The sequence below is a fragment of the Streptomyces griseofuscus genome, from assembly GCF_014673495.1.
Classification (GTDB): domain Bacteria; phylum Actinomycetota; class Actinomycetes; order Streptomycetales; family Streptomycetaceae; genus Streptomyces; species Streptomyces murinus.
The window spans coordinates 1,940,205-2,170,890 of the sequence record NZ_CP051006.1; the positions used below are offsets into that span (position 1 = coordinate 1,940,205).

Annotated in this window: 186 protein-coding genes and 3 pseudogenes (2 of these 189 only partly in view); 102 read left to right on the top strand and 87 right to left on the bottom strand. The window is 72.9% G+C overall.

The window, feature by feature from the left end:
- The 6 genes from HEP81_RS08610 to HEP81_RS08635 all read right to left on the bottom strand — a co-directional run.
- Positions 1-3,333 carry the 5' end (the start) of an amino acid adenylation domain-containing protein gene (locus HEP81_RS08610; protein WP_190275969.1) on the bottom strand. It extends 3,792 nt beyond the left edge of the window, so 3,333 of the gene's 7,125 nt are visible here — the first part of the coding sequence; its start codon is at positions 3,331-3,333; its stop codon lies beyond the left edge, outside the window.
- Positions 3,330-11,615 carry a non-ribosomal peptide synthetase gene (locus tag HEP81_RS08615; protein ID WP_190275970.1) on the bottom strand — a complete coding sequence of 2,762 codons (8,286 nt, stop codon included), beginning with the start codon at positions 11,613-11,615 and terminating at the stop codon, positions 3,330-3,332. Before HEP81_RS08615 ends, HEP81_RS08610 begins: the two co-directional genes overlap by 4 nt.
- A gap of 127 nt (positions 11,616-11,742) precedes the next feature.
- Positions 11,743-13,026, bottom strand: a complete 1,284-nt coding sequence (locus tag HEP81_RS08620) for a glutamate synthase-related protein (RefSeq protein ID WP_037661385.1) — start codon at positions 13,024-13,026, stop codon at positions 11,743-11,745.
- Positions 13,023-14,051 (bottom strand): asparagine synthetase A, encoded by a 1,029-nt coding sequence (locus HEP81_RS08625; RefSeq protein ID WP_078967633.1) that lies wholly within the window; start codon positions 14,049-14,051, stop codon positions 13,023-13,025. The genes HEP81_RS08620 and HEP81_RS08625 overlap by 4 nt, the downstream gene beginning before the upstream one ends.
- Before the next feature lie 5 nt (positions 14,052-14,056).
- Positions 14,057-15,460 (bottom strand): methylaspartate mutase, encoded by a 1,404-nt coding sequence (locus tag HEP81_RS08630; protein ID WP_375139859.1) that lies wholly within the window; start codon positions 15,458-15,460, stop codon positions 14,057-14,059.
- The gene (locus HEP81_RS08635; RefSeq protein ID WP_243279343.1) at positions 15,457-15,849 is read right to left on the bottom strand and encodes a cobalamin B12-binding domain-containing protein; all 393 of its coding nucleotides are present in this window, start codon (positions 15,847-15,849) and stop codon (positions 15,457-15,459) included. The genes HEP81_RS08630 and HEP81_RS08635 overlap by 4 nt, the downstream gene beginning before the upstream one ends.
- A 305-nt stretch (positions 15,850-16,154) precedes the next feature.
- Here HEP81_RS08635 and HEP81_RS08640 point away from each other — a divergent pair, with 305 nt between their 5' ends.
- A complete protein-coding gene (locus tag HEP81_RS08640; RefSeq protein WP_078967634.1) occupies positions 16,155-17,564 on the top strand; it encodes a helix-turn-helix domain-containing protein in 1,410 nt (469 codons plus the stop codon).
- A 90-nt stretch (positions 17,565-17,654) separates the two neighbouring features.
- The gene (locus tag HEP81_RS08645) at positions 17,655-18,587 is read left to right on the top strand and encodes an ornithine carbamoyltransferase (protein WP_037661387.1); all 933 of its coding nucleotides are present in this window, start codon (positions 17,655-17,657) and stop codon (positions 18,585-18,587) included.
- Positions 18,588-18,678: 91 nt separating this feature from the next.
- Here the strand turns inward: HEP81_RS08645 and HEP81_RS08650 are convergent, their stop codons facing one another.
- Positions 18,679-18,891 (bottom strand): MbtH family protein, encoded by a 213-nt coding sequence (locus HEP81_RS08650; RefSeq protein WP_037661390.1) that lies wholly within the window; start codon positions 18,889-18,891, stop codon positions 18,679-18,681.
- A 235-nt stretch (positions 18,892-19,126) separates the two neighbouring features.
- Here HEP81_RS08650 and HEP81_RS08655 point away from each other — a divergent pair, with 235 nt between their 5' ends.
- Positions 19,127-22,156 carry an AfsR/SARP family transcriptional regulator gene (locus HEP81_RS08655; protein ID WP_310739470.1) on the top strand — a complete coding sequence of 1,010 codons (3,030 nt, stop codon included), beginning with the start codon at positions 19,127-19,129 and terminating at the stop codon, positions 22,154-22,156.
- A 43-nt stretch (positions 22,157-22,199) separates the two neighbouring features.
- Here HEP81_RS08655 and HEP81_RS08660 read toward each other — a convergent pair whose 3' ends face one another.
- Together HEP81_RS08660 and HEP81_RS08665 are read right to left on the bottom strand one after the other, a co-directional pair.
- A complete protein-coding gene (locus HEP81_RS08660) occupies positions 22,200-22,367 on the bottom strand; it encodes a hypothetical protein (protein ID WP_157854562.1) in 168 nt (55 codons plus the stop codon).
- A gap of 226 nt (positions 22,368-22,593) precedes the next feature.
- Complete coding sequence (locus HEP81_RS08665; RefSeq protein ID WP_051850529.1) at positions 22,594-23,055, bottom strand: hypothetical protein; 462 nt, start codon at positions 23,053-23,055, stop codon at positions 22,594-22,596.
- A 196-nt stretch (positions 23,056-23,251) separates the two neighbouring features.
- On the opposite strand from HEP81_RS08665, the gene HEP81_RS08670 reads away from it, so the two are divergent.
- The 9 genes from HEP81_RS08670 (at position 23,252) to HEP81_RS08710 (ending at position 30,375) form a co-directional block, all read left to right on the top strand.
- A complete protein-coding gene (locus HEP81_RS08670) occupies positions 23,252-23,902 on the top strand; it encodes a prephenate dehydratase domain-containing protein (protein ID WP_063755277.1) in 651 nt (216 codons plus the stop codon).
- Positions 23,889-24,854, top strand: a complete 966-nt coding sequence (locus tag HEP81_RS08675; protein WP_037661396.1) for an ornithine cyclodeaminase family protein — start codon at positions 23,889-23,891, stop codon at positions 24,852-24,854. Before HEP81_RS08670 ends, HEP81_RS08675 begins: the two co-directional genes overlap by 14 nt.
- Positions 24,844-25,662, top strand: a complete 819-nt coding sequence (locus HEP81_RS08680) for a PhzF family phenazine biosynthesis protein (RefSeq protein ID WP_243279344.1) — start codon at positions 24,844-24,846, stop codon at positions 25,660-25,662. The genes HEP81_RS08675 and HEP81_RS08680 overlap by 11 nt, the downstream gene beginning before the upstream one ends.
- Positions 25,663-25,691: 29 nt before the next feature.
- On the top strand, positions 25,692-25,985 hold the full coding sequence (locus tag HEP81_RS08685) for a DUF1330 domain-containing protein (protein ID WP_037661398.1): 294 nt from the start codon (positions 25,692-25,694) through the stop codon (positions 25,983-25,985).
- Between the two features lie 59 nt (positions 25,986-26,044).
- Complete coding sequence (locus tag HEP81_RS08690; protein ID WP_037661400.1) at positions 26,045-27,466, top strand: phenylacetate--CoA ligase family protein; 1,422 nt, start codon at positions 26,045-26,047, stop codon at positions 27,464-27,466.
- Entirely contained in the window at positions 27,463-28,434 is a 972-nt protein-coding gene (locus tag HEP81_RS08695) for a branched-chain amino acid transaminase (protein ID WP_037661402.1), read from the top strand. Before HEP81_RS08690 ends, HEP81_RS08695 begins: the two co-directional genes overlap by 4 nt.
- 10 nt (positions 28,435-28,444) lie before the next feature.
- Positions 28,445-28,741 carry a Dabb family protein gene (locus HEP81_RS08700; protein WP_037661405.1) on the top strand — a complete coding sequence of 99 codons (297 nt, stop codon included), beginning with the start codon at positions 28,445-28,447 and terminating at the stop codon, positions 28,739-28,741.
- A 99-nt stretch (positions 28,742-28,840) separates the two neighbouring features.
- Complete coding sequence (locus tag HEP81_RS08705; RefSeq protein ID WP_037661407.1) at positions 28,841-29,137, top strand: hypothetical protein; 297 nt, start codon at positions 28,841-28,843, stop codon at positions 29,135-29,137.
- Positions 29,138-29,547: 410 nt separating this feature from the next.
- Positions 29,548-30,375 (top strand): CAP domain-containing protein, encoded by an 828-nt coding sequence (locus HEP81_RS08710; RefSeq protein ID WP_037661409.1) that lies wholly within the window; start codon positions 29,548-29,550, stop codon positions 30,373-30,375.
- A 42-nt stretch (positions 30,376-30,417) separates the two neighbouring features.
- Here HEP81_RS08710 and HEP81_RS08715 read toward each other — a convergent pair whose 3' ends face one another.
- On the bottom strand, positions 30,418-31,977 hold the full coding sequence (locus HEP81_RS08715) for an IucA/IucC family protein (RefSeq protein WP_037661467.1): 1,560 nt from the start codon (positions 31,975-31,977) through the stop codon (positions 30,418-30,420).
- A gap of 159 nt (positions 31,978-32,136) precedes the next feature.
- Here HEP81_RS08715 and HEP81_RS08720 point away from each other — a divergent pair, with 159 nt between their 5' ends.
- From HEP81_RS08720 to HEP81_RS08735, 4 genes are all read left to right on the top strand, one after another.
- A complete protein-coding gene (locus tag HEP81_RS08720) occupies positions 32,137-33,666 on the top strand; it encodes an IucA/IucC family protein (RefSeq protein ID WP_037661412.1) in 1,530 nt (509 codons plus the stop codon).
- Positions 33,667-33,675: 9 nt separating this feature from the next.
- Positions 33,676-34,938, top strand: a complete 1,263-nt coding sequence (locus HEP81_RS08725) for a VWA domain-containing protein (protein WP_037661414.1) — start codon at positions 33,676-33,678, stop codon at positions 34,936-34,938.
- Positions 34,938-35,741, top strand: coding sequence for a hypothetical protein (locus HEP81_RS08730; RefSeq protein WP_037661469.1), 804 nt, complete (start codon positions 34,938-34,940; stop codon positions 35,739-35,741). Before HEP81_RS08725 ends, HEP81_RS08730 begins: the two co-directional genes overlap by 1 nt.
- 132 nt (positions 35,742-35,873) lie before the next feature.
- On the top strand, positions 35,874-36,404 hold the full coding sequence (locus HEP81_RS08735; RefSeq protein ID WP_037661417.1) for a hypothetical protein: 531 nt from the start codon (positions 35,874-35,876) through the stop codon (positions 36,402-36,404).
- A gap of 36 nt (positions 36,405-36,440) precedes the next feature.
- On the opposite strand, the gene HEP81_RS08740 is transcribed toward HEP81_RS08735, so the two are convergent.
- A complete protein-coding gene (locus tag HEP81_RS08740) occupies positions 36,441-37,130 on the bottom strand; it encodes a winged helix-turn-helix transcriptional regulator (protein ID WP_037661418.1) in 690 nt (229 codons plus the stop codon).
- A gap of 81 nt (positions 37,131-37,211) precedes the next feature.
- On the opposite strand from HEP81_RS08740, the gene HEP81_RS08745 reads away from it, so the two are divergent.
- The gene (locus tag HEP81_RS08745) at positions 37,212-38,420 is read left to right on the top strand and encodes a pyridoxal phosphate-dependent aminotransferase (protein WP_037661420.1); all 1,209 of its coding nucleotides are present in this window, start codon (positions 37,212-37,214) and stop codon (positions 38,418-38,420) included.
- A 107-nt stretch (positions 38,421-38,527) separates the two neighbouring features.
- Here the strand turns inward: HEP81_RS08745 and HEP81_RS08750 are convergent, their stop codons facing one another.
- Positions 38,528-39,778, bottom strand: a complete 1,251-nt coding sequence (locus HEP81_RS08750) for an MFS transporter (RefSeq protein WP_037661423.1) — start codon at positions 39,776-39,778, stop codon at positions 38,528-38,530.
- Between the two features lie 186 nt (positions 39,779-39,964).
- On the opposite strand from HEP81_RS08750, the gene panB reads away from it, so the two are divergent.
- The 10 genes from panB to HEP81_RS08800 all read left to right on the top strand — a co-directional run bounded on the left by panB (position 39,965) and on the right by HEP81_RS08800 (position 50,154).
- Entirely contained in the window at positions 39,965-40,813 is an 849-nt protein-coding gene (gene panB, locus HEP81_RS08755; protein ID WP_037661426.1) for a 3-methyl-2-oxobutanoate hydroxymethyltransferase, read from the top strand.
- 124 nt (positions 40,814-40,937) lie between these two features.
- Positions 40,938-42,416, top strand: coding sequence for an aldehyde dehydrogenase family protein (locus HEP81_RS08760; RefSeq protein WP_051850530.1), 1,479 nt, complete (start codon positions 40,938-40,940; stop codon positions 42,414-42,416).
- Positions 42,413-43,480, top strand: coding sequence for an alcohol dehydrogenase catalytic domain-containing protein (locus HEP81_RS08765; RefSeq protein ID WP_051850531.1), 1,068 nt, complete (start codon positions 42,413-42,415; stop codon positions 43,478-43,480). The genes HEP81_RS08760 and HEP81_RS08765 overlap by 4 nt, the downstream gene beginning before the upstream one ends.
- Entirely contained in the window at positions 43,480-44,613 is a 1,134-nt protein-coding gene (locus HEP81_RS08770) for a serine hydrolase domain-containing protein (protein ID WP_037661428.1), read from the top strand. Before HEP81_RS08765 ends, HEP81_RS08770 begins: the two co-directional genes overlap by 1 nt.
- Entirely contained in the window at positions 44,610-45,227 is a 618-nt protein-coding gene (locus HEP81_RS08775) for a dTMP kinase (protein WP_037661430.1), read from the top strand. The genes HEP81_RS08770 and HEP81_RS08775 overlap by 4 nt, the downstream gene beginning before the upstream one ends.
- A complete protein-coding gene (gene panC / locus HEP81_RS08780) occupies positions 45,224-46,099 on the top strand; it encodes a pantoate--beta-alanine ligase (RefSeq protein WP_037661431.1) in 876 nt (291 codons plus the stop codon). The genes HEP81_RS08775 and panC overlap by 4 nt, the downstream gene beginning before the upstream one ends.
- Positions 46,092-47,438 (top strand): aminotransferase class III-fold pyridoxal phosphate-dependent enzyme, encoded by a 1,347-nt coding sequence (locus HEP81_RS08785; RefSeq protein ID WP_037661432.1) that lies wholly within the window; start codon positions 46,092-46,094, stop codon positions 47,436-47,438. The genes panC and HEP81_RS08785 overlap by 8 nt, the downstream gene beginning before the upstream one ends.
- Positions 47,435-48,211 (top strand): hypothetical protein, encoded by a 777-nt coding sequence (locus HEP81_RS08790; RefSeq protein WP_037661434.1) that lies wholly within the window; start codon positions 47,435-47,437, stop codon positions 48,209-48,211. Before HEP81_RS08785 ends, HEP81_RS08790 begins: the two co-directional genes overlap by 4 nt.
- Complete coding sequence (locus tag HEP81_RS08795; RefSeq protein ID WP_051850532.1) at positions 48,198-49,238, top strand: TauD/TfdA family dioxygenase; 1,041 nt, start codon at positions 48,198-48,200, stop codon at positions 49,236-49,238. Before HEP81_RS08790 ends, HEP81_RS08795 begins: the two co-directional genes overlap by 14 nt.
- Positions 49,225-50,154: a 2-hydroxyacid dehydrogenase gene (locus tag HEP81_RS08800; RefSeq protein ID WP_037661436.1), complete on the top strand. Its 930-nt coding sequence runs from the start codon at positions 49,225-49,227 to the stop codon at positions 50,152-50,154. The genes HEP81_RS08795 and HEP81_RS08800 overlap by 14 nt, the downstream gene beginning before the upstream one ends.
- Before the next feature lie 20 nt (positions 50,155-50,174).
- Here the strand turns inward: HEP81_RS08800 and HEP81_RS08805 are convergent, their stop codons facing one another.
- Genes HEP81_RS08805 through HEP81_RS08815 form a run of 3 tightly spaced genes read right to left on the bottom strand, consistent with a single transcriptional unit; the run spans position 50,175 to position 52,184 of the window.
- Positions 50,175-51,089, bottom strand: a complete 915-nt coding sequence (locus HEP81_RS08805; RefSeq protein WP_037661438.1) for an ArsR/SmtB family transcription factor — start codon at positions 51,087-51,089, stop codon at positions 50,175-50,177.
- Between the two features lie 28 nt (positions 51,090-51,117).
- Positions 51,118-51,399: a PqqD family protein gene (locus HEP81_RS08810; RefSeq protein WP_037661441.1), complete on the bottom strand. Its 282-nt coding sequence runs from the start codon at positions 51,397-51,399 to the stop codon at positions 51,118-51,120.
- Entirely contained in the window at positions 51,396-52,184 is a 789-nt protein-coding gene (locus tag HEP81_RS08815; protein WP_037661444.1) for a hypothetical protein, read from the bottom strand. The genes HEP81_RS08810 and HEP81_RS08815 overlap by 4 nt, the downstream gene beginning before the upstream one ends.
- A 414-nt stretch (positions 52,185-52,598) precedes the next feature.
- On the opposite strand from HEP81_RS08815, the gene asnB reads away from it, so the two are divergent.
- From asnB to HEP81_RS08840, 5 genes are all read left to right on the top strand, one after another.
- Entirely contained in the window at positions 52,599-54,761 is a 2,163-nt protein-coding gene (asnB, locus tag HEP81_RS08820) for an asparagine synthase (glutamine-hydrolyzing) (RefSeq protein WP_051850533.1), read from the top strand.
- Positions 54,761-55,786 (top strand): diiron oxygenase, encoded by a 1,026-nt coding sequence (locus tag HEP81_RS08825; RefSeq protein ID WP_051850534.1) that lies wholly within the window; start codon positions 54,761-54,763, stop codon positions 55,784-55,786. The genes asnB and HEP81_RS08825 overlap by 1 nt, the downstream gene beginning before the upstream one ends.
- Positions 55,787-55,927: 141 nt before the next feature.
- Positions 55,928-57,289, top strand: a complete 1,362-nt coding sequence (locus tag HEP81_RS08830) for an AraC family transcriptional regulator (RefSeq protein ID WP_037661448.1) — start codon at positions 55,928-55,930, stop codon at positions 57,287-57,289.
- A 49-nt stretch (positions 57,290-57,338) separates the two neighbouring features.
- The gene (locus tag HEP81_RS08835) at positions 57,339-58,556 is read left to right on the top strand and encodes a phosphonoacetaldehyde reductase (protein WP_037661449.1); all 1,218 of its coding nucleotides are present in this window, start codon (positions 57,339-57,341) and stop codon (positions 58,554-58,556) included.
- Between the two features lie 34 nt (positions 58,557-58,590).
- Complete coding sequence (locus HEP81_RS08840) at positions 58,591-59,628, top strand: C-terminal binding protein (protein ID WP_198422740.1); 1,038 nt, start codon at positions 58,591-58,593, stop codon at positions 59,626-59,628.
- 84 nt (positions 59,629-59,712) lie between these two features.
- Here the strand turns inward: HEP81_RS08840 and HEP81_RS08845 are convergent, their stop codons facing one another.
- From HEP81_RS08845 to HEP81_RS08875, 7 genes are all read right to left on the bottom strand, one after another.
- Entirely contained in the window at positions 59,713-60,831 is a 1,119-nt protein-coding gene (locus tag HEP81_RS08845) for a GNAT family N-acetyltransferase (RefSeq protein ID WP_051850535.1), read from the bottom strand.
- A gap of 62 nt (positions 60,832-60,893) precedes the next feature.
- Positions 60,894-62,057: an aminotransferase class I/II-fold pyridoxal phosphate-dependent enzyme gene (locus HEP81_RS08850; RefSeq protein WP_051850536.1), complete on the bottom strand. Its 1,164-nt coding sequence runs from the start codon at positions 62,055-62,057 to the stop codon at positions 60,894-60,896.
- Entirely contained in the window at positions 62,057-63,046 is a 990-nt protein-coding gene (gene speB, locus HEP81_RS08855) for an agmatinase (protein ID WP_198422741.1), read from the bottom strand. The genes HEP81_RS08850 and speB overlap by 1 nt, the downstream gene beginning before the upstream one ends.
- Complete coding sequence (locus HEP81_RS08860) at positions 63,043-63,999, bottom strand: methyltransferase domain-containing protein (protein WP_051850537.1); 957 nt, start codon at positions 63,997-63,999, stop codon at positions 63,043-63,045. Before HEP81_RS08860 ends, speB begins: the two co-directional genes overlap by 4 nt.
- A gap of 132 nt (positions 64,000-64,131) precedes the next feature.
- Positions 64,132-65,559, bottom strand: a complete 1,428-nt coding sequence (locus HEP81_RS08865; RefSeq protein ID WP_051850538.1) for a 4-hydroxyphenylacetate 3-hydroxylase N-terminal domain-containing protein — start codon at positions 65,557-65,559, stop codon at positions 64,132-64,134.
- 81 nt (positions 65,560-65,640) lie between these two features.
- On the bottom strand, positions 65,641-66,879 hold the full coding sequence (locus HEP81_RS08870) for an ATP-grasp domain-containing protein (protein ID WP_037661456.1): 1,239 nt from the start codon (positions 66,877-66,879) through the stop codon (positions 65,641-65,643).
- A gap of 97 nt (positions 66,880-66,976) precedes the next feature.
- The gene (locus tag HEP81_RS08875) at positions 66,977-68,158 is read right to left on the bottom strand and encodes an NAD(P)-dependent oxidoreductase (RefSeq protein WP_190275971.1); all 1,182 of its coding nucleotides are present in this window, start codon (positions 68,156-68,158) and stop codon (positions 66,977-66,979) included.
- A gap of 481 nt (positions 68,159-68,639) precedes the next feature.
- Here HEP81_RS08875 and HEP81_RS08880 point away from each other — a divergent pair, with 481 nt between their 5' ends.
- The 11 genes from HEP81_RS08880 (at position 68,640) to HEP81_RS08930 (ending at position 87,180) form a co-directional block, all read left to right on the top strand.
- Positions 68,640-69,779, top strand: a complete 1,140-nt coding sequence (locus tag HEP81_RS08880) for a GNAT family N-acetyltransferase (RefSeq protein WP_157854475.1) — start codon at positions 68,640-68,642, stop codon at positions 69,777-69,779.
- Positions 69,776-70,750, top strand: coding sequence for an ABC transporter ATP-binding protein (locus HEP81_RS08885; protein ID WP_157854477.1), 975 nt, complete (start codon positions 69,776-69,778; stop codon positions 70,748-70,750). The genes HEP81_RS08880 and HEP81_RS08885 overlap by 4 nt, the downstream gene beginning before the upstream one ends.
- Positions 70,747-71,535 carry an ABC transporter permease gene (locus HEP81_RS08890; RefSeq protein ID WP_078967471.1) on the top strand — a complete coding sequence of 263 codons (789 nt, stop codon included), beginning with the start codon at positions 70,747-70,749 and terminating at the stop codon, positions 71,533-71,535. The genes HEP81_RS08885 and HEP81_RS08890 overlap by 4 nt, the downstream gene beginning before the upstream one ends.
- Positions 71,522-72,307 carry an ABC transporter permease gene (locus HEP81_RS08895; protein WP_037657855.1) on the top strand — a complete coding sequence of 262 codons (786 nt, stop codon included), beginning with the start codon at positions 71,522-71,524 and terminating at the stop codon, positions 72,305-72,307. Before HEP81_RS08890 ends, HEP81_RS08895 begins: the two co-directional genes overlap by 14 nt.
- A 61-nt stretch (positions 72,308-72,368) precedes the next feature.
- Positions 72,369-77,438, top strand: coding sequence for a non-ribosomal peptide synthetase (locus HEP81_RS08900; protein ID WP_167739857.1), 5,070 nt, complete (start codon positions 72,369-72,371; stop codon positions 77,436-77,438).
- A gap of 41 nt (positions 77,439-77,479) precedes the next feature.
- On the top strand, positions 77,480-82,876 hold the full coding sequence (locus tag HEP81_RS08905; protein ID WP_037657859.1) for a type I polyketide synthase: 5,397 nt from the start codon (positions 77,480-77,482) through the stop codon (positions 82,874-82,876).
- Positions 82,873-84,342: a condensation domain-containing protein gene (locus HEP81_RS08910; protein ID WP_037657861.1), complete on the top strand. Its 1,470-nt coding sequence runs from the start codon at positions 82,873-82,875 to the stop codon at positions 84,340-84,342. The genes HEP81_RS08905 and HEP81_RS08910 overlap by 4 nt, the downstream gene beginning before the upstream one ends.
- The gene (locus HEP81_RS08915; protein ID WP_037657862.1) at positions 84,339-85,097 is read left to right on the top strand and encodes an SDR family NAD(P)-dependent oxidoreductase; all 759 of its coding nucleotides are present in this window, start codon (positions 84,339-84,341) and stop codon (positions 85,095-85,097) included. Before HEP81_RS08910 ends, HEP81_RS08915 begins: the two co-directional genes overlap by 4 nt.
- 178 nt (positions 85,098-85,275) lie before the next feature.
- Positions 85,276-85,875 (top strand): histidine phosphatase family protein, encoded by a 600-nt coding sequence (locus HEP81_RS08920; protein WP_037657864.1) that lies wholly within the window; start codon positions 85,276-85,278, stop codon positions 85,873-85,875.
- Between the two features lie 134 nt (positions 85,876-86,009).
- Positions 86,010-86,660, top strand: coding sequence for a hypothetical protein (locus HEP81_RS08925; protein WP_037657866.1), 651 nt, complete (start codon positions 86,010-86,012; stop codon positions 86,658-86,660).
- A gap of 97 nt (positions 86,661-86,757) precedes the next feature.
- Positions 86,758-87,180 (top strand): acyl-CoA thioesterase, encoded by a 423-nt coding sequence (locus HEP81_RS08930; RefSeq protein WP_037657868.1) that lies wholly within the window; start codon positions 86,758-86,760, stop codon positions 87,178-87,180.
- Between the two features lie 35 nt (positions 87,181-87,215).
- Here the strand turns inward: HEP81_RS08930 and HEP81_RS08935 are convergent, their stop codons facing one another.
- Complete coding sequence (locus HEP81_RS08935; RefSeq protein ID WP_037657981.1) at positions 87,216-88,073, bottom strand: NAD(P)H-binding protein; 858 nt, start codon at positions 88,071-88,073, stop codon at positions 87,216-87,218.
- Positions 88,074-88,169: 96 nt separating this feature from the next.
- Between HEP81_RS08935 and HEP81_RS08940 the strand changes: the two genes are divergently transcribed.
- Both HEP81_RS08940 and HEP81_RS08945 read left to right on the top strand, forming a co-directional pair.
- A complete protein-coding gene (locus tag HEP81_RS08940; protein ID WP_037657870.1) occupies positions 88,170-88,961 on the top strand; it encodes an AraC family transcriptional regulator in 792 nt (263 codons plus the stop codon).
- A gap of 367 nt (positions 88,962-89,328) precedes the next feature.
- Positions 89,329-92,280: a hypothetical protein gene (locus HEP81_RS08945; RefSeq protein ID WP_157854479.1), complete on the top strand. Its 2,952-nt coding sequence runs from the start codon at positions 89,329-89,331 to the stop codon at positions 92,278-92,280.
- Here HEP81_RS08945 and HEP81_RS08950 read toward each other — a convergent pair.
- From HEP81_RS08950 to HEP81_RS08980, 7 genes are all read right to left on the bottom strand, one after another.
- The gene (locus tag HEP81_RS08950) at positions 92,234-93,631 is read right to left on the bottom strand and encodes a nucleobase:cation symporter-2 family protein (protein ID WP_259332343.1); all 1,398 of its coding nucleotides are present in this window, start codon (positions 93,629-93,631) and stop codon (positions 92,234-92,236) included. The two genes, HEP81_RS08945 and HEP81_RS08950, sit on opposite strands and share 47 nt — an antisense overlap.
- A gap of 264 nt (positions 93,632-93,895) precedes the next feature.
- Positions 93,896-95,275 carry an 8-oxoguanine deaminase gene (locus HEP81_RS08955; RefSeq protein WP_037657876.1) on the bottom strand — a complete coding sequence of 460 codons (1,380 nt, stop codon included), beginning with the start codon at positions 95,273-95,275 and terminating at the stop codon, positions 93,896-93,898.
- A 145-nt stretch (positions 95,276-95,420) separates the two neighbouring features.
- Positions 95,421-96,368, bottom strand: coding sequence for a factor-independent urate hydroxylase (gene pucL, locus HEP81_RS08960; protein ID WP_037657878.1), 948 nt, complete (start codon positions 96,366-96,368; stop codon positions 95,421-95,423).
- Between the two features lie 4 nt (positions 96,369-96,372).
- Entirely contained in the window at positions 96,373-96,780 is a 408-nt protein-coding gene (gene uraH / locus HEP81_RS08965; RefSeq protein ID WP_037657880.1) for a hydroxyisourate hydrolase, read from the bottom strand.
- A gap of 3 nt (positions 96,781-96,783) precedes the next feature.
- Positions 96,784-97,296 carry a 2-oxo-4-hydroxy-4-carboxy-5-ureidoimidazoline decarboxylase gene (gene uraD, locus HEP81_RS08970; RefSeq protein ID WP_037657882.1) on the bottom strand — a complete coding sequence of 171 codons (513 nt, stop codon included), beginning with the start codon at positions 97,294-97,296 and terminating at the stop codon, positions 96,784-96,786.
- A gap of 137 nt (positions 97,297-97,433) precedes the next feature.
- Positions 97,434-97,796 carry a helix-turn-helix domain-containing protein gene (locus tag HEP81_RS08975; protein ID WP_037657884.1) on the bottom strand — a complete coding sequence of 121 codons (363 nt, stop codon included), beginning with the start codon at positions 97,794-97,796 and terminating at the stop codon, positions 97,434-97,436.
- The gene (locus tag HEP81_RS08980; protein WP_078967474.1) at positions 97,793-98,086 is read right to left on the bottom strand and encodes a hypothetical protein; all 294 of its coding nucleotides are present in this window, start codon (positions 98,084-98,086) and stop codon (positions 97,793-97,795) included. Before HEP81_RS08980 ends, HEP81_RS08975 begins: the two co-directional genes overlap by 4 nt.
- A 160-nt stretch (positions 98,087-98,246) precedes the next feature.
- Between HEP81_RS08980 and HEP81_RS08985 the strand changes: the two genes are divergently transcribed.
- From HEP81_RS08985 to HEP81_RS08995, 3 genes are all read left to right on the top strand, one after another.
- Positions 98,247-99,104 (top strand): TIM barrel protein, encoded by an 858-nt coding sequence (locus tag HEP81_RS08985; RefSeq protein WP_037657888.1) that lies wholly within the window; start codon positions 98,247-98,249, stop codon positions 99,102-99,104.
- A gap of 45 nt (positions 99,105-99,149) precedes the next feature.
- Positions 99,150-100,043: a 2-hydroxy-3-oxopropionate reductase gene (locus HEP81_RS08990; RefSeq protein ID WP_037657889.1), complete on the top strand. Its 894-nt coding sequence runs from the start codon at positions 99,150-99,152 to the stop codon at positions 100,041-100,043.
- 215 nt (positions 100,044-100,258) lie between these two features.
- Positions 100,259-101,716, top strand: a complete 1,458-nt coding sequence (locus tag HEP81_RS08995; RefSeq protein WP_037657890.1) for a catalase — start codon at positions 100,259-100,261, stop codon at positions 101,714-101,716.
- A gap of 303 nt (positions 101,717-102,019) precedes the next feature.
- On the opposite strand, the gene HEP81_RS09000 is transcribed toward HEP81_RS08995, so the two are convergent.
- Complete coding sequence (locus tag HEP81_RS09000) at positions 102,020-102,187, bottom strand: hypothetical protein (protein WP_157854481.1); 168 nt, start codon at positions 102,185-102,187, stop codon at positions 102,020-102,022.
- A 29-nt stretch (positions 102,188-102,216) separates the two neighbouring features.
- Here HEP81_RS09000 and HEP81_RS09005 point away from each other — a divergent pair, with 29 nt between their 5' ends.
- A complete protein-coding gene (locus tag HEP81_RS09005) occupies positions 102,217-102,450 on the top strand; it encodes a hypothetical protein (protein WP_037657891.1) in 234 nt (77 codons plus the stop codon).
- A gap of 66 nt (positions 102,451-102,516) precedes the next feature.
- Here the strand turns inward: HEP81_RS09005 and gcl are convergent, their stop codons facing one another.
- Positions 102,517-104,295: a glyoxylate carboligase gene (gene gcl, locus HEP81_RS09010; RefSeq protein WP_037657895.1), complete on the bottom strand. Its 1,779-nt coding sequence runs from the start codon at positions 104,293-104,295 to the stop codon at positions 102,517-102,519.
- 262 nt (positions 104,296-104,557) lie between these two features.
- On the opposite strand from gcl, the gene HEP81_RS09015 reads away from it, so the two are divergent.
- Positions 104,558-105,295 carry a hypothetical protein gene (locus tag HEP81_RS09015; protein WP_037657897.1) on the top strand — a complete coding sequence of 246 codons (738 nt, stop codon included), beginning with the start codon at positions 104,558-104,560 and terminating at the stop codon, positions 105,293-105,295.
- A gap of 9 nt (positions 105,296-105,304) precedes the next feature.
- Here the strand turns inward: HEP81_RS09015 and HEP81_RS09020 are convergent, their stop codons facing one another.
- Together HEP81_RS09020 and HEP81_RS09025 are read right to left on the bottom strand one after the other, a co-directional pair.
- Positions 105,305-106,936: an AMP-binding protein gene (locus tag HEP81_RS09020; protein ID WP_190275972.1), complete on the bottom strand. Its 1,632-nt coding sequence runs from the start codon at positions 106,934-106,936 to the stop codon at positions 105,305-105,307.
- Entirely contained in the window at positions 106,933-108,606 is a 1,674-nt protein-coding gene (locus tag HEP81_RS09025) for an AMP-binding protein (protein WP_037657898.1), read from the bottom strand. Before HEP81_RS09025 ends, HEP81_RS09020 begins: the two co-directional genes overlap by 4 nt.
- Before the next feature lie 112 nt (positions 108,607-108,718).
- On the opposite strand from HEP81_RS09025, the gene HEP81_RS09030 reads away from it, so the two are divergent.
- The 3 genes from HEP81_RS09030 to HEP81_RS09040 all read left to right on the top strand — a co-directional run bounded on the left by HEP81_RS09030 (position 108,719) and on the right by HEP81_RS09040 (position 113,599).
- A complete protein-coding gene (locus HEP81_RS09030; RefSeq protein WP_259332344.1) occupies positions 108,719-109,615 on the top strand; it encodes a helix-turn-helix transcriptional regulator in 897 nt (298 codons plus the stop codon).
- A gap of 155 nt (positions 109,616-109,770) precedes the next feature.
- Complete coding sequence (locus HEP81_RS09035; protein WP_037657902.1) at positions 109,771-112,599, top strand: ATP-binding protein; 2,829 nt, start codon at positions 109,771-109,773, stop codon at positions 112,597-112,599.
- 208 nt (positions 112,600-112,807) lie between these two features.
- Entirely contained in the window at positions 112,808-113,599 is a 792-nt protein-coding gene (locus HEP81_RS09040; protein WP_037657905.1) for a S1 family peptidase, read from the top strand.
- 110 nt (positions 113,600-113,709) lie between these two features.
- Here HEP81_RS09040 and HEP81_RS09045 read toward each other — a convergent pair whose 3' ends face one another.
- On the bottom strand, positions 113,710-114,489 hold the full coding sequence (locus HEP81_RS09045) for an NAD(P)H-dependent oxidoreductase (protein ID WP_037657907.1): 780 nt from the start codon (positions 114,487-114,489) through the stop codon (positions 113,710-113,712).
- Between the two features lie 138 nt (positions 114,490-114,627).
- Here HEP81_RS09045 and HEP81_RS09050 point away from each other — a divergent pair, with 138 nt between their 5' ends.
- Both HEP81_RS09050 and HEP81_RS09055 read left to right on the top strand, forming a co-directional pair.
- Positions 114,628-115,464 carry a helix-turn-helix transcriptional regulator gene (locus HEP81_RS09050; protein WP_037657909.1) on the top strand — a complete coding sequence of 279 codons (837 nt, stop codon included), beginning with the start codon at positions 114,628-114,630 and terminating at the stop codon, positions 115,462-115,464.
- Between the two features lie 112 nt (positions 115,465-115,576).
- Positions 115,577-116,419, top strand: a complete 843-nt coding sequence (locus HEP81_RS09055; RefSeq protein ID WP_037657911.1) for a patatin-like phospholipase family protein — start codon at positions 115,577-115,579, stop codon at positions 116,417-116,419.
- Between the two features lie 39 nt (positions 116,420-116,458).
- On the opposite strand, the gene HEP81_RS09060 is transcribed toward HEP81_RS09055, so the two are convergent.
- Genes HEP81_RS09060 through HEP81_RS09080 form a run of 5 tightly spaced genes read right to left on the bottom strand, consistent with a single transcriptional unit; the run spans position 116,459 to position 124,268 of the window.
- Entirely contained in the window at positions 116,459-117,688 is a 1,230-nt protein-coding gene (locus HEP81_RS09060; RefSeq protein WP_243279346.1) for an ABC transporter substrate-binding protein, read from the bottom strand.
- 38 nt (positions 117,689-117,726) lie between these two features.
- The gene (locus tag HEP81_RS09065) at positions 117,727-118,725 is read right to left on the bottom strand and encodes a hypothetical protein (RefSeq protein WP_243279347.1); all 999 of its coding nucleotides are present in this window, start codon (positions 118,723-118,725) and stop codon (positions 117,727-117,729) included.
- Complete coding sequence (locus tag HEP81_RS09070) at positions 118,722-120,218, bottom strand: VWA domain-containing protein (RefSeq protein ID WP_037657915.1); 1,497 nt, start codon at positions 120,216-120,218, stop codon at positions 118,722-118,724. The genes HEP81_RS09065 and HEP81_RS09070 overlap by 4 nt, the downstream gene beginning before the upstream one ends.
- Before the next feature lie 31 nt (positions 120,219-120,249).
- Complete coding sequence (locus HEP81_RS09075; RefSeq protein WP_037657916.1) at positions 120,250-122,481, bottom strand: tetratricopeptide repeat protein; 2,232 nt, start codon at positions 122,479-122,481, stop codon at positions 120,250-120,252.
- Positions 122,478-124,268 carry a S1 family peptidase gene (locus HEP81_RS09080; protein ID WP_078967477.1) on the bottom strand — a complete coding sequence of 597 codons (1,791 nt, stop codon included), beginning with the start codon at positions 124,266-124,268 and terminating at the stop codon, positions 122,478-122,480. Before HEP81_RS09080 ends, HEP81_RS09075 begins: the two co-directional genes overlap by 4 nt.
- Positions 124,269-124,446: 178 nt before the next feature.
- On the opposite strand from HEP81_RS09080, the gene HEP81_RS09085 reads away from it, so the two are divergent.
- Entirely contained in the window at positions 124,447-125,214 is a 768-nt protein-coding gene (locus HEP81_RS09085) for a polysaccharide deacetylase family protein (RefSeq protein WP_037657988.1), read from the top strand.
- Positions 125,215-125,292: 78 nt separating this feature from the next.
- Positions 125,293-125,733 carry an SRPBCC family protein gene (locus tag HEP81_RS09090; protein WP_037657917.1) on the top strand — a complete coding sequence of 147 codons (441 nt, stop codon included), beginning with the start codon at positions 125,293-125,295 and terminating at the stop codon, positions 125,731-125,733.
- Between the two features lie 47 nt (positions 125,734-125,780).
- Here the strand turns inward: HEP81_RS09090 and HEP81_RS09095 are convergent, their stop codons facing one another.
- The 6 genes from HEP81_RS09095 to HEP81_RS09120 form a co-directional block, all read right to left on the bottom strand.
- Complete coding sequence (locus HEP81_RS09095; protein ID WP_037657918.1) at positions 125,781-126,422, bottom strand: LysE family translocator; 642 nt, start codon at positions 126,420-126,422, stop codon at positions 125,781-125,783.
- Between the two features lie 68 nt (positions 126,423-126,490).
- The gene (locus tag HEP81_RS09100) at positions 126,491-127,636 is read right to left on the bottom strand and encodes an XdhC family protein (protein ID WP_037657919.1); all 1,146 of its coding nucleotides are present in this window, start codon (positions 127,634-127,636) and stop codon (positions 126,491-126,493) included.
- A 44-nt stretch (positions 127,637-127,680) separates the two neighbouring features.
- Entirely contained in the window at positions 127,681-129,138 is a 1,458-nt protein-coding gene (locus HEP81_RS09105) for an NCS2 family permease (RefSeq protein ID WP_037657989.1), read from the bottom strand.
- A 245-nt stretch (positions 129,139-129,383) separates the two neighbouring features.
- A complete protein-coding gene (locus HEP81_RS09110) occupies positions 129,384-131,768 on the bottom strand; it encodes a xanthine dehydrogenase family protein molybdopterin-binding subunit (RefSeq protein ID WP_037657921.1) in 2,385 nt (794 codons plus the stop codon).
- 1 nt (position 131,769) lies between these two features.
- Positions 131,770-132,342, bottom strand: a complete 573-nt coding sequence (locus tag HEP81_RS09115) for a (2Fe-2S)-binding protein (RefSeq protein WP_037657923.1) — start codon at positions 132,340-132,342, stop codon at positions 131,770-131,772.
- Entirely contained in the window at positions 132,342-133,232 is an 891-nt protein-coding gene (locus HEP81_RS09120; RefSeq protein WP_037657924.1) for an FAD binding domain-containing protein, read from the bottom strand. Before HEP81_RS09120 ends, HEP81_RS09115 begins: the two co-directional genes overlap by 1 nt.
- Positions 133,233-133,526: 294 nt before the next feature.
- Here HEP81_RS09120 and HEP81_RS09125 point away from each other — a divergent pair, with 294 nt between their 5' ends.
- From HEP81_RS09125 to HEP81_RS09135, 3 genes are all read left to right on the top strand, one after another.
- The gene (locus HEP81_RS09125) at positions 133,527-135,209 is read left to right on the top strand and encodes a PucR family transcriptional regulator (protein WP_037657925.1); all 1,683 of its coding nucleotides are present in this window, start codon (positions 133,527-133,529) and stop codon (positions 135,207-135,209) included.
- A gap of 165 nt (positions 135,210-135,374) precedes the next feature.
- Complete coding sequence (locus HEP81_RS09130) at positions 135,375-136,142, top strand: hypothetical protein (RefSeq protein WP_037657927.1); 768 nt, start codon at positions 135,375-135,377, stop codon at positions 136,140-136,142.
- Between the two features lie 112 nt (positions 136,143-136,254).
- Complete coding sequence (locus tag HEP81_RS09135) at positions 136,255-136,767, top strand: DUF2231 domain-containing protein (RefSeq protein WP_037657929.1); 513 nt, start codon at positions 136,255-136,257, stop codon at positions 136,765-136,767.
- 87 nt (positions 136,768-136,854) lie between these two features.
- Here the strand turns inward: HEP81_RS09135 and HEP81_RS09140 are convergent, their stop codons facing one another.
- Positions 136,855-137,568: a GntR family transcriptional regulator gene (locus HEP81_RS09140; RefSeq protein ID WP_037657931.1), complete on the bottom strand. Its 714-nt coding sequence runs from the start codon at positions 137,566-137,568 to the stop codon at positions 136,855-136,857.
- Between the two features lie 441 nt (positions 137,569-138,009).
- On the opposite strand from HEP81_RS09140, the gene HEP81_RS09145 reads away from it, so the two are divergent.
- Positions 138,010-139,056 carry a DUF2637 domain-containing protein gene (locus HEP81_RS09145; RefSeq protein ID WP_037657933.1) on the top strand — a complete coding sequence of 349 codons (1,047 nt, stop codon included), beginning with the start codon at positions 138,010-138,012 and terminating at the stop codon, positions 139,054-139,056.
- Positions 139,057-139,143: 87 nt separating this feature from the next.
- Here HEP81_RS09145 and HEP81_RS09150 read toward each other — a convergent pair whose 3' ends face one another.
- From HEP81_RS09150 to HEP81_RS09160, 3 genes are all read right to left on the bottom strand, one after another.
- The gene (locus HEP81_RS09150) at positions 139,144-139,692 is read right to left on the bottom strand and encodes an ATP-binding protein (RefSeq protein ID WP_078967478.1); all 549 of its coding nucleotides are present in this window, start codon (positions 139,690-139,692) and stop codon (positions 139,144-139,146) included.
- 396 nt (positions 139,693-140,088) lie between these two features.
- Positions 140,089-141,831, bottom strand: coding sequence for a pyruvate dehydrogenase (locus tag HEP81_RS09155; protein WP_037657935.1), 1,743 nt, complete (start codon positions 141,829-141,831; stop codon positions 140,089-140,091).
- Positions 141,832-141,907: 76 nt separating this feature from the next.
- Complete coding sequence (locus tag HEP81_RS09160; RefSeq protein WP_106979967.1) at positions 141,908-143,164, bottom strand: protein phosphatase 2C domain-containing protein; 1,257 nt, start codon at positions 143,162-143,164, stop codon at positions 141,908-141,910.
- A gap of 304 nt (positions 143,165-143,468) precedes the next feature.
- On the opposite strand from HEP81_RS09160, the gene HEP81_RS41420 reads away from it, so the two are divergent.
- On the top strand, positions 143,469-143,615 hold the full coding sequence (locus HEP81_RS41420) for a hypothetical protein (protein ID WP_167739856.1): 147 nt from the start codon (positions 143,469-143,471) through the stop codon (positions 143,613-143,615).
- A gap of 434 nt (positions 143,616-144,049) precedes the next feature.
- Positions 144,050-145,039 carry a helix-turn-helix transcriptional regulator gene (locus tag HEP81_RS09165; protein ID WP_037657938.1) on the top strand — a complete coding sequence of 330 codons (990 nt, stop codon included), beginning with the start codon at positions 144,050-144,052 and terminating at the stop codon, positions 145,037-145,039.
- On the opposite strand, the gene HEP81_RS09170 is transcribed toward HEP81_RS09165, so the two are convergent.
- Together HEP81_RS09170 and HEP81_RS09175 are read right to left on the bottom strand one after the other, a co-directional pair.
- Complete coding sequence (locus HEP81_RS09170) at positions 145,017-146,240, bottom strand: SGNH/GDSL hydrolase family protein (protein ID WP_037657940.1); 1,224 nt, start codon at positions 146,238-146,240, stop codon at positions 145,017-145,019. The two genes, HEP81_RS09165 and HEP81_RS09170, sit on opposite strands and share 23 nt — an antisense overlap.
- 207 nt (positions 146,241-146,447) lie before the next feature.
- Entirely contained in the window at positions 146,448-147,473 is a 1,026-nt protein-coding gene (locus tag HEP81_RS09175) for an alpha/beta fold hydrolase (RefSeq protein WP_243279349.1), read from the bottom strand.
- 104 nt (positions 147,474-147,577) lie between these two features.
- On the opposite strand from HEP81_RS09175, the gene HEP81_RS09180 reads away from it, so the two are divergent.
- On the top strand, positions 147,578-148,195 hold the full coding sequence (locus HEP81_RS09180; protein ID WP_037657943.1) for a TetR/AcrR family transcriptional regulator: 618 nt from the start codon (positions 147,578-147,580) through the stop codon (positions 148,193-148,195).
- Between the two features lie 37 nt (positions 148,196-148,232).
- On the opposite strand, the gene HEP81_RS09185 is transcribed toward HEP81_RS09180, so the two are convergent.
- The 5 genes from HEP81_RS09185 to HEP81_RS09205 all read right to left on the bottom strand — a co-directional run bounded on the left by HEP81_RS09185 (position 148,233) and on the right by HEP81_RS09205 (position 157,121).
- Positions 148,233-148,709, bottom strand: a complete 477-nt coding sequence (locus HEP81_RS09185) for a methylated-DNA--[protein]-cysteine S-methyltransferase (RefSeq protein ID WP_037657945.1) — start codon at positions 148,707-148,709, stop codon at positions 148,233-148,235.
- A complete protein-coding gene (locus tag HEP81_RS09190) occupies positions 148,706-150,100 on the bottom strand; it encodes a bifunctional transcriptional activator/DNA repair enzyme AdaA (RefSeq protein ID WP_274599481.1) in 1,395 nt (464 codons plus the stop codon). Before HEP81_RS09190 ends, HEP81_RS09185 begins: the two co-directional genes overlap by 4 nt.
- Positions 150,101-150,522: 422 nt before the next feature.
- Entirely contained in the window at positions 150,523-153,240 is a 2,718-nt protein-coding gene (locus HEP81_RS09195) for a SpoIIE family protein phosphatase (protein ID WP_037657947.1), read from the bottom strand.
- Positions 153,241-153,541: 301 nt separating this feature from the next.
- Positions 153,542-154,636 (bottom strand): ribosome small subunit-dependent GTPase A, encoded by a 1,095-nt coding sequence (rsgA, locus tag HEP81_RS09200; RefSeq protein ID WP_037657948.1) that lies wholly within the window; start codon positions 154,634-154,636, stop codon positions 153,542-153,544.
- A 229-nt stretch (positions 154,637-154,865) separates the two neighbouring features.
- The gene (locus tag HEP81_RS09205) at positions 154,866-157,121 is read right to left on the bottom strand and encodes a HEAT repeat domain-containing protein (RefSeq protein WP_157854483.1); all 2,256 of its coding nucleotides are present in this window, start codon (positions 157,119-157,121) and stop codon (positions 154,866-154,868) included.
- Positions 157,122-157,687: 566 nt separating this feature from the next.
- On the opposite strand from HEP81_RS09205, the gene HEP81_RS09210 reads away from it, so the two are divergent.
- The 5 genes from HEP81_RS09210 to HEP81_RS09230 are packed head-to-tail and all read left to right on the top strand — an operon-like array spanning position 157,688 to position 163,204.
- Entirely contained in the window at positions 157,688-158,623 is a 936-nt protein-coding gene (locus tag HEP81_RS09210) for a beta/alpha barrel domain-containing protein (protein WP_051850301.1), read from the top strand.
- Positions 158,620-159,441, top strand: a complete 822-nt coding sequence (locus HEP81_RS09215; protein ID WP_051850302.1) for an alpha/beta fold hydrolase — start codon at positions 158,620-158,622, stop codon at positions 159,439-159,441. The genes HEP81_RS09210 and HEP81_RS09215 overlap by 4 nt, the downstream gene beginning before the upstream one ends.
- The gene (locus HEP81_RS09220) at positions 159,431-161,635 is read left to right on the top strand and encodes an isocitrate/isopropylmalate family dehydrogenase (RefSeq protein WP_037657952.1); all 2,205 of its coding nucleotides are present in this window, start codon (positions 159,431-159,433) and stop codon (positions 161,633-161,635) included. Before HEP81_RS09215 ends, HEP81_RS09220 begins: the two co-directional genes overlap by 11 nt.
- The gene (locus HEP81_RS09225; RefSeq protein WP_037657954.1) at positions 161,632-162,333 is read left to right on the top strand and encodes an RraA family protein; all 702 of its coding nucleotides are present in this window, start codon (positions 161,632-161,634) and stop codon (positions 162,331-162,333) included. Before HEP81_RS09220 ends, HEP81_RS09225 begins: the two co-directional genes overlap by 4 nt.
- The gene (locus HEP81_RS09230; RefSeq protein WP_037657956.1) at positions 162,323-163,204 is read left to right on the top strand and encodes a DUF6282 family protein; all 882 of its coding nucleotides are present in this window, start codon (positions 162,323-162,325) and stop codon (positions 163,202-163,204) included. The genes HEP81_RS09225 and HEP81_RS09230 overlap by 11 nt, the downstream gene beginning before the upstream one ends.
- 87 nt (positions 163,205-163,291) lie before the next feature.
- On the opposite strand, the gene HEP81_RS09235 is transcribed toward HEP81_RS09230, so the two are convergent.
- The 6 genes from HEP81_RS09235 to HEP81_RS09260 form a co-directional block, all read right to left on the bottom strand.
- Positions 163,292-164,194, bottom strand: a complete 903-nt coding sequence (locus tag HEP81_RS09235) for a LysR family transcriptional regulator (protein WP_051850303.1) — start codon at positions 164,192-164,194, stop codon at positions 163,292-163,294.
- 182 nt (positions 164,195-164,376) lie between these two features.
- Complete coding sequence (locus HEP81_RS09240; protein ID WP_078967482.1) at positions 164,377-165,666, bottom strand: multidrug effflux MFS transporter; 1,290 nt, start codon at positions 165,664-165,666, stop codon at positions 164,377-164,379.
- 115 nt (positions 165,667-165,781) lie between these two features.
- Positions 165,782-165,979: a tautomerase family protein gene (locus HEP81_RS09245; RefSeq protein WP_031050342.1), complete on the bottom strand. Its 198-nt coding sequence runs from the start codon at positions 165,977-165,979 to the stop codon at positions 165,782-165,784.
- Positions 165,980-166,196: 217 nt separating this feature from the next.
- Positions 166,197-167,672 carry a cellulose-binding domain-containing protein gene (locus tag HEP81_RS09250; protein ID WP_037657959.1) on the bottom strand — a complete coding sequence of 492 codons (1,476 nt, stop codon included), beginning with the start codon at positions 167,670-167,672 and terminating at the stop codon, positions 166,197-166,199.
- Between the two features lie 138 nt (positions 167,673-167,810).
- Positions 167,811-169,145, bottom strand: coding sequence for a radical SAM protein (locus tag HEP81_RS09255; protein ID WP_037657961.1), 1,335 nt, complete (start codon positions 169,143-169,145; stop codon positions 167,811-167,813).
- Between the two features lie 97 nt (positions 169,146-169,242).
- Positions 169,243-170,250 carry a hydroxyacid dehydrogenase gene (locus HEP81_RS09260; RefSeq protein WP_037657963.1) on the bottom strand — a complete coding sequence of 336 codons (1,008 nt, stop codon included), beginning with the start codon at positions 170,248-170,250 and terminating at the stop codon, positions 169,243-169,245.
- A 102-nt stretch (positions 170,251-170,352) separates the two neighbouring features.
- On the opposite strand from HEP81_RS09260, the gene HEP81_RS09265 reads away from it, so the two are divergent.
- From HEP81_RS09265 to HEP81_RS09275, 3 genes are all read left to right on the top strand, one after another.
- Complete coding sequence (locus tag HEP81_RS09265) at positions 170,353-171,597, top strand: FAD-binding protein (RefSeq protein WP_037657965.1); 1,245 nt, start codon at positions 170,353-170,355, stop codon at positions 171,595-171,597.
- A 113-nt stretch (positions 171,598-171,710) separates the two neighbouring features.
- Entirely contained in the window at positions 171,711-174,617 is a 2,907-nt protein-coding gene (locus HEP81_RS09270) for a glycoside hydrolase family 2 TIM barrel-domain containing protein (RefSeq protein ID WP_051850304.1), read from the top strand.
- Positions 174,618-174,724: 107 nt separating this feature from the next.
- Positions 174,725-175,459, top strand: coding sequence for an alpha/beta fold hydrolase (locus HEP81_RS09275; RefSeq protein ID WP_037657969.1), 735 nt, complete (start codon positions 174,725-174,727; stop codon positions 175,457-175,459).
- Here the strand turns inward: HEP81_RS09275 and HEP81_RS09280 are convergent.
- Complete coding sequence (locus HEP81_RS09280; protein ID WP_037657971.1) at positions 175,393-176,199, bottom strand: isocitrate lyase/PEP mutase family protein; 807 nt, start codon at positions 176,197-176,199, stop codon at positions 175,393-175,395. The genes HEP81_RS09275 and HEP81_RS09280 overlap by 67 nt on opposite strands.
- A 206-nt stretch (positions 176,200-176,405) precedes the next feature.
- On the opposite strand from HEP81_RS09280, the gene mmuM reads away from it, so the two are divergent.
- Positions 176,406-177,341 (top strand): homocysteine S-methyltransferase, encoded by a 936-nt coding sequence (mmuM, locus tag HEP81_RS09285; protein ID WP_037655515.1) that lies wholly within the window; start codon positions 176,406-176,408, stop codon positions 177,339-177,341.
- A gap of 32 nt (positions 177,342-177,373) precedes the next feature.
- On the opposite strand, the gene HEP81_RS09290 is transcribed toward mmuM, so the two are convergent.
- The 3 genes from HEP81_RS09290 to HEP81_RS09300 all read right to left on the bottom strand — a co-directional run bounded on the left by HEP81_RS09290 (position 177,374) and on the right by HEP81_RS09300 (position 180,351).
- A complete protein-coding gene (locus HEP81_RS09290) occupies positions 177,374-178,939 on the bottom strand; it encodes a carboxylesterase/lipase family protein (protein WP_190276094.1) in 1,566 nt (521 codons plus the stop codon).
- 300 nt (positions 178,940-179,239) lie between these two features.
- Entirely contained in the window at positions 179,240-179,491 is a 252-nt protein-coding gene (locus tag HEP81_RS09295; RefSeq protein ID WP_172427677.1) for a hypothetical protein, read from the bottom strand.
- Positions 179,488-180,351: an isocitrate lyase/PEP mutase family protein gene (locus HEP81_RS09300; RefSeq protein ID WP_037655514.1), complete on the bottom strand. Its 864-nt coding sequence runs from the start codon at positions 180,349-180,351 to the stop codon at positions 179,488-179,490. The genes HEP81_RS09295 and HEP81_RS09300 overlap by 4 nt, the downstream gene beginning before the upstream one ends.
- A gap of 387 nt (positions 180,352-180,738) precedes the next feature.
- On the opposite strand from HEP81_RS09300, the gene HEP81_RS09305 reads away from it, so the two are divergent.
- Both HEP81_RS09305 and HEP81_RS09310 read left to right on the top strand, forming a co-directional pair.
- Positions 180,739-181,371, top strand: a complete 633-nt coding sequence (locus tag HEP81_RS09305) for a VOC family protein (protein ID WP_037655513.1) — start codon at positions 180,739-180,741, stop codon at positions 181,369-181,371.
- Between the two features lie 60 nt (positions 181,372-181,431).
- Entirely contained in the window at positions 181,432-181,833 is a 402-nt protein-coding gene (locus HEP81_RS09310) for a VOC family protein (RefSeq protein ID WP_037655512.1), read from the top strand.
- Here HEP81_RS09310 and HEP81_RS09315 read toward each other — a convergent pair.
- Positions 181,816-182,508 carry a helix-turn-helix domain-containing protein gene (locus tag HEP81_RS09315; RefSeq protein ID WP_078967363.1) on the bottom strand — a complete coding sequence of 231 codons (693 nt, stop codon included), beginning with the start codon at positions 182,506-182,508 and terminating at the stop codon, positions 181,816-181,818. The two genes, HEP81_RS09310 and HEP81_RS09315, sit on opposite strands and share 18 nt — an antisense overlap.
- Positions 182,509-183,557: 1,049 nt before the next feature.
- Positions 183,558-184,841, bottom strand: a complete 1,284-nt coding sequence (locus HEP81_RS09320) for a YihY/virulence factor BrkB family protein (protein ID WP_243279350.1) — start codon at positions 184,839-184,841, stop codon at positions 183,558-183,560.
- 175 nt (positions 184,842-185,016) lie between these two features.
- On the opposite strand from HEP81_RS09320, the gene HEP81_RS09325 reads away from it, so the two are divergent.
- The 15 genes from HEP81_RS09325 to HEP81_RS09395 all read left to right on the top strand — a co-directional run bounded on the left by HEP81_RS09325 (position 185,017) and on the right by HEP81_RS09395 (position 200,099).
- The gene (locus HEP81_RS09325) at positions 185,017-186,654 is read left to right on the top strand and encodes an acyl-CoA dehydrogenase family protein (protein ID WP_037655509.1); all 1,638 of its coding nucleotides are present in this window, start codon (positions 185,017-185,019) and stop codon (positions 186,652-186,654) included.
- 341 nt (positions 186,655-186,995) lie between these two features.
- Positions 186,996-188,291: a GAF domain-containing protein gene (locus tag HEP81_RS09330; protein ID WP_190276095.1), complete on the top strand. Its 1,296-nt coding sequence runs from the start codon at positions 186,996-186,998 to the stop codon at positions 188,289-188,291.
- Positions 188,292-188,493: 202 nt separating this feature from the next.
- Positions 188,494-189,828 (top strand): hypothetical protein, encoded by a 1,335-nt coding sequence (locus tag HEP81_RS09335; protein WP_037655505.1) that lies wholly within the window; start codon positions 188,494-188,496, stop codon positions 189,826-189,828.
- Positions 189,829-189,910: 82 nt separating this feature from the next.
- A complete protein-coding gene (locus tag HEP81_RS09340; RefSeq protein ID WP_037655503.1) occupies positions 189,911-190,483 on the top strand; it encodes a GNAT family N-acetyltransferase in 573 nt (190 codons plus the stop codon).
- A gap of 127 nt (positions 190,484-190,610) precedes the next feature.
- The gene (locus tag HEP81_RS42320) at positions 190,611-190,694 is read left to right on the top strand and encodes a putative leader peptide (protein ID WP_310739661.1); all 84 of its coding nucleotides are present in this window, start codon (positions 190,611-190,613) and stop codon (positions 190,692-190,694) included.
- Between the two features lie 154 nt (positions 190,695-190,848).
- Positions 190,849-192,546: a nitrite/sulfite reductase gene (locus HEP81_RS09345; protein ID WP_037655500.1), complete on the top strand. Its 1,698-nt coding sequence runs from the start codon at positions 190,849-190,851 to the stop codon at positions 192,544-192,546.
- Positions 192,543-192,761 (top strand): hypothetical protein, encoded by a 219-nt coding sequence (locus HEP81_RS09350; protein ID WP_037655498.1) that lies wholly within the window; start codon positions 192,543-192,545, stop codon positions 192,759-192,761. The genes HEP81_RS09345 and HEP81_RS09350 overlap by 4 nt, the downstream gene beginning before the upstream one ends.
- Positions 192,758-193,468: a phosphoadenylyl-sulfate reductase gene (locus HEP81_RS09355; protein WP_037655496.1), complete on the top strand. Its 711-nt coding sequence runs from the start codon at positions 192,758-192,760 to the stop codon at positions 193,466-193,468. Before HEP81_RS09350 ends, HEP81_RS09355 begins: the two co-directional genes overlap by 4 nt.
- A complete protein-coding gene (gene cysC, locus HEP81_RS09360; RefSeq protein ID WP_078967362.1) occupies positions 193,465-194,067 on the top strand; it encodes an adenylyl-sulfate kinase in 603 nt (200 codons plus the stop codon). Before HEP81_RS09355 ends, cysC begins: the two co-directional genes overlap by 4 nt.
- Positions 194,064-194,999, top strand: coding sequence for a sulfate adenylyltransferase subunit CysD (gene cysD / locus HEP81_RS09365; RefSeq protein ID WP_037655492.1), 936 nt, complete (start codon positions 194,064-194,066; stop codon positions 194,997-194,999). The genes cysC and cysD overlap by 4 nt, the downstream gene beginning before the upstream one ends.
- A gap of 2 nt (positions 195,000-195,001) precedes the next feature.
- Complete coding sequence (locus tag HEP81_RS09370) at positions 195,002-196,336, top strand: sulfate adenylyltransferase subunit 1 (RefSeq protein ID WP_037655490.1); 1,335 nt, start codon at positions 195,002-195,004, stop codon at positions 196,334-196,336.
- Between the two features lie 218 nt (positions 196,337-196,554).
- Positions 196,555-197,664, top strand: coding sequence for an aliphatic sulfonate ABC transporter substrate-binding protein (locus HEP81_RS09380; protein ID WP_037655485.1), 1,110 nt, complete (start codon positions 196,555-196,557; stop codon positions 197,662-197,664).
- Between the two features lie 35 nt (positions 197,665-197,699).
- Positions 197,700-198,479: an ABC transporter ATP-binding protein gene (locus HEP81_RS09385; RefSeq protein WP_037655483.1), complete on the top strand. Its 780-nt coding sequence runs from the start codon at positions 197,700-197,702 to the stop codon at positions 198,477-198,479.
- Positions 198,466-199,356: an ABC transporter permease gene (locus HEP81_RS09390; protein WP_037655480.1), complete on the top strand. Its 891-nt coding sequence runs from the start codon at positions 198,466-198,468 to the stop codon at positions 199,354-199,356. Before HEP81_RS09385 ends, HEP81_RS09390 begins: the two co-directional genes overlap by 14 nt.
- Positions 199,357-199,361: 5 nt before the next feature.
- A complete protein-coding gene (locus HEP81_RS09395) occupies positions 199,362-200,099 on the top strand; it encodes a sirohydrochlorin chelatase (protein ID WP_037655478.1) in 738 nt (245 codons plus the stop codon).
- A 31-nt stretch (positions 200,100-200,130) separates the two neighbouring features.
- On the opposite strand, the gene HEP81_RS09400 is transcribed toward HEP81_RS09395, so the two are convergent.
- From HEP81_RS09400 to HEP81_RS09410, 3 genes are all read right to left on the bottom strand, one after another.
- Positions 200,131-200,454: a hypothetical protein gene (locus tag HEP81_RS09400; RefSeq protein WP_037655477.1), complete on the bottom strand. Its 324-nt coding sequence runs from the start codon at positions 200,452-200,454 to the stop codon at positions 200,131-200,133.
- 438 nt (positions 200,455-200,892) lie between these two features.
- A complete protein-coding gene (locus tag HEP81_RS09405) occupies positions 200,893-201,909 on the bottom strand; it encodes a ketopantoate reductase family protein (RefSeq protein WP_037655476.1) in 1,017 nt (338 codons plus the stop codon).
- A 23-nt stretch (positions 201,910-201,932) separates the two neighbouring features.
- Positions 201,933-202,484: a DUF1697 domain-containing protein gene (locus tag HEP81_RS09410; RefSeq protein ID WP_037655475.1), complete on the bottom strand. Its 552-nt coding sequence runs from the start codon at positions 202,482-202,484 to the stop codon at positions 201,933-201,935.
- Between the two features lie 299 nt (positions 202,485-202,783).
- On the opposite strand from HEP81_RS09410, the gene HEP81_RS09415 reads away from it, so the two are divergent.
- On the top strand, positions 202,784-203,647 hold the full coding sequence (locus HEP81_RS09415; protein WP_037655473.1) for a phosphotransferase enzyme family protein: 864 nt from the start codon (positions 202,784-202,786) through the stop codon (positions 203,645-203,647).
- On the opposite strand, the gene HEP81_RS09420 is transcribed toward HEP81_RS09415, so the two are convergent.
- Together HEP81_RS09420 and HEP81_RS09425 are read right to left on the bottom strand one after the other, a co-directional pair.
- Entirely contained in the window at positions 203,648-204,370 is a 723-nt protein-coding gene (locus HEP81_RS09420; RefSeq protein ID WP_037655472.1) for a 3'-5' exonuclease, read from the bottom strand.
- Positions 204,371-204,480: 110 nt separating this feature from the next.
- A complete protein-coding gene (locus tag HEP81_RS09425) occupies positions 204,481-205,719 on the bottom strand; it encodes an SAV2148 family HEPN domain-containing protein (protein ID WP_037655470.1) in 1,239 nt (412 codons plus the stop codon).
- 279 nt (positions 205,720-205,998) lie between these two features.
- On the opposite strand from HEP81_RS09425, the gene glgX reads away from it, so the two are divergent.
- Both glgX and treY read left to right on the top strand, forming a co-directional pair.
- Positions 205,999-208,107 carry a glycogen debranching protein GlgX gene (gene glgX / locus HEP81_RS09430; RefSeq protein WP_037655468.1) on the top strand — a complete coding sequence of 703 codons (2,109 nt, stop codon included), beginning with the start codon at positions 205,999-206,001 and terminating at the stop codon, positions 208,105-208,107.
- A gap of 98 nt (positions 208,108-208,205) precedes the next feature.
- A complete protein-coding gene (gene treY, locus HEP81_RS09435; protein WP_243279351.1) occupies positions 208,206-210,575 on the top strand; it encodes a malto-oligosyltrehalose synthase in 2,370 nt (789 codons plus the stop codon).
- Here treY and HEP81_RS09440 read toward each other — a convergent pair.
- Positions 210,562-210,957: pseudogene (locus tag HEP81_RS09440) on the bottom strand (LysR substrate-binding domain-containing protein); the annotation flags it as partial. The gene treY and the pseudogene HEP81_RS09440 sit on opposite strands and share 14 nt — an antisense overlap.
- Here HEP81_RS09440 and HEP81_RS09445 point away from each other — a divergent pair.
- Positions 210,956-211,703, top strand: a pseudogene (locus tag HEP81_RS09445) (FAD-dependent oxidoreductase); the annotation flags it as partial. The pseudogenes HEP81_RS09440 and HEP81_RS09445 overlap by 2 nt on opposite strands.
- A 124-nt stretch (positions 211,704-211,827) precedes the next feature.
- A complete protein-coding gene (locus tag HEP81_RS09450; RefSeq protein ID WP_037655465.1) occupies positions 211,828-213,081 on the top strand; it encodes a M14 family zinc carboxypeptidase in 1,254 nt (417 codons plus the stop codon).
- Positions 213,082-213,146: 65 nt separating this feature from the next.
- Here the strand turns inward: HEP81_RS09450 and HEP81_RS09455 are convergent, their stop codons facing one another.
- Positions 213,147-213,554, bottom strand: a complete 408-nt coding sequence (locus tag HEP81_RS09455) for an SSI family serine proteinase inhibitor (RefSeq protein WP_037655463.1) — start codon at positions 213,552-213,554, stop codon at positions 213,147-213,149.
- A gap of 79 nt (positions 213,555-213,633) precedes the next feature.
- Positions 213,634-214,194 (bottom strand): DUF1707 and FHA domain-containing protein, encoded by a 561-nt coding sequence (locus HEP81_RS09460; RefSeq protein WP_037655461.1) that lies wholly within the window; start codon positions 214,192-214,194, stop codon positions 213,634-213,636.
- 202 nt (positions 214,195-214,396) lie between these two features.
- On the opposite strand from HEP81_RS09460, the gene treZ reads away from it, so the two are divergent.
- A complete protein-coding gene (gene treZ / locus HEP81_RS09465; protein ID WP_037655459.1) occupies positions 214,397-216,142 on the top strand; it encodes a malto-oligosyltrehalose trehalohydrolase in 1,746 nt (581 codons plus the stop codon).
- A gap of 40 nt (positions 216,143-216,182) precedes the next feature.
- Here the strand turns inward: treZ and HEP81_RS09470 are convergent, their stop codons facing one another.
- From HEP81_RS09470 to cyc2, 5 genes and pseudogenes are all read right to left on the bottom strand, one after another.
- Positions 216,183-217,115: an aminoglycoside phosphotransferase family protein gene (locus HEP81_RS09470; protein ID WP_037655458.1), complete on the bottom strand. Its 933-nt coding sequence runs from the start codon at positions 217,113-217,115 to the stop codon at positions 216,183-216,185.
- 74 nt (positions 217,116-217,189) lie between these two features.
- Positions 217,190-218,317, bottom strand: coding sequence for an aminopeptidase P family protein (locus HEP81_RS09475; protein ID WP_037655457.1), 1,128 nt, complete (start codon positions 218,315-218,317; stop codon positions 217,190-217,192).
- A 219-nt stretch (positions 218,318-218,536) separates the two neighbouring features.
- Positions 218,537-219,076 (bottom strand): PDZ domain-containing protein, encoded by a 540-nt coding sequence (locus tag HEP81_RS09480; RefSeq protein WP_037655455.1) that lies wholly within the window; start codon positions 219,074-219,076, stop codon positions 218,537-218,539.
- A 209-nt stretch (positions 219,077-219,285) separates the two neighbouring features.
- Positions 219,286-219,689: pseudogene (locus HEP81_RS41425) on the bottom strand (cupredoxin domain-containing protein); the annotation flags it as partial.
- A 90-nt stretch (positions 219,690-219,779) separates the two neighbouring features.
- Positions 219,780-221,942, bottom strand: coding sequence for a germacradienol/geosmin synthase Cyc2 (gene cyc2, locus HEP81_RS09490; RefSeq protein WP_037655452.1), 2,163 nt, complete (start codon positions 221,940-221,942; stop codon positions 219,780-219,782).
- Between the two features lie 133 nt (positions 221,943-222,075).
- On the opposite strand from cyc2, the gene HEP81_RS09495 reads away from it, so the two are divergent.
- The gene (locus tag HEP81_RS09495) at positions 222,076-222,858 is read left to right on the top strand and encodes an alpha/beta fold hydrolase (protein WP_037655451.1); all 783 of its coding nucleotides are present in this window, start codon (positions 222,076-222,078) and stop codon (positions 222,856-222,858) included.
- The gene (locus HEP81_RS09500) at positions 222,855-224,117 is read left to right on the top strand and encodes a cytochrome P450 (RefSeq protein ID WP_078967361.1); all 1,263 of its coding nucleotides are present in this window, start codon (positions 222,855-222,857) and stop codon (positions 224,115-224,117) included. Before HEP81_RS09495 ends, HEP81_RS09500 begins: the two co-directional genes overlap by 4 nt.
- Here HEP81_RS09500 and HEP81_RS09505 read toward each other — a convergent pair.
- The 3 genes from HEP81_RS09505 to HEP81_RS09515 form a co-directional block, all read right to left on the bottom strand.
- Positions 224,089-225,285, bottom strand: a complete 1,197-nt coding sequence (locus HEP81_RS09505) for a damage-control phosphatase ARMT1 family protein (protein ID WP_078967360.1) — start codon at positions 225,283-225,285, stop codon at positions 224,089-224,091. The genes HEP81_RS09500 and HEP81_RS09505 overlap by 29 nt on opposite strands.
- A 22-nt stretch (positions 225,286-225,307) precedes the next feature.
- Positions 225,308-225,952: a ScbR family autoregulator-binding transcription factor gene (locus tag HEP81_RS09510; protein ID WP_037655450.1), complete on the bottom strand. Its 645-nt coding sequence runs from the start codon at positions 225,950-225,952 to the stop codon at positions 225,308-225,310.
- A gap of 310 nt (positions 225,953-226,262) precedes the next feature.
- Positions 226,263-226,913 carry a hypothetical protein gene (locus HEP81_RS09515; protein WP_037655449.1) on the bottom strand — a complete coding sequence of 217 codons (651 nt, stop codon included), beginning with the start codon at positions 226,911-226,913 and terminating at the stop codon, positions 226,263-226,265.
- A 738-nt stretch (positions 226,914-227,651) separates the two neighbouring features.
- Between HEP81_RS09515 and HEP81_RS09520 the strand changes: the two genes are divergently transcribed.
- From HEP81_RS09520 to HEP81_RS09530, 3 genes are all read left to right on the top strand, one after another.
- Positions 227,652-228,347 (top strand): DUF6230 family protein, encoded by a 696-nt coding sequence (locus HEP81_RS09520; protein ID WP_037655446.1) that lies wholly within the window; start codon positions 227,652-227,654, stop codon positions 228,345-228,347.
- Between the two features lie 5 nt (positions 228,348-228,352).
- Positions 228,353-228,793 (top strand): DUF6114 domain-containing protein, encoded by a 441-nt coding sequence (locus tag HEP81_RS09525; protein WP_172636824.1) that lies wholly within the window; start codon positions 228,353-228,355, stop codon positions 228,791-228,793.
- Between the two features lie 98 nt (positions 228,794-228,891).
- Positions 228,892-229,347 (top strand): tellurite resistance TerB family protein, encoded by a 456-nt coding sequence (locus HEP81_RS09530; protein ID WP_037655442.1) that lies wholly within the window; start codon positions 228,892-228,894, stop codon positions 229,345-229,347.
- A gap of 63 nt (positions 229,348-229,410) precedes the next feature.
- Here the strand turns inward: HEP81_RS09530 and HEP81_RS09535 are convergent, their stop codons facing one another.
- A complete protein-coding gene (locus HEP81_RS09535) occupies positions 229,411-229,644 on the bottom strand; it encodes a hypothetical protein (RefSeq protein ID WP_037655439.1) in 234 nt (77 codons plus the stop codon).
- A 182-nt stretch (positions 229,645-229,826) separates the two neighbouring features.
- Between HEP81_RS09535 and HEP81_RS42635 the strand changes: the two genes are divergently transcribed.
- Complete coding sequence (locus tag HEP81_RS42635; protein WP_397912151.1) at positions 229,827-230,159, top strand: helix-turn-helix domain-containing protein; 333 nt, start codon at positions 229,827-229,829, stop codon at positions 230,157-230,159.
- A 193-nt stretch (positions 230,160-230,352) separates the two neighbouring features.
- Here HEP81_RS42635 and HEP81_RS09545 read toward each other — a convergent pair whose 3' ends face one another.
- Positions 230,353-230,686, bottom strand: partial view of an ABC transporter substrate-binding protein gene (locus tag HEP81_RS09545; RefSeq protein WP_037655435.1) — the 3' portion only. 587 nt of this gene lie beyond the right edge of the window; the window shows 334 of its 921 coding nt (coding positions 588-921); its start codon lies beyond the right edge, outside the window; its stop codon occupies positions 230,353-230,355.

Below are 230,686 nucleotides of genomic sequence, written 5' to 3' on the forward strand. Positions count from 1 at the left end.
GTGCCGGCCCACGACGTCCGCCAGGGCGCCCCGCAGCGCCGCACGGTCGAGGTCACCGGTCAGCCGTATGGCCATGGGGATGTTGTACGTCGCCGAGGGGCCCTCCATCTGGTCCAGGAACCAGAGCCGGCGCTGGGCCGGGGAGAGCGGCAGCCGTGCCGGACGCTCCCCCGCCACCAGGGCGGGCCGGGACGCTTCCGCCCGGTCGCCCGCGATGCGCTCGGCCAGCGCGGCGACCGTCGGGTACCGGAACAAGTCCCTTACCAGCAACCGCACTCCGAAGATCTCGCGCACCCTGGAGACCAGCCGGGTGGCGAGCAGGGAGTGGCCGCCGCGGCGGAAGAAGTCGTCGTCCACGGAGGCCGAGGGCAGGCCCAGTACCTCGGCGAAGACGGTGCACAGGACCTCTTCGGCGGGGGTGCGGGGGGCTCGTCCGTCGGTGGTGTGCCCCTGGAGACTTGGCTGGGGCAGGGCCCGCTGGTCGAGCTTGCCGTTGACGGTCAGGGGAAGGACGTCCAGCGCCATGAAGACGGCCGGGACCATGTAGTCGGCGAGCGCGCTCTCGGCGTGCCGGCGCAGCGCCTCCGGCTCGATCCGGCCACCGGCGACCGGCACGACGTACGCGACGAGCCGCTTGTCCCCCGGCCGGACCTCACGCACGCCGACCGCCGCCTGGGCCACGGAGGGGTGCGCGCGCAGGACGTTCTCAATCTCGCCGGGTTCGATGCGGAACCCCCGGAGCTTCAACTGCTGGTCCGCGCGGCCGAGATACTCCAGCTCGCCCCGATGGTTCCAGCGGGCCAGGTCACCCGTCCGGTACATACGGCTGCCGGGCGGACCGTACGGGTTCGCGGTGAACCGGTCGGCCGTGAGCGCGGGTTGGCCGATGTACCCGTGGGCCAGGCCATGTCCGGCGACGTACAGCTCACCGGGCGTGTTGGGCGGGAGGAGTTCGAGGTTCGGGCCGAGGACGTACGCGTTCTTGCCCGTCACCGGACTGCCGATGGGGATGGTGGTGGCGTCCGTGGTGTCGGCGGTGATGGGATGGGTGGTGGTGAAGCCCATGCTCTCCGCGGGACCGTAGCCGTTGATCAGGTGCAGATGAGGGTGGTCGGCGAGGGCCCGAGCCGTGTGGGTGGGCGAGGCGGCCTCCCCGGCCGTCATGGCCTCACGTACGACGTCGAAAACGGCCGGGTGCTCGTCCAGCATGTGGTTGAACAGGCTCGCGGACATCTGAAGCGTCGTGATCCGATGCCGCTCGACCAGCTCCACGATCTGGTGCGGATCGGTGTGCTGACCGGGCTGGAGGACACAGGTACCGCCATGCAGGAGCGGGCCGAAGACCTCAAGCGCGAAAGCGTCCCAGGAGATCGGCGAGCACTGCAAGTAGCTCTGCTCCGGGCCGAAGTGGAGGTAGTCCGGGCCCAAGAACGTCGCCGCCAGGGCGCGATGAGAGGCGGCCACGCCCTTCGGGGTGCCGGTCGAGCCGGACGTGAACATGATGCAGGCCACGGCCTCAGGGTGGCCGGACGTCTCCACCGCCGCACCCGAAGTCGCCGCGATCACCGTCGCGTCGGCGGTGAGGTCGATCAGGGGGGCGGTGTGCTCCAGCGCAGGGAGATACGCCTGGCTGATCACCACCGATGGACCGGTCTGTTCGAGGGCCTTGTTGAGGCGCTCCAGCGGGAACTGGGGGTCCAGCAGGGTGTATCCGGCGCCGGCCTTCAGCACCGCGAGCAGCGAGGCGATCAGCAGAGGTGAGCGTTCGAGGTGGATCGCGACCAGGCTGCCCGGTGTCACGCCGCGTGCGGTGAGGTGGCGGGCCAGGCGGTTGGACCAGATGTCCAGCTCCGCATAGGTGATCCGCTGCTCCTCATGGACAAGGGCCACGGCGTCGGGGGTCGCGGCCGCCTTTCCGCTGAACAGCTGGTCCAGGGAGAGTTGGGGGGCGCGGGTGCGGGGACCGGCCCAGGTGTCCAGTTGCCGGCGTTCGTCTGCCGCCAGCACGTCCAGCTCGCCGATCGGTGTGTCCGGGGTCTCGGCCACCGCGGTGAGCAGTCGCGTCAGCCGGTCGAGGACCGCCCGTACCGTCCGCGCGTCGTACAGGTCGGTGGCGTACTCGGCGACGATGTCGAATCCGGCCGGGTCGCCGTCGCCGCGGGCGCGCTCCTGGAAGCCGAAGGTCAGGTCGAACTTCGCGATCCGCAGTTCCGGAATCACCAACGACGTTTCCAGGAAGCCGAGTTCGGGGGCCGCCGCGTCGAGCGACTGGCCGACGGTGAGCATCACCTGGAAGAGCGGATGACGGGAGGCCGAGCGCTCCGGATTGAGGACCTCGACAAGACGGTCGAACGGCATGTCCTGGTGGGCCCAGGCCGCCAGATCGGTCTTCTGGGCGCGGCGGAGCAGTTCGCGGAAGGACGGGTCCCCGCCGGTGTCGGTGCGCAGGACCAGGGTGTTGACGAAGAAGCCGACCAGGTCGTCGAGGGCTTCGTCGCCGCGGCCGGTGACCGGGGAGCCGATGACGATGTCGGTTCCGGCGCCCGAGCGGGTCAGCAGCGCGGCCACCGCCGCCTGGGCGGCCATGAAGAACGTGGTGCCGGTTTCCCGAGCCAGGGCGGTGAGCGCGCGGTGCGTCCCGGCCGGGCAGGACACGGTGTGCGTAGCACCCCGGTACGACGCCACCACCGGGCGCGGCCGGTCCGCGGGCAACGACACTTCGTCCGGGAGCCCCGCCAACGCGTCTTTCCAGTAGCCCAGTTGGGACGAGAGGACGCTGCCCGGGTCGTCCGCGTCGCCCAGCACCTCCTGCTGCCACAGCGTGTAATCGGCGTACTGGACCGGCAGCGGCTCCCAGTCCGGCGCACCGCCCTCGATCCGGGCGCCGTACGCGATCCCCAGGTCCCGCATCAGCGGGGCGTTGGACCAGCCGTCCGAGGCGATGTGATGCACGACCAGCAGCAGGACGTGGTCCTCGGGGGCCAGCTCCAGCAGGGTCGCGCGCAGGGGCAGGTCATGGGCGAGGTCGAAGGTCTTCGCCGCCAGTTCGCCGAGGGTGCCGGCGAGCGCGTCCTCGGTTACCGGGATCACCGGCAGCGGGAGATCGACGTCCTCCTCCGCGAGAATCGACTGGTACGGCGTCCCCTCCTGGGCGGGGAACAGGGTGCGCAGCACCTCGTGCCGGGCCACGACATCCGCCAGGGCGCCCCGCAGGGCAGCACGGTCGAGAGCGCCGCGCATCCGGACGGCCAGCGGAATGTGGTAGGTCGCGGAGGGGCCTTCCATCTGGTCCAGGAACCACAGCCGCTGCTGGGCAAAGGACAAGGGGATCACTTGGACGCTCCCATCCGGCGCATGGGCCGAAGCTTGGGCCGGGCGCTGCCGATACGGTCGAGCTGCTCGACCAGCGTGGCCACCATCGGGTTGTTGAAGAGGGCGCCGATCGGCAGGTCGACCCCCATGACGCTGTTGATCCGGCGCACGAGCCGGGTGGCGAGCAGCGAATGCCCGCCCAGGTGGAAGAAGTTGTCGTCGATGGAGACCGACGGGCGGCCGAGCAGCTCGGCGAACAGGCCGCAGAGCATCTCCTCGTTGGGGGTGCGCGGGGCCCGGCCCTCGGCCACCGCTCCCATGTCGGCCGGCTCGGGCGCGGGCAGGGCACGGCGGTCGAGCTTGCCGTTGGCGGTGAGCGGCAGGGCGTCCAGCCGGACGAAGGCGGACGGCACCATGTAGTCGGGCAGGGTCGCGGCCACCCACGCGCGCAGCTCGGCGATGTCCACCCGGCCGCCCTCGAAGGGGGTGACGTAGGCGATCAGGCACTTGTCGCCCGCCCTGATCTCGCCGAGCACCACGGCCGCCTGCGCCACCGAAGGGTGCCGGCACAGGACCGTCTCGATCTCACCGGGTTCGATCCGGAAGCCACGGAGTTTGACCTGCTGGTCGGCGCGGCCCAGGAACTCGATCTCTCCGTGCCGGTTCCAGCGGGCCAGGTCGCCCGTGCGGTACATACGGCTGCCGGGCGGCCCGTAAGGGTCGGCGGTGAACCGCTCGGCGGTCAGCGCGGACCGGTTCGGGTAGCCGGCGGCCAGTCCGGAGCCCGCCAGGTACAGCTCGCCCGGTGTCATGGGCGGGACCAGGCGCATCCGGCTGTCCAGGACGTACATCCGGGTGTTGTCCAGCGGGGTGCCGATGGGTACCGCGCCCGGGAGGTCGTAGGGCGCCCGGACGGTGTGCGCGGCGACCAGGACGGTCGTCTCGGTCGGGCCGTAGCCGTTGAGCACGGTGGTCTCGGGGCAGTGCTGATGGATACGGCGGACCGCCTCGACGGACATGACGTCACCGCCGGTCAGCACGGTCCGTACGCCCGCCAGCGCCGCCGGGTCGTCCTCGGCCAGCATCTGGAACAGCCCGGACGACAGGATCAGCCCCGTGATCCGGCCCTCGGACAGCGCGCGGCTCATCGCGGTGGTGTCCAGCGGCCCGGGCGGTGCGACGACGAGCGTGCCGCCGGTCAGCAGTGGCATCCAGAATTCGAAGGTGGAGGCGTCGAAGGCCATCGGGGAGTGCAGCAGCATCCGGGCCCGGGATGCGAGGGGGAACCGTACGTCGGCGGCCAGCTCGGTGATGTTGCGGTGGGTGACCGTGACGCCCTTGGGGACGCCGGTCGAGCCGGAGGTGAACATGGCGTAGGCCGGCTGGTCGGGGTGGATCCGGGGCAGGGGGTCCGCTCCCCCGGCCGTGGCCTGCGGGTCCGCCGGGTGGTCCCCCGGGTGGTCCGCCACACCGGTGACCGGGATCGTGCGGGCGTGCTCGGGAAGGTCGAAGCCGGTCAGGTCGCGGTCGGTGAGGAAGACCGTGGCCTTGGAGTCCCGGATGATGAGGGCGATGCGGTCGGCGGGGTAGCGGACGTCCAGCGGGACGTAGACCGCTCCGGCCTTCACGACCGCGAGCAGGGCGACCACCGCCTCCAGCGAGCGCTCCAGGAAGAGGACCACGGGGTCCCCGGCGCGGATGCCCTCGCCGATGAGCCGACGGGCCAGCCGGTCGGTGCGCTCGTCCAACTCGGCGTAGGTGAGGGTGCGTTCGCCCATCACCGCGGCCGGCGCGGCCGGTTCGCGGGCGACCTGCGCGGCGAACGCCTCCGGCAGCGAGGTCCCGGCACCGGGGACCACGGGGCCGTTCCAGGTGACGAGCAGCCGTCGGCGTTCCTCCTCGCCGAGCATGTCCAGCTCGCCGGCCGGCAGGTCAGGGGCGTCGGCCGCCGCGCCCAGCAGCCGGGTCAGGCGGGCCGCGGCGGCGCGGACGGTGTCCGCGTCGTACAGGTCGGTGGCGTACTCCACGCTCAGGTCGAAGCCGGCCGGTTCGCCTTCCGGGGTGCGGTGCTCCCGGAAGGTGAAGGTGAGGTCGAACTTGGCGACCTCCAGTGGCGTGAACTCCGACTCGGCGGTCACACCCGGCAGTTCGGGCACCGGTACGACCGCGTCGGTGACCGAGAGCATGACCTGCGCGAGGGGGTGGCGGGAGGTGGAGCGCTCGGGGTTGAGGGCCTCGACAAGGCGGTCGAACGGCACGTCCTGATGGGCCCAGGCCGCCAGATCGGTCTCCCGTGTACGGCGCAGGAGTTCACGGAAGGTCGGGTCCCCGCCGGTGTCGGTGCGCAGGACCAGGGTGTTGACGAAGAAGCCCACCAGATCGTCGAGTGCCTGGTCCGCGCGTCCGGCGACGGGGGCGCCGATGGCGATGTCGGTTCCGGCGCCCGAGCGGGTCAGGAGCGCGGCCACCGCCGCCTGGGCGACCATGAAGAACGTGGTGCCGGTCTCCCGGGCCAGGGCGGTGAGCGCCTGGTGCGTCTCGGCCGGGCAGGACATGGTGTGCGTGGCGCCCCGGTAGGAGGCCGTCGCGGGACGCGGCCGGTCCGCGGGCAGCGACACCTCGTCCGGCAGTCCCACCAACGCGTCCTTCCAGAAGCCCAGTTGGGAGGAGAGCGCGCTGTCCGGGTCGTCCGCGTCCCCCAGGACTTCCTGCTGCCACAGGGTGTAGTCGGCGTACTGGACCGGCAGCGGCTCCCAGCCCGGCGCGCCGCCCTCGATCCGGGCGCCGTACGCGGTCCCCAGGTCCCGCATCAGCGGGGTGTTCGACCAGCCGTCCGAGGCGATGTGATGCATCACCAGCAGCAGGACGTGCTCATCCGGCGCCAGCTCGAACAGGACGGCGCGTATTGGGAGTTCGGAGTCGAGGACGAACGGGCGCCCCGCCTCCTCACCGATCCGCGCCGCGAGCGTGTCCTCGTCGGCGCCGAGGACGGCGAAGGGGACGGCGAAGGGGGCCTCCGCCTGTTCGGCCGGGACGATCCGCTGGTACGGCTCGCCGTTCTCGGCGGGGAACAGGGTGCGCAGCGCCTCGTGCCGGGCCACGACGTCCGACACGGCGCTCCGCAGCGCGTCCCGGTCGAGGCCGCCCGTGAGGCGGATGGCCAGCGGGATGTTGTACGTCGCGGAGGGGCCCTCCATCTGGTCGAGGAACCAGAGCCGTTGCTGGGAGGGGGAGAGCGGCAGGCGCGCCGGACGGGATCCGGCGGTCAGGGCGGGGCGGGTGGTGTCGCTCTGACCGTCCTGACCATCCTGGCCGTCCGCGATGTGAGCGGCCAGCGCGGCCGTCGTCGGGTGCCGGAACAGGTCCCGCACCAGCATCTGTACCCCGAAGATCTCCCGCACCCTCGCGACCAGCCGGGTGGCGAGCAGCGAGTGGCCGCCGAGCCGGAAGAAGTCGTCGTCCACCGAGACCGACGGCAGCCCCAGGGCCTCCGCGAACAGGGTGCACAGGACCTCCTCGGCGGGTGTGCGAGCGGCCTGGCCGCCCGCGCCGCCCCGCAGGGCCGGCTTGGGCAGGGCACGCCGGTCGAGCTTGCCGTTGGCGGTGAGCGGCAGGGCGTCCAGGGTGACGAAGGCAGACGGCACCATGTACTCGGGCAGCACTCCCCCGACGTACCGCCGCAACGCCTCCGGGTCGATCTCGCCCCCGGCACCGGACACGACGTACGCGACGAGCCGCTTGTCCCCCGGGCGGTCCTCGCGCACGACGACCGCCGCCTGACCCACCTCGGCCACCCGGCTCAACACCGTCTCGATCTCACCGAGTTCGATCCGGAAGCCCCGCAGCTTGACCTGCTGATCGGCACGGCCCAAAAACTCGATCTCACCGTGCTGGTTCCAGCGGGCCAGATCGCCCGTGCGGTACATACGACCGCCGGGCGGACCGTACGGGTTCGCGGTGAACCGCTCCGCTGTCAGCGCCGGACGACCGAAGTAGCCGGCGGCGAGGTGGGATCCGGCGACGTACAGCTCGCCCGTGACGCCCGGAGGCGCGGGGCGGAACCGGTCGTCCAGGATGTACATGCCGGTGTTGGCCATGGGGCCGCCGAGGTGGAGCCGTTCCACGGTCCGGGTCTGCGTGGTGAAGACCTGGTAGCTACAGAACACGGTCGCCTCGGTCGGGCCGTAGGCGTGCACCACGGTGGTGTCCGGGCACCGGTCCAGGACCGTCCGCAGGGCCGTGGCCGACAGGACATCGCCACCGGTCCAGATCTCCTCCAGGCGACCCAGGCTGTCGACGGCCTCCTGGGCCATCGCGTCGAAGAGGGCCGTGGTGAAGTAGGCGGCCGTGACGCCGTGTCGGGCGATGGCTTCCCCGACCTCGCCGAGGTCGATCTCGGCGGCCGGGAGGATCACCGCCAGTCCGCCGCTCAGCAGCGGCACCCACAGTTCGTACGTCGAGGAGTCGAAGGCCAGCGGTGAATAGGCCAGCACCCGCCGGTGCCGACCGCTCGCCCACCAGGGGTCAAGGGCCAGTTCCACCACGTTGCGGTGCGTGTTCACCACGCCCTTCGGGGTACCGCTCGACCCCGAGGTGTACATCACGTACGCCGCCTGGTCAGGGGAGAGCGAGAGCCCCAATGGCGCCAACTCGCCGTCGGCCACGGCAATTTCATCCCCCACCCGCACCACCGGCAGCTCGCCGGTGAAGTCCGTCCCACCCTCACGGCGATCGGTCACCAGCAGCACCGCACCCGTGTCCCGCAGCATCCACCCCAACCGCTCCACCGGCTGACGCGCGTCCAACGGCACATACACACCGCCCGCCTTCAACACCCCCAGCATCGCCACGACATACGCCACCGAACGGTCCAGGAACAGCCCCACCCGATCACCCGGCCGCACCCCGGCCGCGACCAGCCGGTGAGCGAACCCGTCCGAGGACACGTCCAACTGCCGGTAGGTCAGCTCGACTTCCCCGCACACCAGTGCCACCGCGCCCGGTGTACGTGCCGCCTGTGCCGTGAACAGCTCCGGCAGGGTGGCGGTGGGCAGCTCGGTCGCGGTCTCGTTGTAGGCGACGAGGAGTTCGGCGCGTTCGGCCTCGCCGAACAGATCGATCCGGCCGATCGGGGTCTCGGGTTCGGTGACGGCCGCGCCGAGCAGCCGGACCAGACGGGCCGCCGCGGCGCGCATGGTGACGGCGTCGTAGAGGTCGGTGGCGTACTCGATGGTGATGTCGAGGCCGGCCGGGCCGCCGTCGTGGCTGTGGTGCTCGTGGAAGTTCACCGTGAAGTCGAACTTGGCCGCACCCAGCGGGAGTTGCCTCGCGCTGGTGTCCGCGCCGGGCAGCGGCGGCGCCGGGTCGACGGCGTCGGCCACGGTGAGCATGACCTGGAAGAGCGGGTGCCGGGAGGCGGACCGCTCGGGGTTGAGGGCCTCGACAAGGCGGTCGAACGGCACGTCCTGGTGCGCCCAGGCCGCGAGGTCGGTCTCCCGGGCGCGCCGGAGGAGTTCACGGAAGGAGGGGTCACCGCCGGTGTCGGTGCGCAGGACCAGGGTGTTGACGAAGAAGCCGACCAGATCGTCGAGCGCCTCGTCGCCGCGCCCCGCGACAAGGGATCCGATGGCGATGTCGGTACCGGCGCCCGAGCGGGTCAGCAGCGCCGCCACCGCCGCCTGGGCGACCATGAAGAACGTGGTGCCGGTCTCCCGGGCCAGGGCGGTGAGTGCCCGGTGCGTCTCGGCCGGGCAGGACACGGTGTGCGTGGCGCCCCGGTAGGAGGCCACCACCGGGCGCGGCCGGTCCGCAGGCAACGACACCGTGTCGGGCAGCTCCGCCAACGCGCCTTTCCAGTAGGCGAGTTGTGTGGAGATCACGCTGTCCGGGTCGTCCGCGCTCCCCAGGATGTCGCGCTGCCAGAGGGTGTAGTCGGCGTACTGGACCGGCAGCGGCTCCCAGCCCGGTGCCACCCCGTCGAGCCGGGCCTCGTACGCGGTCCCCAGGTCCCGCATCAACGGGGTGTTCGACCAGCCGTCCGAGGCGATGTGATGCACCACCAGCAGCAGCACGTGATCGTCCGGTGCCAGCTCCAGCAGGGTCCCCCGGAGGGGCAGGTCGCGGGCGAGATCGAAGGCCAGGCTCCCGGCCAGCTCGCCGAGGGTGTCTTGCAGCGCGTCCTCGGTCACCGGGACCACCGGCAGCGCGAGATCGATCGACTCCACCGGCAGGACGGACTGGTACGGCGTGCCGTCCTGGGCCGGGTACCGCGTCCGCAGCACCTCGTGCCGGGCGACGACGTCCGACAGGGCGCCGCGCAGTGCCTCCCGGTCGAGGGTGCCCCGCACCCGGACGGCCAGCGGGATGTTGTACGTCGCCGACGGGCCTTCCAACTGGTCCAGGAACCAAAGCCGTTGCTGGGCCGGGGAGAGCGGGACCGTGGCACCGCGCTCGACCGCCACCAGCGCGGGACGGTCCTCCGCGACCGCTCCGGCGAGATGACCGGCGAGCAGGGCGGCCGTCGGGTGGCGGAAGAAGTCGGTCAGCGACAGCTGGGTGCCGAGCAGGGCGCGGATGCGGCAGACGAGGCGGGTGGCGAGCAGCGAGTGGCCGCCGAGCCGGAAGAAGTCGTCGTCCACCGAGACCGACGGCAGCCCCAGGGCCTCCGCGAACAAGGTGCACAGGACTTCTTCGGCGGGCGTGCGAGCGGCACGGCCACCCGCGCCGCCGGCCGGCACCGGTTCGGGCAGGGCACGCCGGTCGAGCTTGCCGTTGGCGGTGAGCGGCAGGGCGTCCAGGGTGACGAAGGCAGACGGCACCATGTACTCGGGCAGCGCCCCCTCCACGTACCGCCGCAACGCCTCCGGGTCGATCTCGCACCCGGCACCGGACACGACGTACGCGACGAGCCGCTTGTCCCCCGGGCGGTCCTCGCGCACGACGACCGCCGCCTGACCCACCTCCGCCACCCGGCTCAACACCGTCTCGATCTCACCGAGTTCGATCCGGAAGCCCCGCAGCTTGACCTGCTGATCGGCACGGCCCAAAAACTCGATCTCACCGTGCTGGTTCCAGCGGGCCAGATCGCCCGTGCGGTACATACGACTGCCCGGCGGACCGTACGGGTTCGCGCTGAACCGCTCCGCCGTCAGCGCCGGACGACCGAAGTAGCCGGCGGCGAGGTGGGATCCGGCGACGTACAGCTCGCCCGGCTCGCCCGGCCGCGTCTGGCGCAGTCGCTCGTCCAGGACGTACATGGCGGTGTTGGCCATCGGGACGCCCAGGTGGAGCCGTTCCACGGTCCGGGTGTCCGTGGCGAAGACCTGGTAGCTACAGAAGACCGTCGACTCGGTCGGGCCGTAGGCGTGCACGACGGTGGTTCCGGGGCAGTGCGCGAGCACCTTCTCCAACGCGGTCCTGGACAGCACGTCGCCGCCGGTCCAGATCTCCTCCAGGTGCCCCAGGCTGTCGACGGCCTCCTGGGCCATCGCGTCGAAGAGGGCGGTGGTGAAGTAGGCGGCCGTGACATCGAATCGGGTGATGGCGTCCGCGATCTCGCCGAGGTCGATCTTGGCCGCGGGGAGGATCACCGCCAGTCCGCCGCTCAGCAGCGGCACCCACAGTTCGTACGTCGAGGAGTCGAAGGCCAGCGGTGAGTAGGCGAGAACGCGGCGGTGGCGCGCGCCGGAACCGGACCACCAGGGGTCAAGGGCCAGTTCCACCACATTGCGGTGCGTGTTCACCACGCCCTTCGGGGTACCGCTCGACCCCGAGGTGTACATCACGTACGCCGCCTGATCGGGAGCGACGGACAGCGCAAGCGACGCCGACTCCCCGTCGCCCGCGGCGATTTCGGCGCCCACGCGCACCACCGGCAGCTCACTGGCGAAGTCCGTCCCACCCTCACGGCGATCGGTCACCAGCAGCACCGCACCCGTGTCCCGCAGCATCCACCCCAACCGCTCCACCGGCTGACGCGCGTCCAACGGCACATACACACCGCCCGCCTTCAACACCCCCAGCATCGCCACGACATACGCCACCGACCGGTTCAGGAACAGCCCCACCCGATCGCCGGGCCGCACCCCGGCCGCGACCAGCCGGTGAGCGAACGCGTCCGAGGACACGTCCAACTGCCGGTAGGTCAGCTCGACTTCGCCGCACAGCAGGGCGATGGCATCGGGTGTGCGGCCCGCCTGGGCGGTGAACAGTTCGTGCAGCGGCAGCTCGGGAAGGGCCACCGCGGTGCTGTTGTACTCGTCGATGTCGACCGAGTGGGCCTGACCGGCCTGCTGCTGGGGCATCTGGACACACCAATCTCGAAGATTCGGGGCTGCGCTCGCGCGCGGAAGGGGGCGGACCGCCGCGACCGCGATCGGCGCCGACGGGAGGAGCGGGAGGCGGGGCCAGGAACTGACTGTCTGAGAGGCCCTAGTGCAGGACGTGGGCGAGCGGGGGGCGCACATCGGCGGGGAGCAGGAGGTCCTCCGCGGACAGGGCGTCGACCCGGTACTTTCCGACGGCGCTGATCAGCATCCGCAGTTCGAGGGCCATGCTCTCGGCCAGCCGCAGCAGTCCCGCGTCGCCGTCCTCGTCCACGGCCAGCAGGGCCGCCCGGCCGAGCCCGACCGCCCTGGCGCCGAGAGCCAGGGCCTTGACCGCCCGGGTGCCCTCCCAGACGCGTCCGCTGGCCAGCAGGCAGCGGCCGGTGCGGCCGATCCGGGTCAGGCACTCGCCGAGCGGCAGCCCGACCTGGGCCAGGAAGCCGCTCGGCGCCCACGCGGTGCCGGCCTCGGCGCCGTCGACGGTCACCGCGTCCGCGCCGGAGGCCCACGCGGTGGCCGCGGCGTGGGCCACGTCCCGCCCGGGGTGGAGCTTCACCCAGACCCGTACGCGCGGGAAGTTGTTGCGCATCAGCCGGATCTGCTGGCGCAGGATCTCCTCGGTGAAGGTGCCGGGGCTGCTCAGCCGCAGCACGCGGTCGCCGGCGCCGAACACCTCCTGGGTGGCGTACTGTTCGGCGACCCGCCCGGCCGCCTCGCGGTCCAGCACGGTCAGCCCGCCGAGGCCCGGCTTGGCGCCCTGGCCGACCTTCAGCTCGAAGGCCAGCTTCCCGGCGTCCAGCAGCGGCTGGGACACGGGGTCGCTGTAGAGGAGGTTCCACACCTCGGCGTCCGCGTCCTCGGTGGACTGCTGGACGACCACACCGCCGTACTCCTCGTTGCCGGACGCGGCGGCGGCCTCGGTGTAGGCGGTGATACGGCCCGCCATCGAGGAGACCTCGGCCTCGCTGGCACCCCGGTAGCCGTTGACGGGGACCACGTTCTCGCCGATCACCATCGGGATGCCCAGCCGTCCGGCCTGTGCCCCGGCGGCCTCGCCGAGGTCGCGGCTGGCGACCTGGGTGGAGCCGAACGCCGAGACGTACAGCGGCAGCCGGGAGGCGAACCCGCCGATGACGGTGTCCAGTTCGACATCCGTGTACAGCGGCTCACGGGCCAGTTCGATCAGCTTCTCCAGCCGCTCCGGCATGAAGACCGGCGGCACGATCCGGGTCCGCTCCAGCGGGTCGCCCAGGTCGGGCCCGGCGGGCTGGGCGCCGACCAGGCCGGTGCCGTAGACCGACAGGTCGGGGAAGGCGGCCGCGGCCCCCAGCCGGGCGCGGCGGCGCACCTCCGCCTCGGGGAAGCCGGCGGCGCTCAGTACGGCGCTCACGCGGACACCACTCCCGGGAGCTTCGGGTAGGCGCTGGCCTGCCAGACGGCGGTACGGCCGGTGACGTACCGGGTGAAGCGCTCCAGGCCGATGCCGAAGCCGGAGCTGGCCGGGATGCCGCGGCGGGCCAGGTCCAGGTACCAGCCGTACTTGGCGGGGTTCTCGCCGGTCTCGCGCATCCGGGTCACCAGCGTCGCGTAGTCGTGCTCGCGCTCGCTGCCGCTGGCCAGTTCGCCGTAGCCCTCGGGGGCGATCAGGTCGAAGTTGCGCAGCACGCCCGGGCGTTGGGTGTCCTCGCGGTCGTAGAAGCCGCGTGAGCCCTTGGGGTAGTCGACGACGAAGAACGGGCGGCGGGAGCCGGCGGACAGGATCTCCTCGCCCCGCCAGTCGATCTCCGCGCCCGGGTCCTGCGGGTGCCCGAGCTCGACCAGGCCGGCGGTGGCCTGCTCGTGGCTGGTGCGGCCGAAGGCGCTCGTGACGGCCTCGCGCAGCGCGTCCTCGTCGCGGCCGAGCAGCTCCAGCTCGGCGGGCATGTCCCGCAGGACCTCCGCCACGGTGTGGGAGACCAGGGCCTCGGCGAGCGCCATCGCGTCCTCGCGGCGGGCGTCCCGTATCTCCACGTCGATCTGGTGGAACTCGGCGAGATGGCGGTGGGTGACCGCCGTCTCCAGCGGTTCCAGCCGCACATTGGGCGCGATGTAGAAGATCTTGTCGAAGGCGGCGAGCGTGGCCTGCTTGTAGAGGATCGCGCTCGTCATCAGCTTGTACTTGTGGCCGTAGAAGTCCACGTCCACCTGCTTGGACCCGCGGATGCCGGGGTCGGTCACCGGGCCGATGAGCGGCGGCAGCAGCTCCTGGAAGCCCTGTCCGGCGAGGAAGGCGCGGACGGCGGTGAGCATCCGGTTCTGCACCCGAAGGGTGGCGCGGGTCTCCGCGGCGGTCAGGTGGGCGTCGAGGGAGGCGGGCAGCGGGGGCGGGGCCTGGAGGGTGGCCGGTCCGGCGGACTCGGCGGTCAACACGGTCATGGGTACTACCTCCTGGGGGTGCCGCCGGACAGGCCGGCGAGAGGACGCGGGCGCCCGGGCGGCGCGGCGGTCGGGGCGGTCGGGGCGAGGAAGTGGTTGTCGTGGCGGCTCTGCACGAAGGACAGGGCGTCGAACAGGCCCCGGGCCGTCAGCCGGCCGCTGCTCCTGGCGACCGGGCCGATCGGCATCGAGCCGATCTCGGACCAGGTCAGCCGGCCGGCGTCGTCGATGTAGCTGCGGGTGCGGCCCGCGTTGTCGGGGTGCAGGCAGTAGGGGACGTCGAGATAGCCGCGCGCGAACGCCGTCAGCAGGGCCCGGCCGAGGTCGGCGTCGAGGCCGAGGACCGCGTCGATCAGGGCGCGGGCCTCGGCGTACACCGGGTTGTCGGACACGGGCGGCGCTTCGGCGGGGCTCCGGTGGGTGCCGTCGGCGGCGGCGGTCCGGTGGGCGTCGCGGGCGGCCGCCGATGCGACGCGCAGCGCCTCGACGTTCTCCGCGACGGTGGGGATGCGGTGCGCCTCCGCGACCGTCTTGACGATCAGCCGGGCCGCGCCGCCCTCCACGGCGAGTTCCGCCGAGCGCTCCAGCAGTTCCAGCGCGCCCTCGCGGGAGCGCGGGTACAGGCCCATGTAGGTGTAGAGGACGATGTGCCACTCGGTGTCCGGCAGCAGTTCGGCGGCCAGCCTGCGCAGCGCGCGGATCGCGTGGACGTCCTGCTCGGAGTTGGTCTGCTGGGCGTAGCTGAGCGAGATGGAGCGCAGGCCCGCCCGGTGGAAGAAGAGTGCCTCCAGCGCGCTGAGCGCCACCAGGAGTCCCGGTGGGCACAGCTGTCCCAGCATGCAGCCGCCGAACGTCTCCAGATGGGGTTCGGCGCCGGTCGCGCGGAGCGAGGCGAGGAATTCACAGGCCTGCTGCCAGTTGCGGACGGAGTCGGCCAGCGGGGTGCGGCCGTAGGGCAGGCAGTACGACACCGGGCCGCCCTCGGTCGCGTCCAGGCCGAGCGCGGCCAGGGCGGCGACGATGCGCTGGGGGCGGGCCGAGCCATGGCGTACCTGTACGGGGAACGACGGGTCGCGCACGCCGTCCAGGACCCAGCGGGAGGTGTGCGGGCTGAGCGAGCTGATGGGGTAGCCGTTGAGGGAGTGGTCCTCGTTGAGGGCGCGCACCGCGGACAGTTCGTCGCCCACCCGGGTGTAGCTGTCGATGGTGAGGGTGCCGACGACGGCCTCGGCGGCGTCCCTGGTCGCCCGCAGCCCGGCCCGCATCAGGGCGGGGTCGGAGAACCCCATCCGCGGTTGCACCACGAGGGCTCCCCTGGCCTGGGCGTCCGCGACGTACCGCGCGAAGGAGGCGCGCGATCCGTGCACGGCCACCGGGCCCCGGGGGCGGGTCGTGGCGGCCCGGGTCACCGGGTCACCTCCTTGGGCAGGGCGCCGACGAACGTCTCGAAGGAGGCGAGGTCGACGCCGTCCTGGAAGACGGCGTCGAAGCCGGCCGCCATGAGTTCCCTGGCCTGTTCCTCCTGCCGGTCCTGCGAGATCCCGAGCTTGCCGCCGATGACGACCGGCAGTCCGTCCAGGTCCGGACGGGCGCGCAGGGCGCCGATCAACGGCTTGGCGTCACGGCAGCCGTGCCCGTTGACGCTGCTGATCACCAGCAGATCGGGCTGGTGTTTCGCGCAGGACTCGACGATCTCTTCCTCGGGGACGCAGGGGCCGAGATTGACGACCTCGTGCCCCAGGCCCTCCAGCAGCAGCTGAATGAATACGAGATTCCAGGTGTGTGCGTCGGACGCCAATCCGGTGACGATTACTTCGAGTGACGCCGTGCGGTCGCAAGTCGCCAATTCGGCAGGCTTCATTCGTTCTTCGTCCACATCATTGATGACATCGGGAGAAGGAGGCTGGCGGGTTCTGAACTCCCCGCACGATCGAGCCTAGGAGTCCTCCCGAAGCGTCACCGGCGCCGGCGACGGCAGCGCGGCGGCAGTTGCCGCCGCCCCTGCGACCGGTGTTCCCGGCGGCAGTAACGCCGCAGGAACGGAACGGTAAGGCGCCCTCGGAAGCTTGTTGAGCAAGCAACCGGAACAGCAGGGAGACAGCGATGACGAACCGTCAGGCTCGGTCGGCTGAATTCGGCGCCGTGCTGCGCGGCGCCCGGGAAAAGGCCGGGCTCACCCAGGAACAGCTGGCCGGGCTCTCGACTGTCAGCATCCGGGCGATCCGTGATCTGGAGCGCGGACGAGTGGTACGGCCTCGCAAGGACACGGTGCGGCTGCTCGCCGACGCCATGCGGCTCGGTGACACGGGCCGGGCGGCGCTCGAACTGGCCGCCGACAGCGCCTCGGTGGGCAAGGCGCTGCACGATGTGTACAGCCCCGAACTGGCCTGCCCGCCCATGCCGGTGCACACCCTGTTCGGCCGCGAGTCCGAACTGCGCGCGCTGTCGGACCTGTTGGGAAGCGAGCGGGAGCGACTGGTGACGGTCGTGGGCCTGCCCGGTGTCGGCAAGTCCCGGCTCGCCCAGGAGGCCGCCCTCCAGGTGCACCGGCGGGGTGACATACCCGTGCTGTGGCTGCCCATGGACGCGGGCGGGCGCACCACGGACAAGGCCGCGCACCGGCCGCAAACCGCGCTGGCCAACTGGGTGCGGCCCCTGGTGTCCGAGGGCGGGCACTACGACGAACTGGCGTCGTTCATCGCGGACCGGCCCACCCTGCTGGTCCTGGACGGCCACGAGATGACGCCCGCCACCAGCCCGGCCCTGATGTACCTGCTGCACAGCTGCCGGCGGCTCAGGATCCTGCTGACCTCCCGGCGACCGCACCATGTCTCCGGCGGCCGGCTGCTGCCCCTCGCCCCGCTGCCGACGACCCTGGCACCGGGCCCGCCCCCGATACCCGGGCCGGCCGCGATGTCGCCGCTGCCCGGTGACTCGCTGTCGGCGCGCCGCCCCGCCGTCGAGCTGATGCTGTCGTACGTCAGCCATCTGCGTCCCGATCTGCTGCTCACCGACTCCGTGATCGGGGTCGTGGCGGAGATCTGCGAGGCGCTGGACGGCATACCGCAGGCCCTGGAGGCGGCCACTTCCTGGCTGTTGCTGTACTCGCTGGAACAACTGCGGGAGATGGCCCGGGAGTCACCGCTCGCGCTGGTCGACGGCGCTCCCCCGCTGACCCTCGGTGCCGCCGCCCCGCTGGGTGAGCTGCTGGCCTCGGTGCGGGCCGGGCTCCCCGACCGGCAGGCCGCGCTGCTGGCGGCGATGGCACCGGCGGCCTCCTCCTGGACCGTCGACGACGCGGCCGAGGTGCTGGGTGTCCCGTCGGCGCGGGCGGCCCAGGACGTGCACGCCCTGCTGCTGCACGGCCTGATCCGCCAGTTCCCCGCGGCGCCGGGCGGCGCGGACCGGCCCGGCGAGTTCTCGGTGCTCCATCTCGTACGCGACCTCGTCACCGGCGAACGGCCGCCGGAGGAGGACGCGGCGCCCCGGCTGCTCGCCACCGGCGCCGCGTGACCGACGCCCGCTGCCGCGCAGACATCCCGGCAAGTCCTGCCAAGTCCTGGCAGAAAACACATAGTTCACGAAAGGTGATGACACTCCGCCATGCGTAATCTCATCTCGCTCGCCGACCTGACCTCCGAGGAACTCGACCGCATCGTCAAGCGCGCCGTCGTCTTCGGCCGCGGTGACACCGACGAACGGCCGCTGGCCGGGCGCCGGGTCGGTATCTACTTCCGCAAGTCCTCGACCCGTACCCGTACGTCGTTCTGGAGCGGCGCGAGCCGGCTGGGCGCGGACATCATCACGTTCGGTCCCGACGAGCTGCAGATCAGCACGGGGGAAACCCTGGAGGACACGGCCCGGGTGCTGGGCGAGTACCTGGACGCGCTGGTCGTGCGCACCAACGGGGACATGGCGGAGATACGGCGGCTGGGCAGCAGCCCGAAGCTCGCCGTGGTCAACGCCCTGACCCTGGACGAGCATCCGACCCAGGCGATCGCCGATCTGGCCACGCTCACCGAGCTGTTCGGTGACCTGGCGGGCCGGCATGTGCTGTGCGTGGGCGAGGGCAACAGCTCGGGTGCCGCGCTCGCGCTGGCCGCGGCGCTCACCCCCGGGCTGCGGCTGACCCTGCTCTGCCCGAAGGGGTACGAGGTGCCGCGGGAGACCCTGGACCTGGTCGCCAAGCTCAGCGAAGGACAGGCGCTGGTCGAGCAGGTCACCTCGGCCGACGAGGTGACGGGAGCGGTGGACGCGGTGTACACGAGCCGCTGGCAGACGATGGGCGTGCCCAAGGCGAACCCCGACTGGCTGGCCGACTTCGAGGGGTTCCGGATCGACCAGGGGTTCTTCGACCGGTTCGCCGGTCCGGACACCGTGTTCCTGCACGACCTGCCGGCCGTGCGCGGTCAGGAGGTCACCGACGAGGTGCTCGACGGGGAGCGGAGCGTCGCCTGGCGCCAGGCGCACCACAAGATGACGGCCGCGATGGCGGTACTGGAGTGGTGCGTCGTCGCAGCGGACGACCGTATCTGACCCGGACAGCCGCAAGAGAGCGGTGGTCGAGCCGGCCCGGGGGCCGGTTCCACCACCGCTCTCGGCGTGCTCGGTGCGGTCGGGGGCGGGCTCAGCCGCCCATGGCCGCGACGGCCGATTTGGGGCGCAGGTCTGTCCAGTTGGCCTCGATGTACTCGGCGCATTCCTGCTTCGTGCCCTCGTCCCGCACCAGCGTCCAGCCCGCGGGCTGCTGGATGCCGACCGGCCAGAGGGAGTGCTGGCCCTCGTCGTTGGCGAGTACGACGTAGCGGCCTTCCGGATCCTCAAAAGGGTTGGTTGCCACAATTCCCACCTTCGCTGAAGCGACGACGCATGACACGCGCCTGACGTTTTCCGGTCCCCAAACTAGGGGCCGTTCAGGCAGGGGGCGGGCAGCGTGACAGGCAGATCGGCGGTGGTGTTCACGCCCTCGTCGCGCACCGCGACTGGTCCACACCACACTACCGCCCGTTTCACGGACGACATATGATCATACGGACGGCGAGATCCATGAACTCCGACCGGTGAGGGGATCCAAGGTGGCAGGTGGTGGGGGGCCACTGAGATTCAACCTGCTGGGAGCGCTGGAGGTCTGGGAGGGCGGCACCAAACTCCGTCTGGGCGGGGCGATCCAGGAGCGCGTGCTCCTCATGCTGCTGCTGGAGTCCGGCAAGATGCTGCCCGTCTCCCGGCTCGTCGAGGCCGTCTGGGACGAGGACCCGCCCGCGACCGCCCCCCACCAGGTTCGCAAAGCCGTCGCCGATCTGCGTCGGCGCATCCCCGGTGGCAGCGAGACCCTGGTGACCGAGGGCCCCGGCTATCGCGTCGTGGTCACCGAGACCCAGCTGGACCTGGCCGAGTTCGACGCCCGGCTGCGCACCGCCAAGGAGGCCTTGGCCGCCGGGAACCCCGCCCGGGCCGTCGAGGCGCTCCAGGCAACGCTCGCCCTGTGGCGCGGTCCGCTGCTCTCCGGCGAGAGCACCCCGGTCATCGAGCGCGCCTCGGTCATGCTGGAGGAGCGCCGGCTGGCCGCCGCCGAGCAGCTCTTCGATCTGCGGCTCGGTCTCGGCGAGTCCGCCGAACTCGTCGTGGACCTGCGCCAGCTCGTGCACCAGAACCCGCTGCGTGAGACCCTGCGCGGCCAGTTGATGCTCGCGCTGTACCGGTCGGGCCGCCAGGCCGCCGCCCTGGAGGAGTACGCGGAGGCCCGCCGGCTCCTCGGCGAGGAACTGGGCATCGACCCCGGCCCCGAACTGACCAGGCTGCACGAGGGAATTCTGCGGGAGAGCCCCGAACTCGCCGCCGCGCCGAAGTCCTGGGAAGCCCCTTCCCCGCTCCCGGCCGCCCCCGAGATCAAGGCACCCTCCACCCTCCCGCACGACCTCGCCGACTTCACCGGCCGGGACCGCGAACTCCAGGAATTACTGGGCTACGCGCGTCACGAGGACGACCGGGCCACCCGGATCGTGGCCATCGACGGCATGGGCGGCAGCGGGAAGACGACTCTGGCGGTACGGGCCGCGCACCTGCTCGCCGGGGCCTATCCGGACGGCCAGATCCATATCGACTTGCGCGGCTACACCCCGGGCGAGCAGCCGGTCGCCACCGGGGCCGCCTTGGCCTCCCTGCTGCGCACCATGGGCGTACCGGGCCCCGGACAGCAGCTGCCCGAGGACGACGCCGGGCGCGCGGCACTGTGGCGGGCCACCCTCAGGGGCAAGCGGGTCCTGCTGCTCGTCGACAACGCCACCGAAGCCGGAACGATCCTGCATCTGCTGCCCGCCTCGCCGGACTGTCTCCTCCTCGTCACCAGCCGGGCCCGGCTGGTGGATCTCGACGGCGCCGACTGGATCTCCATCGGCCTGATGTCCCCCGAGGAAAGCGCCACCCTGATCGAGGACATCCTCGGCAGCCAGCGGGTGTCCGCGGAGCCCGAGGCCGCCGCCGAACTGGCCCGGCTGTGCGGGTATCTGCCGCTCGCGCTGCGCATCGCGACCGCGCGGCTGCGCAACCGCCCGCGCTGGACCCTGGCGTACCTGGTGGAGCGGCTGCGCGACGAGACCCGGCGGCTGGACGAACTCAGCCTGGGTGAACGCAGCATCGCCGCGACCCTGCGGCTGTCGTACCAGGCCCTGGACAAGGACTCCAGGACCGCCTTCCGTACCCTCGCCCTGCACCCCGGCGGGGACATCGATGTCTACTCGGCGGCCGCCCTGCTCGGCATGGACGTCCGGATCGCCGAGGACACACTGGAACGGCTCCTCGACGTCCATCTGGTGCTGCAACCGGAGATCGGCCTGTACACCATGCACGACCTGGTGCGCAGCTTCGTCCGGAGTCTGCGCGGCGAGCCCACCGCCCAGGACGACGGGGCCGCGGTCGAGCGGCTGCTCGACTACTACCTGACGGCCACCGAGGCGGCCTGCGAGGTGCTGTTCCCCGGGCGCCGGCGCCGGCCCACCGGGATCCCGCCGTCGACGGCGGAGCTGCCCGACCTCACCCACGAGAAGCTGGCGCAGGTCTGGTTCTCCCGCGAGCACCCGGGGCTGCTGTCCCTGGTCACCCTGGCCGAGCGGTCCGGGTATGACCGGCACGCGGTGTGCCTGGCCCGCAATCTCGTCTTCCACCTCAACGCGCGCGGCCATCTCCAGGAGTTCGCGCAGCTGTGCCGCCTCGCGGTCACGGCCGCCCGGCGCCTGGGCGACCTGGACCTGCTGGGCGTCAGCCTGTCCAACCTGGGTGTCGCCTGCTGGAAGCTCGGCCGCTACGAGGAGGGCGTCAAGGTCGCCGAGGAGGGCCGGGACGTCGCCGCCCGGCTGGGCGACCGGCACACCCAGGCGCACACCGAGAGCACGCTCGGTCTGTACAAGAGCCTGCTGGGCCGCTTCCCCGAGGCGCTCGCCCATCTCCAGTGGGCGATCACCTGCGAACGCGAACTCGACTCGCCCCGCGCCGAGGCCGAGAGCCTCACCGCCCTGAGCGCCCTGTACGAGCAGTGGGGCAAGTATCAGGAGGCCGCCGAGGCGGCCCGGCGCGCGATGCGACTCGCCGAGCAACTGGGGCGCAAGGGCGGCAAGTTGGTCGCCCTCACCGATCTGGCCCTGGCACAGACCGGCCTCGGCGACTACGCGGAGGCCGATGAGACGCTCGCCCTCGCCCGCCAGTTGTGCGACGAGTCCATGGACCAGGGCCATGTCGCGATGACGCTCGCGCTGTCGGCCGACATCGCCCAGCGGCTGGACCGGCCCAATGAGTCGTCCGGTTTCGCGGACCGCGCCCTGGCCCTCGCCCAGGCGGGGTCCTCGCCGCTGCGCCAGGCGAAGCTGGAGAACGTGATCGGCCGGGTGCTGCGGCGGAAGCAGGAGTACGCCTCCGCCCTCGCCCTGCACAGCAGCGCACATGAACTGGCGTCCTCCGTCGGCCACCGGGTCGAGGAGGCCTATGCCCTGGCCGGCCTCGCAGGCGCGGCGGCGGCGCTGGGCGATGAAGGGTGGGCGGCCGAGCACGCGGCGCAGGCCGAGGAACTGTTCTCGGCGATGGGCATCCCCCCGAACGCCCGGCGCACCTGACCGCCCTGAAGAGCTGACCGCCGTATCGCCGACGGTCCGGTGACTACGCGCCCAGGACCGGGTTGGTGACGGTCGGGCCCTTGTCCTCGGCCGTCACGTGGTGGCCGTGCCGCTGCGTGTCCGTGTGGCCTGCCTCGACCGCCGCGGCGCCCAGCGCCAGCGCCACCACGGCCACGACGATCCGGATCGAGTTGGTGAGCTTACGAGCCATGATTCCCGCCCCCTGAAGTGTCTCCGGTCTTTCCGACACCTCGAATATGGCGACGCCCATTCCCGCGAGGATCCCGCTCCGATACCGCCCATGGGTAACGCCCGGAAACGGCCTCTGACCTGGGACAAAAGCTGATCCGGGGGGTTGGGGCGGGAACGGTTTCCTGGGGCGGGAACGAGCGGGTGGGGCAGGACCGGTCGGGTGGGGCGGATGAGCCGGTACCGGGTCAGTCCGTGCCCGCTCCGGTGAGCGTCACGGTCGTACCGCCGAGCCGGCAGGACAGCACCCGCGGGCCCCGGGCGGTGAGGACGACCACCGTGTGCGCGGGACCGCTCTCGTGCTCCGCCATGTCGAGCAGGGCCCTGACCGAGGAATGCAGCACGACGCGGTCCGCCTCGGCGGGCTCACCGCACGGGCCGCCGCCGGCCGGCGCGCTCCAGGTGATGCCGACGACCTCGTGCATGCCGTCGCAGGACTCCGTGGCGACCCCGAACCGCAGCCCCTGCCAGCCCTCGTCCACGACCGGACCGTCCGGCCCACCGCCGGCCGGGCCACCACCGTCCGGCGCACCGCCGTCCGACGGCCCGCCGGTCCCGGTGTGCGCGGCCCATCGCTCGACGGCCGACAGGTCCCGCAGGGCACGGCTGAGCCGTTCCGTCACCGGTTGCGGGTCCGGGAAATGCTTCACGAAACGCTCCTTCGCAGATAACCGACGCGCTCCATGCCACTGCTTTGCCGGTCGCGTCGTCAAGAGGCAGCTTCCATCGGCAGTTACCGGGGTGCTTGGCCGGATTCATGGAAACTCACCGATCCGTCGAGTTAGCGTCCTCGTATTCCCACTGCTCGCCCGCTCGGCTTCCTGAAAGCAATGGAGGAACGCAACGATGAGGCAGATGGTAAATTGGCTGACCCCGTCCTTCGCCACCCATGGCGGAAGTCCGGGAGTAGCCACGCTGGGACCGGCCGGCACCAGTAGCGAAGTCGCCGCAGGAATCGTCTGGCAGAGCCTTGAGGGCGATGTCCCGAGCATCCGGAACATCGCACTGCACCGGACGTACGAGGACGCCGCCGAGGCGGTGCTCAAGCAGGACGTGGACTACCTGGTGGTGGCCAACGCCTACAGCGGCATCAGCGAGTTCTACATGGACACCCGGCTGTCCCTGGCCGGCGTGTTCGTGATGGACACCCCTCACTACGGCATCGCCCAGCTGCCCGGGGAGGCGGTCCCGGACCGGCCGGTGGTCGCCACCCACCCGGCGCCCCGCCCGCTGGTGGACGAGCTGCTGCCGAGCCACTTCACCGACCGGGAGATCCTTCAGGTCACCTCTACCAGTACGGCCGCGCAGTCGGTCCGGGACGGTGTCACGGACCTGGCGCTGACGACCGTACCGGCGGCCGAGGCCCACGGCCTGGAATTCATTTCCCGGAAGCGTTTCATCAGGATGCTCTGGTCCGTATTCACGCTGAACGGCGAGATATTCGTCGTCCCCGACGACACCGCGGAAGCGGGGAGGATCACCCATGCTCATACTTGACGGAGAGGCGGTCCGCGCCTCCTACCCGATGACCGAGGCGATCTCGGTCATGACGGAGGCGCTGCGCGCGTTTTCCTCGGGAAAGGTGACGCAACCGCTGCGGTCGGTTCTCGCGCCGCCTTCCGAGGAAGGTGTCTTCGCGATGATGCCGTGTCATGCGGAGGGCCTCGGATACGGTTTCAAGGCCATCATGCACAATCCCGGGAACGAAGCCCGAGGACTGAGCACGCATATCGGCATGGTCACCGTTTTCGACCCGGAGACCGGTGAACTCTCGGCCGTCCTGGACGGCAGCGCGGTCACCGCGATCCGCACCGCCGCGGTCTCCGCCGTCGCCACCCGGGAACTGGCCCGTGCCGAAGCGGGCGATCTGGCGATCCTCGGCTCGGGCACCCAGGCCCGCACCCATCTGGAGGCCGTCCGGCTGGTGCGGGACGTCCACCGGGTGCGGGTCTGGTCCCGCACCGCCGAACGGGCCCGGGACTTCCGGGACTGGGCCGCAACCCAGGGCGTGGACGTCGAGGTCGCCGCCACCCCCGAGGAGGCCGTACGCGGCGCGGATCTGGTGTGCACCACGACCGCCTCGCGCGTCCCGCTGATCGGGGCGGGTGCGCTGAGCCCCGGCGCCCACGTGAACGCGGTCGGCGCGTCCGTGCGCGGCGCCCGGGAGCTGGCCCCCGCCGCCGTCGCCGGCTGCGCGGTCTTCGTGGACAGCCGGGAGTCCGCCCTGAACGAGTCCAGTGACATCTGCGACCCGATCGATGCGGGCCTGATGGACGAGAAGGACATCAGGGGCGAGATCGGAGAAGTGCTCCTCGGCACCGCCCGAGGACGCACCGAGCCAAAGGAGATCACCTTGTTCAAGTCCCTGGGCCTGGCCGTCGAGGACGTCGCCTCCGGTTTCTCGATCGCGGCTCGGGCGCGGAAGGGCGGCATCGGTGTTGCTGTCTGAGACACGGCCGTCCACGCTGCGGGCCACCAGGGTCTTCGTCGTCGACGCCTTCGCCAAGCGCCCGTTCACCGGGAACCCGGCCGCCGTGTGCCTGCTGGAGGAGCCCAGGGACGAGGGCTGGATGCAGGCCCTCGCCCGGGAGATGAACCTCTCCGAGACGGCGTTCGTGACCGCCCGCGACGAGGGCTACGAGCTGCGCTGGTTCACCCCGGCCAAGGAGGTCGACCTCTGCGGCCACGCGACCCTGGCCAGCGCCCATGTCCTGTGGCAACGCGGCTTCCGGGAGCGGGAGATCGACTTCCACACCCGCAGCGGCCTGCTCACGGTCAGCCGCGAGCAGCGCGAGATCGTCATGCGGTTCCCGGCGGAGCGCGCGGTGGCGACCGAGCCGCCGGCCGGACTGTGCGAGGCGCTGGGCGTGGATCCGGTGTGGATCGGCCGCAACAGGTTCGACTACCTGGTGGAGGTCGCCGACGCGGAGGTGGTGGCCGACCTCAAGCCCGACTTCGCCGCCCTCGCCGGCATCCCGACCCGCGGGGTGATGGTCACCGCGCCGGGCGGCTCGCACTCCGAGTTCGACTTCGTCTCCCGGTTCTTCGCACCGGCGTACGGCGTCGACGAGGACCCGGTCACCGGCTCCGCCCACTGCTGCCTGGGCCCGTACTGGGCCGACCGGCTGGGGCGCGCGGAGCTGTGGGGCTACCAGATGTCCCGGCGCGGCGGCACGGTCCACGTCACCGTCCTGGACGACCACGTGCTGCTGGGCGGCACCGCGGTCACGATCACGGCCGGCGCCTCGATCCCGTAGGCGACCAGGAAGGAAGCGGAGGACAGAGCATGCCCGCGTACGTCATAGGGAACGTCACCACGCTGGAGACCAGCGACGAACTCGCCGAGTACCGCCGCCGGGTGGGCGCCACGGTGGCCCGGTACGGCGGGCGCTTCCTGGTCAGAGGGGGGAAGGTGGACGTCCTGGAGGGCGGCTGGCTCCCGGTCCACCTCACCCTCATGGAGTTCCCGGACGGTGGGGCCGTCCGCGCCTGGCTCGGGTCCCCCGAGTACCAGGAGATCGCCGCGCTCCGGACCGGCAGTGTGCGCACCGAGCTGGTCCTCCTGGAGAACGGCGACTGACGACCAACACCTGTCGATCCGGCTTGTCCACGCAGGGATTCAGGAAGGTTTCACCTCACGTGTTCACCATCTTCGACGACGAGCTCGACGCCCTCGCCCGCCGCTCGGTCGCCCAACAGCAGGAATTCCACGCCGGGTTGTGGGACGGGGAGCGACTGTCGGCCCACCAGTTCGAGAACCTCCGGGAGAGCCTGCGCTATGTGCGCAAGCGCTCCCCCTTCTACGCCGGACGGCTGGCGGGCCTGACGGACGCGCAGATCGAGGGCCTGGACGCCGCGGAGTTCGCCCGCACCGTGCCCTTCACCACCAAGCAGGACCTGCGGGAGCAGCGCTACGACATGCTCTCCAGGCCGGTGAGCGAGTCCTGGGTGTTCTACGAGACCACCGGCACCACCGGGCCCGCCACCCCGTGCCCCCGCGACAACACCGACTCCATCGTCAACAACGCCGCCCTCACGGTGGCCTACCGGGACATCTTCGAGCAGCACGGCGACCATCACGTCGTGGCGGTGCTCGGCCCGACCGAACTGCACTCCACGGGCGACACGTTCGGCGACGTCTGCCGCAATCTCGGGCACGCGGTCGTCAAGATGTGGCCGCACTCCCCGGTCGTGGGGTTCGAGCGGGCCCTGCACATGCTCCGCGAACTGCGGGTGACGGCCGTCTTCTGCACACCCGGCATGGCGATGTCGCTGGCCAAGGAGGCCCGTAAGGCGGGGCTCGACCCGGCGGCCGACTTCGATCTGCGGCTGCTGATGTTCGTGGGCGAGCTGGTCACCCCCAAGTTGCTGGAGAACCTCGGCACCATCTGGAACGCCCGCGCGTACAGCTGCATGTACGCCTCGCAGGAGTCGTCCATCGTGGGCACCGCGCACGCCGACGGCCGGCTGCGGACGGTGCCGTTGAACGTCTACTACGAGGTCATCGACCCGGGTACCGGGGAACTCGTGGCGCCGGACGCGCGCGGGGTGCGGACGGGCGAGCTGGTCATCACCCATCTGTACCAGGGCGCCAAGCCGCTGGTGCGCTACCGCACCGGTGACCTGGTGCGGCTGGAGCCGGCCGGCGACGACGGCTCCCCCGCGCAGGTCCTGACCCCGCTGGGCCGGGTGCGCGACCGCATCGATCTCAACGGCCGCACGGTCACGGCCTATGAGCTGGAGGACCTCGTCCTGTCCCGGGCGCCGGGCTGCCGCGACTACCACATCACCATCGACCGGGAGGCGGACGTCGACGTGCTCGCCGTCGACCTCGACATGCCGGACACGGCCGCCGCGCAAGACGCCCACGCGTCGCTCGTCGCGGCGGCCGCGGACGCCTGGGGCTGCCCGCTGACCGTCCGGCACACCGAGCTGGGCGCGATCACCACGACGGGCGCCATGGTCAGCTGGAAGGCGGCCCGGGTGCGGGATCTGCGCGCGGCCTCGGACCCCGAGCACGAGGCGGCCCTGGCCATCGCCCGCCGACGGGACGCACGATGAGCGCAGGCCGCACCGCCGCCCCGGGCGCGGGCCGATGGGTCTTCCACGACGGCGACTTCATGCCCGCCGCCGATGTACGGCTCAGCCCCAGTGTGCAGGCGCTCCAGTACGGCACCGGTGTCTTCGAGGGCATCCGCTCCTACGCCGCCGACTCGGGCGACGCCCATCTGTACCGGGCCCACGACCACTTCACCAGGATGATCGGATCGGCGCGCCTGCTGCGGATCGCGATCGACCACAGCGCCGCCGAACTGGTCGAGATCGCCGCCGAATTGCTGCGCCGCAACGGGCACACCGGCGACGCCTATCTCCGACCGCTCGCCTACAAGATGGCCCTGGAGCCCGGGGTGCCGTTCGGTGTCCGGCTCCAGGGGGTGTCCTCGGCGCTGACCATCGTCAGCCTGCCCATGGGCAGTTACACGTCCAAGGACGGGATCAGCTGCGGGATCTCCTCATGGCGGCGGATCCCGGACAGCTCGCTGCCCGCCCGCGCGAAGATCACCGGCGCGTACGCCAACAACGCGCTGGCCACCGACGAGGCGACGGCGGCCGGCTACGACGACGCGATCTTCCTCAACCAGGCCGGCCATGTCGCCGAGGCCAGCACGGCCAACGTCTTCCTGGTGCGGGCCGGGCGGGTCGTCACCCCGGCCCAGGACTCCGACATCCTGGAGGGCATCACCAGGGACTCGGTGATCTCGCTGCTGCGCCGCCAGGCGGGCATCGAGGTCGAGCGGCGCACGGTCCTGAGGTCCGAGCTGTACACGGCCGACGAGATCTTCCTGACCGGCACCGGCTGCGAGATCGTCCCCGTCACCGCCCTGGACGGCCGTCCGGTGGGCTCCGGAGTGCCGGGCCCCGTCACCCGTACGGTCATGGCCGCCTACGACCGGTCCGTCCGCGGCCGGGACCCCCATGACGACCAGGGCTGGCTGACGCCGGTCCACGCGACCCCCGTTCTGCTCTGAGGAGGCACCGATGATCCGCCACACCGTCCTCTTTCGCTTCCGTCCCGAGGTGGACTGGTCCGACGCGCGCGCACAGGCCGCCGAGGAGGCCACCGCGGGCCACCCGGACCACATCGAGGAGATCCTCGGCTGGGAGTTCGGGCGCAACATGACCGAGCGGCCGGTCGCCTACGACTTCGCCCTGATCGGCACGTTCGCCGACCGGGGAGCGGTCGACCGCTATCTGACCCACCCCGACCACGTCCGCGGCGTCGAGCTGTGGAAGGAGATCGCCACCTGGGTGGTCGCGGATTTCGCTGTCGCCTGAGAGCCACCCCTCGACGGGCCGGACCGGCGGTGACCGATCCGGTCCGCGCCCACCGCACCTTGCCCTCCGGTCCCACGACCCCTACCCGAGGATCACGACATGACAGCGATCGTTTCCCGAAACGGCAGCCCCGCCACCCTCGTCGAGGAGGCCCTTGACGCCCTCCTGACCACCGCCGAACGCCGCGATCCCCTGGTGGAGGCCCAGGTCGCGGTGCTGGAGGCCGGACTGATGCTGACCCGGGCGGGCGCGGTCACCCCGTCCCCCGGCCAGCACGACCGCGTACAACTGCTGCGCGAGGCCCTGGGCTCGGTGCGCGCCGCCGTCATGGCCACCGGTGTCGCGGTGGCCAGGTCCAACGACGCGGCGCGGATGGCGGGTGCGGACGCCGGATAGAGCGGACTCGTTCACGAGCGGGATCAGCTAGTGCCCGGGGTGCCCGGCGAGAGTGCCGGGCAGCCCGCCCCGCGTGACAACCCTCACACGAAATCGGCCACTAAGCACCCCGGATAGTAGGCGACCCTTCGGCGACATATGGGATTTGTCCGCCTTATTATCGAAGCGGGCCGCTCCGGGGGCGGCCGCTCCCGGAAGGCGGAGGGGTGCTCACCAATCGCCCCGGTCGACGCACTCTTGACGGCGCACCAGATGAAGGCAAACGTCGCGATCGCGAACTCGGCACCTTCGCGGGCATCTGACAAGAGGCCCGCGCGGCTACGAGGCCGGATAGGAGGACGGCTCGTTGCGGTCCTTTCCGGACCGTGCTGAGACTGGGCGCTCGGCGATCACCGAGCGAGGTTCACACAATGGGCAAGCATCGCAAGACGCAGTATTTCCGGCGTATGGTCATCGGCGCCGTCGCGGTCGGCACGGTGGGCGTACCGTCCGTCGCCCTGGCCTGTACGGACTGGCCGTCCGGCGCGACGGACCAGAGCGCCGCCGCCACCGGCGCCACCGCTCTCGCACTGGCGGACATACCCGCGCCCACGGACACGGCCACGGCCGGGCAGACCGCGATACCGCAGCAGCCCGGCAGGGCCCGGGCGATACCGAAGCAGCGGGCGCACCATCACCCCCGCCATCTCCCCGAGGCCCCCGGAGCCCCGCTCACCACCGCCGCGCCGGCCGCACCCCAGACGGCCACCGCGCAGCCGGGAGGCGCGCCCTCGGCCGCCCAGCCCGAGCAGACCGACGCTCCGGCGCCCGCGCCCACCGCGTCGAGCACCCCGACGCCGGCCGCCACCGCCACCACCGCGTCCGGCGTCACCGCGCAGATCGTGCAGCTGGTCAACGCCGAGCGCGCGAAGGCCGGTTGCCAGCCGCTCACCCTCAACGCGAAGCTCACCAAGGCCGCTCAGGAGCACAGCGCGGACATGGCGGCCCACCAGAACATGTCGCACACCGGCTCCGACGGCTCCGACCCGGGCACCCGCATCACCCAGGCGGGGTACACCTGGAGCGCGTACGGCGAGAACGTCGCGTACGGCTACTCGACCGCCGCCGAGGTCATGGCGGGCTGGATGTCCAGCCCCGGCCACCGGGCCAACATCCTCAACTGCGGCTACCAGGAGATCGGTGTCGGTCTCGCACAGCCCGACAGCTACTGGACACAGGACTTCGGCACGGCCCGGTAGCCGTCGGCGTACGGACGGGACAGCGGTCGGCGATACGACGGGTCAGCGGTCGGCGAGCGGATTGCGCAGCGGCAGATAGCGCGCGTCCGCCCCGTCCGCGCCCGTCCACCGCAGCAGCAGATTGGTCTTGCCCGGCAGGGTCGGCGAGCCGAGCAGGGCGGGGATCTCGGGCAGGTCGTGCCGGGCCAGTGCGCGGCGCGCGGCGGGCCAGGGGTCGTACCCGCGATGCCGCTCGGCCAGGGCCCCGGCGATCTCCATGAGGTGGTTGACGATCAGGCAGTAGACCAGCCGCTCCCAGCCCGCGGCGCGCGGCACGTCCGGCAGCAGCTTGACGCCCTCGGCGTCCCGGAACAGCGCCTGTACGGGCGAACCGGAGGCGTCCACCGCGACCAGGGTGTTCTGGAGATGCGCCTCCAGGACGACCCCGTGGGTGTCGAACGCGGTCAGCGCGGGCGGCACCACCTGCGCCAGATACGCCTCCCACCAGGCCGCGGGGTCGGCCGTCCCGGCGAGCGGGCTGCCGTCGAAGCCCTCGGCGAGACCCGCGGCGAGCAGCGGCACGGCGCCCGGCAGCAGATGGTCGCGCAGCCCGTCGCGGACCACCACGGCCAGCTCCTCGTACGCGAAGGACGCGGTGCGATGGCCCCGGTCGGCGAGCCACGCGGCGGACATGCCCGTCGCGGCGGACGCCCCGGTCCCGGCGGAGGCCCCCGTCGCCGCGGACGCCCTCATCGCGGCGAAGGCGCGCCCCGCGGCGGTGTCGGTGCGGCGCAGCCGCAGCAGGTCGTGGCGCCAGAGCCGGCGGATGTCGTTGGTGATCCGCACGTCCAGGCTGAACTTCAGGAACAGGTCGGCCCGCGGCTCGTACACCGTACGGATCGCGGCGGTCGGCCAGGTGTCGAAGGGGGTGGTGCCGAGCCGGACGAGGCGGCCGTCGGCGAAGGCGGGGGCGAGGGTGTGGGCGACCAGGTCGAGCTGCCAGGGGTGGGCGGGCAGCAGCCGGTAGCCGGGGGGCGCGCTGCCCAGGGCGTCCAGGGCACGGGTGTCGCCCTCCTCGGCCACCTGGTCCTCGCGCACCCCGAGCAGCACCAGCGGGAAGCGGGCGTACGCCTCGGGGGCGTACGGCAGCCAGGACGCGACCGGGCCGCCGCCGCGCGCCTTGGGCGCCGGGTGGTAGGGGTGGCCGGTGATCAGGGACTGCTCGGAGCGCTGATAGGGGTCGTCCGGCGGGGTCGTACGGGCGCGGGCGGCGAGCAGCGCTGCGACGGCCTCCCGGCTGTCGATCATCTCGGCGGGCAGATCGCCGCCGGGCAGCCCGGTGTGCCGGCGCAGTTCCTCGGCGACGAGTTTGACCAGTTCGGGGTGGCCGACGCGATGCCAGGCACCGGCCGCGAACACTTCGGGGTCGGCGGGGCGGCGGCCCGGGCGCACGCGCAGCAGCCGTCCGGTGCCGGGCAGCCGGTGCACCGGCCGCTGACCGGGGGCGCCGGGCAGCGGGTCGGCCACCTCCCGGAGCAGGCAGTTGAGCAGGGGGGCGGCCGCATAGGCGTCGGCGAGCCGGCCGACGGCGGCTGCGGGAGGCTTGAGGTCCACGCGATCCATTCGTTCTTCGGTGGCGTTCTTCTTCGAGCGTCGCACCCGGGCGGGCGCGTTCTTCGCAAGGGGCCCGGAAGCGATCAGTATGGCTTCGTATCCGACCATGGTGCGGTCTTCCGTACCCGACCATCGTGCCCCCTACCGGCCGCGATCGAGGAGCCGACCGTGTCCCACTCCCCCACCGCCGAGGCCGAGGTCGCCGCGGAGCTGAGGGCCGTACGCCCCGGGCTGCTGCCCCGGTACGACGCCGAGCTGCCCGGTGCCCGCGCGGCCGTGCTGACCCGGCTGTGGCGGGGGCTCGCGCACGAGCCGCTGCCCTGGATCACCGGCCGGACGAGCGGGGCGTACGGTCTGACGCTGCGGCTGGCCGACGGCCGGGCGCTGCACGGCCCGCACCCGGACCCGTACGCCACGCACGCCTATGTCACCGCCGTGCGCCTGGACCGGCGGCGGTACGACGATCCGGCCCTGCTGACGGCGGAACTGGCGGCCGGTGCCGGAGTGGGGCCGGGGGCCGAGGGCTTCGCGGCGGAGCTGGGGCACAGCGTGGCCTCCCTGGCCCTGTCCCGGGCCGCCGCCGATCACCCGAAGGAGTGGCCGGAACGCGACTGGGAGTGGGAGCAGCGGGTGGTGGACGGACACCCCTTCCATCCCAACTGCCGATCCCGGCCCGGGTTCTCGGTCGCGGACCAGCTGGCGTACGCCCCGGAGCACCGGCCCCTGGTACGGCTCGGGACGCTGCCGGTGCCCGCCGCCGAGTGCCTGCTGACCGGCGAGTGGCCCGAGGAACTGCGGGACGGGGAGCGATTGTTGGTGCCGGTGCACCCGTGGCAGGCGGCGCAGGTGCTGAAGCGGCCGTACGACGACTGGTGCCCGGCCCATCCGCTGATGTCCCTGCGGACGCTGGCCGTGCCCGGCGGACTCCATGTGAAGACGGCGCTGAGTTCCCGGCTGACCTCCTCGGTGCGGGACATCTCGCCGTACTCGGTGCGGGCGGCTGCGATCCTGTCCGACTTCGCGGCCGAACTCGCGGAGCGCACCGACGGGTTGCTGGACATCACCCGCACCCTGGGGGCGGTCACCGCGGGGACCGCCGAACTGGCCGCGCTGCTGCGGGAGTCGCCCGAGCGGTGCGCGGGGCCGGGTGAGCGGGTCCTGCCGGTGGCCGCGCTCGCCATCACGCCGCTGCCCCGGGACCCCGGGTGGCTGGCCGCGTTCACCCGGCTCGCGCTGACCGTGGGGCTGCGGCTGCTCGATCTCGGGGTGGCCCTGGAGGCGCACGGCCAGAACCTGCTGGTGGTGCTGGCCGCCGACGGAAGCCCGCGGCGGCTGGTCTATCGCGATCTGGCCGACATCCGGATCAGCCCGGCCCGCCTCGCCCGGCACGGCATCACGCCGCCCGCGCTCGCCGGACGGCTGGTCACGGACGACGAAACCGCCCTGCGCCGCAAGCTGTTCGGCTCCCTGGTGGCGGGCGCGCTGGCCTCGGTGGCGGGGTCGGGACCGGCGCTCGGGGCGGCGCTGGCGGCGGTCGTGCCGGACCTTCCCGACACGGCCGATCTCACGGCGCTGCGCCGAGGTCCGGTGCCCGCGAAGGCGTTGACGCTGATGCGGTTGTCGCCGGGGACACCGGGCGACCAGTGGACGGAGCTGCCCCACCCGCTCGTTTTGGAGCCCGGCACGATTGATCAATAGGATCCGTCGATGATCAGAAGACAACGGCTGGCGGTAGGAGTGTGCGCCCTGCTCGCCGCGCTGACCGCCGGGCTCACGTTCCCGACAGCGGCGGCCGCCGACGAGACGGAGCAGGCCGCTCCGAAGGTCGAACTGGTGCTGGACGTCAGCGGATCCATGCGGACCCGGGACATCGACGGCGGCACCCGGATGGCGGCGGCGAAGCAGGCGTTCGACGATGTGCTCGACGCGACCCCGCAGGACGTGGAACTGGGCATCCGCACGCTCGGCGCCAACTACCCCGGAAACGACCGCAAGGAGGGCTGCAAGGACACCGCGCAGCTGTATCCGGTCGGCCCGCTGGACCGGACCGACGCGAAGACCGCGGTGGCGACGCTCCAGCCGACCGGCTGGACGCCGATCGGGCCCGCGCTGCTGAAGGCGGCGGGCGATCTCGACGGTGGTTCCGGAACCCGCCGGATCGTGCTGATCAGCGACGGCGAGGACACCTGCCAGCCGCTGGACCCGTGCGAGGTGGCCCGGGAGATAGCCGCCAAGGGCATCGGCCTGACCATCGACACGCTGGGCCTGGTGCCGGACTCCAAGACCCGTGACCAGCTCAGCTGTATCGCGGACGCGACCGGCGGCACGTACACCTCCGTGCAGCACAAGGAGGAACTGACCGACCGGGTAGGCCAGTTGGTGCACCGGGCGGCCGACCCGGTGGTGACGCCAGTGGCCACCTCGGGCGCCGGGCAGTGCTCGAGCGCGCCGATGCTGAAGTCCGGTCTGTACACCGACCGCGCGGCCTTCGGGCAGCAGCGCTGGTACAAGGTCGACGTCAAGCCCGGCCAGGAGCTGCGCGCCTCGGTGAGCGTCGCGGACGACCGGGCCGTGAACCCCTCCTACGGGGTGCTGCTGCGGGCGGTGACCGCCAAGGGTCGGGAGATCGTCCGCGGGGAGGCGGCCGGTACCGGGCGCACCGACATGATCTCCACCGGGCTGCGCTACCCGAAGCCGTCCAGCGACGACGACAACGCGCCGGCGGAGACGGTGTGTCTGGAGGTCGCCCACTCCTTCTCGGCGCCCGCGAGCGTGAAGAGCACGCCGGGTCTGCCGCTTGAGCTGACCGTGGACGTGGTCAGCGGTCCCGACCAGGCGCACGACGTGGCCTCGTTCGGTCTCGGCCGCGGCTGGTGGCTGCTGGGCACGCTGGTGCTCATCGGCTTCCTCGCGGGTGTGCTGTGGGGCTGGCTGTCGCGCTGGCGCGTCGCGATCTGGAGGACGAACTGATGCGTGCCGTACGAGTATTGAGCGCCCTGGGCACGACACTGCTCGCCCTCGGCCTCGCCGCGGGACCGGCCGCCGCCGACTCCTCGCCCTCCCCCAGCGCCTCCGACGGCTCCGACACCTCGGCGCCCACGCAGGCGGGCACGTCCTTCCGTACGGCGACAGAGCTCCAGCAGGGTCAGCAGGCGACGGCCTCCGGGTCCACCGGTGACTACCTGTACTGGTCGTTCCCCGCGGACACCGGGCAGCGGCCGACGGTCAAGGCGACCGTGAAGCTGCCGCAGACGCACGGCGCCGAGACCTGGCAGCTCGATGTGTTCGACGGGCTGCGCCGCAGGCAGTCCTGCCAGTACGGCGCCTCCTCCCGCGCCGCCGAACAGGGCACCAACTCGGTCGAGTTGGCCTGTGTGATGCGGACGGTGCGCGGCTGGGCGGAGCCGTGGGCCAACGACCCGCTGCCGGGCACGTACTACGTCCGGCTGACGGTCGTGGACATGGGCGCCGCCGACCTCGGCCAGCCGGTGAACGCCGAGATCCAGGTGGACTCCAAGGACATCGGCGGCCCTTCGGCCGTCGACGGCTCCCTGGGCAAGCCGCTGGTCCCCGGTATCGCGGTCAAGTCCGAGGCGCAGGGCGACGATTCCAGGACCGCCGTGCTCTCCAGCTTCGGCTCGCGTGACGGCTGGTCCTCCGGCTGGTGGTCCGACCGCTGGGTGTGGACGGGCATCGGCGCGGTGCTCGCCGCGCTGGCCGGTATCGGCGGATACGCGCTGACGCGGGGTCACGGCCGGCCGCCGACCGTCTGACCGCACCGTCGAGAAGGGCCCGCCCAGGTGGCGGGCCCTTTTGTCTCATCTGACGGGGGCCTTTGCCCCTGGCTCCGACCGGGCCCTCCGCTTCCGGCCCCGGTCGCGCGCGGCAGCCGATAGCTTGGCGTCATGTCCGCGTTCATACAGCAGCTTCCGGCGCTGTTCGGGGTCGTCATCGGCGCCGTCGGCTCGTATCTGGCGATCGCCCGCGGCGATCGGATCCGCTTCCATCGCGAGCGGGCCACCCGCTGGGAGGAGCGGCGGCTGGCGATCTACGCCGAGTACGCGAGGGCGCTCAAGCAGTCCGTCACCCTGGCCTACCGGATCGCGGCCCATCTGGGCGTCGACCCCCATCCGCACCCGCTGTCCCCCGAGGAGGCCGCTCCCCAGCTGGCCGCGGCGACCGACGCCCGGGATCCCGCCGGGGAGGCGCTGCTGATGCTCGGCAGCACCGCGGTGGTGGACCGGGCCCGCGAGTGGGTCGTCGCGGTGATGGACATGGAACGGTTCCTGCGCGACGACACCCACGATCCCGAGACCTGGCGGGCCATGATGGCGCGGCAGCGGGCCGCACGGGAGGCGTACTACGCGGCCGTCCGGCACGATCTCGGGCTCCCGCCCGGCCACTCGGGGGAATGGAGCCTGTCGGCCGCCTCGTGAACCCGCCGCCCTGACCGCGGCCTCAGAAGGGTTCCGTCACCCCTCCCGCAGCGCCTTCGCCACCGGCCCCTCGCCCTCCACCGTGACCTGCCCGGCGCGCAGGGCCTCCAGGAGCGGCAGGGTGCCGCGGGCCACGGCCTCGGAGACCGGGGTCGTCAAGATGAGGCGCGCGTCCGCGGGGGTGGGGGCGGGGCCGTCGCCGTACACCGGGGCCGCATACACCGGTTTTGAGTCCGCCGGTGCCGCGTCCGCCGGTGCCGAGTCCCCCGGCTCCCCGCCCGCGCGGACATGGAAGTCGCCCTCCTCCAGGTGGACTTCGACCAGCCCCCGCACGCCGAGTCCCGCCAGCGCGCGCAGCAGCGGCAGGGCGAACCAGTGGGCGCGGACCGCGTCCGTCGGGCGGCGCTCGCCGAGTTCGGCCTCGCCCCAGGCGCCGAACGCCTGGAGGACGGGCAGCAACGCGCCTCCGCGCGGCGTGAGTTCGTAGACCGTGGCCGCGCCGGGGGGCGGCAGCCGGCGCCGGGTGGCCAGGCCGTCGCGTTCCATGTCCTTCAGCCGGGAGGCGAGGACATCGGTGCTCACGCCGGGCAGGTCGGCGTGCAGGTCGGTGTAGCGACGCGGGCCGGCGAGCAGTTCACGGACGATCAGCAGGGTCCAGCGGTCCCCGACGAGGTCGAGCGCACGGGCCGCGGAGCAGTACTGGTCGTAGCTTCGGCGAGGTGGCATGCGACGCAGTCTAGACACGTTGTTGGACTTTCCAAGCTCCAGCTTGGTAAAACCAAGTAACACGAGTTCCCGGAGGGACGCATGGAGTTCCGGCAGTCGAACAAGCTCAGCGAGGTCTGTTACGAGATCCGCGGCCCGGTGATCGAGCACGCGGACGCGCTGGAGGAGGCGGGCCACAGCGTGCTGCGCCTGAACACCGGCAACCCCGCGGCCTTCGGGTTCGAGGCACCGGAGGAGATCCTCCAGGACATGATCAGGATGCTGCCCCGGGCCCATGGCTACACGGACTCCCGGGGCGTGCTCTCCGCCCGCCGCGCCGTCGCCCAGCGCTACCAGACCCTGGGCCTCGAAGTCGACGTGGACGACGTCTACTTGGGCAACGGCGTCTCGGAGCTGGTCTCCATGGCCGTACAGGCGCTCATCGAGGACGGCGACGAGATCCTCATCCCCGCGCCGGACTTCCCGCTCTGGACCGCGGTCACCACGCTGGCCGGCGGCAAGGCCGTGCACTACCTGTGCGACGAGCAGTCGGACTGGAACCCGGATCTCGCCGACATGGCCTCGAAGATCACGGACCGCACCAAGGCCCTGGTCATCATCAATCCCAACAACCCGACGGGCGCGGTGTATCCGAAGGAGGTCGTGGAGGGCATCCTGGACCTCGCCCGCCGGCACGGCCTGATGGTGTTCGCCGACGAGATCTACGACCAGATCCTGTACGACGACGCCGTGCACCACTCGGCCGCCGCCCTCGCCCCCGACCTGGTCGTCCTCACCTTCTGCGGGCTCTCCAAGACGTACCGCGTGGCGGGCTTCCGCTCCGGCTGGCTGGTCGTCACCGGCCCCCGGCAGCACGCGAAGGACTACCTGGAGGGGCTGACCATGCTCGCCTCCATGCGACTGTGCGCCAACGCGCCCGCGCAGTACGCCATCCAGGCCGCGCTCGGCGGCCGGCAGTCCATCCGCGAACTCACCGTGCCCGGCGGGCGGCTGTACGAGCAGCGCACGGTGGCCTGGGAGAAGCTCAACGAGATCCCGGGCGTCTCCTGTGTCAAGCCCAAGGGCGCGCTGTACGCCTTCCCGCGTCTGGACCCCAAGGTGCACCGCATCCACGACGACGAGAAGTTCGTCCTGGACCTGCTGCTGCGCGAGAAGATCCAGGTCGTGCAGGGCACCGGCTTCAACTGGCCCTCCCCGGACCACTTCCGCATCCTCACCCTGCCCCAGGCCGACGATCTGGAGGCGGCGATCGGGCGGATCGGACGGTTCCTCGGGGGGTACCGGCAGTAGCGGCGGAAGCCTCGGTCATCGGTGCCGGGGGCGGCGAGCGCGGCGGGCACCGAATCGCCCTACCGGTATCGGCCGGTACGGCTCCTCCCGGCACCGGCGCCCGCCCCTCAGGCCAGCACCCGCATCCGCCGTACCGGTCCCGCCCACAGGGCCAGTGGCGCCAGCAGAGCCACCGCGCCGACCAGCCACAGGGCGTCGCGCGTGCCGAGCGCCGCGGCCGCCGTACCCGCGAGGAGCGAGCCGACCGGCACCGCGCCCCAGGAGACGAACCGCACGGTGGCCATCACCCGGGGCAGCAGCACCGGCGGGGTCACGCTCTGGCGGTGCGTGCGGGTGAGGATGCTCAGCACCACGACACCCATGGTGAAGACGGTGTTACCGAGGCCGAACAGCAGCAGCCCCCAGCCGCCGGAGCTGAGCGGCAGCAGCACCAGGGCCACCGCCCCGACCGATGCGGCCCAGCGGATCGCCCGCGCGCTGCCGAGGCGGGCGGCCAGGCGCGGGGTCAGGGCCGCGCCGACCAGGCTGCCCAGCCCGTCCGTCGCCATGACCACACCGACCAGACCGACGGGTGTGCCCAGCGTGCGCACCAGATACAGCGGGGTGAGCGCGATCAGCGTGCCGCAGACGAAGTTCACCAGCGTCGCGGCCGTCACACACGGCCGGATCACCGGGTGCCGGGCGACATGGCGCCAGCCCTCCGAGATCTGCGCCCAGGGCGAACCGGTCGCCGCCGGGGCCCGCTTGTCCTTCGGGCGGGGCACGGTCCACAGGATCACGCCGGAGACGACATAGCTGACGGCGTCGACCAGGAGGCTGGTCGCGGCGCCGCAGAACTGCACGAGCACACCGCCGAGGGAGGGGGCGCCGAGCTGGGTCGCGGCGCTGGAACCCGACAACAGGCTGTTGCGCGCGGTCAGTTCTTCCTTGCTCACGATGCTGGGCAGGAAGCTGGAGTTGCCCACGTCGAAGACGACACCGGCGAGGCCGATCACCAGGGTGACGAGGACGAGCTGCCACAGCTGGAGGATCCCGAGCGCCGCGGCGAGCGGCACCCAGGCCATCGCCGCCGCCCGGATCAGGTCCATGGCGATCTGGGTGCCGCGCAACGGCAGCCGCTGCACGATGACTCCGGCGGGCAGCCCGATCGCCAGCCAGGCGACGAAACGCGCGGCGGGCAGCAGACTCACCTCGAACGCGCCGGCGTGCAGTGTCTCGATGGCCACCAGCGGCAGCGCCACGGTGGTCACGGCATCCCCGACACCACTGGCCGTCGAGGCGGTCCAGTACCGCCAGAACATGCCCGCTTTACCGGAGTTGCGGGTCTTTTCCTCGCTGCCCAGCTCGGCTTGAGCCATGGTCACCTCTCCCCCGAAGGCCCGCAGTGGACCAGATCGCCGCTGCCCCCGCAATAACGCGCGTCACATTCCGCGCCGGAGCGACAGACTGTTGTAGGCCAAGAATTGTGAGGTTACGATCACCCACTGATCGATCTTGGTCTAGTGCTTGGTTCGGGCCGGGACGACGTCTCAGGGGGGAATGTCATGTCTGAAGCGCCGGCAAGCGAATCTCCCGCCGCGTTCGCGTGGCCGGCACACGGCCGGGTCCGGACGCCTCATCTGCTCGCGGCCAAGGCCGCGGGCCATCGCTGGGCCATGCTGACCAGCTACGACCAGTACACCGCCGCCCTCTTCGACGCCGCGGGCATTCCCGTGCTGCTGGTGGGTGACTCGGCGGCCAACAATGTGCTCGGCCATGACACCACGATCCCGGTCACGGTGGACGAACTGCTGCCGCTGGTACGGGCGGTGGCGCGTTCCGCACCCCGCTCCCTGGTCGTCGCCGACCTGCCCTTCGGCTCCTACGAGGAGGACGGGAGACAGGCCCTTCGCACCGCCGTCCGCTTCCTCAAGGAGGGCGGCTGCCAGGCCGTGAAGCTGGAGGGCGGACGGGACGTGGCGCCGCAGATCTCCCAACTCGTGCGTGCGGGCATCCCGGTGATGGCGCACATCGGGTTCACCCCGCAGAGCGAGCACCAGTTGGGCGGATACCGGGTCCAGGGCCGCGACGGCGGCGCCGAGGCGGTGCTGGCGGACGCCCGGGCCGTCGTGGACGCGGGCGCGTTCGCGGTCGTACTGGAGATGGTTCCCGCGCCGCTCGCGGGGCGGCTCACCGCCGAGCTGCCCGTGCCCACCATCGGCATCGGCGCCGGGCCCGACTGCGACGCCCAGGTCGCGATCTGGCAGGACATGGCCGGACTGCGCACGGGACGGCCCCTGAGATTCGTCCGGCGGTACGCCGACATGGCCGGAGAACTGGAACGCGCCGCACGGGATTTCGCCGCCGATGTGCAGGGCGGCGGGTTCCCGGGACCGGAGCACTCGTTCGAGTGACCGGTGGGTCCGCCGAGCGTCGGCGGACGACAGCCGAGGGAGGGCACGGCACGGCCGACTCCCCAGCGGGCGCACCCGAACGGGTCGGCCGACCGTGTGACGCACAGATGATTCGAGGAACATCATGTCCGTAGTCGCCCATCCCACCGACGAGCCGAACCCGGGACGCCCCGGCGCTCCGGCACCGGAACCGCCACCGGTCCGCCCGGGTGTCTTCGAGAACGGGAGCTGGCGGCACGGCGAACTGCTCCACGAGGTACGGAGCCCCTACGACGGCCGGCTCGTGGCCACCGTCAGCCATGCCTCGGCGCGCGAGGTGCCGCGCGGGCGGGGACCCGTACGGGCTCTGGCCGCCGCCGATCGCGCCCGCGTGCTGCGCGACTGCGCCGAGGGGTTCGAGGCCCGCAGGGCGGAGATGGCCGCGGCCGTCTCCGCCGAGATCGGCATGCCGGTGACGGACGCGGAGAAGGAGGTCGACCGCGCGGTCCGCTGGCTCCAGCTGGCGGCGGAGGCGGTGCACCACCTCGACGGCACCTCGACCCGGCTGTCCGGGCCCGGGGGCGACCGGCTGGCCGTGACCACGCCGCAGCCGTACCGCCGGGTCCTGGCGATCACGCCGTACAACCGCCCGCTGGCCCAGCTGATCGTGAAGGTGGCCCCGGCGATGCTGGCGGGCGCGCCGATCACCCTCAAGCCGTCCGAACGGGCCGGTGCGAGCGCGGCGCTGGCCGTCGAGATCCTGCTCGACTGCGGCTATCCGCCCGAGTACCTCTCGCTGTGGACCGGCGGTCCGGACGTCGCCCGGGCGCTGCTCGCGGATCCCGCGACGGACTTCGTGGCGTTCACCGGCGGCACGCGCGGCGCCAACGCCGTCGCCGCGACGGCCGGACCGCGGCCCGGCTGCTACGAGTTGGGCGATGTGGGCGCCCTGGTGGTGTGCGCCGACGCCGATCTGCCGGCCGCCGCCCGCGCGGCCGCCCAGGGCGCGTTCGGCAACGCGGGCCAGTCCTGCCGGGGGGTCAAGCGCATCCTGGCCGCGCACGAGGTGGCCGAGGAATTCGCCGGGCTGCTGGTCGAGGAGAGCGCGGCCTGGCGGGTGGGCGACCCCGCCGAGCGCGACACCCGGATCGGCACGCTCATCGACGCGGACGCGGTGGCCCGGGTGCGCTCGGCGGTGGAGGCCGCGGTCCGCGGCGGCGCCGAGGTCATGACGGGCGGCGAGTACCGGGGCGCCCAGTGCTGGCCCACCGTCCTCAACAAGGTCGATCCGGGAGCCCGGTTGGTGACCGAGGAGTTCCTCGCGCCGCTGGCCCCCGTGATCGCCCTGACGGACCGCGCGCTGGACGACCTCCCCGACAGCTACCCAGGCGGCCTCCAGGTCGGTGTCTTCACCCGCGACCTGGACCGTGCCATGAACCTCGCCCAGCGGCTGCCGGTCGGCACGGTCGTCCTCAACGACGGCCCGCAGTACGACCATCCGCTGGCCCCCTTCGGCGGAGTGGGGCACAGCGGCCATGGCCGGGAGGGCGTGCTGTCGTCGGCGCGCAACATGTGCTTCGCCAAGACGATCGTGTTCCCCGCCCCGACCGAAGGACCTCGATGACCACCGGTGTCACCATCAATCTGCGCGCCGACGGCGGTCTGGAGCGGCGCGAGCACCCCCTGCTGCCGCCGCGTCCCGGCGGGGCGCTGCTCGCCGTCGAGCGGGCGAACGTCTGCGGCAGCGACGTCCATCTGTGGCGCGGCGGACATCCGACGCTGCACGACTGCGTGCTCGGACACGAGTTCGTTGGCCGGGTCGTGGACACCGGGGGCGGGCCGCTGTACGACGCGCGGGGCGAGCGGCTGGCCGAGGGCGACCGGCTCGTCTGCTCGTACTTCCGGGTGTGCGGCAGCTGCGCGATGTGCCGGATCGGCCGCATGAACCTCTGCGAAGCGGCCTACGCCTCCTGGGGCCGCTCCAGCCTCGAACAGCCGCATTTCCGGGGCGCGTTCGCGAGTCACTACCACCTGCACCCGGAACAGTTCACGGTCAAGGTGCCCGAGGAGCTGCCCAGTTCGCTCGCGGCCCTCGCCAACTGCGCGCTGGCGCAGGGACTGGCGGTCGTGGACCGGATCCGCGCGGATGTGCTGGCGGGTCCGTGCCTGGTGATCGGGGCCGGCGCGCTCGGTCTGTCGGTGGTCGCGGGCGCGCCGAAGGATACGTCCTGGGACGTGTACGACCGGATCGCCGGGCGGTGTGCGAACGCCGGGCTGTTCCCGAACGCCCGGACGCTGGACGCGCTGCCCCCGGCGGGCGGGACGCTCGACGGGAACTACGACGTCGTGGTGGTCGCGGCCGGCACACCGGAGGCGTTCGAGACCGCCCTGGAGCAGGTGCGGCCGGGCGGCCAGATCGTGATGATGGGCATCATCAACACCCGGGACACCGATGTCGTCGCCATCCGCCCCGGGGTGCTGACCCGCAAGGGCGTCACCGTCTCCAGCGCCATCCGCTACGGCGTCCCCCAGCTGACGGCCGCCGTCGATCTGCTCCGCGGTGACACCCCGCTGCGGCGGCTGCCGCTCGCGGAGTTCACGCTGGACGCGGTCACCGAAGCGCTGGCCGCCGCCGAGCGCTGCGACAGCGGCCGTGTCAGCCTCGTACCGAACGGGGAACTCCATTGATGCGCACGGCACTTGAGGCCCTGGCCCGGGACTGCGGGGACGCGCTGACCGCCGAGCTGGAGGCCGGCCGGATCGGGGGCGGCGCGGCCTGTCTGCGCGATGTCGCCGCCGGTGAGCAGCACACGGTGTTCGTGGGCCGCAACGCCCCGGCCGGGCCACCGGTGTCCCTGGACAGCGTCGTGCGCCTGTACTCGATGACCAAGGTGATGCTCGCGACGCTCACCCTCCGTCTGATCGACGCGGGCCGGCTCCCCGGGCTCGACATGCGGGTCGCGGAACTCGCCGCCGGGCTCGACGGCGTCCGGGTGCCGGCCGCCATGACCCTGCGGCAACTGCTGACCATGTCCTCCGGCCTCGCCGGCTCGAAGGAGCACGAACGGATGCAGCGGGTGTACCGGGCGGCGGGTGTTCTGCCGTACGACTACACCGAACGCGGGTACGCCACCGACGAGACCGACTTCCTGCGGCGGATATTCGGCTGCGAACCGTCCGCCGCGCCCGGTACCCAGTGGGAGTACGGCCGCTCGGCGGACGTCGCCGGACTGCTGCTCCAGCACCACCTCGGCACACCGCTGGACGCCCTGTTCCGCACCTGTGTCTTCGAGCCGCTCGGGATGACGTCGAGCGGGTTCTTCCTGCCGCCGGGCCTGCCGCCGGACGTGGTGCTCCAGCCGCCGTTCGATCCGCCGACCGGTGAGGCGCTGGCCGATGTGCGGCGCACGAGCGGATTCCGGTCCGCGGGCAGCGGGGGCCTGGCGAGCCTGCGGGACTATCTGGCCTTCCTCCAGGCAGTGTTCTTCCCCGCACCGGATTCCGGCTTCCTCAGCGCGTCCGCGCGCGCGGAACTGCTGACGGACCAGATATCCGGGCTGCACGACACCGGGCCCGACTACATTCCCGGGCCCGGCTGGGGATTCGGGCTGAATTTCAAGATCTCGCCCCGAAACTGCGGACCCGGCAACGCCCGCCGCGTCGCCTGGCTCGGCCGGGCGGGCACCAGTTTCCTCGTCGATCTGGAGAAAGAGTTGATCCTGCTGTTCGCCGCGCCCTCCTACGGTCAGACCAGAATCCTCCAGGCGAAATTCACGGAACTCGCCGACCGGCGGCTGCCGCAGGTGGCGAGCGCCCGATGACCACACCCCCCATCGTCGCGTTCATCGGTCTGGACGGCGCCGGAAAGAGCACCCAGATCGAGATGCTGAAGGCCGCCTACGAGGCCCGCGGTCTGTCGGTGTTCGTGCATCCCAACCCGAGCCTCCAGGGGCTGTCGGCCCGGCTGGACGAGGTCGCCGTGGAGCACGGGTACGACGACCGGTTCGCGATGCTCGGACCCGACACGCACAAGATCATGACGGCGGCCGTGAAGTGGATGGCGATGTCCTCGCTGGGCACCGCGCCCGAGGGCACCGATCTGATCATCGCGGACCGGTACGCGTACTGCCAGATCGCCGCCGCCGACGCGCTGGGCGCGAGCAACCGCTGGCTGATCGAGGGCCTGTTCCGGGGGCTGCCCGAGCCGACGCTCACCCTGTTCATGGACCTCGACCCGGCGCTGTCCGTGGCCCGGGTCAAGGCGCGGGACCCGCAGGAGTGGATCGACCACGGCTTCCTCACCCGGATGCGGGCCGCGTACGCCGCGCTCCCGCAGGCGTCGGCGTGGACGTGGATCGACGCGGACGCGACGTTCGAGGAGGTGCACCGGCGCGTGCTCGCGGCGGTCGAGGCGAAGCTGGGGGAGGCGCGATGAAGGTCGTCACCACGGCCCGGGAACTGGCCGCCGAGTGGGAGGCCGGGCGCCGCGCGGGCGCCGTCATCGGCTATGTGCCCACCATGGGAGCGCTGCACGAGGGACATCTGAGCCTGGTCGACCTGGCCCGCGCGGAGTGCGACCTGGTCATCTGTAGCATCTTCGTCAACCCGCTCCAGTTCGGCCCGGACGAGGACTTCGAGTCGTATCCGCGGCCCGTGGAACGCGACCTCGAACTCCTGACGGCCCGGGGCACCGATGTCGCGTTCCTGCCGAGCTGGACGGAGATCTTCCCCGGCGGCGAGCGGGTGCTCGACGACTTCGGCACCCATGTCTCGGTGCCCCGGCTGAGCCACCAGCTGTGCGGACGCTCGCGCGCGGGCCACTTCGACGGCATGGTCACCGAGAGCCTGCTCTTCCTGAACCTGGTACGGCCCGACCGTACGTACTGGGGCGAGAAGGACTTCCAGCAGCTGCGGATCATCGAGACGCTGGTCGCCGACATGCGGCTGCCGGTGACCGTGGTCCGGGGCGCCACCCGGCGCGAGCCCGACGGCCTCGCGATGTCCTCCCGCAACAAGAACCTCGACCCGGCGGCGCGCACCATAAGTCCCGCCCTGCGCAAGGGGCTTGAGGAGATGCGGGCCCAGGTGCTGGCCGGCGGACCGCTGCCCGCGGTGCTCGCGGCCGGCCGGGAGCGGCTCGGATCGCTGGGGTTCGAGGTGGAGTACCTGGTGGCCTGCGAGGAGGAGGCGCTGACCGAGGTGGCGGACGTGGACGGGCCGGTGCCGGTACGGCTGTTCGCCGCGGCGCGGCTCGGTGGCGTACGGCTGCTCGACAACATCCCGTTGAGCGGGGCGCACCATGGCTGAGCTGGCGACGGAACCGATCGTCTACTCCTTCACCGACCACCGTGTGTACCGGGAGGAGTCGCCGCTGGTCATCGCCGAGGGCGAGGGCATCCGCATCCGGGACACGGCCGGCAAGGAGTACATCGACGCGCTGTCCGGGCTGTGGCACGCCAACCTCGGCTTCTCCGACACGGAGCTGATCGAGGCCGCCACTTCGGCGTACCGCCGACTGCCCGCGTTCCCCTGCGCGTTGGGCCGGGGCAGCGCCGAAGCCGAGGCACTCGCCCATGAGTTGCTCGCCGCCGCCGAGGGGCGGTTCAGCTCGGTGTACTTCGCCGCCTCGGGATCCGAGGCCGTCGAGTCGGTGCTCAAGTTCCTGTGGCTGGCGAGCAACGCGGACGGGGCACCGGACCGGAAGCTGGTCGTCACCCGGGACTCCGGCTTCCACGGCACCACCCTCGGCGCCGCCTCGCTGGCCGGGATACCGAACCAGCACGCGGGGTTCGATCTGCCGCTGCCGTTCACCGTGCGGGTGCCCCGGGCGCACTACTACCGCGATCACCTCGACGGCGAGTCGCGCGCGGAGTACGTCGACCGGATCGTGCGGACCACCCGCAGCAGGATCGAGGAGGCAGGCCCGGAGAACGTGGCCGCCATGGTCGCCGAACCGGTCATGGCGGCGGGCGGGGTCCTGGTGCCGCCCGAGGAGTACTGGCCGGCGATGGACCGGCTGCTCACCGACCTCGGGATCCCGCTGGTGGCGGACGAGGTGGTGTGCGGGTTCGGGCGGCTCGGGCCGCTCTTCGGGCACCGGCGCTTCGGGCTGCGGCCCGCGGCGGTCACGGTGGCCAAGGGCATCACCGCCGGGTACGCCCCGCTGGGCGCGGTCCTGCTGGGCCCTGACCTGACCCGTTCGGTGGCCGGGGCGGCGGAGTCGTACGGCGTCCTCGGGCACGGTTCGACCTTCGGCGGCCACCCGGTCGCGGCGGCCGTCGCCCGCGCCAATCTGCGGGCCCTCGCCGAGCGCGGCATCGAGGCACGCGTCGCCGCGCTGGAGGCGTCGCTGCGCGCCTGCCTGGAGGGGCTGCTGGAGCTCCCCGTGGTCGGGGAGGTGCGGTGCGTGGGCGGGCTCGCGGCGGTGGAGCTGATGGCCGACGGGGCGAGTCGCCGGCCCTTCGACCCGGAGCGCCGCATCGGCCGACGGGTCGCCCGCAAGGCCCGTGAACTGGGGCTCATCGTCCGTGACTTGGGTGATGTGCTGGCTCTGTGTCCGCCGCTGATCACCGATGCGGGCGATGTCGCCGAGATCGTCTCGCGGCTGCGCGCCGCCATCACGGCCACCCTGAAGGAGGAGACATGACGCGACTCCCCGCCAAGGCCCATGCCTGGGACCTCGTCAGCGGCAGCTACTGGAACTCGGGCTACTACGGCGGCCCCGCCCCCGAACACGACGCCGTCTTCGCCGGGTTGATGCGGGCCGGTGCCCCGACCGCCGTGGTCGGCGCCAGTACCGTCTCCCTGTCCAGGGCCGCCCAGGACGCCGGGGCGGAGCTGCATGTGCTGGACTTCGCGCCCGGCATCCTGCGGGAGGCGGGCGAATGGCTCGGGCTGCCGGAGGAACGGCGGCACCTGGTGGATGTGACCGGGGAGCTGCCCGAGCGGCTGCGCGGCCGGTACCACCTGGTGGTCGCCGACCGACTGGTGAACCGGTTCAGCGCGGCCGACCTGCCCGGCGGACTGCGCGGGCTGCGGGATCTGGTGGCCGAGGGCGGGACGCTCGCCCTCACCGTCCGGTTCGGCTGGTACGACCGCGACCGGCAGATCCATGACGCGCTCACCCCGGCCGAGCAGCGGCTCTTCTGGCGGCCCGACGTCGGTGAGATCGACTACGCGGCACTGCCCGACCGGGACATCCCGCTGCCCACCTGGGGCGGCATCTCCGGCCAGGTCATGCGCGAGCACATCCGCGGCAGGGGGCGCGAGGCCCGCTTCCACCAGGACGAACTGCTCGCCGCGATCGCCGACCTGGGCGGCCTCGACCGTACGGACCTCGTCGAGGCCGCCAACGGCACCGCGCTCGTCGTACTCAGGAAAGCCGCCCTCCGGAAAGGTGAGCACCATGACCCTGCCTGACCCGCCGCAGGCGATCCGCACCGAGCCGATCACCGGCCCGACGGCGTGGCTGGCCGCGGAGCTGCCGGTGCCCGAGGGCGTCGTGCACGAACTCACCCCGGCGCACCTGGACGAGATCGCGGCCCTCACCAAGGCGTTGCGCACCGAACCGCTCCCCCTCCTCGCGGACCGCGAGCCCTGGCGGGAGCTGGCCCGCCGGACCATGCCCCTGCTCTCCGAACTGGCGCACTCGACGGCGCACCGCACCGAGACCCATATCGGTACGGCGGTGCTCCGGGGCCTTCCGGTGGCCGACCTGGCGCCGGACGAGATCCGCGGCCTCTACCGGGCGCTGGGCGCCGTGATGGGCACCGCCGTCTCGCAGAACACCCGGGGCGAGTACATCGCGGACGTCCGCGACTACGGCAACGGCGGCCTGGACAACAGCACGGTGCGCGGCCACCAGACGACGTCCGCGCTGCGCTTCCACTCGGACGACGGCGACCTCGCGCTGCTGCTGTGCGTACGGCCCGCCGCGGACGGCGGCACCTCGCTGATCGCCAGCGCCATGACGATCTACAACGAACTGCTGCGCCGGGCTCCGCACTTGCTGGGGCTCTACTACAACGGGTTCGTCTACGAGAACCGCGACGAGGAGGACCCGCCGGCCTACCGCAACGCCGTCTTCGGCTACTACCACGGCCAGTTGACGTGCCGCTACTTCCTCCGCGACTACGTCGACTCCTCCCCCGCCGTGACGCATGTACCGGTGAGCGATCTGGAGCGCCACGCCCTCGATCTGTTCGAGGCGCTCGCGGCGCGGCCGGGCGCCGCGACCGAGTACGCGCTGCGCGCCGGGGACCTCCAGCTGGTCAACAACAACATCGTGGTCCACGCGCGCCGTTCGTTCAGCGACGGCACCGGGGGCGCGGGCGGGGGACGGCTGCTGCTGCGGCAGTGGGTCAACCTGGACGGGGGACGGCAGTTCCCGACGACGCTGTGCCGCCATCGCTACGGCATGCGGAAGAAGCCCGATGTCCGCGACTGAGCGCCGGCTGCTGCTCACCGCCCGGCTCCCCGGGCTCCCGGACGCGCTGCCCGCGAACCTGATCCCGGCCCGCTGGCCCGGTGGCGACCGCGGGAGTCTGCTGCGGGCGGTGGCCGGGAGCACGGCACTGCTGGTGACCGCCAACGAGCCGGTGGACGAGGACCTGATCCGGGCGGCGGGCCCCGGCCTGCGGGTGGTCGGCACGTACTCCACCGGCGTCGACCACATCGAGGTGGAAGCCTGCCGGCGCGCGGGGATCCAGGTCGTCACGGCGGCCGGCGCCCTCGCCCCCGCCGTCGCGGAGCACACCCTGGGCCTGCTGCTGGCCTGCGCCCGGCGGATCGTGGAGGCGGACCGGTTCGTCCGCTCCGGCGCCGACTGGCGCTGGGAGGCCGATGCCTTCCTCGGCGCCCAGTTGCACGGCCGCCGCCTCGGCATTCTGGGCCTGGGCGCCATCGGCACCGAGGTGGCCCGCCGCGCCGCGGCCTTCGGCATGGAGGTCCACGCCCTCCCCCACCGCCCCGGCACACCGCTCCCCCCAGGGATGATCCCCCACCGGGACCTGGTCGGTCTGATGCGGGTGAGCGACTTCCTGACCCTGCATGTCCCCCTCACCCCCGAGACCGACCATCTGATCGACAAAGCCCTGCTCACCGAGCTGCCCCCCGGCGCCATCGTGGTCAACACCTCCCGCGGCCGGGTCCTGGACCAGTCCGCCCTCCTCGAACTCCTGGCCGCGGGCCATCTCGCGGGCGCCGCCCTGGACGTCTACGAGGACGAACCGCATGTACCGCCCGAGCTGCGCCGGCACCCTCGTACCGTCCTCACCCCGCACATCGGCAGCGCGACGACGGCGGCCCGCCGGACCATGACGGCGGCGGTGCTGCGGAGAATAGGGGCGGCGCTGGAGGGGTGAGCGGCCCCGCGCCAGCCCCCTCAGTCCCCCAACTGCTCCAGCAACGCGAAGCCGCTCCGGTCCAGTTGATAGAACACCTGTCCGCCGAGCCGCCTGCGCCACACCACGCCCGTCTCGGTCAGGACTCCCAGGTGCTGGGAGACCGTGCTCTTCGCGAGGCCCAGGGAGTGGGCGAGGGCGGTGGTGGTGCGGGGGGCCTGGAGGGCGCGGATGACCTTGGCGCGGCCGGGGCCGATCAGCAGGGCGAGGCGGTCGGTGGGGGGTTCGGTGGGGCGGTCCGGTGTGACGGAGTGCAGGAAGCCGGTCGTCCTGGCCTGGTAGGACATGGCGGTGACCTGGGCGTCGGAGGTGAAGACGCGGGTCGCGGCGGAGAACATGCTGGGCACCAGGACCAGTCGGGAGCGCCGCACCTCACGGGTGAGGTCCAGGTGGTACGGCGCGGTCAGGCGCGGCCGCTGCCACAGCACCCGGCCCTCCAGTTCCGCCAGCATCGCCTCGGGCCCGTTGACGGCCAGGGTCCGGCCGCGGAAGAGGACCTCCTCCTCCAGGGAGGCGCGCAGGGCGGGCCAGTAGGGGTGCAGCGCGTGGTTCCAGTAGTCCTCGATCAGCGCGGCGGTCCGCTCGTCCCCGGCGCGCTCGAACCGTTCGCGCAGGAAGTCGAGTTCGTCCTGGAGGGAGGTGCGCGCGGGGTCGGGGACGTAGGCGTGCGCGTGGCGCAGGAACGGGGTGTCGCGGCGGTGGGCCAGCTGGACGACGGTGTCCATCAGCTTCGGCGGCACCGCGCGCCGGGCCCCCCGGACCCAGCCCGTGTACGGCGTGGGCACGGCCCCCCGGTAGCGCGCGAGGAGCGCGAGGCTGCCGAGGGTCTCCCACAGCGGGCTGAGGGCCAGCCGGATCGAGCGCAGGCTCTCCTCGTCGACGTCCAGGCGGATCATGAGGAGGAGGGCGGCGGCGCGAGGGGCGTCACCACTGGAAGATCCCGCTGTCGTCGTGGTCCCCGAGGAACTCCAGGACATCGGCGAGGGCTTCGGCGCGGTCGATGCCGTACTCCTCGGCGACCCCGTCGGCGATGTCGGTGACCGTGCGGGCGCCGTCGGCCAGCCGGTAGATCAGCTCGGCGGGTCCGTCCAGCAGCATCGCCTGGTCGCGGTACCCGAGCAGCAGCCCGTCGGGGACGCGGCGGATGCGGATGCCGAGGGTCCTGCGCGGGACGTCGAGGGGGCCGGGGCCCGGCAGGCCGCTCACGAGACCTCCACGCGCATGGCTATGTCCTGGCAGATCGTCAGCACCTGGTTGATCCAGGGCCGGGGGTCCTCGGGGTCGTAGTCCCGCATGGTCTCCAGGGCCCAGTAGTCCTCGAAGGAGAGGGCGTCGGGGCGGGCGGCCCGGAAGCGCTGGGGCCGCCACTTGGGCGCCTGGCTGCCGAACTGGCCGAGCCCTTCGAGCAGCGCGTCGACGCTGGAGCCGAGCGCGGCGCGCGCGGAGAGGGTGGCGCTCTCCAGGTTGCCGGACTTCATCTGGCCGAGCGCGTCCTCGACACAGTTGTCGGAGGCGCCGAGCGAGCGGGCGATCATGAAGGACCGGAAGGCGGACCCGGCCACCTGTGCGCGCCGGGCCTCGAACCACGGCTCGCCCGCGAGGATCACACAGCTGTCCAGGCGGCCGAGGGCCAGCTCCTCCCGGGCGGCCAGCACCCGGGCGGGCGCGACGCCCCGGTTGTACTCGTCCCGGGAGACCTTGGCGAGCATCTGGTCGTAGTGGCCGTCCAGCCAGTACGTCACCTCCCAGCGCCGCTCCCCCAGATAGAACGACTGGCTGCGCACCCGGGGCGGGTTGAGCGGCATGGTGATGCTCGACCCGTCCGCGAACTCCGGCTCCCGCTCGGTGACGACGTAGAAGTCGTAGTCGCTGCGCTCGTTGTGCCAGCCGTGTGCCACCGAGCCGACGAGACTGACCGCGAGGGTGTCCCCCGGGATCAGCCCGCGGTCCCGAAGGACCCGAAGCCACTGGCCGGATTCGTTCTCCTGCACCCGAACACCCCTCGTTTGCGACGCCGTTGCCAACCCCGAGACAGGGAGTGCGGTGATCATAGACCGGTGGACGGCACCCTGGCACGGTGCGGTGTTCGGTGGAAACCGAATCCGTAGGCCGCCCGGCCGTGCTCGGTTAGGGTGATCGCCAGCCGGGCTGAAGTGGCCGGAAACAGGCCGCAGCGTCCCGCTGAATTCTCCGGTGAACACACCGAGTTGCTGGAGGGAGGTGGGTCAGAATGCAGAAGTACAGCAAGCCGACGAAGAAGACCGTCAGCCAGGGCACCTCTTTGATGACTCTCGCCTGATCGAGCGAGCGCCCGAGACACGACAGCGGGCGGGGGCTTCGCACTCCGGAGCCCCCGCCTTCGCCCGGCTCACGCACGGCACCGGGCGGTGGCCGAGGAACAAGACATGTGTGGAATAGCAGGAATCGCCCGTCTGGGCAGCCGGACGCTCGGCGCCGGGACGGACGCCGTTCTCGACCGGCTGGCCGACATCCTCGACCACCGGGGTCCGGACGAGCGGGAGATCCTCCGCGACGACGCGGTCGGACTGGTCTTCACCCGCCTCGCGCTGGTCAACCCGGAGGACGGCAGCCAGCCCCTGGTCAGCGATGACGGCTCGCTCGTCCTGGTGGCCAACGGCGAGGTCTACAACCACCGGGAACTGGCCGCCGCGCTGCCCGGTGGGGCACGGATGCGGACCGGGTCGGACTGCGAGGTCCTGCTTCATCTCTACCGCCACCACGGGCTGGACTTCCTGCGCGACGTACGGGGCATGTTCGCCCTGATCCTGTGGGACCGGAACAGGAACCAACTCGTCCTGGCCCGTGACCGGTTCGGCATCAAGCCGCTCTACTACCACCGCGACGACGCGCGCATCGTGCTCTCCTCGGAGATCAAGGGACTGTTCGCCGACCCGGCGACCCCCCGCCGCTTCGACTGGGAACGGTCTCTCGCGACCCCCCTGCTGGCCGCCGCCGGCACCTTCAACGAGGCACCGCCGACCACCTGGTTCGAGGGCGTCGAACTGGTCCCCGCGGCCACCGTGGTGCGCCTCGACCTCGCCGACGGCCGGACCACGGAGCACCGTTACTGGGAGCTGCCCGAGGACGCCGACGAGGACGCCGACGCGGCGGAGTTGATCGGGCGGTACGGCGAGATCCTGGAGCACTCCGTGCAGGAGTGCGTCACCGCCGACACCGAGCTGGGGCTGTTCCTCTCCGGTGGCATCGACTCCTCCGCCGTCCTCGCCCTGGCCGGTGACCGGCGCGCGGGCATGCACACGTTCACCGCGCTCACCGGGGGCACCGCGGACAACGGGGACGCGGAGCACGCCGCCTGGATCGCGCGCGAACTGGGCGTGCCCAACCACCAGGTGGCGTTTCCGGCCGAGCTGACGCCGACGCCGGAGCAGTGGCTGCGGCTGCTGTGGCTCACCGAGACCCCGATGTGCGGTCCCGAGGTGTACTACAAGCACGAACTGCACCGCTTCGCGCGCGAGGCCCGGCCGGGACTGCGGGGCATGCTCCTCGGCGCGGCCAGCGACGAGTTCAACGGGGGCTACGCCCAGGACATGGGCGCCGAGGACTGGCCGTCGTTCCTGGACCTCCTCTCCCAGCTCGACCGCGGCACCCGCCTCGCGCGCCGCCCGGCCCTGCGGCACTGGTGGGCGCAGGAGCCCTGCTTCCTCGCCGCGAAGGCCCTCGACGGTCTGGAGCCGGACCCGGACCGGATCTACCGCGCCTATCTCAGGTCCGAGTACTGGCAGATCCAGCAGTACAACGTCTGGCACGAGGACCGTACGGCGGCCGGCAGCGGGGTCGAGGCCCGGGTGCCGTTCCTGGACCACCGTCTGGTCGAGCTGTGCGCACGGATCCCGGAGCGGCTGCGCCCCGAACTGCTGTGGAACAAGCGGATATTGCGGGAGGCGGTCGCCTCCCGGCTGCCGCGGCGGATCGCCGAGCGCCCCAAGGTCCCCTTCTTCTACGGAGAGGGCACGTACCACTCGTACCGGATGCTGGTCCGGCTGATGCGCGCGGACTCCGGCGCCCTCGTGGAACGGGCGCTCGCCGCCCCGGGGGCCGCGGACTTCATCGACGGGGACCGGGTGCGCGCCCATCTCGCCGAGATCGGCGAGGGCAGGACCGACGCGCCGTCCGTGGAGATGCTGATGCGCGTCCTGAACATGGGGCTGCTGGCGGAACTGGCCGTGAACGCGCCACGCCTGGAGGACACTTCGGCGGGCGCGGTGCTCCAGGAGATCACCGGCGGCGAGCCGGTGGCCGATACGGTGGCCGCCCGTCCCGAGCTGCCCGGCGACGCGGTTTTGGCGTTCGCGGAGAATGTGCTGCTGCTCACCGATCCCGCGGGTTCCGACTGGTACCTGATCAAGGACGGGGAGATCGAGTTCGTGCTCCAGGCGGGCTCGCCGACGCTCGCGGTGCTGCGGGCGGTCGACGGCAAGAGCGCGCTGGCCGAGCTGCTGGCTCCGGTGGGCGCGGAAGGGGACGAGGAGGCGCGCGCCGACCTGGGCAATCTGCTGGACCTCGGCTTCCTGGCCTGGACCGGCTGATGTACCGGGAGCGGGCGACCGAACCGCTCCTCGCGGCGCGGACGGGGCCGGAGGCGGGGCTGGAGCCGACCACCGAGTCAGGCGAGCCCGGCGGCTACACCGGTGGCTTCGGCCGCTGGGACCGCCTCGCCGGTGTCCGCAACCGGCCCCAACGGCCGTTCACGGAACCGGGATCGCTCTACTTCCCGCCCGAGCTGCACCCGGTCGCCCTGCACCCCCTGGTCACGGCCGGTGGCCCGGAGCAGGTGGAGTGGCTGCTGCTGCGCCGGCTCCACGACTACCTCGACTTCACCACCCAGCTCGAAGCCCTCGCGGTCATCCCGGTGGTGACCGCGATCAGCCGGGGCCGCTCGGGTCTGCGGCTGCCGGAGGCCATGCGGGCGGACGCGTTCAAGATCGTCACGGACGAGGCCTGGCATGCGCAGGTCTCGTACGACTTCGCGCGGCAGGTGGCGCGGGCGACCGGGGTGCCCGCCGAGCGGCCGGACGGCGGGGGCCCGCCCGCGTTCACGGAGCGCCTCGACGCCATCCGGGACCGGCTGCCGCACGAGCTGAGGGGAGTCGAGGCACTGCTCTTCGCGATCGTCAGCGAGACCCTGATCTCCGGGATCCTCGCGGAGATCCCCCGGGACGAGCGGCTGCCCGGGTCGCTGCGGGAGCACGTCCGCGACCATGCCGAGGACGAGGGGCGCCACCATGTCTACTTCCGCGCCGTGCTCCGCCATCTGTGGGCCGCACTGACACCGGCCGAGCGCGGGGCCGTCGGGCCGCAGGTCCCGGCGGCGATCCAGGCGTTCCTGGCGCCCGATCTCGCCCGAGCGGCCGAGGACCTGCGGGCGCTGGGACTGCCGGAGCGCAGCGTCGACCAGGTCCTCGCGGAATCCTGGCCCGCGGAAAAGATCGCGGCCGACATGGCGGGGGCCGCGCGTTCCCTCGTGCGCTATTTCGGCGAGGCGGGAGCACTGGACGATCCGGCCACCCGGGACTCCTTCGAGAGCGCCGGACTCCTCTGTTCCGACGGCTAGTTCACGGAATTCCCCGACCACCGGCCCGCAGTTTTCGATCTTGACAGATTACGTTCTGGCGTGATCACATGCTGGTCATTTGACGGCCCCTGTGCTGTCCAGAGCGCTCTTCGACGACCACAGAGGGACAGGGGGCACCTCGTGCGGCCAGAGGACGATTTCACCCGGCGTGCCGGAGCGCTGCTGCGCGCCGCCGCCAATGATCTCAAGCGGGACGACGAGAACGCCGAGCGTGAGCTCGGTCTGGAGAAGGGCTCGTTCGCGGAGTTCGCGGCCGGAACCCGGCCGGTGACCTGGGAGTTGATGCGGCGCGCGGCCGAGGTGTGGCCGCTGAACGAGCGGGATCTGCTGCCCGGCCACGACGACTGCCCGGCCGGTGTACGCATCACCCGGCACAAGGAGTCCGTGGCGAGCGGGCGGGTGCTCAGCCGGGGCGGGGAGCCGTACTACGAGTACCGGGACACCGCGATGTCCCGGATCGCCTCCTACCGCCCCGAGTGGATCCGGATGCTGCGGGTGGTCGAGGACGACGACCCGGACAACCCTCTTGTCCAGTGGAATCGCGGCCATCTTCTGTACCAGTTCACGTACTTCATCGGTCCGGTCAACTACTACTACCGGTGGAACGGCGTCTCGCACTGCGTCCCCATGGACACCGGCGACTCCGTGTGGGGGCTGCCCTTCGCGCCGCACTCCTTCACCTCCCGGTCGAAGACCGAGCCCGCCTGCATCCTCGCCCTGACCTACGGCGGCTCCCTGCTCGGCGACGCCCAGCGCGAACTGGCGGTCCTGGGCAACGCCACGACCCGGGCCCTCGCGGTCCCGCTGGAGGGGGCGGCGCACCGGCCGGGGGCGATGATCCGGTCCTTCATGGACGCGGGCGCGGTCACGGTGGCCGAGCTCGCCGACCGTACGGGCCTCGCGCGGGAGCGCGCCGAGGAGCTGGCCGGGGGCGCCGTATCCCCCGAGCCCGAGGAACTCGACCTGCTGGCGGTCGCGTTGGGCGTGTCCGTACGCGATCTGCTGCCGCCGCGCACCGGGACGGCCGACGGGGTGTCCCTTCAGTTCGCCCGGGACGCCCGCAGCTGGGTGTGGCCCGACGAGGGCGCACCGGCCTACCGGATGACCCGGCTCGCCGGCGACCCCCTGCATCCGCACACGTCCGCCCTCCAGGTCGACGTCCTCGCGGACGGCGCCGAGCGGTCGGCGCCGCTGACCACGTACCAGCACCAGTACCTGTACGTCCTCGGTGCCGAACCGGTCTCGCTGAGCTGGGAGTTCGGGGGGCGGCGCGTCGAGGAGACGCTCGCGCCGGGCGACTCGGCGTACGTGCGGCCGCAGGTGCCGGTCACGTTCGCGGCGGCCGAGGAGGGGCGGCAGGCCCAGATCCTGCTGCTGCGGATCTCCGGGTCGGTCACTCCGGAGGTGCGGTACGCGGTGGGCACCATGGCGGCGGGCGGCGTCGACCGGTACGTGGCCGAGGACCGGCTGTGGTACAGCTGACCGCCGCCCGGTGCGGCCACCGGCCCGCCGCGGGCCCGGGGACGTGCCGATGAGCGAGTCGCTGCTCGCCCTCCAGGAGCGCCCGGCGCTCCCGGAGACGCTGTCCGCGGATCTCCAGCCGCTGCCCGGGCATCCGGCCGCCTATCTGGGCGAGGGCGCGGCGGCGCGGCTGGGCTCGGTGATCGAGGCGCTCGGCGGCCGCCGGGTGCTGTTCGTGCACGGCCCCACGTCCTACCGGCGCTCCGGTGTCGGGGAGTTGGTGGAGAGATGGGCGGGCCGGTACCGGGTCGAGCACTTCGACGGGGTGCGGCCCAACCCGCGGATCGCGCAGGTCCGGGAGGGGGTGGCGCTGGCCCGGCGGTTCGGCCCGGACGTGGTGGTGGGGGTCGGCGGCGGCAGCAGCCTGGACGTGGCCAAGGCGGTCGCGGTGCTCGGCGCGCAACCGGCCGACCCGCTGGACTGTCTGCGCGACCCCGGCCTGGTGACCCGGCCGCGGTCCGCCGCGCTCGTACTGCTGCCCACCACCGCGGGATCCGGCAGTGAGATGACCCGGTTCGCCACCGTGTACGTCGAGGGCCGCAAGCACTCCCTGGATCTCGCCCAGGCCCGCGCGGACCTCGTCCTCGTGGATCCCCGGCTCACCTCCTCGCTGCCCCGCCGGGACTCCGTCGCCAGCGGCCTGGACGCGCTGGCGCAGGCCGTCGAGTCGTACTGGTCGGTCTCGGCCGACGCCGGCTCCCGGGCGCTGGCCCGCGCCGCCCTGGAACGGCTGCTCCCGCCGCTCGCGCACGCCGCCAGGACGGGCTCCTTCACCGATCCGGGCGTCCGTACCGGTCTGGCCCACGGCGCCTCGCTGGCCGGTGCCGCGATCGACCTCACGCGGACGACGGCGGCCCACGCGCTGTCGTACGAGCTGACCGCGCGTCTCGGTCTGGCCCATGGCACCGCGGTCGCGCTGCACCTGGACTGGCTGATGGCCCGGCATGCCGCGCTGACCGAGGCCGAGTGCCGGCACCCGGAGGGCGCGCCGGGGGTGCGGCGGCGGGTGGAGACCGTCCAGCGGCTCGCCGAGGAGGCCACCGGCGGGAGTGTGGAGCTGCTGGTACGGCGGCTGCTGACCCTCGGTGGGCAGCCGGCCGGGCTGCGGGAGCTGGCCCTTCCCGCGCGGAGCTGGCGGCAGCCGCTGACCGCCGCGCTCGCCTCGAACCGGGCAGGGAACAACCCGTGCGTCCTCACCGAGGACGACGTCCTTCGCTTCCTCGTCTGAATCCGATCGTTCCCGCCGTCAAGGAGGAACCCCTGTGTCCCGACCCCGCGTGCTCTACACCGACCCGCCGTGGCTGGTCGAGGACGGCCGCCCCGATCCCGCGCTGGCCACCGTGGAGCGCGACGTGCTCGGCCCCGACGTGGAGTTGGTCTTCGGACCGCACGACGGCACGAAGTACCTGACCACCGACGCGCAGATGCTGGAGCGGGCGGCCGGGATCGATGTGCTCGTGGTCTACCGCACCCAGGTGACCGAGGAGTTGCTCGACGCGGCCGGCAAGGGCCTGAAGGTGGTGGTCCGCCAGGGCGTCGGCGTCGACAACCTCAACGCCGCCCTGCTCACGGACCGCGGGCTGCCCGCCTACAACGTGCCCGACTACTGCGTGGACGAGGTCTCCACCCACACGGCCGCGCTGGCCCTCGCCCTGGAACGGCAGGTGGTGCCGCAGCACCGGACGCTCGTGGGCGGCACCTTCGACATCTACGCGGGCGGCACCCCGCACCGCACCAACCGCCGCACCCTGGGCATCGTGGGCTTCGGCCGGATCGGCCGGGCGGTCGCGCGCCGCCTCGGCGCCTTCTACGGCCGGGTCCTGGTGTACGACCCGTACGTGGGCCGCGATCTCGCCGAGGGGTACGGCGCGCTCGCCGTCGACACCCTGGAGGAGCTGCTGGCCCAGTCCGACCTGGTCACCCTGCACTGCCCGCTGACCCCGGAGACCGAGTCGCTGATCGACGAGGCGGCGCTGCGCCACATGAGGCCGGGCGCCTATCTGGTCAACGCGGCCCGGGGCAGACTGGTGGATCCCGAGGGCCTGCACCGGGCGCTGGACGGAGGCTGGATCGCGGGGGCCGGACTGGATGTCTTCTCCCCCGAGAACCCGCACCAGGACCCCCGCTGGCACCCGGTCCTCGCGCATCCCTCGGTGGTCGTGACGAGCCACCGGGCGTTCCTCTCCGAGGAGGCCGAGGCCAGCAGCCGGCGCCGGGTCGCCGAACTGGTCCGCGCGGCGCTGGAGGGGCGTACGCACGGGCTGGTCGGAAGGGTGACCCCGGCGGATTCCGGTCGCTGAGAACGGAGTCGTGCCGGGCCCGGTTCGACGGGCCCGGCACGACGTCCGGGGCGCACCGTCAACCGGCCCGGTACGCCATCTGGTTCACGCCGTCCACGGATGCCGCCAGTCCTCAGGGGCCACGGCGCACCCGTGGTCGTCGCGCCAGGAGGTGAGCTCGACGGGGGCCGGGCGGGGCGTGTCGGCGGGGTCGTCGGCGAGTGCAACGGTCCACAGCGGGACCAGGCGCGCCCCGCGCTTGACCTTCGCCGAGTAGGCACCGATGCCCAAGTGCAGTGCGGTCAGGCCCCGTTCGCTCATGTAGTCGATGGGCAGGTAGTAGCACAGGCCGTAGTACTCGTAGGCGCCGCGCAGTGCCGTGTAGTCGAAGCCGGTGGCGCGGGCGTAGAGCGTGCCGCGCCACTCGTACATGACGGAGACGCCGATGAGCCGGCCGGCCCGGCGCGCGGTGAACACCACGGACCGGTCGTCCAGGGTGGCCGCCTGGTCGGCGAAGGTGCGGTGGATCTCCGCCGCGCCGGTCGAATGCCCGTACTTCGCCTGGAGGTTGGCCAGCAGCGGGACCGCCTCCTCCAGGCACTCCCCGAGCCGCTGCCGGCCCAGCTCGTACCCGGCGGCCAGGAAGCGGGCGTACTCGCTCTTGAGGGCGATCCGGCGGCGGCTGACCAGCGTGCCGCAGTAGTCCGCGAAGTCCGCTCCCCCGGTGTGCAGGGTGGCGTCACCGCAGTCGAAGTCGACGGCGGCCCCGCGCCGGTGCAGGGCCGCCGCCGTGCGGTTGGTGGCGAACAGGAACAACGAGCCCGTGCGGGAAGCGGGGTTGAGCCTCGCCCGCGCGTCCAGCAGCAGATCGAGGACGGCGTCGGCGTACTCCGCCGCCCTCGGTATCCCGCAGCTGTAGCCCCGGTGCGAGCCCGCGACCCCCCACTCGCCGCCCGCGCCCATCTGGTCCAGGCGCGGCTTACGGGCGTAGAACTTGTTGTGCTCGTGCTCGATCTCGTACAGCGGCAGCCCGCCCACCAGCCGGTCGCCCGCGTAGGCGAGGAGGTAGGTCACCGCGGCGCCGCTCTCGCGTTCCACCGCGCGCAACCAGCCGTGGGAGAGGTAGAAGCCCTCGGGTTCGGCGAGGGTGTCCCAGTCCTCGGCGGCCACCTTGTCCAGGGTGGTCGCGGTCTCCAGTCGAAGACCGCCCGGGGTGTGGTGCATCGCGTCCTCCGCCTCGGCTGCACGGGATCGATCGGGGGGAACAGGTGGGCCGGCGCCCCGGGTCACGGACGGGCGCGCACCGCGTCCACCAGGGCACGGGCGGCCCGGACCACGTCCTCGCCGGAGCGGGCCAGCGCGAGGCGGACCTGGCGCACGCCGTCCTGCGGCCGGTCCCAGTGGAAGGGGCCGCAGGGCAGGACATGGGTGCCGCGCCGCACCAGCTCGTCGTAGAGGGCGACGGCGTCCGGGCCGTCCTCGGGCAGGGTCACCCGGGCCACGCTGATCCGGGCGTCGGGGTCGGTGAGCCGCACCGGGCCGCCGTCGAGGACCTCGGCCAGGGCGCGCCGGTTGCGGGCGATCAGGCCGTGCAGTTCGGCGTAGCCGCCGCGCTCGGCGTCCTGCGCGAACCGGGTCAGCATCAGCAGCACGAGCGGCGACACGGACAGGAGCACATCGCTGAAGTACTCCAGCAGCGGCAGGTCGGTGTGCTCGCCCCAGGCCAGGAAGCCCGCCTTCAGCTCCAGGGTGGGCCACAGCTTGCCGGTGTCCTCGATGACCACCCACTGCGCGCCCGACTCCTCCAGGATCGCGTAGGTGTCGTACTGCGCCCGCTCGTCCTGCGCGCGGAAGCAGGTGTCCATGGCCAGGACGCGGCCGGTGCGGGCGCAGAAGGCCGCGAGGCGGCGCAGTCCGTCCTCCGACAGGACCCAGCCGGTGGGGTTGTTGGGCGTGGTGACGAACACCGCGCCCACCTCGTCCGGGAGTTCGGGTTCGCCGCCCGCCAACTCGGCCTCGGGCACGGGCAGCAGCTTCAGGCCCCGGCCCCTGAGCAGGTCCGGGATGTTGTCGAAGGTGGGGTGCACCAGGGCGATCGTGTCCGTGCGGTGCGCGAGCGCGCGGGCGGTGATGTCCATCGCGACGGACGAGGAGTAGCAGCTGACCAGCCGGCCGGTGCCGATGGGCGCCCGGTGCTGGCCGATGCCGTGCAGGAACGTCTGCTGGGCCTCGGCCTCGATCTCCTCGAAGACCCGCTTCTCGGCCTCGTCGAAGAGGGCCGGCAGGCTGTCCACGATGGCGCGCTGCGCGGTGGTGAGCGGCATCCGGGGATGCCCGTCGGACACATTGAGGCCGCCGACCAGCGCGTCGGTCTCCATGGAGGTCAGATTGCGGCGGTCCGGCTCGGCGCCGGATGGGATGTGCGCGGTGGTGCCGGTCGTGCTGGCCATCAGTGTTCCTCCCCCGTCTCGGCCGCCCGCGTCCGGCCGGAGCGCAGCGCGACCTGTCCCAGCAGTTCGAATGCGACCACGGACGCGGCGTGGCTGGTGATGTCCGCGTGGTCGTACGGCGGCGCGACCTCGACGATGTCCAGGCCCCGGTAGTTCAGCGGCCCCAACGCCCGTATGTAGCGCAGGGTTTGATAAGAGGTCGGCCCGCCCACCTCGGGCGTGCCGGTGCCCGGCGCGTACGCCGGGTCGATGAAGTCGATGTCGAAGGAGACCATCACCGGGCGGTCGCCGACCCGCTCGCGCACCCTGCGTCCGAACTCCTCGGGTGTGAGGTCCACCAGTTCGTCCCAGCCGATGACGTCGTAGCCGAGCGCCTTGCCCGAGTCGACGTCGTCGGGGTGCACCGAGCCTCGCATGCCGACCTGGACGCTGGTGTGCGGGTCGACCACGCCCTCCTCCACACCGCGCCGGAACATCGTGCCGTGGAAGTGCTTGACGCCGTAGTAGTCGTCCAGGACGTCCCCGTGCGCGTCGAAGTGGACGACGCTGACCGGCCCGAGATGGCGGGCCATGGCGCGCATCTCCGCCATGACCAGGCTGTGGTCGCCGCCGAGCAGCAGCGGCACGATGCCCCGCTCGTACAGCGGGGCCAGGAAGTCCTCCAGTCGCTGAAGGGTCAGCTCGTGGTAGCCGGGGACCACGGGCGCGTCGCCCGCGTCGACCATGGACAGGACCCGGGTGACGTCCACACCGGTGGCCGGGTTGTGGTCGCGCAGCAGGATGCTGGCCGCGCGGATCGCCTCGGGTCCGAAGCGGGCCCCGGACCGGTAGGAGACCGCCGAGTCGGTGGGCACGCCGACGACCGCCACGTCGATACGGCCCTCGGCGGTCAGGGGGTCGTCCACCCAGGGCAGCCGCATGAAGGTGCGCGGGCCGGACGCGATACGCGGTTTGGTCATGCTGTCCCGCGGGCGGTAGTGCTCGCTCACGCGTCGGCCTTCCGCAGCACCCAGCCCACGCAGAAACCGGTGGAGTCCATCGCCGGGTCGGTGGTGTCGTAGGCGTCGATCCGCAGCCCGCACTCGGTGAACAGCTTCTCCCACCACTGCCTGGACTCCAGGCGCTGGCTGGTGAAGGGGTGCATCAGCAGATAGGCGTTGTAGTACGCCTGCGCCAGCGGCTGGGACATCGCCGCGCGGTCGGCCGACTTCAGGTCGATGTCGATGACGGCCAGGGTGAGTTCGGGCGATTCGCTGAACAGCTTGGTGAGCATGCGGCGCACGCCCTCCTCGCCCTCCTGCCCCAGCACCTCGTGGATCACGAAGGCGTAGACGGCGAGGTCGGGCTTGTCCTCGGTGTTCTCGATCCACCGGACCGCGTCGACCTGCTCGATGGTCACCCGGTCCGCGGTGGGCTGCCCGGCCACCCAGGCGCGCGCGGCGGCGGCGCCGTCGGCGTCCGGCTCGATGCCGACGGCCGTCATCTGTGGGTAGTCCGCGCACAGTTCGGTCAGATAGACGCCGCTGCCGCAGCCGAGGTCGACCAGCCGCCGGTAGTCGCGGCCGTCCTCGGCGAGCAGCTTGCGCAGCAGCGGCAGCGAGTCGTGCATGCTGATGCCGCAGCTGCCGCTGCCTACGTAGCCGCCGCGCCGGGGGGCCGGTCCGGTGCCCTCGGCCAGATGGTCGCCGAGCGCCAGGAACGTCTGGCCGTAGCCGCCGACCATCATCTCGTACCAGGGGCGCGCCTCCTCGTAGGCGCGGGCGAGGTCGGTGAGGGTGAGCACGCCGTCCGCGGAGCGGTCGAGCAGCCCGGCGGCGACCCAGTAGTCGGCCATGGCGGCAAGGCGCGCCCGGTCCAGCTTCTTCGCGCCGGCCAGGGCGTCGACGGTGGTGCCGGCCGCGAACTCCTCCTGGAGGCCGGACTGCTGGAGGGTGAAGATCATGGTGCTGAGGACGTAGCCCCTGAACGGTTCAAGGGCACGTACGAGGTGGGACTCGCGAATGGGCATGGCGATCCAATCGGTGTCGGTACCTACGCGGTACGGCGGCGGACCGGGTGCTCCCGGCGCCGGAGGTCAGCCGTCGAGGCCGTCCAGCACGGGGCTGTCGACGGAGCGGCCGGCTGCGAAGATGTCGTAGAACTTGGCCTGGAACGTCTCGGGCGGGCCGAGGAAGAGCCGTTCGTAGAGGACTTGGCGGGTGCCGAAGCGGTTCATGGTGAGGTCGGCGGCGGCGCGCAGCAGCCTGCCGTGCGCCAGACCGTCGACGCCGGCGCCGGTGAAGTAGGTCCGCATGAAGGCGTGCCCGGCCGATTCGGGGTCCTCGTCGGCGGTGACGGGGTGCATCACCAGGCCGCTGCTGGCAATCGCCTGGAGCAGCTCGATCGCGCGGGGGTAGAGCCGGGCGTTGAGCATCCCGGACGCGGCGAGGGGCACCGGGTCGCAGACATGCTGGCCGAACCCGTCGGGCCGGGTACCGGTCTCGGCGGAGACCACGAGACCCCTCAACGTCTCGACGATACCCCCGAGTTCACCCAGCTGCTGGCGCACCAGCGGCTGCCGGTCGCGGCCGCTGACCTTGGCGCAGCGGGCGGCCAGGTCGTACACGGTCTCCGCCTTGATCCAGGCGCGGACCGCGGACTGGTGCCAGGCGTAGGAGGTCATGCCGGTGCCGGGGCGCAGGTTGTTGGCGGCGGCCACGTCGCCGTGGATGAAGACGCGGTCCCAGGGGATCAGCACGTCGTCGAAGTGGCAGACCGCGTCCAGCTCGTCGAAGCGGCCGGCGAGCGGCCCGTCCCCGGCGGGGGTCGAGGCGTACGACGGCCGGGAGTACAGGGTGAGTCCTGGCGTGGCGACCGGGACGGCGAAGCACAGGGCCTGGTCGGTCTCGTTCTCACCGAGCGGGCGGAACGGGTAGACGACCAGGTCGTCGGCGAACGGGGAGAGCGTGGCGAGCATCTTGGCGCCGCGTACGACGACTCCCTCGTCGGTGGTGCGGATCGCGCGCAGCGCCTGCACCTCGCCGTTCGGGCCGGGGCCGAGGTGGCGGTCGGCGGGCGGGTCGCTGATGGCGTGGGTGAGCAGGAGGTTGGCGGAGCGGGCGTGCCGCCAGTAGGCGCGGACGTGCTCGGCGTAGGGGCCGAAGTGGTCGGCGGCGCCGGCCCAGGCGGTGAGGACGGTGGCGACGAAGTCGGGGCTGCGCCCCATCAGTCCGCCGCTGAGCCGGGCGATCCGGGCGAAGGCCCGGCCCCGCGCGCGCACCTCGTCGCCCGAGTGGGCCAGGGAGTAGGCGAGGGGGTGCCCGTCGGGTCCGGTCAGCTCGCCGTCCGGGCGGTGCTCGTCGAGCAGCTCCGCGAGGAAGGCGGCCATGCGCTCGGTCCTCGGGTCATGGGCCAGGTCGGCGACCGGTTCGCCCGCGAGGTACACCCGTCGGCCGTCGGCGAGGCCGTCCAGGTACGACGTGCCGGTCCGGCCTGCGTTCGGCGGTGCGGTACTGGTGGCCATGCGTTCTCCAAGCTCCGGGCTGATGGACGGGGGGACGATCCTCTTGGGTTCAGGCACCGCCGGCGGCCGGGCCGCCGGGGCTCACGCGCCGCACCACGCCGCCGTGGCCGCGGTCCGTACGTCGGCGGCCAGGACGTCCGGGTCGGTGTGCCACAGCAGCACCGAGACGCCGAGGGCTCCCGAGGCACCGGTGTGGGTTCGCTGAGCGGCCCGGCGGATGTGCACGAGATGCTTGCTCGTCGTCTCGGGGGTGTGCCGGTACCGCTCGCCCGGCATGACGGGGATCCACACCCACGCGGCCTGGACGCCCGTGGGCTGCGGCTCCGGGACGGGCAGGTCGGCCTGGAGGGCGAGGTTGGCCTCCTCCAGGTTCAACCCCGCGTGCAGGCCGGCCAGTTCGGAGACCAGGGCGCCGGGCGCTCGCCCCGCGACCTCCACCACGACCAGTTCGCCGTCACCGTTGACCGAGAACTCCGTGTGGACGACGAAGGCTCCCTCGGCGCCGAGGGCGGCGACCACGGCGCGGTTCAACTCATGGGCGCGGCGGGACAGTTCGCTGTCGTACGGGACGGTCCAGCCGCCGAGCCTGCGGCCGTCGGGCAGGTCGAGCAGCGGGCCGAGATAGGTGCCGGTCTGCACCGGGGTGGGCACGCCGTCGCGGACCAGGCTGTTGACGTGGTGGAAGGTGCCGTCCAGGAACTCCTCGACCTGCCAGCCCTGTTCACCCCGGTGCCCGGCGAGCCAGTCCCGCAGTTCGGGCTCCGTGCGCAGGATGGCGACACCACGGGAGTTGGCCTCCCGACGGGGCTTGACGACGGCCGGCAGGCCGATGGTCCCGGTGACCAGGGCGAGTCCGGCCCCCGGTTCCGGTACCCCTTCGGTGAGGGCGAGGAAGCGCGGCACGCGCACACCGGCCGCGGCAAGGCGCTCCTTCATCAGCACCTTGTCGATGTAGTGCGCGGGCCGGGCCGGGTGGCGTACGGGCAGCCCGAACTCGGCGCGCAGTTCGGCACAACCGATGAGGCAGTACTCGTCATTGGTGACGATCTGCACCGCACGGCCCCCGGCGAGCCGCCGGATCTCCGCGGCCCAGGTGTCGCGCGGCGCCCGGTGGACGGCCGGTGCCCCGCCCGGCGCGTCCTCGCGCATCACCGCGTCGGCCCCGCCGTCGGCGTCGGTGAGGACGACGGTCTCCCAGCGCGCCGGGTCGAACGTGGCCGCGGGGTCGGTGGTGAGGGGCTGCCGGGAGTGCAGAAGCACCGCCAGGGGGCGCGGGTCGGCCGCTTCCGAGGGACGGTGACGGGTGGGGGAACTGGTCATGATCGGCCTGTCGTGTCGGCGCCGTTGCGGGGGGTGGGGGTGGTCGGGGGGTGGATGCCGGTGATGGGGGCGCGGGTGGTCGCGGTGGGGGTGCCGGTCACGACCGGCCCGGCGTCAGGAGGGCGCGCACGGCGGCTCGGGCGCGTCTCCCGGTCGTCGGCGGCACGAGACCGGGGATGACGGCGTCGAGGGCGCGGGCGTCCGGCATGGGGGCACTGGGGGCGGGGGCGGCGGGCGCGGGGGCGCCGGGAGCGGAGACGGCGGGCACGGGGGCGCCCGGAGCAGGCGCGCCGGGCGCGGGGACAGCGGGCACGGGAACGCCCGGAGCGGAGACATCCGAGATGCCGGGGGCATGCGAGATGCCGGGGGCGTGCGAGGAGTGAGGGTCGGCCGAGGAGTCGGCGGTCGCCGAGGGGTCGGGAGCCGCCGAGGAGTCGGCGGCGGCCAGCGTCGCCCAGATCGTGGCGAAGTCGTCGGCGAACGCCGCGTCGCTGTCACGGCTGCGCCATGCCACATGCGGGGAGAGCCGTACGGTGGGCAGCGACCGCAGCGGATGCCCGGTCGGCAGGGGTTCCGGGTCGGTGACGTCCAGGGTGGCGAACAGCCGCCCCGCCGCGCAGAGTTCGGTGAGCGCGTCCTGGTCGACGATGGCCGCGCGGGAGACGTTGACGAGATGCAGGCCCGGACGGGCCCGGCCGAGCGCGGCCCGGTCGAACAGGTGCCGGGTGCCCGCGGTCAGGGGCAGCGCCACCACCAGGTGGTCGGCGTCCAGGGCCCGGCCGAGGTCGGAGGTCTGATGGAAGGGGGAGCCCGGTGCGGGGCTGCGCCGCAGCACGGTCACCCGGGCGCCGAGCGCGTCGAGGACGGTGGCGAGGCGCTGTCCCACCGCGCCCCATCCGGCCACGGTGACCTCGGCACCCCACAGCCCCGTCCCGCCCCCCGTGCTGGCTCCCGCCGGGACCGGCGGGGCGTCCGGCGCCGGTGCCGAGCGGGTGTCCCGCTCCTGCCAGGGCGCGCCGCGCCGCCACTCATGGGTGAGCACGGCATGCAGGGCGTACTCGGCGAGCGGCGCCGCATAGCAGCGCCAGCTGCGGGTGAGCAGGGTGTCGGCGGGCCACTCGGCGAGGTCGATGAAGTCGGCGCCGGCGGAGGTGAGATGGACCCAGGACCAGCGGGCGGACCGCAGGACCTCGGCACGCCGGCCCGCGGACAGCTCGTGCGGGGCCATCAGCAGGACCCCGTCGCGCTCCGGGGCCTCCCGCCAGGGGCGGAGTTCCACCGAGGGGCCGAATGCCGACCGGAGCCGCGGAAGGGAAAGCCGCGAAAGTTCCCCGGTGAGAGCCGTGTGCACCACCGGCCCGACGGGGCTTGCAGACGTGCAGTCGCCGTCGATGATTCCCCCCAAGCCTATGGACCTGTCAAGACGCACGAGCTCCGGCCGTTATCACCGGGAGTTAAGCATCCCCGTTCGGCCGAGGCAAGCAATTAATCCGGCGGCGATTCACGGGGCACTGCGTATTGGTTGCCGCAGGATGCCGATGACGTTTCGGGGCCATTGGTACATACCGGGGGGTGTGTGACCTGGGTCACTGCGATGTGCCGTCGCTGCCTGGCTAATATGAAGTTCTGTCGGGGGACGGTGCTCCTTTCCTCTGCGCTGGGTTTCCCTCTGTTGAGGCGAAATCTCTGATGGGTTCCTGCAATGAACCATGTCGAGCGGAAGAGGGTGCGCCTTGCCGATCACGTTCGAGGTGCGAGCCGTGCCGTCCCTGACGGAGATCGCGGCGACCGAGTGGGACACCCTCGCCGCACCCGGGGGGTTGTACGCGTCGCACGCATGGCTCGGCTCGGTCGAGCGCGAGCCCGGAGCCGGCGTCGAGTACCTCCTCGCCCGGCGCGCCGACCAGCCCGGACGATTGGCCTGCGCCCTCCCGCTGTACGACGTGGAGACCGAGTACAACCCGTACTACGCACACCGCCGGCATCTCGATCTGCTGGGCCTGGACGGCAGTTGGACGCTCGCCGGGGCCCGCCGCGGATACCGGTACGAACTGCCCGCCGCCCCGGACACCGGCCCGGAGCTGGACGCGCTGCTCGCCGCGGCGCTGGAGCGGGCCGCCGCCCGCGGCGCACGCGGGCTGCTGTTCCCCTTCGCCACCACCCGCACCGCCCGGCTGCTGTGGGAGCGCGGCGCGGCGGTCGCCCTGGACGGTGCCGACGCGACGGTGACCACCGACGGCGCACCCTTCGACGAATACCTGCGGAAACTCAGCAGTAAACGGAGGATCGCCGTCCGTCACGAGTTCTCCACGTTCCGTGCCGCCGGGTATGAACTGGGCCTCGAAAAACTGGCGGACTGTTACACGGAGGCCGCACCCCTACTTGGGCAGATCCAGCGGAAATACGGCCATGAGGCGCATGACGAGGGAATGCGGGAATATCTCGCCGGACAGGCCGAAGCGCTCGGAAAATATTCCAGAGTCTTCACCGCCCGCCGTTCCGGACGACTCGTCGGATTCTCCCTCATGTATGAATTCGGCGACACGCTGTACGCGCGAGCGGTGGGTTTCGACTACGCGGAGACCGGAAAAGCCTTCGAGTATTACGCGCTCTGTTACTACCTGCCCGTCGAATACATGCACCGGCAGGGCCTGCGCAGGCTCCACCTCGGAATGGAGACGTACGAGGCGAAGCTGGCGCGCGGTGCCCGGCTCGGTCCGCTGTGGTCGGTCGCGCTGCCCGTGCCCGGCTCGCAGCTCCCCGAGAGAGAGCCGGCGGACACCTCCGAGTGGCCGCGCCGGTTCGGGCGGCGGGCACTGCCGGAGGAGGAGTGGCAGCAGCCGTGGGCCGCGCCCTGGGAAGGGTGCGGGGCGCCGGGCGCGCGGGAGGTGGCGCGGTGACGCCGCCCGCCCTGGTCGTGGACGGCGTGGGCCGTGACTACGTCGACCGGAAGAAGGTCGTCACCGCGCTGTCCGAGGTGTCCTTCACCGTCGGCCGCGGGGAGATCGTCGGCCTGCTGGGTGTCAACGGCGCCGGGAAGACCACCCTGTTGCGCATCATCGCCACCCTGCTGACGGCGACCCGGGGCAGGGTGCTGGTCGACGGTGTGGACGTGGCGGCCGATCCGCGGGCCGTCCGTACCCGGCTGTCCGTGGTCTTCGGCGGTGACCGGGGGCTCTACCCGCGGCTGTCCGCCCTGGACAACGCCATGCTGTTCGGCTCCCTGTCGGGCCTGCCGAGCAAGACTCTCGCCCCCGCGGCGCGCGACGCGCTCGCCTCGGTGGGACTGCTCGATGTGGCGGACCGCTCGGTCGGCGCGTTCAGCAAGGGCATGAAGCAGCGGCTGCATCTCGCGGTCGGCCTCATGGCCCGCCCGGCGCTGATGATGCTCGACGAGCCCACGGTGGGCCTGGACCCGCTGGAGACGGAGCGGCTGCGCTCCGTCGTCGCCAAGCTGCCCGAGGAGGGGGTGGGCGTCCTGCTCACCAGCCACAATCTCCAGGACATCGAGCGGCTGGCGTCGCGGGTGGTGATCCTGCGCGGCGGTGCCGTCAGCCACGATCTGCCGCTCGCCGCGCTGCTGGAGCAGAGCGGCGCCGCGACCACCGTCGTGGTCCTGTCCGACTCCCCCTGCCCGGTCTCGGCGGACGGGGACGGCCAATCCGGCATCCGGACCCTGTCCAGCGAGCGCGCGGGCGAAGAGGCGCTGTGGCGCACCGAGTTCGAGGTCGCCGAGTGGACCGCGGAGTCCCTGCGCGAGCTGTCCCGGCTGTGGCCCGCGGGCGCGATCAGGGACGTACGGGTCCAACCGGTCGGTCTGGAGCAGGTGTTCAGCCGGCTGGCGGGTCCCCGCACCGGGGAGGACGGATGATGTCGGGGTCCGGTCCGCGCGCCCACCTGTCCGTGCTGCGGCACACGATGGTCTTCCAGCTCCGCCAGCAGCACATCCTCAGCGCGGTGATTCCCGGCTGTGTGGTGCCGGCGGCGCTGTGCCTGGCCACCCTGCTCGCCCGCGGCCCGCACTCCCTGCTGACCGCCCGGCAGATCGAACTGGGCTGCGGCGTACTGGCGTTGTGGAGCTGCGCCATCTGGCAGACCGGTCTGATCCTGCGCGAGGAACTGGCACAGGGCACGCTGCCCGGCATCCTCACCCGGCGGACCGGCCTCGGCACGGTGCTGTTCGGCAAGACGCTCGGTACGGCCCTGCGCTGCGCCCTGCTGATCGCCGTGACCATCGGCTGCGTCGGCCTGCTCACCGGTGAGCCGCTGCGCATCGCCGACCCGGCCGTCTTCGTCCTGGCCGCCCTCGCCACGTTCGGCTCGGCCCTGGTCCTCGGCGCGCTGCTGAGCTGCCTGTTCCTGCTGACGCCCGCCGCCATGCGGATCGCGGAGGCGCTGGTCTACCCCATGTCGCTGCTCGGCGGCATGATCGTACCGATCCGGCTGCTGCCCGGCTGGCTGCGGCATGTGCCCGATGTGATCTCACTGCGCTGGGCGACCGAGGTGCTCACCGCCGCCGCGGAGGGCCGGGCGCAGAGCGCCGCCGCGTGGCTGTGTCTGTGTGCCACCACGGGCGGTTACGCGCTGCTGGCCCGCTGGGCGTTCCGCACGGTGCTGCACCGGGCCAGGGAACGAGGCACCCTTGCGCTCTCCTGAACGCCTGCGCGGGCTGACGACGGTCGCCGGGGCGGCCCGCCGCGACTATCTGGCCGTGTACGGGGTGAAGACCCTGATCGGCTCCACCGTGCCCCGGTCGGTGCTCCAGCCCCTGTTCCTCGCCTATCTCGGCTATCTCGCGGGCGGCCTCGCGGGGCGGCGGTTCGCGATCGTCGGCGCCTGTGTGCACGTCCTGTCGCTCGCGGCGGTCGTCAAGGCGGCCGACAGCATGACCGAGGACCTGGCCGCCGGCACCCTGTACCGGGTGCGGATCAGCGGGCCCGGACTGCCCCTGGTCCATCTCACCCGGTGCTGGATCTATGTCGTGGAGGCGGTGGTCTCGGCGCTGGTGGCGGTGGTCGGCGTGTGCGCCTTCTTCCAGGAGTGGCGGCTGATGGGCGCGCTGCTCCAGGGCTCCGGTCTGTTCGTGCTCACCGCGCTCAGCGCCACCGCGTTCGGCCTCGCCGTCGCCGCGGTCGCCGCCCTGCACCCCGCCTCCCCCGTCCTGACCAACCTCGCCGTGTACGCGCTGCTCGTGCTGTGCGGCATCATCGCGCCGACCGACCGGCTGGTCGCGCCCGTGCGCTGGGTGTCGCAGCTGCTGCCCCTCACCCATGGCGCCCAGTCGCTGCGGGCCCTGGCCGACGGCCGGCCCTGGGCGGCGCAGGCGGCCCTGGAGGCACTGGTCGGCGCCGTCTGGCTGATTGCCGGACTGATGCTGCTGCAGCGCAACGACCGCAGGGCGCGCCGCCTCGCGACGGACGGCGGCTGACGCCCCGTCTCTCGACCGGGCCGGCTCCGCCCCCACCTCATCGCTCTGGAAGGGAATGCGCATGGACGGCTCGACGGCCGAGGCCAGCGGTGCGATCCTGCGAGGCCCGGAACGGGACCGCCCGGCGCCCCACGGCGTGCCGGGGCTCGTCCGGGCCGTCTCCACCGCCGCGCCGGACGCCGTGGCGCTCGTCGACGCTTCGGGGTCGGTCACGTACGCCGAGCTGGAGGCCGCCTCCGACGCGGTCGCCCGGCTGTTGTCCGGGGCCGGTGGCCGCCCGGGGGACGTCGTGGCCGTCTGTGTGCCGCGCGGGCGCGCCCTGGTGTGCGCGCTGCTCGGCGCGTTGAAGGCGGGCCTGCCCTATCTGCCGCTGGCCCCGGAGGACCCGCGCGAGCGGCGGCTCGGCATTCTACGGCGCTCGGGGGCGCGGCTCGCGCTGGTCACCGGGGAGACGGCGGACAGCCTGGCCGGCGGCGAGGAGGACGCCGTACGGGTGCTGCGCCTGGACCCGGTGGATCTGGTGGGGCCGGTGCCCGCGGCGCCGCGGGTGCCGCTCCTCGATGTCGCCGACGACCACCCGGCCTACGTCCTGTTCACCTCCGGCTCCACCGGCGAGCCCAAGGGCGTCGTCGTCCCCTCCGGCGCCCTGTGCAACCGGCTGCTGTGGATGTGCGAGACGTACGGGTTCGGCCCCGCGGACCGGATTCTCCAGAAGACGCCCGCCACGTTCGACGTGTCCGGCTGGGAGCTGCTCGGCCCGCTGGTGTGCGGCGCCACCGAGGTGCTGATGCCTCCCGGCGCACACCGCGATCCGGGCGAGGTCATGGACCAGGTGGTCCGGCACGCCGTCACGGTCTGCCACTTCGTGCCGTCGATGCTGGCGGAGTTCCTGCGCTGGCCGGGTGTGGAGCGGTGTGTCTCGCTGCGCGCGGTCGTGTGCAGCGGGGAGGCCCTGACACCCGGTCTCGTACGACGCTTCCATGCCGTGCTCGACGCCGAGCTGCACAATCTGTACGGCCCGACGGAGGCGGCCATCGACGTCACGGCGTGGCAGTGTCCGCCGGACCCGGACACCGTGCTGATCGGCGGCCCCATCGACAACTGCACGCTGGTCGTCCTGGACGCGGAGCTGCGCCCGGTGCCGCGGGGCGAGGCAGGTCAACTCGCGATCGGCGGCGTCCCGTTGGCCCTCGGGTATCTGAACAGGCCCGACCTCACCGAGGCGGCGTTCGTGGCGGCACCCGCGTGGTGTCCGGTGCCCCGGCTCTATCTGACCGGCGATCTGGTGCGCAGGCGCGGCGACGCCCTGGAGTACCTGGGCCGTATGGACCACCAGGTGAAGATCCGCGGCCAGCGGGTGGAGCTGCGGGAGACCGAGGACGTGCTGCGGGACCTCGCGCCGGTGCGGGACGCCGCGGTGGTCGCGGCGCCGGGTCCGGACGGCGCGGCGACCGTGTGCGCGTTCGTCGTGCCCGCGCCGGGGACGGAGGCGGACGAGGCGCTGTGGCGCGGGCTGCGGGACCGGGTGGCCGCCGCGCTGCCCGAGGCGTTCGTGCCGGCGCTGTTCACCGCCGTCGGGGCAGTGCCGCTCACCGGCAGCGGCAAGCAGGACACCAAGGCGCTGCGGGCGCTGGCGGAGGAACGGCTGGCCGCGCCGGTCCAGCTCAGTGGTCCCGCCGACGATCTGGCCAACTGCTGGGCGGAGGCCACCGGTTCCCTGCCCGACGACGAGGGGCGCGGCTTCCTCGACGCGGGCGGGCACAGCCTGGCCGCGGCCCGGCTCGCCGGACGGATCCTCGGCAGGTGGGGCGTACGGCTGCCGCTGTCGGTGTTCCTGCGGGACAACGTGTCGCTCGCCGACCTGCGGGCCCGGCTGCCCGAGAGGGAGCTGGACCGCGCCCGGCCCACGCCCCCGGGGCCCGGCAGCGGTGACGGCCCGGCCGCCCCCGAGCAGCGGCGGCTGTGGCTCTGGCAGCAGGTGTTCCCGGACTGCCCGGCGTACAACGTGGTGGGGGTGCTGCGGGTGCGCGGCGCGCTCGACTCGGTCGTCCTGCGGGCGGCGTGCGGTGATCTGGTCGCCCGCCATGAGTCGTTGCGTACGGTCCTGGAGCCTTCCGGGGAGCCTCGGCGACGCGTCCTGGCGCCGGGCGGGCCCGAGTTGTTCACCGTGCGCACGCTCGGGGCCGTCACCGACGCGGTGGTACGGGACTTCGTCGCCGAGATCGCGGACGTGCCCTTCCCGCCCGACCGGCTTCCCCGGCTCGCGGTCGGGCTGCTCCGCCAAGAGGCCGATGACACCTCGTGGTTGGTGCTCAGTGTCGACCATCTGGTCAGCGACCAGCGCTCCCTGGACGTGCTTCAGCACGATCTCGCCGAGCTGTACGCGGCGCGGGTCGAGGGACGCCCCGCGCGGCTGCCGGAGCCGGTCGGGTTCGGCGCCGCGCTGGCCTCGGCGCCCGAGGAGGCGGGGGGCACCGGGACCGCCGAACGGCGGGCGGCCGACCGGGAGTTCTGGCGTTCCTGGCTCGACGGCGCCCCGCAGCGCCTCGGGCTGCCGCACGCCCGGCCGCGCACCGGGCTCCCGGACCACCGCGGGTCGGCGGCACTGGCCGATCTCGACGCGGGGACCAGCCGCCGTCTCGACGAGGTGTGCCGGGCGGAACGGGTCACCGTCGCCACCCTCGCCCTCGCCGCCTACGCCCGGGCCCTCACCGCCTGGACCGGGCAACGCGGTGTGCTCGTGGGCGTGCCGATGTCGGGGCGGGAGACGGACGAACAGCACGAGGCCGTCGGCTTCTTCATGCGTACCGTGCCCGTGCGCGTGGACGTGCCCGCGGATGCCGGGACGCGTGCGCTGCTCGGGCCGGTGGCCGAGGCGGTGCTCACCGCGGCCGATCATCTGGCGGTCACGTTCGACGAGATCGTGGCGGAGGTCGGCGCGGAGCGGTCCCCGCAGGAGAACCCGTTGTTCCAGGCGTGGTTCAACGATCTGACCCAGGCGGCGCCGCCCACCGCCCTCGGTGGCCACCCGGCCGTCGCCGAGGAACCCCCGGCCCGCTGGTCCCTGTTCGACCTCGGGCTCTACCTCTCACGCCGCCCCGACGGGGGCTACCGGCTGCGACTCGTCCACGCCACGGACTTCTGGGATGCGGACACGGCCGGGGACTTCCTCCAGGCGTGCCGGGAAGCCCTGTTGTCGGTGCTCGGCGAGTCCGAGGCGCCCGCCGCCTCGCTGACTCCGGCCCCCGAGCCCCGTCGTACCTGCTCCGACCTGGTCCGTGCCGTGCTGGCCCAGGCCGAGCGGGGGCCGGGGCGGCCCGCGCTGGTCGGGGCCGAGGAGACGGTCACGTACGCGGAACTGGCCGACCGGGTGCGCCGGGTCGGCGCCCTGGTACGGGAGCGGACCGAGCCGGGCCGGACCGTCGCGGTGCTGGCCCGCCGTACCGCGGGGCTCGCCGTGGCGCTGCTCGGCGCCTGGTACGCCGGGTGCCCGGTGCTGCTGGTGGACGCGGAGGCACCCGCGCCGTGGCGCCGGGAGGTGCTGGACGCGGCGGATGCCGCCCTGGTGCTGGGGACGGGCCCGGAGACGGTGCCGGGAGTGCCGTACGAGCGTGTCGACCGGCCCCTGTCGACACAACCGGGTGCCGGACAGCAGGAGTTCGCGCCGAACGCGCCCGGTCATCTCATCGTCACCTCCGGGACGTCGGGGAGCCCGGCGCCGGTGGTGCTGCCCGCCGACGCGCTGCCCGAGCCGCTGGCCTGGTACGCGGCCGAGCTGGGCCTGGGCGGCGACGATGTCTTCTGCCTGACGACACCGCCCGCCCACGACCCCGTACTGCGGACCCTGCTGCTGCCGCTGACCCTCGGCGCCCAGGTCCGGCTGCCGGGCCCCGGACAGGCGGAACGTCCGGATCACCACCTGGAGTTGCTGGCCGGGGCAGGTGCCACCGTGCTGCATCTGACGCCCTCGCAGGCCGGCATCCTCGCCGCCGTCGCCGGCGGCCGCGTCCTGCCCTCGGTGCGGGCCGTGGTGTTCCACGGCGAGCCCCTGCACGACACCCGCGCCGAGGAGACCGGCCGACTCGCCCCCGGAGCCGCCCTGTTCAACCTCTACGGCACCACCGAGACCCCGCAGGCCAGCAGCCTGCACCGGTGGACCCCGCAGGACGAACCGCGCGCCACCGTGCCCATCGGACGGGGCACCCCGTACCGCAGGCTGGAGATCGTCACCGCGTCGGGGCGCCCGGCACTCACCGGTGAGGTGGGGGAACTCGTCGTGACGGGAAGGGCCTTGTCCCCCGGCTATCTGAACGCACCCGGCCGACGGGCCGGTACGGACCTCGGGGACGGCCTGCGCCGGTACCCGACCGGGGATCTGGCCCGCCGCGACCGGCACGGTGCCGTGACCCTGGTGGGCCGTGCCGACCGGCAGGTCAACCTCGGTGGTCACCGGGTCGAACTGGACGCGGTGGAGGGTGCCGTGGCCCGGCTGCGCGGTGTCGAGCACTGTGCCGTGGCCATCGACCCGGACCACCCCGGGAGCCTTCTCGCCTGGGTCGCGGGCACCGCCCTCGGCGGCACCGACGAGCTGGCGGCCGAACTCGCCCGGACCCTGCCGCGCTGGCAGCACCCCGCGCACTGGATCCGGTTGTCCGCCCTCCCCCTGAACCGAAACGGCAAGGCCGACGTCCCGCATCTGCTGAGGGAGTTGAAGGGCAGACGCGGTGAGAGCCCCACCGACGCGCCCGGAAGCCCGGCGCTCGGCGCTGCGGCCGGGGAGCGCCGCGACCTCGCCCGGCTGATCACCGAGCGCGCCCGGAGCCTGTGCCCGCCCGGCCGCGAACTCACCCCCGACACCGTCTATTTCGACGCGGGCATGGTGTCGATGAGCCTGCTCCAGCTGTACCACCGGCTGGTCTCGGCGGACGGGCTCGCGCTCACCCTGGCGGACGTCTTCCGCTTCCCGACACCCCGGGCCCTCGCCGCCCACCTCGGCAGGGACACCACCACCATCACCCCACCCGTCCAGGCACCACGCCGCGAAGCGACGCCGCACTCGGCGGCCGACGAGCGCGACGCCCGCCGCGCGGTCCGCTCCGCTCTGCGCCGAGGGCGCCAGAACAAGCGCTGACCCCACGGCCCCCCTTCCCCAGCGAGAAAGGCACCGGAGCAGTGAGCACTGACGCCATCGCGGTCATCGGACTGTCCGTGCGGGCCCCCGACGCGGGCGACGCCGACGAGTTCTGGCGCAACCTCCTCGCGGGACGCAACAGCATCCACCGGCTCAGCGAAGAACAACTGCTGGCCGCGGGCGAGGACCCGGCCCTGATCAAGGACCCGCACTACATAGCCGCCCGGCCCCTGCTGGACGACGTGGGCGGCTTCGACCACACCTACTTCGGCATCTCCCCGCGCGAGAGCGAACTGCGCAACCCGCAGCACCGGCTCTTCCTCGAACTGTGCTCGACCGCGCTCCAGCACGCCGGCTACGAACCCTCCCGCTACGACGGGGAGATCGGCGTCTACGGCGGCTGCGCCAGCGACACCTACGTGGACGACCACATCCGCGCCGACCCCGAACTCCTCGCCCAGGTCGGCGACATGGTCGCCCTGGTCTCCAACAACATCGACTACCTGGCCACGTACACGTCCTACCGGCTCGGCCTCGACGGTCCCAGCCTGAATGTGCGCACCGCCTGCTCCACCTCCCTGGTCGCCACCCATCTGGCCTGCCAGGCGCTCCGGCTCGGCGACTGCGACATCGCGCTCGCGGGCGGCGTGGAGATCGAGACGCCGTACGGGCGCGGCTACCGCCATGTGGCCGGTGGCATCGACTCCGCCGACGGGTACTGCCGGCCGCTCGACTCCGAGGCGAGCGGCACGGTCTTCGGCAGCGGCGGCGGTGTGGTGGTCCTCAAGCGGCTCGCCGACGCGCTCGCCGACGGCGACCCGGTGCACGCCGTGATCAGGGGCTCCGCCGTCAACAACGACGGTGCCGCGCGCCCCGGCTTCACCGCGCCCAGCTCCGAGGGGCAGAGCCGGGTCATCGCCGAGGCCCTCGCCGTCGCCGGGGTGGCCCCGGACACCGTGTCGTACGTCGAACTGCACGGCACCGGAACCCAGATGGGCGACCCCGTCGAGGTGCACGGGCTGCACCAGGCCATGCTGGCGGTGGCCGACGGCGAGCTGCGGACCGGAAGTTGCGCGATCGGCTCGGTCAAGTCGAACCTGGGCCATCTGGGTCCGGCCTCCGGCATCGTCGGCCTGATCAAGACGGTGCTGGCACTGCGCCACGAGAGCATCCCGCCCACGATCAACGTGCGTACGCCCAACCCGCAACTGCGCCTGGAGGAAACCCCGTTCAAGGTGGCCGACACGGTGCTGCCCTGGCCGCGCACGGCCGGGGCCCCGCGCCGCGCCGGCGTCAGCTCCTTCGGCTTCGGCGGCACCAACGCCCATGTGGTCCTGGAGGAGGCCCCGAGCCCCGCCCCGCAGCCCGAGCGCCCGGAGCGCACCGAACTGCTGGTGTGGAGCGGCACCGACCGGGAGGCGGAGGGCGCGGTGCGGGCCCGGCTGGCCACGTCGCTGGCCGCGCTGCCGGACGGGGCCGCGGCCGATGTGGCCCTCACCGCGCAGACGGGACGCCGGGCGCTGCCCGTGCGCGCCGCGCTGACCTTCACCCGCCCGGCCGAGGCCGCCCGGCTGCTCGGCGACCCGGACACGGCGCCCACCGCCCTGTCGGACGGCACGCCCCGGCGCCCGGTGTTCGCCCTCCCCGGGCAGGGCTCACAGCATCCACGGGCCGCGGCGGGCCTCGCCGCCGAGCTGCCCGACTTCGACACCCGGGTGCGCGAGTGCCTGGGGATGTTCTCCGACGCCCTCGGCACCGACCTGATCACGATGTGGCAGGAGGAGACCGACCCCGCGGCCGTGGCCCGTACGGTGCACGCCCAACCCCTGTTGTTCAGCGTCGAGTTCGCGCTCGCCCGGAGTCTCGGTGTGCTCGGTGTGGAGCCCGCCGCGCTCGTCGGGCACAGCGTGGGCGAGGTGGTGGCCGCCACGCTCGCCGGGGTGCTGCCGCTCGCGGACGCGGTACGGTTCGTCGCCCGCCGGGCGGAGCTGATGCAGGGCATGCCGCCCGGCCGCATGCTCGCCGTGGCCGCCGGCGAGGACGTGGTGCGCGAGCTGCTCGTCCCCGGGGTCGCGGTGTCCGCCGTCAACGGCCCGGGACAGGTGGTGGTCGGCGGCCCGGCCGAGTCCGTCGCGGCCTTCCGGGAGATCCTCGCCGGGCGCGGGGTGCAGGGCAGGCTGCTGTCCACCTCGCACGCCTTCCACACCCCGATGATGGCGCCCGCGGTCGCGGAACTGACCGATCTGCTGGCGGGCTGCGCGCTGCGCGCCCCGGAGATCCCGGTGCTCTCCGCCGCCACCGGCCGCCCGCTCACGGACGCGCAGGCCACCTCGCCCCGGTTCTGGGCCGAACAGCTGGTGGAACCGGTGCTGTTCGGGCACGCCCTGGACACCCTCGCGGGCGAGGAACCGGCCCGGATCCTCGAAGTGGGCCCGGGACAGGCCCTGTCCAGCCTGATCCGCCGCCACCCCGGACTGCGCGACGCCGGCCATCGCGCCGCCGGCTGCCTGCCCAGGCCCGCCGACGCGGCCGACGGCGACCGGACCGCGTTCCTGACGGCGCTGGCCCACGCGTGGTGCGACGGAGCCGATGTGGAGTGGGAGGCGCTGCCGCGCCCCAAGGACGCGCACCGGGTGGTGCTGCCCGGGTATCCGTACCGGCGGCGGGAGTTCTGGCTGCCGTACGCGGCGGGCGGGCGACCGGCGGCGGCACCCTCCGCGGCAGGGGACGCGCGGGATGTCGTACCGGAGCAGGCCCCGCGCGAGGCCGTACCGGAGGAACCGGCACGGGAGGCCCCGGCCCCCGGGCGTCCCGTCCTCGCGCTGCCCGGCTGGCGGCCCGACCGCCATGTACCGGCCGCCGCGCGCCGCACCCCCGGCAGCCGTGGGCACGCCCTGGTGCTCACCCCCGAAGAGCCGGACGCGGCACGGGAGTTGCTGACCGCCGTCCAACTGGCGGGCTACCGGGCCGTCCCGGTCGCCGAGGGCGATACGTACGAGGCCGCCGACTACCGGGGAACGCTACGGCGCGGACACCCCGAGGACGTCACCGCCTATCTGGACCACCTGGCCCAACACTCCGTGGACGTCAGCCTGTTGGTACACGGCCGCGCCTTCGCCGAGCCACTCCCGGACACGTCAGGCCCGGCGGGCGGGACGTCCCGGACGGCGTTGGACGCATCCCTGTGGTCCCTCGTCGAACTGTTCCAGGCGGCCGCCGGGCGCCGGGACCCGGACAACCGTCCGCTGCCCCTCGCGGTCCTCACCCGGTCCGCCGTGGACGTGACCGGCGCCGAGCCGCTGAGCCCGGCGCGCGCCGCCGCCTGCGCGCTGGCACGGTCGGCGGCGCTGGAGACGGGCGCCGGGCAGGTGCGGCTGATCGATGTCGGCCATGTGCCCGCGGCCGTGCTCGCCGCCGAACTCGCCGCCCCCGCCACGGCCGACGCGGCCGTGGCCCTGCGCGGGGCCCGCCGCTGGCTGCCGGACCGCACGGAGTACCCGGCCGACGGACCGGTCGGCACCCTGCTGGAGGAGCGCGGCGTCTACCTCGTCACCGGCGGGCTCGGCGCCCTCGGGCTCGCGGTGGCCCGGGCGCTGGCCCACACCGGGCTGCGTCCGCGCCTCGCCCTGCTGGGCCGCGGCGCCGACCGGCCCGAGCGGCGAGAGCGGATCGCCTCGACGGTCGCCGCGCTGGAGGCGGCCGGGGCCGAGGTCACGCTGCACGCGGCCGACGTCTGCGACGCGGCGGCCATGCGCGGCGTCTTCGCCGCGCTGCGCGCCCGGTACGGCGCCGTGCACGGTGTGCTGCACACCGCGGGCGTCGCGGGCGGCGGGCTGCTGCGCACCCGTTCCCGGGCGGACATGGAGGCGGTCCTCGCCGCCAAGGTGACCGGCACCCTGGTGCTGCGCGAGCTGGTCGCCACCACACCCGGCGTCCGGTTCCTGACCCTGTTCTCCAGCCGGGCCGCCCTCAACGGCCTGCTGGGCAGCGCCGATTACGCCGCGGCGAACGCCTTCATGGACGCGGTCGCCATCGGCACCCCGCCCGGCGCCCCGGTCTCCGTGAGCGTCAACTGGCCCGCCTGGCACGGCATCGGCATGGCCGGCACCACCCCGGACCACCCGGCACCGGACGGCGGGACCCACTGGCGCACCGTCCTCGCGCCCGACGACTGGCTGGTGGCAGAACACCGCCTCCGGGGACGGGCGTTGCTGCCCGGCGCCGCGTACTTCGACCTCCTCGTACGAGCCGTGCGGGAGGCGGGCGGCGCCGACGGCCTCGACCCCGTCGTCATCGAGGACCTGATGCTGTCCGAGCCGCTCTTCGTCGCGGAGCCGACCGATCTCACCGTCACCCTTACGGAGACCGCCGAGGGTGCCTGGCAGGCGACGGTCCTGGCCGCGACCGGCGGGGCAGCGCCGACCACCCACGCGCGGGCCCGGGTCCGTGTGGACCGCGCCCTGACCGCTGACCGGCCGGGCACCGACCCGGCCACGCTTGGCGCGGGCTGGCCGGCCGTCACCCCCGGGGCGCCCGAGGGCGCGACCACGGAGTTCGTGTTCGGGGAGCGGTTCGGCTGCGTCCGCGCCGCCCACCGGGAGACCGAGGTGACGGTGGGCCGCCTGGAACTGGCCGCCGAGCACCTCGCCGACCTCGACACCCACCCCGTCCACCCGGTCCTGCTCGACCGCTCCCTGGCCCTGAACCTGCCGGCCGGCGACTTCGTGCCGTTCACCTGCCGCAGGGCGGTCGTCTACGGCGAGCTGCCGGGGCGGCTCACGGCCCGTATGGTGCGCCGCCCGGAGCGGACCGGCCGCTCCACCGTGGACGCCGAGCTGTACGACGACCTGGGCCGGGCGGTGGTCGTGGTCAGCGGTTACACCAAGATCGCGCTCACCGGGGAGACACCCGCACCGGCCGTCCGGGGCGTGCCGTCCCCCGAGGAGCCGCCGATCGGACTGACCTCGGGCATCACCCTGGACGAGGGCATCGACGCGCTGATGCGGCTGCTGACCGAGCACGTACCGGCGCAGGTGGCGGTGGTCCCCGCGGAGGAGTGGGCACCGGTCGCACCGGACGACCGGAGCGCCCCGGTCGAAGAGGCCCACGGAATCAGGGCGGCGGCGCCCGAAGCAGTGGTCGTACGACCGGAGTCGCCCGTCGAGGCGGAGCCCGCGCCGCTGCCCCCCGCGCCCGAGCCCGACGACGCCGTCTCCGCCGTCGTACGCCTGCTCGGCGAGACACTCGGCGCGGGTGAGATCAAACCCGACGACGATTTCTTCGCCCTCGGCGGTGATTCGCTCACCGCGGTGCAGCTGGCGTCCCGGCTCCAGGACCGGTTCGGGGTGGCCGTGAGCGTCGCCGACCTCTTCGACGCCCCTACCCCGGCGGCGCTCGCCGAGGTCGTCGTGGCCCGGCGGCAGGAGGCGGGAGCATGAGCACAAGCACGAACACGATGACGGTGTACGACGAGCGCGCGCGGGCCCTGGGCGCCGGTTCGGCCTGGCGGGCCTCGCTCGGGCAGGAGCGGCACTGGGCGTACCAGGCGCGGCTCCCGGAGTCGGCGGCGTTCAACGTGCCGATCGCGGTGCTGCTGCGCGGCCCGGTGGACCTGGACACGCTGGAGCGGGCGCTGCGGGCGGTGGTGACCCGGCACGAGTCGCTGCGGGCGTCCTTCGAAGAGTCGGCGGGACGGCTCAGCGCACTGCTGCACGACCCCGGTGACATCCCCGTGCTCCGCCACGATCTGCGCCCGCTGCCCGAGGCCGAACGGCTGCGGCGGCTGCGGGAGATCGGGACGGCGGAGGCCGCGCGCCCCTTCGAGTTGCGGGCCGAGCCCACCACCCGGGCCCATCTGGTGCGCCTGGCGGCGGAGGAGACGGTGGTGGTCGTCAACTTCCATCACATCGCCTTCGACGGCTGGTCTTCCCCCGTCTTCTTCGAGGACCTGGCGGACCGCTACGACGCGCTGTCGTCGGGGTCGTCCGGGCGCCCGGCGCCCGCGCACCGGTACGTGGACTTCGCGGTGTGGCAGCGCCGCCGGATCGCCCGGGGCCTGCACGATGCCCAACTCGACTACTGGCGCGAGCTGTTGGCCGACCCGGCCCCGCCCCTGCCCTGGCCGCAGGACGGCCGGGACCCCGAATCCCCCTGGTGGGCCGGGGACATGGCGTGGCTGGGGCTGCCGCAGAGCCTGGTCCAGGACGCTCAGCAGGCGGCACGGGCGTGCGGTACGTCGTTCTTCGTCCTGGGGCTCGCCGTCTATCAGTTGGCGCTGCGGCGGCTGACCGGATGCGACCGGCTCGCCGTCGGCACGCCCTTCGCGGGCCGCACCGATCCGCGCTGGGCGGAGGTGGTCGGCTTCTTCGTGAACACGCTGGTGATGCCGTACACGTTCCGGCCCGAGGTGCCGGTGGGCCGGCTGGTGGAGGACACGCACCGCCTGGTCATGGCGGCCCACGAGAACCAGGACCTCCCCTACGGTGTGCTGCTCGACCAGTTGGCGCCGCCGGTGGAGCCGGAGCGCACGCCCTGCTTCCAGACCATGTTCATTCTCCAGAACACCCCGTCCCCCACCCGGAGTTTCGGGTCCGGGACGCTCGCCACGAACAAGCTGGTGACCGGTTCGGCACGCTACGACGTCACGTTCTCGCTGGGCCGGCGGCACGGCGAGCTGGCCCTGGAGCTGGAGAACAGGCCACGGCTCGTCGGACAGGAGACGGCGATCGAGCTGGCGCGTGCGTTCTTCGGCCTGCTGGCGGCCGCGACGGCGGATCTCACCACGCCGGTCGGCGCGCTGGAGCCCGCGCCGGTGCCGCTGTCGGTGCGGCGCCGGGGCGAGCTGGAGCCGGGCGTGGACGGGCTGTTCCGCGGCATGATCGGGGACTGGAGAGCGCCGGTATGACCGCGCGGTTCGCGGGGCGGGTCACCCTCGTCACCGGGGGCGGCTCGGGGATCGGCCGGGCCACGGCGGTGGAGTTCGCCCGCCGGGGAGCGGCGGTCGTGGTGGCCGGTCGTACCGCCGAGAGCCTGAAGCGTACGGTGGCGGCGATCCGGGCGGAGGGCGGCGAGGCGACGGCCGTGCCCTGCGATGTGCGCTCCGAGGACGAGGTGCGCGCTCTGGTCGGCGCCACCGTGGCCGCGTACGGCGCGCTGGACATCGCCTTCAACAACGCGGGCGTCTCCCTGGTCGGCTCGCTCACCGAGTTCTCCGTCGCCGAGTGGGACGAGGTGATCTCGACCAATCTCACCGGCACGTTCCTGCTGATGAAGCACGAGATCATCCAGATGCGGCGGGCCGGTGGGGGCGTCATCGTCAACAACGCGTCGAACGCCGCCCATATGACGGTCCCGCCGCTCGCCGCCTACTCCGCGTCCAAGGCCGCCGTCCTGTCCCTCACCCGGGCCGCGGCACGGGAGTTCCTCCCCGAGGGCGTCCGGATCAACGCGATCTCGCCCGGCCCGGTGGACACCCCCATGTGGGCGACCCGGCCGGGCGAGACCCTGGAGGACCGGCACCGGCGGATGGCGGCGGAGAGTCCGGCCGGGGTGGTGGGTTCCGCCGAGCAGATCGCACGGACCGTGCTGTGGCTGGCCTCGCCGGAGGCGGGGTATGTGGCGGGGCACGATCTGGTGGTGGACGGGGCGATGAGCAGCTGATCGTTTGGATGATGAGCGGATGATAATTGGGGTGATGAGCGGCTGATCCGCTGGATGATGAACGGCTGATCTTGTGAACGGGGCCGCCCGGCGTGCTGGGGGCCGTCCGGCGCAATCCGTACTGCGGGCCGTGGTCCCCCGTGGCACGGTGCTGCCAGACGAGCGGGAAGGCGCGGGGATGGGTGACCTCTTTCTCGTCCGGCATGGTGAGACCGAGTGGTCGCGGTCCGGACGGCACACCGGCTGGACCGACGTACCGCTGACCGAACACGGCCGCCAGGAGGCGCGCCGGCTGGCGCCGCTGATCCGCTCGCACCACATCGGCGCCGCCTTCGTCAGCCCCCTGCGCCGGGCCCGGGAGACCGCCGAGCTGATCGGCGTCCCCGACGCCCGGGTCGACGCCGACCTGCGCGAATGGGACTACGGCGGCTACGAGGGCGTCACCACGCCGGAGATCCAGCGCACCCGCCCCGACTGGTTCCTGTTCACCGACGGCGTCGCGCCGGGCCCGCCCGAGCATCCCGGCGAGAGCCCGGAACAGGTCGGCGAGCGCGCCGATCGCATGCTGGCCAAGGTCGACGCCGCCCTGTGCGACACCGAGGGCGTCGTGCTCCTCGTCGCCCACGGCCACTTCCTGCGCGTCCTGACCGCCCGCCACCTCGGCCTGCCCGCCGGGCACGGCGCCCTGTTCCAACTGGCCACGGGCACGTTGTGCCGCCTCGGCACGGAGCACGGGCGACCGGTGGTGGCGGGGTGGAACATCCGGCCGCCGGGTTGAACGCGGCCGGCGCGGGGTGCCCTCCTCCGAGCCGACCGTCCTCGCGGCCCCCGTTGTCAGACCCTCGTCCTACGCTTCCCTTCGAGTCGCCGAACCGGCGGCCGTACCCGGCGACACCCCGAGGGGAGCGCACCGTGAGCCGAGAGCCGACCGCCGCCCAGCGGCGGGTGATCGAGGCGGCCGACCCGGTCACCGGCCGGTTGCGCGGTACGCAGGCGCAGCTCACGGCGCTGGTCCGGCGGGGCCTCGCCTTCCGGCACCCGCGCCCGCCGCACGACCACTTCCTGACCCCGGCGGGCCATCGAATACGCGAGGGCTCACCCGGGACACCGGAGCGGCAGGAACAGCAGGAGCAACCCCGGCGACCGGCGCCCTCCACCGGTGTCTTCGCGGCTCGCGTCGGCGGGGCGCGGGAGGCGGAGCCGCCCTCGGAGGCCGGGCGGCTGCGGGAGGTGCTCGGTGCGTGGCAGGGCCTGCTGGAGCTGCGCCGGATGACCAACCCGGACGGCTCGACGGACCGCCCGTGCGGCTGGGAACGCGGTCATCTGGTGCGGGCCGCCGCCCTCGCCCTGGAGGCGGCCGGACACCGGCCGGAGACGGCGTCCACCCCCGGCTACCGGGTGCGTACGACCCCGCAGCCGGAGGCGGTCGCCGTGTACGCGCCGGACGCGACGGCCCTGTCGGCCTGCGCGGACACGCTGGAGCGGGCGGGGTGGCAGCCGGGCGAGTACACCGAGCCGCGGACCCGCGCGCGGTACCTGCTGGCGTCCCCGCGCCGCACCTGACCCGGGGACGCCGCTTTCGCCGCGCGTGGAAGGATCACCGGGTGGGCGGCGCCGCCGTACCGGAGCAGCCGCCGCACCGGAGCAAGAGGGGAAAGCCGTGAGCGAACCGTTCTCCGTCCGCGTCACCGTCCGCGGGTACGAGACCGATGTGCAGGGCCATCTGAATCAGGCCGTGTACCTCCAGTACGCCGAGCACGCCCGCTGGTCGCTGCTCCAGGCCGCCGGCATCGGCCAGACCGCTCTGGTGCGCACCGGTGTCGGCCCGGTGGTCCTGGAGACGACGATCCGCTATCGGCGGGAACTCCTCGCCGGTGACGAGGTGGATGTGACCTGCGTCTTCGAGTGGACCTCCGGCAAGACCTTCACGATGCGCCAGGAGATGCGCAAGGCCGACGGCACCCTGGCCGCCGAGGTCACCGGCGTCGGCGGCCTGCTGGACCTGAAGGAACGCAGGCTGGTCGCCGACCCGGCCGAGGTCTTCCGGGAACTCGCCTCCGACCCGGCCCTGTTCGGCCTGTAGCCACGCGGGGGCGGGGCGGGGGCAAGGCATCTCGGTCAGGCGGCGCGGAACGCCCCCTGGTGGTCCTCGGCCCACTGCCGGAAGGACCGGGCGGGGCGGCCCAGCACCCGGGGGACGTCCTCGGTGACCAGCGCGTTGCCGCCGTCACGGACGTACCGCATCCCGGCGAGCGCGTGGTCCGCCCGGGTGTCGTCGAAGCCCCAGACGGTGCGCAGGAACGTCCGGGCCTCGTCCGGCGTCAGATCCCGTGTGCCCACCGGGCGCCCGAGGACCGCGGCGAGGACGGCGGCCTGGCCCGGGACGCTGATCGCCTCGGGGCCGGTCAGCGTGTACGTCCGGCCGCCGTGCCCGGCATCGAGCAGCGCCGCGACGGCCACCTCCGCGATGTCGTGCGGGTCGACGACACCCGAGGCCCCGTCACCGGTGAGGTTGGGCACCGGTTCCCCGGCGCGGACCGCCGCCGCCCAGCCGAGGGAGTTGGCGGCGAAGGAGGACGGCCGCAGCACGGTCCACGCCGCGCCGCTCTCCCGTACGGCCCGCTCCCCTTCCTCGTGCCAGCCGCCGAACCGGCCGACCTCGGGATCACCGGTGCCGATGGCGGAGAGCTTCACCAGCCGCCCGGCACCCGCCGCACGGGCCGCCGACACGAGCGCCGTGTCGTACCGGGCCGCGTCGGGGCCGGGCGGCGTCACCAGGAACACCGCGCTCACCCCGGCCGTCGCGGCGGTCAGGGAACCCGGGTCGGCGTAGTCCCCGCGCACCACCTCCACACCAGGGGGCAGGTCGGCCCGCGCCGGATCCCGGGTGAGCGCCCGTGTCCTCTCCCCGCGCGCCGCGAGCTGTCGTACGACCGCGCCGCCGATGGTGCCCGTGGCACCCGTCACAAGAATCATGCCGTCCACGATGGGCCGGGCGGGGTGCCGGTCTCTTGGAGATTCCGGCACGGTTCGACGGCCCGGCCGGGCCCCCGGCGCGCTTACCGTGGAGGGGTGCCGAACACCATCGCCGGTCAGGCGCCGCCCGCGCCCGAGTCCCTGCGCCCCTGGTTCACCGGGGTGCGCGCGTTCTCCCCCGCCGGGCGGCCCGAGGAGACCCTCGTCCATCTGCCCGCCGCCGCCACCAAGGTGGTGCTGCGAATGCGCGCGGACGGCCGGCGCGATGTGCTCGCCGTGGGCCCGCGTGTGCGGGCCTCGTACCACGCGGGCAAACAGGGCTTCTCCTGCGTCGAGTTGTGGCTCGCGCCGGGCGCGGTCCGGCCGCTGCTGGGCGTCGCGGCCACCGAACTGGTGGGCCGTGCGATCACCTTGCCCGCGCTCCCCGGCGCGGCCGCGTCCCGGCTCGCGGCCGCGCTGCACCGCCTGGATGCGCGCGACCCCCTGCCGGAACTCACCGAGACACTGCCCGCGTCGCTGCCCGCCGTGGACCCCGTCCGTACGGCGCTGCTGCGAGCCGGGGTCGACGCGCTGTCCGTGCACCCGGACCGGGCGCCCGCCCGGGTCCATGAGGTGGCTGGTGAACTGGCCGTCAGCGAACGTCAGTTGCGCAATCTCTTCGCCGACGGCGTCGGTGTCTCCCCCAAGCACTACGCCCGCATCGACCGCGTCCGCACGATCATCACCCGCGCCCCCACCACGCCCTGGTCCCAACTCGCCGCCGCCACCGGCTACTACGACCAGTCCCACATGACCACCGACTTCCGCGCCCTGATGGGCGTCCCACCCCGCGCCTACTTCACCGACCGCCTCCCGGCGCGCTCCTCCTGCGGGGCGCGCCTCGGCTGAGACGCCATGGCGCGCCGGGCCCGTCGTACCGCACGCCACACGGACACACTCGTCCGGAGCACGAAGACGATCTCCGCCCCGTGCTGGTCGATGAACTGAACGATGTGCATCGTCCGTTCCTCCCTCTCTCCATCCAAATCCACTGCTCGGGGCCGCTGTCCGGCCTCGTGACTCCGGTCTAGGGGGCGTACCTGTCCGGCCGGGAGCTCGTTCGGACAGGGCTCGGACAAGGTGGTCGTGAGCTGCGGACGGCGCACGCCGTCCGGGTGTCCGAGGTGTCCGCGTGCGGACATGCGCGGTCGTCGGGCGGACGTGTGCGCCGACCACGTAGGCTCGGTCGACAGGCACGACGGGGTGGAGGGGCGGTATGACGACGAGCCGGGAGCGGAGGCCGTCGACGGGGGGACTCGCGCTGAAGCCCCTCGATCCGCAGGCTCCGGAGCCGATGCGGACGTTGGCTCAGCGGCTGCGGGACCTGCTGGCCGAGGCGGGGTTCACGGGTGTCCGGGACATCGCGGCCACCTGCGGTCTGGGCAGAAGTACCGTCTCCGACGCGCTGTCGGGCTCGCGCGCGCCGACCTGGACCACCGTGGCGGCGCTGCTCAGGGTGGGCGGGGCGGCTGCCAGTACCCGGTGGCAGCGCGCCGTGGAGGAGGCGAAGGAGAGCGAGCGGGAGTGGAAGAGCGCCCGGCGGGGCCGCTCGGACGGCACCGGGGCGGCGGCCCTCGGGATCACGGCGGCCGCGCGCGGGGCGGCCGGTACCGGGCCCGGAACCTTCTCGGTCCGCGCGCCGTACGGTGAACTGCCGGGCCGGGTCCGCGGGCGCGACGAGCTGCTGGCCGCGCTCGAAAGGGACGTGACCGAGGGCTGCGACCGGATCCAGGTGCTGTACGGGCTGGGCGGCTGCGGCAAGACCACCGTGGCCCTGCGGTTGGCACGGTTCGCGCACGGCCTGGGCCACCATGTCTTCTGGATCTCCGGCGCCTCCCGGGACCGGCTCAGCACCGGGATGCGTCAGGTCGCGCGCGAGCTGGGGGTGTCCGAGCACGAGATCGACGCCGCGTGGTCCGGCCGGTCGAGCGCGACCGACCTGGTGTGGCGCGCCCTCGACGGCGCGGAGCGGCCCTGGCTGCTGGTGGTCGACAATCTGGACGAGCAGTCGGTGGCCTCGACCGAGGACGGCATGGTGGGTGACGGCACGGGATGGATCCGGGCCGGCACCGCCGGGCTCACCGTGGTCACGTCACGGATCGGCAATCCGGCGCTGTGGGGCGGCGCGGCGGCCTGCCGTCCGGTGGACACGCTGGCGGCGCAGGACGGTGCGGCCGTCCTGATCGACCTCGCGGGCGAAGCAGGGAGCGAGGCGGATGCTCGGCGGCTCGCGGAACAACTCGGGGGTCTGCCACTGGCGTTGCGGCTGGCCGGTTCGTTCCTCGCCCGGGCACGGCGGGGAATCGGGCTGCTCACCGCGGGAGGCGACGGCGGCCCGGTGCGGGACTTCGCCGGATACATGCGGGAGTTGGAGCGGCTGGGAGCCGAACTGCTCGATCGCGGCGAGCGTTCGGACGGCCTCGCGGACGAACGCCGGCTGCGACGCCTGGTCGGCCGTACCTGGGAGATGAGCCTCGACCTGCTGGCCGGGCAGGGCATACCCGAGGCCCGGCCGCTGATGCGGCTGCTCTCCTGCTTCGGGCGGGCGCCCTTCCCGATGGACCTGTTGCGCGCCGCTCTGGAGAAGGATCCCGAGCTGCTGCCCGGCGACGCGGCACGCTGCGAGGCCGCCATCGAGGCCCTGGTGGACCTGAGCCTGCTGGGCGTGGAGGACATACCACTGGCCTTCGACCACGGGACGGAGTCGGTCGCCGTCCTGACCTGTCTGACGGCCCACCCCCTGGTCCTGGAGACGAACGCCCTCCAGATCCGCAACGCCCCGGAGCGTACCCGGACCCGCCTGTGGCGGTCGGCCTCGGTGATCGCCACCCTGCTGGCCCTGGTCGGGACCGGCCCGGAGACATGGAAGATCTGGCAGCTTCTGATTCCGCATGTGCGGGCGGGCCTGCGCCAGGTGCCCGACGCCCCCGAGGACGCGCTCGTCGCCTTCCTGCGCGCGGGTATGGCGGCGCGCAATTACGCGGCCGGGTCCAACAATCACGCGCTCATGCGGGAATTGGCCTCGGCACTGAGCGAGCGGGCCCCGGCCCTGCCCGAGGGGCATCCGACCCGACTGGCCGCCCGGCGCATCAGCTATGACCACTGGGACGACAGCGACCGCTCCGCCGAGGCGAAGCAGGTGTACGAGGCATACATCCGGCACTACGGCGCCGCCGACGAACGCACGGTGTCGGCCCGCCGGGCGTGGGCGACGGCGCTGCGCCGGGCCGGCCGGGTGGCTGAGGCCGAACGGGAACTGCGCGCGATGGCCGAGGCCGCGCGTCAACTGTCCCAGCCCAAGCCGGTGCTGGTCATCGCCGATCTCGTGCAGGTTCTGGTGAAGCAGGGCAGGGCGGACGAAGCGGCTGAACAGGCACGTGAGTTGCTGGCCGCGCCCGACGGACCGGAAGCCACGCTCGACATCCCCCTCGCCCACCAGGCCGCCCACGCCCTGGATGCCGCGGGTCTGCTCACCGGGGCGGAGACGTACTACCGCAGAATCCTCGTACGGCTGGAGGAAGCCGCCGAGGAGGGCTCGCCGCTCTACCGCGACATGATCCGGCACCTGGCGGACAACCTCGCCCAGCAGGACCGCGCGGACGAGGCGGTGGACCTGCTCGACGGGCTGCTGGACTGGTACCGGGCGAACACCGCCACCGCCACCAACCGCGTCAACACCCTGGTGCGGTTCGCCGAGAAGCGGTCGCGCCTCCAGGTCGTATCGGACCAGCCGGAGCGGGCGGAGGCCGGGCTGCGGGACCTCCTGACCGAGGAGTTCGCGCAGCTCGATCCCGCCGACGCGAACGTGATACGCCTCCGATTCCTGCTGGTGGACGTCCTGCTCGTCCAGAATCGGTGCGCGGAGGCCGAGCGGATGCTGGACGAGGCCGAGAGGGACCTGACCGAGGCAGGCGGCAATCCGGCGGTACCGCAATGGGTCCTGCCCCTGTGGCGGGCCCGCTGCCGCTGTGCGCACGGCAGATGCGACCAGGCCGTGGTGATCTACGACGAACTCCTCGCAGCTGTCGCCGGCCATGAGGAACTCACCGCGACCATCGCGGCGGAGGCCGGTGAATGCCGACAGGCCCTGGCGGACCCGGACCCGCCGCCCGCCCCCACCCTCACTGCACCGGCGCCAGCTCCTCCCCCGCCTCCATCGGATGCGTGACGTCCTGCGCGTCCCGGCCGCGGCCGAGGTGGTTGAAGACCAGGTTGAGCAGGACCGCCGTGACACAGCCGGTGGAGATGCCCGAGTCCAGGACGATCCGGGCGGTGTCCGGGAAGGCGTGGTAGAAGTCCGGGGTCGTGATCGGGACGATGCCGACGGCCAGGGAGACCGCGACGATCAGGACGTTGTTGTCCTTGTCCAGGCCGGCGCGGACCAGGGTCTGGATGCCGCTCGCGGCGACCGAGCCGAAGAGAACGACACCCGCGCCGCCGAGGACGGGGCGGGGGACGACGGCGATCAGGGACGCGGCCGCCGGACACAGGCCCATCAGGACGAGGAAGCCGCCGCCGAAGGCGACCACGAAGCGGCTGCGGATGCGGGTCATGGCGACCAGGCCGATGTTCTGGGCGAAGGCGCTGCACATGAAGCCGTTGAAGAAGGGGCTGAGGGCGGAGCCCAGGGTGTCGGCGCGCAGGCCGGCCGCGATGGTCCGCTCGTCCGAGGGCCGTTCGACGATCTCGCCGAGGGCCAGCATGTCGGCGGTGGACTCGGTCATCGAGACCACCATCACCACGCACATCGACAGGATCGCGGCGACGTGGAACTGCGGGGCACCGAAGTGGAAGGGCGTCGGGAAGCCGATCAGGTCGGCCGACGCGACCGGGGAGAAGTCGGTGGCCCCGAACGGGATCGCGATCAGCGTCCCGGCGACCAGGCCGAGCAGCACCGCGATCTGCTTGACGAACCCCCTGGTGAAGCGGCGCAGCAGCAGCACGATGAGCAGGGTGATGCCGGCCAGGGTGAGGTTGGTGGTCGAGCCGTAGTCATGGGCCGACGGGTCGGGGCCCTGGGCCCAGCCGAAGGCGACCGGGAGCAGGGAGACACCGATCAGGGTGATGACCGTACCGGTGACGACCGGCGGGAAGAAGCGGACGGCCTTGCAGAACACCGGGGCGGCGAGGAAGCCGAGGAGTCCGGCGACCATGACCGCGCCGAAGATCATCGGCAGGGCGTCGGACTTGTCCTTGGCCGAGGCGATGATCGCCGTCATGGGGGCGACCCCGGCGAAGGTGACGCCGTTGACGAAGGGCAATCGGGCGCCGATCTTCCAGACGCCGAGGGTCTGGAGGAACGTGGCGAGCCCCGCGGTGAACAGACAGGCGCCGGTGAGGAAGGTGAGGTCGGTGCCGGACAGACCGGCGGCGGCGCCGACGATCAGGGGCGGGGCGACGACCCCCGCGTACATGGCGGCCACATGCTGGAGGCCGCTGGTCGCCATCTTCAGGGCGGGGAGTTTCTCGTCCACCGGGTGGACGGGGACTGGCGCTGCTTCGGCGGATTGGGCGGACACGGCGGGCTCCTCCGGTCGGTTAAACACGTCGGCTGTGGACGTGGGTGTCAGGGAGGTGGTGCGCGACGGTCGTGCGGGACCGGGGGGACCTCGGGGGTCGTGGACGGGGAACCGTAAGGGTCCTGGTGGGAGCCGTAGGGGTCCTGGTGGGGAACCGTTCCGGGGCGCGCACGCTCGCGCGCGCCCCGGAGCCGGCCGCCATGGGCCCCGCTCGGGTCCACGGCTGCCGGCCGGGAGCCGTCCCTCCCGGCCGGAGTCGGGGGGTCAGCGCTGAGCGGCGAGCTGCGCCAGGCGCCGGGCCTCGTCGCGGGTGGCGCGCGCGACGGCGTCCTCGTCGACGGTCAGCAGGCGTCCGTCCGCCACGATCTGACGGCCGTTCACGAAGGACGCGGTGACCGGGGCGGCCGCGCCGAAGACCAGGGCGGTCACCGGATCGGCGATGGACGCATGGGCCAGGGTGTCCAGCTTCCACAGCACCACGTCGGCCAGCTTGCCCGCCTCCAGCGAGCCGGTCTCGGCGGCCCGGCCGAGGACGCGGGCGCCGCCGTGGGTGCCGAGCCGCAGGGCCTGGCGGGCGTTGAGCGCGGACTCCTTGTGGGCGCCGAGCCGGTTGATGAGCAGGGCGTTGCGCAGCTCGGTGTGGAGTTCGCCGGACTCGTTGGAGGCGGTGCCGTCGACGCCGAGGCCGACCGGGACACCGGCGGCGAGCATGTCCGGGACCCGGGCGATGCCCGCGGCGAGCCGGGCGTTGGACGAGGGGCAGTGGGCGACGCCGGTACCGGTGCGGGCGAAGGCGGCGATGTCGGAGTCGTTCATATGGACGCAGTGCGCCATCCACACGTCCTCGCCCAGCCAGCCGGTGGACTCGAAGTAGTCGGTCGGGCCCATCCCGAACAACTCGTGGCAGAACTTCTCCTCCTCCACGGTCTCCGAGCCGTGCGTGTGCAGCCGTACGCCGAGCCGACGGGCCAACTCGGCCGCGTTGCGCAGCAGTTCGGTGGAGACGGAGAAGGGGGAGCAGGGGGCGACGGCGACCTGGGTCATGGCGTCGAAGGAGGGGTCGTGGTGCTCCTTGACGGTGGCCTCGGTCGCGGCGAGCGCGCCGTCCAGGCTCTCCACGGCGAAGTCCGGGGGCAGTCCGCCGTCCGACTCGCCGCGGTCCATGGAGCCGCGGGCGAGGGTGAAGCGGACGCCCGTCTCGTGGGCGGCGCGGATGATCGCGCCGGACAGGTCGCCGGTGCCGCGCGGGTAGACGTAGTGGTGGTCCATGGCGGTGGTGACCCCGCCGCGGGCCATCATGGCGAGCGAGCCCCGGGCCGCCGTGTAGGCCATGGGTTCGTCGATGCGCGCCCAGATCGGGTAGAGCGCCACCAGCCAGTCGAACAGGTTGTGGTCGGTGGCCAGGCCCCGGGTGATCCACTGGTAGAAGTGGTGGTGGGTGTTGATCAGGCCGGGGGTCGCGAGATGTCCGGTGGCGTCGATCCGGCGGACCACGTTCTCCAGGCCCTCGGGTGCCGATCCCGCGCCGAGCGCCTCGATGCGGTTGCCGGCGAGGACGAGGTACCCGGAGGCGTACTCGGTGTCGTCGGCGTCGACGGTCGCGATCGAACAGTTCTCGATGACGATGCGCTGGGCTGCTGCCATGGTGCGTCCTTTTCGCTCAGCGGACTTCTGTGGGGAGGGCACGGCAGGACCCTGGGGAGATTTGAGTGCCGCGGCCGGGCTCCGGTGGGGGTGGTACCCCGGCCGCGGGTGCCGAAAAGGAGGTCGATCAGGTGCGGGGGGTGAATCAGAGGTTGGTGAGGTCCACCGGGATCCGCGGTTCGCAGCCGTCCCGCAGGATCGTCGCCTCGATCAGGCCGTAGGGCCGGTCGGCGGCGAAGTAGACCTCGTTGTCGTTCTTGAGCCCGAACGGCTCCAGGTCGACCAGGAAGTGGTGCTTGTTCGGCAGTGAGAAGCGGACCTCGTCGATCTCGCTGCGGTGGTTGATGATGCGCGCACCCATCTGGTACATCGTCTGCTGGAGGGAGAGCGAGTAGGTCTCCGCGAACGCCTGGAGCATGTGCTTCTTGACCTGCTCGTACGACTTCTCCCAGTGCGGCATCTTCTGCTCGTCGTCGGTCCAGTTGAACCGCCAGCGGCCGGAGACGGAGGTCGCCAGGATGCGGTCGTGGGCCTCCTGGAGGGTCGTGTACTTGTCCTTGACGTAGCCCCAGAACTCGGAGTTGGTCGAGTTCATGACGGTGAGGTCCTTGAGGCCGGAGACAACCTCCCAGGACGAGCCGTCGTAGGTGATCTGGGTCAGCCGGGTCTCCTGGCCCTTGCGGACGAAGGAGTGCTTGACCTCGTCGGCGCCGATGAACTGGGAGTTCGCCTCTGAGGTGGCGATCCGCTCCCAGGCGTACTCCTCGATCCGGATCCGGGCGCGCTGGATCGGCTCCTGCGAGGTGACGAAATGCCGGGCGAGATGGATGCCGAACTGCTCGGCGGACTCGATGCCGTGCTCCTTGGCGAACGCGAACACCGTGTTCTTGGTGGTGTCGGTCGGCAGCACATGGGCGTTGGAGCCGGAGTAGTGGACGTCCTCCATGTCACCGCTCAGCGCCACCGAGACGTTGAGGTCCTTGATGTGATGGGTGGCGCCGTCCCGCGTGATCTTGACGACTCGGTTCTCGGCCTTGCCGTACTGGTTCTGTCCCAGGATCACAGGGCGGCCAGGGCGGGAATTGACGGTCATATAGCTAGCTCCCTCGGTAAACGGAGTAGCCGAACGGGTTGAGCAGCAGCGGTACGTGGTAGTGCTCGCCCGGTACGACGGCGAAGGTGATCGCCACCTCGGGGAAGAACACGGCCGGTCCGCTGTCCCGATTCGCGGGGGCGTCCTGCTGCGCATCGGCTTGCTGGTTCGCTGATTGCTCTCGGAAATACGGCTCCACGGCGAAGTCGAGCCGTACCTGGGTGGTACCCACCGGTGGCGTCGGCAGGTCCTTGCACCGGCCGTCGGTGTCGGTCGCGGAGCCGCCGAGCGCCTGCCAGTCCGCGTCTCCGCCCGGCCGGGCGGAGAGGTGGACGGCGACGCCCGCGGCGGGGCGGCCGATCGAGGTGTCCAGGATGTGCGTGGACACGGAGGCGGTGGTGCTGGTGCTCATGGGTCAGGCGTCCTCTTCGACGAGTCGGGCCAGTCGGATGCGGTTGATCTTCCCCAGCTCGGTGCGGACGATCTCCCGCTCCCGCTCCGGCGCGTTGCCCAGCCGCTCCTTGACCGCGTCCCGCATCCGCTCGCCGGTCAGACCGGTGGCGCAGATCAGGAAGACATGCCCGAACTTCTCCTGGTAGGCCAGGTTGAGTTCGAGCATCTCGGCCTTGAGTTCCTCAGGCGCGCCGGCCATGCCGCGCTGCTCGCGGGCGGAGGCCGGATCGCCCGGCCGGGGCCGCCCGATCGGCGGGTGCCCGGCCATCGCCTCCGCCAGATCGGCGGCGGTCAGCTCGGCCAGGGCGGCATCGCTCGCGGCGTAGAGCGCGTCGGCGGTGGCGTAGGGGCGGGCGGCGGTCAGCCGTCGCACCCATGTCATGGAGGCGCACGCCTCGTGCAGGGCGGCGACGGCCGCCCGCTCCTCCAGATCGTTGAACCGGGCCAGGCCCGGGGGCGTGAAAGTCGACGTCACGGGAGCCTCCGTGGCCGGATTCGGCCTATGTGCTGAACGGGCTGCCGATAGCTAACGCCCCCGGAAACGCCACGTCAACACTTTGTTGAAAAATCTGCGTTACGAGGCGTTACGGACGACGGCGGCCCCCGGCGGCCTCAGCTGCCCTTCTCTCGGTTGAGGTAGTTGTAGACGGTGAAGCGGCTGACGCCCAGCGCGCTCGCCACGGTCTCCACTCCGTGCCGCACGGCGAAGGCGCCCCGCGCCTCCAGTATCCGCACGACCTCCTGCTTGGCCCTGCGGTCCAGGTCGGACAGCGGCCGCCCCTCCCTGCGCTCCATCGCGGCGAGGATGTGATCGAGGGAGTCGGCGAGCTGGGGCAGTCGTACGGCGACGACGTCGGCGCCCTCCCAGGCGAGCACGACATCCTCCGGGCCGGCCTCGTCGGGCGGCACCATCGTCCCGCCCATGGCGTCGACCAGCGGCTTCACGGCCGCGATGAAGGGCTCCTCCCCGGTCATCTATCGCCCTCCCCGTCACCACGGCCGCCCCCGTCGCCGTCATCGCCCTCGTCGCCCAGCACATTGACCTGGAGCGAGATCCGGGTGGCGCCGGCCGCGAGGCTCCTGCGCAGCAGCGCGTCCACCGCGGTGAGCACGCGCTCGGCGCCGCCCTCGGCGGTGTTGCCGAACGGGCCGACGTCCACGGCGTCCAGGGCCGCGGTCTCGATGACCTCGCGCGCCGCCAGGGCATGCGCGGGGGCCTCTTCCAGGTCGAAGGGTTCGGTCGTGAACTCCACTCTCAATCGCACGCGCACAACCTAACGCGCCGTGTGCGCCCCGGGGTGCCCCCGCGGGAACCGACCCCCGGACCCCCTTGACAAGGACCGACACACGGCGGCAATCTTCCAATACGCAGAAACGAACTTCCGTAATGCGGAAATACTACCACGGAAGGGAGCGCGGACCGACATGCCAGGTTTCGACTGGGGCACAGCCGCAGACCAGCGCTTCAACGTCAACCTGTCGATCCTCTTCACGGAACTCCCGCTCCTGGAGCGCCCCGCGGCCGCTGCCGCGGCGGGCTTCACCGCGGTCGAGCTGTGGTGGCCCTGGGTCGACTCACCCACCCCCGAGCAGTCCCGCCTCGACGCCCTGAAACGGGCGATCGAGGACGCGGGCGTACGACTGACGGGGCTGAACTTCTACGCCGGGCAGCTTCCGGGCCCGGACCGCGGCGCCCTGTCCGTCCCCGGCGAGGAGTCCGAGCGGTTCCGCGCCAATATCGAGGTGACCGCGGACTTCGCGGCATCCTTCGGCTGCACGGCGCTCAACGCGCTCTACGGCAACCGCGTGGACGGCGTGGACCCGGCCGAGCAGGACGCGCTCGCCCTGGAGAACCTGGTCCTCGCGGCCCGCGCCGCCGACCGGATCGGCGCGACACTGCTGATCGAGGCGCTGAACGCGCCCGAGTCGCCGCGCTATCCGCTGGTGTCGGCGCCGGCCGCCGTCGAGGTCGTCGACCGGGTCAACGCGGCGACGGGCCTCCAGAACGCGTCGTTCCTGATGGACCTGTACCACCTGGCCATGAACGGCGAGGACCTGCCCGCGGTGATCGACCGGTACGCGGCGCGGACCGGCCATGTCCAGATCGCCGACAACCCTGGCCGCGGCGCCCCCGGCACGGGCTCGCTCCCGCTGGCGGAGCTGCTCGACCGGCTGCGGAAGGCCGGCTACGAGGGCTGGGTGGGCCTGGAGTACAAGCCGGGCGACCGCCCGAGCGCCGAGGCCTTCGACTGGCTCCCCCGCGAGGCGCGCCCGGCGCGCTGAACTCCCCAGACTTCGCACGGCAGTTGAGAGAGGCAACCCCCGAACATGAGCAAGACACTCCCGAAGATCGCCTGGATCGGCCTCGGCATCATGGGCTCCCCCATGTCCGAGAACCTGATCAAGGCGGGTTACGACGTCACCGGCCACACCCTGGAACAGGCGAAGCTGGACCGGCTGGCCGCCGCCGGCGGCACCGCGGCCCCCTCGATCGCCGAGGCCGTGCGGGACGCCGATGTGGTGATCACGATGGTGCCCGCGTCCCCGCAGGTGGAGGCCATCGCCTACGGCCCGGACGGCATCCTGGAGAACGTCCGCCCCGGCACCCTGCTGATCGACATGTCCTCGATCACCCCGGGGACCTCGATCGAGCTGGCGGCCGCCGCGAAGGAGAAGGGCGTCCGGGTGCTGGACGCCCCGGTGTCCGGCGGCGAGGCCGGTGCGGTCGAGGCGGTGCTGTCCATCATGGTCGGCGGTGAGCAGGCCGACTTCGACGAGGCGAAGCCCCTCTTCGAGGCGCTCGGCAGGACCATCGTGCTGTGCGGCCCGCACGGCTCGGGGCAGACCGTGAAGGCGGCCAACCAGCTGATCGTCGCCGTCAACATCCAGGCGTGCGCCGAGGCCGTGGTCTTCCTGGAGAAGTCCGGCGTGGACCTCGCCGCCGCGCTCGATGTGCTGAACGGGGGCCTCGCGGGCTCGACGGTGCTGACCCGCAAGAAGGACAACTTCCTGAACCGGGACTTCGCGCCGGGCTTCCGGATCGATCTGCACCACAAGGACATGGGCATCGTGACCGACGCCGCCCGCAGCGTGGGCGCGGCCCTGCCGGTCGGCGCCGTGGTCGCCCAGCTGGTGGCGTCGCTGCGCGCCCAGGGCGACGGAGGCCTGGACCACTCGGCCCTGCTGCGGTCGGTGGAACGGCTCTCGGGCGCCCAGGTCTGACGCCTCGCCAGGACCGGCCCCCGGGCCCCCTTCGAGACTTCCGGGTCGCGGTGCCGCTGACACCTGTCCCGTCGCGCCCAAGTGGTACCGCGGCCCGGAACCAAATTCAACAAACTGTTGACGCCCCGTTCACCCCACTTCTAGGCTCCACGCAGACTTCTAGGCTCCACAAAGCGGAAGACGATTTCCGCTGCCACCCGCATGGAAGGTCCACGATGTCGCAGCGCGTGCTCACGACAGAGTCCGGCGCCCCGGTCGCCGACAACCAGAACTCCGCCACCGCCGGCGTCGGTGGCCCGCTCCTGCTCCAGGACCAGCACCTCCTGGAGAAGCTCGCGCGCTTCAACCGCGAGCGGATCCCGGAGCGGGTGGTGCACGCCCGGGGCTCCGGCGCGTACGGCCACTTCGAGGTGACCGACGACGTCACCGCGTACACCCACGCCGCCTTCCTCGGCGAGATCGGCAAGCGCACCGAGGTGTTCGCGCGGTTCTCCACGGTCGCGGACAACCTCGGCGGCGCGGACGCGGTGCGCGACCCGCGCGGCTTCGCGCTCAAGTTCTACACCGAGGAGGGGAATTACGACCTCGTCGGCAACAACACCCCGGTGTTCTTCATCAAGGACCCGCTGAAGTTCCCCGACTTCATCCACTCGCAGAAGCGGGACCCGTTCACCGGCAAGCAGGAGCCGGACAACGTCTGGGACTTCTGGGCGCACGCCCCCGAGGCCACGCACCAGGTGACCTGGCTGATGGGCGACCGCGGCATTCCGGCGTCGTACCGGCACATGAACGGCTACGGCTCGCACACCTACCAGTGGACGAACGCGGCCGGAGATGCCTTCTTCGTCAAGTACCACTTCAAGACCAACCAGGGCATCCGCTGCCTGTCCACCGAGCAGGCGCAGGAGCTGGCGGGCAAGGACCCCAACTCCCACCAGACGGACCTGCTCCAGGCGATCGAGCGGGGCGTGCACCCCTCGTGGACGCTGTACGCGCAGATCATGCCGGCGGCGGACGCGGCGGAGTACCGCTTCAACCCGTTCGACCTGACGAAGGTCTGGCCGCACCGGGACTACCCGCTCCAGCGGGTGGGCCGCCTGGTCCTGGACCGCAACCCGGACAACGTCTTCGCCGAGGTCGAGCAGGCCGCGTTCTCCCCGAACAACTTCGTCCCCGGCATCGGTCCCTCGGCGGACAAGATGCTCCAGGGCCGGCTGTTCGCCTACGCGGACGCCCACCGGTACCGGCTGGGCGTCAACCACACCCAGCTCGCCGTGAACGCGCCCCGGGCGACGACGGCGGACAACTACGGGCGCGACGGTCTGATGGCGGCCAACTCCCAGGGCCGGTACGCCAAGAACTACGAGCCGAACTCGTACGACGGCCCCGCCGAGACCGGCCGCCCGCTCGCGGCGCCGCTGCCCGTCACCGGCCACACCGGCACCCATGCCGCGCCGCAGCACACCAAGGACGACGACTTCTACCAGGCGGGCGAGCTGTACCGGCTGATGTCCGAGGAGGAGAAGCGGCGCCTGGTCGCGAACATCTCCGGGGGTCTCGCCCAGGTCTCCCGTGACGATGTGATCGAGAAGAACCTCGCGCACTTCCACGCGGCCGACCCTGAGTACGGCAGGCGCGTACGGGAAGCGGTCGAGGCCCTGCGCGAGGACTGAGGGCATCGATCAGCAGGCGGCGTGCGGGGTCTGACGGGAGGTCATACCCGCGCACGCGGCCCGCGCCGCACCGGACGGCCCGGTTTGAGGGGTGGCCGTCCGGGGCGGACGCGGGCAGGGCGAGGACCGCGGCGGCGTGCGAGCCAGTGCGGTGGTCAAGGTGCCGGGCCTCTTCTCGACCAGAGTGAAGAGACCCCGTCGCCATCACACCCCCGCGGTCCCACCCACCCACACCCGTCCGGCGGCGCGACCTACCTGTCGCGCCCAGCGCCGCGCCGCCGGACGGCACCACCAGCACGCTCCCTACGCCGGGCCGAGGCCCACGGCGAGGGAGCGTTCGGCGTTGTCCACGAGGTCCTGCGACGCGCAGGTCACCCGGGGCCGCCGAAGATCCGGCTCCGGGCGGCCGGCGGTACGGCGCCGCGGTTCGGCGGCCTGGTGGATCAGCCGCCCGTCGTGGCCGGCGTGCACGACGGCCGCGGGCGTCGCACGCTGAATCCATGGGACATCCGACGCAGCACCCCCACATCGTCGTCCACGCCCCCGCCCTGGACGGCTCCCGGCGGGTCACCGAGGGGGAGGTGACGCTGGGCCTTGCGTCGCATCTGGACGATGTCGTGGAGATCCTTCGACTGGCCGATCTGGACCGGGTCGAGGTGGAGGAGGACGACCTCATCGAGTGGCAGGGCGGCGGGCCCGAGGACTGGCCGGGGCTCTCGGAGCACGAGGTGTAGGAGCGCGCACAGGACAAAGGGGCGGCCCGTCCGGTGGACGGGCCGCCCCTTCTCGCGGGGGCCGTGTCAGCCCTTCAGTGCGCCGATCGCCGTCGGCGCGTGGGACGCCTCCGTGGCGAGGGGTTCGAACTCGGTGACGTCGCTGATGTCCATCGTGCGGCTCATCGAGATGTTCGTGATCCGCTCCAGGATCGCCTCGACCACGACCGGCACCCGGTACCGCGCGGCCAGCTTCTTCGCCTCCTCGAAGGCGGGGCCCAGCTGATCCGGCTCGGTGACCCGCAGGGCCTTGCAGCCCAGGCCCTCGGCGACCTTGACGTGGTCCACGCCGTAGACACCGATCTCAGGAGTGTTGATGTTCTCAAACTCCAGATTGACCTGGAAGTCGATGTCCAGGCCGAGCTGCGCCTGGCGGATCAGGCCCAGGTAGGCGTTGTTGACCAGGACGTGCACATAGGGGATGCGGTGCTGGGCGGCGACCGCCAGTTCCTCGATCAGGAACTGGAAGTCGTAGTCGCCGGACAGCGCGACCACCGCGGCGTCCGGGTCGGCCTTGGCGACGCCGATCGCGGCCGGGATCGTCCAGCCGAGCGGTCCCGCCTGGCCGCAGTTGATCCAGTGCCGGGGCTTGTAGACGTGCAGCATCTGCGCGCCGGCGATCTGGGAGAGGCCGATCGTGGTGACGTACCGCGTCTCGGGCCCGAAGGCCCGGTTCATCTCCTCGTACACCCGCTGCGGCTTCATCGGCACATCGTCGAAGTGGGTACGGCGCAGCAGCGTGGCCTTGCGCTCCTGGCAGGAGGAGATCCAGTCCGCACGGTCCGGGAGCCGGCCCGCCCCCTTCAGTTCCCGCGCCACCTGGACGAACAGCTCCAGCGCCGCCCGCGCGTCGGACACCACGCCGTAGTCGGGCGGGAAGATCCGGCCGATCTGGGTGGGCTCGATGTCCACATGCACGAAGGTGCGGCCCTCGCGGTAGACGTCCAGCTTGTAGCCGGTGTGCCGGTTCGCCCAGCGGTTGCCGATGCCGAGGACGAAGTCGGACTCCAGGAAGGTGGCGTTGCCGTAGCGGTGCGCGGTCTGCACGCCGACCATGCCCGCGTTCAGCTCATGGTCGTCGGGCAGCGCCCCCCAGCCCATCAGGGTCGGGATGACGGGGGTGCCGGTCAGCTCGGCGAACTCGGTCAGCAGGGCGCACGCGTCCGCGCCGATGACACCGCCGCCCGCCACGAGGACGGGCCGCTCGGCGGCGAGCAGGTACGACATCGCCTTCTCGATCTGCGCGCGGGTCGCGGCCGGCTTGTACACCGGCAGCGGCTCGTACGTCTCCGGGTCGAACTCGATCTCCGTGAGCTGGACGTCGATCGGCAGGTCGATCAGCACCGGGCCCGGCCGGCCGGAGCGCATCAGATGGAACGCCTGCTGGAAGACGCCGGGGACCTGGGCCGCCTCCAGCACGGTCACCGCCATCTTGGTCACCGGGCCCGCGATCGCGGCGATGTCGACGGCCTGGAAGTCCTCCTTGTGGATCACATGGGTGGGCGCCTGCCCGGTGATGCACAGGATCGGGATCGAGTCGCCGGAGGCCGAGTACAGACCGGTGATCATGTCGGTGCCGGCCGGTCCCGATGTGCCGACGCACACGCCGATGCTGCCGGGCCGCGCGCGGGTGTAGCCCTCGGCCATGTGCGAGGCGCCCTCGACATGGCGGGCGAGGGTGTGCTGGATGCCGCCGCCCTCCTTGAGGGCCTTGTAGAACGGGTTGATCGCGGCGCCCGGCACACCGAAGGCGTCACTGACGCCCTCAGCCTTGAGGATCTCAACTGCCGCGCGGGCAGCGGTCATACGAGCCATCGAGTACTCCTGCCTCGGTGTCGGATGCGTACTCCCGGCGCGCCCCGCGGTGAGCACTGATCCCAGATGATTCCGGTGATTCCGTATTGTGGAATTTAGTTTCTACTATCTGGAAGCAATGTAGGGCTGAGTACGGGCCTCGTCAAGAGACACAAAGACACCGGCAAGTGGTGTGGGAATGCCGGACAAACGCGGTACGGCGGGAGCACCATGGGAGCGGTGTCCCGAGGTGTCGTGCGAGAGTGAGTGGGCCATGCCCGAGAGCGTGTCGGTGCGCTGTCCGGCCTGTCGGCGTGAGCATGTCTACACCGCCCCGGCGTATCCCTGCGCCTGCGGAACCCCGGCCGCCCCGCGGCTGGACCGGGTCGCCGCGCCGGTGGTGGCCGGGCACCGCTCCTGGGCGGACGACTGGATCGGCGCCGCGTGCGCCGTCTGCGGGCGGCTCAACCACTGGCCGCGCCCGGAGGTGGGCTGCCCCTGCGGCACGGTGCTGCGGATCCCGGTCCTGGAGACGGGCCCGGACCCCGACCCGGACCCGGCGCCGGCCCGCACCGAGCCGTCCCCCGATACCGCCCCGCCCCGCCGCGCCTTCCAGCCGCATGCCGTGCGTACCGCGCGGGACGCCGTCACGGCGACCGCGCTGTATCTGCGCTGGCTCGGGTACGGGGACATCCGGCGCGCCGACCAGCGGCCGGTGCACGGCATCGGGCTGGCCGCCCGGGGGCTGCTCGCCCAGGTGGATCCGACGGTACGGCCCGCCGCGCCACGGGACGTGGAGTGCCTGTGGCTGACCGCGATGACGGAGTCCGCCGACTGCGTCTACTTCTCCCTCGCCGGGTACACCGACGCCGCCCGCGCCTGCGCGGACTCGCTCGGCGTACCCCTGTTCGTCCTCGACCTCGCGGGCGTCCCGCAGCCGGTGAACGACCCCGCGGAGGCCCTGAACGCCGACGGCGCCCCGGAACCGGGGCGCCGCGCGCGACGGGGCTGAGGCAGCGGCTCAGTCCCGGTACCGCTCCCGCAGTTCGATCTTCCGCACCTTCCCCGACACCGTCATCGGGAAGGCGTCGAGGATGCTGAGCCTGCTCGGCACCTTGTAGTGCGCGAGCCGCCCCCGGCAGAAGGCGTGCAGTTCCTCCAGGGTCAGCGGGTCGCCCTCGTCGTGCGGGATCACACAGGCCAGCACCTCCTCGCCGTACTTCTCGTCCGGCACCCCGACGACCTGTACGTCCCTGATCTTCGGGTGGGCGTAGAGGAACTCCTCGATCTCGCGCGGGTAGATGTTCTCGCCGCCCCGGATGATCATGTCCTTGATCCGGCCGACGATCTCCACGTACCCGTCCTCGCGCATCATCGCGAGGTCCCCGGTGTGCATCCAGCGGCCGGCGTCGATGACCTCGGCGCTCTTCTCGGGCTCGTCCCAGTAGCCGAGCATCACGCTGTAGCCGCGGGTGCACAACTCGCCGGTCCTGCCGCGCGGTTGGGTGACTCCGGTGGCCGGGTCGACGATCTTGACCTCAAGGTGGGGCAGGACGCGGCCGACGGTCGCGGTGCGGTGCTCCAGGTCGTCGTCGGTGCGGGTCTGAAGGGACACCGGCGAGGTCTCGGTCATGCCGTAGCAGATGGCGACCTCGGCCATGTGCATCTCGGCCACGACCCGCTTCATCACCTCCACCGGACAGGGCGAGCCCGCCATGATGCCGGTGCGCAGGGTGGAGAGGTCGTACGACGCGAAGTCCGGCAGGTTCAGCTCGGCGATGAACATGGTCGGGACGCCGTACAGGGAGGTGCACCGCTCCCGCTGCACCGCCTCCAGGCTGGCCCGCGGTTCGAAGGACGGGGCCGGGATCACCATGCAGGCGCCGTGCGAGGTGGCAGCCAGGTTGGCCATCACCATGCCGAAGCAGTGGTAGAAGGGGACCGGGACGCAGATCCGGTCCTGCTCCGAGTACTTGACCAGCTCCCCCACGAAGTAGCCGTTGTTGAGGATGTTGTGGTGGGAGAGGGTGGCACCCTTGGGGAAGCCGGTGGTGCCCGAGGTGTACTGGATGTTGATCGGGTCGTCGCAGGACAACTCGGCTGCCCGCGCCGCCAGTTCGCTGCGGTCACCGGTCTCGCCGCGCGCGGTGAACGCCGCCCAGCCGGGGTCCCCGAGGTAGACCACCTCGCGCAGCTCGTGGCAGTCGCCGCGGACCTCCTCGACCATGGCGCGGTAGTCGCTGCTCTTGTGGCTGAGGGAGGCGAACAGCAGCCGTACGCCAGCCTGGCGGAGGACGAACCGCACCTCGTGGGTGCGGTAGGCCGGGTTGATGTTGACCATGACGGCGCCGACGCGGGCGGTCGCGTACTGCACCAGCACCCACTCGGCGCGGTTGACCGCCCAGATGCCCACCCGGTCGCCCTTGGCGATGCCGCTCGCCAGCAGCGCGCGGGCGAGCCGGTCCACATCGGCGTCGAAGGCGGCGTACGTCCAGCGGCGGCCGGCCGCCACGTCGACCAGGGCCTCGCGGTCCGGCCAGGTCCGCGCCGTACGGGCGAGGTTGGCGCCGATGGTCTCGCCGAGCAGCGCGGTGGTGCCCGTCCCATGGGCGTACGACAGATGCGGGGCGCCCGCCGGAAGTCCCCGGCTCACCGGAAGTCCTCCTCGCGGTACTCGTCCGCCGAGCCCTGCGCGGTGGCCTCGCGCAGTTCGATGCGACGGATCTTGCCGGAGACGGTCTTGGGCAGCGCGCCGAACTCCAGGCGGCGGACGCGCTTGTAGGGGGCGAGCACCCGGCGGGAGTGCTCGAAGATCATCTTGGCCGTGTCGGGTCCCGGCTCATAGCCCTCGGCGAGCACGATGTACGCCTTGGGCACCGCGAGCCGCAGCTCGTCCGGGGCGGGCACCACGGCGGCCTCGGCCACCGCCGGGTGCTCCAGCAGCGCGCTCTCCAGCTCGAAGGGGCTGATCTTGTAGTCGGACGCCTTGAAGACGTCGTCGGCGCGGCCGATGTAGGTGAGGTAGCCGTCCTCGTCGCGGGCCGCGATGTCGCCGGTGCGGTAGTAGCCGCCCGCCATGGCCTCGGCGGTGCGGTCCGGGTCGCCGTGGTAGCCGGCCATCAGACCGATGGGCGGCTCGGCGAGGTCGAGCGCGATCTCGCCCTCGGTGGCGCCGGGCGCGCCGGTGACCGGGTCGAGGAGCTCCACCTTGTAGCCGGGGCTGGGGCGGCCCATGGAGCCGGTCTTCAGCCGCTGGCCGGGGGCGTTGGAGACCTGGACCGCGGTCTCGGTCTGCCCGAAGCCGTCCCGGATCGTCAACCCCCAGGCGCGGCGCACCTGTTCGATGACCTCGGGATTGAGCGGCTCGCCCGCGGCCACCACCTCGCGTGGCGGCGTGCGCAGTTGGCCGAGGTCGGCTTGGATGAGCATGCGCCACACGGTCGGTGGGGCGCAGAAGGTGGTGACCCCGGCGCGGTCCATCTCGGCCATCAGCCGACCCGCGTCGAACCTCGTGTAGTTGAAGATGAAGACGGTCGCCTCGGCGTTCCACGGGGCGAACAGGTTGGACCAGGCGTGCTTGGCCCAGCCGGGCGAGGAGATGTTCAGATGGACGTCGCCGGGCTTCAGGCCGACCCAGTACATGGTCGCCAAGTGGCCGATGGGGTACGAGACATGGGTGTGCTCGACCAGCTTTGGGCGGGCGGTGGTGCCCGAGGTGAAGTAGAGCATCAGCGGGTCGTCGGAGAGGGTGGGCCCGTCGGCCGTGAAGCCGGCGGGGGCCTCGTAGGCGTCCTCGTACGCCAGCCAGTCCCGCTCCGGTGCGCCGCCGACCGCGATCCGGGTGTAGGTGCCGGGCACCTCGGCGAACTTGGCGGTGTCCTCGGCCCGCACCAGTACATGCCGGACCCGGCCGCGCTCGACGCGGTCGCACAGGTCGGCGGGGCCGAGCAGCGGGGTGGCCGGGATGACGACCGCGCGCAGCTTCATCGCGGCCAGCATGACCTCCCACAGCTCGGCCTGGTTGCCGAGCATGACCAGGATGCGGTCCTCGGCGCCGACGCCCCGCGCGCGCAGCCAGTTCGCGATCCGGTCGGAGCGCTCGGACAGCTCGGCGAAGGAGAGCCGGGTCTCGCGGCCGTCCTCCTCCACGATGTGCAGCGCGGTGCGGTCGTTGCCGGCGGCGATCACGTCGAACCAGTCCAGCGCCCAGTTGAAGTGCTCCGGCCGGGGCCACACGAACCCGTCGTAGGCGGTGGCATAGTCCTCGCGGTGTGCCAGCAGGAAGTCCCGTGCGTTCCTGAAGGCATCGGTCGCCGTCGTCATCCGTCGTCCTCCTATGTTCCCGACCATTGCCGGGCGGCTCCCTGGCATCGTCTAATCCGTGATACAGGTCTCACTACCCCCGAACGGGGGTGTGGTCCCTGCGCGCACGGGGGTGTGGTCCGCACATCAGCCGCACCGAAGGAGCGATGAGGTGACAGCAGAGGCCGTGACGGTGGTGGAGATCCGCGGTGCGCTGCTCAGGCTGCGGCGCGCGACGGGGCTGCCGGTCGCCTTCGGCGGGCTGGTGGAGTCCGGCCGGCCGCAGGTGCGCATCAGCGAGCTGAGCGGCACGGCGACGGCCGCGCTGCGCTCGCTCGCGGTGAGCTCGGGCAGCGGCCTTGGCGGCAAGGCGGTGGCGCTGGCCCGGCCGTGCGCGGTGACGGACTACTCCAGCTCCCGGCACATCAGCCATGAGTACGACATCCCGGTGGCCGCCGAGGGCATCCGCTCGGTGCTCGCGGTGCCGGTGGTGGTACGGCGCCGGGTGCGCGGGGTGCTGTACGGCGCGCTGCGTTCGGCCCAGCCGCTCGGTGACCGGGCGCTCGGCGCGGCGGTCGCGGTGGCGCGGGACGTGGAGCAGACGCTGATACTGCGGGACGAGGCGTGGGAGCTGCTGACGGCGGGCCGGGGCCTCCTCGGGGACGCGGGGGCGCCCGGCGGCCCCGAGACCGGGGCCGGTACGGGCGCCTGGGAGCAGGTGCGGGAGGCACACGCGGCGCTGCGGGCGCTCGCGCCCCGGATCACCGATCCGGTCCTGCGCGCCGATCTGCTGGCCGCCTGCGGGCTGTTGACGGCGCCGCGGCCGGCCGGCGGGCCGGCTCTGGCGCCGCGTGAACTGGACGTGCTGTCCTGGGTGGCGGCGGGCGCGACCAATGCCGCGGTGGCCGAACGGCTGGGGTTGCGCCCGGAGACCGTCAAGGGGTACCTGCGTTCAGCGATGCGGAAGTTGGGCGCACACACGCGGGGGGAGGCGGTGACCGCGGCACGCCGGGCGGGGTTGCTCCCGTAGCCCTCCGAGACATGAAGGAAACCTTCCCATTCATGCGCGGATGCTTTGAATTTCCTCATGCTTGACCGTTTGTTATTTCCCTCACCACGGCTTCCGTCCGAATTTCAAGGATCGTTGCCTAGAATTTGGTCCGGACACGACATACGAGGGGAGCGGTGACCGTGCGACGGGACTTCCAGGAGTCTGCCCGATGCCGCTCGGACCTGGTCATCGGCCGCGAGGAAGTGTGCGCCGCCGCCCGCGCCCAACTCGCCTCCGGCGGCAGTGTGCTGCTCCACGGACCGGCCGGAATAGGGAAATCGACCATCCTGCGGGCATTGGCCGAGGAATACGCCTCGACCGCGCACATCGTCCTGCGCTGCTCGGCGACCGAGTCCGAATCCCACCTTCCGTTCCTCGCTCTCGCCGACCTCCTCGGCCTGGTCCTCGACGACGTCTGCCCCCGGCTGCCCGCCGCCCAGCGCACCGCGCTGGAGTCGGCGCTCACCGGCCGCGGCGAGTCCACCCTCCAGCGCGACGGCCTCGCCCTGCGCCTCGCGGTGCTGTCCGCGCTGCGCGCGCTCGCCGCCCGCGGACCGGTCCTGATCGTCGCCGACGACCTCCAGTGGCTGGATCCCGCCAGCGCCGAACTGCTCGGCTTCGCGGCCCGCCGGCTCGGCGGCACCCCGGTCCAACTCCTGTGCGCCGTACGGACGGAGGGCCAGGACAGCCAGGAGTACGACCGCCATCTGCGGTCCTGCCCGCCGGACACCCTCGCCGTGCGGCTCGGGCCGCTCTCGCACACCCGGATCGCCGAGCTGCTCAGCCACCGCGGCCACGGGGCGCTGTCCCGCTCCACGGTCCGCGAGGTGCACCGCACCAGCGGCGGCAATCCGCTGTTCGCGCTCGAACTCGGCCGCGCCCTCGCCGAGAGCCCCACCCCGCCCCGGCCCGGCGAGCCGCTGCCGGTGCCCACCTCGCTGCGCGCCCTGGTGCTCAGCCGCCTGGACATGCTGTCCGTGGAGGCCCGCCGCACCCTGCTGGTGGCCAGCGCCGGCGCCCGGCCCACCCCGGCGCTGCTGCACGCGGCGGGCCGGGAGAACGCCGAGGCGGAGTGCGCCCAGGCCGCCGAACTGGGGCTGCTGGCAACGGAGTCGGACGCGCCGGCCGTACGCTTCGCGCATCCCCTCATCTCCGCCGCGCTGTACGCGGAGGCGCCCGCGCAGGAGCGGCGGGCCGCGCACGCGGCGCTGTCCACGGCCGCCTCCGACCCCATCGAGCGGGCCCGGCACCTCGCCCTCGCCACCACCGGCGCCGACCCGGAGGTCGCCGCCCGGCTCGCCGAGGCCGCCGCCCTCGCCCGGGACCGCGGCGCGCCCTCGGTCGCCGCCCAGCTGGGCCTGCTTGCCGCCCGGCACACCCCGGTGGACGGCGTGCCCAGCCCGGAGGAACGCCGGCTCGGCGCCGCCGAGGACGCCATCACCGCGGGCGAGGTGGACCTCGCCCGGGACATCGCCCGCGAGGTGCTCAAGCGGGCGAGCGTGCCCGCCGAACGGGTGCGCGCCTGGATCATCGTCATCGACACCGCGGGCCACACCATGGCCGAGGTCGACGCCCTCTTCCCGCAGGCCCTCGCGGACGCCGGGGACGACCCGCGGCTGCTCGCCCTGGTCCACTACCAGCTGGGCTGGCGGGCGCTGATCGTGGAGGGCGACTTCACCGCGGCCCGGGACGCCGCCGCGCACGCCGCCGAACTGGCCGCGCGCAGCAAGGACCGGCGCACCGAGCTGCTCGCCCTCGCCTTCCAGGCGCAGACCGAGACCCTGATGGGCCATCCGGAGGCGCCCCGCACCATCAAGCGGGCGCTGCGCGAACCCCAGGACCCGCGGGTGGCCTGGCACCACAACGGGGCGGGCAGCGCCCGGTTCCGCTGGCTGGTCATGGGCGACCAGCTGGCCGAGGCGCGGGCCACCGTCACCGGGCTGCTGCGCGAGGTGCGCCGGCACGGCTCGGTGGAGAGCGAGGTGCACTTCCTGCGCGGCCTGGCCGAGACCGAACTGCGCGCCGGGCACTGCGGCCGCGCCCTCGACCTCGCCCGCGACAGCCTCAAGCTCGCCCGGGACTCCGGGATCGGCGAGACCGCCTCGGCCATGCTGACCTCGCTCGCGGAGGCGTCCGGCGGGGACGTGGACCGGGCGCTCACCCTCGCCCGGGAGGCGGTGGAGCATGCCGAGGAGGACGGCGACCAGATGTACCTCTCGCGGGCCCTGGGCGCCCTCGGGTACGCCCAGTTGGTGGCGGGGGACCCGGCGGGCACCGTGCGCTCGCTGCGCCGGGTGCGCAGCCTGGAACTGGGCCTCGGCATCACCGACCCGGCCCGCGGCCGCTGGCAGGGCGACCTCGCCGAGGCACTGGTCCGCATCGGTGAACCCGCCGAGGCGCAGGACGTCATCGACAGCGCGCGGGAGCACGCGCTGCGGCTCGGCCGGGAGAGCGTCCTCGCCGTACTCGACCGCTCCGAGGCGCTGGTACGGGCCGCACAGGGCGCGGGCGAGGCGGCGCTCGACCGGCTGAGATCGGCTCAGGACCGGCTCGGCAAGCTGGGCTACGGCCTGGAGGAGGCGCGGGCCGCGTTCGCGCTGGCCCGGCTGCGCGGCCGGCGTCCCGGGCCCGCGGCCTACGACGAGGCGACCCGGATGTTCCGCCGCTGCCGGGCGCTGCCCTGGCTGCGCCAGGTGGACGAGGCGCTCACCACCCTCGAAGCGGAACCGGCGCGGACCGTGCCCGCCGCCCTGGACGCGCTCGACGTGCTGGACGTACTGGCCGCGATGGAGCGTCAGGTGGCCGCGCTGGTCATGGAGGGCGCCACCAACCGGGAGATAGCGGCGCGGCTGTTCATCAGCGTCAAGACGGTCGAGGCCACGCTCACCCGGGTCTACCGCAAGCTCGGGATCCGGTCGCGGGTCGACATCGTCCGATTGGCCGCAGGTCGGCGCGCGCGCTGAGCACGGCGCCTGTTAACTGAGCCGGACCGAGGGTTTTCCCTCACCCGACCCCCTAGGGGGTTCCCTCATTGGGAGCCGAAGCTTCCGGGACCTAGCGTAATGGGCGTACCGCTCGCCCGGGTACAGGGGGTCGGACCCACCCCCCACCACCGTGCACAACCCCCTACCCGTGCGAACCCCCACCGGTGCAACCCCACTGAGGAGACTCATGTTCGGGCCCACACGTGCCAGACGCACCGCCGCGATCCTGGTGGCCACCGCCGCCGCCGCGACGACCGCGCTGCTCGCCTCCCCCACGGCGAACGCGGCTCCCCAGCCCATTGTCGGCGGTACGACGACCACCACCACGGCGTACCCGTTCGTCATGCAGATCACGGACGCGTCCGGCAGCCAGTTCTGCGGCGGCACCCTGGTGTCCGCCACCAAGGTGGTGACGGCCGCGCACTGCATGGCCGGTGAGACCCCCGCCAGTGTCCGCGTCGTCGGCGGCCGTACCAAGCTCAACGGCACCGACGGCACGGTGAGCAAGGTCAGCAAGATCTGGGTGAACCCGGACTACTCGGACGCCACCAACGGCGACGACGTGTCCGTGCTGACCCTGTCGACGTCGATGCCGTACAAACCGGTGTCGTACGTCTCCTCCTCCCAGACGGGGGTGTACGCGGCCGGTACCACGGCGCGGATCCTCGGCTGGGGCACGACTTCGGAGAACGGCAGCTCCTCCAACCAGCTGCGGACCGCGACCGTACCGCTCGTGTCCGACGCCAGTTGCCGTTCCTCCTACGGTTCGGACTATGTGCAGTCCGACATGGTGTGCGCCGGGCTCAGTTCCGGCGGCGTAGACACCTGCCAGGGCGACAGCGGCGGTCCCCTGCTCATCGGGGGCGTCCTGGCAGGGATCACTTCTTGGGGCGAGGGGTGCGCGGAGGCGGGCTACCCGGGTGTCTACACCCGGCTGGCCACCTTCGCGGACCAGGTCACCGCACAGGTGAACTCGTGACCCGGAAGAACTCCCGAGTACCCCTCGGGTAAGGCCAGGGGGGCGTTGCGAGCGACCACGAGCAGCCCGCAGCGCCTCCCTCTCCACGTCCCGCGCCCCCTCGCGCGGCGCTACTCGGCGAGGTGCAGGGCGAATCCGCTGCGGCCCGGCTTCTCCAGCCCCGCGCGCAGCCGGACCACCGGGATCTCGTAGTCCCCGCCGTTCTGGGTGCGGTAGGGGACGGGCTCGGTCTCCTCCAGGGACAGCAGCCGCTCGCGCCACCGCTCGGCCGCCGCCGCGAAGTCCTCGGGTGACATCCGCCCCGCGCGGTACAGGACGAACGGCGGCAGTACGGCCATGCCGGGGTGGAAGAGGATGCCGTGCTGGATCGGGAACAGCAGGTCGTCGATCGGGCCGTTGATGCCGCGGTCCGAATAGTGGCCCTCGGGGCCGCCGACCGTCAACGACAGCATGGCGCGCTTGCCTTGCAGGGTGCCCTCGCCGAAGCGGTCGCCGTACCGGGTGTCGCTGTGCTCGCCCACGCCGTAGCCGAAGCCGTAGGTGAAGACGCGGTCCACCCAGCCCTTGAGGATCGCGGGCATCGTGTACCACCACAGCGGGAACTGGAGGATCACGGTGTCGGCCCAGCGCAGCTTCTCCTGCTCCGCGCGGATGTCGGCGGCGAGCGCGCCGCTCTCGTAGGCCTGTCCGGAGTCGGGTACGACGGCCAGCGGGTCGGAGGCCGCGGGGCCGAAGTCGGCGGCGTCGACGGTGGACTTCCAGCGCATCGCGTACAGATCGCTGACCCGGACCTCATGGCCCGCGCCGGTCAGCGTCTTTACGGCGAGGTCGGTCAGCGCGCCGTTCAGCGAGCGGCGCTCGGGGTGGGCGTGCACGATGAAGACCTTCATATCCGCTCCTCGGATCGTCGGGGATCCGATCCTCGCGGGATCCGACGGCGCGGTTCAGGGGCGCTCGTTCCATAGGTCCGCTCTTCCTGGTACCGGCAGGGCCACCCAACGGGCTTGTCCGGCACGGATACTGGAGCGATGGACGATCTCGCGGACTTCCTGCGCACACGTCGGGCCCGGGTCCGCCCGGAGTCCGTCGGCCTGCACGCCGACACCCGCCGCCGGGTGAGCGGGCTGCGCCGCGAGGAGGTCGCCCACCTGTCGGGGGTGAGTGTCGACTACTACGTCCGGCTGGAGCAGGGGCGGGCGCGCCGGCCCTCGGCACAGGTGCTCGACGCGCTCGCGCGCACCCTCGATCTGGACGAGGTGGAACGCGAGCATCTGCACCGGCTCGCGAACCGCCCCGGGCGGCCGCGGCGGCGGCCGTCGATCGCGCGGCCCCGGCCCGAACTGCTGCGGGTGCTGGAACTCATGGCCGACGCGCCCGCGTTCCTCATCGACCACCGGATGACGGTGCTGGCCGCGAACCGGCTCGCCGATCTGCTCTACGGCCGCTCCGTCGAGGGGCTGAACATCGCCCGGCACCTCTTCCTCTACGAGGAGGGGCGCGAGCTGTTCGCCGACTGGGAGGGCTGCGCCCTCGACGCCGTCGGCCATCTGCGGCTGGCCGCCGGCCGCTGCCCCGACGACCCCGAACTGGCGGCCCTCATCGGTGAACTCGCCATGCACAGCGAGCGGTTCCGTCAGCTGTGGGCGCGCGCCGACGTCCGTACCCGCACCCACGGCCGCAAGGTCTACCGGCATGCCGCGGTCGGCCGTCTGGAGCTGCACCAGGAGAACTTCGTCCTGCCGGACTGCGCGGGCACGGAGCTGATCGTGCAGTCGGCCGCGCCCGGCAGCGCCGACCACGACAGCCTGCGGCTGCTGGCCGCGCTCGGCGCCACCGGTGACCCGGTCGTGCCGGACGCGGTCTGATCCTTCCGGGCCCTTTACCCGGCGGGGACCTTGGACGGGGAGGGCGGAGGGAAGGGTTCCTCCTGCGGCCGGCGCTGCCGGTGCGACAGAGAAGACTGCTGAAGGAGCTGAGATGACCGAGGCGTTGGTGCTGGGTGGCGGCGGTGTGGGCGGGATCGCCTGGATGACCGGGCTGCTCGCGGGACTCGCCGATGCCGGGCAGGACGTCACCGGGGCCGGGTTGCTGGTGGGCACCTCCGCGGGTGCGACCGTCGCGGCCCAACTGGGCAGCGGGCTCGGCGTGGAGGAGCTGTTCGCGCGGCAGGTGGAGCCTTCGTTGCAGGCCCGCGAGATCATGGCCGAGATGGACATCGAGCGGTTCGCCGCGGAGATCGGCCTCACGATGGCCACGGCGTCCTCGGCGGCGGAGCTGCGCGGCGCGGTCGGCCGGGTGGCGCTGGCCGCGCGGACGGTCAGTGAGCCGGAGCGGCTCGCGGTGATCGAGTCCCGGCTGCCCGAACACGGCTGGCCGCAACGGGCGTTGAGGGTGGTGGCGGTCGACGCCGAGACCGGGGACACGCGGGTCTTCGACCGCGACTCGGGTGTCTCGCTGGTCGACGCGGTCGCCGCCAGCTGTGCCGTCCCGGGGGTGTGGCCGCCGGTGACGATCGCCGGGCGCCGCTACATCGACGGCGGAATCCGCTCCGTGGCCAACGTCGACCTCGCCGCGGGCGCCGCCCGGGTCCTGGTCCTCGTCCCACTGGGTCCCGTCGAGCCCCTCCCGAGCGACCACCCGCTGGACGACACGGTCGCGGCGCTGCGCGCCGAGGGTGCCGAGGTCCTCGTCATCGGCCCCGACGACGCCTCGACCAGCGCGATCGGCGCCAACCCGCTGGACCCGGCGACCCGCGGACCGGCGGCGCGGGCGGGCCGCGAGCAGGGGCGCGAGCTGAAGCTGGAGTGGGCGGAGGGCTGACCGTCGACGGCCCGCCCTCCGCTCCAAGTCACCTCTGTCTCACGGCACTTGGTCGCACACCGCTGGCAGCCAGGTCTGTCCCGGCGCCGATCTCAGCGTGTCCAACGTGGTGAGCAGGGAGGTGAGACGGGCCGGGTGGGCCAGGTAGTCGATCACGGCCTCGGCGAAGGCGTCGCGGACTGTGGGCGGCATGGCGTCGGAGGCGTCGAAGCAGTGCGTGGCGGCCGGGGAGAGCAGGGTCGTGGCGAGCGTCCGGTGCCAGGTGGGTCCGGTGGCGGCGGGCCGGGCCCTGGTGTCGACGGAGAAGGCCGACTCGGCGTCGGCCCAGGCGCGTTGGGCGGCCGGGGAGGACAGATAGCGGATCAGCCGCTTCGCCTGCGGGGTGGCGTGCAGCAGGGCGACCAGGTCGCCGGAGACCTCCCAGGAGTCCTTGGCGGTGGCGCCCGGGATGAGGGCGGCCGAGGGGTCGTAGCGGCCGTCGGCCTGCTTCCAGGCGGTGGACTGGGTGCGGATGAAGGACGCCTGGTGTTCGAGCGTGCAGCCCCGAGGGGTGGCCGTCACCGGTGCGGACGCCTCGGCGTAGCCCGTCTTCAGGGTGCGGCGCAGCAGCTTCTCCGACGTGCCCGCGCCCATCAGGCGGCCCCAGGTCGTCCACGCCTGCCGTACCTCGGGCGAGCGCCAGGACAGTTTGCCGCTCGTCCACGACTGGTAGACGCGCGGCCCCTGCTGCTGGAGCAGGATGTCCTCGATCCAGTCCGTGCCGGGCCAGCCGCTGGTCGCGCCGGAGCCCATCCCCACGCACCACTGCGCCGGATCGTCCCGCGCCGCGCGGCGCTGCCCCTCGCCGGTCCCCGCCGGGTACCAGACGATGCTCTTGAGGTCGGCCTTGAGCGGGAACCAGTACACATGCCCGTCCGCGAGCGGGGTCGCCCAGGACGTGCCGAAGTCCTCCCGGGGAATGAGCCCGTCGAGCGGCTGGAGCTGCTTCTGGCCCGCGTAGTCGGCGAGTTCACCGGGGCCGGTCAGCACCACCACGTCCGGCGGGGTCCCGGCCTCGACATCGGCGCCGAGCACCTGGCTCTCGGCCGAGCTGCCCTGGTAGTCCACGTGCACGTGGTACGCGCGCTCGAACGGCTCGATCACCGCGCGGCGCAGGTTCGTCTCGTCACGGCCCGTCCAGTTCGCCAGCAGGGTGACGGTCGGCTCCCGGCCGACGGCGCGGGCACCCAGCACGACGGCCGCCGCCAGCAGGACGAGGCAGCCCGCCACCACGGTGACCGTCCGGGCGCGGCCTCGCGGACGCCCGCTCACCGGGGCCTGAACCGGTACTCGTCGATGTGCCGTCGCAGTCCCGTCTCGGTCAGTGCCATGACCAGGATGCCTCCGATCAGGATCCATCCGGCGGCCGCGGCGCGCAGCCCGGTGTCCGCCAGGTACGCGGCGGTCGCCCGCCCCGCGTGGTTGAGTTCCCGCCCGGACAGCGGGCGGTCGAGCAGTCGCCGGGTGTCCGTCATCCCCGTGTGCGTCCATACCGTGAACAGCAGGGTCACGGCGAGTCCGGCCAGGAGCAGCGCGCCCGCGCCGAGCAGGCCCCGGTTGTAGCGGCGCCGGAAGCGGCGGCGCAGGAACAGCTGGGTCTCCAGCAGAGCGCAGACCAGCGCGAGCGCGAGCAGCAGCGTCGCGGCCCAGCCGCACCACAGCAGCGGTCCGAAGGAGGTCTGCCGGTGCACGGCCGCGCGCCGCTGCGCCTGGAGGACCTTCAGCCGGGGCAGTATCCCGGAGCCCGGGTCCGCCAGGATGCTCGTCGCGTAGCTGAGGTACGCCTCGCGCAACACGCTTCCGGTGGGCTGCTGTTGGGCCTGCTGCACCTTGACCGCGTAGACGGTGATCAGCGCGGCCACGGTCTGGAGCGCCTGCTGTGCCGACGGTCCCCCGGCATCGTCGCCCGCGGCGGCCGCTACGCTCTGCGCGGCGACCGAGATCTGCTTCTGGAAGTCGCTGGTGGGGGTCGCCGCACCGGCGTCCGCCTCGGCCTGCCCGAGGGCGTACAGGGCGGTGTCGAGGGAGAGCACCGCCGGGGCGCTGGAGGTGCGCAGTGGATCGGCGTCGCCGTGCACCCCCTCGTAGGACAGGAAGAGGGAGAGCGTCAGCAGCGCCGCCAGGGCGAGCAGCAGCCGGTGGCGGACGGCCAGGTCATGGGCGGTCGTACTGCCGGCCGCCCGCTCCGGCGGCACCCGCCGTCCGCCCCCGGCACCCGCCGTGGCGGGTGTGCCGCCGTCGTGTACGGGGTCCGTGGCCGCGCTCATGCCGACGGCCCGTTCAGACGGCGGCCGCACTCGCCGCCGCAGTACACGGAGTCGGCCGGACCGAGCCAGCCGCATCCCGGGCACTCCACGAGGGCGTCGGCGTCCGGCGGGACACCGGGGTCGGGCGGCGGTTCCGCGGCCGGATGGCGGGGCGGGGTGGTCATGGCGCTGGAGAGGATCAGGTGCTGCCAGTCGACGTCCTTCAGACCGGCGCGGATCCGGCCGCCGCCGGGCGTGTCCTCGATCCGGCGCAGCGCGTCCAGGAGTTGGGGGTCGCCGAGGTCGGCCGCCAGGTGCAGGGCCCGGGCGAGTTCGCGGTCCGCGACGGCGCGGCCGTCACTGCCGCGCAGCCAGGCCCGGTAGGCGCGGGCGACGGCTGCGCTCGCCTGGTGGTACAGCTCCTGCCGGCGCACCCCGGGGTGCCGCCGGGAGGCGTCCAGCGGGTTGTCGGTCCAGCGCACCAGGACGGGGCGGGGCCGGGGCAGCCGTACCGGATGCCCGAAGTCGGGTACGACGACCTCGACGGCGGCCAGTTGGAGGTCCTCGCCGCGCTCCCGGCCGGTCGGGTCGGCGGCCAGCACCACCTGGAAGTGCCGTACCTCCTCGCCCCAGGCGCGGGTGATGTACTCGGTGCCGCGTCCGGGGCCCTCGGTGGGCAGGAGTTCCTGTTCGCCGGGGACGACCTGTTTCACCTGGCGGATGACGGTGCCGGGGGTGGGGGTGAGCCTGATGCGCAGCTCGGGGACCGCCGTGCCGAGCAGTCCGGTCACCAACTCCTCGTAAGCACATGTCAGTTCGGCCTCTTCGCGGACGGCTCCGGCGCGGCCGTGCAGCCGTCGGGTGATGCGCAGCAGCAGTTCGGCGTCCCAGTCGTCGCCGATGCCCCAGGCGTCGCAGACGAAGCGGCCCTCGCAGGCGTCCAGCGCGGTCTCCAGGGTCATGGCGGCCCGGTGGTCGTGCTCGTTGCGGCCGTCGGTGAGCAGCAGGACGTGCTTGACCGGCGCGGGGTGGTCCTTCAGCAGCCGGCGGGCCAGGTCGAGCCAGGTCCCGATGGCCGTACCGCCGTCGGCGTCGAGGATGCGTACGGCCCGTACGGCGGCGGCGCGTTCGCCCGGCCCCGCGACAGCGAGCCCCGGCTGGTCGGGTCCTGGATGGACGACGGCGGCGTGGAAGTGGCCGGAGAGCACGGCGAAGGCGGTGCCCTCGGGCAGCAGCCGTACGGCGGCCGCGGTGGCGTCCTTGGCCGCGTGCAGCTTGGCGGGCGGGAAGAGCATGGAGCGGGAGGTGTCCACGATCAGCACCTCGGCGAGCGCGGGCCCGCCGTCCGGCGTCCGCCCCCCGGCGAGCCCGGCACCGCCGCGGCCGCGCACACCGATCTCCAGGATGGCGTACATCTCCCGTTCCACGCCCTCCCCTTGGGCGGACGGCTCGGCGGGCAGGTCCTTCTCCTGGCCGACCTCCAGCGTCACCTCGATCTCTTCGGCCACGGTCATCGGTGTCTCTCCGCGGGGGTCATGGGCGTCCTCAGAAGGTGGTCAACGGCCGTACGGAATGGGCCAGATCGAGCAACCGGCCGTGTTCCGGGGCGGTGCGGGCCTGGGCGGCCAGCTGACGGAAGGAGTGTTCGAGCAGGGTGCGCAGGCCGCGCTCGTCGCCGGGTCCGAGCAGGCTCCCGGACGGCCAGGCAGCGGCGCCGCCGCCCAGGGTGTTCTCGCGGACCTCGGCGACCAGCCGGGCCCGGGACTCGCCGTCCTCGGCGCCGCCGTCCAGGCGCAGTTCGGGCAGCCGCCGGGCCGCGTCGGCCAGATCGGCGGGGGTGGGCGGCAGTCCGCCGATGACACCGGCGCGGATACGGACGGCGGCGACCCGGGCGGCGTCGTGGTGGCGGGAGGTGGCCGGTACCTCGTCCAGGACGCGCACGGCGGCATCCCGGTCGCCGCCGGCCAGATGGCCGCGGGCGAGCCCGAAGGCGGCGGCGGTGTGCGCGCTGTCCCGTTTCCACACGGCCTCGTAGAAGCGCATGGCGCGGGCGGTGCGGGCGCCGTGCTCGGCGCAGTGGCCGAGGGCGAGCTTGGGCACGTACTCGCCGGGCAGCGCCCGGTACACGGCCTCGAACCGGGCGCCGGCCGGCTCGACCTCGCCCTTGCCGAGGTGCAGGACGCCCCGGTGCCAGGCGATCCGCCAGTCATGGGCGGCGGCGCGCTCGCCGAGCTGGGTCTCGGCCTCGGTGAGCCAGTCGGCGGCCGCGTCCCGGTCGCCGCCCCTGAGATAGGCGCGGCACAGCCACAGCGCGGTCTCCGGGGTGCCGAGGCGGGAGTCGCGGGGCCACTGCCGGGCCACCTGGTCGGGGGCGTCGGGCGAGAAGGTGTCCAGGACCAGGGCGGCGCCGTCGGCGGGATCGGGGACCGGCTCCGGCAGGGCGCCGGCGACCTCGGCGGGCGAGGGCGGGGACACGTCCAGCTCGGCCGGGCGCTCGCCGGTGCGGGCGGTCCAGTGGTCCAGGGCCGGGATCGCGCCGAGCCCGGCGTCCAGGCTGGCGCCGGTGGCGCGGAACCGGGTGGAGCTCTCCGGCAGCTGCTCCCCGAACTGGAGCGAGCGGAACTCCCGCAGCACCTCCCAGAGTTGGCGGGACATCTCGGCGGCCGACCGGAACCGCGCGCGGGGTTCGGGATGCGTGGCGCGGTCGACGAGCCGGCGGAAGGAGTCGTGCGCGAGCCCGCGGGCCGGTTCGGTGTCGCGGGCCAGGGCCTGGAGGGTCATGCCGACGGTGTAGAGGTCGCTGTCGACGTGCCAGCCGCGCCGGTCGATCTCCGCCTTCGGCGGCGCGAACGTCGCCGTGTACACGTACGCGGACGCGCGGTCGCCGATCGCGCGGACCGCGCCGAGGTCGATGACCTTCACGGCCCGCCCGAAGTGGATGACGTTGGCGGGCTTCATGTCGCAGTAGAGCAGGCCCCGTTCGTGCATGTACTCCAGCGCGCCGAGGATCTTGCAGCCGTAGCTGAGGACATGGTCGAGGCGGGGGCGGCCGTGGAAGACGCGCTCGATGTCGTCGGCGTCGAAGAGCTGTTGCAGGGAGCGGCCGCCGATGTAGTCCATGACCAGGTAGCCGGTGGACGTCCCGCCCGGGGGCCGGTGATCGGCGTACGTGATGATCCGCACGATGTCCGGGTGGTGCAGGTCGGTGAGGGAGCGGCGCTCCTCGACGGCGGTACGGCGGGCGAGCGCGCCGCCCGCGTCGATCTGGCTCTTGAGGACGACGCGGTGGCCCTCGGCGCGGGTGTCCTCGGCGAGATGGATCCAGCCGAGGCCGCCGCGCGCGAGGCAGCCGAGGACCCGGTAGTGCCCGGCGACCAGGTCGCCCCGGGCCAGTTGGGGCAGGAAGGAGTACGGCGTGCCGCAGCGGGGGCAGCGGCCGGTGGCGCGGGCGGGCTGACCGCCGTACCCCACGCCGATGAGCATGCCGCAGCCGTCCGTGCCGCAGCGGCGGCCCTCGGTGGGCGGGCGCGGGTCCTCGACCAGCAGGACGTCATCGGGTTCGGGCACCTCGGGCAGGACGACCAGTCCGTGCTGGTCGAGTTCGCCGACCCCGGCCACGGCGTGCACGGTCGGCGGTCCCGGGCTCTCCTCGACCACGACGGGCGGCGGCGCGGCCGGGGTGCCGCGCGGTTCGATGTGCCGGTGCCCGCAGGTGTCGCAGTAGCCGGTCCCCATGATGCGGCCCGCGCAGCCGGGGCGGACGCAGGAGGTGGTCATGAGCCGCGCTCCTCACGGGGGTCGGTGGCGCTACGGCGGGGAGGCGGGGGGTGGTCGGGGGCGCGGGCGTGTTCGCCCGGCTCCGCGCCGGCCTTCTCTCCGGCCGGCTCTCCCGGCCCCGCCGCCTCCGCGCAGAATGCGATGAAGCGGTCCGCGGCGGCCTCCGCGCGTTCGATGTCGCAGGGTGTCTGCCGCAGCAGGATGAGCGCGGCCTCGTAGAGCCGGTAGGCCTCCAGCACCCGGTCGCCCTGCTCCTCGGCGCGGCGGCGGCACAGCGGCCACTGGGCGGTGACCCGGCCGCGGAGTTCCGCCCAGCGGCGCAGCCGGGCGTCGAGCAGATCGAGGGCCGCCTCCAGGCGCTGGCCGCGGCGTTCGGCGGCGTCCTCGAAGGTGAACAGCAGGTCGGCGCGGCGGGGTTCACGGTCCTGTTCCGAGCTGTGGGCGATCCAGGCGCGCAGCATCAGGCTGCGGCCGACGGCGGCCTCGGCCTGGTCCAGCAGCGGCTCGGCGCCGGGCCCGGCGGTCACCCGGTCCCGGCGGGCGTCGAGCGCGGGCCCCAACTCATCGATGATGCGGTCGAGTTGGGCGCCGAGGCGGGACCAGCGCTCGCGCAGCGGACGGTGCACCAGGGACTCAGCGGCCTGGGCGGCCCGGCCACCTTGGCGGCGGTGGACCAGCAGCAGCCGGGCCCCGTGCCGGGCGAGCCGGTCCAACAGGGCGAGCAGGGCGTCGGGGTCGGCGCTCTGCTCGACGCCGACCAGTACGGCGGCGAGCGGGACGCGCAGGGTGGCGAGCCGTTCGGGCCGGGGGTCGTCGCGGATACCGAGGCGTTCGGCGATGCGGTCCATGACCTGCCCCGCCGTCAACTGCCCGACGTCCAGGGCGAGATCGTGCGCACCGGCCGGGGGAACGGTCTCGGGCGGGTCATGGCTGAAGGCGCTGGTGTTGCGCTGGGTGCGCAGTTCGCGGTCCGCGAGGGTGACGGCCCGTTCCAGGGTGAAGGCGCGGTCGCCGCGGGCCGGTACGACGGTGACGAGCACCGGCCAGCCCTCGCCCCGGAACCAGCCGGCGAGTTCGGTGGCGAAGGGCACATCGAGGCGCCCGGCGCCGTTCGCCGCCCGGCCGCGCAGCCGGGGGTCGACCGCCGAGGCGCCGTCGGTCCAGGCGGCGGCCTGCGGCAGATGGCTGAGGATGGTCTCGGTGGGGCTCATCTGGCTGAAGGCGGAGACCTGTCCCTCGTCCACGCTGAGCACGATCCCGATCACCTGGTCGGTGGCGTGGTCGACGACTCCGCCGCCGCTGAAGCCGGGGGCGGCCAGCTCTCCGGGGGTGAGCGGACGCAGCTGGACCCGGCTGTCCCGGCCGCGGGCGGCGACCAGGGTGGCGCCGTGCCAGCGGCCGCCGTCGTCGCCGGCCGGGAAGCCGTACATGCTCACCGGTCCGTGCGGCGAGGCCAGCCGGTAGAGGCGGGTGGTGTGTTCGGCGGGCAGGGGTTCCGCCAGGCGCAGCAGGGCGAGGTCGCCGCTGCGGTCGCCGAACGCGTCCTCCCGCTCCGGTACGTGTTCGTCCGGGCGGACGGTGGCGGTGACCGCGCCCTGTCCGGGCACCCCGACGAGTCGGACGGCGTACCGCGTGCCCGGGGTGACGACATGGCCCGCGGTGAGCACCCGGTCGGGGGCGAGCAGCACCCCGGCACCGAGCACCGTGCCGTCCGGTGCCTCGATGCGGGCGATCCATGTCGGCGTGCGTAAGCGGGACTTGACGGCTCGCTCCCCCGTGCGCGTCATGCTGCCGAGGCTACTCCCCGCACCGGCGTGGAACTACCGGTGTGCGGTGACCGCGTACCCGACCGCCCCTGTGAAGGTTCGTCCATATTCGAACAAAAGATCTATAAAATGTGTGTATAGTCCCGGCATGTTTCCTTCGATCAAGAAGACCCGTACGCCGGTGTCCGCGACGGACAAGATGCGGGAACGGCGCCGCGGGTTCCGTCCGGCCGTGCTCGTCTCGGCCGCCGTCGGCATGGCGCTGGCGCTGACCGGCTGCGCGCAGGTCGACACCACCTCGCCGAGCAGCGCGCGCAAGGAGGCGGCGCAGGGGGCGCCCGCGAGTTTCGGCGGCGTCGACTGCCGCACGGCCAAGTGCATCGCGCTGACCTTCGACGCGGGCCCCAGCGAGAACTCCCCCCGGCTGCTGGACATCCTGAAGGAGAAGAAGGTCCACGCGACGTTCTTCCTGCTCGGCAAGCGGCACATCGAGAAGTACCCGCGGCTGGTCAAGCGCATGTCGGACGAGGGTCACGAGGTGGCGAGCCACACCTGGGACCACAAGATCCTCACGGACATATCCGACGACCAGGTGCGCGACGAGTTGCGGCGGCCGAACGACGCGATCAAGCGGATCACCGGGCGCAAGCCCACCCTGATGCGCCCGCCGCAGGGCCGTACGGACGCCAACATCCATGAGATCTGCAAGGAGCTGGGGCTCGCGGAGGTCCTGTGGAGCGTCACCGCCAAGGACTACGCGACGACCGACTCGGCGCTCATCACCAAGCGCGTCCTCGACCAGGCCGACCGGGACGGGATCATCCTGCTGCACGACCTCTACTCCGGCACCGTGCCCGCCGTACCGGGCATCATCGACGCCCTCAAGAAGCGCGGGTACACCTTCGTGACGGTCCCCCAGCTCCTCGCCCCCGGCAGGGCCGAGCCGGGCAAGGTCTACCGGCCCTGAGCGCCGCGGGACTGGGCCGACCGGGTGAGCCGGTGCCGACCTCCGGGGTACGCGGGGGTCATTGCCTACGATCGGCACGTGCCGACCTTCTCCCTCACCCGGACCGTGCCGCTCCCGCTGGACGAGGCATGGCGCCGGATCACCGAGTGGCCCCGCCACACGATCACCGTGCCGCTGACCGGGATCAGGGTGCTCACTCCCGGCCCGACCGGGGTGGGCACCCGTTTCACGGCGCGTACGGGCATCGGGCCGCTCGCCGTGGACGACACCATGGAGGTGACCGTCTGGCGCCCGCCCGTGGGTGACGGGGGCGGGGTGTGCCGGCTGGAGAAGCGGGGCCGGGTGATCCTCGGCTGGGCGCGGATCGAGGTCGTGCCGGGTCCCGGGGGCCGCAGCCGGGTGGTGTGGCAGGAGGAGCTGCGGGTGCGCTTCCTGCCCCGGGCGTTCGACGTCGTGGTCGCGCGCATGGCCCGTGTCGTCTTCGGACGCGGGTTGAACCGGCTGCTCAGGCGGGCGTGAGCGCAGTCAGCTCCGCTTGTCGTGCCTCACCTTGCTCCGGACGGGGTTCAGTCCTTGCGGCCCGTCGCCGCCACCGTCACGCCCAGGCCGATCATCGCCAGGCCGCCGACGCCGCCGACCGCGGACAGCCGGCGGGGCGAGCGGGCGAACCAGTCGCGGGCGGCGGAGGCGACCAGGCCCCAGACGCTGTCCGAGACCAGCGCGATGACGTTGAAGACCAGGCCGAGCAGCAGCATCTGGACGGGCACATGCCCCTGGGCGCGGTCCACGAACTGGGGCAGTACGGCGGCGAAGAACACCATCGTCTTGGGGTTCGCCACCCCGACCGCGAAGCCCTCGCCGAGGGTGCGCAGACCGCCCCGCTCCGGGGGCTCGGCGCGAGTGAACGCGGCCCGCAGCGAACCGCGTTGCCGCCATGCCTTGACACCCAGATAGACCAGGTAGGCGGCGCCCGCGAGCTTGAGCGCGGTGAAGAGCAGGACCGAGCGTTCCACCACCGGTCCGATGCCGAGGGCCACGGCGGCGACGAGGACGTACGCGCCCAGGGTGTTCCCGGCGACCGTGGTCAGCGCGGCCCGGCGGCCGTGCGCGAGGGCCCGCCCGACGACGAAGAGCACGCTCGGGCCGGGTATCACGATCAGCAGCAGGGCCAGCGCCGAGAAGGCGAGCAGCCGGTCGAGGGAGACCATGCCCTCATGGAACACAGGGCCCGGGGCGGGCGGCAATCGCTTTTCCCGGGGGCGGGACCGCTTGAGGCTCAGGCCACCGAGTCGATTCGGGTTGCGACGGTCCGGTCATGGTGGATCGGGGTGTGGCCGCCGGTCAGGGTGGTGCCGGTGCCGCCGTGGCGGGTGGCGACGATCTCGGCGGCGATCGACAGGGCTGTCTCCTCAGGCGTACGGGCGCCGAGGTCGAGGCCGATCGGGGACCGCAGCCGGGACAACTCCCGCTCGGTGAGGCCGACTTCGCGCAGGCGGCGGGCGCGGTCGAGGTGGGTGCGGCGGGAGCCCATCGCGCCGACGTAGGCGACCGGGAGGCGCAGCGCCACCTTCAGCAGCGGTACGTCGAACTTGGCGTCATGGGTGAGGACGCACAGGACGGTACGGCCGTCGGTCCCGGTGCGTTCCAGGTAGGCGTGGGGCCACTCGACCACGATCTCGTCGGCCTCCGGGAAGCGGGTGCGGGTGGCGAAGACCGGGCGGGCGTCGCACACGGTGACGTGGTAGCCGAGGAACTTGCCGACCCGCACCAGGGCGGCGGCGAAGTCGATCGCACCGAAGACGATCATCCGGGGCGGGGGCACCGAGGACTCCACCAGGACGGTGACCGGCGCCCCGCAGCGCGCGCCCCGGGCGCCGGTCTCCAGGGTGCCGGTGCGGCCCGCGTCCAGGAGGGCGCGGGCCTCGGCGGCGACGGTGCGGTCCAGTTCGGGGTGGGCGCCGTACCCGCCGTCGTACGAGCCGTCGGGCCGCACCAGCAGGGCGCGGCCGGGGAGGCCGGCCGGGCCCTCCACGATCCGGGCGAGCGCCGCCGCCTCCCCGCGCGCGGCGGCGGCCAGCGTGGCCGCGATCACCGGCCGGGCGGGGTCCTGCGCCCGGACCGGTGTGACCAGGATGTCGATGACGCCGCCGCAGGTCAGGCCGACCGCGAAGGCGTCCTCGTCGCTGTATCCGAAGCGTTCGAGGACGGTCTCGCCGTCCTTCAGCGCCTGCCGGCACAGCTCGTACACCGCGCCCTCCACACAACCGCCGGAGACCGAGCCGATGGCGGTGCCGTCGGCATCGACCGCGAGCGCGGCGCCGGGCTGCCGGGGCGCGCTGCCGCCGACCGCCACGACGGTGGCGACCGCGAAGTCACGCCCCTGGCCGACCCAACGGTTCAACTCCTCGGCGATGTCCAGCATCTGTCGGTCTCCTCAAAGGGTGGTTGCCGGTGAAGGGCGTGGCGCTAGTGGACGCCGAGCCAGCTCTCTACGGGGTGCAGCGCGAAGTACACGAGGAAGATCACCGTCAGCCCCCACATGAACGCGCCGATCTCCCGCGCCCTGCCCTGGGCCACCTTGATCGCCGTGTACGAGATGACGCCCGCGGCGACGCCCGTGGTGATCGTGTACGTGAACGGCATCAGGACGACGGTCAGGAAGACCGGGATCGCGGTGGCCCGGTCGCCCCAGTCCACGTGCCGCGCGTTCATCAGCATCATCGCGCCGATGACCACCAGCGCCGCGGAGGCCACCTCCTGCGGGACGATCGCGGTCACCGGGGTGAAGAACAGACAGGCCGCGAACAGCAGTCCGGTCACCGCGGACGCGAGCCCGGTGCGGGCGCCCTCGCCGACGCCGGTCGCCGACTCGATGAAGACGGTCTGGCCCGAGCCGCCGGTCAGACCGCCGATCGCACCGCCCGCGCCGTCGATGAACAGCGCCTTGGACAGCCCCGGCATCCGCCCCTTGTCGTCGGCAAGCCCGGCCTCCGTGCCGACGCCGATGATGGTGGCCATCGCGTCGAAGAACCCGGCGAGCACCAGGGTGAAGACGATCACCGCGACGGTCATCCCGCCGACCTTGTCCCAGCCGCCGAAGCCGATGTGCCCGAAGAGCGAGAAGTCCGGCATCGAGACGGCGCCGCCGTGCAGTTCGGGCGCGCCGGACGCCCACTGGCGGGGGTCGATGACGCCGAGCCCGTTGAGGACCGCGGCGACGACCGTGCCGGAGACGATGCCGATGAGGATGGCGCCGGGGACGTTGCGGGCCTGGAGCATGAAGATCAGCAGCAGGGTGCCGGCGAAGAGCAGCACCGGCCAGCCGGTGAGCTGGCCGGCGGGGCCGAGGCTCAGCGGGGTGCCCTTGCCCTGGTGCACGAAGCCGGACTTGTAGAAGCCGATGAGGGCGATGAACAGGCCGATGCCCATGGTGATGCCGTGCTTGAGCGCGAGCGGGATCGCGTTCATGATCATCTCGCGCAGGCCGGTGACGACCAGCAGCATGATGACGACGCCGTAGAGCACGCACATGCCCATCGCCTGCGGCCAGGTCATGTTGGGCACGACCTGCGCGGACAGTACCCCGGAGACCGAGAGGCCGGCGGCGAGCGCGAGGGGCACCTTGCCGACGAAGCCCATCAGCAGCGTGGTGAGGGCCGCGGCGAACGCGGTCGCGGTGATCAGGGCCTTCTGGCCGAGGGTGTCGCCCTGGACGTCCTTGCCGGACAGGATCAGGGGGTTGAGGAGGAGGATGTAGGCCATCGCCATGAAGGTGGTGACCCCGCCGCGCACCTCACGCGCGACGGTGGATCCTCTCCGGGATATGTGGAAGTACCGGTCGAGCCAGGACCGGCCGGCCGGGACGCGGCTGCCGTCGCCGGCGTCCTCGGCCGTGGTCCTGGGCTCCACTGATGGATGGGTCATGGTGCCGTCTCCCAAGGTTCACAGGGGCACCCGTTCACTCCGTTGAGTTGAGCGGGATTTGGGATGTGCACGTAACCCGGGGGACGGCCCGGTGTGGCACGTATGGGGGGTGGGGCCGGGGTGAGCGGTTGCCCGGCGTCGGGGTGCCGCTGCGCCCACCCGTGCCGCCTGGGGTCCCCCCCAGGCCCTTGAGACTCTGGGGGAGGCACGATTGCCCGCGGCGGGGGGGGGCGGCAGCGGAGGCGTTACGCCGTGCCCGTCAGATGCTCCGGACGTACCGGCGTCCGGTTCAGCTCCAGGCCCGTCGCGTTGCGGATCGCCGCGAGGACAGCCGGGGTCGAGGACAGGGTCGGGGCCTCGCCGATGCCGCGCAGCCCGTAGGGGGCGTGCTCGTCGGCGAGTTCGAGGACGTCGACCGGGATGGTCGGCGTGTCGAGGATGGTCGGGATCAGGTAGTCCGTGAAGGAGGGGTTCCTGACCTTCGCGGTCTTCGGGTCCACGATGATCTCCTCCATCACCGCGACGCCCAGGCCCTGCGTGGTGCCGCCCTGGATCTGGCCGACGACGGAGAGCGGGTTGAGCGCCTTGCCGACGTCCTGGGCGCAGGCCAGTTCGATGACCTTGACGAGGCCGAGTTCGGTGTCGACCTCGACCACGGCGCGGTGCGCGGCGAAGGAGTACTGGACATGGCCGTTGCCCTGCCCGGTGCGCAGGTCGAAGGCCTCGGTCGGCCGGTGCCGCCACTCCTCCTCCAGCTCCACCGCCTCGTCCTCCAGGACGTCCACCAGGTCGGCGAGCACCTCGCCGCCGTCGGTGACGACCTTGCCGCCCTCCAGCAGCAGTTCCGCGGTGGCCCAGGCGGGGTGGTAGGAGCCGAACTTGCGCCGGCCGATGTCCAGGACCCGTTCGCGGACCAGCTCGCAGGCGTTCTTGACGGCGCCGCCGGTGACGTACGTCTGCCGGGAGGCGGAGGTCGAACCCGCCGAGCCCACCTGGGTGTCGGCGGGATGGATGGTGACCTGGGCGACGCCGAGCTCGCTGCGGGCGATCTGGGCGTGCACGGTGACACCGCCCTGGCCGACCTCCGCCATCGCGGTGTGCACGGTGGCGACGGGCTCGCCCGCGATCACCTCCATGCGCACCCGGGCGGTGGAGTAGTCGTCGAAGCCCTCGGAGAAGCCGACGTTCTTGATGCCGACCGCGTAGCCGATCCCGCGTACGACGCCCTCGCCGTGCGTGGTGTTGGACAGGCCGCCGGGCAGCTGCCGTACGTCGGCGCCCTCGCTGGACTCCCACTGGCGCTCGGGCGGCAGCGGCATCGCCTTGACGCGGCGCAGCAGTTCGGCGACCGGCGCCGGGGAGTCGACCGGCTGGCCGGTGGGCATGATCGTGCCCTGCTCCATGGCGTTGCGCTGCCTGAACTCCACCGGGTCCAGGCCCAGTTCCTTCGCCAGCTTGTCCATCTGGGCCTCGTAGGCGAAGCACGCCTGGACCGCGCCGAAGCCGCGCATCGCGCCGCAGGGCGGGTTGTTGGTGTAGAGCGCGATGGCCTCGATGTCGACGTCGTCCACGACGTACGGCCCGATGCTCAGCGAGGAGGCGTTGCCGACCACGGCCGGGGAGGCGGAGGCGTAGGCGCCGCCGTCCAGGACGATCCGGCACCTGACATGGGTCAGCTTGCCGTCGCGGGTGGCGCCGTGCTCGTAGTACAGCTTGGCCGGGTGGCGGTGGACGTGCCCGAAGAAGGACTCGAACCGGTTGTAGACGATCTTGACGGGCTTGCCGGTGCGCAGCGCCAGCAGGCAGGCGTGGATCTGCATGGACAGGTCCTCGCGGCCGCCGAACGCGCCGCCGACGCCGGACAGCGTCATCCGCACCTTGCGCTCGGGCAGTCCGAGCACGGGCGCGATCTGGCGCAGGTCGGAGTGCAGCCACTGGGTGGCGATGTAGAGGTGGACGCCGCCGTCCTCCTCGGGCACCGCGAGCCCGGACTCGGGGCCGAGGAACGCCTGGTCCTGCATGCCGAAGGTGTACTCGCCCTTGACGATCACATCGGCGCGGGCGGCGGCCGCGGCCGCGTCGCCGCGCACGATCGGCTGGCGGTGCACGATGTTCGGGTGGTCGACATGCCCGATGTGGTGGTCGTCGCGGTGCTCGTGGACGAGGACGGCGTCCGGGCCGAGGGCCGACTTCTCGTCGGTGATCACGGGGAGTTCGCGGTACTCCACCTTGATCTTGGCGGCGGCCCGGCGGGCGGTCTCCGGATGGTCGGCGGCGACGATCGCGACCGGCTCCCCGTGGTGTCGCACCTTGCCGTGCGCGAGGACCGGGGTGTCCTGGATCTCCAGTCCGTAGTGCTTCACCTCGGTGGGCAGGTCGTCGTACGTCATGACGGCGTACACACCCGGCAGGGCGAGGGCCTCGGCGGTGTCGATGGAGACGATCTCGGCGTGCGCGACGGTGGAGCGCAGGATCTGGCCCCACAGCATGTCCTCGTGCCACATGTCCGAGGAGTAGGCGAACTCGCCGGTGACCTTGAGGGTGCCGTCGGGGCGCAGCGTGGACTCGCCGATGCCGCCCTTGGTGCCCGAGCCCTGGGTGATCTTGGTGGGAACTCCGTTGGCCGGCATGTCAGACCCCCTCGGACTGGCGGGCGGCGGCCAGCCGGACCGCGTCCATGATCTTCTCGTAGCCCGTGCAGCGGCACAGGTTGCCCGACAGGGCCTCGCGGATGTCGGCGTCGGACGGGTTCGGGTTGTGCTCCAGGAGTTCGTCGGAGGCGACGAGCAGGCCCGGGGTGCAGAAGCCGCACTGGACGGCGCCGGCGTCGATGAACGCCTGCTGGATCGGGGCGAGTTCGATGCCCTCGCCGGCCTGGGAGTCGGTGCCGCCCTTGGCCGCCCAGCCCTTGGCGGCGTCCAGGGGGACGCCCTCGGAGCCGCCGCGGGAGCGCTGCCGCGCGTGGTCGGCCAGGCCCTCGACGGTCACCACGTCCCGGCCCTCGGCCTGTCCGGCCGCGACCAGACAGGAACACACCGGCACGCCGTCGAGGCGTACCGTGCAGGAGCCGCACTCGCCCTGTTCGCAGGCGTTCTTGGAGCCGGGCAGGCCGAGCCGCTCGCGCAGCACGTAGAGCAGGGACTCGCCCTCCCAGACGTCGTCGGCCTCCTGCGGGCGTCCGTTGACGGTGAAGTTGACGCGCATCACGCAGCTCCCTCGGTGTGGCGGGCGCCGCGGTACGACTCCCAGGTCCAGGTCAGGGTCCGGCGGGCCATCACGCCGACCGCGTGCCTGCGGTAGCTCGCGGTGCCCCGGACGTCGTCGATCGGGTTGCAGGCGGCGGCGCACAGGTCCGCGAACTGCTTGGCGACGGAGGGGGTGATGATCTTCCCGTTGTCCCAGAAGCCGCCCTCCGCGAGCGCCGCGTCCAGGAACTCCTCGGCGGCCTTGGCGCGCACCGGTGTGGGCGCGGCCGAGCCGATGCCGGTGCGCACGGTGCGGGTCTCGGGGTGCAGGGCGAGACCGAAGGCGCACACGGCGATGACCATGGCGTTGCGGGTGCCGACCTTGGAGTACTGCTGGGGGCCGTCCGCCTTCTTCACATGGACGGCGCGGATCAGCTCGTCGGGCTTGAGCGCGTTGCGCTTGACGCCGGTGTAGAAGTCGTCGATCGGGATCATCCGGGTGCCGCGCGCCGCCGACGCCACCTCGACCTCGGCGCCCGCGGCGAGGAGGGCGGGGTGGGCGTCGCCGGCGGGCGAGGCCGTGCCGAGGTTGCCGCCGACGCCGCCGCGGTTGCGGATCTGCGGGGAGGCGACCGTGTGCGAGGCGAGCGCGAGGCCCGGCAACTCGGCACGGAGCTGTTCCATGATCGTGCTGTAGGGCACGGAGGCACCCAGCCGCACGGAGTCCTCGCCGGTCTCCCATTCGTAGAGATCGCCGACGCGGTTGAGGTCGAGGAGGTACTCGGGCCTGCGGTGGTCGAAGTTGATCTCGACCATCACATCGGTGCCACCCGCGATCGGCACAGCGGTGGGATGCTCGGCCTTCGCGGCGAGCGCCTCCTCCCAGCTGGCGGGGCGAAGGAAGTCCATGACCGGCTCTCTTCTTCGTCTTGGGTTCTGCGGATTTGAGCCAATCCGTGTGCGGCGGGCCCGGCTCGTTCCTGTCGTGTTGACGTGGAGTGGAGTCAGTACACCGCCGTGTACTCCGACGGGGTCAGTCACTGAAACCATGAAGGAGTTCGCTGGCCAGGGGAAGCATCTTGTAGATTCGTATGAACGGAGGCCATCGGTAACCTCTCCGTTTTCCCGGGGAAACGGTCACTCCCCCGTCACCCTCCGAAGATCCATCGTAGGTTTCGAGACACAGAAACGGCGGCAACTGAGATGCGGCTGCGCGCACTGCTGGACACCGACGCGCTGGGCCTGCTGCTGCTCGGCGGCGAGGACGAGCTGGACCGCTCGGTGCGCGGTGTGATGACGACCGACCTGCGGGACCCGAGCCGCTACCTCGCCGGCGGGGAGCTGGTGCTGACGGGCCTGGCCTGGCGGCGCGACGCGGCGGACTCCGAGCCCTTCGTACGCCTGCTGGTGCAGGCCGGGGTGGCCGCCCTCGCGGCGGGCACGGCCGAGCTGGGCGGGGTGCCGGAGGACCTGATCGCGGCCTGCGCCAAGCACCGGCTGCCACTGCTCGCGGTGGACGAGTCGGTGGCCTTCGCGACGGTCACCGAGCATGTCGTACGACAGGTGTCGGGCGAGCGCGCCGGGGACCTGGCCGCCGTGGTGGACCGGCACCGCCGGATGATGACCTCGGGCCCGGCCGGCGGCGGCCCCGATGTGGTGCTCGATCTGCTCGGCACCGACCTCGACCTGCGCGCCTGGGTGCTCTCCCCCACCGGCCGGCTGATCGCCGGCTCCAAGGTCGCGGGCCCCGACCTGCCCGCCGGGACCTGCGCCCGGCTCGCCGCCGAGCAGCTGGCCGCCACCCGCACCGGCCGGCGCGGCCCGCACCGGGTCCAGCTGGACGGTACGACGTACTCGCTCTTCCCGATCCGCTCCTCGGGGCGTACCCCGGGCGCCGCGCGCGATGTGCGCGAGACGGTCCTGTCGGACTGGCTGCTGGCCGTGGAGGCGGACGCGAGCGACTGGGACGGGCAGCGGATGGATCTGCTCCAGGGCGTCACCCAGCTGATCGCCGTGGAGCGCGACCGCCGGGAGGCGGCCCGTACGGTACGGCGCCGGCTCGCCCAGGAGGTCCTGGAGCTGGTGCAGACCGGTGCCGCGCCCGCGGAGATCGCGGCCCGGCTGCGGGTGGCCGCGCCGGTGCTGCTGCCCGGTCTCGGCGCGGCCCCGCACTGGCAGGTCGTGGTGGCCAGGGTGGAGTGGGACGGCGGGGAGATCGAGGGCGGGCCGGTGGCCCAGGCGCTCCTGGAGGAGGTGCTGGTCGACCCGTCGGCGACCGGTCCGGAGCCGGCCGACCGGATCGCCGTGGCGCACACCGGGGACGAGGCGGTGGCGCTGGTGCCGCTGCCCGCCGTACCGGCCGTCGCCGCGGACCGGGAGGGCGCGGAGACCGGGCTGCTGGCCGACGCGCTGCTCCAGGTGGTGCGCGAGCCGCTGTCGGCGGGTCTGGACGGCGACGGGCGGCTCACGCTCGGCGTCAGCGCGGCCGTGCACTCCGCGGAGGGCCTGCGCGGCGCCCTGGAGGAGGCACGGCACGCCCGCCGGGTGGCGGCGGCCCGGCCGGGCCGGGTCTGCGCGGCCGGGCACCAGGAGCTGGCCAGCCATGTGCTGCTGCTCCCGTTCGTGCCGGACGATGTGCGCCGCGCCTTCACGGCCCGGCTGCTCGACCCGCTGACGGACTACGACCGCCGGCACCGCGCGGAGCTGATACCGACCCTGGAGGCGTTCCTCGACTGCGACGGCTCCTGGACCCGCTGCGCCACCCGGCTGCACCTGCACGTCAACACGCTGCGCTACCGCGTCGGGCGGATCGAGCAGTTGACGGGACGGGATCTTTCGCGTCTGGAGGACAAGCTCGATTTCTTCCTGGCGCTGCGGATGAGCTGAGCCGGACGGGGCGAAGCGGACGAACCGCGTCCGCGCCACGCCCCCACGACTTTGTGAAATCTTTCACCCACCCCCTTGGCCAGGTGTGGCGATCGGTGCTGGAATGCCGCCACCACTCAACAGCCCGATGGTGTGCCTGGGGAGGTCAACGTGGCGTATACCGCCATGTCTGGGAACGGAACGACCGCCGGTGACGATCCTCTCCAGACCGCGGTATGGCGGTTGCGCTCGCGGGCCTGCTGGGCCGACGCCGCGGCCCTGCTGCCACCGGACACGCCGGGCGCGGCGCTGCAACGGGCGATGCTGCTCGTGGAGCGCTGCCTGTACACCGAGGGCGGCTGGGCGGACGCGGAGGACGCGCTGCGTACGGCGGAGGCGCTCGCGCACACCGACGAGGAGCGGGGCGCGGCCGCCTGCGAGCGCGGGCAGCTCGCGTACGCCGCGACGCTGCACGGCATCCGGGACCGGGTGGACGAGGCGCGGGCCGCGCTGGGGCGGGCGGCGGCCCTGATCCCGCCGGGGGCCGCGGGGCGGGCGCTGCTGGACTTCCGGCGGGGGCTGCTCGCGGAGAACCTGTCCCGCTCCCCGCAGGCGGCGCGCGCCGCGTACCGCCGGGCGCACGCGGGCGCGACCGCGCATACCGATCCGCTGCTGCTGTCGTTCACCTGGCGCCATCTGGCCGGACTCGCCCTGCGGGACGGGGAGTTGGCTGAGGCGCGACACGGGTTCGCCGAGTCCCTGCGGATCCGGGAGGAGCTGGGCTACCTCGTGGGTACGGCGCCCGCGCTGGTGTCCCTGGCGGACACGGAGGACGAACCGGCGGCGACCCGGCTGCGCGACGAGGCGCGGCGGCTGTTCCGCCTCCTGGGGGGCGTGCCGACGTGGCTGGCGGCGCAGCTCGCGCCCCCGGCGGCGGGGCCGGCCACGGCGTGAGCGGGGGGGGCGTGCGGGGCGCGGGAGCCGTGGGGGCGTGCTCAGAGGGAACTGAGAGACGGCTGTGCCAGTGTGACGCGCCCCGAGACCCCCCACCCCAGGAGCGCGTCGCATGACCCTCATCAACGGGCTTCCGGCCCATGTCCTGCTCGTCCATGTCGTCGTGGTGCTGGTCCCGCTGACCGCCCTCGCGCTGGTCGCCGCGGCGATATGGCCGCGGGCCGCGCGCCGGCTCGGCGTCCTGCTGCCCGCGCTCGGCCTCGTGTCCCTGGTCAGCGTGCCGCTCACGACGAGCGCCGGTGAATGGCTTGAGCGGCATGTCGACTCCGACCCGCTGGTGCGCCGGCACACCGAGCTGGGCGACGGGCTGCTGCCGTGGGTGCTGGGGCTGTTCGTGCTGGCCGTGGTGGTGTGGTGGGCGGGCCGCGGGTCGCGCCGCGAGGAGGGCGGCGGCGCGCGCTGGTCGGCGCTGCCGGTGCGGATCGTCCTCGGGCTGCTGTCCGTGGTCATCGCGTTGGGCGCGGTGGTGGATGTGTACCGGATCGGCGACTCGGGCGCGAAGGCGGCGTGGCACGACGGGTTCTCGAAGTCGGCGCACGGCGAGCACGGCGCCGACGGTTCCTGAGGCGCTCTTCAGGGGCGCGGGGAACCACGCGGCAAGCCACGCCGGACCCGCGCCCTGACACGACCCCCGCGACCGTCGCGGCTCCGCTCAGGCCGCGCCCGCGAAGTGCTCCGCCACCAGCTCCCGCACCACGTCGAGATCCCGGTCCACCAGCGCCTCCAGCAGCGAGACATGTTCCGCCGCGTCCGCGACGAGATCCGCGCGGGCGTGCCGGACGGGGCCGCCGACCAGCGGCCACTGGGCGCGGCGATGGAGGTCGCAGGCGATCCGGACCAGTTCCTCGTTGCCGGAGAAGGCCAGCATGGCGCGGTGGAAGGCGCGGTCGGACTCGGCGTACGTCGCGGGGCAGCCGGACGCCGCCGCCCGGACCGTGTCCTGTGCGAGCGGCCGCAGCTCGGCCCAGCGCGCGGCCGGGACCGTACGAGCCAGCCGCAGCATCACCGGGACCTCCAGCAGCTCCCGCACCTCCGTCAGCTCGGCCAGCTCCCGCGCGCCCCGCTCGATGACCCGGAACCCGCGGTTGGGCACCACCTCGACGGCGCCCTCCAGGGCCAGCTGCTGCATCGCCTCCCGCACGGGCGTCGCCGAGACCCCGAAGCGGTCCCCGAGGACCGGCGCCGAGTACACCTCGCCCGGCTTCAGCTCGCCCGCGACCAGTGCCGTGCGCAGCGCCTGAAGGATCTGCCCGCGCACCGAGGCCCGCTGTATCACGGGCCGCTCGCCCTCGGGCCCGCGCGGGCCCGGAACCAGTCCCTCACTGTGCGTGTACGCCGCCGCGGAGCCCTGCGCGCCCTGCCTCACGGGGTCCTCCTGGCGGCTTGTCGGTACTTGGGGTCATTAACGACGGGTTGTCGGTTGTTCGTCAAGCACCCTAGACGTACCGAGCGGTACGTCAAACTCGGTCGAGGTCGACCGACCTCGACCGAGAGGCGATCAGGGGGCGCTCGGGGGGCGATCGGAGCCCCGCGGTCCACTAAGATCAACTCGAATCGGGCCGCCCCGCACGGACAGGTGATTCACAACTTCCTCACCCGTCGCAGGAACTTTCCGTTGAACCATCCGTACGGGTAGTCTTATTCGAACTCAACTCCCGCCCCTCATGCGGCAGTTCGAGCAGATCGCCGTCCCCGGGCATCCCCTCGCACCCTCTTGGCGGCCTCTTGCCGCGAAACACCCTGAGGGCCGCCCGGAGTGGGTCAATATGGCGGGCGTTACGCCCTATCCCAATGCAAGGGACCCCTGATGAGACTGACCGACATATCGCTGAACTGGCTGCTTCCGGGCGCCGTACTGCTCCTGGGCATGGTGGCGGCGGTAGCGGTGCTCGCGCGCGGAAAGCGCTCCTCCGGGGAGAACGCGAGTGCGGACGACTCCTGGGAGCGCAGCGAGGAGCGCCGCCGGCGCAAGGAGGCCATCTACGGCACCGCCTCCTACGTGCTGCTGTTCTGCTGTGCGGCGGTGGCGGCCGCGCTGTCCTTCCACGGCCTCGTCGGCTTCGGCGAGCAGAACCTGGGGCTGACCGACGGCTGGCAGTACCTGGTGCCGTTCGGCCTCGACGGCGCGGCCATGTTCTGCTCCGTCCTCGCGGTGCGCGAGGCCAGCCACGGTGACGCGGCCCTCGGCTCGCGCATCCTCGTCTGGATGTTCGCCGCGGCCGCGGCCTGGTTCAACTGGGTGCACGCGCCGCGCGGTGTCGACCACGCGGGCGCCCCGCAGTTCTTCTCCGGCATGTCCCTGTCGGCGGCCGTCCTGTTCGACCGCGCGCTGAAGCAGACCCGCCGGGCCGCGCTGCGCGAGCAGGGCCTGGTGCCGCGCCCGCTGCCGCAGATCCGCATCGTGCGCTGGCTGCGCGCCCCCCGCGAGACCTACAGGGCGTGGTCGCTGATGCTCCTGGAGGGCGTGCGCAGCCTGGACGAGGCGGTCGAGGAGGTCCGCGAGGACAACCGGCAGAAGGAGCAGTCGCGCCAGCGCAGGCGCGAGCAGCAGCGGATGGAGCGCGCCCAGCTCAAGGCCATCAGCCGGGGCCACGGCCGGTTCGTGAACCGGGTCGGCGGCCGGCAGGTCGAGGTGCAGGCGGTGGAGCGCGGCTCCTCGGGCGCCACCACCGCGGAGCCTGCCATAGCGACCGCGGAACAGCTGCCGGTGCCCTCCCGTCCCTCCCTCCAGCCGGTCCGCAAAGGGTCTGAGCCGGTGACCGTCGATCTCACCGCCGAGGACGACACCATGGCCCTGCCCCGCCTGGACTCCCTGGAGCGCAAGCTCAAGGAGATGGAGCAGCAGTTCGGCTAGGAGTGACCGGAGTTCATGGGCCGGGGGTGTGATCGTACGGGTCGCACCCCCGGCCCATGTCCGTACCAGGCCCCCGGCCGTCGCCGCTCACGCCGCCTCGGCGCCCAGTTCGAACCAGACCGACTTGCCGACCCCGTGCGGCCGTACGCCCCAGGCGTCCGCGAGGGACTCCACCAGGACCATGCCCCGGCCGTGCGTGTCGTCGTCCGGGTCCGGGGTGCGCACCTGGGGTCTTCGGGGCACGAAGTCCCGTACCTCCACCCGGAGTCCGCCGGGCACCACCTCCGCGGTGAGGACGGCGTCGTCGTCGGTGTGCACCAGCGCGTTCGTGACCAGTTCGCTGGTGAGCAGCTCGGCGATCTCCGAGCGTCCGGGCTTGCCCCAGTCGCGCAGCAGCTCGCGCAGCTCCCGGCGGGCCTCGGGCACGGAGCGCAGATCCGCCCGCCCGAGCCTGCGCCACAGCCGCTGCGGCGGCTCCACGACCCGGCCGCGCCCGCCGCGCCGCTCCCGCCCGTCCCGTGCGGAATCGTCGACGGGAAGGCGCACCAGGCGCTCTGGTGGCTCCCCGGTGGTCCGCGCGCGCCCCGGTTCCCCCGCGGTCGCCACCGTGCCCACCGTCTCCCGGACGCCGCCCATAACGTCCCCCGGGGTCTCCCCCATACCGTCCCCCGGTTCCGCGGAGGGGGTCCCGGTGGTCACGGGACCGCCCCCTCGTGCCTGCCTCTTCATGGCCCCCGCCCGCACGCCGCTCGAACCCTGCCCCTCCTGGTCGAACACGTTCACGGGGGATGCTTGCCCAGTGGACCAACGGCCAGTCCTGGCCCCGGCCCGATGACCGGCGGTTCGGCCATCCCCGGGGCCCGTCGCACCCGGGCGCGGGACGGCGGCGGGAGCCCGGCGACCGCCTTCCGGGCGGCCCTCTGACGCCGCTGACGCCCCGTGACGGCCGGACCGCCGCGTCCGGCACAGCGGGTCGGCATGTCGTCACGGGCCGTGAAACTGGCCGAAATCCGCTCCCCGGTCCGGGTGGTGTCAGGGCCGGGGCACGTTGCGCAGATTGGAGCGGGCCATCTGGAGCATGCGCCCGACGCCGCCGTCCAGCACGACCTTGGAGGCGGACAGCGCGAACCCGGTGACCATCTCGGCGCTGATCTTCGGCGGGATGGACAGGGCGTTGGGGTCGGTGACGATGTCCACCAGGGCCGGCCCCTTGTGCCGGAACGCGTCCTTGAGCGCGCCGGCGAGCTGCTTGGGCTTCTCCACCCGCACCCCGTACACCCCGCAGGCGCGGGCCACGGCGGCGAAGTCCGGGTTGACGTTGACGGTGCCGTACGCGGGCAGCCCGGAGACCATCATCTCCAGCTCGATCATGCCGAGCGCGGAGTTGTTGAACAGCACCACCTTGACCGGAAGATCGTGCTGCACCAGCGTCAGGAAGTCGCCCATCAGCATGGTGAATCCACCGTCGCCCGACATCGACACCACCTGCCGGCGCCGGTCGGTGAACTGCGCGCCGATCGCCATGGGCAGCGCGTTGGCCATCGAGCCGTGCGAGAACGAACCGATGATCCTGCGGCGGCCGTTGGGCGAGATGTAGCGCGCCGCCCAGACGTTGCACATACCGGTGTCCACCGTGAACACCGCGTCGTCGGCGGCGACCTCGTCCAGTACGGCGGCCACGTACTCGGGATGGATCGGGACGTGCCGGTCGACCTTCCTGGTGTACGCCTTGACCACGCCCTCCAGCGCGTCGGCGTGCTTCTTCAGCATCCGGTCCAGGAAGCGCCGGCTGGTCTTCTCCTTGATCCGCGGGATGAGACAGCGCAGCGTCTCGCGTACGTCGCCCCACACGGCGAGGTCGAGCCGGGAGCGCCGGCCGAGCACCTCGGGCCGTACGTCGATCTGGGCGATCTGCACATCGTCGGGCAGGAAGGCGTTGTACGGGAAGTCGGTGCCGAGCATGATCAGCAGATCGCACTCATGGGTGGCCTCGTAGGCGGCGCCGTAACCGAGCAGTCCACTCATGCCGACGTCGTACGGGTTGTCGTACTGGATGAACTCCTTTCCGCGCAGGGCGTGTCCCACCGGGGACTTGACCTTCTCGGCGAACTCCATGACCTCCGCGTGCGCCCCGGCCGTGCCGCTGCCGCAGAACAGCGTGACCTTGCCGGCCTTGTCGATCATCTCCACGAGGGCGTCGATCTCGGCGTCGCCGGGGCGGACGGTGGGCCGGGAGGTGACCAGGGCGCTCTGCGGGGCCTTCTCCGGGGCGGGTTCGGCGGCGATGTCGCCGGGCAGCGAGACCACGCTGACGCCGCTCTGGCCGACCGCGTGCTGGATGGCGGTCTGGAGCAGCCGGGGCATCTGCTTGGGGCTGGAGATCAGTTCGCTGTAGTGGCTGCACTCCTGGAAGAGCCGGTCGGGGTGGGTCTCCTGGAAGTATCCGAGGCCGATCTCGCTGGAGGGGATGTGGGAGGCGAGGGCGAGCACCGGGGCCATGGAGCGGTGGGCGTCGTACAGGCCGTTGATGAGGTGCAGATTGCCGGGGCCGCAGGAGCCGGCGCAGGCGGCCAGCTTCCCGGTGATCTGGGCCTCGGCACCGGCCGCGAAGGCGGCGGTCTCCTCATGGCGGACATGCACCCAGTCGATGTGGGAGTGGCGGCGGACGGCGTCCACGACCGGGTTCAGGCTGTCGCCGACGACGCCGTAGAGGCGGCGCACGCCGGCGCGGACGAGGATGTCGACGAACTGTTCGGCTACGTTCTGCTTGGCCATGTTCTCTCGTCTGCCCCTTCCGGGGTCCGGGATCGGTGCGTGGTGCCCCGGTTCCATGGAGGCATACGAGGAGCGGTTACGCCTCCCACAGGGCCGCGGCCGTACGGTCGTCGGCGTAGCCCTTGACCCGCACCCGGGCGTCGGCGAGGAACGCGGCGAGGCCGGGCGGGCGGCGGCCGGACCAGCGCCGGGACAGATAGGCGCTCAGGGCGGGCTCACCGCGCAGCGGCTCTGCCAGGCCCGGGGTGCACATCAGCAGCGCATCACCCGGGCGGGCTAGCGAGACCTGGAAGCGGAAGGGGTCGCGGGCGGGCGGGGGCGGCGGCTCGGGCAGCTGTTCGTAAGGGCCCTGGGGGACGCCGAGGTCGAGGGTGAGGCGGTCGTCGTCCTCCTCGGCGGGCTCGGGTGTCCCGGGCGGCTCGGGGGGCGCGGGTTCCGTGGCGCGCGGTTCGATGTCCCGCCAGCTGCCGTCCCGCAGCTGGAAGAGGCCGCCGTCGCCGACGCCGAAGAAGACGCGGGTACGGCAGTGCGGGTCGGCGGGCAGCAGCAGACAGCGCAGGGTGGCCGTGTACTCCTCCGGCCGTGCGCCCCGTTCGAGGGCGCTCGCGCGGAGCCGGCCGAGGCTCCGGTCGGTGAGCCGGTGCAGGCCCGCCTTCAGATCGGCGCGCCGGGTGGCCCGGATGTCCTCGGCGAGCCGCTGGTGGCTGCGGCCCACCGCCCGGCCGATCCAGCGGCACGCCTCGGCCGCCGCGAGGTGCGCCTCGGGGGTGGCGCGGGCGCCGGTGGCCATCGCGACGAGCACCAGCGCGTGGTCGCCGGTGCCGAAGCGCGCGGTCAGCAGTGCGTCCCGGCGCGGCTCGCCCCGGTAGCGCGCCGAGTCCCCGCGCAGCGACACCGACCGCAGGGTCCAGGTCCCGTACCGGGCCCCGTCCAGGACGGTGTCCGCCACCAGCTCCCCCAGCTCCTCCGGCTCGGCGTGGGGCAGGGCGGTGGGCTCGGGGTCGTAGGTGGGCGGCCCGGACCCCAGGAAGTCAAGGGCCGAGGCGGGCTCGGGAACGGACGGGGGCTCGGAGGCCGAACGCCGCGCGGGGAGATCGGGCCGGGCCGACTGGACGGGGAGGACATGGAGGGTGGGGAGGTCGGTGGGGTCTTGGGTGTCGGGCGGGGCGGGGAGATCGAGGGGGCTCGGAGCGCAGGGCGAGGCCGGGAGGTCGGTGGGATCCGGGGCAACGGACTTTCCCGGTACGTCGGTTGGGGCGGTCGTACCGGCCGGGGCCGGATCGCCGGGCGAACCCGGAACGTCGCCCCACGGCGGGGCATCGGCCGGCGACACGGCGTCGGAGGGTCTCCGGACGCCGGTGGGAGCCGCGCCACCGGACGGCTCCGGAGCGTCGGAGGCCGTGACCGGGACTTCCCCCCAGGACGAACCGTCGACCGGGGCTCCGACGTCAGACGGTCGCCGGACACCGGACAAGGCAGCACCATCGGACGGAGCCGGATCGTCGGACAGGAACGAAACATCACGCGAGCCCGAAGCGCCGGCCCGAGACGGCACATCCGACTCCGAGGCATCCGACCCCGAGGCATCCGACTCCGATGCCGAACCATCAGACGGCAGCCGGACATCAGGCGGGGTCGTGGCCGAATCGTCGGGCGGCGGGGCCTGGGTGTCGCTCTGGCCCGGTCTCTCCCGCACCGTGTTCCGGGCCGAGGTGAAGCGGTCGTCCAGGGAGTCGGGCGCGGTCGTCGGGCCCGTGTCCCCGGTGGCGTCGTCGTACAGCTGACCCCACCAGTCGTCCTCGGGACGGGCGGTGGGCCTTCCCCCCTGCTGGCTCATGCCCTGATTGTCACCACGCGGGCGCGCGGAAAACGGGGCATCGGGAAATTCCGGCCGCGAAAAGGTGAACGGCCGCCGGACGGTCCCACCCCCCACGGGGGGACCGCCCGACGGCGTGCTCGGTCCTCGCGGACCGGACTGTGTCGGCCACCCGGCGGGTGGCCGGATCACGGCGTACCGATGGCCGCCGTACCGAGCCCCACCTTGGCAGACGCACCTGTGATACGACGATGATGGCGGTGGCGGGTTTGCGCCGTGGCCGGTTCCCGCCAGCCACGGCCCGCCGTGACGGCCTGTTCCCGGACGGCCGGTCCACGGGAAGCCGCGCATTCAGGTGGCTTGTACGCGCTCGGGGCGTACTCAGGGGAGGGACGGCGGGCGATGCTGACGGCGATAGGCCTGGACGACCGGCACGAGGCGGCGTACCGGGCGCTGGTGGCGGTGGGCGCGGCCGATGTGGCCGATCTGGCGCGGCGGTTGACGCTGGGGGTGCAGGACACCGAGCGCGCGTTGCAGGGGCTGGAGCGGCAGGGGCTCGCGGCCCGTTCCTCGGCGCGGCCCGGCCGTTGGGTGGCGGCGCCGCCCGCGGTGGCGCTGGGCGCGCTGCTCACCCGGCAGCGGCACGAGCTGGAACGGGCGGAACTGGCCGCGGCGCTGCTCGCGCGGGAGTACCGGGCGGCGGCGGCCGAGCCCGCGGTGCACGACCTGGTGGAGGTGGTGACCGGCGCCTCGGCGGTCGCGCAGCGCTTCCTCCAGTTGCAGTTGGGCGCCGCCGAGGAGGTGTGCGCGCTGGTGACCGGGGCCCCGGTGGCGGTGACCGCGCCGGAGAACGAGGCGGAGGAGCAGGCGGCCGGGCGCGGGGTGCGCTACCGGGTGGTGGTGGAGCGCGCGGTGCTCGATCTGCCGCAGGCGCTCGGCGGGTTGACGGAGGCGCTCGGCCGGGGCGAGCGGGTGCGGATGGCGGACCGGGTGCCGACGAAGCTGGTGGTGGCCGACCGCTCGCTCGCGATGGTGCCGTTGACCTCGCACAGCGCGGAGCCGGCCGCGCTCGTGGTGCACGCCAGCGGTCTGCTGGAGCTGCTGGCCGGGCTGTTCGAGTCGGTGTGGCGGGAGGCGCTGCCGCTGCGGCTGAACACGGACGGCGCGGCCGAGGAGGTGCCGGACGGCCCGGACGGCACCGATCTGGAGGTGCTGTCGCTGCTGCTGGCCGGGCTGACCGACGCGAGCGTGGCCAAGCATCTGGATCTGGGCCTGCGTACCGTGCAGCGCCGGGTGAAGCGGCTGATGGAGCTGGCCGGGGTGACCACCCGGCTGCAACTGGGCTGGCACGCCTATGAGCGCGGCTGGGTCACCCGTGGCCGGCCGGACTGATCCCGCCGAGCGCCTTGCGCACCGTCTCCGCCACCGCCGCCATCCCGGCGTCGGTGAAGTGCAGATGGTCGCCGGGGTCGTAGGCGGGGCGGATCCGGGTCGGCTCGGCCGGGTCGCGGACGACCGCGTCGGCGTCGGCGACCGCGTCGAAGGCGCCGCCGGTGCGGATGAAGGCGTTGACCCGCTGCCGTACGTCCTCGCGGCCGTCCGTGTAGGCGGCGTAGCCGCGGAACGGGGTGAGGGTGACGCCGACGACCCGGATGCCGCGGGCGTGGGCGCGGGAGACGAGGGTGCGGTAGGCGTCGGCGTAGGCGGCGGGGTCGTTCGCCGGGGGCAGGCCCTTGATGTCGTTGATGCCCTCGAAGACGACGAGGATCCGCGCCCCGGCCCGGTCGAGGGCGTCGGCGTCGAGGCGGGCCAGGGCGCTGGGTCCGGTGCCGTCGCGCAGCAGCCGGTTGCCGCTGATCCCGGCGTTGAGGACGCCGAGCCCGTGTGCGCGCAGCCGGGCGGCGAGCCGGTCGGGCCAGCGGCGGTCGGTGTCGGGGGTGGAGCCGGTGCCGTCGGTGAGGGAGTCGCCGAAGGCCACGACGCTGCCGGTGGCACGGCCGAGGACATCGACGCCGGTCACGTAGTACCAGGACTTGATGATCGTCTTGTACGACGACCCGCTCGTGTCATCGGCATGGCCCGCGCCCTCGGGGGCCACGTAGCTCGTCTGGAGGGCGCTCGCGTGGTAGGTGGCGCGGCCGTCGTCCTCGGGTGTGTACACGGTCACGAGGAGGTCGGCGGCGTCCGGCACGGTCAGCGGCACCCGGTCGCTGACGATGTCCCGGCCCGCCGGAACCGTCGTGGTGCGTCCGCCCTTGAAGGTGACGGCGTGCAGGGTACCGGGGGCGGCGTCCGGCCCCTGAGCCCGGCGCAGTGCCACGGTGACCGCTCCGAGCCGCAGCGGCGCGGTGCCGAGCCGGTTGCTGAGCCGGACCCGTACGGCGGTGCCGCCGATGCTGAGCCGGACGACATTGCGGATGGCCGCGCCGGGCTTCGCGGCGCTGGTCCCGGACGGCGCGGTCTCCCAACTGCCGTTCCAGCGCGGTGCGGTGTGGACGGCACCGGGTGCGGCGGCGACACCGACGGTGGCCCGGGTGCCCGGCAGGGCCAGCGCCAGCAGCAGGACCGTGAGGACCCGTTTCACCTTGCCCATCGCCCGCCCGCCCTTCCCCGTGTTCCGCCGGAGGCGACCGTGCCACAGCGGCGACCCGCATCGCCGTACGTCGGCCGCGATTCCACCCGGTCGGCCCAATGGAAGACGGGCGGGAGGCGCCGACACGGGGGTGCGGGGCGCGGGGCCTACGACGTTCAGCCGATGCAGGGGGCGGCCGGGGGTGCTTGGCTTGCGGCATGACCGGATTCAGCGCGGCGAAACTGTCGTGTCCGCGCTCCCAGCGCCTCGGCCGGATGGCCACCGTCGATCCGCACGGCCGGCCGCAGGCGAACCCCGTTCGACGTCGGCCATGAAGTCCAGCATCGCCCGGTCGGTCGCCGCCGCGTGGTCGATCTGTGGTCCGTGACCGGTGTCCGCGATGATCTCGGCGCGGGCCCCGGGGACGAGCCGGGGGACGCGCTCGACCTGTCGGTCGGGGTGCACGAGCAGGCTGCGCCGGCCGAGCAGCAGATACAACGGGGTGCGGACGGTGGCCAGTTCGGCGTCGGTGAGCGGCTTCGGCGCGGGCCGCCGGATGCGGTAGGAGCGCACCCCGGTATGGGCCATCCGGCGCAACTCGGGTACGACGAGGACCGGTTGCTCCAGCCAGGACGCGAGGCGGGGCCGCAATGCCTTGGGCGCGAAGGTGGCGAAGAGGCTGACGAAGATCCAGACGAAGAAGCGCAGTCCGACCTTCTCCAGGCCGCCCGGGTCGAGCAGCGTCACCGAGGCGAGCCGACCGGGCCCGCGGTGCGCCTGGTTGAGGGCGAGCCAGCCGCCGTAGGAGCTGCCGACCAGATGCACCCGGTCCAGGCCGAGCCCAGCGAGGGTCTCGTCCAGCCACCGGGCGGCGTGCTCGGGCTCGTGAAGGGCGGCGCGCTGCACGCTGCGGCCGGGGTCGCCGGGGGTGTCCACGGCGTAGACGGTCCGCTCGGCGCTGAGGTCTCCGGTGTTCGGGTACCACATCGCCGAGCAGCTGCCGGCGCCGTGCACCAGGACGACGGGCGTGCGGTCCCGGGCGGCGGGGTCGGCGCCGCCGTCGGGGGCGACCGGGGGGTCGTAGCGGTAGACGTGCGTGGTGCCGAAGGATGTCTCCACGTCCTCCTCGAGGGTCGCGGGCGCGCCCAGCGCGTAGAGCGCGTCGCAGGCGGCGAAGTGGCGCTCGCGCCAGGCGTCGCTGACGTAGCGGCCGATGTCGGCCGGGGGACGGGATGCGCGTGCGGGCGTGGACACGGCCACCTCCGGGGCAGTCGATTTTCGTGATACGAACGTACCACAATAATGGTACGGCTGTACCATCAAGGCGACCGGAGTGCGGGAGCGGAGGAGAGCGGGCGATGCCCAGACGTGTGGATCACGGGGAGCGGCGGGCCGAGATCGCGGAGGCGCTGGTGCGGGCCGCGGGGCGGCTCGGGCTGCACGCGGTGGGGATGCGCGACGTGGCCGCGGAGGCGGGGGTGTCGCTGCGGCTGGTGCAGTACTACTTCGAGTCCAAGGAGAAGCTGCTGCTCTTCGGGCTACGGCATCTGGCGGCGCGGTTCGGGGAGCGGGTGAGCGCACGGGTCGCCGCGGCCGGGCCCGATCCGGGGCCGCGGGCGGTGATCGAGGCGCTGCTGGCGGCCGCGCTGCCGGTGGACGCGGAGAGCCGTACGTTCCACCACCTGTACACCTCTTACGCCGTCCTCTCGGTGACCGACGAGGCGCTCGCCGCGCAGCCGTTCATCAAGGACCCCGACGCGGCGGAGGCGACCGTCGCCGCCCTGCTCCGACGCGCCGCCGACGCGGGCCAGTTGGCCCCCGGCACGGACCCCGCCCCGGCCGCGGCCGGCCTCCTGGCCCTCTCCGCCGGCCTCGGCACCAGCGTCCTGGTCGGCCAACGCACCGCGGAATCCGCCACGGAGGTACTGACCTACCACCTGGACCGCGTCTTCCGGCCGGCGGTTGGGACCGGCTGACGCCCCTCGGGGCTCTCCCCGCTCGGTCGGCGTACGGCTACCCCCGCAACGCGCCCTCCAGGGTCAGTAGTCGGATCTTGCGGTCCAGGCCGCCCGCGTAGCCGGTCAGGGAGCCGTCGGCGCCGATGACGCGGTGGCAGGGGCGCACGATCAGCAGGGGGTTGGCGCCGAGGGCACCGCCGACCGCGCGGACGGCGGCGCGGGGTGCGCCGATACGGGCGGCCAACTCGCCGTAGGTGAGGGTGCTGCCGTAGGGCACCTCGTCCAGGGCGGCCCAGACCCGGCGGCGGAACTCGGTACCGGGGGCCCGCAACGGCAGCCGGAACGCGCGGAGTTCACCGGCGAAGTAGGCGTCGAGCTGCTCGCGCGCCGCGGCGAACGGCTCCGGGTCCTCCCGCAGTCCCGCCGGGACGTCCCGTGCGCAGTGCAGCGAGGTGAGCGTGCCGTCCTGGTCGGCGGTGAGCAGCAGCCGGCCGAGGGGCGTGTCGAGATGGGTGAAGCTTCCGGCGGTCATCGGGGCAACTCTCCTGCCGTGTAGAGGTGTTGGAAGGCATACGTGCGCCAGGGACGCCAGGCGTCGGACGCCTGGACGCCGGGCGGGGCCACATCGGGGTCCCCGAGCGCGCGGACCCGGATCAGTGCGGCGGTGGCCGCGTCCATCCCCGGCAGCGCGAGCAACTCCCGCTGTGCGTCGTCCCGGTCGGCGCCGGGATCCAGTCGGAGGGTGCCGTCGGTGAGCGCGGCGGCGAGCGCGGCGAGCGGTGCGGGCACCCCGTCCGGCCGCGCGAGCGCCGCCGGTTCCGGGAAGAGACGGGTGAGGGTGCCGTCCGGGGTGTCGAGGATCTTGCCGTACGCCGTGACCAGGCGCCCGCACGCGGCCGGGCCCAGCAGCGCGCGGGCGGCCGCCTCCAGCGGATCGACGGCGCCGGGGACACGCAGTCCGGGGCGCGCCGCGACCAGGGGGGCGAGGCGGGGGTCGGAGCTCAGGCGCTCGTCGATGGCGTACGGGTCGGCGTCCAGGTCGAACAGCCGGCGCAGCCGGTGCACGGCGGTGGTCAGGTCCCGGGGGTCGGTGAGGTGCAGCCGCGCGTCCAGCCAGCCGCTCGGGCGCACCCCGCCGCCCGTGCGCGGGGCGCGGGTGCGCTCGGCGACGGCGGCGATCCCGGTGCCGTACGGCAGCCGCAGGGTGCGCCGGTAGACGCGCGCGCCCGGCCGCCCCGTGACCTCCTCGACCCCCGGCACGGCCTCCCGCGCGAGCTGGTCGAGGACGGCGGCGACCTGGTAGGGGCCCCGGTGGGCGAGCCGCAGTGGGATGCCGGTGCCGTCGGCGGCCCGGCGGGCGGCGCCGCGCGGGGCGGCCGTGCGCACCTCGGTCGGTGTGGCCGCGTACACCTCGCGGACCGTGTCGTTGAACTGCCGCACGCTGGCGAACCCGGCCGCGAACGCGATCTCGGTGACCGCCAGCTCGGTGGTCTGGAGCAGTACCCGCGCGGTGTGCGCCCGCTGCGCGCGGGCCAGTGCCACCGGTCCCGCGCCCAGTTCGGTGGTGAGCTGCCGCTGCACCTGCCGGGCGCTGTAGCCGAGCCGGGCGGCGAGCCCGGCGACGCCCTCGCGGTCCACCACGCCGTCGGCGATCAGCCGCATGGCCCGGCCGACGACGTCCGCGCGCACATTCCACTCCGCCGAGCCGGGCACCGCGTCCGGCCGGCAGCGCCGGCAGGCCCGGAACCCGGAGCGCTGGGCGGCGGCGGCCGACGGATAGAAGCGCACATTGCGCCGTTTGGGGGTCACCGCGGGGCAGCTGGGCCGGCAGTAGATCCCGGTCGTCTCGACGGCGAAGAAGAACGCGCCGTCGAACCGTCCGTCCCGGCTGCGCACCGCCTCGTACCTGCTGTCCTCGTCCATCACAGGTCCCAGTGTGGCCCGCCGCCCGGGCACCGGCTGGCGGAAATCGGACACGGAGTCGGCCCGACAGGACGGCCGGGTTCGTTCCGATCAGGAGTGGAGGACGCGGGACCGGAAGCGTGAGCCCGCGGGGCCGCCCCCCGCCGAGGCCGACCTAGTCGAGGCTCTGCGCGCCGATCCGGCCGCCTGGATCGACGGACTCTCCCTCGTCTCGGTGGACGAGGCCGACCGTCCGGTGGGGCACGCGCTGCGGGTGAACCCGAACCGGGGATAGCAGGAGGCCGGATGCCCGAGCACGATCACATGGCGTTCGCCCTGTGCCTTAGCGGCGGCCCGCCTCGGACCACGGCATCGGGCTGACCGTCGACATCCCGGACGACGCGCTGATGGCACTCGGCCGCGCGCCACAGCCCAGCCCAGCCCTAGATGCTCTCCCACTGGTCGAGGATGTCGTCCGTGCTGTCCGCAGCCTCCGTGCCGGCGGCCGGCTGCGGGGTGGCCTCCTGCGGGGACAGCTCGGCCCAGATCACCTTGCCGCGGGCGGTGTAGCGGGTGCCCCAGCGGGAGGCCAGCTGGGCGACGAGGAACAGGCCCCGGCCGCCCTCGTCGGTGGCTGCCGCCCGGCGCGGGTGCGGGGCGGTGCTGCTGCCGTCGGCGACCTCGCAGATCAGGCCCCGGTCGTGCAGGAGGCGGACGCGGATGGGCGGGGAGCCGTAGCGGACCGCGTTGGTGATCAGCTCGCTGAGGATCAGCTCGGCGGTGTAGCCGACGTCACCGAGGCCCCAGGCCTCCAGCGTGGCGGCGCACTCGGCGCGGACCGGGCCCACGGCCGCCGGATCGCGCGGCACCTCCCACTCGGCGACATGCTCGGGGCCCAGCAGCCGGGTCCGGGCCACCAGCAGGGCGACGTCGTCGATCGGGCGGGCGGGCAGCACCGCGTCCAGGACGGCCGTGCACAGCGCCTCGGGGCCGTGTCCCGCCGAGTCCGCCAGGGTGTCGCGCAGCAGGTCGAGACCCTCGCCGATGTCCCGCTGCCGGTCCTCCAGCAGCCCGTCGGTGTACAGCACCAGGTACGAGCCCTCGGGCAGCTCAAGTTCCAGCGTCTCCACCGGCATGCCGTCGCCGAGGCCCAGCGGCGGGGAGACCGGCACATCGGGGTAGGTGGCGGTGCCGTCGGGCAGGATGAGCGCGGGGCCGGGGTGGCCGGCCCGCGCGATGGTGACGCGCCCGGCGACCGGGTCGTAGAGCGCGTACAGACAGCTGGCGCCGGTGACGTTCGCGATGCTGTCGCGCGCGACCCGGCCGTCCCGCAGCAGCCCCTCGAACTCCCCCGCGCCCTGGACGTCGCCCCGCTCGTCGCTGTCGATGCGGCTGACCAGTTCGTCCAGGTGGACGAGGAGTTCGTCGGGGCTGAGGTCGAGGGCGGAGAAGTTGGTGACGGCGGTGCGCAGCCGGCCCATGGTGGCCGCCGCGTGCAGACCGTGCCCCACGACATCGCCGACGACCAGGGCCACCCGGGCGCCCGGCAGCGGGATGACGTCGAACCAGTCGCCGCCCACCCCGGCCTGCGCGGGCAGATAGCGGTAGGCCACCTCCAGCGCGGACTGGTCGGGGACGCCGCGCGGCAGCAGGCTGCGCTGGAGGGTGACGGCGGTGGTGTGCTCGCGGGTGTAGCGGCGGGCGTTGTCGATGGCGACCGCGGCCCGGGCCACCAGCTCCTCGGCGACCGCCTGGTCCTCCTCCTCGAACGGCTCGGTCTGCGCGGTGCGCCAGAAGCTCGCCACGCCCATCAGGACGCCCCGGGCGCGCACCGGTACCACCAGCATCGAGCGGATGCCGTGGGCGAGGATGCGGTCCGCGTTGTCGGGGTCGTTCTGCTCCCAGCCGCCGTCGTTGCGCAGATCGGGCTCCAGGACCGGGGTGCCGGTGCCCAGGCCGATGGCCTGCGGGGTCTGGGAGGCGAAGTCCACGAGGGTGCCGACGGGGTACAGCGGGTGGTCGGAGTCGATGCCCGAGAGAGCCGTACGACGCATCATCGTGCCCTCGGGCTCACCGCCGCGCAGGACCGAGTCGAGCAGGTCCACACAGGCGTAGTCGGCGAACCGGGGCACGGTGAACCGGGTCAGCTCCTCGGCCGTGCGCTCCACGTCGAGGGTGGTGCCGATGCTGCTCATGGCGTCGTACAGCAGCCGCAGCCGCCGCTGGGCGACGGCGGCGCGCCCGGCGACGGCCCGCAGCTCGGTGGTGTCGCGCAGGGTGACGATGCTGGAGGGCCGGCAGCCGTGCGGCGCGGTCGGGCGGACGCTCACCGCGAGCAGCCGGTCGCCGGCCTCGCACACCTCGTCCGTGACCGGGCGGGTGCTGGACAGCAGCGAGGCGAGGGACGGCGCGAGCCCGAGATCGGTCAGTTGCCGGCCCTCGGCGTCCTCGGGAAGGCCGAGCAGCCGCCGGGCCTCGTCGTTGCTGAGCAGCAGGGTGCCGTCGGCGGCGACGATGAGGACGCCCTCACGGGCGGCGTGCAGCACGGCGTCGTGGTGGTCGTACATCCGGCGCAGCTCGGTCGGTTCCAGGCCCCGCGTCTGCCGTCGCAGCCGCCGGTTGACCAGGGCGATGCCGGCCGTCGCCAGCAGGAGCGCGCCGCCGCCGGAGGCGAGCAGCAGGGGCAGCTGCCGGATGACCTGGTGGTGGATGTTGTGCACGGTGATGCCGGCGGTGACCAGTCCGACGACCCTGGCGTGCTCGCCGAGGACGGGCACGGTGGACTCCACGGCCACCCCGATGGGGGTGTTCAGGGTGTAGGTGCGCGGGTGTCCGTGCAGCGGCTGCGCGTAGTTGCCGATCACGTGCCTGCCGATGAGGTGGGCGTTGGGGTGGGTCCAGCGGATGCCGGCCGGGCTGAACGCCACGAGGTAGTCGATGCCGGTCTCCTTGCGCACCTGCTCGGCACGGGGTTGCAGCAGGGCGGAGGGGTCCGGCGAGTCCATCGCGGCCAGTGTGCCGGGGGCGTGGGCGAAGCCGGCGGCGGCGGCGAAGGTGCGTTGCCGCGCCTCGTTCACACCGGCCTGCCTGGCCTGGACCACCAGGACGGTGCCGGCCGCCACGCCGAACAGCAGCAGGATGATCAACTGGAGCACGAACATCTGTCCGGCGACGCTCCGGGCACCGGACGGCAGCCACCTGAACCGACCGGAGTCGGCGGCAGCGGGGGACGCTCCGGCCGGGGCGGAAGCGTCCCACCCCGAAAACAGGCCGAAACGCCTCTTCATGATGCATTTCTAGCATTCACCGAGGAGGGGGACACGGCGCGACCTGCCGGGGCCCCGCCGGATACGGGCCGAGCCGCACCGGCCGGGGCCGGTCGGACAGCGGGAATGGGGCGGCAGGAGTCGGGCGTACGGGCTGCGCCACCCGGGTCCGGCCGGGTGGCGCGGCCCGCGGCCGTCACGTCCAGCGGCCCTGCTTGGCCTGCATCGCGGCGCGGCCCTCGGCGCCCTTGCGCTTCCAGTCGCGGCGGATCTCGGCGCGCAGGCGGGCGTCGGTCTTGGCCACGATCCACTGGTTCTCGCGGATCAGTTTGCGGTAGCTCTCCAGGCGGCGGACGGGCAGTTCCCCGCCGTCCACCGCGGCGCGCACCGCGCAGCCCGGTTCGCTCTCGTGGGCGCAGTCGTGGAAGCGGCACCGCTCGGCCAGTTCCTCGATCTCGGCGAACACCTGTCCGACCCCGCTCTGGGCGTCGTACAGGCCGACCCCGCGCAGCCCCGGGGTGTCGATCAGGACCCCGCCGCCGGGCAGGGCGAGCAGATTGCGGGTGGTGGTGGTGTGCCGCCCCTTGCCGTCGACGTCCCGGGCGGCCCGTACGTCCATCACGTCCTCGCCGATCAGCGCGTTGGCCAGCGTGGACTTGCCCGCGCCGGACTGGCCGAGCAGCACGGAGGTGCCGTTGCCGACGAGGGCGCGCAGGATGTCGAGGCCGTCGCCGCAGTGCGCGCTGGCGGCGACCACGGGTACGCCGGGCGCGGTGTTCTCGACGTCCTGTACGAGGTGGGCCAGGGTGACCGGATCGGTCACCAGGTCGGCCTTGGTGAGTACGACCACGGGCTGCGCCCCGGACTCCCACGCGAGGGCGAGGAAGCGTTCGACACGGCCGAGGTCGAGTTCGACGGCGAGGGACACGGCGACGACGGCGTGGTCGACGTTGGCCGCGAGGATCTGGCCGTCGGACCGCTTGGAGGAGGTGGACCGCACGAAGGCGGTGCGGCGCGGCAGATACGCCCGGACGTACCGGGGGTTGCCGCCCGCCTCGACGGCGACCCAGTCGCCGGTGCAGACGACCCGCATGGGGTCGTGCGGGGTGACGAACGCGGTGTCGGCGCGGACGGCGCCGTCGGCGGTGACCACGTCGCACTGGCCGCGGTCGACCCGTACCACCCGGCCGGGCAGCAGCCCTTCGCGGGCGTAGGGGGCGAACGCGTCGGCCCAGTCGTCGTCCCAGCCGTAGGGAGTCAGGGCGGAATACACAGCGGAGCTGGAAGTCAAGGGAGACCCTTCAAGGGGTGGCCCCGGACGGGAGCGGTCGTCTGCGACGCGCTCGGGTCAGCCGGTGGCCACGGAGGTGGACTCGGGGAGTTCCTGGATGCGGGCAGCGCCCGGCGCAGTGACAGCCATCGTCGACACCTCCTCTTCCGCGCTCGCTCGTCGGCGGCCGGCGGCCGCCTCACGAAGTGGTTCCCACCCTAGGACGGCACCGGCCGCGCGTGCCACCGAATTAACGCGCCCCCGCCGACAGGGCCGCGGCGGCGCGTTGCCGGGCCTCCTCGTCCAGCGCCATGCCCCGCCAGCCGCCCCCGTCGCAGAGCCGTTCGTCCCGGTCCCGGCAGGCGCGCAACAGCGGTGCGAGGGCGCGGGCTTCGGGGCCCAGGTCGGTGAGTGCCCGCAGCGCGGCCAGCTCGATCGGGGAGTAGGCGGCGCCCGGCCGTGTCTCCAGGACGCGTCCGAACACCTGGAGGGCCAGGCCGCTGTCGCCGGTCACCCGCCGGTGGGCCCGGGCGACAGCGACGCTCTCATGGCTCCGCCACCGCCATTCGTTCGCGCGCAGCCACTGCTCGGGCCGGCGCATCCGGCTCGCCCCGGCGCCCGGTCCGAGCGCGGCCAGGCAGCGGGCCACGGCGCTCGCGAGCGCGGCCGTGTCCCGGATCGCCGCGGCCGCCGCCGCGGACCGCGGTCGGCCGGGTGTCTCCTCAACGCCTCGGCACAGCGCAGCCGTCGAGGTGAGCACCGCGTCCACCGTGCGCAGCAGCGCCGCCTCGTCACCGTCGACGGCGAAGCGGGTCCGGGCGACGGTGAGCGCGGTCAGACAGTGGTCCACCGGTCCGGGCGGGCGCGGTCGGGTGGGCGAAGTCACCGAGGCGGCGGAGGAGTCGGCGGGCGCGGTGGGGCACGTGGACAGTCCTGCCGACGCCGCGGCCAGGGCCGTGCGTTCCGCGCGTTCGAGGAGCGGGCGGCAGTGACCGGCCGCCGGTCCCAGCGCCTCGATGACGGTGCAGGCCGGGCGCGGGTGCCCGGCGGCCAGCAGCGCCGCCAGTTCGGGCAGCGCCTCGGCCGCCGCGGGGCCGCATGCCGCGAGGGCGTCGCACAGAAGGTGCAGCCGCGGGAGGTCCACCGGCGCGGTCGCGGCGCCGTCCGCGGGGCGACGCCCCGTCAGGCAGCGGGCCAGCGCGGAGCGCAGCGCGGGCACCAGCAGCGGTCCGTGGGCCGGCGCGCACGCCTCCAGGGCCTCCCGCAACGGCGGCCGGGTGAACCAGTAGAAGTTCCCGCCGTAATGGGCGGAGGGCCCGAACCCGTCGTCCTCCTCGTGGTCCAGCGCATGCGTCAGGGCCAGTACGGCGCGTACGTCGCCGTGCCGGGCCAGTGCCCAGGCCGCGCGGAGCGCTGCGGGGCGGTGCGGATCGTCGAGCGCGGCGGCGAGGCGGTCGTCGAAGGCGGCACCGGCGTCGCCCGCCGCGGCCAGCAGGTCGGCGGCCCGCGCCCGGTTCTCCGGCTCGGGATCCTTGAGCGCCGCCCCGAGCAGCGGGACCAGCGCCGGGACGGCCGAGCGGCGGCGGAGCATCGCGTCACCGGCCGCCTGGAGCGCGCCGGTGCGCACCCGCGGGTACTCATGGCCGATCAGGGCGCGGACGATGTCCAGGTGGGCTGCCGGGTCGTCACCGCACAGGGCGCACAGGGCCGTCGCCAGATGCGCGCCGTCCTCGCGCCAGGCCGGGTAGGCGCGGCGGGGCGTGGCCGGTGCGAGGGCCGCGTCGAGGAGGTCCCGCCAGGTCGCGGCGGCCGGGTCGAGCCGCCGGGCCGCCGCCAGGCGGGCGAGCGTGAGCGCGTCCGCGTCCCTGCCGACCGCCTCGACGAGGCGGCGTACGGCCGCGGTGAGCGGGGCGGCAGAAGGGAAGCCGGACGCGCGCGCCCCGGCCGCCGCCCGGGCGCCCGCCAGGCGCAGCGACACGCGCAGCGCGAGATCGGGCTCCACCGCGTCGCGGTCGGCCAGTGCCCGCGCGGCGTCCTGCGCGCGCGGCGACCAGCGGGCGTACTCCCACAGCAGATCGGCCACGGCGGCACGGACCGCGGGGTCGGTGTCGTCCAGCAGCGCGACCAGGAGGTCGTGGCCGGCGATGAGCGCCACGCGGCAGGACCGCGCCTGCTCGTCCGAACTCCAGGGCTCACGCATGTCGTTGGGCAACGCCGCGAACCGGCCGAGCAGTTCCACGATCGCGGCCCGCAGGGGCAGACCGGGGGCGGCCGCGAGTTCCAGGAGGAAGGGCAGGGCCGCCGCGCCCGCCGAGTACACGGCGCCGCCCTGGTGGTAGATCGCGGAGTCCAGCTCGTCCAGGCGTTCCTCCCGCTCGGGGTCGGGCCCGGGCCGGGCCAGCGCGCGAAGGACCGCGGGGACGTCGGCGGCGGCGCCGTACGCGTGCGCGAGGTCCGCCCAGGGAACGGCGTCGAGGCCGTCGAGCGGCACCGGACCGGCTATCACTGATACTCCTTCGCCGCTCTTGATTGACAACGCTGTCGTACGCCACCCTGTAACACGAATTTGAACGTTCGGTTTCGCGGACGAGTCCGGTGAGTATGCCATGGCGGCAGCCACCTGGAATCATCACCGATCATGATCGATACCAGTGCGAATTGCATCTTGGACGACTCGCGCACCGATGCTGGACTTGACGCGTGACAGACCGCGCAGGTCAAACAGTCCCCACAGCAACGGTATATGGAAAGTAAATTTCTTCAATGAATTCGGCGTACTCGGCGAGCGGCCTTCGACTGCCATCTTCACCTTGCACTTTCCGCGCCGACACCGCTAGCATCCATTCCGCTTCAGGGGGCTCGGCCGGCGAAGTGACTACGCATTAGCTGCGCCCCAAAAGAATTCCGGTTTCATCCGGCATTCTTGAATGCATCGATCTGGGCGACGGGGGACGGGGGAAATCGCCACCATGTGTCAGTTATCCATTGACACCGATTTTTCGCTGCGGTGCACGATACGAACCACCATTCTCGCCCTCCCAGCCGCCACCTCGGACAGTCAACGGAGGAGACATGGTCACCAATCTCGATGTGACGCTGCGAGACGGGGGATACCGCAACAACTTCGGCTTCACGCTCGAATACGCCCTGGAACACGCCAGGGAGAGCGTCGCGGCCGGTATCGAATGGGTTGAGATCGGATACCGCAAGGGATCCTTCCAGCCCAAGCCGGGCCTCGGCCTGACGGGCCTGGGCGCCGACGAGTACATACGCGCCATGGCCGAGGTCATACCGCCCGAGCGGATCTGCATGATCCTGCACCCGAAGAACATCGAGGACGACGACCTCACCCAGATGTTCGAGGCCGGCGTACGGCTCGTCCGGTTCTGCCTGCCGTCCACGACGCCCGAGCCCGGTCTCGCCGTGCTCCGCAAGGCGGCGAACCTCGGCTTCACCACCACCGTGAACATCACCCGCGTCAGCCAGCTCGACCGGCGGCGCCTGGTGGAGCTCTCGGCGATGTCCGAGGACGCGGGCGCCGACGTGATCTATCTGGCGGACTCCAACGGCAGCCTGCTGCCGGACGAGGTCTCCCGCCTGGTCACCCTGGTGCGCTCGGTGACCCGTTCCGCGATCGGCCTGCACGCGCACAACAACCTGGGCCTGGCGCTCGCCAACTCCATCGCGGCGGTCGACGCGGGCGCCACCTGGATCGACTCCTCGGTCCTCGGCATGGGCAAGGGCCCCGGCAACCTGATCACCGAGCAGTGGCTCGCCTATCTGGGCCGCGCCGGGCGCACCGACCGGTACGACCTCGGCCGGATCCTCACCCTCGCGCACCGCATGGAGTCCGAGATCGCCGAGGCGAGACCCTCGCTGCCGCTGCCCGACCTGGTCCTCGGCCACTTCGACCTCTCCGTCGAGGAGCGCGCCAAGCTGCCCGTGGACCACATGGGCGCCGCGTTCAGCGCCGCGCGCGAGCTGACCGGCCCGGTGGTCGCGGCATGACCTCGCCGGCCACGACACCGCTGCGGCCCCCGGTCGCCGTGCACCTGGGCGAGGCGGGCGCGCCCCGCACCGCCTGTGTGCTCGCGCCCGTCATGGCCCGCTGGGACCGGGGGGCCTTCTTCGAGCCCGTCGCCGAGGCGCTGGTGACGACCGGTCACCGGGTGACGGTGTACGACACCCTGTCGCTGCTGCGCGACGGGGACGACCTCGCGGCCCTCGCCGACCGGTGGGCGCAGGTGCTGCGCGCCGAGGAGCCCGACGTCCTGGTGGGCAACGCCCTGGGCGGCGCCGTCGTCCAGCGACTCCTCGACCGGCCCTGGACGCATCGGGCGGATGTCGTCCTGCTGTCCTCCCCCACGGTCGCCGACGAGGTGCTCGACGCGACCCTGGAGCGCATCGCGGCGGCCGTGGCCGGGCGGGGCACGACCGCCGCGCTCGACCTGCTGCACGAGGTGGTCCGCGGCCCGGCTGATCCCGCGCCCGTACCGGCCCCGGCCGGCCCGCGGGACACCCCGGACAGCGAGCGGGACGGCGAGGACGACCCGCTGTACGGGTGGCGCCTGGCCACCGGTCTGCGCCTGCTGCACCGCGCCGATGTCCAAAGCCAGGTCGAGGCGTTCCCCGGCAGGCTGTTGCACGTCTACGGCGAGGAGTCGAAGCTCGTGGGCAGGCAGCACCTCGCAACCGGCCCCGGGCACCGCAGCGTCGGCATTGCGGGGGCGGGCATGCGCCCCCACGCCGACCGGCCGGAGGCCACCCGGCGGGCCGTCGCCGCGTTCCTGGCACCACAGCAGAAGAAGAGGATCCATGACCAGTAAGACCGTCGCGGTACTTCCCGGCGATGGCATCGGCCCCGAAGTACTCGATGCGGCCCTCCCGGTGATCGACGCCCTCGGGCTGCCCATCACCCTCGAACACGGCGACATCGGCTGGGAGTTCTGGCGCACCGAGGGCACCCCGGTGCCGCAGCGCACCTGGGACCTGATCGGCCGCAGCGACGCGGTGCTGCTCGGCGCCACCACCAGCAAGCCGGGACGCGAGGCCCTGGCCGACCTGGCACCGCAGCTGCGCGAGCAGGCCCCGCAGTACGTGTCGCCGATCATCCAGCTGCGCCAGCGCCTCGACCTGTTCGCCAACCTGCGGCCGGTCGAGAGCTATCTGGGCGGCACCCCGTACCGCTTCTGCGTGGTGCGCGAGAACACCGAGGGCCTCTACGCGGGCCTCGACTGGGACCAGGTGCCCGAGGAGATGTGGCCGCTCGTCGCGGACCACCCCAACGCGCGGATCAGCGGCCGCGAGGCCACCACCGCGAGCGTGCGGATGCTCACCCGGCACGGCCTCGACCGCATCCTGCGCTACGCCTTCGAGCACGCCCGCGCCCATGGGCACCCCCGGGTCACCCTCGCCGACAAGCCGAACGTGCTGCGGCGCAGCAGCGCCTACGCCCGCGAGCGTCTTGAGGAGATCGCCGCGGACTACCCGGAGATCGAGTACGAGATCCTCAACGTGGACGCCGTCGCGCTGTGGATGGCGCGCCGCCCCGAGCGCTTCGGGGTCATCGTCGCCGAGAACATGTTCGGCGACATCCTGTCCGACCTCGGCGGCGGTGTGATGGGCGGCCTCGGCCTCGCGCCCAGCGCCAACATCGGGGAGCACGGCAACTACTTCGAGCCGGTGCACGGCAGCGCCCCCGCCCTCGCCGGGACCGGCCGGGCCAACCCGCTCGCCGCCTTCCTCACCGTCGGCCTGCTCCTCGAACACCTCGGCTTCGGCGAGGCCGCGGGCCAGGTGCGGGACGCGGTCTCGCATGTGACGCGCCGCCGGGACCGGGTGACGTACGACCTGGGCGGTACGGCGACCACCACCGAGTGCGCCGCGGCCGTGCTGGACGCCTGCGCTGCCGTGCCGCGCGCCCACACCGCCGCCGTCGTCACCGTCGGGGACGAGCTGCTACGGGCCGTCCTGGAGGACAGCAACGCGGGCGAGGCGTCCCGCAGGCTGGCCGCCCGCGCGGTACCGGTCCGTGTCCGGCACACCGTCGGCGACGACGAGGCGGCGATCGCGGACGCCGTGCGCTCCTCCATCGGCCGCGACGACGTGGTCGTGGTGATGGGCGGGCTCGGCCCCACCTCGGACGATGTGACCCGGATCGGGGTCGCCCGTGCGGTCGGCCGCCCGCTGGAGCACCGCGAGGAGGCATGGCAGGGCGTCGTCGAGCGGCTCACCCGCTTCGGCGTCGCCGTCCACGAGGACAACCGCCGCCAGGGGCAGTTCCCCGAGGGCGCCGAGCTGCTGCCCAACGCCAACGGCACCGCCTGGGGCTGCCGCCTCGACGTACAGGGCACCACCGTGGTGATGCTCCCCGGCCCGCCGCGCGAGTGCCTGCCGATGCTCGACGCCTTCCTGCGCGACGGCCTCGCCCACCTCCCCGAACCGGAGCCCGTGGACACGGTGTTCCGCCGTACCCTCGGGGTCATCGAGGCGGACGCCGCCGCCGCGGTGGACGCCCTGGTGCGGGACCTGGGGCTGCGGGTCAAGCCCGCCTACCGCTGGCACTACCCCTACGTGGACATCCGGATCGACTGCCCGCCGGGAAACGCGGCGGAGCTGGCGAAGCGGCTGGACGACGCGCTCGGCGCGTACGTCGTCACCGACCGGGAGCGCACCGCCGTCCAGGAACTCGCCGAGCTGCTGGACACCCGCGCGCTGGCCCTGACGGCCGAGGACCGGGTGACCGGCGGCCGGTTCGCGGCCGAGCTGGCCGCCGAGCGGCGGCCGGCCGAGGACCGGGAGCCGTCCGCGCGGGTGTCCGTGACGCTGGACGCGGACTGGGCCGGCGGCGGTCCGCAGGACCACACCGGCACCGTCCGCCTGCTGTGCACGGTGCACGACGGGGCGCGGGAGCACACCGGCGAGCTGACCGTCCCCAACCGGGGGCCCGAAGTCCTCGCGTACGCAGCCCAGTTCGCCGCCTGGACCATCGCCCGCCGGCTCGTGGAGGAGACCGCATGACCACCGTATCCGCCGACCCGCTGCTCGACGACGAGCTGCGGGCACGACTGGCCCGGCTGGACACGGCCGCCCTCTCCGACGCGATGGACAGCCTGCGCGCCGCGCCGTGCGTGCTGCCCGGCATCGCCGCCCGCACACCCGGCGCGGTGGCCTTCGGGCCCGCGTTCACCGTGCGCTACCGGCCCATCGAGGACGACGGCGCGTTCCACAACGCCGCCAACTACATCGACGACGTGCCGCCCGGCTCGGTCGTGGTCGCGGACAACGGCGGCACCGGCGCCTGCACCAACTGGGGTTCCCTGCTCACCTCGGTGGCGCTGCGCCGGGGGATCGCGGGCAGCGTCGTGCACGGTGCCGTACGCGATGTACGGGAGACCCGGGAGGCCGGGTACCCGCTGTTCAGCACCGCCGTCACCATGGTCAGCGCCAAGAACCGGGCGGTGCTCGAAAGCACCGGCGCCGACCTGGACATCCAGGGCACCGTGGTCCGCCCCGGCGACCTGGTGTTCGCGGACGACAACGGGGCGCTGCGCATCCCCGCCGACCTGGTCGCCGAGGTCGTCCGGCGCGCCGAGGCGGTCGAGCGGACCGAGCGGCGCATCCGGGAGGCCGCCGCGGACGGCATCCGGCTGGACGAGGCGCGGGCCCGCTACGGCTACGCGCGTCCCTGGGAGGACAAGGGCGACGATGACGCCTGAACCCACGGCCGCGGCCACCGCCGAACAGGCGGCGTTCGTGGACGTCCACTACCACGTCGGCCCGGACGCCTATGTACGGCGGCACACCGCGGCCACGGCCGGTGACCAGTACGCCAGGCTCGGCGGCTGGGTGGTCCTGAAGAACCATCTGGGCTCCACCGCGGCCCAGGCGTGGGAGGCCCGTCAGCAGGGCCTGCCGGTCTCCGGGTCGATCGTGCTCAACGACATCGCGGGCGGCCTGGACACCCGGGCCGTGGAGCAGGCCGTCGTGCAGCACGGCGAGGACAGCGGGCTGCGCCTGATCGTCCATCTGCCGACGGTGACCGGGCGGACCCACACGAGCCGGCTGTCCCGTACCCCGGCGCATCCGCTGCTGGCCCGGGACGGGCTGCGGCCGCTCACCGTCACGGACGGGGACGGCGTGCTCAGGGCGGAGGTGCGGGAGATCCTGCGGATGGCCCGGGACCTGCCGATCGTGATCTCCACCGGGCACGCCGACGGACGCGAGGTGGCGCTGCTGGTCGAGGAGGCGGTACGGCTCGACGTGCCGCGGGTGATGCTCAATCAGCCGGCCAACCCGATGACCGGTCTGAGCTGCGCCGATCTGCTGGACATCGCCTCGGCTGAGCAGGTGTACGCGGAGCAGACCGCGCTGACGTACCTGCTGGGCTACCAGGACTGGGACGACTTCGCCGCCGTCCTCGCCAAGGTGCCGCGCGCCCTGTACAGCTCCGATCTGGGGCAGACCTCCCAGATGGACATCGGGGAGTGGACGACGCGGAGCCGGGACTGGTTCGAGAAGGCCGGTCTCGACGAGGGCCGGATCACGGAGGTCGTGCGGGACGCGCCGCTGAGGATGCTCAGCCTGTAGGACGGCCGGGCCGACCGAGTGTCAGCGCCCCGGAAGGGACTGTGGTCAGGGTCTCTTCCGGGGCGCTGTGCGTGTGGAACGGGTCGGTCAGGAAGTCCCCATGGTCTTGCGGCGGACCCGGGCCGCCGTCTCGGTGAGCAGTTCCAGCCGCATCGGGTCCGCGTTCTCCGGCAGCGCGAGGAACATCCGCATGGTGATGGGCTCCCCGTCCAGCGGGAGCAGCGCGATCCGGCGCGAGGAGACCGTGTCGGCCGCCGTCGGGTACATCAGGGTCCAGCCGTCGCCGCTCGCGCCGATCTCGGCGAGGGTGTCCTGGAATCCCGTGAAGGGCGCGCCGAAGGTGGGTTCGAAACCGGTCTTGCGGCAGGCGGCCACGACGGCGTCGTACAGCGCCGGGTTCTCGCCCCGGGAGGCGAGACGCAGCGGAACTCCCGCCAGATCGGCGAGGTTCAGGCTGCTGCGGCCGGCCAGCGGGTGCGCGGCGGGGAGGGCGGCCACCAGGGGGTCGTACCAGAGGGTGAGCAGCCGCAGTCCGGGGGCGCTCTCCACACCGCGGACGAACGCGGCGTCCAGCCGGCCGGCCCGTACCTCCTCCAGGCGGTGGTGGGCGCCGAGGGTCTGGAACTCGAAGCGGGTGCCGGATCCGGAGTCGGGCAGCGCGTCCAGGAAGTCGTCCAGGCGCTCGCCGAGGGCGGAGCTGATCCCGACGCGGAACGTGGCGTCCTTCTGGGCGGCCAGCCGCTGGGCCTTGGCGGCGAAGGAACCCAGCGCCTTCAGCAGCGCGCGGCCCTCGGGCAGCAGGGCCTGCCCGGCCGCGGTGAGGGTGACCGTGCGGCTGGAGCGGTCGAAGAGCTGGGTGCGCAGCTCCCGTTCCAGTCGGCGCACCTGCTGGCTGACCGCGGGCTGGCCGATGTGCAGCCGCTTGGCCGCTCTGCCGAAATGCAGTTCCTCCGCGACGGCGACGAAGTACTGGATCTGGCGCAGTTCCACAGGACCCCCCAATCCTCGACGGGCGGCCCTGTGATGGAAACTCAACACTTATATTGATGAATAGATCAATACAGACTTCGGGGTCGCCGCAGAGGAATCCTCGCACACCTGACAGCGGCACCCGTACGCGCGTCAGCGCCTCACGGGTGCCGCTGCCGTCGGTCGTACGGCCTCATGTGGCCTTATTCCATGGCGGCTTCCTGAAGGTCCGCGGCCGGGCGGTCGGCCGGCCGCTCTTCGCTCTGCCGCACCGGCGCGGGTGCGGCCGCCGTCGTACGGGAGGCGAGCGAGAGGAACAGGGCGAAGGCGCAGATGCCCAGCACCGCGGCGATCAGCACGAACCAGCCGAGCGCGAACAGGTCACCGGCGGGCAGCCGGCTGGAGAGGTAGATGCCCAGCGAGGCGGAGAGCAGCTGGAGCGCGCCCATCAGACCGGACGCCGAACCGGCGGTCGCGCGGAACGTGGTGACACCCGCGCTCATCGACAGCGGCAGCAGGAAGCCGTTGCCGAAGGTCATCACCGGCATGAAGACCAGCACCAGCAGACCCCAGCGGCCACCGGCCCCGCTGAGTCCGAGGCCCAGCATCATCAGCGCTCCGACGAGGAAGAACCCGTGGCCCATCCACAGCAGCCGGTTGACGGACCGGGTGCGGACCAGGGCGCGCGAGGTGAGGTTGCCCGCGACGTAGGCGAGCGAGACGGTGATGTAGCAGTAGCTGGTGGTCTCGGTGGCCAGCCGCATCTTCTCGAACACCAGCGGGGAGGCCGCCAGGTAGCCGAAGTATCCGCCGTACGCCACGCACAGATTGACCGTGTAGGCCCAGAACAGCGGGCGGGAGAGCAGCTTCGGGTAGCCCTTGAGGGTGGCGCCCAGGTGCTTGCTGCGGCGCTCCGGCGGCAGACTCTCGGGGATCGCGGTGATCATCGCGACCAGGGTCACCAGGCCGATCACCGCGGTGACCACGAACGGCGCGCGCCAGGAGACGTACGTCGTCAGGTAGCCGCCGATCAGCGGCGCGACGGACGGGGAGACGCCGACGATCGGCATGACCGTGGCGAACATCCGGGCCGCGTCCTTCTCCTCGTACAGGTCGCTGATCACGGCCCGGCCGAGCACCATGCCCGAGCCGGCGCCCAGCGCCTGGAGGAGCCGGCTCGCGCCGAACACCTCGACCGTGGGCGCCGCGGCGCACACCAGGGAGGCGAGGACGAACAGGCCGAGTCCGGAGACGATGACGCGCTTACGGCCGTACGCGTCGGATATGGGCCCGTAGACCGCCTGGGAGACCGCGATGCCGATCATGAAGGCGCTGAACGTCCACTGCACCGACGCGACCGGGGTGTGGAAGGCGTGCGCGGTGGCCGGGACGCCCGGCAGGTTGATGTCGGAGGCGAACAGGCCGCCCGCGTTCAGTGAGGACAGGACGGCGAGCAACAGCGCGTAGGGCGTGCGAGTCGATGCGGACTTCATGGCACGTGGCAACTTCCTTGGTCAGGGCTCAGGTCGACCGAAAAGGGGAAGCCGTTCCCGGGCGGAACGGGGGATGTGCGCCCGGGAACGGCGGCTCGGGTGTCGGCCCCTGGATTCAGCGCTTGGCGGCGCGGGCGGCCAGCGTCTCGCCGGCGATGGACCAGCTGTCGGTGCCGATCTCCTGCACGGTCACCCAGACGCTCTCCGGCTTGCTGCCGGTGGCCTTGACGTAGGCGTCGGTCAGCTCGCGGACCAGCTCGGCCTTCTGCTCGGCGGTCTTGCCGGGGGTCTGCTGCACATGGATGAGAGGCATTGCGTTCTCCTGGATCGAGGTCGCGCCGATGGCGCACGGTCCGCGGCCGGTTCGGCCGGGATCCGCCGTGGATCCAGTCCAGCACCGGACCAGGAGCCGTCCAAGACGCAATACGCTCTGAGAACGATCACGACTCGTGATATGCCCAGGTGGGGCGGCCGTACGACGGCTCGTCAGGTAGAGACCAGTGCCCGGTGGGCGGGTGGCCGCGGCGCGGTTACGCGCAGCGCCGGCCGTTGAGTGTGAAGGCGTCCGGGGCGCGGTCGGCGTCCGTCCAGGTGCCGGTGAAGCCGAAGGCCACGGCGGTGCGGGCCGGGACGACCCGGTCGTAGTCGGCGGCGGTGGCGGTGACCCGGGAGCCGTTCTGCCGGACGGTGGCGTCCCACACCCGGCCGATCCGCTGGCCGTCCGGGAAGGTCCACTCGACCCGCCAGCCGTCCAGGGCCTGCTCGGTGGTGACGGTGACGGTCGCCTGGAAGCCGCCGGGCCACTGGCTGACGAGGTCGTAGCCGATGCGGCAGGAGGACGGCGGGGCGGCCGGGAGGCTCACCGGGCCGTGGGCCAGGGAGGAGAGGCCCCTGGGCGGGGAGTCGGGGGTGGGCCCGGGCTTCGGGCGCCCGGGGTCCCGGCTGCCCGCGCCGGTGGTCCGGCCGGAGGCGGCCGGGGTCCCGGACGGCGGCACCGGCCCGGGCGTCGGCTCGCGCCCGGGTGTCAGGGCCGGGGTCGGGGTCGGGGACGGTGTCGGGGTGGGGCCCGCGGTGGTGGGGCGGGCGCCGGTACGGCCGCCGCCCTGGGTGGCACCGCCGGACGCACCGGTGTCGTCGGGCGCCGCGGTGTCGTCGCGGGTGGCGGCGGCGTCGTCCCGGGCGGTGAAGGAATCCGCGCCCGAACCGCCGGGCGCCATCAGCGAGGCGCCCAGCGCCAGCGCCGACAGCAGCAGGGCGGTGGCGAACATCCCGCCCCCGCGCAGCAGCCGCGAGAGCCCTGCGCGCTCCTCGGGTTCACCCCTCGGGGGCTCCCCCGCCCGGCCGGTCCCGGCCCGCGCCTCGGCGGTCCGCCGGCGCCGCTCCAGATAGTCGAGCCCGCCCCAGCCGAGCACCCCGCCCGCCAGTACGGCGGCCAGCCCGGCGGCCTCGGGCTCCGGGGCGTCACCCAGGGCTCGGCGCCAGCGCTCCCGGAACAGCGCCCGCACCCGGTCGAGTTCGGTCCCTACGGTGGCCGGGTCCAACCCGAGCCGGTGCGCGGCCGTGGGCAGCGGCAGGGCCTCCACCTCGGCCAGCCACAGCAGTGCCGCGTCCGTGCCGCCGAGGTCGCGCAGGGCCCGCAGAGCCGGCGGATGGGCGCGGGGCGAGCCGGTGAGGCGGGACGCCTCGGGCGAGGACAGCCACTGGGGAAGGCCGGGGGCGAGCAGCCGGCCCCGGCCCGCGGCCGACCAGTCGGCGGCCGTGGTGCGGACGGCGGTGAGCAGGGCCGGGATGGCGGGCAGCCGGGCGGGGCGGCGGCCCGCGCCGCGCACATGGGTGCGCCCGGCCGCGCGGAGCTCGCGCATGCCGAGGGTGAACGCCTCGGTGGCCAGCCGGTGGGCGGTGGCGGAACCGGAGGCGCACAGGGCGGCGTACGAGAGCACCGCGTCCCAGGACTCCGAGAACAGCGCGGCCTCGGTGTCGTCCTGAGGGGTCGGCAGGTCGGGCATGGAACTCCTGCATCACGGGCGAGGTCAACTCACCACAGGGACGACGGAGTTGTCATAAACCTCGCGGAACCGAGCCTTTCACGGGCCCGGCCCCGCTGACAAGCGGCCCGTGCGTAAGCGATCACGCACGGTGATGGTTCAGGCCTTGGCCGACTCTTCCTCGACCGGCTCCCGGGCGGGCAGGCTGTCCATGAAGGAGCTGACCGAGAAGACCGCGTGGCCGGGTCCGGGCGGGCCGTAGCCGGGCGGGGAGGACAGCCCGAAGTCCTCCATCGTCTGCCGGTAGGCCTGGAGCAGCCGGATGTGGTACTCCAGCGGCGCGCCCTGCGGGTTGGCCTTGCCGAGCGGGGTGGTCGGCTCCGGGCACCAGGTGGTGAAGCGGGGTGTGATGCCGTGCGACATGAAGAAGCGCAGGCCCTCGGTGGTGGAGGCGATCGCCTCGTCGACGGTGGTGAAGCCGAAGGGCTCCGCCATCTCCACGCCCGCCACGAAGTTGGGGATCACATTGCGCGCGCCGAAGATCTCGGCGGAGTCCAGGATCCGCTTGTGCCACTCGTCGCGGCCGACGTAGCGCTCCTTGCCGGGGCAGTACAGCTCGAACAGCCGGCGGTCCCACACCTCGAAGTTGGGGTGGTAGATCTGCACGCCGTAGTCCTTGAAGCGCTGCACATCGTCCCTGGGCAGCGCCTGGGCGACGACCTTGCCGATCCAGCGGCCCGGGAAGCGCTCCTCGATGGCCTTGGCGTAGTGGCCGTAGAAGTCGGCCTCGTCGCGCCCGGCGACCGTCTTGGTGATGGCGCCGCCGGTGAGCGTGTAGGCGGTGGACGCCTTCTGGGTGTCGTACCGGTCGATGATCTCCAGGGCTTCCAGGACCTCTTCCACGTCCTTGACGCCCGTGTACGGCCGCCCCGCCGCCTTGTGCTGGCGCCAGTTGTGGTTGATGTCGCAGTACTGGCACTCCTCCTTGGCGCCGAAGTACTGGCAGACCCGGAAGACGGTCAGATAGATCAGGTAACCCCACTGGATGGTGGGCGCGACCTCCATCACGGACTTCCCGTTGGAGAGGGTGTGCCGGTAGTACTCCGGCATCGGGGGCACCCCGACGTCGGCGATCCGCTTGCCGTCCAGGTAGAGGCCGAGCACCCCCTCGTCGTCGGCGGCGACCCGGTAGGGGGAGGCGGGGTTCACCCGTACGGAGACAACCGTACGGCGCAGGTCGTACGGCCCACCGGTGAGGATGATCTCCTCCGGGGGCCGGCGCAGCGCGGCCTCGCCCAGCTCGGGCAGGGTGCCGTGGTCGAAGGAGAAGATGAAGTAGGACTTCGGCTTGACGTCCCCGCCCTCGTTGTCGCTCAGGGCGGATTTGTCGAAGGCGACACCGCCGCGGAGCAGGTCCTCCTTGAAGACGGCTTCCCGCGGCACGTGCGGGAAGCGCTCCATCAGATCCTCGACCAGTGCGGTGCGAGTGCCCATCCGTATGTCTCCTCCCGGCTCAGGTGTACTGCCCAACCGTATGCCCCCGGATCGGGCGGAGCGGTGCCGGGTCCCGCGGGCGCGCTCCCTGGCCCCCTCAGGCCATCCGCTCCAGCGTCTCCGGGTCGACCGCGTGGCGCAGCGCCGCACCGGCCGCCCAGCGCGCGGCCTCCTCGACCACCACCCGGCCGAGGCGGGCCACCTCGTTGCCCTGGGAGCCGGCCAGATGCGGGGTGACGAAGGCGCCCGGCAGATCGAACAGCGGGGATCCCGCGGGCGGCGGTTCGGGGTCGGTGACGTCCAGGACGGCGCGCAGACGCCCGGTGCGCACCTCTGCGACCAGCGCGTCCTGGTCGACGAGGGAGCCGCGGGCGGTGTTGAGGAGCACCGCCCCGGTGGGCATCAGGGCCAGCTCGCGGGCGCCGATCAGATGCCGGGTCGCAGGGGTCTCGGGGGCGTGCAGGGTGACGATGTCGCTGGTGCGCAGCAGGTCGTCCAGGGGCAGCAGCGGCACCCCGAGGCGCCCGGCCTCCCCGGCGTCCAGGGTGGGGTCGGCGAGGGTGACGGCGAGGTCGTGCGGGCGCAGCAGTTCGATCAGCCGGCGGCCGACGCGGGAGGCGCCGACGACGCCCACACGGCGGCCGTGGTTGCCGAGACCGGGGAGGACCGTGCCGTAGGGGAAGCCCCGGCGCGCGCGCAGTTCCTCGCGCAGCGCGAAGACGTCCTTGCCGGTGAGCAGGATCATGGCGAGGGCGTACTCGGCGACGGGCAGCGCGTTGGCGTCGGCGGCCGAGGAGACGAGGATGCCGCGCCGCCACACCTCGGCGGTCGTGAAGCCCTTGACCGATCCGGCCGCGTGCAGCACGGCGCGCAGCTTCGGGGCGCCGTCCAGGGCGGCCGCGTCCAGGCGGGGGCAGCCCCAGCCGGTGACGAGGACCTCGGCGCGGGCGAGGGCCGCGCGCGCCCGGGGCTCGGTGAGGTCCTGGACCACCAGGGCGGGATCGAGGTCCAGATGGGCGCGCAGGAGGGCGAGGAGGTCGGACGGGAAGACGTACGGCACGTTCTCGGCCGCCATGGCGAGCACGGCGTGCGGGCGCTCGGGCAAGGACGGACCCTCCGGGCTCGGTGCGGCGCGGCTGTCCTTACCGTAGGGCGCGGCGGAGAAAGGGGTCAACGGACCCGCCGCCCCGGCGAGAGGATCGGCAGCATGAGGGAGACCGTCACCAACTGGGCCCGCACCGTCACCTACGACGCGAAGGAGTACCGGCGCCCGGCCTCGCTCGACGCGCTGCGGGCCCTGGTGTCCGGTGCGGCGAAGGTTCGGGTGCTGGGCAGCGGGCACTCCTTCAACCGGGTCGCCGATCCCGGCCCGGACGGTGTGCTGCTGTCGACGGCCGGGCTGGCGCCGCTGATCGAGGTGGACACGGCGGCGCGCACGGTCCGGGTCTCCGGCGGGGTCCGCTACGCCGAGCTGGCCCGTGCGGTGCACGCCCGCGGTCTCGCCCTGCCGAACATGGCGTCGCTGCCGCACATCTCGGTGGCCGGTTCGGTGGCGACCGGCACCCATGGCTCGGGCCTGGCCAACCCTCCGCTGGCCTCGGCGGTGCGGGAGGTGGAGCTGGTGGTCGCGGACGGTACGACGGTGACGATCGCCCGGGGCGACGCCCGCTTCGACGGCGCGGTGACCTCGCTGGGCGCGCTGGGCGTGGTCACCGCGCTCACCCTCGACCTCGAACCGGCGTTCGGGGTGGAGCAGCGGGTGTTCACCGAACTGCCGCTTGAGGGGCTGGAGTTCGAGGCGGTCGCCGGATCGGCGTACAGCGTCAGCCTGTTCACGGACTGGCGGGACCCGGGCTTTCGGCAGGTGTGGGTCAAGCGGCGCACCGACCGGCCGGCGGTGGACTTCCCCTGGGCGGCACCGGCGGCGGTGCCGATGCATCCGGTGCCGGGCATGCCCGCGGTCAACTGCACCGAGCAGCTGGGCGTGGTGGGGCCCTGGCATGAGCGACTGCCACACTTCCGGGCGGAGTTCACGCCCAGCAGTGGTGAGGAGATCCAGTCGGAGTACCTGGTGCCGCGCGCGGCGGCGATCGGCGCGCTGAGAGCGGTCGAGGGAATCCGGGAGAGCGTCGCGGGGGTGCTCCAGACCTGCGAGGTGCGCACGGTCGCCGCCGATCCGCAGTGGCTCAGCCCGGCACACGCGCGGGACTCGGTGGCGCTGCACTTCACCTGGGTGCGGGACGAGGCGGCCGTGCTGCCCGTGGTGCGGGGCCTGGAGGAGGCACTGGAGCCGTTCGAGCCGCGCCCGCACTGGGGGAAGGTGTTCGGCATGCCTGCGGCGGTGGTGCGGGGGCGGTACGAGCGCCTCGACGACTTCCGGGCGCTCGTCCGGGACCTGGATCCGACGGGCAAGTTCACCAACGCGTTCGTCGGGGAGGTCCTGGACGGCTGACGGTGCTTCCCGGCCCCCCTTGTCGGGGGTCGGGCGCCGTGCCTAGCCTCGCGTGAGCGTCCCTCCCGGCTGATCCCGCTCTTCCGTCGTGTGTGGCACCAGATCGGAGACCGATGTCCGTCGACTCCTCCACCGGCAACGACACCGAGACCGGCATTGGCACCGGCATCGAGTACGTCGAGGACGTGTCCCCCGGCTCCGGGGCGCTGCCGCCCCGCGCCCGGTACGCGTCCTCCGACGCCGCGTCCCTCTCCCTGAACGGCACCTGGCGTTTCCGGCTGTCGCCGACGGCCGAGGCCGGGTCCTTCGCACGGGAGGGGTACGACGCCGGTGGCTGGGCCGAGATCCCGGTCCCCGGACACTGGGTCCTCCAGGGTCATGGCTCCCCGGTCTACACCAACCACCGCTATCCGTTCCCGGTCGATCCGCCGCGGGTGCCGACCGAGAATCCGACCGGCGACCATCTTCGGGTCTTCGACCTTCCCGCGGACTGGCCGTGCGGAGACGGCGACGGGGCGGTGCTGCGCTTCGACGGGGTGGAGTCCTGCGCCCGGGTCTGGCTGAACGGCACGGAGCTGGGCACGTTCAAAGGGTCGCGGCTGGCCCACGAGTTCGCGGTCGGGCCCCTGTTGAAGGCCACCGGCAATGTGCTCGCCGTACGGGTGCACCAGTGGTCGGCCGGGTCCTATCTGGAGGACCAGGACCAGTGGTGGCTGCCCGGCATCTTCCGCGATGTCACCCTGCTGCACCGACCCGCCGACGGGGTACGGGACTTCTTCGTGCACGCCTCGTACGACCACCGGGCGGGCACCGGCACCCTGCGCGTCGACTCCGATGTCGCGGGCCGGGTCACGGTCGCGGAACTCGGCATCGACGTCCCGGCCGGGGAGCCGGTGACGGTGCCGGTGCGGCCCTGGTCGGCGGAGGTGCCCCGGCTGTACGACGGGGTGCTGGCCACCGGCGGGGAACGGGTGCCGCTGCGGATCGGCTTCCGCACGGTGGAGGTGGCGGACGGCCTGATCAAGGTCAATGGGCGGCCGGTGCTGTTCAAGGGCGTCAACCGGCACGAGTGGCATCCGGAGCGGGGCCGGGCGCTGGACCTGGAGACGATGCGCGCGGATGTGCTGCTGATGAAGCGGCACAACATCAACGCCGTGCGCACCTCCCACTATCCGCCGCATCCGGCGTTCCTCGACCTGTGCGACGAGTACGGCCTGTGGGTGCTCGACGAGTGCGATCTGGAGACCCACGGTTTCACCGAACTGGGCTGGCGGGACAACCCCGTTGACGACGACCGCTGGAGACCGGCCCTGCTGGACCGGGCGGCCCGCATGGTCGAGCGGGACAAGAACCATCCGTCGATCGTCCTGTGGTCGCTGGGCAACGAGGCCGGCGGGGGCCGGGGCCTGACCGCGATGGCCGAGTGGATCCGCGCCCGCGACCCCTCCCGCCCGCTGCACTACGAGGGCGACCGCGACTGCCGCGACACGGACGTGTACGCGCGGATGTATGCCGGGCACGCGGAGGTCGAGCGCATCGGCCGGCACCTGGACGGGGGCCCGCTCCGCAGGCGCCGGCTCCCCTTCCTGCTGTGCGAGTACGCGCACGCCATGGGCAACGGCCCCGGTGGACTCGCCGACTACCAGCGGCTGTTCGCGTCGTACGAGCGTCTTCAGGGCGGCTTCGTCTGGGAGTGGATCGATCACGGCATCGCGCATCCCAAGCTGGGCTTCGCCTACGGCGGTGACTTCGGGGAGGAGCTGCACGACGGGAACTTCGTCTGCGACGGGCTGGTCCTCCCGGACCGGCGGCCCTCCCCCGGCCTGGTCGAGTACAAGAAGGTGCTGGAGCCGGTCGGCATCACGGGCGACGGCACGGCCGGGGCGGTCCGGGTGACCAACGGGTACGACGCCGCCGATCTGTCGGCACTGGCGTTCTCGTGGTCGTACCAGGTGGACGGGGAGATCCTGGCCTCCGGCCCCCTGCCGGTGCCCGCCCTGACGCCCGGCGAGTCGGCGGACGTGAAACTCCCCGCGCCCCCGGCCGAGGCGCCGGACGGGGAGGCGCACTGGCTGATCAGGGCGGCGCTCGCGGCCGATACCGCGTGGGCGGAGCGGGGGCATGTCGTCGCATGGGGCCAGTTCCCGGTCTCGGACCGCACACCTCCTCGGGTCCCGGCGACCGCCCGACTCCGCGTCTCCGAGGGTGTGTTGACCCTGGGCCCCGGCACCTTCGACGCGCGCACCGGCGCCCTGACGGCGGTCGGCGCCGTGGCCGTCACCGGACTCCGGCTGGATGTGTGGCGGGCGCCCACCGACAACGACGAGGGCGCCGCCTGGCAGGACGACCCCCGCTGCGCACCCCGGTGGCGCGGGCTCGGCCTGCATCGGATGCGGCACCGCCTGGACGCGGTGGAGGCGGGCGGCGACGCGCTGACGGTGCGCACCCGAGTGGCGCCCGCCGGACGGGAGTTGGGGCTTTCGACGGTGTACCGCTGGACGGCGGACGGGGACCGGCTGCGGCTGGCCGTGCGCGTCGTACCGGAGGGCGACTGGACGCTGCCGCTCCCCCGGCTCGGCATCCGCCTCGGGCTGCCCGCCGCCCGCGCCGACCGGGTGCGATGGTTCGGCGGCGGCCCCGGGGAGGCGTATCCGGACAGCAAGGCAGCGGCCATGACCGGGCGTTGGGAGTCGACGGTGGCCGGCCTCCAGACGCCGTACGTCCGTCCGCAGGAGAACGGCGCCCGGATCGACGTCCGCTGGGCGGAGCTGGGCGGTCTGCGCATCGAGGGCGATCCCCTGTTCTTCCTGACGGCCCGCCGCTGGACCACGGAGCAGCTGGACGCCGCCACCCACCGGACCGCTCTGGTGCCGGGCGACACGATCTGGGTCAACCTGGACCACGCCCAGCACGGCCTCGGCTCCCAGTCCTGCGGCCCCGGCCCGCTCCCCCACCACCAACTACGCGTGGAACCGGCGGAGTTCGACTTCGTCTTCGCCCCCGATCCGGGAGCCGCGTAATTCGGAGGCTCCGGGGCGGGACAGCACGTACTGTCGGCCGGTCAGGACCATCGGCGCCCGGACCCCGAACCTCGGTCCCGGGCGCCGGCCCCCGGAGAGGATGAGCGATGACCGAGACGGCGGACGACGCCCGCGACCACTACGACGTCACGGGCGAGGGCCCCGTACTGTTGCTGCTGCCGGGCGGCGCGGGGCACCCGATGGGGCTCGGGCCGCTGGTCGAGGCGCTGGCCGCGCGGTTCACCGTGGTGACCTACGACCCGTTGGGGCTCGCCCATGGCCGGCTCGGTCTGCCGGTGCCGGAGCAGCAAGTGGCGGACTGGAGCGAGGGGGCGCACCGGGTGCTGGCGGCGGTGCTGCCCGAGGGCGGCTCGGCGTACGCGTTCGGGACCAGCTCGGGCGGTATCGCGGTGCTCGATCTGCTCGCCCGGCATCCGGCGCGGCTGGCGCATGTGGTCGCGCACGAGCCGCCCTGTGTCACCGTGCTGCCGGACGGAGCGGAGCGGCGCGCCGAGCTGCTCGGACAGCTGGACGGCGATGAACGGCCGCCCGCCGAGGGCGAGTCGGCGACCCCGATGGGGGTCTTCCTGGCCCGGGTGCTGCATCCGTTCACCGCGTACACGCCGGTCCCCGCGCCGGATACGGCCACCCGGCTCACGCTTGCCGCGGGCACCGGCTCACGCGGTCAACTCCTGCACCGTACGACCGAGTTCACGGCCCAGCGACTGGGCGCGGCGTTCACCGAGTTCCCCGGCGGGCACCTGGGCGCGCTGGATCATCCGGTGGAGTTCGCCGACCTGCTGACCGAGACGCTGCGCTCCAGCGCGCACACCTCGTCGTAGGAGGGGGTCGTGCCGCCCGGCGTCCGGCCGGCGGCGATGTCGTCCATGGCGTCCAGCGCCGCGCCCAGCGCCCTGCGGTACAGCAGGGAGCCGAGGCTGATCCGGGCCACGCCCAGCTCGGCGAGGCGGGGGACGGTGGGTCCGGCGGGCGAGTGGAGGATGTTGAGGGGGACACCGAGGTGCCGCACGAGGCCGGCGATGCGGGCCGGGTCGGTGAGGCCGGGCACGAACACGCCGTCGGCGCCCGCCCGTTGGTAGGCGTCCAGACGGCGGAGCGTGTCCCGCTCGTCACCGTCCCCCGACCAGTAGGTGTCGGTGCGGGCGTTGACGAACATCCCCGGTACGGCGGCCTTGACGGCGTGGATCTTCGCGGCGAGCAGGTCGCTCGCCCCGAGCCCGTCCTCCAGATTGAGGCCGGCCACACCGGCGGCCCACAACTCCATTGCCAGAGCAGCCACTTCCGCCGGGTCGTCGCTGAAGCCGCCCTCGGCGTCCACGGTCAGGTGGTACGGCTCGGAACCGAGTGTCAGGGCGAGCCGCACCGTGTGCTCCCGGGTCGCCGCCGCCCCGTCGGGCAGCCCGACGGCCGCCGCCACCGCGAGGCTCGACGTGGCGATCGCGGAAAAGCCCCGGGCGGCCAGGGCGGCGGCCGAGGCATGGTCCCAGGCGTTGGGCAGCAGCAGCGGCTCGCCGGGGCGGTGCAGCGCGGCGAAGGACGTTCCACTGAGGTCTGCGGTCATACGGCCACGCTAGCGCCTCTCGTTTGGATCATGCCGGGCTCGCGGGCCCTGGCACCGCGCCCTGAATCCGGCCTGATCCAAACGAAAGACCCTAGCCCCGGGACGCTTCGGCCCGGACCGAAAGGTGTGCGGGACGCCGGTGCCCTGCCCACCCCCTGGACACCCCCCCCCGCCGCTCCCCCCCCCGGTGGACTAGCGTCACCGGTATGACCGGCAACGCTTCCACCCCCACCCTCGCCGCGGCCCTCGCCGCCGGGACGGTCGTACTCGACGGCGGGCTGTCCAACCAGCTGGAGTCCGCCGGGCACGACCTGAGCGACGAGCTGTGGTCGGCGCGGCTGCTCGCGGAGCGGCCGGAGGCGATCACCGAGGCGCATCTCGCCTACTACCTGGCGGGGGCGAGCGTGGCGATCACCGCCAGCTACCAGGCCACCTTCGAGGGCTTCGCCCGGTGCGGCATCGACCGCCCGGAGGCGGAACGCCTGCTCGCGCTGAGCGTCCGGCTGGCCCGGGACGCGGCCCGGCGGGCCCAGGAGGATGGCGTGGACCGCCCGTTGTGGGTGGCGGCCTCCGCGGGACCGTACGGCGCGATGCTCGCGGACGGCTCCGAGTACCGGGGCCGCTACGGGCTCGGCGTGGCCGACCTGGAGCGCTTCCACCGCCCCCGCCTCGAAGTCCTGGCCGCCGCCGCGCCGGACGTCCTGGCCCTGGAGACCGTCCCGGACACCGACGAGGCCACCGCGCTGCTGCGGGCGGTACGCGGACTGGGGGTCCCGGCCTGGCTGTCGTACACGATCGACGGCTCCCGCACCCGGGCCGGCCAGCCCCTGGAGGCGGCCTTCGCGCTCGCGGCCGACGCGCAGGAGATCATCGCGGTGGGCGTGAACTGCTGCGCCCCCCAGGACGCGGCCCCCGCCGTCGAACTCGCCGCCCGGGTCACCGGCAAGCCGGTCGTGGTCTACCCCAACAGCGGCGAGTCCTGGCAACCCGCCTCCCACTCCTGGTCCGGCCCGACCACCTTCACCCCCAACCAGGTCACCTCCTGGCACACCGCAGGCGCCCGCCTGATCGGCGGCTGCTGTCGGGTGGGGCCGGAGAGCATCGCCTCGATCGCACGGACGCTGGGGGCGCAGACCGTCTGACCGGCCGTTCCCGGTTGTCCCGGCTCCCGGCGTCAGCGTCGCCGTGCCCCCACCGATCGGCGCAAGCGGCGCATGGCGGAGGCCAGTTCGGCGCCGGGGGCGCGGGGGACGGAGGTGCGGGGTGGCCGGGTGCTGGGGGTCGTGGTCCAGAGGGCGTACTCGGCGTCGTGGGGGCCGTGGGCGGTGTGTGCCGGGCCGTCGCCGAAGACACGCACGGGGTGGGTGGGGTTCCAGGACTCCCAGCCGGGGTCGCCGGTGGTCACGAAGCGCACCCAGGCGCCGTGCATCTCCTCGCCCAGCTCGTGCGGGGCGCCCTCACCGGCCAGCTTCTGGGATTCCGGGATGTCGCCGGAGTCGAACACGAAGCCGAGTTCCAGGGCGTGGCAGGCGCGCAGATCGGGGCGCAGGGAGGGCCAGGCGAACTCGTAGAGGTGGCTGGTGGCGGGGCGGGCGTCGGCGAGGCGGTGCAGCGGGATGCGCAGGATGTGGTCGGTGACCATCTGGCCGACGATCTCGGCGGCGCCCGCGTCCGGTCGCAGGGCGCGGTAGCCGCGCGGTATCTCATGGCTCGCGTGGCAGCGGGCCATGGCACCGGCTACGGCGACGGCCCCCAGCCGGTCGATGTGCTCCAGCAGTCCCCCGGGCACCAGCCACAGCCGGTACTCGTCCCGGGTCCAGCCCATCAGCAGGTCCACGCCCCGGGCGGTGTCGCCGTCGATCAGGGCCTGGAGCGGGTCGCGGGGCACCAGGTCGCCGTCCATCACGATGCCGAACGCCGGTCCGCCGAGCACCGGGCTGGACAGCCTGCCCACCTCGGCCTGGGTGCGCAGCAGCAGCTCGGGGTCCACGGCGGCGAAGGCGGCGGCGGTCGCCGGGATCTTCAGCCGGGCGGCCATCCGGCGCACCATCCGCCGTACCTTGTCCCGCTCGAAGACCTCCGGTGGGCCGCTCTGGAGCACCGCGCGGCGGATCAGGCCGTCGGTGTGCGGCGAGGCGAGCAGCACGCCCGCGCTGATCGCGCCCGCCGACTGGCCGCACAGGGTGATCCGGTCCGGGTCGCCGCCGAACGCCGCGATCGTCTCGTGCACCCAGCGCAGCGCGGCGAGCTGGTCGCGCAGGCCGGGGTTGGGCGGGGCGTCCGGGAACAGTCCGTAGCCCTCGATGCCCAGCCGGTAGTTGACCGAGACGAAGACGACGCCGTCACGGGCGAAGGTACGGCCGTCGTAGACCGGTACGGCCGAGGATCCCCTGGTCAGGGCGCCGCCGTGCAGCCACACCAGGACGGGCAGCTTGGCGCCGGAAGCGGGGTCGGGCGTCCAGACATTGAGGTTGAGGCAGTCGTCGCCGGGGATCGAGGGGTCGGAGAGGTACTGGGCGAACGCCTCGGAGTACGGCGGTTTCGGCGCGGTCGGCCCGAACTCGGCCGCGTCCCGCACCCCGTCCCAGGGCTCGGGCGGCTCGGGGGGCCGGAAGCGGCGGGGGCCGACGGGCGGGGCGGCGTACGGGATGCCCCGGAACACGGCGACGCCGCGCTCCTGGCGGCCGCGTACGGCGCCGTGGGGCGTGCGGACCACCGGGCCCATCGGGTCTGCCGTCATCGCCCACCAGCCCTTCGCCGTCATGCACCTTTCATATGTAGAGCACCACAAGGGGCCGGTGCATTCCGGTGCACAGACCTCCGGCTGGGCCGTTCGGGGTACCGGACGGGTGCCGAAAGGCGCCGGGCGTACGCCCCTGACCGGTATCGACGAGGGCCGGGCGCCCCCTTGCGGGAGATACCCGGCCCTCGCCGCCCCGAGCACGCGGCCGTACCCACGACCGCGTGAGCGCGCACCCTCCTCAGTCCCTCAGCAGCCCCTCAGTCCGTCAGCTCCGTCAGCGCCTCGGTCCTCGGTCTCTCAGTCCTCGTCCGGCGCCGGAGGGTTGCCGAAGAGCGCCTCGATCGCGTCCACCGCGCTGCCGTCGTGGTCGCTGCCCGCGTCGCCCTTGCCGGTCTGCACATTGGCCGTGCGGTCGACCTCGAGCCAGGAGTCGGCGTGGGAGTTGTCGACCAGCGTGACCAGGCTGTTGTCGGCGAGCGCCGGGGCCGCGCCCGCGCCGAGGAAGGCCGCTGTGAGCACGGCCGCCGTACCGATACGGGCGGCCCTCACACGCCCACGCTCTCGGGAGCCAGCCGCTCGCGGGCGATGTTGCGCTCCAGCAGGGTGGTGGACGCCTGTACGCCGACCCCGCTCGCCGGGTCCACCACGGGCAGCCGGCCGTCGGCGGCCTTCAGCCCGGTGAGCGCCGAGTCCATCGCCTCATGCGCGGCGAAGAGGCAGGGCGTGCTGTAGATGGCGACGTCCACGCCGAGGTCGGAGAGCTCGCCCAGGGAGAGGCGCGGCGACTTGCCGCCCGCGATCTGGTTGAACAGCAGCGGCTTGCCGCCGACGACCTCCCGGATCCGCTTGATCCACTCCACGCTGCGCACCCCGTCGACCAGCACCACGTCCGCGTCGGTCGCGGCGAGCCGCTCGGCGCGGTGCAGGATGTCGTGCTCGTCGGTCGCGTCGGTGCGGGCGACGACGACCAGATCCGTGCGGGTCTCCAGGACCTGGTTCAGCTTCTCCAGGTACTCCTCCAGCGGCAGCACCTGCTTGCCGTCGGCGTGTCCGCAGCGGCGAGGCCGCTTCTGGTCCTCCAGGATCACCCCGGAGGCGCCGATGCGCTCCAGGTGCTCGACGACATGGCAGGCGACCTCGGGATCGACGTACCCGTCGTCGATGTCCACGAGGAGGTGGTGGTGCGGGAAGGCGCCCCGCAGCCGCTGGACGAAGGCCACCATGTCGGGCCAGGCGATGAATCCGATGTCCGGCAGGCCGTAGTACGAGGCGGCGAAGCCGAAACCCGAGACGAACATCCCGTCGTAGTGCTTGGCCGCGATCGACGCCGAATACATGTCGTAGACGCCGATCAGCGGTGTGGTCCCGGGCCCGGCGATGCGGTCGCGCAGCTTCTTACCGTGGGTCAAGGTCCGGCTCCTTCTTTGGGTACGGCACGGCGGCGAGGGGCCACCGCACCCCAATGCCCTTTACCAATCCAAGAGCATCTCTAGGTACTCACATTGACTTGCCATGACGCCACCTTTACTCACTGGAATGGCGCAATCCGTTCACCGCAGAAACGTCACTTGCGGAGCCGACCCGCTCAATCGGCTCCGCCGTCCGGGTGAGCGAGGATGTCCGGATCCCGGCGGGCGGCGCGGACGCCGATGCGCGTGCGGCGCGGGAGGTACGGGGGTATGCGGTGCCCTTATGACACGGGACTACGTCAACTGGCCCGGGAGGTGCGGTCGATGAGGGCCGTGCCCGCGTGACGGCCTTGAACGGGGCGGCCGTTGACCGTAGCCTCCCACCGGGTGAACGCCATTCCCGCGCATCTGGACCACATTGTCCTCGCCACCCCCGATCTGGCCGCGTCCGTCGCCGAGTTCGCGCGGCGTACCGGGGTGACCCCGGCGCCCGGCGGCGCGCATCTCGGCCACGGCACCCGGAACCATCTGGTGGGGCTCGGCGGCCGGGCCTATCTGGAGATCGTCGGGCCGGACCCGGAGCAGCCGACGCCGGCCGGTGAACGGCCCTTCGGAGTCGACCAGTTGCCCGGACCGTGCGTACTGACGTGGGCGATCAGCCCGCCGGACCTGGACGGGACGATCGCGGCGGCCCGTGCGCGGGGCTACGACCCGGGGCCCGCGCACCCGATGAGCCGCCGCACCCCGGACGGGGAGCTGCTGCGGTGGCGGCTGACCGGCGGCGAACCGGCGCATCCCTCGGGCCTGGTGCCGTTCCTGATCGACTGGGGCGACTCGCGCCACCCCGCCGACTCGGGCCTGCCGGTCACCCCGCTGATCGCGGTGTCCGCGACCGTGCCGGGACCGGAGGAGGTGCGCGGTCCGCTGGCGGCCCTGGGCACCGGGCTCGATCTGGCGAAGGGGCCGGTGGCGCTCCGCTTCACCGTGGACACGCCCCGGGGGCCGGTCACGTTCGGCTGAACGGGCCGGGTGTCCGTTTCCTTCAAGACCCGCCGCCCGGCCGCTGCCTACGGTGGCCGCATGACCGCACACTTCGCCCTGATCGGCGTGGTGGCCTCCGACATGGCCGCCTCGCTCGCCTTCTACCGCCGCCTCGGCCTGGTGTTCCCGGAGGGCGCCGAGACCCTGCCGCACGCCGAGGCCCGACTGCCCGGCGGGCTCACCCTCGCCCTCGACAGCGAGGAGACCGTCCGCGCCTTCCACCCCGGCTGGCGCCCGCCGGCCGCCGGGGGCCGGGTCTCGCTCGCCTTCCGGTGCGACGCGCCCGAGGAGGTCGACACGGTGTACGAGGAGATGGTCGGCGCCGGGCACCACGGGGAGTTGAAGCCGTGGGACGCCGTGTGGGGGCAGCGGTACGCCACCGTCCTCGACCCGGACGGCAACGGCGTCGACCTGTTCGCCCCGCTACCGGTCGCCGAGTAGCTCCCCGAGCGGCACGCCCGCCAACCGGCGTACCTCGCGCGCGAGATGGGGCTGATCGGCGTAGCCCGCGCGGATCGCCGTCTCCGCGTACGGCACGCCCGCGCGGGCCAGTGCGAGGGCTCGGCGCAGGCGCAGGATGCGGGCCAGGGTCTTGGGGCCGTAGCCGAAGGCGCCGAGGCTGCGGCGGTGCAGGGTCCGGGCGCCGAGGCCGAGTTCGGCCGCCGCCTCGGCGACCGGGGCGCCCTGGTCGAGGCGTCGTACCAGCAGGTGCAGCCAGGGATCGGGGGGTCCGGCCGCCAGGGCGCGGTCCAGCGCGATCTCCTCCAGGGCCCGCGCCGGGTCGTCCGCCGCCGCCGTACGGTCGCACAGCTCCCGGACCCGGGCGGCGGGCCAGAGGTCGGCCAACTCCACCCGCCGGTCAAGGAGTTCATGCGCCGGGACGCCGAGCAGGGCGGGCGCGGTACCGGGACGGAACCGCACCCCGGCCCAGCAACGGGCCGGGCCCTCGGGAAGATACGGCCCGGTGTCGGGCCCGGCGACCAGCAGCCGCTCCCCGTCCCAGAGCAGATCCATACAGCCATCGGGCAACACGGCCCCCGTGGCACCGCCCTCGCCGACGGGCCCCTTCCTCCACACCACCGCACCGACCAGCCGGGAGGTCCGTTCCGCGTACACGAATGCCAGGGTACGACTGCGGCAGACGAGAGAACGGAGCCCTCGGCCGGAGCAGGCCGGACGGGACGACGGGGACCGGGGGCGGAGGGTGGGGACCGGGGTCGGACGGTGGGGATCGGGTCAGACGGTGGGGCCCGGTCAGACGGTGGAGACCGGCTCGGACGGTGGCGACGGGTCGGACCGTGGTGACGGGTGGAGGGTAGGGACCGGGTCGGGCAGTGGGGACCGGGTCGGACGACGGAGGCCCGGGTGGACGGCGCGGCCCAGTCGGACGGCGGAAGCCCGGGCGGGCAACACGTCCCAGCCGGACAGTACGACCGGGGCGGACGGCACGGCCCGGGCTGAGGGCACGACCCGGGCTGAGGACACAACCCGGGCTGAGAGCACGACCCGGGCTGAGAGCACGACCCAGGCCGAGGACACGACCCAGTCGGACGGCACGACCCCAGCGGACGGCACGGCCCGGGCTGAGGGCGGAAGCCCGGGCGAACAGCGCGGCCCGGGCGAACAGCGCGGCCCGGGCGGACGGCGCGGCCCGGGCGGACGGCGCGGCCCGGGCGGACGGCGCGGTCCGATTCAGCGGCGTGGTCGCCCGGCCGGGGGCCGGAGTCCGCCCCGACGGCACGGTCGGATCCGTCGGCTGGATCGGTTCACCGAGCCGAGCCCGATCGACCGGCCCGACCCCGATCCGACGCCGCGAGCACATCCCACCGATCCGGGCCCGCCGCACTGGCACAGGTGGCCCCCGCAGCGCCATCAGATCTCTGGCGCGAGCGCCTCCGAACCGGCGGCGGCGCAAGCACGATCCGCCGTCCTGGCCCGCCCCACGGGCGCGCGTCCACTCCGCCAGGCCGAGCGCGCCCCATCGGCCCCCCCCTGGCCCACCCACCGACACAGCCAGATCCGGCAGCCCGATCGGTTCACCGATGCGCGCCCCGTCGACTCGACCGGGCCCGAGCCCGGCCCACCGGCGCGAGCCGATCCGCCGCGGCGTCCGGGCCGGGTCCTGGCCGCCCCTCAGGCCGGAGGCGGTCCGCACCCCTTTCGATTCACCACTGCCGGTAGGGGTTCTCGCCGTTCCCGGTGCCGGGGATGTGGGGGCTGCCGCTGTTGCCCGGGAAATGAGGGCCGCCCCCGCCGGCCTGCGGGCCCGGGCCGTCCACCTGGGAGTCGTCCCCCTTGTCGCCCTTGGGTGTCACCCGTCGGTGCGCCCCGGAGCCGCCCCACGTGGGCGTCCGCAGCCGCGAGGTGACGTCCTCCGGTGGCAGGAAGCGCGACCAGCGTTCGGGGAACTCGGACGGCATGTCCGGGTCGTCGGGGTCGTCCGGGAAGGTGTCCCGCGCGGCCGTGGCCCGTGCGACGTACTCGGCGACCTGGGCGTGCCGCACCCGCTCGTTGGCCTCACGGGCCGCGGCCGTCGCGGCGGCCGGCCAGACCCGGTCGATCGCGGCGTTGACCGCCGCGCCGACCAGCACGGCGAAGGCGGACACCCCGATCCAGAGCATGACGGCGACGGACGCGGCGAGTGAGCCGTAGATCGTGGCGCCCTCGATGGTGTGCACCAGGTAGATGCGGAGCAGGAAGCTGCCGAACACCCACATCGCGAGCGCCACCAGTGCCCCGGGCACGTCCTCGATCCAGGGCGAGCGCACCGGCACGGACACGTGGTAGAGCGTGGTCAGGAAGACGACGGACAGGACGATGACGACCGGCCAGTACAGGACCTGTACGACCGTCTCCGACCAGGGCACCACCCGTACCACCGCGTCCGGTCCCGCGACCATCAGCGGCAGCGCCACCGAGCCGATCAGCAGGGCCACGATGAACAGCACGAAGGACATGATCCGGGTGCGCACGATACCCCGGACGCCGTCGAGGCCGTACATGACGGTGATGGTGTCGATGAAGACGTTCACCGCGCGGGACCCCGACCACAGGGCGAACAGGAAGCCGAGGGAGATGACGTCGGGCCGGCCGCCCTTGATGACGTCGTGCAGGATCGGTTCGGTGATCTCCTTGACGCCCTTGTCGGACAGGACGGTCCGGGAGGCGTCGAGGAGGTTGGTCTCCAGGCTGCCGATGGTGTGCGCGCCGGTCCAGGTGTCGACGTAGGCGAGCAGCCCGATGAGGCAGAGCAGCAGCGGGGGCACCGACAGCAGGGTGAAGAACGCGGCCTCGGCGGCGAGGCCGAGGATGCGGTACTCCATGCAGGAGTTGACGGTGTCCTTGAGCAGCAGCCAGGCGGTCCTGCGCTTGGATACGTTCCGGTAGAGAGCGCGGGCCCGGTGGAGCCGTCCGACCGGCCGTTCGGGGGAATCACTTGCTGGCTGCACGTCCCCAAGGTATCCGCAGCGAGCGCCCCTCCTCACCTCGCGGGGCGTTCCGGCGAGCGCCCGCGCACGACCCGCACCCGGCTGTCCCGATTCCTCCCGCCGCCCCGGACACCCCCCGGGACCCCGTGGCACCCTGGGGGCCCGCACCGCCGCCGTTCCGGGTAGGTTCGCCACCATGGCAGGCTTCTCCACCCACACCGTGACGAACCAGCCGCCCCCGCTGGCCGGCTACGACCTCTTCGCCGCCGACCGCGCGCTGGTGGACGCCGTCGAGCGGCACACCCCGGACGAGCTGCTCGACGAGGTGCGCGCGGAGCTGTCCGCGCTGGGGCGGGCCGGGGGCTCGGCGCAGCTCCAGGAGTGGGGCGCGCAGGCGAACGAGCAGCCGCCCCGGCTCCGTACCCATGACCGGTACGGCCACCGGATCGACGAGGTGGAGTTCCATCCGGCCTGGCACCGGCTGCTCGGCAAGGGTGTCTCGGCCGGGCTGACCGGCGCCTGGGCGCGGCCCGCCGGGCATGTGCGCAGGGCGGCCGGTTTCCTGCTGTGGAGCCAGGTCGAGGCGGGCACCTGCTGTCCGCTGTCCATGACCCACGCGGCCGTGCCCGCGCTGCGCGCCGACCCCGCGCTCGCCGCCCGGTGGGAGCCGCGGGTGACCTCCACGGTGTACGACCCCGAGCTGCGGCCCGCCGCGCGCAAGCCCGGCGCGCTCTTCGGGATGGGCATGACCGAGAAGCAGGGCGGCAGCGACGTCCGCGCGAACAGCACCCGGGCGCGGCCGCTCGCGGAGGAGGGGACCTACGCGCTCACCGGGCACAAGTGGTTCTGCTCCGCCCCGATGTCGGACGCCTTCCTGGTGCTGGCGCAGGCGTCCGAGGGGCTGACCTGCTTCCTGGTGCCGCGTGTCCTGGACGACGGCACGCGCAATGTGTTCCTGCTCCAGCGGCTCAAGGACAAGCTGGGCAACCGGTCCAACGCCTCCGCCGAGGTCGAGTTCGACGGCACCTGGGCGCGCCGGGTCGGCGAGGAGGGGCACGGGGTACGGACCATCATCGGAATGGTCGCGGCGAGCCGGCTGGACTGCGCGCTGGGCTCGGCGGGCCTGATGCGGCAGGCGGTGGCGCGGGCGGTGCACCACTGCGCGTACCGGGAGGCGTTCGGCGGGCCGCTGCTGGACAAGCCGCTGATGCGCAATGTGCTCGCGGACCTCGCGCTGGAGTCGGAGGCGGCGACCGCGCTGGCGCTGCGGCTCGCGGCGGCGTACGACGACGGCGGTGAGCGGGAGCGCGCCTTTCTGCGGCTCGCGGTGCCGGCCGCCAAGTACTGGATCACCAAGCGGTGTGCGCCCGTTGTGGTGGAGGCCGCCGAATGCCTGGGCGGCAACGGGTATGTGGAGGAGTCGGGGATGCCCCGGCTGGTGCGCGAGTCGCCGCTCAACTCCGTGTGGGAGGGCGCCGGGAACATACAGGCGCTCGATGTGCTGCGGGCGCTCCAGCGGGAGCCGGGGGCGCTGGACGCGTGTCTGACGGAGATCGGGCGGGCGCACGGCGCCGATCACCGGCTGGACCGCGCGGTGCGGGACCTGTTCACCGAACTCGCCGATCTGGAGGGCGCGGAGGGCCGGGCGCGGCGGCTGGCGGAGCGGCTCGCGGTGGTGCTCCAGGGCTCCCTGCTGGTGCGGCACGCGCCGCCGGCGGTCGCGGACGCCTTCTGCGCGTCCCGGCTCGGCGGCGATCACGGCGGGACGTTCGGCACGCTGCCGGGGGGTCTGGACCTGGCGTCGGTGGTGGAGCGGGCGCGGCCGCTCTCCTGAATCGCCGTGTCCCCCGGTGGAGTTGGGCGCCCTGGCCGAAAACGGCCGGTGCCCGGCCGGGGGTGGTGCTGCGCCGACACGGCACCACCCCCGCCACCTGGGCCTGTTGCGGCCCGTGGACGCCACGCGGGGCGTCCTGGTCAAGTCTCGGCCGGGATCGGACGGTTCACCAGGGTTGCAGGGGGTTGCAACTTGTTGGCGCACATGCGCGGAGTCTGTGCCTCCGGCCTGCCCGGCCCGGCAGTATAGGAGGCACGACCGACCGGAAAGCGCCGCCCGGACGGCTGAATGAATGTGTACGACCCCCCGCTCCGGGAGGAGAACCCGTGGTGAACCCGCCGATGAACGTGGCGCGCCTGGCCGCCCTGGACGCGACGCAGGCGGCGCGGGTGCTGAGCGAAGTGCGCGAGGCGGCGCTCGCCGGGCAGCGGGTGCCGCTCGCGCCGCGGCCGGTGATCGAGCAGTCCTGGGGGCGGATGCTGCGCAGCGGTGTCGACCCGGACCGCGACTTCAGATCCGGGCTGCTGCCGCCCGAGGAGGTGCGCAGGCGGCGGGAGGAGTCGCCGCTGCGGCATGTGCTGCCGGTGCTGCGCGAGGGGCTGCTTTCGGTCGCGGACGTCGCCCAGCACATCATGGTCGTCGCGGACGCGGACGGACGGGTGCTGTGGCGCGAGGGGTCCGCGCCGGTGCTGCGCAAGGCGGACGGGCTCGGCTTCGAGCTGGGCGCGGACTGGCGGGAGGACGTGGTCGGCACCAACGGGGTGGGCACCCCCGCGGTCGTACGGCGGCCGGTACAGGTGTTCGCCGCCGAGCACTTCGTACGGTCGCACACCTCCTGGACGTGCACGGGAGCGCCGATCACGGATCCGCGGGACGGGCGGCTGCTCGGGGTGGTGGATGTGAGCGGCCCGCTGGAGACCATGCATCCGGCGACCCTCTCCTGGGTGGACGCGGTGGCGAAGCTCGCCGAGGCGCGGCTGCGGGAGTTGCATGTGGGCTCGCTGGAGCGGCTGCGGGCGGTCGCGGCGCCGGTGCTGGCCCGGCTGGACGGGCGGGCGCTGGTGGTGGACCGGGACGGCTGGTCGGCGGCGGTGACCGGGATGCCGTATCTGCGGCGGGTGGCGCTGCCCAAGTCGCTGGTCCCCGGCCGCCGGTGGCTGCCCTCGCTCGGCTGGTGCGCGGCGGAACCGCTCGGGGAGGGCTGGCTGCTGCGCGCCGACGAGCAGCCGGGCGCGCCGGCCGCCTCCCGTGTCGTACTGGACCTGTCCCGGCCGGAGCGCGCCGCGGTGACCGTGTCGGCGTCCGGCTCGGCGGGCGCCTGGTCGCGGGAACTGAGCCCGCGACACGCCGAGTTGCTGTTCCTGCTGACCGAACACCCGGGCGGGCGCGGGGCGGCGGAGCTGGCCGGGGACCTCTTCCAGGACCCGTCACGTACGGTGACGGTGCGAGCGGAGATGTCGCGAATCCGGCGCTATCTCGGGGGACTTCTCCAGCATCGGCCGTATCGTTTCTCTGATGCGGCCGATGTCGAGGTCGTCCTCCCCGAGAACCCCCGTGACCTGCTGCCGCGTTCCACGGCGGCGGTGGTGGCACACCGGCGGGCGGCCCCGCCGACCGAGCGACCGCGGCCCGCGTGACGGCCGGGGCATGACGCCTGCGGCGTGACTTCCGGGTATTTGCGGGGTCTTCGCCCTGCGCGGACCGTTACTGCCGTAGCATCCCCTACGGGCCCGACCGCGCTGTCAACGCAGCGACCGGGGGGCGCAGTTGACCCGCCTCGGCCGGGGGGCCGGGGCGACGGCGCGCGCCGGAGCGAAAGGGCCCTGACGAGGGGACGACATGAAGCAACGCGGCAGACATCGTCGGCGCAGGCGGGGCACGGCCCTGCGTGCCGTACTGACCGGGACCGCGCTGGCCCTGACCGCGGCCGCCACCCTGATCAGCACCTCCCAGGCGCAGGTCACCGAGCGCCCCGGCGCGCTCAAGCCGCTCACCTCCCCCGCGGACACCGGCCGGCTGCGGCTGCGCGAGCAGCTGGTGCCGGCCCGCACCCTGGACACCCTGGCCGCCTCGATGGGCCGGCCGGTCGGCATGGACACCGTGCTCCGGGGCGCGGACCGCACCCTGCGCGAGGGGTCCGACTGCGACGATACCGACCGCGCCTCCCTGCCCGTTTCGCCCTCCCCCACGCGCGCCTACTGCTGGGACCCGGCCGACACCGGTGCCACCGACTGGCGGCCGGCCTCGGTGACCACGTCCGGGGACGCCGGCGGCGACGGGGTGCCGGGCGCCCACCGGGTCCTGCTCAGCGGCTGGACCCACAGCACCCGCACCGGCCCGGACGCCGAGCGCGGTCTCGCCCGGGTCGCCGTCGTGGACGCCGACGATCCGGACCGGCTCGCCTACCGCTGGGTGCTGCTGGTGGTGCCGGTGGACGGCGGCCGCGACTACCGGGGCCTGAGCTCCCGGGTCTCCTCCATGGTCTGGTACCAGGACAAGCTGCTGGTCACCGCCCGCCGAGGCGGCTCCGCCGTGCTCTATGTGTACGACCTCGACCGGATCCAGCGCGCCACGGTCGACGGGCCCGCGATCGGCCGGGTGCGCGGCGGCTGGTCCGCCGACGGGTACGGATATGTGATGCCCGCGATCGGCAGCTACAGCTACACCGCGGGCCGCTGCTCGGCCACCGGGGCGCCCTGCCCGAGCGCGCTCGCCCTGGATTCGGGTACGGCACCGGCCACTCTGGTCGCCGCGGAGTGGACCTCCCCCGGCGGCGAACGGCCCGCCCGGCTCTGGCGGTACGCGTTCAGTACGGACCCGCGCCGCGCGGGGCTGCTCGCCGCCAATGCCGAGGGCCGGGTGGACGCTGTGGAGGAGTACCGGACCAAGGTGACCGGGATCCGGGGCGTGCTGTCGTACCGGGCGGCCGGCGCTCCACGCACGTCCTGGTATGTGGGACGGCTGCCCGGTTCGCAAGACGGGCATGGAGGGCTGTGGCGGCAGGACACCCGGGGCGCGAAGACGGCGGAGTGCGGCGCGGACGCCACGCACCGCTGCTGGGCCGAGTCCGCGGGCTCCCTGTCGTACTTGCGCGAGACCGGTGAGGTGTGGTCGCTGTCCGACCGGATGCTGTTCGCGGTGCCGCTGGCGGAACTGGACCGGTCGCTGGGCTGACCCGCCGGGCCCGTTCCCGGTCCGACCTCGCGCAAAGGGGGTCGATCGACAGACACCGGGACGGGATGGTTCCCTGGCCCGCATGAGCAGCGTCCCTGTCACCACCTGGTATCTGGAGCAGACGTCCCCGGCCGATCTGCTGCCCGCCGCCGCGCCCGAGGGCGATGTGCGGATCGTACGGGCCGAGGTGCCCTCCCCCGAGTTCAACCGGTTCCTCTACACGGCGGTCGGCGGGGACATCCGCTGGACCGACCGGCTCGACTGGCCGTACACGCGCTGGCAGGAGCTGCTGGAGAAGCCCGGTGTCGAGACCTGGGTGGCGTACGACCGCGGTACGCCGGCCGGGTTCATCGAGCTGGAGGCGCAGGACGACGGCGCCGTGGAGATCCTCTACTTCGGGCTGCTCCCCGCCTTCCGCGGCCGTGGCATCGGCGGGCATCTGCTGGCCCGCGGCACCGCCCGCGCCTGGGACCTCGCCGAGCGCTGGCCCGGGCTCGCGCCGACGAAGCGGGTATGGGTGCACACATGCGACAAGGACGGCGAGTTCGCCATGGCCAACTACCAACGGCGCGGCTTCACGCTGTACGACACCCGGGTCGAGCTGGAGCCGGACGTGCCGAACCCGGGCCCCTGGCCGCGCGCATACCCTGCCTGACCTGCCCCGACAAGCCGTCCCGCGCCGCATGTGAGCCAATACACCCTTGTCCCGCGATACGAGACAAGGGTGTCCACATGACGGAAGAAGCTGGACTCTGTCCAGATCGCCGTGACACGCTGCCGTCATGCCTGGAACTGGAATTGCCTTGGTGAGTCGGCGGCACGTCGACCTCGGCCGCATGTCCAGCGCCATCTGTCCGGCGAGCTGACCTTTACAGCACCGCCGCTCCCGCGCATCCCGCTCCCCGCTCGACCGCTGTCCGCGCCCGGCCCAAGCTCTCGCCGTGCGCCCGCTTTCGCGCAGGTCAGAGCGTTCAGCGCCGCTTCTCCCTGTCCGCAGCCTGTCCAAAGGACGTAGCAATCATGGCCGCCTCCCCACAGCAGCCCGCCGCCTCCGCGCCCCGCCGCAAGGTGAGCCGTCACCGCGGTGAGGGCCAGTGGGCCCAGGGCCACTTCACGCCGCTCAACGGCAACGAGCAGTTCAAGAAGGACGACGACGGTCTCAACGTACGGACACGTATTGAGACGATCTACTCCCAGCGCGGCTTCGACTCCATCGATCCGAACGATCTGCGCGGCCGGATGCGCTGGTGGGGTCTGTACACCCAGCGCAAGCCCGGGATCGACGGCGGCAAGACCGCGATCCTGGAGCCGGAGGAGCTGGACGACGAGTACTTCATGCTGCGGGTGCGGATCGACGGCGGCCGGCTGACCACCGGGCAGCTGCGGGTGATCGGCGAGATCTCCCAGGAGTTCGCGCGCGGCACCGCCGACATCACCGACCGGCAGAACATCCAGCTGCACTGGATCCGCATCGAGGACGTGCCGGAGATCTGGCGGCGGCTCGAAGGGGTCGGCCTGTCCACCACCGAGGCATGCGGTGACACCCCCCGCGTGATCCTCGGCTCCCCGGTCGCGGGCATCGCCGAGGACGAGATCATCGACGGCACCCCCGCCATCGAGGAGATCCACCGCCGGGTCATCGGCAACCCGGCGTACTCGAACCTGCCGCGCAAGTTCAAGTCCGCGATCTCCGGCTCGCCGCTGCTCGATGTGGCGCACGAGATCAACGACATCGCGTTCGTCGGCGTCGAACACCCCGAGCACGGGCCCGGTTTCGACCTGTGGGTCGGCGGTGGGCTGTCCACCAACCCGAAGATCGGGGTCCGGCTCGGTGCCTGGGTGCCGCTGGCGGAGGTCGCCGACGTCCATGAGGGCGTCATCTCGATCTTCCGCGACTACGGCTACCGGCGGCTGCGCAACCGGGCCCGGCTGAAGTTCCTGGTCGCCGACTGGGGCGCGGAGAAGTTCCGGCAGGTACTGGAGGACGAGTACCTGGGACGCAAGCTGACCGACGGCCCCGCGCCCGCGCAGCCCGTGCAGCGCTGGCGCGACCATGTCGGGGTGCACCGGCAGCAGGACGGCCGTTTCTACGTCGGGTTCGCGCCGCGCGTCGGCCGGGTCGACGGCACCACGCTCGCCAAGATCGCCGAGGTCGCCGAGGCGCACGGCTCGGGCCGGGTGCGCACCACCGTCGAGCAGAAGATGATCGTGCTGGACGTCGAGCAGGACCAGGTCGAGTCGCTGTCCTCGGCCCTGGAGTCGCTCGGCCTCACCGTCTCCCCGTCCACCTTCCGGCGCGGCACCATGGCCTGCACCGGTATCGAGTTCTGCAAGCTCGCCATCGTGGAGACCAAGGCGCGCGGCAGCGCCCTGATCGACGAACTGGAGCGCCGGCTCCCTCAGTTCGACGAGCCGCTGACCATCAACCTCAACGGCTGCCCGAACGCCTGCGCCCGGATCCAGGTGGCCGACATCGGTCTCAAGGGCCAGCTGGTCCTGGACGACGACGGCAACCAGGTCGAGGGCTACCAGGTGCACCTGGGCGGCGCGCTCGGCCTGGAGGCGGGCTTCGGCCGCAAGGTGCGCGGTCTGAAGGTCACCTCGGACGAGCTGCCCGACTACATCGAGCGGGTGCTGCGGCGCTATCTCGCCGAGCGCGCGGACGGCGAGCGGTTCGCCGTCTGGGCGGCCCGCGCCTCCGAGGAGGCCCTGTCGTGAGCGAGCGCGCGGCCCCCTTCTACTGCCCCTACTGCGGCGACGAGGACCTGCGGCCCAGCGAGCAGGGGCGGGGGTCCCCCCGCGCGAGCGGAGCCGAGCGTGGGGGAGGCGCCTGGGAATGCGCGGCGTGCAACCGGGCGTTCCAGCTGAAGTTCCTCGGACTGCTCGCGCAGGGCCTGCGCCGAGCCGACGACCAAGAGGACGAGCGGACATGACGATGGATCAGAAACCGCGCACCGACGACGAGTTGCGGGTTCTTGCCGAGCGTGCGGGGCGGGAGCTGGAGGACGCCCCGGCACTGGAGATCCTGCGCTGGGCGGTGGACACCTTCGGGGCGGAGTTCTGCGTCACCTCCTCGATGGAGGACGCCGTGGTCGCCCATCTCGCCTCCCGGGTGCGCCCGGGCGTGGACGTGGTCTTCCTGGACACCGGCTACCACTTCCCGGAGACCATCGGCACCCGGGACGCGGTGGCGGCGGTGCTGGACGTCAACGTCCGCACCCTCACCCCGCGGCAGACGGTGGCCGAGCAGGACGCCGAGTACGGCCCGCGGCTGCACGACCGCGACCCGGACCTGTGCTGCGCCCTGCGCAAGGTGCGCCCGCTGGAGGAGGGCCTGGAGGACTACCGGGCATGGGCGACCGGTCTGCGCCGTGACGAGTCCCCGACCCGGGCGAACACCCCGGTGGTCGGCTGGGACGAGAAGCGGCGCAAGGTCAAGGTCTCCCCCATCGCCCGCTGGACCCAGGACGACGTGGACGCCTACGTCGCCGAACACGGTGTCCTCACCAACCCGTTGCTGATGGACGGCTACGCCTCCATCGGCTGCGCCCCCTGCACCCGCCGGGTGCTGGAGGGCGAGGACGCGCGCGCCGGACGCTGGGCGGGGCGTGCCAAGACCGAGTGCGGGCTGCACGGATGACGCTCCCTCAGCCATCGACACGGCCCACGACACAGACACCGTCTCAGACTCAGGAGAACGACGTGACCACCGGAGCCACCGTCTGGCTCACGGGTCTGCCGAGCGCCGGCAAGACCACCATCGCCCATGAGCTGGCGGGCCGGCTGCGTGCCGGGGGCCGCCGGGTCGAGGTGCTCGACGGCGACGAGATCCGCGAGTTCATCTCCGCGGGCCTCGGCTTCTCCCGCGCGGACCGGCACACTAATGTGCAGCGCATCGGCTTCGTCGCCGAACTGCTGTCCCGCAACGGTGTGCTGACCCTCGTACCGGTGATCGCGCCGTACGCGGACAGCCGGGACGCCGTGCGCGAGCGGCACGAGGCGAACGCCACCCCGTACCTGGAGGTTCATGTGGCGACCCCGGTCGAGGTGTGCAGCGTCCGCGATGTGAAGGGGCTGTACGCCAAGCAGGCCGCGGGCGAGCTGACCGGGCTGACCGGGGTCGACGACCCGTACGAGGAGCCCACCGCGCCCGAGCTGCGCATCGAGTCGCAGCACCAGAGTGTGCAGGAGTCCGCGGCCGCCGTGTCCGCCCTGCTCAGCGAGAGGGGACTGATATGACCACGCTCGCCGAGGTCGAGGGCGGTACGGGCAGCCCGTACGCCCTGTCGCACCTGGACGCGCTGGAGTCCGAGGCCGTGCACATCTTCCGTGAGGTGGCGGGCGAGTTCGAGAACCCGGTGATCCTGTTCTCCGGGGGCAAGGACTCGATCGTGATGCTGCACCTCGCGCTGAAGGCGTTCGCGCCGGCGGCGGTGCCCTTCTCACTGCTGCACGTGGACACCGGGCACAACTTCCCCGAGGTGCTGGAGTACCGCGACCGCGCGGTCGAGCGGCACGGGCTGCGGCTGCATGTGGCCTCCGTGCAGGACTACATCGACCGGGGGGTGCTCAAGGAGCGCCCGGACGGCACCCGCAATCCGCTCCAGACGCTGCCGCTGACCGAGAAGATCCAGTCGGAGAAGTTCGACGCGGTCTTCGGCGGCGGGCGCCGGGACGAGGAGAAGGCCCGCGCGAAGGAGCGGGTGTTCTCGCTGCGCGACGAGTTCTCCCAGTGGGACCCGCGCCGCCAGCGCCCCGAGCTGTGGAACCTGTACAACGGCCGGCACGCGCCCGGTGAGCACGTCCGGGTGTTCCCGCTGTCGAACTGGACCGAGCTGGATGTGTGGCAGTACATCGCCCGCGAGGGCATCGTGCTGCCGCGGATCTACTTCGCGCACGAGCGTGAGGTGTTCGCGCGGTCCGGGATGTGGCTGACGGCCGGCGAGTGGGGCGGCCCGCGCGAGGACGAGCCGGTCGTCAGGCGCCTGGTGCGCTACCGCACCGTCGGTGACATGTCCTGCACCGGCGCCGTCGACTCCGACGCGACGACCCTGGACGCCGTCATCGCGGAGATCGCCGCCTCCCGGCTCACCGAGCGGGGCGCGACCCGCGCCGACGACAAGCTGTCCGAGGCCGCGATGGAAGACCGCAAGCGCGAGGGGTACTTCTAACCATGACCACGACCACCGAGGCGCTTGCGGCGACCGCCACGCTGCTCAGGTTCGCCACCGCCGGCTCCGTCGACGACGGCAAGTCCACCCTGGTCGGCCGGCTGCTGCACGACTCCAAGTCGGTGCTCACCGACCAACTGGAGGCCGTGGAGCGGGCGTCGGCGAACCGCGGCCAGGACGGCCCCGATCTCGCGCTGCTCACCGACGGGCTGCGCGCCGAGCGGGAACAGGGCATCACGATCGATGTGGCGTACCGCTACTTCGCCACGCCCCGGCGGCGGTTCATCCTCGCCGACACCCCCGGCCATGTGCAGTACACCCGCAACATGGTCACCGGCGCCTCCACCGCCGAACTGACGGTGATCCTGGTCGACGCCCGCAACGGGGTGGTCGAGCAGACCCGCCGGCATGCCGCGATCGCCGCCCTGCTGCGTGTCCCGCATGTGGTGCTGGCCGTCAACAAGATGGACCTGGTCGGCTACCGCGAGCCCGTCTTCGCGGCGATCGCCGAGGAATTCACCGCCTACGCCACCGAGTTGGGCATCCCCGAGGTCACCGCGATCCCGATCTCCGCGCTCGCCGGGGACAACGTGGTGGAGCCGTCCGCGCACATGGACTGGTACGGCGGCCCCACCGTCCTCGAGCACCTGGAGACCGTCCCGGTCAGCCATGACCTGGCGCACTGCCACGCCCGGCTGCCCGTGCAGTACGTGATCCGGCCGCAGAGCGCCGAGCACCCCGACTACCGGGGCTACGCGGGCCAGATCGCCGCGGGCAGCTTCCGGGTCGGCGAACAGGTCACGGTGCTGCCGTCCGGGCGGACCACCACCATCTCCGGCATCGACCTGCTGGGCGAGCCGGTCGACGTCGCCTGGACCACCCAGTCCGTGACCCTGCTGCTGGCCGACGACATCGACGTCTCGCGCGGCGATCTGATCGTGCCGACCAAGGACGCGCCGCCGACCACGCAGGACGTGGAGGCGACGGTCTGCCATGTCGCCGACGCCCCGCTGACCGTCGGCCACCGGGTGCTGCTCAAGCACGGCACCCGGACCGTCAAGGCGATCGTCAAGGACATCCCGTCCCGGCTCACCCTGGACGATCTGTCCCTGCACCCGCACCCCGGGCTGCTCGCGGCCAACGACATCGGCCGGGTGAAGATCCGTACCGCCGAACCGCTGCCCGTCGACGCCTACGCCGACTCGCGCCGCACCGGCTCCTTCATCCTGATCGACCCGGCCGACGGCACCACCCTCACCGCGGGCATGGTCGGCGAGTCCTTCGCCGCGCCGGAGCCCGTCAAGGACGCGGCCGACGACGACGGCTGGGACTTCTGATCATGAACGCACCCGATGTCTACTCCACGTTCGCGAAGGAGGGCGGCCGCGTCGGCAGCGGCGCCCTCGGCAGCGGACAGGGCGGGGTCGGGCGATGTGTGCGCTGACGTACGCGCACCGCTCGCGCGCCCTCACCCCCCACAGACGAAGACCTGCCGACCTCCCGGCCACGACCTGAGAGACCGTGACCCGCCGGGCCAACGAGAGGAACGCCTCCCGTGCCTGCCATCAACTCCCCGTTCCTGCGCCGCTCGATAGCCGCGCTCGCCGCTCTGCCGCTGCTCACGCTCGCCGCGTGCGGCTACGGCTCCGACGCCAAGAGCGACGACACCGCCAGGGTCGCCGCCGGAGCCAAGAAGATCGACGGTCTCGGCTCCGTCAAGATCGGCTACTTCCCGAACCTGACGCACGGCACCGCGCTGGTGGGCCGGGAGCAGGGCCTGTTCCAGAAGGAACTGGGCGCCACCAAGGCCGACTACGCCACCTTCAACGCCGGGCCCTCCGAGATCGAGGCGCTGAACTCCGGCTCCATCGACATCGGCTGGATCGGCCCGTCCCCGGCGATCAACGGCTACACCAAGTCCGACGGCAAGTCCCTGAAGATCATCGGCGGTTCGGCCTCCGGCGGGGTGAAGCTGGTCGTGAACCCGAAGAAGATCACGTCCCTGAAGGACGTCAAGGGCAAGAAGATCGCCACCCCGCAGCTGGGCAACACCCAGGACGTGGCGTTCCTCAACTGGGCCGCGGAGCAGGGCTGGAAGGTCGATCCGCAGAGCGGCAAGGGCGATGTCACGGTCGTCCGCAGCGACAACAAGGTGACCCCGGACGCCTTCAAGTCCGGCTCTATCGACGGCGCCTGGGTGCCGGAGCCGACCGCGTCCAAGCTGGTCGCCGAGGGCGGCAAGGTGCTCCTGGACGAGTCCTCGCTGTGGCCGGGGAACAAGTTCGTGATCACCAACATCATCGTGCGCCAGGCGTTCCTCAAGGAGCACCCGAAGGCAGTCGAGGCGGTCCTGAAGGCGTCCGTCGAGGCCAACAAGTGGATCAACGCCAACCCGGAGCAGGCGAAGCAGGCCGCGAACAAGCAGCTCGCGGACGACTCCGGCAAGGCGCTGCCCGCCGAGGTGCTCGACCCGGCCTGGAAGTCGGTCCAGTTCACCGACGACCCGCTGGCCGCCACACTCGACACCGAGGCGGCACACGCGGTCAAGGCCGGTCTGCTCAAGAAGCCGGACCTCAAGGGGATCTACGACCTGACGATCCTCAACCGGGTACTCAAGGCCGAGGGCAAGAGCCCGGTCGACGCCGCCGGCCTCGGCACCAGCTGACGCCCGCCCCGAAGACGTCCCAGGAGGTGACGACCATGGCCACGACCCTCGCCAAGGCCGCGCGGTCGGTGGAGTACGCCGCACGCCTTGAGCATGTCTCGAAGTCCTTCGCCACACCGGGCGGGTCCCAGCTCGTCCTGGACGACATCAGCCTTGATGTCGCGCCCGGCGAGTTCGTCACCCTCCTGGGCGCCTCGGGCTGCGGCAAGTCCACCCTGCTCAACCTGGTGGCGGGCCTGGACGAGCCCACCGCCGGCACCATCCGCACCGACGGCCGCCCCGCGCTGATGTTCCAGGAACACGCCCTGTTCCCCTGGCTGACCGCCGGCAAGAACATCGAACTCGCCCTCAAACTGCGAGGAGTTCCCCGTCCCGAGCGGCGCGGCAAGGCCGAGGAACTCCTCGAACTCGTCCGCCTCCAGGGCGCGTATGGCAAGCGGGTGCACGAACTGTCGGGTGGTATGCGCCAGCGGGTCGCGTTGGCCCGGGCGCTCGCCCAGGAGAGTCAACTGCTGCTGATGGACGAGCCGTTCGCGGCCCTGGACGCCATCACCCGGGACGTGCTGCACGACGAGCTGACCCGGATCTGGTCGGAGACCGGCCTGTCCGTGCTGTTCGTCACCCACAATGTGCGCGAGGCCGTGCGCCTCGCCCAGCGGGTGGTGCTGCTGTCCTCCCGGCCGGGCCGGGTGGCCCGCGAGTGGGAGGTCGGCATCCCGCAGCCGCGCCGTATCGAGGACGCGCCCGTGGCGGAACTGTCCCTGGAGATCACCGAAGTACTGCGTGGGGAGATCCGCCGCCATGGCCAGCACTGACACGACGAGCACCGACGCCCCGGCCGCGGGCAGCGTGGAGGCGGGCCTCGACGCGCTGGAGACCACCCAGTCCAGCCGCATACCCTTCCGCAGGACCCTGATCGACAAGATCCTGCCGCCGCTGGCCGCGATCGCCGTCGTCCTCCTGGTGTGGCAGGGCCTGATCACCCTGAAGATCGTGGACGACCCGACCAAGCTGCCCACGCCGGGCGCGGTCTGGGGCGCCTTCCGCGACGACTGGCTCCAGGGCAAGCTGCTCGGCTACATCTGGACGTCCGTCTCGCGCGGTCTGCTCGGCTTCTGCCTCGCCCTGGTGCTCGGCACCCCGCTGGGGCTGCTGGTGGCCCGGGTGAAGTTCGTGCGCGCCGCGATCGGTCCGATCCTGTCCGGCCTCCAGTCGCTGCCCTCGGTCGCCTGGGTGCCCCCGGCCGTGATCTGGCTGGGTCTGGACAACTCCATGATGTATACGGTGATCCTGCTCGGCGCGGTGCCGTCCATCGCCAACGGGCTGGTGTCCGGCGTGGACCAGGTGCCGCCGCTGTTCCTGCGCGCGGGCCGTACGCTCGGCGCCACCGGCTTCAGGGGCACCTGGCACATCACCCTGCCGGCCGCGCTGCCCGGCTATGTGGCGGGCATGAAGCAGGGCTGGGCCTTCTCCTGGCGCTCCCTGATGGCCGCCGAGATCATCGCGAACTTCCCCGACCTGGGCACCGGCCTCGGCCAGCTCCTGGAGAACGCCCGTACGGCCAGCGACATGGCCATGGTCTTCGAGGCCATCCTGCTGATCCTGTTCGTCGGCATCGCCATCGATCTGCTGATCTTCAGCCCGCTGGAGCGGTGGGTGCTGCGCAGCCGCGGCCTGTTGGTGAAAGGCTGATCCGGATGCAAGCGCCCGTGCTCCTCGTCATCGCCCACGGCAGCCGCGACGCGCGGCACGCCGCCACCGTGCACGCCCTTGTGGAGCGGGTGCGCGCGCAGCGCCCCGGGCTGCGCGTGGAGACCGGCTTCCTGGACTTCAACGTGCCGTCCGTACAAGGCGTGTTGGAGTCCCTGGCGGCGGAGGGCGTCCGGAACGTGGTGGCGCTGCCGCTGCTGCTCACCCGCGCCTTCCACGCGAAGGCCGACATCCCGGCGGTGCTGCGGGCGGCCCCGGCGCGGCTGCGGATCCGGCAGGCGGCGGTGCTCGGCCCGTCGCCGCTGCTGCTCTCGGCGCTGGAGCGACGGCTGTACGAGGCCGGGCTCAGCCCCGCCGACAAGTCCTCGACCGGGGTGGTGCTGGCCTCGGCGGGGTCCAGTGACCCGGAGGCGATCGCGGTGATCGCCGATATCGCGCGGGAGTGGTGGCACACCGGTTGGTGCGCCGTGCGGCCCGCGTTCGCCTCCGCCTGTCTGCCGCGCACCGAGGACGCCGTACGGGAGCTGCGCGCGCTCGGCTGCGCACGGGTCGCCGTCGCGCCGTACGTCCTGGCCCCCGGCTTCCTGCCGGACCGTATCGCGCGCGGCGCGGCCGGGGCGGACGTCCTCGCCGAGGTGCTGGGGCCCGCGCCGGAGGTGGCGCGGCTGCTGCTGCGCCGGTACGACGCCGCGTGCCGCCCGGCGCTCCAGGCGCTCGGCGCCTGAGGGGCCGCCGCCGTCCGGGCGCGGCCCTGCGTCACAGCCCGAGAGCCTGCACCAGTTGCCGGGTGTAGGCGAGGCTGGCGGTACCGGCGGACGCCCCGATGCAGATGTCGTCCAGGGCCGAGCGGATGCGGCCGCGGTTGGGCGGCAGTCCGTCGTCGGCGGACTCCGCGAACGCCGCCTCGATGATCTGGCCCTGCCGGACGAGCCCGGGGCACTCCCTGCGCAGTGCCTCGGTGAGCCGGGCGGAGACCGCGATCAGAGCCTGAAGCGGTGGCGTGCCGTGGGTCAGGTCAAGGCCGACGAACTCACCGTACTGTCCAGGTCCGTTGAGGTGTCCGTAGTCGTAGGTGCTCATGTCCTGTCCTCGCTCGTGGATCAGAGGTAGGCCGAAAATCGCCACTCCGCGGGTGCTCGGGTGTCCGTCCGCGGCCCCGGACGCGGTAGCGGAACGGCGTGCACACGCTCCGGCGGGGGGATGGGTGGTGTCGTTCCGGCCGTCCGGCGTGCCTCACCCTAGGGACAACGGGACGGAGTTGTCGCGTTGTTCGCGGACCCGCCCCCTTGCGGGTGAGGACCGTGGTAAAAGCCGTCGCGGTCCGGCGTTCCCCTGTGACGTCGGACCGCGACGGCACTCCGTTCTGCGCCCCGGGTGATCGGGATGTCACAGGGGAAGGTCAGGTCGACCCCTCGCAGGGGCGGTTATCAGCCACACCGGCGGGGGTCTGTTCGAACTCCGGTTCACAGAAAGCGGAGTTCGCCGTTCGTGAACGTTCGCCTTCGCTTCGCCGGAGGTTCAGGCCGCTGCCTTCCGCGCCTCGTCGGCCAGCCGGACCAGGTCGGTGAGCGGCAGGGAGCCGGGCGCCCGGTGCGCGCGGGCGAAGGTGCCGGCGAGGCGCTGGAGGAGTTCGTTCAGCGGGGTGGGCACGCCGTGCAGCCGGCCGAGGAGGTTGATCTCGCCATTGAGGTAGTCCGCCTCGATGCTGCCGGTGCCGCGCGCCAGGGACTGCCAGGAGGAGCCGCCGCCGCGCGGGGCGCCCGCCAGCGGGACCAGGGTCACCTTGTCGCCGCGTACCGCGCGCTGCTCCTCGACGCTCGCGTGGGTGATCCCGGCGGCGGCCAGCACGGCCTCCCCCTCGGCGCGTACGCGCGCGTACAGCCCCTCGGCCGCCGCGCCTTCGATGGGGCCGCTCACCGCCTCCTGGGCGTTGGCGAGGTTGCCGAGCAGCTTGGCGTACTGCCAGCGGGCCACGTCCGGCACGACCGGCGCCTCGAAGCGCGCGTCCGCGAGGTCGGCGGCGATCCGCCGGGCGGTGTCGTCGGTGCCGCCCTCGGCGCGGCCCAGATGGAGGATGCCGGTGAGCGGGGCGCCGGGGGCGGAGACGACGCCGGGCTCCACGAAGGTGGACGGCAGCCAGACACAGACGCCGTACACCCGGCGGAAGCGGCGCAGCGCGATCCGGGGGCTCTCCACGCCGTTCTGGAGGCAGAGCAGTGGCAGCCGTTCGCCCGCGGTGCCGCCGCCCGCCACCGGGGCGGCCGCCCAGGTGTCCAGCGCGGCCGCGGTGTCCTGGGTCTTCACGGTGAGCAGCAGGACGTCGTCCGCGCGCAGCTCGCCGAGCGGCTTCGGGCCCTCGACGGCCGGCAGCCGGTACGTCAGCTCCCCCTCGGGGACGCGCAGTCGCAGCCCGTGCTCGGCGAGTGCCCTCAGATGTCCGCCGCGGGCTACCAGGACGACCTCGCGTCCGGCCTGGGCCAGCCGTCCGCCGACGGTGCCGCCGACCGCTCCCGCTCCGATCACGATGTAGCGCATGGACCCGATCCCATCACAGGGGATCACGCCTCGGGCGCGGTCAGCTCGGCGAGTTTCACCACGGTGTTCCAGTTCCGGCTGGTGGCGACGAGGTCCTTGGCGGCCCGCGGGCGGCCCAGCGCCTCGGCCAGTCTGGAGCGGCCGAGGCCGTCGGGGGCGTACAGGTACAGACAGCGGTCGCCGAGGCGGAACTCCTCGGGAAGGAGCGCGACCTGGTCGAGGTGCGCGTAGCGGTCCGGGGTGACGGGCACGGAGAAGTACGTGACGTGCAGCTGCCGGGCTTCCAGTTCGGCGGCCGGGAAGGGGCAGGCGCGGACCACCTCGGCCAGATAGGCGTGGTCGCGCACCAGTACGTCCACCGGGAAGCCGAAGCGGTCCTCGATCGCCCGGGCCAACTCCCCCGCCAGGGAATCCTCGTCACCCCGGTCGGTGGTGAACACGGCCTGTCCGCTCTGGAGATGGGTGCGCACCCCGGTGTGGCCGAGGGTGTCGAGCAGGGCACGCAGATCGGCCATCGGGAGCTTCCGGTTGCCGCCGACGTTGATCCCGCGCAACAGCGCCGCATAGGTCGTCACACGGCCAGCTTAGAGCGGCCGTCGTGCCCCGTGGGGGCGGGCACGACGGCCGGGGCCCGGCCCCCGTGGGGCGGGCTGCGCGAAACAATGCCGGTTCGGCGGGGGCCGGATCAACCTCTGCACACAGCTGTGACTTGTTCAACAAGCTTTCGTAATCACAAAGTGGATCTCTGACGGCGGAACGGACATCCCATGACGCCCGGCGGGGGCCGGCCCGCCCGGATGGGAGACTGACCGGGGGGAACGGCGGGTGCCGGCCCCCGGGAACGGCTCGGCGATGACGGCACGGAGGCACCACGATGGACGAGGCTCGGGCGCGGGACGTACTGGCCGCGGCGGGCGTGCCCGCGGCGGGGGCCGGGGACGCGGTGCTGCTCGCGCTCGGCGAGAACGCGGTGTTCGCCGCCGGTGACCTGGTCGTCAAGGTGGGGCGCGACGCCGAGCTGCTGGAGCGGGCCCGGCGCGAGCTGGACATCGCCGGGTGGCTCGCCGAGGCGGGGGTGCCCGCGGTGCGGGCGGCCGAGCCGGAGCCGCGGCTGGTCGAGGGCCATCCGGTGACGGTGTGGCACCGGCTGCCGGACGCCGTACGCCCCGCCGAGCCGCGCGACCTGGCCGAGCTGCTGCGCCTGGTGCACGCCCTGCCCGCGGCGCCGTTCGTGCTGCCGCCGCGTGAGCTGCTGGGCGGGGTGGAGCGCTGGCTTCGGCTCGCGGGCGAGGCGATCGATCCCGAGGACGCGGCCTATCTGCGGGCGCGCCGGGACGGCTTCGCGGCGGCCGCGGCCGCGCTGACGCCCCGTCTGACCCCGGGCCCCATCCACGGCGACGCGCTGCCCCGCAATGTCCACATCGGGCCGAAGGGCCCGGTCCTGGTGGACCTGGAGACCTTCTCCACGGATCTGCGCGAGCACGACCTGGTGGTGATGGCCCTCTCCCGCGACCGGTACGGGCTGCCCGCCGAGGCGTACGACACCTTCACCGAGACCTACGGCTGGGACGTGCGGGAGTGGGAGGGCTGCTCGGTGCTGCGCGGCGCCCGAGAGACGGCCAGCTGTGCCTGGGTCTCCCAGCACGCGCCCAGCAACCCCAAGGCCCTGGCCGAGTTCCGCCGCCGGGTGGCGTCGCTGCGGGACGGGGACGAGTCGGTGCGCTGGTACCCCTTCTGATCACACCGTCTCGGGCGTCAGCTCGCGCAGCGGCCACAGTCCGTCCACGACCGCCGTCGCGTCCCCCTTGCGGCGCAGGAAGGCCTGGAAGTCGGCGGCCCATTCGGCGTACCACTCGATCTGCCTGCGGTGCAGTTCGGCCGGGCCGAGGGCGGCGATCTTGGGGTGGCGGACGGCTATCGCGGCGGCGAGGCGGGCCGCGGCGAGGGCGTCGGCGGACGCGTTGTGCGCCGCCTCCAGGACGATGCCGTACTCGGCGCAGACCGCTTCCAGGTTCCGCTTTCCGCGGCGGTAGCGGTCCGCCCGGCGGTCGATGGTGTACGGGTCGATCACCGGCGCGGGCGCGGTTCCGCCGAGGCGGTCGGCGAGGGACGGCAGCCGGTGGCGGCGCAGTTCGGCGGAGAGCAGGGTGAGGTCGAACGCCGCGTTGTAGGCGACGACCGGGACGCCCGTCCTCCAGTACGACACCAGTGCCTCGGCGAGGGCGTCGGCGACCCGGTCGGCGGGCTCGCCCTCGGCCGCCGCCCGTTCATTGCTGATCCCGTGCACGGCGACCGCGTCCGCCGGGATCTTGACGCCCGGATCGGCCAGCCACTCCCGGTGGCCCAGCGGCTCACCGGCCCTGACCTCGATCACCGCGCCGGTGACGATGCGTGCCTCGCGCGGATCCGTGCCGGTCGTCTCCAGGTCGAAGCCGACCAGCAGCTCCTGGTGCCAGCCCATGGGCGGTCCCCCTTCTCGATGGTGCGTTCCCCCAGTGGTCTCCACCCTCGCACGGGGCACTGACAATCAGAGGACCGCGTTCCGCTTTTCGGCGGAGCCCGGGGGACGGATCAGGACACAGGGCGCGAATCGGCCCATGCCAGTTCGAATTCCTCGCGGTATGTCGGGAACAGTCCGGCTTCACCCGCGTCGTCCGACTTCACCAGGCGGCTGCCGTTGCGCAGCACCAGGACCGGTGACTCCATCCCCCGCGCCCCGCGCAGATAGGACTGCACCACGGCGACGCCGTCGGCGCCGTCGCCGTCCACCAGATAGGCGGTGAAGCGCGGCGTCTCGTCGTACACCTGGATCTGGAAGGCGCCCGGGTCGCGCAGCCGGGAGCGCACCCGGCGCATGTGCAGGATGTTCATCTCGACCGAGCGGCTCAGTTCGCCCCGTTTCATCCCGAGTTCGCGCTCGCGGCGCTTGACCGAGCTGGAGGCAGGGTTGAGGAAGAGCAGCCGGATGCGGGAGCCGGACTCGGCGAGCCGGACCAGGCGCCGTCCGGAGAAGTTCTGCACCAGCAGGTTGAGGCCGATGCCGATGGCGTCCAGGCGGCGGGCGCCGCCGAAGATGTCCTCGGCCGGGAACTGGCGCATCAGGCGCACCCGGTCGGAGTGCACGGCGACCACGTCGGCGTACCGGTCGCCGACCAGGTCCTCGACGGCGTCGACGGGCAGCCGGCGCGCGGAGGGTACATCGCCGTCCGCGCCCAGCATCTCCAGGAGGCGGGCCGAGGCGCGCTCCGCCTGGCCGAGCACCGCCTGGGACAGGGCGCGGTTGCGGGAGACGACATTGCGGGTCACCTCCAGCTCGTCCAGGGCGAGTTCGAGGTCGCGGCGCTCGTCGAAGTACGGCTCGAAGCAGGGCCAGTGCTGCACCATCAGCTCGCGCAGCTGGGGCAACGTCAGGAAACTGAGCACGTTGTCGTCGGCCGGGTCGAGCAAGTAGCCCTTGCGGCGGCTGACTTCGCGCACCGCAACCGCGCGCTGCACCCACTCCTGGCCGGCCGGTCCGGCGGCGGCGACCACCCACTCGTCGCCGTGCACGGGCTCGTACACGGGCCGCAGGACGGCGGCCACGACCGAACGCAGCCGCTGCTCCACGAGGTTCAGCCAGATGTAGGCCCGGCCGGCCCGCTGGGCGCGGGTGCGCACCTCGTGCCAGGCGTCGGCGCCCCAGTCCAGCTCCGGGCCGATGGAACCCGCGTCCATCGGCCGCGCCAGGGACACCGCGCCGGGCGGGACGTCCGTGGAGTCTCCCTCGTGACCCTCGCCACCAGGGGGCAGCTCCAGCCCTCCCGAGCCCACCCGTGCACCGCCTTCCGTCCCCGGGCCTTTCCCGTCTCAACGATCAAGGAAGGGTACTCCGGGAGCGCTGCGCGGTGCAGCCGGATGGACAGGTCGGTTCCCCTCCTGCTTTGCTCAACTGCTTGGCGTTTCCGGGCCGTTCCCCACCGTTCGCACACGGGGAGTGAGCGGTTTCATAGCCGGGGGTGCCCGGCCGGGCCGTTCCTGCTTTCGGGGAGACTTCGTGCTGTCGCGCGGACCGGCCCCCGGGCGGGCCGTCCACCTGAGAGAGTCATTGCCATGCAGGTCTGGCCTGGAGAGGCGTATCCGCTCGGCGCCACGTACGACGGCGCCGGCACCAACTTCGCGGTCTTCACGGAAGCCGCGGACCGAGTGGAGCTGTGTCTGCTGCACGACGACGGCTCGGAGACGGCGGTGGAGCTGCGCGAGAGCGACGCGTTCGTACGGCACGCGTATGTGCCGGGGGTGATGCCGGGGCAGCGCTACGGATTCCGGGTGCACGGCCCCTACGACCCCGGGCGCGGACTGCGCTGCAACGCGGCGAAGCTGCTGCTCGACCCGTACGCGAAGGCGGTGGCGGGCGCGGTGCGCTGGGGCGAGGAGGTGTACGGCTACCACTTCGACGCGCCCGAGCGGCGCAACGACCTGGACTCGGCGCCGCACACCATGACCTCGGTGGTGATCAACCCGTACTTCGACTGGGGCGACGACCGGCCGCCGCGCACCGAGTACCACCACACGGTGATCTACGAGGCCCACGTCAAGGGACTGACCATGCGTCACCCGGGCCTCCCCGAGGAGTTGCGCGGCACGTACGCGGCGCTCGCCCATCCCGCGATCATCGACCATCTGACCGAGCTCGGCGTGACCGCGCTGGAGCTGATGCCCGTACACCAGTTCGTCAACGACCACCGGCTGGCGGACCTGGGCCTGAGCAACTACTGGGGCTACAACACCATCGGGTTCTTCGCCCCGCACAACGCGTACGCCTCCTGGGGCGATCGCGGCCAGCAGGTGCTGGAGTTCAAGTCGGCGGTGCGGGCGCTGCACGAGGCCGGGATCGAGGTCATCCTGGACGTCGTCTACAACCACACCGCCGAGGGCAACCATCTGGGCCCGACGCTCTCCTTCAAGGGCATCGACAACCCGTCGTACTACCGCCTCGCGGACGATCCCCGTTACTACACGGACACCACCGGCACCGGCAACTCACTGCTGATGCGGTCCCCGCACGTGCTCCAAATGATCATGGACTCGCTGCGCTACTGGGTCACCGAGATGCATGTCGACGGCTTCCGCTTCGACCTCGCGGCAACCCTGGCCCGGCAGTTCCACGAGGTGGACCGGCTGTCCTCGTTCTTCGACCTGGTGCAGCAGGACCCGGTGGTCTCCCAGGTCAAGCTGATCGCCGAGCCCTGGGACGTGGGCGAGGGCGGCTACCAGGTGGGCAACTTCCCGCCGCTGTGGACCGAGTGGAACGGCAAGTACCGCGACACCGTACGGGACCTGTGGCGGGGCGAGCCGCGCGCGCTCGCGGAGTTCGGCTCCCGGCTGACCGGCTCCTCCGACCTCTACCAGGACGACGGCCGCCGCCCGCTGGCCTCCATCAACTTCGTCACCTGCCACGACGGCTTCACGCTGCGCGACCTGGTGTCGTACGACGACAAGCACAACGAGGCCAACGAGGAGGGCAACCGGGACGGCGAGAGCCACAACCGGTCCTGGAACTGCGGCACCGAGGGCGAGAGCGACGACCCCGGGGTGCTCGCGCTGCGCGCCCGCCAGACGCGCAACTTCCTCGCCACGCTGATGCTGTCCCAGGGCGTGCCGATGATCAGCCACGGCGACGAGTTCGGCCGTACCCAGCGCGGCAACAACAACGCCTACTGCCAGGACAACGAGATCTCCTGGCTGCACTGGCCCGAGGACGGCGGGGAGCTGCTGGAGTTCGTGCGCACCATGGTGTGGCTGCGCCGCGACCACCCCGTGCTGCGCCGCCGCCGCTTCTTCCACGGCCGTCCGGTGGAGGGCAGCCACGGCCGGCTGTCCGACATCGCCTGGTTCACCCCACAGGGTTCGGAGATGACCCAGCGGGACTGGGACGCTGCGGGGGCGTCCGCGCTGACGGTGTTCCTCAACGGCAACGCCATCTCCGAGCCGGGTCCGCGCGGCGAGCGGATCACCGACGACTCCTTCCTGCTGCTGTTCAACGCCTCCCCGGAGCCGCTGGACTTCCGGGTGCCGGTGAACCACGGCCGGCAGTGGCAGGTGGTGGTCGACACGGCCCGGGACGAAGGGATCCCGCCAGGTTCGGGGGCGAAGGCGGGGGCGGGCGACCGGCTCGCCCTCAAGGACCGCAGCCTCATGGTCCTACGCCGTCCGGCGTAGGGCGCCGTAGGCCATGTGGGTGAGCGCGGATGAGCCGCCTCACCCTCCGGCCCGGTCCGGGTGACACGAAACGCGGCAGGGCGGGTACGTAGGTCTCCATGACCTCTGCGCGACCCGGACCGGGGGTGCCCACGGCCACCTACCGGCTCCAGCTCCAGCCCGCCTTCCCGTTCTCGGCCGCCGCGGCGGCCGTCCCGTACCTCGCCTCGCTCGGCGTGTCCCATCTGCATCTGTCCCCCGTCCTGGAGGCCGTCCCGGGTTCCACGCACGGCTACGACGTGGTGGACCACACCCGGGTCCGCGCGGAACTCGGCGGCGAGGAGGGGCTGCGCGCGCTGTCCCGGACCGCCCGGGAGCACGGCCTCGGCCTGGTCCTGGACATCGTGCCGAACCACATGGCGATGGCGCCCGGACACAACCGCGCCCTGTGGGAGGTGCTGCGCGAGGGACCGGAATCGGCCCACGCCCGCTGGTTCGACATCGACTGGGACGCGGGGGGCGGCCGGGTGCTGCTGCCCGTCCTCGGCGCCCCGCTCGGCGCCGAGCTGGAACAGCTGCGGATCGACGGCGACACGCTGCGGCTGCGCGACCAGGTCCTGCCGCTGCGCGCCGGCACCGAGGGGCTGCCGCTGCCCGAGCTGCTGGACGCCCAGTGGTACCGCCCGGTGTGGTGGCGGCTCGCCCGGACCGAGCTGAACTACCGGCGGTTCTTCAGCATCTCGGAGCTGATCGGGCTGCGGGTGGAGGACCCCGAGGTGTTCGACGCCACCCATGCCAAGATCCTCCAGCTGCTGGACGAGGGCGTGGCCGACGGGCTGCGCGTGGACCACCCCGACGGGCTCGCCGACCCCGACGCCTATCTCGCCCGGCTGCACGAGGCGAGCGGCGGCCGCTGGACGGTGATCGAGAAGATCCTCGCCGACGACGAACAGCTGCCGCCCTCCTGGCCGGTCGCGGGCACCACCGGCTACGACGCGCTGCGCCGGGTCGACGGCCTGTTCACGGACCCGGAAGGCGCGGTCGAACTCCTCACCGAGTACCGGAGGTTCGCGGCCCCGCAGCAGGACCGGGGCGGCGTCTGGGACGCCACGGCCCGCCGGGCCGCCTACAAGGTGCTCACCCATGAGCTGGCCACCGAGACCGAGCGGCTCACCCGGGTCGCGGTACGGCTGTGCGCGCACTCCCCCGACCTCGCGCTGCGCGACCGGGCCCCCTGGGCGCTGCGCACGGCCCTGGAGGAACTCCTGGTCCGGATGCGGGTCTACCGGCCCTACGCCTCCGGGGACGCGGCCGCCGTCATCACCGAGGAGGCGGCCGAGGAGGCCCGGCTCGCCTTCGTGGTGCCCGAGGAGGCGGCGGCGGTCGACCTCGTGCGCCAACTGCTCGTCGAGGCTCCCGGGGATCCGGCCGCGCCGGACCACGCCGACCGGCTTGAGCTGCGCACCCGGTTCGCGCAGACGGCCTCCGCGCTGCGGGCCAAGTCGGCGGAGGACACGGCGTACTACCGCTATGTGCCGCTGCTGTCGGCGACCGAGGTGGGCGGCGACCCGGGCCGGCCGGGGATCTCCCCGCGCGAGTTCCACACGTACTGCGCCCGCGTCCAGGACGAGCGGCCGCTCACCGGTACGGCCGTCACCACGCACGACACCAAGCGCAGCGCCGACGTCCGCGCGGCCCTCGCCGTGCTCACCGAATGCCCCGGCCGATGGGCCGAGTTGGTGACCGAACTGACCCGGGCCGAGGAGGGCGCCCCGGACCGGCAACTGGCCTGGGCGGCCTGGCAGACGGTGTTCGGGCTCGGCCCGGCCGACGAGGAACGGGTACGCCGGTACCTGCTGAAGCATGTGCGCGAGGCCGGCATGTACACCAGCTGGACCGAGCGGGAGACGCCGTACGAGGAGGCGGTGACCGCCTTCGCCGCGGCCGGTCCCTGCGGGCCGCCCGGTGAGCGCGTGGCCGCCTTCCGCAAGACGCTGGAGCCGCACATCCGGGCCAACGTCCTCGGCACGGCCCTGGTGCACCTGACGATGCCGGGCGTCCCGGACGTGTACCAGGGCGCCGAGGGCGAGTTCCGGGCGCTGGTGGACCCGGACAACCGCAGCCCGGCGTCCCTGCCGCCCGAGAACCCGGGCGAGAAGGCCGCGTTGACCCGCGCGGCACTGCGCTTGCGCGCCCGCAGGCCCGACGCCTTCGGGGCCGCCGCGACCTACGATCCGCTGCCCGCGGAGGGCCCGGCGGCCCAGCACTGCACGGCCTTCACCCGCTCCGGAGAGGTGATCACCGCGGTGACCCGCCTCTCCCTGCGCCTCACGGAGTCCGGCGGCTGGCGGGACACCGGCCTGCCGCTGCCGCCCGGTCAGTGGGCCGATGTGCTCGATCCCGAACGGGAGTTCACCGGCCGGGTACGCCTCACGGATCTGTTCGGACCACGACCGGTGGCACTGCTGGAGCGGGTCACGCGGGCGTGAGGGACAGCCGCTCGGGCCGCTCCGGAAGAGCGCTCACGGCGGGCCAGCGGGCGCGCAGCAGGTCCACGAAGGCGGCGGCTCCGGTGGACTCCGTACGGGCGTAGACGGCCAGCGGGCGCCGCCAGGAGGGGTCGGGGGTGAGGAGCACACAGTCCTCGCCCACGGCGCCGCGCACGATGTGGGCGGGCGCGGCGCACACCCCGACCCCGGCGGCGGCCATCCGCACCGCCGTCGAGGACTGCTCGGTCCACGCGGCGGTCCGGGGCGCGAACCCGGCCCGCCCGCAGGCCCAGTCGAGGAAGCGGACGCCGTGCACCACGGGCTCCATGGCGCACCGGACCCAGGCCCGGTCGGCCAGCTCGGGCAGGGTCACCGTCGAACGGGGGCTGCGAGGGCGCGGCATCGATGTCCAGGCGGGCGCGCGGCTGCTGGACGCGGAGGTACTGGCCGACGGGGTACGGGCCCGGGTGCGCACCGCGCGCGGCGAGACCCGGACGCTGACGGCGCGGCGGCTGCTGGTGGCGGGGCCGGGTCCCGGTCACCGAGGGCCTGGATCTGGCCGCGGCCGGCCTCGCGACGGACGCCCGCGGGTTCGTCGTACCGGCCGACCGGGACCGGCTGGAGACGGCCGTGCCGGGGATCCATGTCGTCGGCGATCTGCTGCCGCCGCCGTCGCTCGGCCTCGCGCACACCTCCTTCGCCGAAGGGCAGGTCGTCGCCGAGACGCTCGCGGGGCTGCGGCCCACCCCGGTCGACTACACGGCCGTACCCCGGGTGACGTACTCCTCCCCGCAGACCGCCACCGTGGGGCTCACGGAGGCGCAGGCGCGGGCGCTGGGACATGAGCCGGCCGTGCGCGCCATGCCGCTCACCGCGCTGGCGAAGGGAATGGTGCACGGCCGGGGCGGAATGGTGAAGGTGGTCGCCGAGGCCGGTGGCGGGCGGGTGCTCGGGGTGCATCTGGTCGGCCCGCAGGTCTCGGAGCTGATCGCCGAGGCCCAGCTGATCGTCGGCTGGGACGCCGAACCCGCCGACGTGGCCCGGCATGTGCATCCGCATCCCACACTCTCGGAGGCGGTGGGCGAGGTGTTCCTGACGCTCGCGGGACGGAGGCTGCACCAGCGGTGAGCACCGTGAATGCGGTGGCACCGGCTCCGGTTGGCACATGCCGACCGGGCATCCGGCCGGACGCTTGACAGCCACCGCGCACCGTGCGGGACTGGGAGGGCGAAGCAGGGCGGACGAATCGGGGGTGAGTCTCCTGCCGGAGCTGCGCTATCCCAGCGTTCCCGAACTGCTGGCCTCCGCACGGGCGTTGGCCGCGTCGGAGCCCGGGCTGTGCGCGCTGCGACAGGTGGGCCGCTCACGCGCGGGACGCCCCCTGCATCTGCTGTCGGTGGGGCACGCACAGCGGGCGGTGCTGGTGGTGGCGGGCGCCCACGCCAACGAACCGACCGGCGGCTCCACTTTGCGGGTGCTGGCCCGACGGGTGCTGGCGGAACGCGAGTTGCGCACCGGCACCTCCTGGCACTTCCTGCTGTGCGCGGACCCGGACGGCGCCGCCCTCCATGTCACCCCGGCCCCGCGCAGCCTGCTCGACTACCACCTCGGCTTCTACCGGCCCACCGGCGCCGAGCAGCCTGAGTGGTCGCCCTCCGTGCTGCCCCCGGACCGGCTGCCGCCCGAGACCCGGGCCCTGACCGGGGTGATCGACGAGCTGCGCCCCTACCTCCAGGTGACCCTGCACGGCACCGATCTGGGCGGCAGCTGGGTGCAGCTGACCCGGGACGTGCCGGGCCTCGCGGAGCCGTTCGCCAAGTCGGCGGCGCAGCTGCACATCCCGGTGGAGACGGGCGCCTCGGACGCCGCGGGCTGGCCCGCCTCCGGGCCCGGGGTGCATGTGATGCCGGGGCCCGGGACGGACGCGGCCTACCCGAGCATGCCGGACGACGCCCGGCACAGCACCTGGTACCACGCGCACCGCTACGGGGGGCTGACCGCCGTGGTGGAGGTGCCGATGTGGGCCAGTGACCTGGTGGACGACCCGGCGCCGCACCCGGCACCCGCGGCGGCGATGCGGCGGCTGGCGGGGCGGCTGCTGCGGGACTCGCTGGAGGTGGAGCGGGTGCTGGCGGAGGCGCTGCCCCGGCTCGACGGCGCCGACGGGCCGCTGCTGCGGGCCGCGCGCTGGGCGCTGGAGCTGATCCCGGGCCTGGCCGAGGACTGGACCCACACCGTGCCGGCCGCCTCCACGATGGCGTACGTCGGCAGCGTGGACGCGTTCGGGCGGCGGCTGCCGCTGCGGGCGGCCGCGATGCTGCTGCGGGTGCTGCGGGAGAGCGGCGACCGGGCGGCGCCGGACCTCGAACGGCTCGTGGCCACCTGGTCCGACGCCTTCGCCCGGCGCTTCCGGGCCCGCTGGGTGCCCCTGGACCACCAGGTGGAGCACCAGTCGCGCACGGTGCTGCTGGCGGCCCAGCAGGCCCGGGAGCAGGCGGATCAATAGGGCCGCCGGCCGGTGCGGCACGGTCGCGCGCCACCGGCCGACGCGGCGGAGCCTGGCACCGCCGGTCAGTCGCCGAGGTCGAAGACCGAGCCCGTGCGCGCCCGCAGTTCGCAGGAATTGGTGTACGTCCGCCGGAAGTCGACCATCCGGCCGTTCCAGCGGCCGTGCGCCGTGGCGGTGACCGGGGAGTAGATCCGCGGGCAGAACACCTTGCGGGCCGGGATGCGGTCGATGTCGCCGCGGGCCGCGGTCAGTTCGGCGCAGGCCTCGGCCGCGTACGGATGGCCGTGGGGCGGCAGGCAGCGCAGCAGGGCGCTGCGGCCGCTGTCGGCCCGGGCGCCCGAGCGGGTGATCGTGAGGTGCAGCCGGTTGCCGTGCAGCAGGGGCGCCGCCTGGGCGGGACCCGCGGCGAGGAGACCGGCGGCGGCCAGGAAGACGCCGGCGGCCGCTGTCGCTCTGGTGAAGTACGTCATGCCCGTTGCATCGGCAGGACGTCCGGTGTTCCGCAGTGCGGTCACCCGTTCGAACGACCGGGGCGCCGTGGCGACGCGCTCAGCTCAGCGACAGCCGGTACGCCACCCGCCCGAACGCCACCTGGTCGCCCTCGCGGACCGCGACCGCGCCGACCACCCGGCGGCCGTTGACGGTGGTCCCGTTGGTGGAGCCGAGATCCCGGAGGATCCACAGCCCGCCCTGCCGGCTGAGTTCGGCGTGCACCCGGGAGACCGTCTCGTGGGTCAGCCGCAGCCCGTTGCCCGGGTCGCGGCCTATCCGCAGCCGGGTGTGGGCCGGCCCCGGCAGCAGCAGCTTGGGCAGCCGCTCGGCCTGCCAGGCGCGGCGCAGTCGTACCGTGAAACCGGAGACGGCCTCGACGGTGCCGAAGATCGCGCGGGAGAAGCGGTTGTCGCGGGGCAGGTCGGCGACGAGGACGGCGAGTTCGTCGGCGTGCCGCGCGGCGAGCGCCAGTTCCATGCGGCGCACGAACGTCTCGTGCGACAGCCGGCCCTTGGCCGCGCCGTCCCGCAGCACCTCCAGCGCCGCTTCCCGCTCCGTGTCGGACAGCCGCGCGGACGCCGGGGCCGGGGCGGTGGGGAACTCGAAGGACGACGTCACGCCTGTGATTGTCGGTCAGTGGGCGGCGGGTGTCCAGAAAGCGGGTGATCCGCGCCCGCCCGACGGTACTTCCGCGCGGCCCGCCGGGAAACATCGCACGACACCTGGAGGGAAAGGGCCCGATCGAAGGGGAGATCGAGGGCGGGGGCGGGCACGATGGGAGCGCGGGACATCACGGTGAACAGACGAAGGGGAACCGTCCGTGCAGTTCGAGGTGTGGGCACCGCAGGCAGACCGGGTGACGCTCCAGTGCGAGGGCGCCGCGCGGGCGTTGGCGCGCGATCCGGAGCGCGCGGGCTGGTGGAAGGGGGAGGCGACGGCGGGTGACGGCGCCCGGTACGGATTCGCGCTGGACGACGGTCCGGTGCTGCCCGATCCGCGCTCGCGCCGGCAGCCGGACGGTCCGGACGGGCTCAGCGCGGTCGTGGACCAGGAGCGGTACCGGTGGCGGGTGCCGTGGCCGGGGCGGGAGTTGCCGGGCGCGGTGCTCTACGAGCTGCATGTGGGCACGTACACCCCCGAGGGCACCCTGGACGCGGCGGCGGCCCGGCTCGGCCATCTGGTGGAACTGGGCATCACACACGTCGAGTTGATGCCGGTCTGCCCGTTCCCCGGGCGGCACGGCTGGGGGTACGACGGGGTGTCGCTGTGGGCGGTGCACGAGCCGTACGGCGGCCCCGAGGCGCTGAAGCGGTTCGTGGACCGGGCGCACGAGCTGGGACTCGGTGTCGTACTGGACGTCGTGCACAACCACTTGGGGCCCTCCGGCAACCATCTCCCCGCCTTCGGGCCGTACTTCACTGACACGCACACCACACCGTGGGGCGCGGCGGTGAACCTGGACGCGCCCGGTTCGGACGAGGTGCGCGCCTTCCTCGTCGGCGGCGCGCTCGCCTGGCTGCGGGACTTCCGGCTGGACGGGCTGCGCCTGGACGCGGTGCACGCGCTGTACGACACCCGGGCCACCCATTTCCTGGAGGAGCTGTCGGCGGCCGTCGACCGGCTCGCCGCGGAGGTGGGCCGGCCGCTGTTCCTGATCGCCGAGACCGACCTCAACAACCCGCGCTTCATCACCCCGCGCACGGAGAACGGGCTCGGGCTGCACGCGCAGTGGAACGACGACTTCCACCACGCCCTGCACACCGCGCTGACCGGCGAGTCCCAGGGCTACTACGCGGACTTCGCGCGCGATCCCTTCGCCGCGCTGGCCAAGACGCTCACCGGGGGCTACTTCCACGACGGCACGTACTCCGGTTTCCGGGAGCGGCACCACGGGCGGCCGCTGGACCGCGCGCGGGTCGCCGGGCACCGGCTGCTCGGCTACTCCCAGACCCATGACCAGATCGGCAACCGGGCCCAGGGCGACCGGCTTTCGGCACATCTCTCGCCCGGCCTGCTGGCGTGCGCGGCGACGCTGGTGCTGACCGCGCCGTTCACCCCGATGCTGTTCATGGGCGAGGAGTGGGCGGCCGGCACGCCCTGGCAGTACTTCGCCGACCACACGGACCCCGCCCTCGCGGAGGCGGTACGCCGCGGGCGGCGCCGGGAGTTCGCGGCGCACGGCTGGGCCGAGGAGGACGTACCCGACCCGGGGGACCCGGCGACCCGGGAGCGCTCCTGCCTGGACTGGTCGGAGCCCGAACGCGTGGAGCACGCACGGGTGTTGGACTGGTACCGGCGGCTGATCGCGCTGCGCCGCGAGCAGCCGGACCTCACCGACCCGGATCTCGCCGACACGAAGGTGGCCTACGACGGGCGGGCCCGCTGGCTGGCCTTCCGGCGGGGCGACGTACGGGTCGCGGTGAACCTGGGCAAGGAAGTGGCCGCCATCCCGCTGGGCTCCCGCCCGGCCCTGGTCCTCGCCGCGTGGGAGCCGGTCGAGGCGCCGGGCGCGGACGGGATGCTCCAGCTGCCCGGGGAGTCGTGCGTGCTGCTCAGCCAGCCCTGAGACGGAGGAGCGGCCGGTGGGGAGGCCGCCCTGAGGTCCGTTACGGCTCCTCCCCCGCCGTCTTGAAGTCCGTCACCCGCTCCAGCAGGATCGGCTCCCACGCCCGGCGCAGCTGGGTGCGCAGCAGGGTCGGGTCGCCGGAGGTACGGCCGTCGAGGCGGTCCGCGAGGCGCAGCACCGTGTCGCAGCGGGCCAGCCACAGGCCGCGCAGGCAGGGGCGGGCGCCGTACCCGGCGAGGGTGGCGGCGCGGACGGCGGCCGGGGAGCCGACGGCGACGGCGAGTCCCGCGATGTCCTCGGCGGGATCTCCGAGCGCCACCTCGGTCCAGTCGAGGATGCCGCGCACCCGCCCGTCGGCGCTGACCACCACGTGTTCGCCGGTGAGCCCGTGGTGGGTGAGCACGGCGACACCGGGTTGCGCGGCGAGCTGGGCGGCCCCGGCCGGAGTGAGCTGGTACATCGGCGCGGCGTCGAACTCGTCGGCGGCGGCGAGCAGTTCGGCCGCGTGCACCGCCATCCGGCGCAGCGCCTCCAGGGAGCGCGGGGCGGCGCGCGGCACACCGAGCGACTCGGCCTGCCGTACCGGCACCGCGCGCAACCCGGTGAGCAGCCCGGCGAGATCGGCCTCGCCGGCCGCCGAGACCTCGTGCTCCTCGGCGGTGCCGCCGGGCACCACGGTGTCCAGGGTGCAGGCGAGGCCGGGCGCCCAGTCGGCGTGCGCGACGCTGACCGGCACCGCGACCGGGACGTGCGGGCGGACCAGGGCGCGCAGCCGCAGTTCCCGGCGGCGGCGGGTGGACGCCGCCCGGTCGGGCGCGAGACGCAGCACCTGGCGGGTGCCGACCCACCAGGTGTACGCGTGCCCCTCCCGTACGGGCCGGACATCGGGTCCGTCTCGCTCGGGGCCTTCCTTGAGCAGCGAACGGACCAGCTGGCGGACGGTGTCCGCGGTGGGGGTCGGTGCCTGGGTCATGGATCGCGCGTTGCCGTTCCGGGTGTCGTCGGGGGTGGTCGCCCCGGGCCCGCCCCGGGCCCGGGTCCGTGCCGTCAGTCCACTGTCACCATCTCGCGTCCGGTGTTGTTGAGGCGGCGGCCGCCGTCCTCGGTCACCGTCACGATGTCCTCGATACGCACCCCGAACCGGCCGGGCAGATAGATGCCGGGCTCCACCGAGAAGCACATCCCGGGCACCAGCGGCAGCTCCTCGCCCTCGATCATGTACGGCGGCTCGTGCGTGGTGACGCCGATGCCGTGCCCGGTGCGGTGGATGAAGTACTCGCCGTACCCGGCGTCGGTGATCACCTTGCGAGCCGCCCGGTCGACCTCCTGGCAGGCGACGCCGGGCCGCACCGCCTGGTAGCCGGCCTCCTGGGCCTCGCGCACGATGTCATGGACCCGGCGCTCCTCCTCGGTGGGCTCGCCGACGTGCACGGTGCGCGTGGTGTCGGAGCCGTAGCCGTCCTTCAGACCGCCGAAGTCGAGGACGACCATGTCGCCGCGCTGGATGACGCGGTCGCCGACCTCGTGGTGCGGGTTGGCGCCGTTGGGGCCGGAGCCGACGATGGTGAAGTCGACCTGGGAGTGGCCGAAGCGGCGCAGCAGCGCGGCGAGGTCACGGCCGAGGTCGGACTCGCGGCGCCCGGCGAAGGTCACCTTGCGGATCTCCTCGAACGCGGCGTCGGCCGCGGCCCCGGCGGCCGCGAGCAGCTCCACCTCGGCGGCGTCCTTGACCGCGCGCAGCATGGGCAGGGCGTCGGTGAGGGCGGCGTACGAGCTGTCGGGCAGGGTGCGCTGGAGGCCGAGGACGTGCATCCCCCAGGTGTTGTCGCTGATGCCGTACCGGCCGCGGCCGTCGAGCAGTTCGCCGGTGACGGCGTAGGGGTCCTTGCCGTCGGTCCAGTCGCGCAGGGTGAGCGCCTCGCCCGCCACGGAGTGCTCGGCGTCCGGGGCCTCCAGGGTGGGGACGACGAGGACGGGGTCCTGGCCGGGGGCGAGGACCAGCAGGGTGAGCCGCTCGGTGACGGCGGTGGGGGTGTAGCCGGTCAGCCACACCATGTCCGGTCCCGGCGCCACGAGCAGCCCGGCGAGACCGGCGTCGGCCGCGGCGCGCGCGGCACGCTCCATGCGGGCCTTGTGGTCGGCTGCGCTGAAGGGCGTGGTCGTCGTACCGGTCATCCGGGCCTCCGGGTGGTTCTGGCTGGTCGGGCGGGTGGCAGGGCGCGCGCGAGGCGCCCCGGGCAGCATCCTGCCCGCCCGCACCGGGCCGCGCGACCCGATCGGCGGATCCCGCGTCCGCCGGGCACGGCGGAGGTCCGCGCGGGGCGGGTCGCGGGGGTCGGCAGGACGTCCGGCACCCGGCCATCATGACCCACCGGCCCCCGGTTTCCGCGGCGCTCAGGTCACCACGCCCGGCACCACCGTCAACTGCTGGAAGCCGCCGCCGCTGTGCCGCACGGTCAGCAGGACCTCGCTGCCGGGGCGGGCGCGGGCGACGGCCCGTGCCAGGTCGGCTGCGGTGTCGACGCGGGCGGCGCCGAACTGGAGCAGGACGTCCCCGCGGGCCAGGCCCGCCCGGTAGCCGGGGCCGGGCGTGTGCACGCCCACCACCAGCGCGCCGGGGCTGCCGTAGTCGACGGCCTCCACGCCCAGGGTGGCCCGGGGGCCGCTGTCCCGCGCGGGTGCCGCCGCGGCCCAGGGCTGCGGCGCGGTCTCTCCTGCCCCGCCGAGCACGGTGGCGCCGACCGCGCCGATGCCCACGCCGGACAGCACCAGCAGGGTGCCCGCGCAGGCCCCGAGCAGCAGGGTCCGCAGCCGCCGGCGGCGCCGGTTCGCGGCGTGCGGATGGTGGGCGGGGCCGCCGCCCGGGCGAGGACCGCCGCCCGCCCGGGGGCCCCGGCCCGGCAGCGGCCTGGGCCGCAACGCAGTGTGTTCCATGGTTCGTTCGCCTCCGGCCGGTCATCTACCCGGCGCACCGGCCCCTGACGAGACACGAACGAGTGAGACTGGCCGGAGACCGGCGGCGGGTAGTCACTACGGACACCCCGCGCACCGGCCCCGGCTCAGGGCCGCTCAGGGTCGGCTCAGCCCATGTGCCCGCCGGGCACCCCGTAAGACTTCCTTGCGGCCCTGCTCGTTGGGGGCTGCATGGGGTGCACGATGGGCGCGAGGTTGAGGAAGCTCCACTGCTCGTGGCTGCCCTCGCCGATGGTGAATTCGAGCCCGTCGTTGAAGGTCCGCGCGATGCGGCGGTACGTCTTGGTGCGGTGACCTCGGCCATCTCCCAGATCTCGGGGTGCCCGCCCGTGCCCTTGGTGGCGGGCGGGGTGAGCACGACCAGCCGGTGGCCGTGCGGCAGGTCGTGGGTGAGCCGGCGGAAGGAGCCGGACAGGATCTCGGGCAGCTCGAAGGTGGCGTGCTCGGCGGGCGCCGCGGTCAGGGTGGGCAGTTCCGCGCCGAAGTCCACCGGCAACATCGGCCGCAGCACCGGCGGCACGGTCAACAGCCCGGCATACGGCCGCAGTTCGCCCGGCGTCCGCTTCTTCTCCTCCGTGGCGCCGGTGATCCTCTCGACGGCCTTCTCGATGATCTCGGTTCTCTGAATGCCCTGCTCCGTACGAGTAGATTACGAAACGGCCGATCAGCCCGGAGTGAGCAGCGGCCGCACGGGCGGGCGGTCGGGCAGGAAGCCATGGGCGCGCCGTGACAGCCAGGCGTCCTTGTAACGGTCCACGCTGCGGTGCCAGTTGAGGATTCCCGCGAGCCAGTTCCGCAGGTCGTCGACGTAGCCGTCCACCGCCGCGCGGGCCTGCGGGGACAGTCCGAAGTCCTCGTACAGCAACGGCAGTTCATGGGCGACCACATGTTCGAACTGCCGCATGCGCTGGGTGGTCAGGTCGTGGACGACGCCGAGCGCGGTCGGGTAGTCGACGCCGAAGAAGTTCTGCACGACCAGGACGGCGTTGTGGATCTCGCCCTCGTACTCGATCTCCTTCTGGTACGAGAAGATGTCGTTGAGCAGGCAGGCGTAGTCGATGGCGGCGTTCTCCAGGGAGCGCACCGGGCCGCTGCGGTAGACCTCCGGCGGGACCGCGGGGCCCCGGCCCATTCGGCACAGGCTCAGGGTGAGGTCGGAGCCGAAGGTGGCGCGGCGCATCTCCAGGTAGTCGACCGGGTCGGGCACGCGGTTCTGGAGCTGGTTGGACAGCTCCCACACCCAGCTCTCGGTCATGGTGTCCACGGCGGCCTTGAGGGTGCGCCGCTGTCCGGTGCTCATCGGGGCGGTGGTACGGGCCCACAGGTCGCTCAGGGAGCGTTCCATGGCGTTTTTGGGCACCAGCGGGGGCTCGCCGTCGACGGGCATGCAGGCCGACAGGCGGGCGGTGGTGAGGCGGGCGGCGGCCAGGTCCCTGCGGTGGCCGTGGACCAGGGGGTAGTAGTCGTCGCCGTAGGTGCCGAAGGCGAGCCACTGGGCGCTGAGGTCGAGGGCCTCGGGGGTGGCGTCGGGGTCGAGGCCGGCGGAGCACAGGGCGAGATCGTAGGCGCGCAGTTTGTCCTCGTCCCAGACGCCCTCCTGGAGGATGCCCATCTGGTCGCACCAGGCGCGCAGATTGCGGCGGGCGGCGTCGAGGTGCGGGCTGAGCTCCAGGGCGAACGGCATGTGGAACTCGGGCAGGATCGAGGGGCCGACCTTCTGGTGGGGCACATGCGTGTAGGCGCGCAGCCGCTCGTGCGCGGCGGAGGCGAGCAGGGCGCCGATACGGGCGGCGGAGGTGCCGGGGCCGCTCGGCAGCAGCCAGGGCGAGTCGTTTCGCGCGCCCTTGTTCATATAGCGGCTGGAGCGCAGATGCCATTCGTGGCCGCCGCTCTGCCAGTCCTGGAGTCCCTTGGCGTAGGCGGCGATCGCGCCCGTCTCGGCCGGGGTGAGGCGGTGTTCCAGGGCGATCGCGGGCACCTCGGTGAGCGCGGTGTGCTCGAACTGATGCAGGCGTGAGGTGAGGATGTCGTTGACGGTGTCGGCGGCCTGCTGGGTGGTGCAGCCGAAGAAGGTCTCCAGGACGAGCACGCCGTTGCTGTTCTCGCCCTCGTCCTCGACCTCGCGCTGGTAGGAGAACAGGTCGTTGCGCAGATGCACGGCGTCGGCGAAGGTCTCCATCAGCACCCGCAGCGGCCTGGTCCCGGCGACGGAGGCGGGCACCTCGGCGGTCGCGTACTCCACGAGCCCGGCGGACCAGGGCGCGCCGCCCACCTTGCGGCGCATCTCGATGTACTCGACGGGGTTGGCGATCCGCCCCTCGTTGATGTTGGACAGCTCCCACATCGACTCGTTGAGCAGATGCTCGGTGGCCACCGAGAAGCGGCGGCGCCAGTCCACCGACATCGCGGGCACCGTACGCGCCCACAGGTCCTTCAAACCCGCCTCGACGGGGTTCTCCGGCTCGGGCACCGGGGTCGCGGGATCGATGGGCATGAACAGCGGGAGCCGGTCGAGGTGGGCCTTGCCCGCGGCGCGGTCCTGGGTCCGCTTGAACATGTCCAGGAAGTGGTCGTCGAAGAAGAACACCCACACGTACCAGTCGGTGATCAGTGAGAGGGCGGCGCCGTCGCAGTCGGGGTGGGTGTAGGCACACAGCAGCCCGTAGTCGTGCGCGTCCAGGTCGGCCTGGTCCCAGATCCCGGAGCCCTCCAGCATGCCCATCTCGCGCGCCCAAGCGGTGGAATGGGCGCGTGCCTCGTCGAGGTGCGGATTGAGCCGCGCGGGAAACGGCATGTAGAAGTGCGGGAGTTCGAACGGCTGCGTCATGGCCGGGCCCTACCCGGGGCCCCGAACACCCATCCCATGCGCGGGACATGATCACACCATCGCGTGAACCGTCCCCGGGGTGGGCCCCGTCCGTGCCCTTGCCGTGCTCGGGCACCCGGGCCACGGTAGGCGCATGAACTCCTTCGTGCTGCCCCATGAGGTGCACGGCGACGGCGCCCACCGGGTGTTCGCCGTACACGGCTGGTTCGCCGACCGCTCCGCCTACGCGGCCGTCCTCCCGGACCTGGACCGCACCTCCTTCACCTATGTGCCGGTCGATCTGCGCGGCTACGGGGAGGCCGCGGACGCGCCGGGGCCGTACACGACGGCTCAGGCGGCCGTGGACCTGGTGGCGCTGGCCGACCGGCTCGGCTGGGCCAGGTTCTCGGTGATCGGCCACTCCATGGGCGGCGCGGTGGCCCAGCGGCTGCTCGCGCTCGCCCCCGAGCGGCTACGCCGGATCGTCGGGGTCTCCCCGGTGCCCGCCGCGGGGATGCCGCTCTCTGGCGAGCAGGGCGCGCTGTTCACGGACGCGGCGCACAAGGCGGGCAACCGGCGCGCGATCATCGACTTCACCACGGGCGGCCGCCGTCCGGCCGCCTGGCTGGACCGAATGGTGTGGACGTCGTTCCAGCGCAGCGACGCGAAGGCGTTCCGGGCCTGGCTGGACTCATGGGCGGGCGAGGACTTCCATGCCGAGGTGACCGGCAGCGAGGTGCCCGCGCTGGCCGTGGCGGGCGAACTGGACCCGGCCCTGTCGCCCGACCTGATGCGGGCGACCTGGCTGTCCTGGTACCGGCACGGCGATCTCGTCGCGCTGCCCGGGGCCGGGCACTACGCGATGGACGAGACACCGCTGGAGCTGATCCGGGTGGTGGAGGACTTCCTGCGCGCGGACGGGAGCGACCGGGCGTGAGCGCAAGGACCACCGGCCCGGTGCCGGACGTCTTCGACCCGCGCCAGTACGCCTGCGGGGTGCCGTACGACGCCTACCGCGTGCTGCGCGACGCGCACCCGGTGGCCTGGCAGGAGGAGCCCGAGGTGCTGGGCTGGCCCGCGGGTCCCGGGTTCTGGGCGGTGACCCGGCACGCGGATGTCGTCCGGGTCCTGAAGGACTCGGCCGTGTACTCCTCGCACCTCGGCGCGACCCAGATCCGGGACCCCGACCCGGAGGATCTGCCGTTCGTGCGACGCATGATGCTCAATCAGGATCCGCCCCACCACGGCAGGTTGCGGCGGCTGGTGAGCCGGGCGTTCACCCCGGGGCGGATCGAGCGGTTCGCGGCCCTCGCCCGGGAGCGGGCGCGGACCCTGCTCGCGACGGCACGGGAGCGGGCCGCGCGGGGGGACGGCACGGTCGATCTGGTGGCGGCCGTCACCGACGAGTACGCACTGCTCAACCTCACCGATCTGCTGGGCGTCCCGGACGGCGACCGCCGGCTGCTGCTGCACTGGACGCGGCGGGTGATCGGCTACCAGGACCCGGACGAGGCCGCCCCCCGGGTCCTCGACGGCTCGGGCAAGCCGCTGAACCCGCGCTCTCCGGCGATGCTGCGGGACATGTTCGGCTACGCGCACGAACTGGCCGCGCACAAACGCGGGCACCCCGCCGACGACATCATGACGACCCTCGCCACCGACCCCGAACTCACCGGGCCCGAGCTGGAGATGTTCTTCTTCCTGCTCACGGTCGCGGGCAACGACACCGTCCGCAGCGCGGCCCCGGGCGGCCTGCTGGCCCTGGCCGAACATCCGCGGTCGTACGAGCTGCTGCGCACCGGAAGATCCGAACTCACCCCAGCCGTCGACGAGTTGCTGCGCTGGCATCCGCCCGTGCTGACCTTCCGGCGCACCGCCGCGCAGGACACCGAGCTGGCGGGCCGGCGCATCCGGGCGGGCGACAAGGTCGTGGTCTTCCACGCCTCCGCCAACCGTGACGAGCGGGCCTTCGCCGACCCCGGCCGGCTGGACCTCGCCCGCTCCCCCAACCCGCATGTCTCCTTCGGGGACGGCCCGCACGTCTGCCTGGGCGCCCACTTCGCCCGGCTTCAACTGCGGCTGCTCTACGCGGAGGTGGCGCGCGCCCTGCCCGAACTGCGCCCCGCCGGCCCGGCCGAGCGGCTGGTGTCCAACTTCATCAACGGGCTCAAATCCCTTCCCGTGCAGATCGGTTGACCTGGATCAGCGCATGCGTGCCGTCCGTGCGCCAGCGCTGCCCCTCCGCCGTCACCAGCCGTGCCTCGGTGGCGGCGGTCAGCCCGGTGATCACCTCGGACTTCAGGGTGCGCAGCGCGGCCACCGGACCCGGGAAGTACGCGGTCGCCGCTTCGAAGGGCGTGGTCGGCGGCCAACGCCGATCCCCCACCAGGCGGCGGTAGTTGAGGTCGCCCTTGAAAACGGTGAGGCCGGCCGCGGCGAACTCGGCGCGCAGGTCCGGCGGCATCCGCTCGTACGGCAGCGGGGCGCAGAAGAAGGGGTGGGCGCGGACGGTGAGCCGCCCGTCGGCCATGGCGGAGCGGAGCAGCCGCCCCAGCTCACCGGCCGCGCCCGGCGCCGTACGCAGCCGTTCCAGGCCGTCGAGCACATCGGCCATGATCGCGTCCGAGACGTAGTACGGGTACGGCTTCACCTGGAGCACCGCCCGCGCGATCCGGCCCCCGGCGAGCAGATGGGCGATCAGCAGCAGGTCGGGGACGAGTTCACGGCCGGCGTTGTCCGCGACGAGGACCAGGTCGGCGGCGCCCCCTGGCGGCAGCAGCGACCACAGCCGCTCGCTGTCGTCGGCGACCAGCGCGGGGGCCGGCTCCCGGGCCTCGGCGCCCTCGGCGGACAGCCGGAACCCCAGGTCGGCGCGGTTGCCCCAGAGCGAGCCATGCAGCAGGGCGCGGCCCCGCTCGGGCTCCGGAAGGTCCCGCAGATCGTCGAGGGCGGCGAGTTCCCGGTCGGTCTCCGGCGCGTCCAGTTCCGCGCGCTTGACGGGCCGGAAGGGGTCGATGCCCCGCCAGGGCCCGGGCGTGAAGTAGCCGACGGCTTCGAGGAGTCGGCGGTAGAAGTAGCTCTCGGACCACAGCCACGGCACGTCGAACCAGGACTGCCCGGCGTACTCGGCCAGGCCCCACGCGTGCCAGGCCGCGCGGTCCGGGGCGTCGGCGGGCAGGGGCGCCACGGTCCCCTCGGCGCAGCTCTTCAGCAGCTCGTCCAGCGCCCGGTGCTGCCCGGGGCCGTACGGGAGGGCGTCCCGCACCTGGCGGATGATCGCCGGGTGCCGCTCGGCCAGCACACCGTGCGGGAACGAGCCGGGTTCGTTGCCGAGAATCACGGATGCGAACGGGGTTGCGGGCATGTGCGTCACCGTACCGCGCGTCCTACGCGGTTCTGATCTCCCGCTCCAGCTGCGTGGCGAGGGTGACGTAGCGGGGGCGGCGGTGCACCGGGACCAGGCCGCGGATCATCAGGTGCCACATCTCGGCGACCCGGCGCGGCAGGCGTCCCACGGGTTCGAAGCGGCCGGCGACGCGGGTCCCGAAGAAGAAGCAGACGAGCGAGTGTGCGGCGGCGGAGACATCCAGGTCGCCGTGCACATCGGCCTCGCGCACGGCCCCGGTGAACTTGCGGGCGGCGAACTCCAGCCATTCGGTGTAGGGGTGGCGCAGCGGCGGCCGCACGGTGACGTCGGCGGTGGCCAGGCGCAGTCCGGCGCGCGGCACCGGGTCGTCCACGGCGAGCCGGGCGATCCCGAAGGTGGTGCGCATCAGGCCCTCCAGGGAGGAGTAGCCGCGGCCGTCGAGATCGGCCACCAGACGGCGGGCCGCGCGGTTCTCCAGCTCCAGGATCGCGTGCGCCAGGTCCTCCTTGGCGGCGAAGTGGAAGTAGAGGGCGCCCTTGGTGACCTTCGCGTGTGCGACGATGTCGCTCAGACTGGTGGATTCGTAGCCGTGTTGGTCGAACAGATCGGCGGCGGCCGTGATGATCGTGGCCCGGGTCTGTTCGGCGCGTAACTGCCTCGCCATGCTGGGACCCCTCCTCGCGAGACGAACGAACGGGACATGCGGTTTGTTTTTAACCCCTTGCATACGATAACTCACCGAATGACAACGGGAGTCCCCATGATCGCCACGATACGAGGCGGACGGCCGACTCCTCAACGGCGTCTCACCGGAGGGCCGAAAAGGACCAACTGCCTTGCGCTGTAAGGCAGTACGTCCTCTCCCGGCGGGACCGCGCACAGCAGGGCGGCGCCGCCGCGATGCCCGAGTGCACCGCGTCGGCGCCGCCTGGGCGCTGCGTTCAGGACGGCCCGAAACGACCGCCCGGGGGACGTCAGTTGACGTAGACCGATGCCCCGCCGTCGGTCACCGGTGCGTACTTGGCACTGAAGTACGCGGTGGAGAAGCAGAGCGAGGACCCGGAGATCTTGGTGAACTGCTGGTTGGTGAAGGAGATGCTGTTGTCGGCGTTGGCCGTCTTCCCGGCCAGGCTCGGGCCCTGGTAGACACAGGTGACGCTGCCCAGCAGGGTGCTCAGCTTGACCGTGGACTGGATGACGGAGCCGCTCGGGGGCGTGACGGTGAGGGTGCCGGCGGAGGCGGCCGCCGCCGTGTAGGGCAGGTTGTCGATGGTCACACCGGAGACGCCGAGGACACCGGTGACATTGCTGGTGCAGCCGCTGAAGGTCTGCCCGGTGAGGGACTCGGTGGCGGTGCCCGGCGCGGTCGGGTTGGCGGTGACCTTGGCGGTGAACTGGGAGGTGCCGCACTTCACGCCGCTGGTGCCGGTCGAGCTGGAGTAGAAGGTGGCCGAGGTGCCGCTGGCCAGGGGCGCGGTGAGGGTGTCGCCGACCGCGACGGCGGTGCCGCCGGCGCTGCCCGTGGTGAGGACCGTGCCGGCCGCGGAGGCCGGACCGGCCGACACGAGGGCGAGCACGGTGGCGCTGGCGGTGGCGGCGAGAGCGATGAGGGTACGCGTACGCATGCGGGTGCCTCTCTGCTGGGGTGGGGAAACGCGGACGTGGGGGGTGGGGGCGGTGCGCGGCGGTGCGGATGTCGCCGCCGGCGCGGACCCGTCACGCCTTCTCCTTACGCGACGGACCAGCGACGGCGGCGGGCCGGACACCGGCCGGTACCCGGGGGGAATCGGCCGGGCCGGACGAACAAGGGAGGTGCCGGTACGGACCCGTGCGGGAGCTGTCCGTGCCGTACTCGCGCGACGTGCGGGAAGATCACCGTGCGGGAGGATCACCGTGCGGGACGGCCGCCGTTCGAAGGGGCCGATATGTGCGACGGCCCGCGTTCGAGACGATCGCCGCGCAGTGGAGCGGGTGCCGCGTAAGGGCCGGGAACGCGGCCGGTGCCCGCAGGGGACACGGCCGCTGCCGCTCGGGGGATCCGGCGCCACGGATCCGTGGAATCTGAGGAATTTGTAGCCCCGTCAACCATCGACGTCAACCCATCGGACCGCTCAACACATCTGCACACAGGGGAAGTTGAGGGTTCGCAGGGCGCGCACGCACCGTCGACACCCTTTTTTCACATCTCCCTTGACCCCAAAATGTAACCGGCGGTAACTTCCTCGAAAGGCTACCGCCGCGTAACGAGAAAGCCCTTGCACCCGCCGGGAGTGCGAGGAGGCGTCCGCGGCGGCCGCTGTCCGCGCCAGGACATCGCGCCACTGAAGCCCAACCCGCATTGATCCATGCCCATGGGAGCAGACATGGCCTCGTCCCCGGACCTCTCGTCCACCGGCAACACCCCCGAGAACCCGGAAAGCGGTTCACCGTCCGAAGCACCGAGCGGCACCGCGGCCTCCGCGGCCGGCAGACGGGGCCGCGTCCGGGCCCGTCGCGCCGCGGTGATGGCGGTGCCCGCCACCCTCGTCGCCGCCGGCCTCGCGGTCCTCACCGCGCAGGGCGCGCTCGGTGTGCAGTTCTCCATCTCCGGCATGCCGTTCACGGTCGCCGCGAGCCATCTGGACGGCACCGGCTTCGAACAGTTCGGCGGCCTGGACAACATGGCCGACGGCAGCCCCAACGCCGGTGACACCGGCGGCCAGGTGCTCATCGTCACTTCGGCGATCAAGAAGGCCACCCTGACCAAGCTGTGCCAGAGCGTCGACCTCGGCGGCACCAACCTGCTGATCACCGCGGGCGGCGGCGACACCAAGGTCAGCGCGTCCGATCTGACCACCGACTCCACCGAGATGTCGGGTGACGCCTCGTTCAACCACATCGAGATCGGCAACGACGCGAGCACGCTGACCGAGGCCAACGCGAAGGGCCCGATCGGCGTCTTCAGCCAGCAGGCCGACAGCGTGCACATCGACAATCTGCGGCAGACCAACTACGCCACCACGGCAGGGGTGTTCAAGCTGCCGGGTCTCAAGCTGCGCTTCAGCGACTCGGGTTGCTGAGCGCCGTGGCGGAGAGTCCCCGACCGGTTCCCCGGCGCTCCTTTCGGGCGTGGCGGGCCCGCCGGCCGTTCTGGGGCGGGCTGCTGCTCGCCCTGGGCGGCGGCGAGATCCTGCTGACCGAGAAGGCGTCGCTGAAGGTCGTGATGCACATCGGCATGCAGGGGCTCGCCGGCTATCTGCTGCCGGTCCTGATGGCGCTGCTGGGCCTGCTGGTCCTCTTCAACCCCACCCAGCGGCTCTTCTACTCCATCCTCGGGGTGCTCGCGTCGCTGGGCACCTGGGTCACGTCCAACCTGGGCGGCTTCTTCATCGGTCTGCTGCTCGGTGTCGTCGGCAGCTGTCTCGCCTTCGGCTGGCTGCCGGACCAGGAGCCCCGGATGAGCCGCCGCAAGCGCCGCCGCCAGGCACGGGCCCTCGCCGAGGAGGCCGGGACGAGCGCGGTATGACGTCCCGGAACTTTCCGGCCCCACCGTCAGTTTCTACGGTGTTGTAGAAGTTGCCGGTGGGTGCCGCGGGGCACCTGCCGTTGAACTGAGGAGCGAGCATGGCCCTGTGGGACCGCGTCAAGGAATCCGCGTCGCAGATGCAGAACCAGCTGGTGGCGAAGAAGAACGATCTGAAGAGCGGCGCCTTCCGGGACGCGAGCATGGCCATGTGCGCCCTCGTGGCCGCCGCGGACGGCACTGTCGACCCCTCCGAGCGCCAGCGCGTGGCCCAGCTCATCGCCACCAATGAGGTGCTCCAGAACTTCCCGGCGGACGATCTGCGCCGCCGCTTCGAGGACAATCTGAACAAGCTCACCACCGACTTCGCCTTCGGCAAGGTGAGCGTCCTCCAGGAGATCGCCAAGGCCAAGAAGAAGCCCGCCGAGGCCCGCGCCGTCATCCAGATCGGCATCGTCATCGGCGGCGCCGACGGCGACTTCGACAAGACCGAGCAGGCCGTCGTCCGCGAGGCCTGCTTCACCCTGGAACTCCCGCCGCACGAGTTCGACCTCTGACCGACGCGACGGCACGGGGGCGCGGCCGGAGAACTCCGGTCGCGCCCCCGGCCCACGCCCCCGTCAGCTCACCGGCTGAGGCTTGTAGGCGAAGGCGGACTGCCCACAGCAGTCGGCCGGGCCTCCGGTGTTGATCGCGTACGTCTCGCTGCGGTCGCGGGTGTCGCCCGCCCGGTAGGACACCTGGATGCTCTTGACCACGATGCTGGTCTTCGTGACGTTCCCGAGCGTCCAGGTCGCGTGCCCCTGGATCCAGGCGTTGCTGAGGCAGACCGACAGGGCTCGTCTCTTCCTCATCCGTTCCCCCGTGTTCCGTGTCACGCACGGCGACTTCGGAACCCGGCACCTGAAGGCGGCGGAGCGACTGGCTCATCGTCCCGGTGGGCGCCGGCCTGACCGTGGGCCAGGCCGGGCGGGAGACCGTCGTGCGCCCCGACGAGCCGGCCCTGTACGACAGTTGGCAGCCGTTCCGCATCCAGGTGACGGCGTCTGCTGAGGCTGCCGCTCGGCGGACTCGACCCCCTGCCGGCACGGCCGTTGCCGACGGGCCGGGGCGCGCGCCGCACGCTGCTGCTGCGCGTCGACTCCTTCATCCGGCAGCGGTTGCACGACGTGACGCTGTCCCCGGCCACGGTCGCCGCCGCGACCTCGCCGACCCGGCGCTGCGCGACATGCCGGTCCATCGCATCGCGGACCGCTGGGGCTTCAAGGGACACCCCGCTCTCACCCGGGCGTTCCGCGCCGCGTTCGGCACCTCGCCGCAGGACTACCGCAACAGCGCCCTCGCGGCGGCCGCGGACGAGCGGCGCTGAGGCGGGGCGCGCCGCAGGGCTTCCTGGAACTGCCAGGAGAACGGCAGGATGCCGAGGGACTCACGGCTGCCGACGGCAGTAACCGCACAGACCGGCCACCCGGATCGGACCGGTCCCCTCGTCGATCAGCTCGCCGACCCCCCGCCGGTACGGCCGCGGGGGGGGACGAGACCGGGTGGGACGGGTTCGCCCGTCAGTCGAGCCCCGCCGACTTCAGCCACGCCTTCGCCACGTCCAGCGGGTCCTTGTGCTGGAGTTGGACCTGGGTGTCCAGGTCGAGCAGGGTCGCGGTGTCGAGTTTGGCGGAGACCGCGTTCAGGGCGGCGACGCCCTTCTTGGGCAGGGCGGTCTTGGAGACGACGGGCTGGACGTTCTGGAAGCCGAAGAGGTTCTGGGGGTCCTTGAGGACGACGAACTTCTCCTTGGCGATGGTGGGGTCGGTGCTGAAGATGTCCGCGACCTGGACGTCGTTCTTCGCCAGCGCGGTCTGGGTGAGCGTGCCGCCCGCGTCCAGGGCCTTGAAGGAC

Bases quoted from the DNA above. Each gene is read 5' to 3' on its own strand.
- HEP81_RS08615 (WP_190275970.1), bottom strand. From the start codon at position 11,615: ATGCCCCAGCAGCAGGCCGGTCAGGCCCACTCGGTCGACATCGACGAG.
- HEP81_RS08625 (WP_078967633.1), bottom strand. From the start codon at position 14,051: ATGACCGTGTTGACCGCCGAGTCCGCCGGACCGGCCACCCTCCAGGCC.
- HEP81_RS08640 (WP_078967634.1), top strand. From the start codon at position 16,155: ATGACGAACCGTCAGGCTCGGTCGGCTGAATTCGGCGCCGTGCTGCGC.
- HEP81_RS08645 (WP_037661387.1), top strand. From the start codon at position 17,655: ATGCGTAATCTCATCTCGCTCGCCGACCTGACCTCCGAGGAACTCGAC.
- HEP81_RS08660 (WP_157854562.1), bottom strand. From the start codon at position 22,367: ATGGCTCGTAAGCTCACCAACTCGATCCGGATCGTCGTGGCCGTGGTG.
- HEP81_RS08670 (WP_063755277.1), top strand. From the start codon at position 23,252: ATGAGGCAGATGGTAAATTGGCTGACCCCGTCCTTCGCCACCCATGGC.
- HEP81_RS08675 (WP_037661396.1), top strand. From the start codon at position 23,889: ATGCTCATACTTGACGGAGAGGCGGTCCGCGCCTCCTACCCGATGACC.
- HEP81_RS08685 (WP_037661398.1), top strand. From the start codon at position 25,692: ATGCCCGCGTACGTCATAGGGAACGTCACCACGCTGGAGACCAGCGAC.
- HEP81_RS08695 (WP_037661402.1), top strand. From the start codon at position 27,463: ATGAGCGCAGGCCGCACCGCCGCCCCGGGCGCGGGCCGATGGGTCTTC.
- HEP81_RS08700 (WP_037661405.1), top strand. From the start codon at position 28,445: ATGATCCGCCACACCGTCCTCTTTCGCTTCCGTCCCGAGGTGGACTGG.
- HEP81_RS08705 (WP_037661407.1), top strand. From the start codon at position 28,841: ATGACAGCGATCGTTTCCCGAAACGGCAGCCCCGCCACCCTCGTCGAG.
- HEP81_RS08710 (WP_037661409.1), top strand. From the start codon at position 29,548: ATGGGCAAGCATCGCAAGACGCAGTATTTCCGGCGTATGGTCATCGGC.
- HEP81_RS08715 (WP_037661467.1), bottom strand. From the start codon at position 31,977: ATGGATCGCGTGGACCTCAAGCCTCCCGCAGCCGCCGTCGGCCGGCTC.
- HEP81_RS08725 (WP_037661414.1), top strand. From the start codon at position 33,676: ATGATCAGAAGACAACGGCTGGCGGTAGGAGTGTGCGCCCTGCTCGCC.
- HEP81_RS08730 (WP_037661469.1), top strand. From the start codon at position 34,938: ATGCGTGCCGTACGAGTATTGAGCGCCCTGGGCACGACACTGCTCGCC.
- HEP81_RS08735 (WP_037661417.1), top strand. From the start codon at position 35,874: ATGTCCGCGTTCATACAGCAGCTTCCGGCGCTGTTCGGGGTCGTCATC.
- HEP81_RS08740 (WP_037661418.1), bottom strand. From the start codon at position 37,130: ATGCCACCTCGCCGAAGCTACGACCAGTACTGCTCCGCGGCCCGTGCG.
- HEP81_RS08745 (WP_037661420.1), top strand. From the start codon at position 37,212: ATGGAGTTCCGGCAGTCGAACAAGCTCAGCGAGGTCTGTTACGAGATC.
- HEP81_RS08750 (WP_037661423.1), bottom strand. From the start codon at position 39,778: ATGGCTCAAGCCGAGCTGGGCAGCGAGGAAAAGACCCGCAACTCCGGT.
- panB (WP_037661426.1), top strand. From the start codon at position 39,965: ATGTCTGAAGCGCCGGCAAGCGAATCTCCCGCCGCGTTCGCGTGGCCG.
- HEP81_RS08760 (WP_051850530.1), top strand. From the start codon at position 40,938: ATGTCCGTAGTCGCCCATCCCACCGACGAGCCGAACCCGGGACGCCCC.
- HEP81_RS08765 (WP_051850531.1), top strand. From the start codon at position 42,413: ATGACCACCGGTGTCACCATCAATCTGCGCGCCGACGGCGGTCTGGAG.
- HEP81_RS08770 (WP_037661428.1), top strand. From the start codon at position 43,480: ATGCGCACGGCACTTGAGGCCCTGGCCCGGGACTGCGGGGACGCGCTG.
- HEP81_RS08775 (WP_037661430.1), top strand. From the start codon at position 44,610: ATGACCACACCCCCCATCGTCGCGTTCATCGGTCTGGACGGCGCCGGA.
- panC (WP_037661431.1), top strand. From the start codon at position 45,224: ATGAAGGTCGTCACCACGGCCCGGGAACTGGCCGCCGAGTGGGAGGCC.
- HEP81_RS08785 (WP_037661432.1), top strand. From the start codon at position 46,092: ATGGCTGAGCTGGCGACGGAACCGATCGTCTACTCCTTCACCGACCAC.
- HEP81_RS08790 (WP_037661434.1), top strand. From the start codon at position 47,435: ATGACGCGACTCCCCGCCAAGGCCCATGCCTGGGACCTCGTCAGCGGC.
- HEP81_RS08795 (WP_051850532.1), top strand. From the start codon at position 48,198: ATGACCCTGCCTGACCCGCCGCAGGCGATCCGCACCGAGCCGATCACC.
- HEP81_RS08800 (WP_037661436.1), top strand. From the start codon at position 49,225: ATGTCCGCGACTGAGCGCCGGCTGCTGCTCACCGCCCGGCTCCCCGGG.
- HEP81_RS08805 (WP_037661438.1), bottom strand. From the start codon at position 51,089: ATGATCCGCCTGGACGTCGACGAGGAGAGCCTGCGCTCGATCCGGCTG.
- asnB (WP_051850533.1), top strand. From the start codon at position 52,599: ATGTGTGGAATAGCAGGAATCGCCCGTCTGGGCAGCCGGACGCTCGGC.
- HEP81_RS08825 (WP_051850534.1), top strand. From the start codon at position 54,761: ATGTACCGGGAGCGGGCGACCGAACCGCTCCTCGCGGCGCGGACGGGG.
- HEP81_RS08835 (WP_037661449.1), top strand. From the start codon at position 57,339: ATGAGCGAGTCGCTGCTCGCCCTCCAGGAGCGCCCGGCGCTCCCGGAG.
- HEP81_RS08845 (WP_051850535.1), bottom strand. From the start codon at position 60,831: ATGCACCACACCCCGGGCGGTCTTCGACTGGAGACCGCGACCACCCTG.
- HEP81_RS08850 (WP_051850536.1), bottom strand. From the start codon at position 62,057: ATGGCCAGCACGACCGGCACCACCGCGCACATCCCATCCGGCGCCGAG.
- HEP81_RS08860 (WP_051850537.1), bottom strand. From the start codon at position 63,999: ATGATCTTCACCCTCCAGCAGTCCGGCCTCCAGGAGGAGTTCGCGGCC.
- HEP81_RS08865 (WP_051850538.1), bottom strand. From the start codon at position 65,559: ATGGCCACCAGTACCGCACCGCCGAACGCAGGCCGGACCGGCACGTCG.
- HEP81_RS08870 (WP_037661456.1), bottom strand. From the start codon at position 66,879: ATGACCAGTTCCCCCACCCGTCACCGTCCCTCGGAAGCGGCCGACCCG.
- HEP81_RS08890 (WP_078967471.1), top strand. From the start codon at position 70,747: ATGATGTCGGGGTCCGGTCCGCGCGCCCACCTGTCCGTGCTGCGGCAC.
- HEP81_RS08900 (WP_167739857.1), top strand. From the start codon at position 72,369: ATGGACGGCTCGACGGCCGAGGCCAGCGGTGCGATCCTGCGAGGCCCG.
- HEP81_RS08910 (WP_037657861.1), top strand. From the start codon at position 82,873: ATGAGCACAAGCACGAACACGATGACGGTGTACGACGAGCGCGCGCGG.
- HEP81_RS08915 (WP_037657862.1), top strand. From the start codon at position 84,339: ATGACCGCGCGGTTCGCGGGGCGGGTCACCCTCGTCACCGGGGGCGGC.
- HEP81_RS08920 (WP_037657864.1), top strand. From the start codon at position 85,276: ATGGGTGACCTCTTTCTCGTCCGGCATGGTGAGACCGAGTGGTCGCGG.
- HEP81_RS08935 (WP_037657981.1), bottom strand. From the start codon at position 88,073: ATGATTCTTGTGACGGGTGCCACGGGCACCATCGGCGGCGCGGTCGTA.
- HEP81_RS08945 (WP_157854479.1), top strand. From the start codon at position 89,329: ATGACGACGAGCCGGGAGCGGAGGCCGTCGACGGGGGGACTCGCGCTG.
- HEP81_RS08955 (WP_037657876.1), bottom strand. From the start codon at position 95,275: ATGGCAGCAGCCCAGCGCATCGTCATCGAGAACTGTTCGATCGCGACC.
- pucL (WP_037657878.1), bottom strand. From the start codon at position 96,368: ATGACCGTCAATTCCCGCCCTGGCCGCCCTGTGATCCTGGGACAGAAC.
- uraH (WP_037657880.1), bottom strand. From the start codon at position 96,780: ATGAGCACCAGCACCACCGCCTCCGTGTCCACGCACATCCTGGACACC.
- HEP81_RS08975 (WP_037657884.1), bottom strand. From the start codon at position 97,796: ATGACCGGGGAGGAGCCCTTCATCGCGGCCGTGAAGCCGCTGGTCGAC.
- HEP81_RS08985 (WP_037657888.1), top strand. From the start codon at position 98,247: ATGCCAGGTTTCGACTGGGGCACAGCCGCAGACCAGCGCTTCAACGTC.
- HEP81_RS08990 (WP_037657889.1), top strand. From the start codon at position 99,150: ATGAGCAAGACACTCCCGAAGATCGCCTGGATCGGCCTCGGCATCATG.
- HEP81_RS08995 (WP_037657890.1), top strand. From the start codon at position 100,259: ATGTCGCAGCGCGTGCTCACGACAGAGTCCGGCGCCCCGGTCGCCGAC.
- HEP81_RS09005 (WP_037657891.1), top strand. From the start codon at position 102,217: ATGGGACATCCGACGCAGCACCCCCACATCGTCGTCCACGCCCCCGCC.
- gcl (WP_037657895.1), bottom strand. From the start codon at position 104,295: ATGACCGCTGCCCGCGCGGCAGTTGAGATCCTCAAGGCTGAGGGCGTC.
- HEP81_RS09015 (WP_037657897.1), top strand. From the start codon at position 104,558: ATGCCCGAGAGCGTGTCGGTGCGCTGTCCGGCCTGTCGGCGTGAGCAT.
- HEP81_RS09025 (WP_037657898.1), bottom strand. From the start codon at position 108,606: ATGACGACGGCGACCGATGCCTTCAGGAACGCACGGGACTTCCTGCTG.
- HEP81_RS09040 (WP_037657905.1), top strand. From the start codon at position 112,808: ATGTTCGGGCCCACACGTGCCAGACGCACCGCCGCGATCCTGGTGGCC.
- HEP81_RS09045 (WP_037657907.1), bottom strand. From the start codon at position 114,489: ATGAAGGTCTTCATCGTGCACGCCCACCCCGAGCGCCGCTCGCTGAAC.
- HEP81_RS09050 (WP_037657909.1), top strand. From the start codon at position 114,628: ATGGACGATCTCGCGGACTTCCTGCGCACACGTCGGGCCCGGGTCCGC.
- HEP81_RS09055 (WP_037657911.1), top strand. From the start codon at position 115,577: ATGACCGAGGCGTTGGTGCTGGGTGGCGGCGGTGTGGGCGGGATCGCC.
- HEP81_RS09065 (WP_243279347.1), bottom strand. From the start codon at position 118,725: ATGAGCGCGGCCACGGACCCCGTACACGACGGCGGCACACCCGCCACG.
- HEP81_RS09070 (WP_037657915.1), bottom strand. From the start codon at position 120,218: ATGACCGTGGCCGAAGAGATCGAGGTGACGCTGGAGGTCGGCCAGGAG.
- HEP81_RS09075 (WP_037657916.1), bottom strand. From the start codon at position 122,481: ATGACCACCTCCTGCGTCCGCCCCGGCTGCGCGGGCCGCATCATGGGG.
- HEP81_RS09080 (WP_078967477.1), bottom strand. From the start codon at position 124,268: ATGACGCGCACGGGGGAGCGAGCCGTCAAGTCCCGCTTACGCACGCCG.
- HEP81_RS09085 (WP_037657988.1), top strand. From the start codon at position 124,447: ATGCGGGAACGGCGCCGCGGGTTCCGTCCGGCCGTGCTCGTCTCGGCC.
- HEP81_RS09095 (WP_037657918.1), bottom strand. From the start codon at position 126,422: ATGGTCTCCCTCGACCGGCTGCTCGCCTTCTCGGCGCTGGCCCTGCTG.
- HEP81_RS09100 (WP_037657919.1), bottom strand. From the start codon at position 127,636: ATGCTGGACATCGCCGAGGAGTTGAACCGTTGGGTCGGCCAGGGGCGT.
- HEP81_RS09105 (WP_037657989.1), bottom strand. From the start codon at position 129,138: ATGACCCATCCATCAGTGGAGCCCAGGACCACGGCCGAGGACGCCGGC.
- HEP81_RS09110 (WP_037657921.1), bottom strand. From the start codon at position 131,768: ATGCCGGCCAACGGAGTTCCCACCAAGATCACCCAGGGCTCGGGCACC.
- HEP81_RS09115 (WP_037657923.1), bottom strand. From the start codon at position 132,342: ATGCGCGTCAACTTCACCGTCAACGGACGCCCGCAGGAGGCCGACGAC.
- HEP81_RS09120 (WP_037657924.1), bottom strand. From the start codon at position 133,232: ATGGACTTCCTTCGCCCCGCCAGCTGGGAGGAGGCGCTCGCCGCGAAG.
- HEP81_RS09125 (WP_037657925.1), top strand. From the start codon at position 133,527: ATGCGGCTGCGCGCACTGCTGGACACCGACGCGCTGGGCCTGCTGCTG.
- HEP81_RS09130 (WP_037657927.1), top strand. From the start codon at position 135,375: ATGTCTGGGAACGGAACGACCGCCGGTGACGATCCTCTCCAGACCGCG.
- HEP81_RS09135 (WP_037657929.1), top strand. From the start codon at position 136,255: ATGACCCTCATCAACGGGCTTCCGGCCCATGTCCTGCTCGTCCATGTC.
- HEP81_RS09145 (WP_037657933.1), top strand. From the start codon at position 138,010: ATGAGACTGACCGACATATCGCTGAACTGGCTGCTTCCGGGCGCCGTA.
- HEP81_RS09150 (WP_078967478.1), bottom strand. From the start codon at position 139,692: ATGGGCGGCGTCCGGGAGACGGTGGGCACGGTGGCGACCGCGGGGGAA.
- HEP81_RS09155 (WP_037657935.1), bottom strand. From the start codon at position 141,831: ATGGCCAAGCAGAACGTAGCCGAACAGTTCGTCGACATCCTCGTCCGC.
- HEP81_RS09165 (WP_037657938.1), top strand. From the start codon at position 144,050: ATGCTGACGGCGATAGGCCTGGACGACCGGCACGAGGCGGCGTACCGG.
- HEP81_RS09170 (WP_037657940.1), bottom strand. From the start codon at position 146,240: ATGGGCAAGGTGAAACGGGTCCTCACGGTCCTGCTGCTGGCGCTGGCC.
- HEP81_RS09180 (WP_037657943.1), top strand. From the start codon at position 147,578: ATGCCCAGACGTGTGGATCACGGGGAGCGGCGGGCCGAGATCGCGGAG.
- HEP81_RS09185 (WP_037657945.1), bottom strand. From the start codon at position 148,709: ATGACCGCCGGAAGCTTCACCCATCTCGACACGCCCCTCGGCCGGCTG.
- HEP81_RS09190 (WP_274599481.1), bottom strand. From the start codon at position 150,100: ATGGACGAGGACAGCAGGTACGAGGCGGTGCGCAGCCGGGACGGACGG.
- HEP81_RS09195 (WP_037657947.1), bottom strand. From the start codon at position 153,240: ATGTTCGTGCTCCAGTTGATCATCCTGCTGCTGTTCGGCGTGGCGGCC.
- HEP81_RS09210 (WP_051850301.1), top strand. From the start codon at position 157,688: ATGGTCACCAATCTCGATGTGACGCTGCGAGACGGGGGATACCGCAAC.
- HEP81_RS09215 (WP_051850302.1), top strand. From the start codon at position 158,620: ATGACCTCGCCGGCCACGACACCGCTGCGGCCCCCGGTCGCCGTGCAC.
- HEP81_RS09220 (WP_037657952.1), top strand. From the start codon at position 159,431: ATGACCAGTAAGACCGTCGCGGTACTTCCCGGCGATGGCATCGGCCCC.
- HEP81_RS09225 (WP_037657954.1), top strand. From the start codon at position 161,632: ATGACCACCGTATCCGCCGACCCGCTGCTCGACGACGAGCTGCGGGCA.
- HEP81_RS09230 (WP_037657956.1), top strand. From the start codon at position 162,323: ATGACGCCTGAACCCACGGCCGCGGCCACCGCCGAACAGGCGGCGTTC.
- HEP81_RS09240 (WP_078967482.1), bottom strand. From the start codon at position 165,666: ATGAAGTCCGCATCGACTCGCACGCCCTACGCGCTGTTGCTCGCCGTC.
- HEP81_RS09245 (WP_031050342.1), bottom strand. From the start codon at position 165,979: ATGCCTCTCATCCATGTGCAGCAGACCCCCGGCAAGACCGCCGAGCAG.
- HEP81_RS09250 (WP_037657959.1), bottom strand. From the start codon at position 167,672: ATGCCCGACCTGCCGACCCCTCAGGACGACACCGAGGCCGCGCTGTTC.
- HEP81_RS09255 (WP_037657961.1), bottom strand. From the start codon at position 169,145: ATGGGCACTCGCACCGCACTGGTCGAGGATCTGATGGAGCGCTTCCCG.
- HEP81_RS09265 (WP_037657965.1), top strand. From the start codon at position 170,353: ATGAGGGAGACCGTCACCAACTGGGCCCGCACCGTCACCTACGACGCG.
- HEP81_RS09270 (WP_051850304.1), top strand. From the start codon at position 171,711: ATGTCCGTCGACTCCTCCACCGGCAACGACACCGAGACCGGCATTGGC.
- HEP81_RS09275 (WP_037657969.1), top strand. From the start codon at position 174,725: ATGACCGAGACGGCGGACGACGCCCGCGACCACTACGACGTCACGGGC.
- HEP81_RS09280 (WP_037657971.1), bottom strand. From the start codon at position 176,199: ATGACCGCAGACCTCAGTGGAACGTCCTTCGCCGCGCTGCACCGCCCC.
- mmuM (WP_037655515.1), top strand. From the start codon at position 176,406: ATGACCGGCAACGCTTCCACCCCCACCCTCGCCGCGGCCCTCGCCGCC.
- HEP81_RS09290 (WP_190276094.1), bottom strand. From the start codon at position 178,939: ATGACGGCAGACCCGATGGGCCCGGTGGTCCGCACGCCCCACGGCGCC.
- HEP81_RS09310 (WP_037655512.1), top strand. From the start codon at position 181,432: ATGACCGCACACTTCGCCCTGATCGGCGTGGTGGCCTCCGACATGGCC.
- HEP81_RS09325 (WP_037655509.1), top strand. From the start codon at position 185,017: ATGGCAGGCTTCTCCACCCACACCGTGACGAACCAGCCGCCCCCGCTG.
- HEP81_RS09330 (WP_190276095.1), top strand. From the start codon at position 186,996: ATGAACGTGGCGCGCCTGGCCGCCCTGGACGCGACGCAGGCGGCGCGG.
- HEP81_RS09335 (WP_037655505.1), top strand. From the start codon at position 188,494: ATGAAGCAACGCGGCAGACATCGTCGGCGCAGGCGGGGCACGGCCCTG.
- HEP81_RS09340 (WP_037655503.1), top strand. From the start codon at position 189,911: ATGAGCAGCGTCCCTGTCACCACCTGGTATCTGGAGCAGACGTCCCCG.
- HEP81_RS42320 (WP_310739661.1), top strand. From the start codon at position 190,611: ATGCCTGGAACTGGAATTGCCTTGGTGAGTCGGCGGCACGTCGACCTC.
- HEP81_RS09345 (WP_037655500.1), top strand. From the start codon at position 190,849: ATGGCCGCCTCCCCACAGCAGCCCGCCGCCTCCGCGCCCCGCCGCAAG.
- HEP81_RS09355 (WP_037655496.1), top strand. From the start codon at position 192,758: ATGACGATGGATCAGAAACCGCGCACCGACGACGAGTTGCGGGTTCTT.
- cysC (WP_078967362.1), top strand. From the start codon at position 193,465: ATGACGCTCCCTCAGCCATCGACACGGCCCACGACACAGACACCGTCT.
- cysD (WP_037655492.1), top strand. From the start codon at position 194,064: ATGACCACGCTCGCCGAGGTCGAGGGCGGTACGGGCAGCCCGTACGCC.
- HEP81_RS09370 (WP_037655490.1), top strand. From the start codon at position 195,002: ATGACCACGACCACCGAGGCGCTTGCGGCGACCGCCACGCTGCTCAGG.
- HEP81_RS09385 (WP_037655483.1), top strand. From the start codon at position 197,700: ATGGCCACGACCCTCGCCAAGGCCGCGCGGTCGGTGGAGTACGCCGCA.
- HEP81_RS09390 (WP_037655480.1), top strand. From the start codon at position 198,466: ATGGCCAGCACTGACACGACGAGCACCGACGCCCCGGCCGCGGGCAGC.
- HEP81_RS09395 (WP_037655478.1), top strand. From the start codon at position 199,362: ATGCAAGCGCCCGTGCTCCTCGTCATCGCCCACGGCAGCCGCGACGCG.
- HEP81_RS09400 (WP_037655477.1), bottom strand. From the start codon at position 200,454: ATGAGCACCTACGACTACGGACACCTCAACGGACCTGGACAGTACGGT.
- HEP81_RS09405 (WP_037655476.1), bottom strand. From the start codon at position 201,909: ATGCGCTACATCGTGATCGGAGCGGGAGCGGTCGGCGGCACCGTCGGC.
- HEP81_RS09415 (WP_037655473.1), top strand. From the start codon at position 202,784: ATGGACGAGGCTCGGGCGCGGGACGTACTGGCCGCGGCGGGCGTGCCC.
- HEP81_RS09420 (WP_037655472.1), bottom strand. From the start codon at position 204,370: ATGGGCTGGCACCAGGAGCTGCTGGTCGGCTTCGACCTGGAGACGACC.
- glgX (WP_037655468.1), top strand. From the start codon at position 205,999: ATGCAGGTCTGGCCTGGAGAGGCGTATCCGCTCGGCGCCACGTACGAC.
- treY (WP_243279351.1), top strand. From the start codon at position 208,206: ATGACCTCTGCGCGACCCGGACCGGGGGTGCCCACGGCCACCTACCGG.
- HEP81_RS09455 (WP_037655463.1), bottom strand. From the start codon at position 213,554: ATGACGTACTTCACCAGAGCGACAGCGGCCGCCGGCGTCTTCCTGGCC.
- HEP81_RS09470 (WP_037655458.1), bottom strand. From the start codon at position 217,115: ATGACCCAGGCACCGACCCCCACCGCGGACACCGTCCGCCAGCTGGTC.
- HEP81_RS09475 (WP_037655457.1), bottom strand. From the start codon at position 218,317: ATGACCGGTACGACGACCACGCCCTTCAGCGCAGCCGACCACAAGGCC.
- HEP81_RS09480 (WP_037655455.1), bottom strand. From the start codon at position 219,076: ATGGAACACACTGCGTTGCGGCCCAGGCCGCTGCCGGGCCGGGGCCCC.
- cyc2 (WP_037655452.1), bottom strand. From the start codon at position 221,942: ATGACGCAGCCGTTCGAACTCCCGCACTTCTACATGCCGTTTCCCGCG.
- HEP81_RS09495 (WP_037655451.1), top strand. From the start codon at position 222,076: ATGAACTCCTTCGTGCTGCCCCATGAGGTGCACGGCGACGGCGCCCAC.
- HEP81_RS09505 (WP_078967360.1), bottom strand. From the start codon at position 225,285: ATGCCCGCAACCCCGTTCGCATCCGTGATTCTCGGCAACGAACCCGGC.
- HEP81_RS09510 (WP_037655450.1), bottom strand. From the start codon at position 225,952: ATGGCGAGGCAGTTACGCGCCGAACAGACCCGGGCCACGATCATCACG.
- HEP81_RS09515 (WP_037655449.1), bottom strand. From the start codon at position 226,913: ATGCGTACGCGTACCCTCATCGCTCTCGCCGCCACCGCCAGCGCCACC.
- HEP81_RS09520 (WP_037655446.1), top strand. From the start codon at position 227,652: ATGGCCTCGTCCCCGGACCTCTCGTCCACCGGCAACACCCCCGAGAAC.
- HEP81_RS09530 (WP_037655442.1), top strand. From the start codon at position 228,892: ATGGCCCTGTGGGACCGCGTCAAGGAATCCGCGTCGCAGATGCAGAAC.
- HEP81_RS09535 (WP_037655439.1), bottom strand. From the start codon at position 229,644: ATGAGGAAGAGACGAGCCCTGTCGGTCTGCCTCAGCAACGCCTGGATC.